This is a genomic window from Enterobacter sp. 5-4, from assembly GCF_000612205.1.
Lineage (GTDB): Bacteria > Pseudomonadota > Gammaproteobacteria > Enterobacterales > Enterobacteriaceae > Enterobacter > Enterobacter roggenkampii.
In genome coordinates this window covers 172,279-401,184 of sequence record NZ_JFHW01000026.1, presented here as the reverse complement: position 1 = coordinate 401,184, position 228,906 = coordinate 172,279, and the positions used below count along the sequence as shown (strand labels likewise).

General features: G+C 56.6%; 212 protein-coding genes, 4 tRNA genes, 2 pseudogenes, 1 CRISPR repeat array and 1 riboswitch (2 of these 220 cut by a window edge). Of the genes and pseudogenes, 101 read left to right on the top strand and 117 right to left on the bottom strand.

Annotated features, from left to right (window positions below; translation table 11 throughout):
* Both AA74_RS0118670 and rimJ read right to left on the bottom strand, forming a co-directional pair.
* Positions 1-194 carry the beginning of a YceH family protein gene (locus AA74_RS0118670; protein WP_025912998.1) on the bottom strand. The gene continues 457 nt to the left of window position 1, outside the view, so 194 of the gene's 651 nt are visible here — the first part of the coding sequence; the start codon lies at positions 192-194; the stop codon falls past the left edge of the window.
* A gap of 9 nt (positions 195-203) precedes the next feature.
* Complete coding sequence (gene rimJ, locus AA74_RS0118665; protein WP_008500822.1) at positions 204-788, bottom strand: ribosomal protein S5-alanine N-acetyltransferase; 585 nt, start codon at positions 786-788, stop codon at positions 204-206.
* Between the two features lie 236 nt (positions 789-1,024).
* Between rimJ and mdtH the strand changes: the two genes are divergently transcribed.
* The 9 genes from mdtH to AA74_RS0118620 all read left to right on the top strand — a co-directional run bounded on the left by mdtH (position 1,025) and on the right by AA74_RS0118620 (position 7,703).
* Positions 1,025-2,233: a multidrug efflux MFS transporter MdtH gene (mdtH, locus tag AA74_RS0118660; protein WP_008500823.1), complete on the top strand. Its 1,209-nt coding sequence runs from the start codon at positions 1,025-1,027 to the stop codon at positions 2,231-2,233.
* A 123-nt stretch (positions 2,234-2,356) separates the two neighbouring features.
* Positions 2,357-2,917 carry a lipoprotein gene (locus AA74_RS0118655; RefSeq protein ID WP_025912997.1) on the top strand — a complete coding sequence of 187 codons (561 nt, stop codon included), beginning with the start codon at positions 2,357-2,359 and terminating at the stop codon, positions 2,915-2,917.
* Positions 2,918-3,044: 127 nt separating this feature from the next.
* Positions 3,045-4,091 (top strand): dihydroorotase, encoded by a 1,047-nt coding sequence (gene pyrC / locus AA74_RS0118650; RefSeq protein WP_025912996.1) that lies wholly within the window; start codon positions 3,045-3,047, stop codon positions 4,089-4,091.
* A 74-nt stretch (positions 4,092-4,165) separates the two neighbouring features.
* Complete coding sequence (dinI, locus tag AA74_RS0118645; RefSeq protein WP_008500826.1) at positions 4,166-4,411, top strand: DNA damage-inducible protein I; 246 nt, start codon at positions 4,166-4,168, stop codon at positions 4,409-4,411.
* Between the two features lie 274 nt (positions 4,412-4,685).
* Positions 4,686-4,940: a biofilm formation regulator BssS gene (bssS, locus tag AA74_RS0118640; RefSeq protein WP_008500827.1), complete on the top strand. Its 255-nt coding sequence runs from the start codon at positions 4,686-4,688 to the stop codon at positions 4,938-4,940.
* Positions 4,941-5,056: 116 nt separating this feature from the next.
* Positions 5,057-6,175, top strand: coding sequence for an N-methyl-L-tryptophan oxidase (solA, locus tag AA74_RS0118635; protein ID WP_008500828.1), 1,119 nt, complete (start codon positions 5,057-5,059; stop codon positions 6,173-6,175).
* Between the two features lie 59 nt (positions 6,176-6,234).
* Positions 6,235-6,348, top strand: a complete 114-nt coding sequence (locus AA74_RS01000000122320) for a DUF2770 family protein (protein ID WP_021240776.1) — start codon at positions 6,235-6,237, stop codon at positions 6,346-6,348.
* 208 nt (positions 6,349-6,556) lie between these two features.
* The gene (locus tag AA74_RS0118625) at positions 6,557-7,123 is read left to right on the top strand and encodes a cytochrome b (protein WP_023292797.1); all 567 of its coding nucleotides are present in this window, start codon (positions 6,557-6,559) and stop codon (positions 7,121-7,123) included.
* Between the two features lies 1 nt (position 7,124).
* Complete coding sequence (locus tag AA74_RS0118620) at positions 7,125-7,703, top strand: YceI family protein (RefSeq protein ID WP_008500830.1); 579 nt, start codon at positions 7,125-7,127, stop codon at positions 7,701-7,703.
* A gap of 41 nt (positions 7,704-7,744) precedes the next feature.
* Here the strand turns inward: AA74_RS0118620 and AA74_RS0118615 are convergent, their stop codons facing one another.
* Entirely contained in the window at positions 7,745-8,794 is a 1,050-nt protein-coding gene (locus tag AA74_RS0118615; RefSeq protein WP_008500831.1) for a rhodanese-related sulfurtransferase, read from the bottom strand.
* Between the two features lie 221 nt (positions 8,795-9,015).
* Between AA74_RS0118615 and AA74_RS0118610 the strand changes: the two genes are divergently transcribed.
* From AA74_RS0118610 to AA74_RS0118600, 3 genes are all read left to right on the top strand, one after another.
* Positions 9,016-9,942, top strand: coding sequence for a Kdo(2)-lipid IV(A) acyltransferase (locus AA74_RS0118610; RefSeq protein ID WP_008500832.1), 927 nt, complete (start codon positions 9,016-9,018; stop codon positions 9,940-9,942).
* Between the two features lie 143 nt (positions 9,943-10,085).
* A complete protein-coding gene (mdtG, locus tag AA74_RS0118605) occupies positions 10,086-11,303 on the top strand; it encodes a multidrug efflux MFS transporter MdtG (RefSeq protein ID WP_025912995.1) in 1,218 nt (405 codons plus the stop codon).
* A gap of 96 nt (positions 11,304-11,399) precedes the next feature.
* Positions 11,400-11,774: a MysB family protein gene (locus tag AA74_RS0118600; RefSeq protein ID WP_008500834.1), complete on the top strand. Its 375-nt coding sequence runs from the start codon at positions 11,400-11,402 to the stop codon at positions 11,772-11,774.
* 6 nt (positions 11,775-11,780) lie between these two features.
* Here the strand turns inward: AA74_RS0118600 and AA74_RS0118595 are convergent, their stop codons facing one another.
* The 3 genes from AA74_RS0118595 to mdoG form a co-directional block, all read right to left on the bottom strand.
* Positions 11,781-12,008: a YceK/YidQ family lipoprotein gene (locus AA74_RS0118595; RefSeq protein WP_008500835.1), complete on the bottom strand. Its 228-nt coding sequence runs from the start codon at positions 12,006-12,008 to the stop codon at positions 11,781-11,783.
* Positions 12,009-12,092: 84 nt separating this feature from the next.
* Positions 12,093-14,621 carry a glucans biosynthesis glucosyltransferase MdoH gene (mdoH, locus tag AA74_RS0118590; protein ID WP_021240786.1) on the bottom strand — a complete coding sequence of 843 codons (2,529 nt, stop codon included), beginning with the start codon at positions 14,619-14,621 and terminating at the stop codon, positions 12,093-12,095.
* Positions 14,614-16,167 carry a glucans biosynthesis protein MdoG gene (mdoG, locus tag AA74_RS0118585; protein WP_021240787.1) on the bottom strand — a complete coding sequence of 518 codons (1,554 nt, stop codon included), beginning with the start codon at positions 16,165-16,167 and terminating at the stop codon, positions 14,614-14,616. Before mdoG ends, mdoH begins: the two co-directional genes overlap by 8 nt.
* A 254-nt stretch (positions 16,168-16,421) precedes the next feature.
* Here mdoG and mdoC point away from each other — a divergent pair, with 254 nt between their 5' ends.
* Positions 16,422-17,561, top strand: a complete 1,140-nt coding sequence (mdoC, locus tag AA74_RS0118580) for a glucans biosynthesis protein MdoC (protein WP_008500838.1) — start codon at positions 16,422-16,424, stop codon at positions 17,559-17,561.
* Positions 17,562-17,595: 34 nt separating this feature from the next.
* Here mdoC and ymdB read toward each other — a convergent pair whose 3' ends face one another.
* From ymdB to csgB, 5 genes are all read right to left on the bottom strand, one after another.
* The gene (gene ymdB / locus AA74_RS0118575) at positions 17,596-18,138 is read right to left on the bottom strand and encodes an O-acetyl-ADP-ribose deacetylase (protein ID WP_023327094.1); all 543 of its coding nucleotides are present in this window, start codon (positions 18,136-18,138) and stop codon (positions 17,596-17,598) included.
* A 105-nt stretch (positions 18,139-18,243) separates the two neighbouring features.
* On the bottom strand, positions 18,244-18,564 hold the full coding sequence (locus AA74_RS0118570) for a type 1 fimbrial protein (protein WP_025912994.1): 321 nt from the start codon (positions 18,562-18,564) through the stop codon (positions 18,244-18,246).
* A 160-nt stretch (positions 18,565-18,724) separates the two neighbouring features.
* Positions 18,725-19,057: a curli assembly chaperone CsgC gene (gene csgC, locus AA74_RS0118565; protein WP_023343744.1), complete on the bottom strand. Its 333-nt coding sequence runs from the start codon at positions 19,055-19,057 to the stop codon at positions 18,725-18,727.
* Between the two features lie 61 nt (positions 19,058-19,118).
* Entirely contained in the window at positions 19,119-19,571 is a 453-nt protein-coding gene (gene csgA, locus AA74_RS0118560; RefSeq protein WP_008500842.1) for a curli major subunit CsgA, read from the bottom strand.
* A gap of 41 nt (positions 19,572-19,612) precedes the next feature.
* A complete protein-coding gene (gene csgB / locus AA74_RS0118555) occupies positions 19,613-20,068 on the bottom strand; it encodes a curli minor subunit CsgB (protein ID WP_008500843.1) in 456 nt (151 codons plus the stop codon).
* 763 nt (positions 20,069-20,831) lie between these two features.
* On the opposite strand from csgB, the gene csgD reads away from it, so the two are divergent.
* From csgD to csgG, 4 genes are read left to right on the top strand one after another with little or no spacing between them, the layout of a single operon-like run.
* The gene (csgD, locus tag AA74_RS0118550; protein ID WP_025912993.1) at positions 20,832-21,482 is read left to right on the top strand and encodes a biofilm master transcriptional regulator CsgD; all 651 of its coding nucleotides are present in this window, start codon (positions 20,832-20,834) and stop codon (positions 21,480-21,482) included.
* Between the two features lie 4 nt (positions 21,483-21,486).
* Positions 21,487-21,876, top strand: coding sequence for a curli production assembly/transport protein CsgE (csgE, locus tag AA74_RS0118545; RefSeq protein WP_021240791.1), 390 nt, complete (start codon positions 21,487-21,489; stop codon positions 21,874-21,876).
* A 23-nt stretch (positions 21,877-21,899) separates the two neighbouring features.
* Positions 21,900-22,313 (top strand): curli production assembly/transport protein CsgF, encoded by a 414-nt coding sequence (gene csgF, locus AA74_RS0118540; RefSeq protein WP_008500846.1) that lies wholly within the window; start codon positions 21,900-21,902, stop codon positions 22,311-22,313.
* Between the two features lie 26 nt (positions 22,314-22,339).
* On the top strand, positions 22,340-23,173 hold the full coding sequence (gene csgG, locus AA74_RS0118535; protein ID WP_008500847.1) for a curli production assembly/transport protein CsgG: 834 nt from the start codon (positions 22,340-22,342) through the stop codon (positions 23,171-23,173).
* A gap of 43 nt (positions 23,174-23,216) precedes the next feature.
* Here csgG and AA74_RS0118530 read toward each other — a convergent pair whose 3' ends face one another.
* The 4 genes from AA74_RS0118530 to ghrA all read right to left on the bottom strand — a co-directional run bounded on the left by AA74_RS0118530 (position 23,217) and on the right by ghrA (position 26,132).
* Positions 23,217-23,699 (bottom strand): DUF1097 domain-containing protein, encoded by a 483-nt coding sequence (locus AA74_RS0118530; protein WP_072203727.1) that lies wholly within the window; start codon positions 23,697-23,699, stop codon positions 23,217-23,219.
* A gap of 96 nt (positions 23,700-23,795) precedes the next feature.
* The gene (locus AA74_RS0118525) at positions 23,796-24,350 is read right to left on the bottom strand and encodes a molecular chaperone (RefSeq protein WP_021240794.1); all 555 of its coding nucleotides are present in this window, start codon (positions 24,348-24,350) and stop codon (positions 23,796-23,798) included.
* Between the two features lie 21 nt (positions 24,351-24,371).
* On the bottom strand, positions 24,372-25,109 hold the full coding sequence (locus tag AA74_RS0118520; RefSeq protein WP_008500850.1) for a phosphatase: 738 nt from the start codon (positions 25,107-25,109) through the stop codon (positions 24,372-24,374).
* An 84-nt stretch (positions 25,110-25,193) separates the two neighbouring features.
* Positions 25,194-26,132: a glyoxylate/hydroxypyruvate reductase GhrA gene (gene ghrA / locus AA74_RS0118515; RefSeq protein WP_021240795.1), complete on the bottom strand. Its 939-nt coding sequence runs from the start codon at positions 26,130-26,132 to the stop codon at positions 25,194-25,196.
* A 232-nt stretch (positions 26,133-26,364) separates the two neighbouring features.
* On the opposite strand from ghrA, the gene AA74_RS0118510 reads away from it, so the two are divergent.
* A tRNA-Ser gene (locus AA74_RS0118510) sits at positions 26,365-26,452 on the top strand.
* Between the two features lie 134 nt (positions 26,453-26,586).
* Here AA74_RS0118510 and AA74_RS0118505 read toward each other — a convergent pair.
* A complete protein-coding gene (locus AA74_RS0118505; protein ID WP_025912992.1) occupies positions 26,587-27,492 on the bottom strand; it encodes a LysR family transcriptional regulator in 906 nt (301 codons plus the stop codon).
* A gap of 109 nt (positions 27,493-27,601) precedes the next feature.
* On the opposite strand from AA74_RS0118505, the gene AA74_RS0118500 reads away from it, so the two are divergent.
* From AA74_RS0118500 to AA74_RS0118490, 3 genes are all read left to right on the top strand, one after another.
* On the top strand, positions 27,602-28,462 hold the full coding sequence (locus AA74_RS0118500; RefSeq protein WP_025912991.1) for a pirin family protein: 861 nt from the start codon (positions 27,602-27,604) through the stop codon (positions 28,460-28,462).
* Positions 28,463-28,482: 20 nt separating this feature from the next.
* Positions 28,483-29,160: an isochorismatase family protein gene (locus AA74_RS0118495; RefSeq protein WP_008503510.1), complete on the top strand. Its 678-nt coding sequence runs from the start codon at positions 28,483-28,485 to the stop codon at positions 29,158-29,160.
* Between the two features lie 147 nt (positions 29,161-29,307).
* Positions 29,308-29,395, top strand: a tRNA-Ser gene (locus tag AA74_RS0118490).
* Between the two features lie 221 nt (positions 29,396-29,616).
* Here the strand turns inward: AA74_RS0118490 and phoH are convergent.
* The 4 genes from phoH to efeU form a co-directional block, all read right to left on the bottom strand.
* Positions 29,617-30,405 carry a phosphate starvation-inducible protein PhoH gene (gene phoH, locus AA74_RS0118485; protein WP_008503509.1) on the bottom strand — a complete coding sequence of 263 codons (789 nt, stop codon included), beginning with the start codon at positions 30,403-30,405 and terminating at the stop codon, positions 29,617-29,619.
* Between the two features lie 500 nt (positions 30,406-30,905).
* Positions 30,906-32,189: an iron uptake transporter deferrochelatase/peroxidase subunit gene (gene efeB / locus AA74_RS0118480; RefSeq protein WP_008503508.1), complete on the bottom strand. Its 1,284-nt coding sequence runs from the start codon at positions 32,187-32,189 to the stop codon at positions 30,906-30,908.
* A gap of 5 nt (positions 32,190-32,194) precedes the next feature.
* Positions 32,195-33,322: an iron uptake system protein EfeO gene (gene efeO / locus AA74_RS0118475; RefSeq protein WP_025912990.1), complete on the bottom strand. Its 1,128-nt coding sequence runs from the start codon at positions 33,320-33,322 to the stop codon at positions 32,195-32,197.
* A 40-nt stretch (positions 33,323-33,362) separates the two neighbouring features.
* Positions 33,363-34,196: an iron uptake transporter permease EfeU gene (gene efeU, locus AA74_RS0118470; protein ID WP_008503506.1), complete on the bottom strand. Its 834-nt coding sequence runs from the start codon at positions 34,194-34,196 to the stop codon at positions 33,363-33,365.
* A 251-nt stretch (positions 34,197-34,447) separates the two neighbouring features.
* On the opposite strand from efeU, the gene AA74_RS0118465 reads away from it, so the two are divergent.
* Entirely contained in the window at positions 34,448-35,632 is a 1,185-nt protein-coding gene (locus AA74_RS0118465) for a NupC/NupG family nucleoside CNT transporter (protein WP_025912989.1), read from the top strand.
* 70 nt (positions 35,633-35,702) lie between these two features.
* Here AA74_RS0118465 and AA74_RS0118460 read toward each other — a convergent pair whose 3' ends face one another.
* Both AA74_RS0118460 and putP read right to left on the bottom strand, forming a co-directional pair.
* Positions 35,703-36,122 (bottom strand): DUF3574 domain-containing protein, encoded by a 420-nt coding sequence (locus AA74_RS0118460; protein WP_025912988.1) that lies wholly within the window; start codon positions 36,120-36,122, stop codon positions 35,703-35,705.
* A 116-nt stretch (positions 36,123-36,238) separates the two neighbouring features.
* The gene (putP, locus tag AA74_RS0118455; protein ID WP_008499815.1) at positions 36,239-37,747 is read right to left on the bottom strand and encodes a sodium/proline symporter PutP; all 1,509 of its coding nucleotides are present in this window, start codon (positions 37,745-37,747) and stop codon (positions 36,239-36,241) included.
* Positions 37,748-38,170: 423 nt separating this feature from the next.
* Here putP and putA point away from each other — a divergent pair, with 423 nt between their 5' ends.
* Positions 38,171-42,133 (top strand): trifunctional transcriptional regulator/proline dehydrogenase/L-glutamate gamma-semialdehyde dehydrogenase, encoded by a 3,963-nt coding sequence (gene putA / locus AA74_RS0118450; protein ID WP_025912987.1) that lies wholly within the window; start codon positions 38,171-38,173, stop codon positions 42,131-42,133.
* Between the two features lie 101 nt (positions 42,134-42,234).
* Positions 42,235-42,630, top strand: a complete 396-nt coding sequence (locus AA74_RS0118445) for a lysozyme inhibitor LprI family protein (protein WP_021240804.1) — start codon at positions 42,235-42,237, stop codon at positions 42,628-42,630.
* Here the strand turns inward: AA74_RS0118445 and rutR are convergent.
* Complete coding sequence (rutR, locus tag AA74_RS0118440; RefSeq protein ID WP_025912986.1) at positions 42,627-43,265, bottom strand: HTH-type transcriptional regulator RutR; 639 nt, start codon at positions 43,263-43,265, stop codon at positions 42,627-42,629. The two genes, AA74_RS0118445 and rutR, sit on opposite strands and share 4 nt — an antisense overlap.
* A 245-nt stretch (positions 43,266-43,510) precedes the next feature.
* On the opposite strand from rutR, the gene rutA reads away from it, so the two are divergent.
* The 7 genes from rutA to rutG are packed head-to-tail and all read left to right on the top strand — an operon-like array spanning position 43,511 to position 48,945.
* Positions 43,511-44,602, top strand: coding sequence for a pyrimidine utilization protein A (gene rutA, locus AA74_RS0118435; protein WP_025912985.1), 1,092 nt, complete (start codon positions 43,511-43,513; stop codon positions 44,600-44,602).
* Positions 44,602-45,291 (top strand): pyrimidine utilization protein B, encoded by a 690-nt coding sequence (rutB, locus tag AA74_RS0118430; protein WP_025912984.1) that lies wholly within the window; start codon positions 44,602-44,604, stop codon positions 45,289-45,291. The genes rutA and rutB overlap by 1 nt, the downstream gene beginning before the upstream one ends.
* 11 nt (positions 45,292-45,302) lie before the next feature.
* Positions 45,303-45,689, top strand: coding sequence for a pyrimidine utilization protein C (gene rutC, locus AA74_RS0118425; RefSeq protein WP_008499822.1), 387 nt, complete (start codon positions 45,303-45,305; stop codon positions 45,687-45,689).
* Positions 45,690-45,696: 7 nt separating this feature from the next.
* Positions 45,697-46,497 (top strand): pyrimidine utilization protein D, encoded by an 801-nt coding sequence (gene rutD, locus AA74_RS0118420; protein ID WP_025912983.1) that lies wholly within the window; start codon positions 45,697-45,699, stop codon positions 46,495-46,497.
* Positions 46,498-46,506: 9 nt separating this feature from the next.
* Positions 46,507-47,097 carry a malonic semialdehyde reductase gene (locus tag AA74_RS0118415; RefSeq protein WP_025912982.1) on the top strand — a complete coding sequence of 197 codons (591 nt, stop codon included), beginning with the start codon at positions 46,507-46,509 and terminating at the stop codon, positions 47,095-47,097.
* A 9-nt stretch (positions 47,098-47,106) separates the two neighbouring features.
* The gene (gene rutF, locus AA74_RS0118410) at positions 47,107-47,601 is read left to right on the top strand and encodes an NADH-dependent FMN reductase RutF (protein WP_023292823.1); all 495 of its coding nucleotides are present in this window, start codon (positions 47,107-47,109) and stop codon (positions 47,599-47,601) included.
* 21 nt (positions 47,602-47,622) lie between these two features.
* A complete protein-coding gene (gene rutG / locus AA74_RS0118405) occupies positions 47,623-48,945 on the top strand; it encodes a pyrimidine utilization transport protein G (RefSeq protein ID WP_021240809.1) in 1,323 nt (440 codons plus the stop codon).
* 73 nt (positions 48,946-49,018) lie between these two features.
* On the opposite strand, the gene AA74_RS0118400 is transcribed toward rutG, so the two are convergent.
* The 4 genes from AA74_RS0118400 to AA74_RS01000000122305 all read right to left on the bottom strand — a co-directional run bounded on the left by AA74_RS0118400 (position 49,019) and on the right by AA74_RS01000000122305 (position 51,084).
* The gene (locus AA74_RS0118400) at positions 49,019-49,540 is read right to left on the bottom strand and encodes a GNAT family N-acetyltransferase (RefSeq protein WP_025912981.1); all 522 of its coding nucleotides are present in this window, start codon (positions 49,538-49,540) and stop codon (positions 49,019-49,021) included.
* 6 nt (positions 49,541-49,546) lie between these two features.
* The gene (locus AA74_RS0118395; RefSeq protein WP_008499829.1) at positions 49,547-49,816 is read right to left on the bottom strand and encodes a DUF1778 domain-containing protein; all 270 of its coding nucleotides are present in this window, start codon (positions 49,814-49,816) and stop codon (positions 49,547-49,549) included.
* 61 nt (positions 49,817-49,877) lie between these two features.
* Positions 49,878-50,795 carry a DMT family transporter gene (locus AA74_RS0118390; RefSeq protein ID WP_025912980.1) on the bottom strand — a complete coding sequence of 306 codons (918 nt, stop codon included), beginning with the start codon at positions 50,793-50,795 and terminating at the stop codon, positions 49,878-49,880.
* A gap of 118 nt (positions 50,796-50,913) precedes the next feature.
* On the bottom strand, positions 50,914-51,084 hold the full coding sequence (locus AA74_RS01000000122305; protein WP_013097201.1) for a general stress protein: 171 nt from the start codon (positions 51,082-51,084) through the stop codon (positions 50,914-50,916).
* 391 nt (positions 51,085-51,475) lie between these two features.
* Between AA74_RS01000000122305 and wrbA the strand changes: the two genes are divergently transcribed.
* A complete protein-coding gene (gene wrbA, locus AA74_RS0118380) occupies positions 51,476-52,072 on the top strand; it encodes an NAD(P)H:quinone oxidoreductase (RefSeq protein ID WP_008499831.1) in 597 nt (198 codons plus the stop codon).
* A gap of 20 nt (positions 52,073-52,092) precedes the next feature.
* Positions 52,093-52,320, top strand: a complete 228-nt coding sequence (locus AA74_RS0118375; RefSeq protein WP_008499832.1) for a YccJ family protein — start codon at positions 52,093-52,095, stop codon at positions 52,318-52,320.
* A gap of 35 nt (positions 52,321-52,355) precedes the next feature.
* On the opposite strand, the gene agp is transcribed toward AA74_RS0118375, so the two are convergent.
* Entirely contained in the window at positions 52,356-53,597 is a 1,242-nt protein-coding gene (gene agp / locus AA74_RS0118370) for a bifunctional glucose-1-phosphatase/inositol phosphatase (RefSeq protein ID WP_025912979.1), read from the bottom strand.
* A 152-nt stretch (positions 53,598-53,749) separates the two neighbouring features.
* Here agp and AA74_RS0118365 point away from each other — a divergent pair, with 152 nt between their 5' ends.
* Positions 53,750-54,193 carry a helix-turn-helix domain-containing protein gene (locus AA74_RS0118365; RefSeq protein WP_008499834.1) on the top strand — a complete coding sequence of 148 codons (444 nt, stop codon included), beginning with the start codon at positions 53,750-53,752 and terminating at the stop codon, positions 54,191-54,193.
* 125 nt (positions 54,194-54,318) lie between these two features.
* The gene (locus tag AA74_RS0118360; protein WP_025912978.1) at positions 54,319-55,113 is read left to right on the top strand and encodes an SDR family oxidoreductase; all 795 of its coding nucleotides are present in this window, start codon (positions 54,319-54,321) and stop codon (positions 55,111-55,113) included.
* A gap of 1 nt (position 55,114) precedes the next feature.
* On the opposite strand, the gene AA74_RS0118355 is transcribed toward AA74_RS0118360, so the two are convergent.
* Positions 55,115-55,474 (bottom strand): helix-turn-helix domain-containing protein, encoded by a 360-nt coding sequence (locus AA74_RS0118355; protein WP_008499836.1) that lies wholly within the window; start codon positions 55,472-55,474, stop codon positions 55,115-55,117.
* 100 nt (positions 55,475-55,574) lie between these two features.
* Between AA74_RS0118355 and AA74_RS0118350 the strand changes: the two genes are divergently transcribed.
* Complete coding sequence (locus AA74_RS0118350) at positions 55,575-56,324, top strand: SDR family oxidoreductase (protein WP_021240816.1); 750 nt, start codon at positions 55,575-55,577, stop codon at positions 56,322-56,324.
* A gap of 1 nt (position 56,325) precedes the next feature.
* Here AA74_RS0118350 and AA74_RS0118345 read toward each other — a convergent pair whose 3' ends face one another.
* The gene (locus AA74_RS0118345; protein ID WP_021240817.1) at positions 56,326-56,829 is read right to left on the bottom strand and encodes a DedA family protein; all 504 of its coding nucleotides are present in this window, start codon (positions 56,827-56,829) and stop codon (positions 56,326-56,328) included.
* A 159-nt stretch (positions 56,830-56,988) separates the two neighbouring features.
* Positions 56,989-57,158: riboswitch (M-box (ykoK) riboswitch) on the top strand.
* 60 nt (positions 57,159-57,218) lie between these two features.
* On the opposite strand from AA74_RS0118345, the gene AA74_RS0118340 reads away from it, so the two are divergent.
* Positions 57,219-58,220, top strand: coding sequence for a magnesium transporter (locus tag AA74_RS0118340; protein WP_021240818.1), 1,002 nt, complete (start codon positions 57,219-57,221; stop codon positions 58,218-58,220).
* 85 nt (positions 58,221-58,305) lie between these two features.
* On the opposite strand, the gene hpxK is transcribed toward AA74_RS0118340, so the two are convergent.
* The 7 genes from hpxK to hpxU all read right to left on the bottom strand — a co-directional run bounded on the left by hpxK (position 58,306) and on the right by hpxU (position 64,644).
* Entirely contained in the window at positions 58,306-59,535 is a 1,230-nt protein-coding gene (gene hpxK / locus AA74_RS0118335; protein ID WP_025912977.1) for an allantoate amidohydrolase, read from the bottom strand.
* The gene (locus tag AA74_RS0118330; RefSeq protein WP_025912976.1) at positions 59,532-60,773 is read right to left on the bottom strand and encodes an alanine--glyoxylate aminotransferase family protein; all 1,242 of its coding nucleotides are present in this window, start codon (positions 60,771-60,773) and stop codon (positions 59,532-59,534) included. Before AA74_RS0118330 ends, hpxK begins: the two co-directional genes overlap by 4 nt.
* A gap of 13 nt (positions 60,774-60,786) precedes the next feature.
* Complete coding sequence (locus tag AA74_RS0118325; protein ID WP_025912975.1) at positions 60,787-61,524, bottom strand: amino acid ABC transporter ATP-binding protein; 738 nt, start codon at positions 61,522-61,524, stop codon at positions 60,787-60,789.
* Positions 61,505-62,161 carry an amino acid ABC transporter permease gene (locus AA74_RS0118320; protein WP_014883296.1) on the bottom strand — a complete coding sequence of 219 codons (657 nt, stop codon included), beginning with the start codon at positions 62,159-62,161 and terminating at the stop codon, positions 61,505-61,507. Before AA74_RS0118320 ends, AA74_RS0118325 begins: the two co-directional genes overlap by 20 nt.
* Positions 62,161-62,826, bottom strand: a complete 666-nt coding sequence (locus AA74_RS0118315; RefSeq protein WP_023327067.1) for an amino acid ABC transporter permease — start codon at positions 62,824-62,826, stop codon at positions 62,161-62,163. The genes AA74_RS0118320 and AA74_RS0118315 overlap by 1 nt, the downstream gene beginning before the upstream one ends.
* Before the next feature lie 4 nt (positions 62,827-62,830).
* Positions 62,831-63,613 carry a transporter substrate-binding domain-containing protein gene (locus AA74_RS0118310; RefSeq protein WP_023311064.1) on the bottom strand — a complete coding sequence of 261 codons (783 nt, stop codon included), beginning with the start codon at positions 63,611-63,613 and terminating at the stop codon, positions 62,831-62,833.
* A 191-nt stretch (positions 63,614-63,804) separates the two neighbouring features.
* A complete protein-coding gene (gene hpxU, locus AA74_RS0118305) occupies positions 63,805-64,644 on the bottom strand; it encodes a MurR/RpiR family transcriptional regulator HpxU (RefSeq protein ID WP_025912974.1) in 840 nt (279 codons plus the stop codon).
* A 142-nt stretch (positions 64,645-64,786) separates the two neighbouring features.
* Between hpxU and hpxW the strand changes: the two genes are divergently transcribed.
* Genes hpxW through hpxZ form a run of 4 tightly spaced genes read left to right on the top strand, consistent with a single transcriptional unit; the run spans position 64,787 to position 68,346 of the window.
* Positions 64,787-66,370 carry an oxamate amidohydrolase gene (hpxW, locus tag AA74_RS0118300; protein ID WP_025912973.1) on the top strand — a complete coding sequence of 528 codons (1,584 nt, stop codon included), beginning with the start codon at positions 64,787-64,789 and terminating at the stop codon, positions 66,368-66,370.
* Positions 66,371-66,380: 10 nt separating this feature from the next.
* Positions 66,381-66,569 (top strand): oxalurate catabolism protein HpxX, encoded by a 189-nt coding sequence (hpxX, locus tag AA74_RS0118295; RefSeq protein WP_025912972.1) that lies wholly within the window; start codon positions 66,381-66,383, stop codon positions 66,567-66,569.
* Positions 66,566-67,963: an AtzE family amidohydrolase gene (locus AA74_RS0118290; RefSeq protein ID WP_025912971.1), complete on the top strand. Its 1,398-nt coding sequence runs from the start codon at positions 66,566-66,568 to the stop codon at positions 67,961-67,963. Before hpxX ends, AA74_RS0118290 begins: the two co-directional genes overlap by 4 nt.
* A complete protein-coding gene (gene hpxZ / locus AA74_RS0118285) occupies positions 67,960-68,346 on the top strand; it encodes an oxalurate catabolism protein HpxZ (protein WP_025912970.1) in 387 nt (128 codons plus the stop codon). The genes AA74_RS0118290 and hpxZ overlap by 4 nt, the downstream gene beginning before the upstream one ends.
* 115 nt (positions 68,347-68,461) lie before the next feature.
* Here hpxZ and puuE read toward each other — a convergent pair whose 3' ends face one another.
* The 3 genes and pseudogenes from puuE to AA74_RS0118270 form a co-directional block, all read right to left on the bottom strand.
* The gene (gene puuE / locus AA74_RS0118280) at positions 68,462-69,394 is read right to left on the bottom strand and encodes an allantoinase PuuE (RefSeq protein WP_025912969.1); all 933 of its coding nucleotides are present in this window, start codon (positions 69,392-69,394) and stop codon (positions 68,462-68,464) included.
* Positions 69,279-70,150: pseudogene (hpxA, locus tag AA74_RS0118275) on the bottom strand (allantoin racemase). Before hpxA ends, puuE begins: the two are co-directional and overlap by 116 nt.
* On the bottom strand, positions 70,150-70,866 hold the full coding sequence (locus AA74_RS0118270; RefSeq protein ID WP_025912968.1) for a GntR family transcriptional regulator: 717 nt from the start codon (positions 70,864-70,866) through the stop codon (positions 70,150-70,152). Before AA74_RS0118270 ends, hpxA begins: the two are co-directional and overlap by 1 nt.
* Positions 70,867-71,009: 143 nt before the next feature.
* Between AA74_RS0118270 and AA74_RS0118265 the strand changes: the two genes are divergently transcribed.
* Both AA74_RS0118265 and guaD read left to right on the top strand, forming a co-directional pair.
* Complete coding sequence (locus tag AA74_RS0118265) at positions 71,010-72,506, top strand: NCS1 family nucleobase:cation symporter-1 (RefSeq protein WP_008499855.1); 1,497 nt, start codon at positions 71,010-71,012, stop codon at positions 72,504-72,506.
* Between the two features lie 102 nt (positions 72,507-72,608).
* Entirely contained in the window at positions 72,609-73,925 is a 1,317-nt protein-coding gene (guaD, locus tag AA74_RS0118260) for a guanine deaminase (protein ID WP_008499856.1), read from the top strand.
* Here the strand turns inward: guaD and uraH are convergent.
* Both uraH and uraD read right to left on the bottom strand, forming a co-directional pair.
* Entirely contained in the window at positions 73,905-74,228 is a 324-nt protein-coding gene (uraH, locus tag AA74_RS0118255; RefSeq protein ID WP_008499857.1) for a hydroxyisourate hydrolase, read from the bottom strand. The two genes, guaD and uraH, sit on opposite strands and share 21 nt — an antisense overlap.
* Entirely contained in the window at positions 74,225-74,725 is a 501-nt protein-coding gene (uraD, locus tag AA74_RS0118250) for a 2-oxo-4-hydroxy-4-carboxy-5-ureidoimidazoline decarboxylase (protein ID WP_025912966.1), read from the bottom strand. Before uraD ends, uraH begins: the two co-directional genes overlap by 4 nt.
* A gap of 239 nt (positions 74,726-74,964) precedes the next feature.
* On the opposite strand from uraD, the gene hpxO reads away from it, so the two are divergent.
* From hpxO to AA74_RS0118235, 3 genes are read left to right on the top strand one after another with little or no spacing between them, the layout of a single operon-like run.
* Positions 74,965-76,119, top strand: coding sequence for an FAD-dependent urate hydroxylase HpxO (gene hpxO / locus AA74_RS0118245; protein ID WP_025912965.1), 1,155 nt, complete (start codon positions 74,965-74,967; stop codon positions 76,117-76,119).
* Positions 76,120-76,133: 14 nt separating this feature from the next.
* Complete coding sequence (hpxD, locus tag AA74_RS0118240) at positions 76,134-77,171, top strand: molybdenum cofactor-independent xanthine hydroxylase subunit HpxD (RefSeq protein ID WP_025912964.1); 1,038 nt, start codon at positions 76,134-76,136, stop codon at positions 77,169-77,171.
* An 11-nt stretch (positions 77,172-77,182) separates the two neighbouring features.
* Positions 77,183-78,118, top strand: a complete 936-nt coding sequence (locus AA74_RS0118235) for a PDR/VanB family oxidoreductase (RefSeq protein ID WP_025912963.1) — start codon at positions 77,183-77,185, stop codon at positions 78,116-78,118.
* A gap of 44 nt (positions 78,119-78,162) precedes the next feature.
* Here the strand turns inward: AA74_RS0118235 and AA74_RS0118230 are convergent.
* Positions 78,163-78,250 (bottom strand) — tRNA-Ser (locus AA74_RS0118230).
* Positions 78,251-78,528: 278 nt separating this feature from the next.
* Between AA74_RS0118230 and AA74_RS0118225 the strand changes: the two genes are divergently transcribed.
* The 5 genes from AA74_RS0118225 (at position 78,529) to AA74_RS0118200 (ending at position 83,570) form a co-directional block, all read left to right on the top strand.
* Positions 78,529-79,665, top strand: a complete 1,137-nt coding sequence (locus AA74_RS0118225; protein WP_025912962.1) for a D-alanyl-lipoteichoic acid biosynthesis protein DltD — start codon at positions 78,529-78,531, stop codon at positions 79,663-79,665.
* Between the two features lie 128 nt (positions 79,666-79,793).
* The gene (locus AA74_RS0118215; protein WP_025912961.1) at positions 79,794-80,912 is read left to right on the top strand and encodes an MBOAT family O-acyltransferase; all 1,119 of its coding nucleotides are present in this window, start codon (positions 79,794-79,796) and stop codon (positions 80,910-80,912) included.
* Complete coding sequence (locus AA74_RS0118210) at positions 80,909-82,342, top strand: AMP-binding protein (protein ID WP_025912960.1); 1,434 nt, start codon at positions 80,909-80,911, stop codon at positions 82,340-82,342. The genes AA74_RS0118215 and AA74_RS0118210 overlap by 4 nt, the downstream gene beginning before the upstream one ends.
* 17 nt (positions 82,343-82,359) lie before the next feature.
* Positions 82,360-82,578 carry an acyl carrier protein gene (locus tag AA74_RS0118205; protein WP_008499867.1) on the top strand — a complete coding sequence of 73 codons (219 nt, stop codon included), beginning with the start codon at positions 82,360-82,362 and terminating at the stop codon, positions 82,576-82,578.
* A 155-nt stretch (positions 82,579-82,733) separates the two neighbouring features.
* Positions 82,734-83,570: an alpha/beta fold hydrolase gene (locus AA74_RS0118200; RefSeq protein ID WP_025912959.1), complete on the top strand. Its 837-nt coding sequence runs from the start codon at positions 82,734-82,736 to the stop codon at positions 83,568-83,570.
* Positions 83,571-83,671: 101 nt separating this feature from the next.
* Here AA74_RS0118200 and AA74_RS0118195 read toward each other — a convergent pair whose 3' ends face one another.
* The 3 genes from AA74_RS0118195 to AA74_RS0118185 form a co-directional block, all read right to left on the bottom strand.
* The gene (locus AA74_RS0118195) at positions 83,672-83,929 is read right to left on the bottom strand and encodes a YjhX family toxin (RefSeq protein WP_021240841.1); all 258 of its coding nucleotides are present in this window, start codon (positions 83,927-83,929) and stop codon (positions 83,672-83,674) included.
* 290 nt (positions 83,930-84,219) lie between these two features.
* Positions 84,220-84,307, bottom strand: a tRNA-Ser gene (locus AA74_RS0118190).
* A gap of 130 nt (positions 84,308-84,437) precedes the next feature.
* Entirely contained in the window at positions 84,438-86,066 is a 1,629-nt protein-coding gene (locus AA74_RS0118185) for an ABC transporter substrate-binding protein (RefSeq protein WP_025912958.1), read from the bottom strand.
* A 270-nt stretch (positions 86,067-86,336) separates the two neighbouring features.
* Between AA74_RS0118185 and yccA the strand changes: the two genes are divergently transcribed.
* The gene (gene yccA / locus AA74_RS0118175; protein ID WP_021240844.1) at positions 86,337-86,996 is read left to right on the top strand and encodes an FtsH protease modulator YccA; all 660 of its coding nucleotides are present in this window, start codon (positions 86,337-86,339) and stop codon (positions 86,994-86,996) included.
* A 56-nt stretch (positions 86,997-87,052) separates the two neighbouring features.
* Here the strand turns inward: yccA and AA74_RS0118170 are convergent, their stop codons facing one another.
* Positions 87,053-87,529: a hypothetical protein gene (locus AA74_RS0118170; RefSeq protein WP_008499906.1), complete on the bottom strand. Its 477-nt coding sequence runs from the start codon at positions 87,527-87,529 to the stop codon at positions 87,053-87,055.
* Positions 87,526-88,278 (bottom strand): winged helix-turn-helix domain-containing protein, encoded by a 753-nt coding sequence (locus AA74_RS0118165; RefSeq protein WP_008499907.1) that lies wholly within the window; start codon positions 88,276-88,278, stop codon positions 87,526-87,528. Before AA74_RS0118165 ends, AA74_RS0118170 begins: the two co-directional genes overlap by 4 nt.
* A gap of 308 nt (positions 88,279-88,586) precedes the next feature.
* Here AA74_RS0118165 and AA74_RS0118160 point away from each other — a divergent pair, with 308 nt between their 5' ends.
* The 6 genes from AA74_RS0118160 (at position 88,587) to tusE (ending at position 94,821) form a co-directional block, all read left to right on the top strand.
* Positions 88,587-89,330: a fimbrial protein gene (locus AA74_RS0118160; protein ID WP_025912957.1), complete on the top strand. Its 744-nt coding sequence runs from the start codon at positions 88,587-88,589 to the stop codon at positions 89,328-89,330.
* Between the two features lie 75 nt (positions 89,331-89,405).
* Positions 89,406-89,912, top strand: a complete 507-nt coding sequence (locus AA74_RS0118155; protein ID WP_025912956.1) for a CS1 type fimbrial major subunit — start codon at positions 89,406-89,408, stop codon at positions 89,910-89,912.
* A 72-nt stretch (positions 89,913-89,984) separates the two neighbouring features.
* Entirely contained in the window at positions 89,985-92,702 is a 2,718-nt protein-coding gene (locus AA74_RS0118150) for a TcfC E-set like domain-containing protein (RefSeq protein WP_025912955.1), read from the top strand.
* Between the two features lies 1 nt (position 92,703).
* A complete protein-coding gene (locus AA74_RS0118145; protein WP_025912954.1) occupies positions 92,704-93,861 on the top strand; it encodes a CfaE/CblD family pilus tip adhesin in 1,158 nt (385 codons plus the stop codon).
* A 10-nt stretch (positions 93,862-93,871) separates the two neighbouring features.
* The gene (locus AA74_RS0118140) at positions 93,872-94,423 is read left to right on the top strand and encodes a LuxR C-terminal-related transcriptional regulator (protein WP_008499912.1); all 552 of its coding nucleotides are present in this window, start codon (positions 93,872-93,874) and stop codon (positions 94,421-94,423) included.
* Between the two features lie 68 nt (positions 94,424-94,491).
* Complete coding sequence (gene tusE / locus AA74_RS0118135; protein WP_008499913.1) at positions 94,492-94,821, top strand: sulfurtransferase TusE; 330 nt, start codon at positions 94,492-94,494, stop codon at positions 94,819-94,821.
* Here tusE and yccX read toward each other — a convergent pair.
* The 3 genes from yccX to AA74_RS0118120 are packed head-to-tail and all read right to left on the bottom strand — an operon-like array spanning position 94,818 to position 96,467.
* A complete protein-coding gene (gene yccX / locus AA74_RS0118130) occupies positions 94,818-95,099 on the bottom strand; it encodes an acylphosphatase (RefSeq protein WP_008499914.1) in 282 nt (93 codons plus the stop codon). The two genes, tusE and yccX, sit on opposite strands and share 4 nt — an antisense overlap.
* A gap of 11 nt (positions 95,100-95,110) precedes the next feature.
* The gene (locus AA74_RS0118125) at positions 95,111-95,899 is read right to left on the bottom strand and encodes an AraC family transcriptional regulator (RefSeq protein ID WP_025912953.1); all 789 of its coding nucleotides are present in this window, start codon (positions 95,897-95,899) and stop codon (positions 95,111-95,113) included.
* Between the two features lie 10 nt (positions 95,900-95,909).
* Positions 95,910-96,467, bottom strand: a complete 558-nt coding sequence (locus tag AA74_RS0118120; protein ID WP_025912952.1) for a kinase inhibitor — start codon at positions 96,465-96,467, stop codon at positions 95,910-95,912.
* A gap of 173 nt (positions 96,468-96,640) precedes the next feature.
* On the opposite strand from AA74_RS0118120, the gene rlmI reads away from it, so the two are divergent.
* Positions 96,641-97,831 (top strand): 23S rRNA (cytosine(1962)-C(5))-methyltransferase RlmI, encoded by a 1,191-nt coding sequence (gene rlmI, locus AA74_RS0118115; RefSeq protein ID WP_021240853.1) that lies wholly within the window; start codon positions 96,641-96,643, stop codon positions 97,829-97,831.
* Between the two features lie 60 nt (positions 97,832-97,891).
* On the top strand, positions 97,892-98,209 hold the full coding sequence (gene hspQ / locus AA74_RS0118110) for a heat shock protein HspQ (protein ID WP_008499919.1): 318 nt from the start codon (positions 97,892-97,894) through the stop codon (positions 98,207-98,209).
* 37 nt (positions 98,210-98,246) lie between these two features.
* On the opposite strand, the gene AA74_RS0118105 is transcribed toward hspQ, so the two are convergent.
* Positions 98,247-98,660: a CoA-binding protein gene (locus tag AA74_RS0118105; protein ID WP_008499920.1), complete on the bottom strand. Its 414-nt coding sequence runs from the start codon at positions 98,658-98,660 to the stop codon at positions 98,247-98,249.
* Positions 98,661-98,833: 173 nt separating this feature from the next.
* On the opposite strand from AA74_RS0118105, the gene AA74_RS0118100 reads away from it, so the two are divergent.
* The gene (locus tag AA74_RS0118100) at positions 98,834-99,496 is read left to right on the top strand and encodes a DUF2057 family protein (protein ID WP_008499921.1); all 663 of its coding nucleotides are present in this window, start codon (positions 98,834-98,836) and stop codon (positions 99,494-99,496) included.
* Positions 99,497-99,576: 80 nt separating this feature from the next.
* Entirely contained in the window at positions 99,577-100,035 is a 459-nt protein-coding gene (mgsA, locus tag AA74_RS0118095) for a methylglyoxal synthase (protein WP_008499922.1), read from the top strand.
* A gap of 59 nt (positions 100,036-100,094) precedes the next feature.
* On the opposite strand, the gene helD is transcribed toward mgsA, so the two are convergent.
* The gene (helD, locus tag AA74_RS0118090; protein ID WP_025912951.1) at positions 100,095-102,149 is read right to left on the bottom strand and encodes a DNA helicase IV; all 2,055 of its coding nucleotides are present in this window, start codon (positions 102,147-102,149) and stop codon (positions 100,095-100,097) included.
* Between the two features lie 123 nt (positions 102,150-102,272).
* Between helD and AA74_RS0118085 the strand changes: the two genes are divergently transcribed.
* A complete protein-coding gene (locus AA74_RS0118085) occupies positions 102,273-102,719 on the top strand; it encodes a YccF domain-containing protein (RefSeq protein ID WP_008499924.1) in 447 nt (148 codons plus the stop codon).
* 19 nt (positions 102,720-102,738) lie between these two features.
* Positions 102,739-104,901 (top strand): YccS family putative transporter, encoded by a 2,163-nt coding sequence (gene yccS, locus AA74_RS0118080; protein ID WP_021240855.1) that lies wholly within the window; start codon positions 102,739-102,741, stop codon positions 104,899-104,901.
* Here the strand turns inward: yccS and AA74_RS0118075 are convergent.
* A complete protein-coding gene (locus AA74_RS0118075; protein ID WP_021240856.1) occupies positions 104,858-105,484 on the bottom strand; it encodes a TfoX/Sxy family DNA transformation protein in 627 nt (208 codons plus the stop codon). The two genes, yccS and AA74_RS0118075, sit on opposite strands and share 44 nt — an antisense overlap.
* 217 nt (positions 105,485-105,701) lie before the next feature.
* Between AA74_RS0118075 and sulA the strand changes: the two genes are divergently transcribed.
* Both sulA and ompA read left to right on the top strand, forming a co-directional pair.
* Positions 105,702-106,211 (top strand): SOS-induced cell division inhibitor SulA, encoded by a 510-nt coding sequence (sulA, locus tag AA74_RS0118070; RefSeq protein ID WP_021240857.1) that lies wholly within the window; start codon positions 105,702-105,704, stop codon positions 106,209-106,211.
* Positions 106,212-106,565: 354 nt separating this feature from the next.
* Complete coding sequence (ompA, locus tag AA74_RS0118065) at positions 106,566-107,621, top strand: porin OmpA (RefSeq protein ID WP_008499928.1); 1,056 nt, start codon at positions 106,566-106,568, stop codon at positions 107,619-107,621.
* Between the two features lie 64 nt (positions 107,622-107,685).
* Here the strand turns inward: ompA and matP are convergent, their stop codons facing one another.
* A complete protein-coding gene (matP, locus tag AA74_RS0118060) occupies positions 107,686-108,138 on the bottom strand; it encodes a macrodomain Ter protein MatP (protein WP_008499929.1) in 453 nt (150 codons plus the stop codon).
* A gap of 186 nt (positions 108,139-108,324) precedes the next feature.
* Here matP and AA74_RS0118055 point away from each other — a divergent pair, with 186 nt between their 5' ends.
* Positions 108,325-110,085 carry a Lon protease family protein gene (locus AA74_RS0118055; protein ID WP_023327040.1) on the top strand — a complete coding sequence of 587 codons (1,761 nt, stop codon included), beginning with the start codon at positions 108,325-108,327 and terminating at the stop codon, positions 110,083-110,085.
* Positions 110,086-110,153: 68 nt separating this feature from the next.
* On the top strand, positions 110,154-110,672 hold the full coding sequence (gene fabA / locus AA74_RS0118050; RefSeq protein ID WP_008499931.1) for a 3-hydroxyacyl-[acyl-carrier-protein] dehydratase FabA: 519 nt from the start codon (positions 110,154-110,156) through the stop codon (positions 110,670-110,672).
* Positions 110,673-110,742: 70 nt separating this feature from the next.
* Here the strand turns inward: fabA and rmf are convergent, their stop codons facing one another.
* The 6 genes from rmf to rlmKL all read right to left on the bottom strand — a co-directional run bounded on the left by rmf (position 110,743) and on the right by rlmKL (position 118,669).
* The gene (gene rmf, locus AA74_RS01000000122295; RefSeq protein ID WP_013097261.1) at positions 110,743-110,910 is read right to left on the bottom strand and encodes a ribosome modulation factor; all 168 of its coding nucleotides are present in this window, start codon (positions 110,908-110,910) and stop codon (positions 110,743-110,745) included.
* Positions 110,911-111,165: 255 nt separating this feature from the next.
* A complete protein-coding gene (gene pqiC, locus AA74_RS0118045; protein ID WP_008499932.1) occupies positions 111,166-111,732 on the bottom strand; it encodes a membrane integrity-associated transporter subunit PqiC in 567 nt (188 codons plus the stop codon).
* Complete coding sequence (gene pqiB, locus AA74_RS0118040; protein ID WP_008499933.1) at positions 111,729-113,369, bottom strand: intermembrane transport protein PqiB; 1,641 nt, start codon at positions 113,367-113,369, stop codon at positions 111,729-111,731. Before pqiB ends, pqiC begins: the two co-directional genes overlap by 4 nt.
* A 4-nt stretch (positions 113,370-113,373) precedes the next feature.
* Positions 113,374-114,627 carry a membrane integrity-associated transporter subunit PqiA gene (pqiA, locus tag AA74_RS0118035; protein ID WP_008499934.1) on the bottom strand — a complete coding sequence of 418 codons (1,254 nt, stop codon included), beginning with the start codon at positions 114,625-114,627 and terminating at the stop codon, positions 113,374-113,376.
* A 13-nt stretch (positions 114,628-114,640) separates the two neighbouring features.
* The gene (locus tag AA74_RS0118030; protein ID WP_025912950.1) at positions 114,641-116,548 is read right to left on the bottom strand and encodes an ABC transporter ATP-binding protein; all 1,908 of its coding nucleotides are present in this window, start codon (positions 116,546-116,548) and stop codon (positions 114,641-114,643) included.
* A 12-nt stretch (positions 116,549-116,560) separates the two neighbouring features.
* Positions 116,561-118,669, bottom strand: a complete 2,109-nt coding sequence (rlmKL, locus tag AA74_RS0118025) for a bifunctional 23S rRNA (guanine(2069)-N(7))-methyltransferase RlmK/23S rRNA (guanine(2445)-N(2))-methyltransferase RlmL (protein ID WP_021240859.1) — start codon at positions 118,667-118,669, stop codon at positions 116,561-116,563.
* Positions 118,670-118,767: 98 nt separating this feature from the next.
* On the opposite strand from rlmKL, the gene AA74_RS0118020 reads away from it, so the two are divergent.
* Positions 118,768-119,877, top strand: a complete 1,110-nt coding sequence (locus tag AA74_RS0118020) for a YcbX family protein (protein ID WP_025912949.1) — start codon at positions 118,768-118,770, stop codon at positions 119,875-119,877.
* Here AA74_RS0118020 and zapC read toward each other — a convergent pair.
* Positions 119,874-120,416, bottom strand: coding sequence for a cell division protein ZapC (gene zapC / locus AA74_RS0118015; protein WP_021240861.1), 543 nt, complete (start codon positions 120,414-120,416; stop codon positions 119,874-119,876). The two genes, AA74_RS0118020 and zapC, sit on opposite strands and share 4 nt — an antisense overlap.
* Positions 120,417-120,582: 166 nt before the next feature.
* Positions 120,583-121,593, bottom strand: coding sequence for a quinone-dependent dihydroorotate dehydrogenase (pyrD, locus tag AA74_RS0118010; RefSeq protein ID WP_008499939.1), 1,011 nt, complete (start codon positions 121,591-121,593; stop codon positions 120,583-120,585).
* Positions 121,594-121,841: 248 nt separating this feature from the next.
* Between pyrD and ssuE the strand changes: the two genes are divergently transcribed.
* The 5 genes from ssuE to ssuB are packed head-to-tail and all read left to right on the top strand — an operon-like array spanning position 121,842 to position 126,082.
* Positions 121,842-122,417: an NADPH-dependent FMN reductase gene (ssuE, locus tag AA74_RS0118005; RefSeq protein ID WP_008499940.1), complete on the top strand. Its 576-nt coding sequence runs from the start codon at positions 121,842-121,844 to the stop codon at positions 122,415-122,417.
* Entirely contained in the window at positions 122,410-123,372 is a 963-nt protein-coding gene (locus AA74_RS0118000; RefSeq protein ID WP_025912948.1) for a sulfonate ABC transporter substrate-binding protein, read from the top strand. The genes ssuE and AA74_RS0118000 overlap by 8 nt, the downstream gene beginning before the upstream one ends.
* Entirely contained in the window at positions 123,369-124,514 is a 1,146-nt protein-coding gene (ssuD, locus tag AA74_RS0117995) for an FMNH2-dependent alkanesulfonate monooxygenase (RefSeq protein ID WP_023327036.1), read from the top strand. The genes AA74_RS0118000 and ssuD overlap by 4 nt, the downstream gene beginning before the upstream one ends.
* Before the next feature lie 9 nt (positions 124,515-124,523).
* Positions 124,524-125,315, top strand: a complete 792-nt coding sequence (gene ssuC, locus AA74_RS0117990) for an aliphatic sulfonate ABC transporter permease SsuC (RefSeq protein ID WP_025912947.1) — start codon at positions 124,524-124,526, stop codon at positions 125,313-125,315.
* A complete protein-coding gene (ssuB, locus tag AA74_RS0117985; RefSeq protein ID WP_008499944.1) occupies positions 125,312-126,082 on the top strand; it encodes an aliphatic sulfonates ABC transporter ATP-binding protein in 771 nt (256 codons plus the stop codon). Before ssuC ends, ssuB begins: the two co-directional genes overlap by 4 nt.
* Positions 126,083-126,132: 50 nt before the next feature.
* On the opposite strand, the gene pepN is transcribed toward ssuB, so the two are convergent.
* Entirely contained in the window at positions 126,133-128,745 is a 2,613-nt protein-coding gene (pepN, locus tag AA74_RS0117980) for an aminopeptidase N (RefSeq protein ID WP_025912946.1), read from the bottom strand.
* Between the two features lie 254 nt (positions 128,746-128,999).
* Between pepN and pncB the strand changes: the two genes are divergently transcribed.
* The 4 genes from pncB (at position 129,000) to aspC (ending at position 134,869) form a co-directional block, all read left to right on the top strand.
* Positions 129,000-130,202 (top strand): nicotinate phosphoribosyltransferase, encoded by a 1,203-nt coding sequence (gene pncB, locus AA74_RS0117975; protein WP_021240866.1) that lies wholly within the window; start codon positions 129,000-129,002, stop codon positions 130,200-130,202.
* 166 nt (positions 130,203-130,368) lie between these two features.
* On the top strand, positions 130,369-131,769 hold the full coding sequence (gene asnS / locus AA74_RS0117970) for an asparagine--tRNA ligase (protein ID WP_021240867.1): 1,401 nt from the start codon (positions 130,369-130,371) through the stop codon (positions 131,767-131,769).
* A gap of 606 nt (positions 131,770-132,375) precedes the next feature.
* Positions 132,376-133,494 (top strand): porin, encoded by a 1,119-nt coding sequence (locus tag AA74_RS0117960; protein WP_025912945.1) that lies wholly within the window; start codon positions 132,376-132,378, stop codon positions 133,492-133,494.
* Positions 133,495-133,678: 184 nt separating this feature from the next.
* The gene (aspC, locus tag AA74_RS0117955) at positions 133,679-134,869 is read left to right on the top strand and encodes an aspartate transaminase (protein WP_008499949.1); all 1,191 of its coding nucleotides are present in this window, start codon (positions 133,679-133,681) and stop codon (positions 134,867-134,869) included.
* A gap of 48 nt (positions 134,870-134,917) precedes the next feature.
* Here the strand turns inward: aspC and AA74_RS0117950 are convergent, their stop codons facing one another.
* The 7 genes from AA74_RS0117950 to cmoM all read right to left on the bottom strand — a co-directional run bounded on the left by AA74_RS0117950 (position 134,918) and on the right by cmoM (position 145,555).
* Positions 134,918-135,565, bottom strand: coding sequence for an MBL fold metallo-hydrolase (locus tag AA74_RS0117950; protein ID WP_025912944.1), 648 nt, complete (start codon positions 135,563-135,565; stop codon positions 134,918-134,920).
* A gap of 20 nt (positions 135,566-135,585) precedes the next feature.
* The gene (locus AA74_RS0117945; RefSeq protein ID WP_014169403.1) at positions 135,586-136,137 is read right to left on the bottom strand and encodes a YcbK family protein; all 552 of its coding nucleotides are present in this window, start codon (positions 136,135-136,137) and stop codon (positions 135,586-135,588) included.
* Between the two features lie 174 nt (positions 136,138-136,311).
* On the bottom strand, positions 136,312-138,135 hold the full coding sequence (ldtD, locus tag AA74_RS0117940) for a L,D-transpeptidase (RefSeq protein WP_025912943.1): 1,824 nt from the start codon (positions 138,133-138,135) through the stop codon (positions 136,312-136,314).
* 178 nt (positions 138,136-138,313) lie between these two features.
* Complete coding sequence (gene mukB, locus AA74_RS0117935) at positions 138,314-142,765, bottom strand: chromosome partition protein MukB (protein WP_025912942.1); 4,452 nt, start codon at positions 142,763-142,765, stop codon at positions 138,314-138,316.
* A complete protein-coding gene (gene mukE, locus AA74_RS0117930; protein ID WP_021240871.1) occupies positions 142,765-143,469 on the bottom strand; it encodes a chromosome partition protein MukE in 705 nt (234 codons plus the stop codon). Before mukE ends, mukB begins: the two co-directional genes overlap by 1 nt.
* Positions 143,450-144,772, bottom strand: coding sequence for a chromosome partition protein MukF (mukF, locus tag AA74_RS0117925; protein WP_008499955.1), 1,323 nt, complete (start codon positions 144,770-144,772; stop codon positions 143,450-143,452). The genes mukE and mukF overlap by 20 nt, the downstream gene beginning before the upstream one ends.
* 3 nt (positions 144,773-144,775) lie before the next feature.
* Complete coding sequence (gene cmoM, locus AA74_RS0117920; protein WP_008499956.1) at positions 144,776-145,555, bottom strand: tRNA uridine 5-oxyacetic acid(34) methyltransferase CmoM; 780 nt, start codon at positions 145,553-145,555, stop codon at positions 144,776-144,778.
* Positions 145,556-145,679: 124 nt separating this feature from the next.
* Between cmoM and elyC the strand changes: the two genes are divergently transcribed.
* Positions 145,680-146,459, top strand: coding sequence for an envelope biogenesis factor ElyC (gene elyC / locus AA74_RS0117915; RefSeq protein ID WP_025912941.1), 780 nt, complete (start codon positions 145,680-145,682; stop codon positions 146,457-146,459).
* Here elyC and AA74_RS0117910 read toward each other — a convergent pair.
* The 13 genes from AA74_RS0117910 to AA74_RS0117850 form a co-directional block, all read right to left on the bottom strand.
* Positions 146,436-147,329, bottom strand: a complete 894-nt coding sequence (locus AA74_RS0117910; RefSeq protein WP_025912940.1) for a YcbJ family phosphotransferase — start codon at positions 147,327-147,329, stop codon at positions 146,436-146,438. The two genes, elyC and AA74_RS0117910, sit on opposite strands and share 24 nt — an antisense overlap.
* Positions 147,330-147,471: 142 nt before the next feature.
* The gene (kdsB, locus tag AA74_RS0117905) at positions 147,472-148,218 is read right to left on the bottom strand and encodes a 3-deoxy-manno-octulosonate cytidylyltransferase (protein ID WP_008499959.1); all 747 of its coding nucleotides are present in this window, start codon (positions 148,216-148,218) and stop codon (positions 147,472-147,474) included.
* A complete protein-coding gene (ycaR, locus tag AA74_RS0117900) occupies positions 148,215-148,397 on the bottom strand; it encodes a protein YcaR (protein ID WP_006174474.1) in 183 nt (60 codons plus the stop codon). The genes kdsB and ycaR overlap by 4 nt, the downstream gene beginning before the upstream one ends.
* A gap of 45 nt (positions 148,398-148,442) precedes the next feature.
* Entirely contained in the window at positions 148,443-149,672 is a 1,230-nt protein-coding gene (locus tag AA74_RS0117895) for a winged helix-turn-helix domain-containing protein (RefSeq protein WP_025912939.1), read from the bottom strand.
* Between the two features lie 44 nt (positions 149,673-149,716).
* Positions 149,717-150,694: a tetraacyldisaccharide 4'-kinase gene (gene lpxK / locus AA74_RS0117890; protein WP_025912938.1), complete on the bottom strand. Its 978-nt coding sequence runs from the start codon at positions 150,692-150,694 to the stop codon at positions 149,717-149,719.
* Positions 150,691-152,439 carry a lipid A ABC transporter ATP-binding protein/permease MsbA gene (gene msbA, locus AA74_RS0117885; RefSeq protein ID WP_008499963.1) on the bottom strand — a complete coding sequence of 583 codons (1,749 nt, stop codon included), beginning with the start codon at positions 152,437-152,439 and terminating at the stop codon, positions 150,691-150,693. Before msbA ends, lpxK begins: the two co-directional genes overlap by 4 nt.
* A gap of 35 nt (positions 152,440-152,474) precedes the next feature.
* Entirely contained in the window at positions 152,475-154,739 is a 2,265-nt protein-coding gene (locus AA74_RS0117880) for a ComEC family protein (RefSeq protein WP_025912937.1), read from the bottom strand.
* Positions 154,740-154,953: 214 nt separating this feature from the next.
* A complete protein-coding gene (gene ihfB, locus AA74_RS0117875; RefSeq protein ID WP_008499965.1) occupies positions 154,954-155,241 on the bottom strand; it encodes an integration host factor subunit beta in 288 nt (95 codons plus the stop codon).
* Positions 155,242-155,411: 170 nt separating this feature from the next.
* Positions 155,412-157,085: a 30S ribosomal protein S1 gene (gene rpsA, locus AA74_RS0117870; RefSeq protein WP_008499966.1), complete on the bottom strand. Its 1,674-nt coding sequence runs from the start codon at positions 157,083-157,085 to the stop codon at positions 155,412-155,414.
* 111 nt (positions 157,086-157,196) lie between these two features.
* Positions 157,197-157,880 (bottom strand): (d)CMP kinase, encoded by a 684-nt coding sequence (gene cmk / locus AA74_RS0117865; protein ID WP_008499967.1) that lies wholly within the window; start codon positions 157,878-157,880, stop codon positions 157,197-157,199.
* A gap of 184 nt (positions 157,881-158,064) precedes the next feature.
* Positions 158,065-159,348 carry a 3-phosphoshikimate 1-carboxyvinyltransferase gene (gene aroA / locus AA74_RS0117860; protein WP_008499969.1) on the bottom strand — a complete coding sequence of 428 codons (1,284 nt, stop codon included), beginning with the start codon at positions 159,346-159,348 and terminating at the stop codon, positions 158,065-158,067.
* Between the two features lie 69 nt (positions 159,349-159,417).
* Positions 159,418-160,506, bottom strand: coding sequence for a 3-phosphoserine/phosphohydroxythreonine transaminase (gene serC / locus AA74_RS0117855; RefSeq protein ID WP_025912936.1), 1,089 nt, complete (start codon positions 160,504-160,506; stop codon positions 159,418-159,420).
* A gap of 162 nt (positions 160,507-160,668) precedes the next feature.
* Positions 160,669-161,361, bottom strand: a complete 693-nt coding sequence (locus AA74_RS0117850; protein ID WP_023343682.1) for a DUF421 domain-containing protein — start codon at positions 161,359-161,361, stop codon at positions 160,669-160,671.
* Between the two features lie 127 nt (positions 161,362-161,488).
* Between AA74_RS0117850 and ycaO the strand changes: the two genes are divergently transcribed.
* From ycaO to pflA, 4 genes are all read left to right on the top strand, one after another.
* The gene (ycaO, locus tag AA74_RS0117845; protein ID WP_023292885.1) at positions 161,489-163,249 is read left to right on the top strand and encodes a 30S ribosomal protein S12 methylthiotransferase accessory factor YcaO; all 1,761 of its coding nucleotides are present in this window, start codon (positions 161,489-161,491) and stop codon (positions 163,247-163,249) included.
* Between the two features lie 406 nt (positions 163,250-163,655).
* Positions 163,656-164,513, top strand: a complete 858-nt coding sequence (gene focA, locus AA74_RS1000000123475; protein ID WP_008499974.1) for a formate transporter FocA — start codon at positions 163,656-163,658, stop codon at positions 164,511-164,513.
* A gap of 51 nt (positions 164,514-164,564) precedes the next feature.
* Entirely contained in the window at positions 164,565-166,847 is a 2,283-nt protein-coding gene (gene pflB / locus AA74_RS0117835; RefSeq protein WP_008499975.1) for a formate C-acetyltransferase, read from the top strand.
* Positions 166,848-167,050: 203 nt separating this feature from the next.
* Positions 167,051-167,791, top strand: coding sequence for a pyruvate formate lyase 1-activating protein (pflA, locus tag AA74_RS0117830; protein ID WP_025912934.1), 741 nt, complete (start codon positions 167,051-167,053; stop codon positions 167,789-167,791).
* 35 nt (positions 167,792-167,826) lie between these two features.
* Here the strand turns inward: pflA and AA74_RS0117825 are convergent, their stop codons facing one another.
* The 10 genes from AA74_RS0117825 to lrp all read right to left on the bottom strand — a co-directional run bounded on the left by AA74_RS0117825 (position 167,827) and on the right by lrp (position 181,833).
* Entirely contained in the window at positions 167,827-168,357 is a 531-nt protein-coding gene (locus AA74_RS0117825) for an anti-virulence regulator CigR family protein (RefSeq protein WP_025912933.1), read from the bottom strand.
* Positions 168,358-168,480: 123 nt separating this feature from the next.
* A complete protein-coding gene (locus AA74_RS0117820) occupies positions 168,481-169,629 on the bottom strand; it encodes an MFS transporter (RefSeq protein WP_008499979.1) in 1,149 nt (382 codons plus the stop codon).
* A 275-nt stretch (positions 169,630-169,904) separates the two neighbouring features.
* Entirely contained in the window at positions 169,905-170,768 is an 864-nt protein-coding gene (locus AA74_RS0117815) for a dimethyl sulfoxide reductase anchor subunit family protein (RefSeq protein WP_025912932.1), read from the bottom strand.
* 1 nt (position 170,769) lies between these two features.
* Positions 170,770-171,387: a DMSO/selenate family reductase complex B subunit gene (locus AA74_RS0117810; protein WP_021240882.1), complete on the bottom strand. Its 618-nt coding sequence runs from the start codon at positions 171,385-171,387 to the stop codon at positions 170,770-170,772.
* Between the two features lie 10 nt (positions 171,388-171,397).
* Positions 171,398-173,842, bottom strand: a complete 2,445-nt coding sequence (gene dmsA, locus AA74_RS0117805) for a dimethylsulfoxide reductase subunit A (RefSeq protein WP_025912931.1) — start codon at positions 173,840-173,842, stop codon at positions 171,398-171,400.
* Between the two features lie 211 nt (positions 173,843-174,053).
* Positions 174,054-175,346 carry a serine--tRNA ligase gene (gene serS / locus AA74_RS0117800; RefSeq protein ID WP_008499983.1) on the bottom strand — a complete coding sequence of 431 codons (1,293 nt, stop codon included), beginning with the start codon at positions 175,344-175,346 and terminating at the stop codon, positions 174,054-174,056.
* A gap of 92 nt (positions 175,347-175,438) precedes the next feature.
* Positions 175,439-176,782 carry a replication-associated recombination protein RarA gene (rarA, locus tag AA74_RS0117795; RefSeq protein WP_008499984.1) on the bottom strand — a complete coding sequence of 448 codons (1,344 nt, stop codon included), beginning with the start codon at positions 176,780-176,782 and terminating at the stop codon, positions 175,439-175,441.
* A 9-nt stretch (positions 176,783-176,791) separates the two neighbouring features.
* Positions 176,792-177,406, bottom strand: coding sequence for an outer membrane lipoprotein chaperone LolA (gene lolA / locus AA74_RS0117790; protein WP_021240884.1), 615 nt, complete (start codon positions 177,404-177,406; stop codon positions 176,792-176,794).
* 128 nt (positions 177,407-177,534) lie between these two features.
* Entirely contained in the window at positions 177,535-181,203 is a 3,669-nt protein-coding gene (locus AA74_RS0117785; protein ID WP_025912930.1) for a DNA translocase FtsK 4TM domain-containing protein, read from the bottom strand.
* Between the two features lie 135 nt (positions 181,204-181,338).
* Positions 181,339-181,833 (bottom strand): leucine-responsive transcriptional regulator Lrp, encoded by a 495-nt coding sequence (gene lrp / locus AA74_RS0117780; RefSeq protein ID WP_000228469.1) that lies wholly within the window; start codon positions 181,831-181,833, stop codon positions 181,339-181,341.
* Positions 181,834-182,376: 543 nt separating this feature from the next.
* On the opposite strand from lrp, the gene trxB reads away from it, so the two are divergent.
* The 6 genes and pseudogenes from trxB to infA all read left to right on the top strand — a co-directional run bounded on the left by trxB (position 182,377) and on the right by infA (position 188,200).
* A complete protein-coding gene (gene trxB, locus AA74_RS0117775; protein WP_021240886.1) occupies positions 182,377-183,345 on the top strand; it encodes a thioredoxin-disulfide reductase in 969 nt (322 codons plus the stop codon).
* 114 nt (positions 183,346-183,459) lie between these two features.
* On the top strand, positions 183,460-185,226 hold the full coding sequence (cydD, locus tag AA74_RS0117770) for a cysteine/glutathione ABC transporter permease/ATP-binding protein CydD (RefSeq protein ID WP_025912929.1): 1,767 nt from the start codon (positions 183,460-183,462) through the stop codon (positions 185,224-185,226).
* Positions 185,226-186,947 (top strand): cysteine/glutathione ABC transporter ATP-binding protein/permease CydC, encoded by a 1,722-nt coding sequence (gene cydC / locus AA74_RS0117765; protein WP_025912928.1) that lies wholly within the window; start codon positions 185,226-185,228, stop codon positions 186,945-186,947. The genes cydD and cydC overlap by 1 nt, the downstream gene beginning before the upstream one ends.
* A gap of 45 nt (positions 186,948-186,992) precedes the next feature.
* A complete protein-coding gene (gene aat, locus AA74_RS0117760; RefSeq protein ID WP_008499991.1) occupies positions 186,993-187,697 on the top strand; it encodes a leucyl/phenylalanyl-tRNA--protein transferase in 705 nt (234 codons plus the stop codon).
* A gap of 183 nt (positions 187,698-187,880) precedes the next feature.
* Positions 187,881-188,054: pseudogene (locus AA74_RS1000000123820) on the top strand (hypothetical protein); the annotation flags it as partial.
* The gene (infA, locus tag AA74_RS0117755) at positions 187,982-188,200 is read left to right on the top strand and encodes a translation initiation factor IF-1 (RefSeq protein ID WP_002211347.1); all 219 of its coding nucleotides are present in this window, start codon (positions 187,982-187,984) and stop codon (positions 188,198-188,200) included. The pseudogene AA74_RS1000000123820 and the gene infA, both read left to right, overlap by 73 nt.
* 207 nt (positions 188,201-188,407) lie before the next feature.
* Here infA and clpA read toward each other — a convergent pair whose 3' ends face one another.
* Positions 188,408-190,687, bottom strand: a complete 2,280-nt coding sequence (gene clpA / locus AA74_RS0117750) for an ATP-dependent Clp protease ATP-binding subunit ClpA (protein ID WP_014831269.1) — start codon at positions 190,685-190,687, stop codon at positions 188,408-188,410.
* Positions 190,688-190,714: 27 nt separating this feature from the next.
* Positions 190,715-191,035 (bottom strand): ATP-dependent Clp protease adapter ClpS, encoded by a 321-nt coding sequence (gene clpS / locus AA74_RS0117745; protein WP_025912927.1) that lies wholly within the window; start codon positions 191,033-191,035, stop codon positions 190,715-190,717.
* A gap of 267 nt (positions 191,036-191,302) precedes the next feature.
* On the opposite strand from clpS, the gene cspD reads away from it, so the two are divergent.
* Positions 191,303-191,524 carry a cold shock-like protein CspD gene (gene cspD, locus AA74_RS0117740; RefSeq protein ID WP_008499993.1) on the top strand — a complete coding sequence of 74 codons (222 nt, stop codon included), beginning with the start codon at positions 191,303-191,305 and terminating at the stop codon, positions 191,522-191,524.
* Positions 191,525-191,594: 70 nt separating this feature from the next.
* On the opposite strand, the gene macB is transcribed toward cspD, so the two are convergent.
* Both macB and macA read right to left on the bottom strand, forming a co-directional pair.
* A complete protein-coding gene (gene macB, locus AA74_RS0117735; protein WP_025912926.1) occupies positions 191,595-193,535 on the bottom strand; it encodes a macrolide ABC transporter ATP-binding protein/permease MacB in 1,941 nt (646 codons plus the stop codon).
* Positions 193,532-194,647 (bottom strand): macrolide transporter subunit MacA, encoded by a 1,116-nt coding sequence (gene macA / locus AA74_RS0117730; RefSeq protein WP_023327007.1) that lies wholly within the window; start codon positions 194,645-194,647, stop codon positions 193,532-193,534. Before macA ends, macB begins: the two co-directional genes overlap by 4 nt.
* 159 nt (positions 194,648-194,806) lie before the next feature.
* Between macA and AA74_RS0117725 the strand changes: the two genes are divergently transcribed.
* On the top strand, positions 194,807-195,763 hold the full coding sequence (locus AA74_RS0117725; protein WP_023292896.1) for a VirK/YbjX family protein: 957 nt from the start codon (positions 194,807-194,809) through the stop codon (positions 195,761-195,763).
* Here AA74_RS0117725 and AA74_RS0117720 read toward each other — a convergent pair.
* The gene (locus AA74_RS0117720; RefSeq protein WP_008499997.1) at positions 195,760-197,418 is read right to left on the bottom strand and encodes an ATP-dependent endonuclease; all 1,659 of its coding nucleotides are present in this window, start codon (positions 197,416-197,418) and stop codon (positions 195,760-195,762) included. The genes AA74_RS0117725 and AA74_RS0117720 overlap by 4 nt on opposite strands.
* Positions 197,419-197,708: 290 nt before the next feature.
* Here AA74_RS0117720 and aqpZ point away from each other — a divergent pair, with 290 nt between their 5' ends.
* From aqpZ to hcr, 4 genes are all read left to right on the top strand, one after another.
* Positions 197,709-198,404 carry an aquaporin Z gene (gene aqpZ, locus AA74_RS0117715; protein ID WP_008499998.1) on the top strand — a complete coding sequence of 232 codons (696 nt, stop codon included), beginning with the start codon at positions 197,709-197,711 and terminating at the stop codon, positions 198,402-198,404.
* Positions 198,405-198,574: 170 nt separating this feature from the next.
* Positions 198,575-199,474 (top strand): lysine exporter LysO family protein, encoded by a 900-nt coding sequence (locus AA74_RS0117710; protein ID WP_025912924.1) that lies wholly within the window; start codon positions 198,575-198,577, stop codon positions 199,472-199,474.
* A gap of 144 nt (positions 199,475-199,618) precedes the next feature.
* Positions 199,619-201,271, top strand: a complete 1,653-nt coding sequence (hcp, locus tag AA74_RS0117705; RefSeq protein ID WP_025912923.1) for a hydroxylamine reductase — start codon at positions 199,619-199,621, stop codon at positions 201,269-201,271.
* Positions 201,272-201,281: 10 nt separating this feature from the next.
* Positions 201,282-202,250 (top strand): NADH oxidoreductase, encoded by a 969-nt coding sequence (gene hcr / locus AA74_RS0117700; RefSeq protein WP_025912922.1) that lies wholly within the window; start codon positions 201,282-201,284, stop codon positions 202,248-202,250.
* A 146-nt stretch (positions 202,251-202,396) separates the two neighbouring features.
* Positions 202,397-203,810: direct repeats of the CRISPR family, unit length 28 nt; unit sequence TTTCTAAGCTGCCTGTACGGCAGTGAAC.
* Between the two features lie 165 nt (positions 203,811-203,975).
* On the opposite strand, the gene AA74_RS0117695 is transcribed toward hcr, so the two are convergent.
* A complete protein-coding gene (locus tag AA74_RS0117695; protein WP_008500002.1) occupies positions 203,976-204,410 on the bottom strand; it encodes a DoxX family protein in 435 nt (144 codons plus the stop codon).
* Between the two features lie 151 nt (positions 204,411-204,561).
* On the opposite strand from AA74_RS0117695, the gene poxB reads away from it, so the two are divergent.
* The 4 genes from poxB (at position 204,562) to AA74_RS0117675 (ending at position 209,873) form a co-directional block, all read left to right on the top strand.
* Entirely contained in the window at positions 204,562-206,280 is a 1,719-nt protein-coding gene (gene poxB / locus AA74_RS0117690; RefSeq protein WP_025912921.1) for a ubiquinone-dependent pyruvate dehydrogenase, read from the top strand.
* A 38-nt stretch (positions 206,281-206,318) separates the two neighbouring features.
* Positions 206,319-207,320: a low-specificity L-threonine aldolase gene (gene ltaE, locus AA74_RS0117685; protein ID WP_025912920.1), complete on the top strand. Its 1,002-nt coding sequence runs from the start codon at positions 206,319-206,321 to the stop codon at positions 207,318-207,320.
* 10 nt (positions 207,321-207,330) lie between these two features.
* Positions 207,331-208,767 (top strand): SDR family oxidoreductase, encoded by a 1,437-nt coding sequence (locus AA74_RS0117680; RefSeq protein ID WP_025912919.1) that lies wholly within the window; start codon positions 207,331-207,333, stop codon positions 208,765-208,767.
* 92 nt (positions 208,768-208,859) lie between these two features.
* Complete coding sequence (locus tag AA74_RS0117675; protein ID WP_008500006.1) at positions 208,860-209,873, top strand: NAD(P)-dependent oxidoreductase; 1,014 nt, start codon at positions 208,860-208,862, stop codon at positions 209,871-209,873.
* A gap of 160 nt (positions 209,874-210,033) precedes the next feature.
* Here the strand turns inward: AA74_RS0117675 and AA74_RS0117670 are convergent, their stop codons facing one another.
* From AA74_RS0117670 to AA74_RS1000000123470, 16 genes are all read right to left on the bottom strand, one after another.
* Complete coding sequence (locus tag AA74_RS0117670) at positions 210,034-211,845, bottom strand: chitinase (protein WP_008500007.1); 1,812 nt, start codon at positions 211,843-211,845, stop codon at positions 210,034-210,036.
* 150 nt (positions 211,846-211,995) lie between these two features.
* Complete coding sequence (gene iagB / locus AA74_RS0117665; protein WP_025912918.1) at positions 211,996-212,430, bottom strand: type III secretion system invasion protein IagB; 435 nt, start codon at positions 212,428-212,430, stop codon at positions 211,996-211,998.
* 136 nt (positions 212,431-212,566) lie between these two features.
* Positions 212,567-215,299 carry a glycosyl hydrolase family 18 protein gene (locus AA74_RS0117660; RefSeq protein WP_025912917.1) on the bottom strand — a complete coding sequence of 911 codons (2,733 nt, stop codon included), beginning with the start codon at positions 215,297-215,299 and terminating at the stop codon, positions 212,567-212,569.
* Between the two features lie 258 nt (positions 215,300-215,557).
* Entirely contained in the window at positions 215,558-216,355 is a 798-nt protein-coding gene (locus AA74_RS0117655; RefSeq protein WP_025912916.1) for an A24 family peptidase, read from the bottom strand.
* Positions 216,352-216,837, bottom strand: a complete 486-nt coding sequence (gspM, locus tag AA74_RS0117650; RefSeq protein ID WP_021240906.1) for a type II secretion system protein GspM — start codon at positions 216,835-216,837, stop codon at positions 216,352-216,354. Before gspM ends, AA74_RS0117655 begins: the two co-directional genes overlap by 4 nt.
* On the bottom strand, positions 216,834-217,976 hold the full coding sequence (gene gspL / locus AA74_RS0117645) for a type II secretion system protein GspL (protein ID WP_025912915.1): 1,143 nt from the start codon (positions 217,974-217,976) through the stop codon (positions 216,834-216,836). The genes gspM and gspL overlap by 4 nt, the downstream gene beginning before the upstream one ends.
* Before the next feature lie 15 nt (positions 217,977-217,991).
* Positions 217,992-219,002 carry a type II secretion system minor pseudopilin GspK gene (gene gspK, locus AA74_RS0117640; protein WP_025912914.1) on the bottom strand — a complete coding sequence of 337 codons (1,011 nt, stop codon included), beginning with the start codon at positions 219,000-219,002 and terminating at the stop codon, positions 217,992-217,994.
* Entirely contained in the window at positions 218,999-219,628 is a 630-nt protein-coding gene (gspJ, locus tag AA74_RS0117635) for a type II secretion system minor pseudopilin GspJ (protein WP_025912913.1), read from the bottom strand. The genes gspK and gspJ overlap by 4 nt, the downstream gene beginning before the upstream one ends.
* A complete protein-coding gene (gene gspI / locus AA74_RS0117630) occupies positions 219,625-220,008 on the bottom strand; it encodes a type II secretion system minor pseudopilin GspI (RefSeq protein WP_023292909.1) in 384 nt (127 codons plus the stop codon). The genes gspJ and gspI overlap by 4 nt, the downstream gene beginning before the upstream one ends.
* Positions 220,001-220,486: a type II secretion system minor pseudopilin GspH gene (gene gspH / locus AA74_RS0117625; protein WP_008500017.1), complete on the bottom strand. Its 486-nt coding sequence runs from the start codon at positions 220,484-220,486 to the stop codon at positions 220,001-220,003. Before gspH ends, gspI begins: the two co-directional genes overlap by 8 nt.
* On the bottom strand, positions 220,486-220,935 hold the full coding sequence (gspG, locus tag AA74_RS0117620; RefSeq protein WP_008500018.1) for a type II secretion system major pseudopilin GspG: 450 nt from the start codon (positions 220,933-220,935) through the stop codon (positions 220,486-220,488). Before gspG ends, gspH begins: the two co-directional genes overlap by 1 nt.
* A 3-nt stretch (positions 220,936-220,938) precedes the next feature.
* Positions 220,939-222,147, bottom strand: a complete 1,209-nt coding sequence (gene gspF, locus AA74_RS0117615; protein WP_022647588.1) for a type II secretion system inner membrane protein GspF — start codon at positions 222,145-222,147, stop codon at positions 220,939-220,941.
* Positions 222,147-223,613 carry a type II secretion system ATPase GspE gene (gspE, locus tag AA74_RS0117610; RefSeq protein ID WP_025912912.1) on the bottom strand — a complete coding sequence of 489 codons (1,467 nt, stop codon included), beginning with the start codon at positions 223,611-223,613 and terminating at the stop codon, positions 222,147-222,149. Before gspE ends, gspF begins: the two co-directional genes overlap by 1 nt.
* Before the next feature lie 14 nt (positions 223,614-223,627).
* Entirely contained in the window at positions 223,628-225,550 is a 1,923-nt protein-coding gene (gspD, locus tag AA74_RS0117605) for a type II secretion system secretin GspD (protein WP_023343662.1), read from the bottom strand.
* Between the two features lie 13 nt (positions 225,551-225,563).
* On the bottom strand, positions 225,564-226,295 hold the full coding sequence (gspC, locus tag AA74_RS0117600; protein ID WP_025912911.1) for a type II secretion system protein GspC: 732 nt from the start codon (positions 226,293-226,295) through the stop codon (positions 225,564-225,566).
* Entirely contained in the window at positions 226,246-226,611 is a 366-nt protein-coding gene (locus tag AA74_RS1000000123470) for a hypothetical protein (protein ID WP_126287664.1), read from the bottom strand. The genes gspC and AA74_RS1000000123470 overlap by 50 nt, the downstream gene beginning before the upstream one ends.
* Here AA74_RS1000000123470 and AA74_RS0117595 point away from each other — a divergent pair.
* Both AA74_RS0117595 and AA74_RS0117590 read left to right on the top strand, forming a co-directional pair.
* A complete protein-coding gene (locus tag AA74_RS0117595; protein ID WP_025912910.1) occupies positions 226,597-228,162 on the top strand; it encodes an ExeA family protein in 1,566 nt (521 codons plus the stop codon). The genes AA74_RS1000000123470 and AA74_RS0117595 overlap by 15 nt on opposite strands.
* Positions 228,162-228,794, top strand: a complete 633-nt coding sequence (locus AA74_RS0117590) for a hypothetical protein (RefSeq protein WP_025912909.1) — start codon at positions 228,162-228,164, stop codon at positions 228,792-228,794. Before AA74_RS0117595 ends, AA74_RS0117590 begins: the two co-directional genes overlap by 1 nt.
* Here the strand turns inward: AA74_RS0117590 and AA74_RS0117585 are convergent, their stop codons facing one another.
* Positions 228,795-228,906 carry the 3' end of a helix-turn-helix domain-containing protein gene (locus AA74_RS0117585; protein ID WP_023292914.1) on the bottom strand. Its footprint extends 512 nt past the window's final position, so the window shows 112 of its 624 coding nt (coding positions 513-624); its start codon lies off the right edge, out of view; the stop codon is at positions 228,795-228,797. It lies immediately after the preceding gene.

Here is a 228,906-nt window from a genome sequence, read left to right as displayed (position 1 = left end):
CGTTTGACCAGCGCATCCAGCACGTCCTGAACCTCATGCTCGCTGAGGTTCATCACCGGCTCGCGGTTGGTCTTCTGGTTGCAGGCCATGGTCACGGCGTTGACGGACAGCGGATACTGCTCCGGCGTGGTGACCTGTTTTTCGAGTAAGCACCCAATCACGCGCGCTTCTGTACCGTTTAGCTGATACTTCATCTTTTCTCCTTAACGACCTGCAGTCCAGTCCCGGGTGGTTAATGCCGTCAGAACGTGGTCGCGCCACTCTCCGTCTATCAGCAGATAGTCTTTGGCGTAACCCTCTTTCTCGAACCCTAAACGCGCCAGCAGATTTCCGCTGCGCTGGTTATGCGGCATATAGTTCGCCATAATGCGATGAATGTGCTGGGTGCGTTGCATATAGCGGATCGCTACCGTCAGCGCCTCGTACATCAGCCCCTGCCCCTGCCACTTCTGGCCGATGGAGTAGCCCAGATAGCAGGCGTGAAACGATCCCCGCACCACGTTTGAAAAATTGGCGATCCCGATAATCTCTTTCTCTTCAGGATCCAGCAGCGCGAAATAAAACGCGCTGCCCTGCTTGTGAAATTCCGTAATCATGCTGAGGCGCGCCTGCCAGCCGGAAGGGTAACAATGGCTCTCATCCCGAACGGGTTCCCAGGGTTTTAAAAACTGGCGATTCTCGGCGTAATAATCCGCCAGACGCCAGGCATCACGCTCATGCACCAGACGAACGACCAGCCTGTCCGTTGTCAGACGCACTTTTGGCACATTACTGCGATAGCCAAACATCGATACCACTCCTTCCCGTCACTTCAGCTTGCCCATTAGCTTTACTATACCTGCGCCTGCGCCGTCTGTGAAAACAGTGACATACCATTTTCACCTCTTTTCACATTTTTCGATGAGAACTCTCTATCAAAGCACCCTTTTGATAAAAAAATATTGTCACGTGCAGGGGTGGGAAAAAACGCGGCGACACCGCAGAATGTTAGCGTGCTCACCATCTTATTTTCCCTGGAGGGAAAATGTCCCGCGTATCACAGGCCAGGAGCCTGGGTAAATATTTCCTGCTCGTCGATAACATGCTGGTCGTGCTCGGCTTTTTTGTCGTTTTTCCGCTTATTTCGATCCGCTTTGTCGATCAGATGGGCTGGGCGGCATTAATGGTCGGCATTGCCCTGGGGCTACGCCAGTTTGTCCAGCAGGGCCTGGGCGTCTTTGGCGGGGCCATCGCCGACCGCTTTGGCGCGAAACCGATGATCGTCACCGGTATGCTGCTGCGCGCGGCAGGGTTTGCCACGATGGCGGTCGCCCAGGAGCCCTGGCTGCTCTGGTTCTCCTGTTTCCTCTCCGGTATCGGGGGCACGCTGTTCGATCCGCCCCGCACCGCGCTGGTGGTAAAGCTGATTCGCCCGCAGCACCGCGGCCGTTTCTTCTCGATTCTGATGATGCAGGACAGCGCCGGGGCGGTTATCGGCGCCCTGCTGGGAAGCTGGCTGCTGCAGTATGATTTCCGTCTGGTCTGCGCGGCTGGGGCGGTGCTCTTTATGCTGTGCGCGCTGTTTAATGGCCTGTTCCTGCCGGCGTGGAAACTGTCGACGGTGAAAGCGCCGGTTCGGGAAGGGCTGGGCCGCGTTCTGCGCGACAAACGTTTTGTCACCTATGTGTTGACCCTGACGGGATATTACATGCTGGCCGTGCAGGTCATGCTGATGCTGCCGATCATGGTTAACGACATTGCAGGTACCCCTGCGGCGGTGAAATGGATGTACGCCATCGAAGCCTGCCTGTCGTTAACGCTCCTCTATCCGATTGCCCGCTGGAGCGAGCGGCGTTTTCGCCTGGAGCATCGCCTGATGGCCGGACTGTTCCTGATGACGCTGAGCATGATGCCGATCGGCCTGGTGAACACGCTCCAGCAGCTGTTTACGTTGATTTGCACGTTCTATATTGGCTCGATCATCGCCGAGCCTGCCCGCGAAACGCTAAGCGCCTCGCTTGCGGATGCGCGTGCACGCGGCAGCTATATGGGGTTCAGCCGACTGGGGCTGGCGCTTGGCGGGGCATTAGGTTACGCCGGCGGCGGCTGGTTGTTTGATGCTGGCAAAGCGTTAAATCAACCTGAACTTCCGTGGATGATGCTGGGCGTGGTGGGCTTTATGACGCTACTCGCCCTGTGGTGGCAGTTCAGCCAGAAACGCAGCGCGAGCGGCATGCTCGAGCCTGGCGCGTAGCCTTTCCCTCGGGCGGGAGCCCTTCCCGCCCCACTTCTCAGTTTTTTCTGCTGGTTTCTGCCCATTCACGCTGACATACTGGCGTAACAGGACAGAAGCGCCGATTTTTCGTTGAGGAACACTATGAAGAAAATTGTCTTAGCCGCGGCATTGATTGTCAGCGGCCTGCTGGTTGGCTGTAACCAGCTCACGCAATACACCGTCAGTGAACAGGAAATTAATCAGGCGCTGGAAAAACATAACAATTTCTCGAAAGACATTGGCGTACCGGGTCTTGCCGATGCGCATATCGTGCTCACAAACCTCACCAGTCAAATCGGACGTGAAGAGCCAAACAAAGTCACCCTGGCCGGTGATGCGGACCTCGATATGTCCTCCCTCTTTGGCAATCAGAAAGCCAACATCCAGCTCAAGCTGAAGGCACTGCCTGTTTTCAACAAAGAGAAAGGGGCGATTTTCCTGCAGGAGATGGAAGTGGTCGACGCGAAGGTGTCTCCGGACAAGATGGCGCCAGTTCTGCAAACCCTGATGCCCTATCTGAATCAGTCGCTGCGGAATTACTTTAACCAGCAGCCCGCGTACGTCTTAAGTGAAGACAAAAGCAAGGGTGAAGCTCTGGCGAAAAAATATGCAAAAGGTATAGAGGTGAAACCGGGCGAAATTATCATTCCTTTCACCGATTAACCTGAAGGGCGCTGCGGCGCCCTTTTTTTTCACGGAAAAGTGTGCAAACGAAAACGTTTCCGCTTATGATTTGTGTCCGGCAAAAACAGCCATCCTTATGACTGATTCCTGACAAGCCGGAGCTTCCATGACTGCACAACCCCAGGTTCTTAAAATCCGCCGCCCTGACGACTGGCATATCCATCTGCGTGATGGCGATATGCTGAAAACCGTCGTGCCTTATACCAGCGAAATTTATGGCCGCGCGATTGTCATGCCTAACCTGGTGCCACCAGTCACCACCGTCGATACCGCGATAGCCTATCGCCAGCGCATTCTCGACGCCGTTCCTGCGGGACACGATTTTACCCCGTTGATGACCTGCTATCTGACCGATTCACTGGATCCGAACGAAGTGGAGCGCGGATTTAACGAAGGCGTCTTTACGGCAGCGAAACTCTACCCGGCGAATGCCACCACCAACTCCAGCCACGGCGTCACCAGCATTGATGCCATTATGCCGGTGCTGGAACGCATGCAGAAACTGGGTATGCCGCTGCTGGTTCACGGCGAAGTAACGCATGCCGAGATTGACATTTTCGACCGCGAAGCCCGTTTTATCGAGACCGTGATGGAGCCTTTGCGCCAGCGCCTGCCGGCGCTGAAGGTGGTCTTCGAGCATATCACCACCAAAGACGCGGCAGAGTACGTGCGTGACGGCAACGATCTTATCGCCGCCACCATTACGCCACAGCACCTGATGTTTAACCGTAACCACATGCTGGTGGGCGGGGTGCGCCCTCACCTCTACTGCCTGCCTATTCTTAAGCGCAACATCCACCAGCAGGCGCTGCGCGAGCTGGTCGCCAGCGGGTTCTCCCGCGCGTTCCTCGGTACCGATTCCGCGCCTCACGCCCGCCATCGTAAAGAGGCAAGCTGCGGCTGCGCGGGCTGCTTCAACGCCCCAACGGCGCTTGCCAGCTACGCAACCGTGTTTGAAGAGATGAACGCGCTGGAACATTTCGAAGCGTTCTGCTCCCTTAACGGCCCGCGCTTCTACGGCCTGCCGGTCAACGACACCTTCATCGAACTGGAGCGTAAAGCGAGCCACGTTGAGGAGTCCATTGCGCTGACGGACGACACGCTGATTCCCTTCCTGGCGGGTGAAACCGTAAGCTGGACGGTAAAACGTTAAAAAATCAGTGCCCCTTGTTGTCAAACTGATAATATACCTGTATAAATAAACAGTATATTACACAGGGGGCATTTATGCGTATTGAAGTCACCATAGCCAAAACTACCGTTCTGCCTGCCGGCGCGCTTGATGCACTGGCAGGCGAATTATCCCGTCGTATTAACAACACCTTTCCCGACAACGCGGGTGCCGTCACGGTGCGTTACGCCGCGGCGAACAACCTCTCCGTCATTGGCGCCGCAAAAGAAGATAAAGATCGCATCAGCGAAATTCTCCAGGAAACGTGGGAAAGCGCTGACGACTGGTTCATCACGGATTAACACTGCTCCCTCATTGTGTTTTTTTGCCGGGTCGCCCCGGCTTTTTTTTGCCTCATAATCCTGTAAGTTCAAAATAATTCGGCATCTTCTTTAAAAATCGTGAACGAGATGGTGTTTTATTGTTCGAACAATCCTAAAAAGCAGAAAAATGTGTTGCCACCTGTTTATTTTTCCCTTCGGAACCCTTATTACTTGGTATACTGAAGTTGCTTTCAGAAAAACATGCATTGAACCTCAAAGCCGTTGTCTTCTAACACGCATTAAGGGGGTTATAATGGAAAAGAATAGTGAAGTCATCCAGACCCACCCACTTGTTGGCTGGGATATCAGTACCGTAGATAGCTACGATGCGCTGATGCTGCGTTTGCACTACCAGACCCCAAATCAACTCAACCGTGAAGAAGCGGAAGTTGGACAGACGCTGTGGCTAACAACAGACGTCGCCCGTCAGTTTATTTCTATTTTAGAAGCAGGTATTGCAAAAATAGAATCTGGCGACTACCAGGAAAATGAGTATAAACGGCACTAAGCTTATGCCCACTTTTCTCTCTACAGGCACCCTCGCGGTGCCTTATTTATTTCTCCCTTGTCTAACCCCGCGTTGTTAATTACTCTGCTAACAAAACATCAGTTTATGAGATGCATATGAGATACGACTTAATCATTATTGGCAGCGGCTCCGTAGGATCTGCCGCAGGCTATTACGCAACACAGGCAGGTCTGAAGGTTCTGATGATCGATAGCCATCTGCCTCCTCATGCGGAAGGCAGCCATCATGGCGATACCCGCCTCATCCGCCATGCGTACGGTGAAGGTGAACGCTACGTTCCGCTGGTGCTTCGCGCCCAGACGCTGTGGGATGAACTGGCGAAACAGACCGAAGATCGTATTTTCGAACGTACGGGCGTCATCAACCTGGGTCCGGCACATTCTGCGTTTCTCGCTGGCGTCGAACGCAGCGCGAAAGCGTTTAATCTGGACGTTGAGAAGCTGGACGCGACGGGCATTACCGCACGCTGGCCCGAAATTACCGTCCCGGACGATTATATTGGCCTCTTTGAAGCCCACTCCGGGGTGCTCCATTGCGAAACGGCGATCAAAACCTGGATCGAGCTTGCTGCGAAGGCAGGCTGCGCGCAGCTATTCAACTGTCCGGTAGAGGCCATCACCCATGATGATAATGGCGTCACGGTCACCACTATTGACGGCGATTATTCAGCGTCCCGCCTGCTGGTCAGCGCAGGTACCTGGGTTACCCGCCTGCTGCCCGATCTGCCGATCCAGCCGGTGCGCAAGGTCTTCTCCTGGTTCCAGTCGGATGGCCGTTACAGCGCCCAGAATAAATTCCCGGCCTTCACCGGCGAATTACCCAACGGCGACCAGTTCTACGGCTTCCCGTCAGAAAAAGACGCGCTGAAAATCGGTAAACACAACGGCGGCCAGGCGATCTCCTCCCCTGAAGAGCGTAAACCTTTCGGCGCCTTCCCACAGGATGGTTCAGAGGCCTTCTCGTTCCTGCGCACTATTCTTCCGGGCATTGGCGGCTTGCTGTATGGCGCGGCCTGTACCTACGACAATACGCCGGATGAAGACTTTATCATTGATACGCTGCCGGGGCATGACAACACCCTGCTCATCACCGGACTGAGCGGCCACGGCTTTAAGTTTGCTTCCGTTCTGGGTGAAATCGCCGCGCAGTTTGCCCAGGGCATTGCGCCGCAGTTTGATCTGACGCCCTTCTCCCTCTCGCGTTTTAACGGATAATCCGCACGGGCTCCGGAGGTCACGGGGCCCGCTTCATTCACACCGCATGTTGGGGCGTTATGCGCAAGATCGTTAGCTTTCTGATGAATAATATTCGCGAGCATTTTATGCTCTATCTCTTATTGTGGGCGCTGCTGGCCATTATTGATTTTGTTTACATTGTATTTTACTGAAAACCCAGACTGACAATAATTGACATTACTTTATCTTTATTGAAACTTATAATTTCATCTTGCACGAAGAGATTGAATTAGCGCTAGCGATCCTTTTCAAAATTGCTGAAATAAATAAAATAAAAATCAATAGCCAATTATTTCAGTTGCAATATCCCGCCTTCCCGTTCATTTTTACTTTCCGGTTAATTTGAAAATGGACATTCTGATGCAATGGCGTAACTCCTCCCGGCGCTATGGAATAATATCCATAGGTTTGCACTGGATATTTGCTCTTGCCGTCTACGGTATGTTTGGACTTGGACTCTGGATGGTCACGCTCAGCTATTACGATGGCTGGTATCACCAGGCGCCGGAATTGCATAAAAGTATTGGTGTCCTGCTGATGCTGGGTCTGGTTTTCCGCGTGATCTGGCGGCACATTTCCCCACCGCCCGGCGCGCAAAAGACTCACAGCAAATTTACCCGCGTCAGTGCAGTCGCCGCGCATATTGCCCTTTATGCGCTGCTGTTTGCCATCCTGATTAGCGGCTATCTTATTTCGACGGCTGACGGTAAGCCGATTAACGTTTTTGGCCTGTTCGAGGTTCCGGCAACCCTTAGCGATGCCGGCGCTCAGGCCGACACGGCGGGGGTTGTTCACCTCTGGCTCGCCTGGAGCGTGGTGATTCTGTCCGTGCTGCATGGGCTTGCCGCCCTCAAACACCATTTTATTGATAAAGACGATACGCTAAAGCGCATGCTTGGCCGCTCGTCAGTTGACTCTGGAGCATAAAATGAAAAAACACCTGCTGGGTATCGCACTGGGTTCTCTGTTATTCACCGCCGGCTCCGCCGTGGCGGCGGATTATAAAATAGATAAAGAGGGCCAGCACGCTTTCGTCAATTTCCGTATTCAGCACCTGGGATATAGCTGGCTGTACGGCACCTTTAAGGATTTTGACGGCACATTCACCTTTGACGAAAAAAATCCCGCAGCCGATAAAGTCAATGTGACCATTAATACGAACAGCGTCGACACGAACCACGCAGAGCGCGATAAACACCTGCGCAGTGGGGAATTCCTCAACGTCGCGAAATTCCCGCAGGCGACCTTCACTTCTACTGAGGTGAAGAAAGAGGGTGATAAGCTGAATATTACCGGCAACCTGACGCTTAACGGCGTAACCAAACCGGTCACGCTTGATGCGAAATTACTGGGCCAGGGTGACGATCCGTGGGGCGGTAAACGCGCAGGCTTCGAAGCGGCAGGGAAAATTCACCTGAAAGATTTTAATATCACAACGGATTTAGGCCCGGCGTCTCAGGACGTGGAGCTGATTATTTCCGTTGAAGGTGTACAGCAGAAATCCTAATAACGTCGCCCGGCAGGCTTTCAACGTGCCGGGCGTTATTATCATTCCGGGTCAGGGATACCCAGTTTGGTATTCAGACGACCGCGAGATTTATTGAAAATCTTGTTGCCGTTTTCACGTCCTGCGCGACGGCGACGCTGCTCTTCTTCCGGCAGGATGCTCTCTTCACTGCACAGCTCGCTACAGCAACCGTTAAACTTCTCAGCACAGGCCGGGCACTGAATGAACAGCAGATGACAACCGTCGTTTTTGCAGTTGGTGTGGGTATCGCACGGCGCGCCGCACTGGTGGCACTGGGCGATGACGTCATCCGAAATACGTTCACCCATACGCTCGTCAAAGACAAAGTTTTTCCCGATAAAGCGTACCGGCAGCCCCTGTTCACGGGCGCGGCGAGCGTACTCAATAATGCCGCCTTCAATGTGCCAGACTTTATTGAAGCCGTTGTGCTTCATCCACGCGCTGGCTTTCTCACAGCGGATACCGCCGGTGCAGTACATAACGATCTTTTTATCTTTATGCTCCTGCATCATCTCAACCGCTTTCGGCAACTGCTCGCGGAAGGTATCCGCCGGAATCTCCATCGCATTCTCGAAATGCCCCACTTCATACTCATAGTGGTTACGCATATCGATGAACACGGCATCCGGATCGTCCAGCATCGCATTCACTTCCGCCGCCTTCAGGTATTCACCGACGTCCGCCGGGTTAAACTCAGGATCGTCGATACCGTCCGCCACGATGCGTTCACGCACCTTCATGCGCAGCACCCAGAAGGATTTCCCGTCATCATCAAGGGCAATGTTCAGGCGTAAGCCGTTAAGGGCCGGGTCAAATTGATAAAGTACGTCGCGGAAGGCGCTGACTTTGCTTTCCGGTACGCTAATCTGCGCGTTGATGCCTTCACGGGCAAGGTAGACGCGGCCGAAGACGTTCAGCGCCGTGAACGCCTGATAAAGCGCATCTCGGGTTGCCTGCGGATCGTCGATCGTGAAGTATTTATAGAATGAGATGGTTGTGCGCGGTTCGGTTTCAGCCAACATACGCGCTTTTAACATCTCGTTCGAAACGCGGTTGTGTAACACTGGCATGGTGTACAGTCCTGGAGTCGTTAGAGAGAATGAAAAATCGGTCGGCATCATATAGCAAACAAAACCAATTTACATCCACACAATTTACGCTACATTTCACACACCCTGATTAATCAGGATTAACAATTGCTGTATTCGTGCACGCTTCGAAAGCAGATATTTTGGCTACGCCTCAAAAAATGAGACACTAGCGAAACAGGACGTTTGAACACAGGAAAGACATGACCCAGTTACCAAAATTTACTGCCGCCCTTTTGCATCCCCGCTATTGGTTGACCTGGCTTGGCATCGGCTTTTTATGGCTTCTGGTACAGCTTCCCTACCCTGTTATTTTTCGGTTGGGTAAATTTCTGGGCCGTTTCGCACAACTGTTTATGAAGCGTCGCGCCAGAATCGCATACCGCAACCTTGAGCTGTGTTTTCCGCAGATGAGCGACTCAGAGCGTCACAATATGGTCGCGAAGAACTTCGAATCCGTTGGGATGGGCCTTATGGAAACCGGCATGGCGTGGTTCTGGCCGGACAAACGCATGGCTCGCTGGAGCGAGGTAACGGGAACCGGCATGGATCCTGTACATACGCTTCAGGCCAACCAGACGGGCGTTCTGCTGATCGGCGTCCATTTTCTGACGCTGGAAATCGGGGCGCGTATGTTCGGCATGCAGGCGCCCGGCATTGGCGTTTATCGCCCTAACGATAACCCAGTCATCGATTTAATCCAGACCAACGGCCGCATGCGTTCCAACAAAAGCATGATCGACCGTAAAGATCTGAAGGGAATGATCCGTGCGCTGAAATCCGGCGAAGTGGTCTGGTATGCCCCCGACCACGACTATGGCCCACAGGCCAGCGTTTTTGTCCCCTTCTTCGCCGTTGAAGAGGCCGCCACAACCACCGGTACCTGGATGCTGGCGCGGATGTCCAAAGCCGCCATCGTACCCTTTGTTCCCCGCCGCAAGCCTGACGGTTCGGGCTACGAGTTGATGATGCTGGAACCGGAACTCGCGCCGCCGCTTGACGATGCAGAAACCACCGCGCGCTGGATGAACGGTATCGTAGAGAAATGCATCATGCTCGCACCCGAGCAGTACATGTGGTTGCACCGCCGCTTTAAAACGCGGCCAAAAGGCACGCCGTCCCGCTATTGATTTTCAGGATGCGATCCTCAGGGTCGCATCCTGTTTTAGCTTTAAAAGCTCCCCCTCATTGCGGCAATCATAACCCAGGCGCATAATTAGCAGGCTTATTACTTCTTGCTTCAGGTGCTCAGCACCTCATTATGCGGATTGTTATGTCACCTTCAGATGCCCCCATAAACTGGAAGCGTAACCTCACGGTTGCGTGGCTTGGCTGTTTTCTCACCGGCGCGGCGTTTAGCCTGGTCATGCCTTTTCTGCCGCTCTATGTTGAACAGCTGGGCGTGACGGGCCATAGCGCGCTCAATATGTGGTCCGGCCTGGTATTCAGCATCACGTTCCTGTTCTCCGCGATAGCCTCGCCCTTCTGGGGCGGCCTTGCCGACCGCAAGGGGCGTAAAATCATGCTGCTGCGCTCAGCGCTGGGGATGGCCATTATCATGGCGTTGATGGGCGTGGCGCAGAACGTCTGGCAGTTCCTGATTTTGCGCGCGTTGCTGGGTTTGCTGGGAGGATTTATTCCCAATGCCAATGCCCTGATTGCCACGCAAATTCCTCGCCATAAGAGCGGCTGGGCGCTGGGTACGCTCTCAACCGGCGGCGTAAGCGGTGCCCTGCTGGGGCCACTGGCCGGCGGACTCATGGCCGATAGCTATGGCCTGCGTCCGGTGTTCTTTATCACCGCCTGCGTGCTGTTCCTGTGCTTTGTTGTCACCCTGCTCTGTATTCGGGAAAACTTCACGCCCGTTGCGAAGAAAGAGATGCTACACGCCAGGGAGGTGCTGACCTCGCTTAAAAATCCCAGACTGGTGCTGAGCCTGTTCGTGACGACCCTGATTATTCAGGTCGCAACCGGATCGATTGCCCCTATCCTCACGCTGTACATCCGCGATCTGGCGGGCAACGTCAGCAATATCGCGTTTATTAGCGGGCTGATTGCGTCCGTGCCCGGGGTGGCGGCGCTGCTTAGCGCGCCGAGGCTGGGGAAACTGGGGGACCGCGTCGGTCCGGAAAAAATTCTGATCAGTGCGCTGGTGATCTCCGTCCTGCTGCTGATCCCCATGTCGATGGTGCACTCTCCGTGGCAGCTGGGCTTACTTCGCTTTTTGCTTGGTGCCGCAGACGGGGCGTTGCTGCCCGCCGTACAGACCCTGCTGGTTTACAACTCCACGAACCAGATTGCCGGGCGGATCTTCAGCTATAACCAGTCATTTCGCGACATCGGTAACGTCACCGGACCGCTTCTCGGGGCGAGCATCTCCGCCAGCTTCGGTTTTCGCGCCGTCTTTATCGTGACGGCGGGCGTGGTACTGTTTAATGCAATTTATTCGTGGTTCAGTTTATCCCGCGCGCTACGGCCAGTGGCGGAATAAGACGAACGCCTGACGCTTATTTTCGCATTCATACTTGCAGAATCGGATATTAAGCTATTCTTTCCCTGAAACCTTCTGGAAAACAGGGAGACACCAATGACCATGTACGCCACGCTGGAAGAAGCTATTGATGCCGCTCGTGAAGAGTTCCTCGCCGACAACCCCGGCGTTGAAGAAGAAGATGCTGACGTGCAACAACTTAATATCCAGAAATACGTTCTGCAGGATGGGGATATTATGTGGCAGGCCGAATTCTTTGCCGATGAAGGTGAAGAAGGGGAATGCCTGCCGGTCCTGAGCGGTGAAGGTGCGCAGGCCGTCTTTGATGGCGACTATGATGAAATCGAACTGCGGCAGGAATGGCTGGAAGAGAACACATTGCACGAGTGGGATGAGGGCGAATTTCAGCTCGAGCCACCGCTGGATACGGAAGAAGGTCAAACCGCAGCCGATGAGTGGGACGAGCGTTAATTTACGCTACTCGTAAGGGCCGTGGCTGGCATCGATCGGCAGCAGCAGCGTGTCGAAAATTAGCGAGAATGGCAGATCCAGCACGGTGAGGTAGCGCCATGCGGAGTCTCGGAGATCCCATTTCACACCCGGGTAATACTGATTCCCGTGGCCCTGCCCTGGAATGGTGCGGCTGATGATGCTGCCGCAGCCGCTGAGCAGGCATGCCATCAGAACGACGATGATGATTCTCATGAGTAACCTCTAAAAAAATACCGGCGATTATGCCGGTATTTTAGTTGGCGGGAGGCGCTTCGCTTACCCGCTCTACTTAACCACTTACTTCGCCTTCAACGCCAGCGGGTTCAGCTTCAGTTCTTTATAGTAGTTTACCCACGAAGAGTATCTCTCCGGAGCGGACCATACGCGGTAGTGAAGACGCGCCATCGTAACCGGGTCGCTCAACAGGACCAGACGACGGTCACGGTTGAGTTTTTCCGGGGTCTCGTTCAGCGCCTGCTCAACGTGACGATCGCGGGCAATCTCCAGCACCTGGCTGGCACGGTGACGCGCCGTCGCCATTGCCGTCGCCAGGGCGTTGAATGACGGGTTAAACACGGCGTGCATAAAGCCGTCATCCAGCGTGCGATTGCGGTTCTGCTCGAGATAACGATCGGTGTCTACCAGCACCTGCGGCGGGGAATACTCTTCCGGGATCAGGAACAGCTTCCAGCGTTTGGTCCGCAGCCCCACCGTCGAACGGCTGGAGATGACGGAGACAAACGGCGACAGGATCAGCGAGAAGACAATCGGCGCCAGCCAGAACAGGAAGCGCAGATCCAGCCACGCCATCCCTGCCGCCCACACCAGACCCAGCAGCAGCTGAGAACCATGGCGCATAAAGGCTTCGCTCCACGGCGTGGAGTCGTCATCACGCTGCGGTGAGTTCCAGACCACTTCCCAGCCCAGGAACGCACTGACCACGAACACGGTGTGGAACAGCATACGCACCGGTGCCAGCAGCACGGAGAACAGCACTTCCAGCAGCAGTGAAAGGGTCACGCGGAAGAAACCGCCGTACTCTTTCGAGCCTTTGCACCAGATCAGGATAATGCTGAGCAGCTTAGGCAGGAACAGCAGCACCATGGTGGAGGCAAACAGCGCAATCGCCAGCTCCGGACGCCACTGCGGCCACACCGGGAACAGCTGGCGCGGCTGCAGGAAGTATTGCGGCTCCGTCAGGGCATGGACGACCTGCAGCGCTGTGGAGAGCGCAAGGAACATAAACCACAGCGGTGCGGAGAGATAAGACATCACGCCCGTCAGGAACACCGCGCGGTGAACCGGGTGCATCCCTTTCACCAGGAACAGGCGGAAGTTCATCAGGTTACCGTGACACCAGCGGCGGTCACGCTTGAGCTCGTCCAGCAGGTTCGGCGGCAGCTCTTCGTACGATCCCGGCAGGTCGTAGGCAATCCAGACGCCCCAGCCAGCACGACGCATCAGCGCCGCTTCCACGAAGTCATGTGACAGAATAGAACCGGCAAACGAACCCTCGCCCGGCAGCGGCGCCAGCGCACAGTGCTCAATGAACGGCTTCACGCGGATGATGGCGTTGTGACCCCAGTAGTGGGATTCACCCAGCTGCCAGAAGTGCAGGCCCGCCGTGAACAGCGGCCCGTAAACACGGGTGGCGAACTGCTGACAGCGCGCATAGAGCGTGTCCATACCGGACGCTTTTGGCGAAGACTGAATGATACCCGCGTTCGGGTTGGCTTCCATCAGACGCACCAGACCGCTCAGGCAGTCACCGCTCATGACGGAGTCAGCATCCAGCACCACCATGTAGCTGTACTGGTTACCCCAGCGGCGGCAGAAGTCATCGATGTTACCGCTTTTACGCTTCACACGACGGCGGCGGCGGCGGTAGAAGATCTGCCCTTCGCCCTGCACTTCTGCAATCAGCTCCATCCACGCTTTTTGTTCTGCCACGCAGATATCCGGGTTGTAACTGTCGCTCAGGATGTAAACGTCGAAATGCTCCGCGTTGCCGGTCGCCTTCACGGACTCCCAGGTGGCACGCAGGCCCGCAAACACGCGGTCAACGTCTTCGTTACAGATAGGCATAATCAGCGCGGTACGGTGCTCAGGATTGAGGGGTTCATCCCCGACCGTTGACGCCGAAATGCTGTATTTGTCACGCCCCATCAGCAGCTGCAGGAAGCCCATCAGCGCGGTCCAGAAACCGGCCGAGACCCAGCAGAAGAGAACCGCGAACAGCAGAAGGATGCCGCTCTGCAGGATATACGGCAGCAGCTGCATGAAGGAGACCCAGAGATCCTGGCCCATCATGTCCATCGGGTTGATGAACGCCCAGCCCTGATACGGCAGGATGGTTTTCATATACCAGGTCGCGACGACCGTCTGCGCCAGCGTCAGCAGCAGCAGGATGTAGCGACGGATGGTCCCCACGGTACGCCATTTCTGTTCGGAAGCCTGCTCTTCTTTCGTCAGGCGTGACAGATAGCGCGGCGTCACATCACGCCCGCGCAGGCGATCCCAGAAGCGGCCCACCGGGTTGGTGCGCCACGGATCGGGGAACATTGAGGAACGCGTGGCCTTCGGCATCGCCTGAAGCTGATCGCGCCCTTCGTCGTCTTTAATCAACTGCCCTTCTGCCAGCGAGTCCGGCCAGGCCTGCTCCAGACGTGCCTTTACTGACCCCAGCGGCGTATCATCATCACGGGAAAACTGACGATGTTCACCATCCAGCGCGGTGTGAACCGCGCGGATGTCGCTCTTAGGCAGTGCCGCTTTTTCGATATCCGTCAGCGGCATGGCATCAATATATTCAGATGTATTATTCATTGGCAGGTAGCTGATAGCTCCAGGTTTCACTCAGCGGCTGATCGTTACTGACCAGCGCAGCACGCATTTCAGTGGTCTGTTTCGGATCTTTCACTTTCACGCGCAGGGTCAGACGCCAGCCTTTGGTTACCGGGTTGTAACGCACGGTATTTTCAACGATTTCACCGTTATCACCGATGCTGGCCTGAGCGGCAACGGCGGTGTCCGGTGACAGTTTCTTCATATCCTGGCCTGTAAAGTCCACGACAAAGGCCACGGTACCGTCAGGCTGACGGATAAGATTAGACTGCTTCACATCACCCGTTGAACGGCGAGTCTGCATCACATACGCGTTATCCGGCGCATGCAGCTTATCTTCGTCGCGGCTGAAGGTGATGGTGTACTTGAAGTTCATCTCTTTACCGGCTTCCGGCAGCTGATCCGGCGTCCAGTAAGCCACGATGTTATCGTTGGTTTCGTCGTTGGTTGGAATCTCAACCAGCTCAACCTTACCTTTACCCCAGTCACCGTTTGGCGTGACCCAGGCGCTTGGACGCTGGTCATAGCGGTCGTCCAAATCTTCAAAGCGGGAGAACTGACGGCCACGCTGTAGCAGGCCAAAACCTTGCGGGTTTTCCATCGCGAAGCTGCTCACCGCCAGATGTTTCGGGTTGTTCAGCGGACGCCAGATCCACTCTCCGTTACCGGCATGAATAGACAGACCGTTGGAGTCGTGCAGTTCCGGGCGGAAGTTAGTGGCCGGAGACGGCTGGTTCGGCCCAAACAGGAACATGCTGGTCAGTGGTGCAACGCCCAGTTTGCCCACTTTATCACGCAGGTAAACCTTGGACTGCACGTCAACCACGGTGTCACGACCCGGCATAATCACAAAGCGATAGGCGCCGGTCGCACGCGGTGAATCCAGCAGCGCGTAAATGGTCAGACGTTTATCCGTTGGTTTTGGACGTTCAATCCAGAACTCACGGAAACGTGGGAATTCTTCACCTGATGGCAGCGCGGTATCAATCGCCAATCCGCGCGCAGAAAGCCCGTATACCTGCCCCGCGCCAATCACGCGGAAATAGCTGGCACCCAGCATGCTGACGATTTCGTCGTTTTTATCTTTGCTGTTGATCGGGTAAAGCACCTTAAAGCCTGCGAAGCCCAGGTCTTTCACCGTATCTTTATCGTGTTGCACATTGCCAAAATTGAAGTAATCCGGGCTGTATTTGATCTTACGTACCGCTGTGGCCGTCACTTCGTTGATGGCAACAGGCGTGTCGAAATACATACCCTGATGATAAAACTCAAGCTTGAACGGGGTCTTGATGTTGCTCCAGTAGGCTTTGTCGTGATTGAACTGGATCTGCTGATAGTCCGCATATTTCATATCGCGGAAAACGGAGGGCAAGTTACTTTTCGGCGCTTCGTAGCTCTTGCCAGCCATCGATTTTGCCTGTTTTGCGACATCGTCGATGTTAAAGGCCAGTGCCGATGAGGTATACAGTGATAACACCACTGCAGCACCTAACCAACGCATTTTCATCATCTGTGGTTTATGTTTCATAATAAGTAAGCACTTCCCCCTTTGTGTGCTTATATCGATCCGATCCATTTTAATGGAAACTCAGGCAATCCGACAACATTATCACTGCTTTGTTCAGCTGCTGGCTCATGGTTTAAGCAAATGAAAGAACCCATTATTCACTTTGCGTGCTTATCCTGGAGACAGGGTGTCGGTCTTGGTGTAGGGTTGCTTTCGAATGTAACCATTATGAGTCTTAGGGATAAGACGAAAAGTCTGAGAATGCACAACGTTATATGAGCACAACACCAACAGAACGTGAATATTTCCTCGACTCGATCCGGGCATGGCTGATGCTATTGGGGATCCCTTTTCACATATCACTGATTTACTCCAGCCACACCTGGCATGTGAATAGCCAGATGCCCTCCTGGTGGCTGACGCTGTTTAATGACTTTATTCACGCCTTCCGTATGCAGGTGTTTTTTGTCATCTCCGGCTATTTCTCTTACATGCTGTTTCTGCGATACCCGCTTAAACGCTGGTGGAAGGTGCGCGTCGAGCGCGTGGGGATCCCCATGCTGACCGCGATTCCGCTACTGACGCTGCCTCAGTTCATTATGCTGCAGTACGTCAAAGGCAAAGCGGAAAACTGGCCGAATCTGTCGCTGTATGAAAAGTACAATACGCTGGTCTGGGAGCTGGTGTCTCACCTGTGGTTCCTGCTGGTCCTTGTGGTGCTCACTACGGTGAGCCTGTTCATTTTCAGCCGCCTGCGTCACCACCTGAGTTCGAGAGCTGACGCCTTTTTCGCCACCGTTACGCTGGGCAAACTGTCGGTGCTCTTCTTGCTGTTGGGTATCGCTTACGCCGCGGTGAGACGCATCCTGTTTATCGTCTATCCACCGATACTGAGCGACGGCCTGTTTAATTTTGTGGTGATGCAGTCCCTTTTCTACATTCCGTTCTTTTTAATCGGCGCGCTGGCGTTTATTTACCCGAAGCTGAAAGCGCTGTTTACTACCCCGTCACCGTGGTGTGCTGTGGGTGCGGCCATCGCGTTCGCGGCCTATCTGCTGAACCAGCGCTACGGGAGCGGTGACGCCTGGATGTACGAAACGGAAAGCGTGATCACCATGCTGCTGGGTTTATGGATGGTGAACGTAGTATTCGCGCTCGGCCACCGCCTGCTGAACTTTAAGTCCAGCCGCGTGACCTACTTCGTGAATGCGTCGCTGTTTATTTATCTGGTGCATCACCCGCTCACGCTCTTCTTCGGGGCTTACATCACCCCGCATATCGCCTCTAACACGCTGGGTTTCTTTACCGGTCTGGTGTTTGTCGTGGGGATTGCGATCGTGCTCTATGAAATCCACCTGCGGATCCCGCTTCTGCGTTTCCTCTTCTCAGGAAAACCTCAGGTAAAAGCCTCATAAACAACCGCGGCGCACTCAGTGCGCCGCGTTTGCTTCAGGTCTCCAGTTCCTGCCCGCGCTGGGTCAGCAACCGTTGATAAAGGTGGGTGGTTTCTTCATCGAAACAGACAAAGATAACTTTCTCAGGCATCGGCTTTAGCGACAGATAGCGGTAAACGGTGTCGACGGCGATCGTAGCGGCAGCCGCCTTAGGATAGCCATACACCCCGGTACTGATGGCCGGGAATGCCATTGTTTTATAGCCGTTGTCGGCAGCCAGCCGCAGACAGTTCCGGTAAGCCTCTTCCAGAATACTCGCCTCGTGCCGATCGCCACCGTGCCAGACAGGCCCTACGGCGTGGATCACCGCTTTGGCAGGCAGATCGCCCGCAAGCGTAATGACCGCATGGCCGGGAGGACATTCGCCCTGCTGTTGCCGTACGGTTTTGCAGGCTTCCAGCAGCTGCGGTCCTGCAGCCCGGTGGATAGCCCCGTCCACACCGCCTCCCCCCATCAGGGAGGGATTGGCCGCATTGACGATGACGTCGACGTGCATGGTCGTAATATCACCATGAATAACTTCAATTTGCGGTTTCATAAAGCCCCTCTGCAACCCGCCTTTTTATTAAGTGTATCGCAGGGCTGCCCGGGAGAAAAAACTATCAGAAAAAATCCTCTTCCGCACAAAGCGGAAGAGAGAACGCTATCGATACTGGATTTCGACAACCGCGAGCGTTTTTTCAGGGTTAAGGTATTTCATGCGGAGCGACACCAGATCTGAATCGGACACTTTGCCATTAAGCGCCTCTTCATAACTGACCATGCGCGTTTGCATACGATTATTATCCGGACAGGACATAGCAAACTGTCTCTGCTGCGGCGTAACGTCACAGGGGTCTGCAACAATGGCACCGCGAAAATGAATAACGCCACCGTTCACAATGGTAGCCGAATAAACCGGGAGGCTAAAAACAGAAACAATCAGGCCCAGACCCGTCACGAGTCGAGCGAAAGAGTGGTTCATTATCGGTACTCCTCAATGAAAATCGTCCTTGAGGGGTAAACGCACTTCATTATGACAAACGAAGTCTCACGTTAAGGAACATAATGACCTGATCCCTGATATCAGCATAGCTCAACGGCACAGACCCGCCACATTCGCAACACATTGATTTCATGAATGATTAAAGCGAACGTTCCGCTGGCGACCACTGCTGTGATAAATGAAGCGATTTACCGTCTGAAACGGTGACAACGATTTTTACCGTGTCTCCCGCATTAATATTTAAACTCAGGCGCATTAAATCAATCGTCTGATTAGCGGGTATAAAAAGGGTATTTTGCTGTCGGGACGAACTTTGTCCCCCCTGCCCTTCCCGAACGGAAACAATCTGAACCTGACAATCACACGGCTGCGCCAGGGTGACCTGAGGAATAATGGTGGTCATATTTTCCTGCTGCGACGTTTTGAAAGTTATCTGGCTGGAAAGCGCGGCAAGAAGAATTAAGGTATTCATGATGAACTCCCGAAAAAAAACAGGGCATCAGCCCTGTTTTTTTGTAGCACAGATTTCAGTATCAGTACTGATGAGCTGTCGCGTGGTTACCAAAGCCAATCTGGGTAACGTTGACAGTAGAGTTAGAGGCAGTCTGGTCGACGAGGGCGCCGTTAAAGCCGCCGGACTGGCTAACGTTCATAACAGATTTTTTGCTGTTCCACTGATCCAGTGTTGCACTGTTGCCAAATCCTTTCTGGGTCAGGTTGATTTTACTGTCATCAGAACCCTGACCAACGTCAGCGCCGTTACCGCCACCTTTCTGGGTAATATTCAGCACGGAATTTCTGGCGTCTGTCTGCAGAGCAACCGCGGAGTTACCGCCACCGTCCTGATAAATATTCAGGGTTGAATTTGGGCCACTGTATCCGCCATGACCATGCCCATGACCCCAGCCGCCCTGATTAATAGAACCCGCCATAGCACTACCAGAAACTACGATTGCTGCAAGCGCTGCCACTTTGAGAAATTTCATGGTAAACCCCCATCGGATTGATTAAAATCGTCGCGAATGCGCTAATGTTGAATAACGTTAATCGCCATTTGCGACTGTTTCTGCACTACAACTGCGGTTTTCTGCGTACCGTACTGCGTAATATTTGCTCTATTACCCGACCCTTTCTGGATAATTTTCGCGCTATTACCGTATCCCTCTTGCGTAATACCTGCATCATTCGCGGTACCGCTCTGATCGATCCAGGCTATATTGTAACTCCCTGATTGATCAACTCTTGCTCTGTTGCCCGCCCCATCCTGTGAAACAATGGACAAGAGTTTTGAACCTTCCTGGCGAACCTGAGCGTCATTAAAAACACCCTGTTGACCAATAATGGCTGCCTGATTGAGTGATGAAAGACTTAATTCGTTAACCGCAAAATTATATTCAGCATTGGCTAAATCTGAATTCGCTGCGGTTACAAATCCAGGCGCACCCAGTAATGTAAACACCATAAATAACGATGTGTATTTCATGTTGTCACCCTGGACCTGGTTATTTAATCACGCCATAACCTATAACCGTGTTACTTGTAAAAACGATGCATATTGTGTTAACGCGTCGTTACGGTGAAGAGTATGTCCGCTGAAACATTTTAAATATCTCACCCGCGCGGCTTATTTTTATTTTTCGGATCACCACAAAGTCGTAATTTACGACAAAAATCACTTTCCTCAGGCCAGCTTATATTTTTTATTTCCCCTGTCCAACAATCAGGTTGTACAACGAGGCGAAGGCTGTCCACGCGTCTTCTCGCGTTGTTTAAACGTAACGGCAGAAGGACACTTTTTCACAGTCGTGACACGAAGCCCGTTTTCTTAAGCCAGACAACCGCGCATTTATGGGCTTAGAAATAATCTGTACCTCATACTGTTTTATCGTTCGCATAAAATAATAAATATATATAATAATCAATGAGATACAAATATTTGTATGATTTTTAAAAACTGTGCATCTCTATTTAGATGTACAACTTTCTCATCATTTATCGCCATTCATCACAAGTGATTTTCACAAATTAATATTGATTTTTACATTCGGTTACATGTTTAACACTTGCTTTAAACTTCGTAAAAGCTAGATTGAAATTAGATGTACGAAATTGGTTTTATATTTACCTCCCCGTTGAGGTTATGGTCTGATTCTACACACAGCAGTGCAACATCTGTCAGTACTTCTGGTGTCCTCTATTAAACAGGAGGACAGCTGCCAGGTGCCAAAAAAAAGTGGGGTTTCATCATGTATAATGAAGTCCATAGTTTACATGGTCATACATTACTGTTGATCACAAAACCTTCTTTGCAAGCGACAGCGTTATTACAACATTTAAAGCAATGTTTATCACTGAACGGGAAATTGCATAATATTCAACGTTCTTTTGATGATATTGCACCTGGCAGCATCATTCTGTTCGATATGATGGAAGCTGATAAAAAGCTCATCCATTACTGGCAAGATATTTTAAGCAGGAAAAACAATAATATCTGCGTGCTATTATTGAATACGCCTGATGAATATCCTTTCAGGGATATTGAAAGCTGGCCGCATATCAATGGCGTGTTCTACGTCACGGAAGAAGAAGACCGGGTAGTTGAGGGTCTGCAAGGCATATTGCGCGGAGAGTGTTATTTTTCGCAAAAGCTGGCCAGCTACCTCATCACGCACTCCGGAAATTATCGCTATAACAGCTCAGAGTCAGCACTGCTCACGCACCGTGAGAAAGAGATCCTGAATAAGTTACGCATTGGTGCTTCAAATATTGAAATCGCCCGTTCGTTATTTATCAGCGAAAATACGGTAAAGACTCACCTTTATAATCTTTTCAAGAAGATAGCTGTAAAAAACCGAACTCAGGCGGTTTCGTGGGCAAACGATAACCTCAGGCGTTAATCACATGAAGCGCACGTTGAGTTGGATCGCCGCAGCGAGTTTCCTGCTCGCTGCCGGGAATCTGAAGGCCGTCGAGGTCGAAGTTCCCGGATTGTTAACAGACCACACTGTCTCATCGGTCGGGCACAGTTTTTATCGAGCCTTCAGTGACAAATGGGACAGTACTTATACCGGAAATATAACAATCAACGAGCGGCCCAGTGCACGATGGGGAAGTTGGATAACAATAACGACCAATCAGTACGTTATTTATCAAACGTTTTTATTCCCCACTAAAATGGACTTCGATAAAAACGTAGCCCTGGCACTGGCCCAATCAGAAGACGCTATTAATCGCCTGCAAATAGATAAAGCCCTATTAAGCACCAGCGATTTAGCTAAAGACGAGTTCTAGCGAACCGATATGCGGAGGCTGTCATGCGTATTGCATATGCAGTTGTTTCGATAATGCTAATAACACCTATAAGCTGGGCCGGAAATATGACGTTTCAGTTCCGTAACCCTAACTTTGGCGGTAACCCTAACAACGGCGCCTTTCTGCTGAATGAAGCGCAGGCGCAAAACTCCTATAAGGACCCAAGCTTAAAGGATTTTAGCGTTGATACCCCATCCGCACTGGACAACTTCACTCAGGCTATCCAGTCGCAGATTTTAGGCGGGTTACTGACCAACATTAATACCGGCAAACCCGGCCGGATGGTGACCAACGATTTTATCGTTGATATCGCCAACACCGATGGACAGCTTCAGCTGAACGTGACCGATCGTAAAACCGGAAGGATCTCCACTATTCAGGTTTCCGGTCTACAAAGTAATTCAACTGACTTTTAAACAATAGCTAAATAAGGACAACGATCATGCAGCGCTTCCTGATATTTGTTGCAGTGTGCTTATTGAGCGGTTGTTTAACTGCTCCACCTAAAGAAGCTGCAAAACCAACATTAATGCCTCGGGCCCAGAGTTATCGTGATTTAACGCATTTACCTGCTCCAACGGGGAAAATATTTGTCTCCGTATACAACATTCAGGATGAAACCGGGCAATTTAAGCCTTACCCGGCAAGTAACTTCTCCACGGCCGTGCCGCAAAGCGCCACCGCGATGCTGGTTACCGCGCTCAAGGATTCGCGCTGGTTTATTCCGCTGGAACGTCAGGGTCTTCAGAACCTGTTGAATGAACGGAAAATCATTCGTGCCGCACAGGAGAATGGTACCGTCGCGGCCAATAACCGCACGCCTCTGGAATCTCTGGCGGCAGCGAACGTGATGATTGAAGGATCGATTATTGGTTACGAAAGTAACGTTAAATCGGGTGGTGCGGGCGCGCGGTACTTCGGTATCGGTGCGGATACCCAGTACCAGCTCGACCAAATCGCCGTTAACCTGCGTGTGGTCAACGTCAGTACAGGCGAAGTGCTCTCTTCGGTGAACACCAGCAAAACCATCCTGTCTTATGAAGTGCAGGCAGGGGTATTCCGCTTCATCGATTACCAGCGTTTGCTGGAGGGTGAAATTGGCTACACCTCTAACGAGCCGGTCATGATGTGTCTGATGTCGGCCATTGAAACCGGCGTGATCTTCTTAATCAACGACGGTATTGACCGCGGGCTGTGGGATCTGCAAAACAAAGCAGACGTGCAGAACCCGATACTGGTGAAATACCGCGATATGTCAGTCCCTCCGGAATCCTGACAGGAAGCGCATAAAAAAGGCGAGATGATTATCTCGCCTTTTTTTATTCGCTCACCGCCGTGATGTCTTGCGCTTTTTCCCGCCGCGACGCCAGCCAAAGACCGCTGTTTTTCATGGCATAGCCAAACAGCAATCCCAGCGCCAGAGAAGGAACGACCAGCTTCCAGTCACCCTGCCCTGCAAAGGTCGCGCACGCCCCGATAAAGGTGCCCGGCACAAACGAAAGCAGGAGATGCTTAGCCTGAATACACATCAGGAAGGCAACAACGCCCGTCATGATGTACCCCAGCATCTCCAGATGCGGCGCCAGCGCGCTGCCTTTCATGATCACCAGCGCCCAGATAACCCCGCTCATGAGCGTGCAGCCTGAGATAAAGAGCCCTTTGACGCCCCCCTGCGGGCAGGCGAAATAGGCCGTACAGCCAAGGAATCCAGCCCAGCTGAGCAATCCGAGAGACACGGCCACCCATCCCCAGAGCCCGGAGAGAATGCCCGTTGTTATTGCGATACAAAGTAATATGTTCATGGCGCGCATCTTAGCAGAAGCGCACCATAGAAATGCGATCAGAAGCACATTATGTGCAAATTGAAATGCGGCGTTGCAGGATTTATGTGATCTAAGTCACTCTTCGTTCTCTTCTTCCAGCTCATCCCACATCGCCGCAATTGCGTCGCGGGTCAGCGGTGCCAGCGTTCTCCAGAATGGCGAGGCGGCGTGGGCTTCGACTTTCCCAAGGAATGTTCCGACCCACGGCAGCAGGTACGTTTCGAAAAGCGTTTCGATAGCTTCGTTCTCATCATCCCCGGCGTTATCTTCAATCCAGGAAGCGGCCAGCAGCAGCGTACCGATATGGTCCGCAGGCGTATCGCTCAGCGGCATACCGCGCGTGGAGAGGAAAGCACGGACTTCCGCTTCCGTCGCCCCTTCCTGCCAGGCAGAACGGTATGGCGAAACGCGGCACTCATCGCCGACGAACAGCGCATTGTAATCGGTCGCAATCTGCTGCATGTCGCAGCTTTTTTGCAGACGCGCCAGTAAATCATCCTGTTCCAGCGGCCAGTTCTCCGCCAGCTTACCTTCACGAATTAACGTAAAGAGCGGAACCAACAGCGGGTCTTGCGGCTGGCGATAATAGAGCGTACCCAGCACGCGGCAAAGGATGGAAAACTCGTTCATTTTTATTATTCCATTACACAATTAAAGATCGGCAAATTCGGCAATCGGCTCCATGCCGCGCGATTCGAGGAAATCGAGCATGCGGCGCGGAGTCACGTTCAGGATTTGCGCTTCCGGGAAGTTAACGTCATTGAGCACTTTCAGGCACTCGCTGAAATCACCCAGCGTAAAGGCGGTATGGGAATCCGAACCCAACGCCACCATGCCGCCCGCATCGCGTACGGCGGCGGCCACTTCGCGGCAGTTGGCTTCACTGCCCTTGCGCGAGTGAACAAAGGAGGAGTTGTTAATCTCCAGCGCCACGCGGTGCTTCGCTGCCGCCTGCGCGACAGCCTGAATATCAATCGGGTACTTCGGGTTGCCGGGGTGGCTGATAATGTGCACATTGCCGCTGGCAATGGTGGCAATCATCGCCGCGGTGTTGGTCTCTTTATCCTGAGGTGCAAAAACCGGCTCGTGGAAACCGGCGAGGATAAGATCCAGAGACGTCAGCATCGGCCCGGTGCAGTCGATCTCACCGTCGGTATTTTTGATATTCGCCTCGATGCCGCGCAGTATCCCAATGCCGTCCACCAGACGTGGCCAGATCCGCATATTCACAAAATGCCAGTAGTGCGGCGCATCCGCCATGTCCGGACCATGATCGGTGATCGCGAACAGCTTAATGCCTTTCAGCTTCGCCTGGGCGATATAATCATGGAGGTTGCTATACGCGTGGGTACTGGCGACGGTGTGCATATGCAGGTCAACGGGATACATCTCTCTCTCCTCTGCGGTTTTTCCAAAGGATAGCAGTTATCAGCGGCGAATATTAGCAAAAACCCGGCGAACGCCGGGTTTCTCTCAGTAGCCGCGCTGTCTGTCAACCTGGCCGGTGACCGCGTTACCCTTCTCCATTTCGCTGATGGTATGGGATATGTACGCCACCGCTTCTGCCGGACGCGTCACGGCGGCCACGTGCGGGGTCATCGCCACGCGCGGATGTGCCCACAGCGGGCTTTCCACAGGCAGCGGCTCACGGCTATAGACATCCAGCATGGCGCCTTTTAGCTTTCCGCTGTCCAGCGCCTTCAGCAGATCGGGCTCGACCAGATGCACCCCGCGCGCCAGGTTCATCAGGTAGCTCTGATCGGCTAACTGGTTGAGCAAGGTTTCATTGATGATCCCTACCGTTTCCGCCGTGTTGGGCAGCAGGTTGATCAGCACGCGCGTGCCGTTCAGAAAGGCCGGAAGCTCATCCGTGCCGGCAAAGCTCTCTACGCCCGGATAGTCCTTACGGCTGCGGCTCCAGCAGCGCAGCGGGAAGCCCCACGGAGCGAGAGCTTCAGCCACTTTTGAGCCCAGCACGCCCGCACCGAGGATGCCGATGGTAAAGTCTTCGCGACGGTAATCCGGCAGCGGCTCCCAGTGGGCCTGCTGTTTAAAGGCCTGATAGTCATCAAAACGGCGGAACCAGTGCAGCACCTGGCTGACGGCATATTCCTGCATCTGCTGGCCCATGCCGGTATCTTCCAGGCGGAACAGGGGAATCGCTTCCGGCAGCATGTCAGGGTGCGCCTTCAGCTTGCTCAGAATGGAATCCACGCCCGCCCCCAGGGCAAAAACGGCCTTCAGCTTACGGCCCTGGAGCATTTCTACCGGCGGATGCCAGACCAGCGCATAGTCAGCATGTTCGTTATCTCCACGCTTCCACTCGCGAACGCGTGCGCCGGGTAAAGCTGCCGTGAGCGCCTCGATCCAGTAGGCCGTATCAAACGTGGGGTGATAGAAAAGTATATCCATAGTCATTCCTGCCTTTTATTGCGCTGATTTATTTTGCTTTTTAACGAGGTTGTCAGCATAACAAATTTATTGCGCGGCTGTGTTGCTGATAAAAAAGACGCTTTCAGCACAATTAAGAATCATGTTGCCTGAAGTTTGTCTAAACGCGCTAAATTACTGAAAAAGTGAGTTGACGGCAGTTCGGCTTTTCCTTACATTAGCGCCCGTCCCGTCAACAACGGGATGACAATATGGTGAGGTGTCCGAGTGGCTGAAGGAGCACGCCTGGAAAGTGTGTATACGGCAACGTATCGGGGGTTCGAATCCCCCCCTCACCGCCATATTTAAAGAAGAGCTCGCATGAAAATGCGGGCTTTTTTTTCGCATATTGCACGCATGCAGGGGGAATTCGAACCTTGAAACTCCCTGCGCTCTTTATGTCGGGTGGCGCTGCGCTTACCCGACCTACAAAAAGCTACTCCTCCACCATCTTCGCATACTCTTCAGTCAGAAAATCCACCAGCGTCCTGACCGACGGCAGCATGCCGCGCCGCGAAGGATAAACCGCGTGAATCACTTCCCGTCGGGGTTCCCACGCGTCCAGCACCCGTACCAGTTCCCCTGACGCAAGCTGATCCTTCACCATCAATATCGGCAACTGTACAACGCCCACGCCCGCCATCGCTGCTTCCCGCAATGCCAGCATGTCGGTGGTAATAAAGCGCGGTGCGTAGTGGATCTCCGCTTTCGCCCCTTCTGGACCACTGAGCTCCCATTTATGCACCTGTTTACCGGCCCCCATACTTAATCCAGGCCATTCACTGAGCTCGGAAGGCATTCGCGGTTTACCCATACGTTCAATCAACTGCGGACTTGCCACCAGGCAATGCCCCCTGTCAGCCAGCACCCTTAACACCAGATCGCTGTCATCAAACGGACGCGGACGCACGCGGATAGCCACATCAATACCTTCGCCAACAAGATCGACCCGACGATTGGTGGCCTCAAGCTGGAGATTAATCCCGGGGTAGCGCGCCATAAACCTCGCCAGCATCGGTCCCACGTGGACGTGCAGTAACGTGACGGGACAGGTGATCCTGACGACGCCGCGCGGCTCAGCCTGCAGCGCAGCAACGGCCTCCTCTGCCGCTTCTGCTTCTATCAGCATTGCCTTACAGTGCTGATAGAAAGTGTGCCCCACTTCCGTCACCGTAAACTGCCGCGTCGTGCGCTGTATCAACCGTACGCCAAGCCGCTCCTCCAGCTGCGCGATCCTGCGGCTCAGTTTGGACTTGGGTTGGTCAAGCGCCCTTCCCGCCGCCGCAAACCCCCCGTACTCCACTACCTTCACAAACCAGACGAAGTCATTGAGATCCTGCATAAATCCTCATCGTTCTATTTTCAGAACAGTGAATGCCATTTTCACTATCTACCGGGATATTAACCCTGAATATAAGCTAATTACATCAACAGAACATCAGGAGTTAATCATGAAAAACATCACTGGCGTTTATACCGCTCCTCGTCAGCACTGGGTGGGCGACGGTTTCCCGGTCCGTTCAATGTTCTCCTATCAGACGCACGGCGAGCCGCTCAGCCCGTTCCTGCTGCTGGACTACGCGGGCCCATACACCTTTCCGGCAGACGGTGCGAAACGCGGCGTAGGCCAACACCCTCACCGGGGTTTTGAAACGGTCACTCTCGTCTATTCCGGTGAAGTGGAGCATCGCGACTCCACGGGGAAAGGCGGCGTCATTGGGCCCGGGGACGTGCAGTGGATGACCGCAGGCGCAGGCATTTTGCACGAGGAGTTCCACTCCAGCGCGTTCTCGCAAAAAGGCGGAGAACTCAAAATGATGCAGCTTTGGGTCAACCTGCCGGCGAAAGACAAGATGGCCGCACCGGGCTACCAGAGCATCACGAAAGCCGACATCCCGGTAGTGACGCTGCCTGACGACGGTGGAACGCTGCGGGTTATTGCCGGTCGCTACGACACGGTGACCGGCCCGGCGCACACCTTCTCGCCGCTCAACGTCTGGGACATCGCGCTGAACCAGGGAAGCCATTTGACGCTCGCTCAACCGGAAGGCTGGAGCACGGCGCTGGTCGTGCTTGAAGGCAGCATCACGGTAAACGGTACCGCTCAGGCGGGTGAAGCCCAACTGGTCGTGTTAAGTCAGGAAGGCGACAAACTGCACCTGGAAGCGAACAGCGATGCAAAAGTACTGCTGATGGCCGGCGAGCCGCTGAATGAACCGATCGTGGGCTACGGCCCGTTTGTGATGAACAGTAAAACCGAAATCAACGAAGCCATTCGTGATTTCAATTCCGGCCGCTTCGGCCAGCTCTGAACGTAATAAAGGAGAAGAACATGTCTACACCTGCGAACTTTAATGGAACCCGTCCGGTCATCGATGTGAACGATGCTGTGATGCTCCTTATCGATCACCAGAGCGGTCTGTTCCAGACCGTTGGTGATATGCCAATGCCGGAACTGCGTGCCCGTGCGGCAGCGCTGGCAAAAATCGCTACCCTGGCGAAGATCCCGGTGATCACCACCGCATCCGTCCCGCAAGGGCCGAACGGACCGCTTATCCCGGAGATCCACGCCAACGCGCCGCATGCGCAATATGTTGCCCGTAAAGGCGAGATCAACGCCTGGGATAACCCGGAATTCGTGGCGGCGGTAAAAGCCACCGGGCGTAAGACGTTGATCATTGCGGGTACCATTACCAGCGTCTGCATGGCCTTCCCGTCGATCAGCGCGGTTGCGGACGGATATAAGGTGTTTGCAGTGATTGATGCCTCCGGCACCTACAGCAAAATGGCGCAGGAGATCACGCTGGCGCGCGTTGTACAGGCCGGTGTGGTCCCGATGGATACGGCGGCGGTGGCCTCTGAGATCCAGCGTACCTGGAACCGTGAAGATGCGGCGGAGTGGGCGGAAGTGTACACCCACATCTTCCCGGCTTATCAGCTGCTGATCGAAAGCTACAGCAAAGCACAGGAAGTGGTTAAAAACAGCGAAGTGCTCGATTCACAGCGTTAATCCCCTGCTCCGCGGCGTAAAAACCGTGGAGCTGATTATTGCTTAACCGAACAGGCACTAAAGCTGAAAATCTGCTTGACCGTGTCAGCGCAACTCCCTATAGTAGCGCCCCGTTGCCCCCCACGCGGTCAGGCAGCAAAACAATATGGTGAGGTGTCCGAGTGGCTGAAGGAGCACGCCTGGAAAGTGTGTATACGGCAACGTATCGGGGGTTCGAATCCCCCCCTCACCGCCATATTCGAGATGAGAGCTCGTACGAAAGTACGGGCTTTTTTCTTTTATATTCTCCGAAAGGGGGGATTCGAACCTTGAAACTCCCTGCGCTCTTTATGCCTGGTGGCGCTGCGCTTACCAGGCCTACGGGTATTGTAGGTCGGGTAAGCGCAGCGCCACCCGACGACATGCCCGCACAAAAAACAAAGCCCGGTTTCCCGGGCCTTGAACGCAACTGCACACTCAGTAATACGCTTGCAGCGTGCGCTGGCAGAGCGCCGAGCGCACGCAGTCATCTTTGGTGAAGCGTACCACCCCAATCATCTCATCTTCCTCAAAACGCGACATGGCGTCGCTCAGTCCGGATTTCACGCCGGACGGCAGGTCACACTGGGTAATATCGCCGTTAACGATAACCGTCACGTTCTCCCCGAGGCGCGTTAAAAACATCTTCATTTGCGCAGCGGTCACGTTCTGAGCCTCGTCAAGAATGACGACCGCATTTTCAAATGTACGTCCGCGCATATAGGCGAACGGCGCGATTTCCACCTTGCCAATCTCTGGCCGCAGGCAGTACTGCATGAAGGATGCACCCAGCCGCTTCACCAGCACGTCATAGACGGGCCTGAAGTACGGGGCAAACTTCTCCGAAATGTCACCGGGCAAGAAGCCGAGATCTTCATCAGCCTGCAGTACCGGACGGGTAACAATGATTCTCTCCACGTCCTTATGGATCAGCGCTTCCGCCGCTTTGGCTGCACTGATCCAGGTTTTCCCGCATCCGGCTTCACCGGTTGCAAAGATGAGCTGTTTACTCTCGATAGCATTCAGGTAGTGCGCCTGAGCCTCATTGCGCGCCACAATTGGAGAATTATCACGGCTGTCACGGGCCATGCCAATTGCTTCTACGCCACTCATCTGCACAAGCGAGGTGACCGATTCTTCTTCACGCTGTTTATGGCTACGTGAATCCCGTCTCAGCACACGTTTTGCTTCGCGACGAGCTTTGATCACTGCTTTTTGTCTTCCCATGGATAGCACCTTGAGTTGTTGGTATTCATCACACGCGCCAGCGTCGGCACGATTATGCGCACGAACATCAGAGGGTTGGCTTCCTTGTAAGCCATTGCTTGCACTATCGGATGACGATACGGAACAGCTACGCGCACCGTTCTGCACGTCGGTCGAATCAGATTCTTGAGGGAGGGGGGAAAATTTAGTGGTGAGGAAATCGCTGCCGGAGTCTGAGCCTCCGCGCCGGGTGCTGCGGTTGTTATGTTTACCTTGTCCAGTACAGGACGCAACCATTCGCGATCTCCATAGTGATTCAGCATCACTGCCGGGAACTACCGCTGTCTTATCTTAAGTACATCAGGAGTTATCATAAATGCAACATTTATTTTACCTGAATGCAACTTTTAGGACTGTCCCTACAGTTGAAATCAGTCTCATATAGAAATATTACAGAAATATAACAGCAGGATAGTCATATGAAAAAATAATGTCCCCGCGAACGGTTGCGGGGACAATTATCAGGCTTCAATAAGACCCTGCGCGAGATACGCGTTGCTGTCGCGCACGCCTGGCAGGGCAAAGAAATAGCCGCCGCCGATAGGTTTAATGTACTCTTCCAGCGCTTCGCCGTTTAAGCGCTTCTGTACCGTCAGGAACCCCTTCTCGAGATCGTGCTGATAGCAGACGAACAGCAGCCCCATATCGAGCTGACCGGAATTGGTCACGCCGAGCGAATAGCTGTATCCCCGACGCATCATCAGACTGGACTGCGTCTCTTTGGTACGCGGATTGGCCAGACGAATATGGCTGTCCAGCGCAATCACGTCGCCATTCGGATCGCGGGCGTAGTCAGGCACATCATGCTCGTTCTTCATGCCGAGCGGTGCCCCGCTTTGCTTATCGCGACCGAAGATCGTCTGCTGCTCTTTGAGCGGCGTGCGGTCCCAGAACTCCACGTGGAACTGAATAATGCGCACCGCCTGATAGCTACCGCCCACCGCCCATGCCGGTTCGCCCTGATCGGCAGTGACCCACACCACCTCCTTCATGAGCGCACTATCATGGCTGTCCGGGTTGGCCGTGCCGTCCTTGAAGCCCAGCAGGTTCACCGGTGTCTCTTTCCCTTTGCTGCGGGCGGCGTGGTCAGAGATAAACCCTTCCCGCTTCCAGCGCACGCTCAGCAGATCCGGCGTGTGCTTAATGATGTCGCGCAGGGCGTGGATTACCGTGTCCTGCGTATTGGCGCAAATCTGCAGAAGCAGATCGCCGTGGCAGAGGGCGGCGTCCAGGGAATCATTCGGGAAGCGCGTCATTTTTTGCAGCGCCTTCGGCTTTTGTTTTGCCAGCCCGTAGCGCGCGTCAAACAGCGATTCTCCCAGCGAAACGGTTATGGTCAGGTTATCCGGGGCAATGAATGGCCCCAGAATGCCGGAGTCCATTGGCGGCAGACGCGGGTTCGGCGTATCGGGCGCCGGTCCACCGGCGGTCAGAAACGCGATGCGCGTCGTCAGCAGGCGGAACAGGCGTTCCAGATCGGCTTTATCGCTGGCCAGCGAATCAAATGCCACCAGCATCATCGACGCCTGCTGCGGCGTAAGAATGCCCGCCTGATGCTCGCCATAAAACGGCTGCGTCTCCATGCGGGCGTTGGGTGACAGCGTGCCGGGCGCGCTTTGCGGTTTCGCCGCGTGCGCCACCGGACACCCGCCAGCCAGAGCAAGCGCGCCCCCGAGCGCCCCTACCCCTTTTAACAGCCGACGACGGGAAGGCTCAGCCACGTCGTTCTCGTTATGCTTATTCATCGTGCTTAGTCCAGACCCAGTACGCCACGCAGCAGGGAGAGATCTTCCGCCAGGGCGGTAATCGGGCCTTTCAGCGCGTTACGGTCGGCATCGGTCAGCTTATCGTAGGTTTCAAAGCCGTCTTTGGTACGGTACTTCGCCAGAATGGTGTCGACCTTTTTGAAGTTGGCGTCCACTTTCGCCAGCAGTTCGCCGTTCTCTTTCTGCAGCTGAGGACGCAGCAGGTTAACAATTTTCTGCGCGCCGTCGACGTTTGCCTGGAAGTCCCACAGGTCGGTATGGCTGTAGCGATCTTCTTCGCCGCTGATTTTGCTCGCGGCCACTTCTTCAATCAGACCGGCCGCGCCGCCCACCACTTTAGACGGCGGGAAGGCCAGCTCGCTGATGCGCTTTTGCAGCTCCAGCACGTCGCTGTTCAGCTGCTCAGCGTATTTCTCCATCCCTTTGGTGGTGTTGTCGCCAAACAGGGCTTTCTCCAGACGGTGGAAACCGGTGAATTTCGGATCGGCGGCCTTCTGCTCGAAATCATCTTCACGGGCATCGATGCTGCCATCAAGGTCAGAGAACAGCTCGGCGATCGGCTCGATGCGCTCGTAGTGCTGACGGGTTGGCGCATAGAAGGATTTCGCTTTTTCGATATCCCCGGCCTTCACCGCATCGGTAAAGGCTTTGGTTGCCGTCGCCAGCTCCGCCGTCTCTTTCGTGACGTACGCCTTATACGCGGTAATTGCATCGCCCAGGCTCAGCACCGCCGCGCCTTTCGCCGCATCGGCCGTCGCTTCACCTTTGACGATGAGCTTCCCTTTCGGGTTGGTCAGTAGGCCGCAGGTCATCTCATACTCGCCCGGCTGCAGGTTGGCGGTCATCTTCTGGCTGAAGCCAGGGGCGATATTTTCACGCTCTTCCACCACCAGAACGCCTTTCAGGATCTCCCACTCCAGCGCCTTCTGGCTGTGGTTCTGAATAATAAACTGGGTTTTACCGCTGTTCACCGTGAGGGTCATCGGCTCACACTGCTTGTCGTTGACGGTGACCTTAACCTGTGGAACATCCGCGCCCCAGGCGGAGAATGCAGAAGCGAACAGCGCGGCAATGCCTGCGCGTAACGCACTACGACGGAACTGAATTGCCATGACTCTTCCCTTTAAAAGTATATTGTCACTAAATCAAAAATTACGGCGCAACGCGCGACGCCTGCGTGCCGGTACGCGGCGGCATGGCGAACAGCACCAGCGCCGGAACCAGATAAATGAAGTACATCGCCACCTCGCTGACGCTCGGCGTTTCCTGATAGCCGAAGATACCTTCGAGCAGGGTGCCGGTCAGAGAGTGCGTGGAGAGAACGTTGCTGAGGTCAAACGCCACGTCCTGGAAATGGTTCCACAGGCCCGCTTCATGGAAGGCGCGAATCGCCCCTGCCGCCAGCCCCGCCGCCACCAGCAGAATAAACAGGCTGGTCCACTTGAAGAACGCGCCCAGGTTCAGGCGGATACCGCCCCAGTACAGCAGGAAGCCGAGCACCACGGCCGTGGCGAGGCCCAGCACGGCCCCCAGCGGCGGCCAGATCCCCACATCCTGCTGAAACGCCGCCAGCAGGAAGAAAACAGACTCCAGCCCTTCACGCGCGACGGCGAAAAAGACCATCATAATGAGCGCCCAGCCGTGGTTGTTCCCCTTCTGCAGCGCGTTATCCACCGCCTGCTCCAGCTGCACCTTCACGTTACGCGAGACTTTACGCATCCAGAACACCATCCAGGTGAGGATCACCACCGCAATCACGGCGACGATACCTTCAAACAGCTCCTGCTCTTTCTGCGGGAACTCGCCGGTGGTTTCGTTAATGAGAATGCCCAGGCCCAGGCAGAGCGCCGCGGCAAGGAATACGCCGACCCACATGACGCCAATCCAGCGCCCGCGCTGGGTTCGCTTCAGATAACTGGCGATGAGGCTCACGATAAGGGCGGCTTCGAGCCCTTCACGTAACATAATGAGAAATGGAACAAACATGCCGACACCTTAAATGTTTATCGCGGTCAACTGATGCAAAGAAAGGTAAATTCTTGTGATAGTGATTATCATTACGACGGAAAGAAAAACAAGCGAAATGTGCGGTGTTTTGATGACGAGTTGTAAACGCAAAGCCTGATAATAGTGACGTACGTAACGTTCAGGTTTATAAGTTATAACGAAAATGCCCATTTACGCTGATTCAGGGCTGTGGCTAAATATCCGCCTCACAACCTAACTGAAAATAAACCATGTTTAAAATTGTCCATTTCCTGCTGGCGCTGGTGATTATTCTTGCGCTCGCCTGGCTTACGAGTTTTGACCGCCGGAAAATTCGGGTTCGTTTTGTTTTACAGCTGATTGTTATTGAAATTGCGCTGGCGTTCTTTTTCCTGCACGCCGAAAGCGGGTTATTCCTGATTAAATACGTCTCAGGATTTTTTGAGTCACTGCTCAAATTTGCTGGCGAAGGCACCAATTTCGTCTTTGGCGGTATGGGTGAAAAAGGGCTGGCGTTCATTTTCCTCGGCGTGCTTTGTCCGATTATTTTTATTTCCGCACTGATCGGTATTCTTCAGCACTGGCGGATCCTGCCAATTTTTATTCGGGTAATCGGTACGCTGCTGTCAAAACTGAACGGTATGGGCAAGCTGGAATCCTTTAACGCGGTGAGCTCGCTGATCCTCGGCCAGTCGGAAAACTTCATTGCCTACAAAGGCGTGCTGGGCGATCTCTCCTCGCGTCGTCTGTTCACCATGGCGGCCACGGCCATGTCGACGGTCTCCCTGTCGATTGTCGGGGCGTATATGACCATGCTCGACGCCAAATATGTCGTCGCGGCGCTGATTCTCAACATGTTCAGCACCTTTATTATCCTCTCAGTCATCAACCCGGCGCGCCCGGAAGCGGAACCGGATGTTAAGCTCGAAAAACTGCATGAATCCCAGAGCTTCTTCGAGATGCTCGGCGAGTATATTCTGGCCGGTTTTAAGGTGGCGATGATTATTCTGGCGATGCTGATTGGCTTTATCGCGCTTATTAGCGCTGTTAATGCCCTCTTCTCCAGCGTATTTGGCATGAGCTTCCAGCAGATCCTGGGCTATGTATTTTATCCCCTGGCGTGGCTGGTAGGGATCCCGCTGAGCGATGCCTTAAATGCGGGCAGCATTATGGCGACCAAGCTGGTGGCGAATGAATTTGTGGCGATGATTGAGCTGCAGAAAATAGCGCACCAGATGTCCCCGCGCGGGCTGGGGATTTTATCCGTCTTCCTCGTCTCGTTCGCGAACTTTGCCTCCATCGGCATCGTGGCCGGGGCGATTAAGGGCCTGAACGAGCAGCAGGGTGACGTGGTATCGCGTTTCGGGCTGCGTCTGGTGTACGGCGCGACGCTGGTGAGTTTGCTGTCGGCGAGCTTTGCGGGGTTGGTGCTCTGATGTAATGCCGGGTGGCGCGCAGCGATCCCGGCCTACAAAACAACAACGGCGGGAATTCCCGCCGTTTTCATTAAAACTGCACGCACACCGGCTGATCGACACGCATCACCGACTCCTGCGCGAAGCGAGACTTATAAATCCCGCGTAACGCTTCGATGTTCTTCTCGCTCTGCGCATCTTTACCGTGGATCAGCATCAGCGCCTTGCTCGGCTCGCGCGCCACTTTTCCGTCGTTCCCCAGCCACTGCCCGCGGGCATCAAACACCGTTAAGCCATCGCGAAAGCGCGGCGTCACGTCCTGGTCAACAAACTGCTGCCACTCGTTGCTGGTAATCTGCGCCCCGGCAGGACGGTTTAAGCCGAAATAGAGCGTGGTTTGCTGCATCTGGCTATCCGCTTTGCAGGTCTCCACCGCCGCGTGTTGCGATGGCGCGTTGCATCCCGCCAGCGTCAATAATGCCGCCGCCATTAACCCTGTTTTGATTGTCATGCTTCGCTATCCTCATTGTTATAAGCACAGGGATATCACAGGAAAAGACGGATTTTGGCAAGAAAAAAGCCGGGTGCGCTTGCGCTTACCCGGCCTACGGTTTTCCGTGGGAAAAATTATTCCGGCTGCAGCTTAGACGGCGGCGCGGAGTGGTAATGCGCGTCGGCTTCCGCAAAGCGTTTCTGCATGGAGGCAGACGGTGCTTTACCCAGCAGGCTGAAGACCACGATACCGATGCTGCCGAAGATGAAGCCAGGAATGATTTCGTACAGGCCCAGCCAGGCGAACTGTTTCCAGACGATAACGGTCACCGCACCGATAATCATCCCCGCCAGCGCGCCGTTACGGGTCATACGGGACCACATGACGGAGAACAGGACGACCGGACCAAACGCCGCACCGAAGCCCGCCCACGCGTAGCTCACGAGACCCAGCACGCGGTTTTCCGGGTTGGCCGCCAGCGCAATCGCCACCAGCGCCACCAGCAGCACCATAAAGCGCCCTACCCACACCAGCTCTTTCTGGCTCGCGTTTTTACGCAGGAAGGCCTTATAGAGATCTTCAGTGATTGCACTGGAGCAGACCAGCAGCTGGCAGCTCAGGGTGGACATCACCGCCGCCAGGATCGCAGAGAGCAGAATACCGGCAATCCACGGGTTAAACAGAATCTGCGCCAGTTCGATGAACACGCGCTCGGCGTTCTGGTTCACCGCGCCCGCCTGCGCCGGGTTGTTATTAAAGTAGGCGATACCGAAGAAGCCGACCGCACACGCGCCCGCCAGACACAAAATCATCCACGTCATGCTGATGCGACGCGCATGAACGATGGTGTGATGAGAATCCGCCGCCATAAAGCGCGCCAGAATGTGCGGCTGACCGAAGTAGCCCAGACCCCAGCCCATCAGGGAGACGATGGCGACAAAGTTCAGCCCTTTCAGCATGTCGACGTTTTCAATGCTCTTCTGCTTGATCACTTCCAGCGATTCGCCAAAGCCACCAACGGTGAAAATCACAATCACCGGGGTCAGGATCAGGGCAAAGATCATCAGGCTCGCCTGCACGGTGTCGGTCCAGCTTACCGCCAGGAACCCGCCCACGAAGGTATAGAGGATGGTCGCCGCCGCACCGGCCCACAGGGCGGTTTCGTAGCTCATGCCGAAGGTGCTTTCGAACAGGCGCGCGCCCGCCACGATGCCGGAGGCACAGTAGATGGTGAAGAACAGGAGGATAACCACGGCAGAGATAATGCGCAGAATGCGGCTGTTATCTTCAAAGCGTCCGGTGAAGTAGTCCGGCAGCGTCAGGGCATTATTGTTAGCCTCGGTATGCACGCGCAGACGGCCCGCCACCAGCTTCCAGTTGATCCACGCGCCCACGGTCAGACCGATGGCGATCCAGCTTTCCGAGATACCGGAGATAAAAATCGCACCCGGCAGACCCATCAGCAGCCATCCGCTCATGTCCGATGCGCCCGCAGAGAGTGCGGTCACCATCGGGCCTAAACTGCGTCCGCCCAGAATGTAGTCGTCAAAGTTTTTCGTGGAACGCCACGCCAAAAACCCTATCAGGATCATGCCAAAAATATAAACGAGAAATGTCACCAGCATCGGTGTGCTAATTGCCATTCAAATTCTCCAAAAGTGTCGAGCGACAACCATCCGGGTTGCCTTGTTATATGATCACCGGAACGAGGTGACGGTATCTTGTGTTTCGGTTGGGCGCGCTATCCTGCCGTATGCGCCCTCCGCTGACAAACGATTTAACACTGCATTTACATCAATTTCATCCCCGGTTTGATACGAGTTTCCTATAGGTTGCACTCGCTCACGCTTTTACGGGTTGCACCTTTGAAAAGTGTTAACTCCCGCATAAAACCAGGCTTTCCGCGACAAAGCCAGCACGTTTTTCCAGCTAACCATTCGTTAACAATCCATTCATTTTCTGGGTTGCAAACCAGGTCACATTTAACACGGTTGCACAAAGTTGCAACATGGTGGATATTTCACGCTAACGACCAAACACGATGAAAGCACAACAGGAGCTTTGGCATGGGTATGACCACCATGGGGGTTAAGCTGGATGACGCGACCCGCGAACGGATTAAGACCGCAGCAACCCGCATTGATCGCACGCCGCACTGGTTAATTAAGCAGGCGATTTTTAACTATCTCGAAAGACTCGAGAGCGACGAGGGCCTGCCGGAGCTGCCTGCCCTGCTCGCCGGTGCCGCCAATGAAAGCGAGGAAGCGCCAGCCGCTGGCGATGAAAGCCATCAGCCGTTCCTCGAATTCGCCGAGCAGATCCTCCCGCAGTCCGTCAGCCGTGCCGCCATCACCGGTGCGTACCGTCGCGCCGAAACCGACGCCGTACCGATGCTGCTGGAACAGGCCCGTCTGCCAGAAGCTATTGCCGCACAGGCGCACAGCCTGGCGTACCAGCTGGCTGACAAACTGCGTAACCAGAAAACCGCCACCGGCCGCGCCGGGATGGTTCAGGGTCTGCTGCAGGAGTTTTCTCTCTCCTCACAGGAAGGCGTGGCGCTGATGTGCCTGGCGGAAGCGCTGCTGCGTATTCCGGATAAAGCCACCCGCGACGCGCTGATCCGCGACAAGATCAGCAACGGCAACTGGCATTCGCACATTGGCCGCAGCCCGTCGCTGTTCGTCAACGCCGCGACCTGGGGCCTGCTGTTCACCGGCAAACTGGTCTCGACCCATAACGAAGCCAACCTGTCCCGCTCCCTGAACCGCATCATCGGCAAGAGCGGCGAGCCGCTGATCCGCAAAGGCGTGGACATGGCGATGCGTCTGATGGGCGAGCAGTTCGTCACCGGGGAAACCATTGCCGAAGCGCTGGCGAACGCCCGCAAGCTGGAAGATAAAGGTTTCCGCTACTCCTACGACATGCTGGGCGAAGCGGCGCTGACCGCCGCCGACGCGCAGGCCTACATGGTTTCTTACCAGCAGGCGATCCACGCCATCGGTAAAGCGTCCAACGGTCGCGGTATTTATGAAGGCCCGGGCATCTCCATTAAGCTCTCCGCCCTGCACCCGCGCTACAGCCGCGCGCAGTACGATCGGGTAATGGAAGAGCTCTACCCGCGCCTGAAGTCCCTGACCCTGCTGGCGCGCCAGTATGATATCGGCATCAACATCGACGCCGAAGAGGCCGACCGACTGGAGATCTCCCTCGATCTGCTGGAAAAACTGTGCTTCGAACCGGAGCTGGCGGGCTGGAACGGCATTGGCTTCGTGATCCAGGCCTACCAGAAGCGCTGCCCGTTCGTCATTGATTACCTGATTGATCTGGCCAGCCGCAGCCGCCGTCGCCTGATGATCCGCCTGGTGAAAGGGGCCTACTGGGACAGCGAAATCAAACGCGCCCAGATGGAAGGGCTGGAAGGCTATCCGGTCTACACCCGCAAGGTCTATACCGACGTCTCTTACCTCGCCTGCGCGAAAAAGCTGCTCGGCGTGCCGAACCTGATTTATCCGCAGTTCGCCACCCACAACGCCCACACCCTGGCGGCCATTTACAGCCTGGCCGGGCAGAACTACTACCCGGGCCAGTACGAATTCCAGTGCCTGCACGGCATGGGTGAACCGCTGTACGAGCAGGTGACCGGTAAAGTGGCGGACGGCAAGCTGAACCGCCCGTGCCGCATTTACGCCCCGGTAGGTACCCACGAAACCCTGCTGGCCTATCTGGTGCGTCGCCTGCTGGAAAACGGCGCGAACACCTCCTTCGTTAACCGCATCGCCGACACCACCCTGCCGCTCGACGAGCTGGTCGCCGATCCGGTGCAGGCCGTTGAGAAGATGGCGGCGCAGGAAGGCCAGATTGGCCTGCCGCATCCGAAGATTGCCCTGCCGCGCGAGCTGTACGGCAAGGGTCGCGTCAACTCGGCGGGGCTGGATCTCGCCAACGAACACCGTCTGGCGTCCCTCTCCTCTGCCCTGCTCAACAGCGCGCTGCAGAAGTGGCAGGCGAAACCGATGCTGGAGCAGCCCGTTGCTGACGGCGACATGCAGCCGGTCATTAACCCGGCAGAGCCAAAAGACATCGTCGGCTACGTGCGTGAAGCCAGCGAAGCGGAGGTGGATCAGGCGCTGGACAGCGCGGTGAACAACGCGCCAATCTGGTTCGCCACGCCGCCGCAGGAGCGCGCCGCCATTCTGGAACGCGCGGCGGTGCTGATGGAAGACCAGATGCAGTCGCTCATCGGCATTCTGGTGCGCGAAGCGGGTAAAACCTTCAGCAACGCCATCGCCGAAGTGCGCGAGGCGGTCGACTTCCTGCACTACTACGCCGGTCAGGTGCGCGATGATTTCGATAACGAAACCCACCGTCCGCTCGGCCCGGTCGTCTGTATCAGCCCGTGGAACTTCCCGCTGGCGATCTTCACCGGCCAGATTGCCGCCGCCCTGGCCGCTGGCAACAGCGTGCTGGCAAAACCGGCAGAGCAGACCCCGCTGATTGCCGCGCAGGGCATCAACATTCTTCTGGAGGCAGGCGTACCGGCGGGCGTGGTCCAGCTGCTGCCGGGCCGCGGTGAAACCGTGGGCGCCAAACTGACCTCCGATAACCGCGTGCGCGGCGTGATGTTTACCGGTTCGACCGAAGTGGCCTCGCTGCTGCAGCGCAATATTGCCACCCGTCTGGATGCGCAGGGTCGTCCTACGCCGCTCATTGCGGAAACCGGCGGCATGAACGCCATGATCGTCGACTCCTCTGCCCTCACCGAGCAGGTGGTAGTTGACGTTCAGGCCTCCGCCTTCGACAGCGCCGGTCAGCGCTGCTCCGCCCTGCGCGTGCTGTGCCTGCAGGATGACGTGGCGGACCACACGCTGAAGATGCTGCGCGGCGCGATGGCCGAATGCCGCATGGGCAACCCGGGCCGTCTCACCACCGACATCGGGCCGGTGATCGACGCGGAAGCGAAAGCCAATATTGAAAACCACATTCAGGCCATGCGCGCGAAAGGCCGTCCGGTGTTCCAGGCGGTGCGAGACAACAGCGAAGACGCCCGCGAGTGGCGTTCCGGCACCTTTGTGCCGCCTACGCTTATCGAGCTGGCGAGCTTCGACGAGCTGAAAAAAGAGGTCTTCGGTCCGGTGCTGCACGTGGTGCGCTACAACCGTAACAACCTCAACGAGCTGGTTGAGCAGATCAACGCCTCCGGCTATGGCCTGACGCTCGGCGTGCATACCCGTATCGACGAGACCATCGCGCAGGTGACCGGCAGCGCCAAAGTGGGCAACCTGTACGTCAACCGCAACATGGTTGGCGCGGTCGTGGGCGTGCAGCCGTTCGGCGGTGAAGGCCTCTCCGGCACCGGCCCGAAAGCGGGTGGTCCGCTCTACCTGTACCGTCTGCTGGCGAACCGTCCTGAGAACGCGCTGGGCGTCACCCTGGCGCGTCAGGATGCGGAGTATCCGGTGGATGCGCAGCTGAAAACCGTGCTGACCCAGCCGCTGGAAGCGCTGATTAAGTGGGCTGATAATCGTCCAGAGCTGCGTGCGATTGCGCAGCAGTACGGCGAGCTGGCACAGGCCGGTACGCAGCGTCTGCTGCCGGGGCCGACCGGCGAGCGCAATACCTGGACGCTGATGCCGCGCGAGCGCGTTCTGTGCGTGGCGGATAACGAGCAGGACGCGCTGGTACAGCTGGCCGCCGCGATGGCCACCGGGTGTGAAGTGCTGTGGCCGGACGATGCGCTGCATCGCGACCTGGCCAAACAGCTGCCGAAAGCGGTCTCGGCCCGCATTCACTTCGCGAAAGCCGATGCGCTCCTGACGCAGCCGTTCGATGCCGTCATTTACCACGGTGATTCTGACCAGCTGCGCGAGCTGTGCGAGCAGGTTGCGGCCCGCAGCGGGGCGATTGTTTCGGTGCAGGGCTTCGCGCGCGGCGAAACCAACCTGCTGCTGGAGCGTCTGTACGTGGAGCGCTCGCTCAGCGTCAATACCGCGGCGGCAGGCGGTAACGCCAGCCTGATGACCATCGGTTAATCGTGTAAACTTTCCCCGGTGGCGCTACGCTTACCGGGGCTACAAAACAACCGTAGGCCGGATAAGCGCAGCGCATCCGGCTTTTTTACACGGAGGGGATGATGAAAAGAGTATTTCTCGCAGGTGCAGCGCTGCTGCTGAGCGCCAGCGCGCTGGCCGACGAGTGCGACAAAGCGACCACCCAGCTTGAGCTGAATACCTGTAGCGCGCAGCAGTACCAGGCTGCCGACAAAAAGCTCAACCAGACCTATCAGGCCGCCGTCAAGCGTGCGGAAGCCCCTCAGCGCGAGCTGCTGAAAAAGGCGCAGCAGGCCTGGATTGCCCTGCGCGACGCGGACTGTGCGTTTATCGGTTCGGGGACGGAAGGCGGCAGCGTTCAGCCGATGATCGTGAATCAGTGCCTGGCGGAGAAAACCGTGGAGCGCGAGGCGTTTCTGGCCTCGCTGATGCAGTGTGAAGAGGGCGACTTAAGCTGCCCTCTCCCACCGGGGAACTAGCGCAAGCGGATCCCTTCGATAATCATCCGCTGCACGTTCTCCAGGGTGCTGTGGAAAAACGCTTCGTCCTGGAGCGTTTTACCGGTCACCGCCTCGACCTGGGCCGCAAAGTCAGCGTAATGCTGGGTGGAGGCCCAAATCATAAAGATCAGATGATGCGGATCGACCGGGGCCAGCTTTCCGCTGGCCACCCATCCGGCGATAATGGCCGACTTATCGTCCACCAGCTGCTTTAAATCTCCGGTCAGCTCCGCCTGCAACAGCGGCGCGCCCTGCAGCATCTCGAGGCAGAACAGCCTTGATGCCTGCGGGTAATCGCGCGACACCTCCAGCTTCAGGCGAATGTACTCCCTGATCGCCACCAGCGGGGCCAGCTCCTCGCGGAACGCTTTCAGCGGCGCCAGCCAGATATCGAGGATCTGCTGCATCACCGCAACATACAGCGCCTCTTTCGACGGGTAATAGTAGAGCAGATTGGTTTTAGACACCCCGGACTGCTCCGCCACCTGCTCCAGGCGCGTGCCGTGAATGCCAAACTGCGAAAAGGTCTCCAGGGCCGCGCTGAGGATCGCCTGCTTCTTGGCGCTCACCGCCTGCGAACGTTTACCTGGTGTTTTCACTGCGCCTTGTGTCATTCCCGCTCTCCTTATTCTGCGTTGCCCTCAGCATAGCAAAACCCCCGTCTCGCCACGACATCCTGCACCCCGATCGCGCATGAATGCCTGTTTTCTGTGCAATGTTTTTGACCAGTTAGTCCACATTTAATCACATCAAACCACCAACCTCTGATTAACACATTAATAACACTGCCATTTTCAAAACTGGCACTGCCTTTGCAAAAACACCGTTACACCTGCGACGTAATGAAGAGAGGTTCGTGATGAAAATTGGCGTATTTGTACCCATCGGCAATAACGGCTGGCTTATCTCGACCACTGCACCGCAATACATGCCGACCTTTGAGCTGAATAAAGCCATCGTGCAGAAAGCGGAGCACTACCATTTCGACTTTGCGCTTTCGATGATCAAGCTGCGCGGCTTCGGCGGCAAAACCGAATTCTGGGATCACAACCTGGAGTCCTTCACCCTGATGGCCGGGCTGGCCGCGGTCACCTCGCGGATCCAGATCTACGCCACCGCAGCCACCCTCACCCTGCCCCCGGCGATCGTGGCGCGCATGGCCTCCACCATCGACTCCATCTCCGGCGGACGCTTTGGCGTCAACCTGGTGACCGGCTGGCAAAAACCGGAGTACGAGCAGATGGGTCTCTGGCCGGGCGACGATTACTTCTCTCGCCGCTACGACTACCTGACCGAGTACGTGCAGGTCCTGCGCGACCTGTGGGGGACCGGCAAAAGCGATTTCAAGGGTGACTTCTTCACCATGAACGACTGCCGCGTCAGCCCGCAGCCCTCGGTGTCGATGAAGGTGATTTGCGCCGGGCAGAGCGACGCCGGGATGGAGTTCTCGGCGAAATACGCCGACTTCAACTTCTGCTTCGGTAAAGGGGTTAACACGCCTGCCGCCTTCGCCCCGACCGCCGCGCGCATGAAAGAAGCCGCCGACAAAACCGGGCGCGACGTGGGCTCCTACGTGTTGTTTATGGTGATTGCCGACGAAACCGACGACGCCGCGCGCGCAAAATGGGAGCGCTATAAGGACGGCGCCGACGAGGAGGCCCTGAGCTGGCTCACCGAGCAGAGCCAGAAGGATACCCGCTCCGGGGCGGATACCAACGTTCGCCAGATGGCCGACCCGACCTCCGCCGTCAATATCAACATGGGCACGCTGGTCGGCTCGTACGCCAGCGTCGCCAGGATGCTCGATGAAGTGGCGGCCGTTCCCGGGGCGGAAGGCGTCCTGCTGACCTTCGATGACTTCCTCACCGGCGTGGAAACCTTCGGCGAGCGCATCCAGCCGCTGATGCAGTGCCGCGCCCACATCCCTGCCGTCACCAAGGAGGTGGCGTAATGACAACCCTTAACGCACGCCCGGAAGCCATCACCTTCGCGCCACAGCAGAGCGCGCTGATCGTGGTGGACATGCAAAACGCCTACGCCAGTCAGGGCGGCTATCTGGATCTGGCGGGGTTCGACGTCTCCGCCACCCGGCCTGTGATTGAGAACATTAAAACCGCCGTCGCCGCCGCGCGCGCCGCGGGCATGCTTATCATCTGGTTCCAGAACGGCTGGGACGACCAGTACGTTGAGGCCGGTGGCCCCGGTTCACCGAACTTCCACAAGTCGAACGCCCTGAAAACCATGCGCAAGCGGCCCGAACTGCAGGGCAAGCTGCTGGCGAAGGGCGGCTGGGATTATCAGCTGGTGGATGAGCTGGTCCCGCAGGCGGACGATATCGTCCTGCCGAAACCGCGCTACAGCGGCTTTTTCAACACCCCGCTCGACAGCCTGCTGCGCAGCCGGGGCATTCGCCATCTGGTCTTCACCGGCATTGCCACCAACGTCTGCGTGGAGTCGACCCTGCGCGACGGCTTTTTCCTCGAGTATTTCGGCGTGGTGCTGGAAGACGCGACCCATCAGGCCGGGCCGGATTTCGCCCAGAAGGCGGCCCTGTTCAATATCGAAACCTTTTTTGGCTGGGTCAGTAACGTTGCGGAGTTCTGCGACGCCCTGACTCCTCCGCTCGCCCGTATCGCCTGAGGAGACACACGATGCCGAAATCCGTAATCATCCCGCCGGGCACCAGCACGCCCATCGCCCCGTTTGTCCCCGGCACGCTCGCCGACGGCGTGGTGTATGTCTCCGGCACGCTGCCGTTTGATAAAGACAACAACGTGGTGTTTATCAACGACCCAAAGGCGCAAACCCGCCACGTGCTGGAGACGATCAAAACCGTGATCGAAACGGCGGGTGGCACGATGGAAGACGTGACCTTCAACAGCATCTTTATTACCGACTGGAAAAACTACGCCGCGATTAACGAAATCTACGCGGAGTTCTTCCCCGGCGATAAGCCGGCCCGATTCTGCATTCAGTGCGGGCTGGTGAAGCCGGACGCGCTGGTTGAGATCGCCACCGTTGCGCACATCGCGAAGTGAGGCAGGTATGAAACTCTCCGTCTCACCGCCCCCGTATGAGGGTGCGCCCGTGGTGGTCCTTATTGCCGGTCTCGGCGGCAGCGGCAGCTACTGGCTGCCCCAGCTGGCCGCGCTGGAGCCGGAGTATCAGGTGGTGTGTTATGACCAGCGCGGAACGGGCAATAACCCCGACGCCCTGCCGGAAGGCTACAGCCTGGCACAGATGGCGGACGAACTGGCCCGGGCGCTGGCTGAGGCCGGGATCGCGCGCTACAGCGTCGTCGGTCACGCGCTGGGGGCGCTGGTCGGCCTGCAGCTGGCCCTCGACCGCCCCGACGCCCTCACCGCGCTGGTGTGCGTCAACGGCTGGTTGACCCTCAACGCGCATACCCGCCGCTGCTTTCAGATCCGCGAGCGCCTGCTGCATTACGGCGGCCCACAGGCGTGGGTTGAGGCGCAGCCGCTGTTTCTCTACCCGGCAGACTGGATGGCCGCTCGCGCCCCCCGTCTGGAGGCCGAAGAAGCGCTGGCGCTGGCCCATTTCCAGGGCAAAGCCAACCTGCTGCACCGGCTCAGCGCCCTGAAAAAGGCCGACTTCAGCCGCCACGCCGCACGCATCCGCTGCCCGGTACAGATCATCTGTTCCGCCGACGACATGCTGGTGCCCTCTGTCTGCTCGTCTGAGCTGCAGGCGGCCATCCCGCACAGCCACAGCGCGGTGATGCGCCAGGGTGGCCATGCCTGCAACGTCACCGAGCCGGACACCTTCAACACCCTGCTGCTGAACGGGCTTGCCAGCCTGCTGCACAGTCATGAACACGCTTTATAAGGAGCCTTAATGAGCGAAGCCATTACCCCCGCCGCGCTGGAAACGCTGTTTACCGGCGCCCGCACCCATAACGGCTGGCAGGATATTGCCGTCAGCGACGAGACGCTGCGCGAAATCTACGACCTGATGAAATGGGGGCCAACCTCGGCCAACTGCTCCCCGGCACGGATTGTGTTTGTGCGAAGCGCGGAGGGAAAAGAGAAGCTCCGCCCGGCGCTCTCCAGCGGCAACCTGGAGAAAACGCTCACCGCCCCGGTCACGGCGATTGTCGCCTGGGACAGTGAATTCTACGAGCGCCTGCCTGAACTGTTCCCGCACGGCGATGCCAGAAGCTGGTTTACCGCAAGCCCCGCGCTGGCGGAAGAGACCGCCTTTCGTAACAGCTCGCTGCAGGCCGCGTACATGATTTTCGCCTGTCGCGCGCTGGGGCTGGACGCCGGCCCGATGTCGGGCTTTGACCGACAAAAGGTCGACGAGGCCTTTTTCACCGGCACGACGCTTAAAAGCAATCTTCTGATCAACATTGGCTACGGCGACCCGGGCAAACTTTACGGGCGCCTGCCGCGCCTGACCTTCGACGATGCCTGCGGGCTGGCGTAAGGAGCGATCATGACGACACCGGATAAGCAAACCTTTCGCGACGCCATGGCCTGCGTTGGCGCAGCGGTGAACATCATCACCACCGACGGCCCGGCGGGGCTGGCAGGCTTCACCGCCAGCGCGGTGTGCAGCGTTACGGATTCACCGCCCACCCTGCTGGTGTGCCTGAACCGCGGCGCGTCCGTCTGGCCGACGTTCAGCGAAAACCGCACCCTTTGCGTGAATACCCTCAGCGCCGGACAGGAGCCGCTCTCAAACCTGTTTGGCGGCAAAACGCCAATGGAAGAACGCTTCGCCGCCGCCCGCTGGCAAACGGGCGACACGGGCTGTCCGCGTCTGGAGGATGCGCTGGCCTCGTTTGACTGCCGCATCAGCCAGGTGGTGAGCGTCGGCACCCATGACATTTTGTTCTGCGACATCGTTTCGATTATTCGCCACCCGGCGCCGCAAGGGCTGGTGTGGTTTGACCGCGGCTACCACGCGCTAATGCGACCCGCCTGTTAAGGCGCTCTAAGGAGACAGACCATGTTCGGATTTCCCCACTGGCAGTTGAAATCGACCTCCACAGAAGCTGGCGTGGTCGCGCCGGATGAACGCCTCCCGCTCGGGCAGACGATGGTGATGGGCGTCCAGCACGCGGTCGCCATGTTTGGCGCCACGGTGCTAATGCCGATGCTGATGGGACTCGATCCCAACCTCTCGATTCTGATGTCCGGTATCGGCACCCTGCTGTTCTTTTTTGTCACCGGCGGGCGCGTGCCCAGCTATCTGGGATCCAGCGCCGCCTTTGTCGGCGTGGTGATCGCCACCACCGGGTTTAACGGCCAGGGAATCAACCCCAACCTGAGCGTGGCCCTCGGCGGCATCATCGCCTGCGGTCTGGTGTATACCCTGATTGGTCTGGTGGTAATGAAGATCGGCACGCGCTGGATCGAACGCATGATGCCCCCCGTCGTCACCGGCGCGGTAGTAATGGCGATCGGTCTGAACCTTGCGCCGATTGCGGTGAAAAGCGTCTCCGGCTCGCCGTTTGAAAGCTGGATGGCCGTCGTGACCGTGCTGTGCATCGGTCTGGTGGCGGTCTTTACGCGGGGCATGATCCAGCGGCTGCTGATCCTGGTCGGGTTGATTGTCGCCTGTCTGGTATATGCCCTGCTGGCAAACGTTTTTGGTCTCGGCAAGCCGGTTGATTTTACGCTGCTGCATCAGGCCGCCTGGTTCGGCCTGCCGAAAGTGACCTCCCCCACCTTTAACACCCAGGCGATGATGCTTATCGCCCCCGTCGCCGTTATCCTGGTGGCGGAAAACCTGGGTCACCTGAAGGCGGTCGCGGGGATGACCGGACGCAGCATGGACCCGTATATGGGCCGCGCGTTCGTCGGCGACGGGCTGGCGACCATGCTCTCCGGTTCCGTGGGCGGCAGCGGCGTTACCACCTATGCCGAGAATATCGGCGTGATGGCGGTGACCAAAGTCTATTCGACGCTGGTCTTCGTGGCGGCGGCGGTGATGGCGATGCTGCTCGGCTTCTCGCCGAAATTCGGCGCGCTGATCCATACCATTCCGTCACCGGTCATCGGCGGGGCATCAATCGTGGTGTTTGGGCTGATCGCCGTGGCCGGCGCGCGGATCTGGGTGCAGCATCGGGTCGATCTCAGCCAGAACGGCAACCTGATTATGGTGGCCGTTACGCTGGTGCTGGGCGCGGGCGATTTTGCCCTGACGCTGGGCGGGTTTACGATCGGCGGGATTGGCACGGCGACCTTCGGCGCGATCCTGCTTAACGCCCTGCTGAGCCGCCGGATGGCTGCGGCCCCGCAGGGCGAGGTGGTGCGTCAGGAGTCGTGAAATCTCAATGTCGGGTGACGGCGATGCCTTACCCGACCTTTATGTTCGCTAAGAACACCTTTATGTCAGGCAATCACGCCTGCTCAAACAGTCGTTCGATAGATTTTGTAGGAAAGAAAAGAGAATGGCTGTTTTCAACCGTCAGCGGAATAAAGCCCTGCTTCAGATAAAATTGTTTTGCCTGGTCGTTGAGTGCATCAACAAATATTCCGTGTACACCCACCGCCTGCGATGCCAGATAGACAACCCGCATGGCATGCGTGACGAGCGTCGTTCCCCACTCCAGCCCCTGTAAGTCTTTATGTATCGCCAGGCGCCCCAGCGTTACGCTCGGTACGTTGCTATAAGGGATTCGACGCTGCTGAGTCTTAGAAGGCAGCATCGCTTTTTCAAAGCAACTACCAGACAACGTGTAATAGCCCAGGACTCGCGGACCATCGCGATCTTTAAGCAAATAGCCTCGCAAAATACGCCCATTGTGCTGACGCACCAGATGTTCTGTGAGGAAGACATTTAGCGAGGGTTCACCACAATCGAAGTCCCTGAAATTATAGTCTTTTCCCTCTGAAAACATTTCGATCGTGAGATTGTCCACGACGCTTCACTCCATGTTTCGAAGACGTTTTGCCGCTCGCTTCAGGCGTTCATTTGGCTCTGGTGGATTGTCGATGGCATCCATCACCGCATTCCAGGATGCTTCGTTTAATACGAGACGGCGGTGCTGCTCGATGACTTCCGCTGCCCGCTCTGACGCACTGTTCACCATAAACTGGGTGATCGTTTGATTCGTCATCGCTGCCGCTTCTTCAATCATTGTTTTGTCTTCGTCCGTTAAGCGAAGATCGATACGCTGTTTTTTCAGTGCTGGCATGGTTTACTTCACCGTGTACGGTATTTATCCGTACACATCGTAGATAAACCCGTCTGTTTTTTCAATCTAAACCTTCTTCAGCAGTCATGTCGCTCACCGGGTTCCGACGCTTTCTGAGCTTCAACTCGCTCACCAACACCCCGGCGACAATAAACGCCGCGCCCACCAGGGCCAGCAGCGGCAGACGTTCCCCGGCCAGTCGCCCGAAAATGCCCGCCCAGACCGGCTCGCCGGTGTAGATGACCGTTGCCCGCGTTGGCGATACGCTGCGCTGCGCCCAGTTCATGGTGACCTGGATAATGGCGCTGAAAATCCCCAGCCCCAGCGCCACCACGACCAGGCCCGTGGACATCGGCGGCACGGACTCTCCTGCCGGAACCATCGTCGCAAAGGCCACCAGCGACGCGGTCGCGAGCTGCACCACCGTCACCCGTTTGACGTCGACTTTGCCCGCCCAGGCGCTGATCAGAATAATTTCCGCCGCAATGGCAATCGCCCCAATCAGGGTGATGATTTCACCCTGTCCCAGCGCCAGAAGATTGTTTTCCGGCCCGGCAAGCAAAATCAGACCGATAAACGCCAGCACGATGCCAATACAGGACATCAGACCCGGCAGCCGCCCCAGGCACAGCCATTGCAGCAGCGGCACCAGCGGCACATACATGGCAGTGATAAACGCGGATTTGCTGCTGGAGATGGTCTGCAATCCCCACGTCTGCAGGCTGTAGCCCATGGCTATCGCCACCCCAATCGCCACGCCCGCCTTAAGCTCTTTCAGCGTCAGACCCCGCAGCGTTTTAAGAGATATTAGCCCCACGGCTAACGCCGCCGTCGCAAAGCGAAGGCCGACAAAGAAGAACGGATCGCTGAGGGTCACCGCGTACTGAACGGCCAGAAACGTCCCGCCCCAAAACATGGTGATGAGAATGAGGATGGCTTCCTGTGGTTTTACGGAGAATTTAAAGCGTGAGACAGACATGCGGCACCAGCAAATGAGAACAATTCTATAGTGTGCGTTGCCTTTGGTTACAGTTCAATGTTGCAGAAATAAAAAAACCGCCGGGGGAAACCCGGCGGCAGGGAGTCAACCCGGCGAATTACTTATTACCGCCATGGCTGTTTTTCCCCCCTTTCTTGCCAGCCTCAGATGCGCGCTGAGGGTCATTTTTAAAATTCCCCCCGCTATGCTGGCCACCTTTACGGCCTGCTTCTGATGCTCTTTCACGGTCTTCTGCGAAATTACCTGAACCACCACGATGGTTTGCCATCTCTAACCTCCAGAGTGTGAAACATTAGACATCATATTGCATTCAGTAAAAGAGGATTCTTTCACCTCGCGGCTCAAGGACAACGCCTTTATCTGTGCCGCGTGAAACTAAGCTTAGTGGAATGAGGTTATCCGGCAAGCCGAAGGTAATATCCTGCAACATGATCTCAGTCTTTCGGGTGAGATGACGCGGCGGTAATTCATAAGCCTTTCTTATCATTTTAAAAATCCGCACCGGGAAAGTTGTATCATTTTGCTACAAAGCCATTTTTCTCCTCATGTTGTTATAAATCAAATAAATGGCGTTCATTTTTGCAGTCTGGCTGTGATGACATATCTTTAAAAGAGCGCAGCGATCCGCTGTCAGAGAAACCAACGAGGAGTGAAGCAAAATGGCAAAAGTTCTGGTGCTCTATTATTCCATGTATGGACACATTGAAACCATGGCTCACGCGGTAGCAGAAGGTGCAAACAGGGTTGACGGCGTTGAGGTTGTGGTGAAACGCGTACCGGAAACCATGCAGGCAGAAGCCTTCGCGAAAGCCGGGGGAAAAACACAAAACGCCCCGGTCGCCACCCCGCAGGAGCTGGCGGATTATGATGCCATTATCTTCGGCACCCCAACCCGCTTCGGCAATATGTCAGGCCAGATGCGCACCTTCCTCGATCAAACCGGCGGACTTTGGGCATCCGGGGCGCTCTACGGCAAACTCGCCAGCGTATTCAGCTCTACCGGGACCGGCGGCGGTCAGGAGCAGACGATTACCTCAACCTGGACTACCCTTGCTCATCACGGGATGGTGATTGTGCCAATTGGCTACGGCGCGCAGGAGCTGTTTGATATTTCCCAGGTGCGCGGCGGTACGCCGTACGGTGCAACCACCATTGCCGGTGGGGATGGTTCACGCCAGCCAAGCAATGAAGAACTGTCTATCGCCCGCTATCAGGGTGAATACGTCGCGGGTCTGGCCAAAAAACTCAACGGCTAACACCCAACAGGAGGACAAGCATGCCAACTCAAGAATCCAAAGCTCACCACGTGGGCGAATGGGCAAGTTTACGCAACACCTCTCCGGAGATTGCCGAAGCTATCTTTGAAGTCGCGAAATACGATGAAAAGCTGGCCGAGCAGATTTGGGAAGAAGGCAACGATGAAGTGCTGGTGCGCGCCTTCGAAAAAACGGACAAAGACTCGCTCTTCTGGGGTGAGCAAACCATCGAACGTAAAAACGTTTAAGTGTTTCCCCCCGCCATTACGCGGGGGGTTCTCCTTTACTTCGCCGCGTTATTCATCACCGCATTGAATTTATCAACAGGACAGAAGCCGTTCGCATCCACCGGGCAGCCCTTCAGCTCCAGCGTCACGCGCTGCGCCGGAGACTGCAGCGACAGCACGCTGGCGTTGCGCAGCTGCTCTGAGCTCTGGTAGACATACTCAATTTTCATCAGCTCCTGGTTGGCATTTTTGTCATGCCAGCGCTGGAAGACAATCTTGCCGCCAATCGGGGTGCGCTCCTGCTGGTCGTGCAGCTGGTACGGTTTGAAATCGAGGGCGGTGAGCAGGGAAGCAATGTTCGAATCATGCCCCACCAGCAGGGTGATCTTAGGCGCTTTCGCCTGCTCGGTGACCAGCGTTTTATCGATATACTTCACCAGCGGTTTCGCCACGTTTTGCGCCACCTCGGTAGAGGTAAACAGCGAGTCCTGATAGCCGTTTTTCAGCTTCGACAGCACGCGCCACTGCTGGTCGGTTTTGATTTCGCCCCAGGCGACCTGGTCGGCCGGGAAGCCTTCGTAATACTGCAGCGTGAACGCGTCCACCAGCGAGTTGCCCACCTTCAGCGGCCCGGAAACGCCGGGCTCTTTTTCATAGTCGGCGCTGAAGGTATCTTTCGCGTCCGCCAGCGAGCAGACTTTTTTCTCTTTGCAGGACGGCGAGTCGGCGTAGTTGGTCATCTGCTCCAGCAGCTTGTAGCTTTCACCAAGCTGCATTTTCTGCCGCTCGGACTCCATCGCCTTGAGCGCTTTTTCGCGGAATGCCGGCGAGTTATCGGTAATCACCGGATTGAATGTCGGGTCCATGGTGCCCATTTTTTCCTGATGGTGCACGGGCACATCGCAGCCCGGGAACGCGCCGGTAATGAAGAACTGCGCGGTGGCGACGGTGCGCTGCAGGCTGTTGGCGTAAGCATAAACGCTATCCGCCGGTGGACATTCTCCCGTCTTCACCATCCCCTGCTGCGCCAGCCACTCGCGCATGTAGTGCCCCATATAGACCTCCAGCACGCCACCTTTGGTGGTGAGCCGGCCGCCCGGCACTTCCCACTCCGGCCACTGCTTCGGCGTGGACTGCTCCAGCACGCTGCCGTTATTGGCCAGCGGCGCGCGCAGGTTGTGACGGCTCATGATTAAAACTTGCTCCAGCTGATACCCTTCCGGCGTCTCTTGCGCCTGTACGCCAAACGTTGCTGAAATGGAACCGGCGACTGCCAGCGCGAGTAGTGCTTTTCTCATCCCTAATTCCTCACTCGTTTTAAAATGTCGCGTTCAGTGTGACAGGTTCGTCACAATTTTCCGGGAAGCATTTCTCAAACTGATGATTAACGTGCTTACGGAGTGTGCCAATTAGTTTTATAATAAAACCACACCCCACCGGAGAATTCGCTGTGAAACGTACCCGCCTTGAAGAGAGCACCTGCCCCGTCGCCCGTTCGCTGGATATCATCGGCGACTGGTGGTCGCTGCTGATCGTTCGCGACGCGCTTCGCGGTATTAAACGCTTCGGCGAGTTTCAGAAAAGCCTCGGTATCGCGAAAAACATGCTGACCACGCGGCTCAAGCTGCTGGTGGACGAAGGCATCCTCCGGCTTCAGCCCGCCTCCGACGGCAGCGCCTGGCAGGAATATGTCCTGACCGACAAGGGACGCGCCCTGCAAACCGTGCTGGTTGCCTTGTCCCAGTGGGGCAATGAATTTTTGTTCGCGGAAAACGAATGCGGCACCGTTCTCGTCGATAGCGAACAGCGCAAACCGCTGCGAAAACTGATGCTTATCGCCGATGACGGGCGCGAACTGACGCCTGAAGAGATCGTGGCCAAACTCCCCTCCTGAGCCCACCCGCCAGGCAAAAGCAAAAAAATCTCGCCAATGTGGTTGCATTATAAAACCAAATGGCAGAGAGTTAATTCAGTTTCATATTGAAACCAAATAACCCACTTTGCCTGAGGTAATGCATTATGACTACGCAAATCACCACCGCCCTGATCACGGGTGCCTCTTCCGGGATCGGTGCCGTCTATGCCGATCGCCTTGCCGCGCGCGGTGCCAACCTGGTCCTGGTCGCCCGCCGCGAGGATCGCCTGAAAACCCTCGCCGCCGACCTGCGCGCGCGCTACGGCGTGGCCGTCGATATTCTGGTGGCCGATCTCACCGATGAATCCGGGATCCGCGCGGTGGAAGAGGAACTGCGCAGCAATACCGCCATTGATACGCTGGTTAACAACGCGGGCACCGCGCAGATGGCGCCGTTCCTCGCGGGCGAGGTGGCGCAGCATCAGGCCATCAATACCCTCAACACCACGGCGCTGATGCGGCTGACCTACGCCATTCTCCCGCGACTGGCGCGGAACAATCGCGGCACGCTGATCAATATCGCCTCGGTGTTATCGCTCCATGTCCGTGCGGGCAGCGCGCTCTACAGCGCCACCAAGGCCTGGGTACTGAGCTTTACCCGCGGACTGCAGGAAGAATTTGCCGACAGCAACGTGCGCATTCAGGCCGTGCTGCCCGCCGCGACCGCGACGGAGATCTGGAGCCATTCTGGCGTCACGGTGGACGATCTGCCGGAAGGATCGGTGATGACCACCGACGATATGGTGGATGCGTCACTGGCGGGTCTGGATCAGGGCGAACCGATCACCATCCCGCCGATGCATGACGTCAGCCTGTGGGACCGCTACGAAGCGGCACGCCTCGAGCTGTTTATCAGCGCGCGCACCGGCATCCCGGCTCCGCGCTACGTAAAGCAGTAGCCTAACGCTCCAGCTGGTCGCCGTACTCGCTCATCCAGGCGGCCAGCGGAGAGAGTGCATCCTGCAGGGTTAACCCCAGCCCGGTAATCTGATACTCCACGCGCGGCGGGATCTCCGGGTAGACCGTCCGCGTCACCAGCCCGCGCTGTTCAAACAGGCGCAGCTGCTTCGTCAGCTCTTTCTGGGTAATGGGGGCAGCCGCCCGCAGCAGATCGCCGAAGCGGACAGGCGTGTTAATCACAATAAGACGATAAAGGATCGGGATTGCCCATTTGCCGGAAATCAGATTTACAAACTGCGTCATCGGGCAGGTATAGGCCTCAGATTTTTTTTCACAGCACTCACCCAGCATTTCTGCCATAGCACACCTCTTGCCTCGTTAGTATCCATTTGGTACCTGGTTTCCTTTCGATACTAACGTTTCTATAGTGCTTTCTCCAGTGACATTTCAGGAGAAGAACATGGGTCGTTTAACCGATAAGTATACATTGATTACCGGCGGCACCAGCGGCATCGGTCTTGCCACCGCGCAGGCGTTTATCGCCGAAGGCGCCCGCGTCGCCGTGACCGGACGCAACCCGGACACCCTCGCCGAAGCTGAGCGCATTCTGGGCGATAAGGCCTGGGTGATCCCGACCGATGCGGGCGATATCACCTCGCAAAAAGCGCTGGCGGAAACCCTCGCCGCCCGCTGGCCGCGCCTGGACGCGGTGTTTCTCAACGCCGGCGACGTGACGCACGCGCCGCTGGAAGCCTGGCAGGAAGAGGCCTGGGACCGTCTGATGAACATCAACCTGAAGGGGCCGTTCTTTTTAATCCAGGCGCTGCTGCCGCTGCTGAATAACCCGTCCTCGATAATCCTCTGCGGCTCCGTGAGCGCGCGCATCGGCCTGCCCACCAGCAGCGTGTATGCCGCGAGCAAGGCCGCCCTGCTGTCGCTGGCGCGCACGCTGTCGGCAGAGCTGCTGCCGCGCGGGATCCGCGTCAACGGCCTGAGCCCCGGTCCGGTGGAGACCCCGGCGTTTACGAAAACGGGCTTAAGCGACGAGGCGCTTAACGCGATGATGGCGGAAATCATCAAGCTGGTGCCGCTCGGCAGAATGGGCTCGACGACGGAGCTGGCAAAAGCCGCGCTCTATCTGGCCTCCGACGAGTCGAGCTACACGGTGGGAACGGAGCTGCTGGTGGACGGCGGAATGGGAAGTCTGTAATTCAAAAGGCGCTGATGCCGGTGACCGCGCCGACATACAGCGCCGCCCACGCGCAGGCGGAAAGCAGGCTGACGGCGTAGACTTTGACGGCGTTAAGCCTGAGCATCCCCGCCGCCAGCGGCACGACATAGCGCAACACCGCCAGAAAGCGCGACGTAAACAGGGCGATGACGCCGTTTTTTTGCAGCTGATGCTGAACCCGTAAAAACGTAGCGGCATGCTTCGCCGTAAAGCGCGCGACCAGCCGGGTGTGCCCCATCAGCTGGCCGATATGGTAATTCAGCATCGATCCCGCCGTCGCCCCCATCACCACGGCCAGCCACGCCAGCGCCGGGTGCATGCTCCCCTGGCTGACGGTAATGCCCGCCAGCAGCATCACCGACGCGGGCGGCAGCACGGAGGAGATCAGCACCGTCGATTTACTCAGCGCCATCACAAATAACAGCGCGAAAAGATGTGCCGGATACAGCGCAAAATGATTCAGCAGATTATCAAGCCACGCCAATTTCCTCTCTCCCGTTAATTATTTAATCCTCCATTTAAAGTGAATAAACCTAAATAAACCCTCAACATTTTATTAATAATATTTATCTAAACCGTTCTTAAACATTATTTAATTTTCTGAGCGCTAAATTTAAACAGGCGTATTATCCCTCTCGTTTTACAACGATCTCGTTATGGCGAGGCTCCTGTACAAATACACGTTATCGCTCTGGTAGGTTCGAGAGAACCGGCACAGGGTAAAACAGGCACTGTCGAATCAAGGCTTTGTCAGTATAACTTCCCTTGCGGGATACGGTGTACAGTGCTGAACCCAGGACGTGGGGATCTCCTCTTCGACATGCCCTGTCTTGCTCGCCCCTGAGAGATGTTATTATTCAAAGGGAATTCACTATGTCTTACGCTATTCACAACCAAAACCTGGCATTCAATGACAGCGCGGTCGCGCAATATATGAATACCGATTTTATCGTCCTCGATATTGCATTATGCGTGGCGCTGGCGCGCGAGCAATTCTTCAAAAAATTAAAAGACGATGATATTCCGTCGCATATTTTTATTGAAGACAATGGCCGCCTTGCGGGGATGGTTGCCGTGCGCAAGCTGCTACAGACCACAGATACCGTACAGCCAATTAAAAGCCTGATGATTTCGCAGTTTTTGCAGGTCAAACCGGAGGATGAACGTGCCGATGTTGCAGGACTGCTGGCGCACGGCGACGCAGATGTCGTGCCCGTGGTGACCCACGGCAAACTCGTCGGCTGCCTGACCGAGCGCGAAATCGCCCATCTGCTGGAAGATGACGTCACCGAAGATGCCCAGCTTCAGGGGGCGACGCTGCCGCTGGAGAAGCCCTATCTGGAAACCAGCGCCTTCAGCCTGTGGAAGAAACGCTCCGTCTGGCTGCTGCTGCTGTTTGTCGCCGAAGCCTACACCAGCTCGGTCATTCAGCATTTTGAAGAGGCGCTGGAGTCCGCCATCGCGCTGGCATTCTTTATTCCGCTGCTGATCGGCACGGGCGGCAACAGCGGGACGCAGATCACCTCCACGCTGGTGCGCGCCATGGCGCTGGGTGAAGTTCATCTGCGCGACGTGGGCCGCGTGCTGCGCAAAGAGATGACCACCTCGCTGATGATTGCCGTGACGCTCGGCATTGCCGGGTGCATTCGCGCCTGGATGATGGGGATTGGGCTGGAGATTACGCTCATCGTCAGCCTGACGCTGGTGTGCATTACGCTGTGGAGTGCGATCGTGTCGTCGGTCATTCCGATGGTGCTCAAGCGCTGCGGCATTGACCCGGCGGTCGTCTCCGCGCCGTTTATCGCGACGCTGATCGACGGTACCGGGCTGATTATCTACTTTAAGATCGCGCAATATACGCTGGGGCTGGAGTGATGTGATTCCTTGCCGGGTAGCGCTGCCGCTTACCCGGCCTACCCATCTCGTAGACCCGTGCAAGCGCAGCGCCGCCGGGCAACAATCAGATAGCACCAAGCGCTCTCACCGCCTGCCCAAATGCCTCAATCGCCAGGGCAACATCCTCAGCCATCACCGATTCCGCCGGATGGTGGCTTATCCCGCCCTTACAGCGCACAAACAGCATCCCCACCGGCCAGCGTTCCGCCAGGGCGATGGTGTCGTGCCCGGCGCCGCTGGGCAGGGATAACGAGCGCCCCTGCACCGATTCAACCGCGTCGCCCAGCAGGCGCTGCAAACGCGCATCGCACGGCGTGGCGGCGATCCGGTAAAACTCCTCGGCGCTGAAGCTCAGCCCGCGACGGGCGGCGATCGCCTGCGCCTGCGCCAGCAGTTCAGCGAGCAGCGCGTCCAGCGGGGCATCCTGCGGGCCGCGAATATCCAGCGAGAGCGCAACCTCGCCGGGGATGACGTTCACCGCGCCGGGCAGGCAGCGCAGTTCCCCGACCGTCGCTACCCGGTTGCCGCCCTGCTGCCGGGTGGTGTTTTCGATCAGCACCATCCACTCGGCGGCGGCGGCCAGAGCATCCTTACGATGACTCATCGGCACGGTACCGGCGTGCCCGGCCTCGCCGGTGAAGCGGCAGTTGAGGCGGCGCGCGCCGTTGATGGCTTCCACCACGCCCAGCGCCAGCCCTTCCTGCTCCAGACACGGTCCCTGTTCGATATGCAGTTCCAGACAGGCGCTGAAATCCTCCTGATGGCGTGCCGCGAGCGCCATGCGAGTGGGATCGAGCCCCGCCTGCACCATCGCCTGCGCCACGCTGATGCCCTGGGCATCGCACGTCTCCAGCCAGCCCTGCGGCCAGGTGCCCGTCAAACCACGGCTGCCCAGCAGGGTGATGCCAAAACGGGTGCCCTCTTCGTCGCCAAAGCCGACAATCTCGATGGCCTGCGCCAGATGCCGCCCCTGCTTGTGCAGGTTGTCCACCACTTCGATGGCGGTGAGCACCCCGAGCATGCCGTCGTAGCGCCCGGCGTTGCGTACGGTGTCCAGATGCGAGCCGAGCAGCACCGCCTGCGCCCCCTCCTGCGCGCCCTCGTAGCGTCCACAGATATTGCCCACGCTGTCCTGCCAGACGGTCATGCCCGCCTGGCGCATCCACTCCCCAACCAGCTGGTTGGCCTGGAGATGCTGCGTGGAGAGATAGACCCGCGTCAGGCCGTCCGGGGTTTCGCTGATGGCGGCCAGCGCGTCGGCGCGCGCCATCACCCGCTCTGCCGCCGGGCTCATTGCGGCGTCTCGCGACGATAGTGGTCCCACGCGGCCTGCATGGCGGCCCCCTGGGTGGTGGTGAATTTGAGGTAGTTCAGCACCGACTCCAGCGCGCTCAGGGTAGTCATCACGCAGTCCTTGCGCGCGTTGTAGCCCATGGTGCCAATGCGCCACACTTTGCCGTGCAGCGGGCCAAACGAGGTGCCGATTTCAATCCCGAAATCCTCCAGCATCAGCTTGCGCACCTGGTCGCCGTTGACGCCCTGCGGTATCACCACGCCCAGCACGTTGTTCATCTTGTGCTTCAGGTCGCCGAAGGTCTCCAGCCCCATCGCCTGAATGCCCTTCAGCAGCGCATCGCCGTGCAGCCTGTGGCGGGCGATGCCGTTATCCAGCCCCTCCTGCAGGATCAGTCGCGCGCATTCGCGAGCGCCAAACAGTGCGGTGGTCGCTTCGGTGTGGTGGTTCAGCCGCTCCGGCCCCCAGTAGTCCATCACCATGCCGAGATCGAAGTAGTTGGAGTAGATCATCTCCTCGTCGCCGTCGCGGTGGGCGTCGGTGCGAATACCCTCCTCCACGCACTTGCGGCGGCGGATTGCCTCTTCCATCCGCGCACTCAGGGTGATCGGCGACGTGCCGGACGGGCCGCCGAGGCACTTCTGCATCCCGGCCGAGACGGCGTCAAGCCCCCAGGCGTCGGTCTCCAGGGCGTTACCGCCGAGCGACGCGGTGGCATCGGTGTAAAACAGCACGTCGTAGCGGCGGCAGATCGCGCCAAGCTCGGCGAGCGGCTGCAGCATGGTGGTGGAGGTGTCGCCCTGCACGGTTAGCAGCAGGCGCGGACGAATACGCTTAATCGCATCCTCCACCTGGTCCGGGGTAAACACCTCGCCCCACGGTACTTCGATGGTATGCACCTCCGCGCGGCAGCGGCGGGCAATTTCGCACAGCAGGTGACCAAAGCGGCCAAAGACCGGCACCAGCACCTTATCGCCCGGGCGAATGGCGGAGACCAGAATGGCTTCAATCCCCGCGCGGGAGGTGCCGTCCACCAGCATCGTCCAGCGGTTTTCGGTGCGGAACACGCCGCGATAGAGCGCCATCACCTCGTTCATGTAGTGTGTCATGGCCGGATCGTACTGGCCGATCAGCTGGCTCGACATGGCGCGCAGCACGCGCGGGTCGGCGTTGATCGGGCCCGGTCCCATCAGCAGACGCTGGGGCGGGTTGATTTGCGGAAAGTGTGCGATATCCATTGTTCAGTCCTTATCAGTTGAGGCCGCGCACGGAGGAGATGAACTGCTTCAGTTCCGTGGTCTGCGGGTTGGCGAACAGCGTTTTGCTGTCGCCCTGCTCCCAGACTTTCCCCTGGTGCATAAACACCACGCGGTCGCCCACTTCGCGGGCAAAATTCATTTCATGGGTAACCAGTATGAGCGTCATCCCCTCGGCCGCCAGCTGCTCCAGCACCTTGAGCACTTCGCCCACCAGCTCCGGGTCGAGCGCGGAGGTGATCTCGTCGCAGAGTAACACTTTCGGCGACATGGCCAGCGCCCGGGCAATGGCCACGCGCTGCTGCTGGCCGCCGGAGAGGCTCGACGGGTAGTAATCCAGACGATCGCCTAAGCCCACTTTCTCCAGCATCTGCTGCGCCAGCGCCCGGCATTCGGCGGCGCTTTTCTTCAGCACCCGACGCGGGGCGAGCATCACGTTTTCCAGCGCCGTCATGTGCGGGAACAGGTTGAAGCTCTGGAACACCATCCCGACCGAGCGGCTGATTTCGCGCGCCTGGGAATCCCGGTCGGTAATGGTCATGCCGCCCAGCTTGATGCTGCCGTCCTGATAGCCTTCCAGGCCGTTGATGCAGCGCAGCAGCGTGCTTTTGCCCGATCCGCTGCGCCCGATGATGGAGATCACCTGGCCCATGTCGATATCCAGATCGACGCCCTTGAGCACGTGGTTATTACCGTAGTACTTCTGCACCTGATTAATGGTGATGAGAGGCATTGAATTTCGTCTCCAGATAGCGGCTGTAGCGCGACAGCGGATAACACAGAATAAAGTAGCCGAGCGCCACCAGCGCAAAGACCTTAAACGGCTGATAGGTTACGTTGGTCAGCATGGTCCCGGCCTTGGTCAGCTCGATAAAGCCGATAATCGATGCCAGCGCGGTGCCTTTGATCACCTGCACGGCAAAGCCGACCGTCGGCGCAATGCCGATGCGCAGCGCCTGCGGGGCGACCACGCGAAACAGGGTCTGGCCAAAGGTCAGCCCCAGACAGCGTGAGGCTTCCCACTGCCCCTTCGGCAGCGCGCGAATGCTGCCGTACCAGATATCGAGCAGAAACGCGCTGGTGTAAAACGTCAGCGCCAGCGAGGCGGCGGTCCACGGCGAAACGTCGATGCCGAACAGCGCCACGCCGAAGAAGGCCAGGAACAGCTGCATCAGCAGCGGCGTGCCCTGAAACAGCTCAATATAGCCGCGGATGATGCGCTTCACCGTGCGTCCGCCCGTCAGGCGCAGCAGCAGGAGCGGCAGCGTTACCACCGCCCCGCCGACAAACGCCACCAGCGACAGCAGCACCGTCCAGCGTCCGGCCAGCAGCAGGTTGCGAATAATGTCCCAGTCGGTAAAGGTGGTCATCATGCCTGCACCCCCAGCCATTTGCGTCCTGCCGCCATCATCAGCTGGCGCAGGGTAATCGACAGCGCCAGGTAAATCCCGGTGGTCACCAGATAAACCTCAAAGCTCAGAAACGTTCTGGACTGGATCAGGTTGGCGGCGAAGGTCAGCTCTTCATACGAGACCTGCGACACCACCGACGAACCGAGCATCACGATGATGCACTGGCTCACCAGCGCCGGGTAAATGCGCTGCAGCGCGGGCGGCAGCACCACGCGAATAAAGGTCTGCAGCCGGGTCAGCCCCAGCACGCGTCCGGCCTCCCATTGGCCTTTCGGCGTGACCTGGATGCCGGCGCGGATAATCTCGGTGCTGTAGGCGCCCAGGTTCACCACCATTGCCAATAGCGCCGCTTCCCCCGCCGTCATCTTCAGGCCCAGATTCGGCAGACCGAAGACGATGAAAAACAGCTGCACCACAAACGGCGTGTTGCGGATGATTTCCACGTACGCGCCCCAGATCCGGCTAAACCAGGTGGTGCGTCCGCTGCGGATCGCCGCCCCGACAATCCCTGTTGCCAGCCCGCCGACGGTGGCCATTACCGTCAGCTGAACGGTGACCCACAATCCCGCCAGCAGCGCCGGCCAGTGCGGCCAGAGGGCTGAAAAATCAAGTTGCTCCGTCATCGGCTCAGGCGCCAAGGTTTGCCGGCAGCGGGGCCTTCAGCCACTGCTCGGACAGGCCATTCAGCGTGCCGTCTTTAATGCCCTGCTCAATCAGCGCGTCCACTTTTGCCTTCAGGGCCGGTTCATTTTTCTTCAGGCCAATGAAGCACGGCGAGTCTTTCAGCATAAAGCTCGGGACCGGGGCTTTATCCGCGTTCTGGCGCGAAATGGCCGCCACCACGAGGTTGCCTGTTGCCACGTACTGCACCTGGCCAGAGAGGTAGGCGGAGAGCGTGGTGTTATTGTCTTCGTAGCGCTTCACGTCCGCGTCTTTCGGCGCCAGGCCGGTCAGCACCATGTCCTCCACCGCCCCGCGCGTCACGCCGATGGTTTTTCCGCTCAGCGCGGCGGCGTCCTTCAGTTCAGCCCCTTTCGGACCAAACACGCCGAGGAAGAACGGCGCGTAGGCGCGGCTGAAGTCGATTACCTTCTCGCGCTCCGGGTTTTTACCGAGGCTGGAAATGACCAGATCCACCTTATCGGTTTGCAGGTACGGCACGCGGTTGGCGCTGGTCACCGGCACCAGCTGCAGCTTGAGCTTCATCTGTTTAGCGAGATAGCGCGCCATGTCGATGTCGTAGCCCTGCGGCTGCAGATCGGTTCCCACCGAGCCAAACGGCGGGAAGTCCTGCGGAACGGCAATGCGGATGGTGCCGCGCTTCTCAATATCCTGAAGCTGGTCAGCCTTTGCCGGCAGCTGCGTGAAGAGGCATGCGGCCCCGGCCAGTGCAATTAACAGTTTTTTCATGGTGCTTCCCCGTAACGTTAACATGAAACAAAAGATTCTTTGAAGGTGATTTTGCAACTAATGTGCCAGATAAGGCGAAGCGGGGAATTTTCTATTAAAGCCTGATAAAACGCGGGCGGGGCGAAAACGCTCTCCATTTTCGCCCCGCCCTTATGCACCATTTTAATGCAAAGCACCAGCCTGATGCCCCATTATCGCTGTTCGAGTTCGTCCAGCTGCTGGTAGAGGGAGGCAATCTCGTGAATGCGCGGGCGGCCCTTATCGAGAATGTCATGCAGGAAGGCGTTCGCCAGCAGGTTGATCAGACTGTTGACCGACGAATAGCTGTCATAGGCGGAGACGCTGTCCAGCGGAGTGCAGAGCCGCCAGCTCGCCAGCGGGAACAGGCTGTGGGCCTGCGGCTCGCACATCAGCAGCACCGGAATACCGCTGCTCTGAAGCTGCTGCATCAGCGGGCGAATGATGCGCGGGCGACGGCGAAAGGCCATCATCACCACCAGATCGTCCGGCGTTAAGTCCACCAGCTCCTCGCTCAGGCTCTGGCCCGGCTGCGGCAGAACCAGCACCTGACCGCGCGCCTGCAGCAGCTGCTGGCGCAGGTGCAGCGCCGCCGGATAGGCGTTACGCATGCCGATAATGACGATGCGGCGCGCCCTGACCATGCAGGCTATGGCGTCGGCAAACTGCTGCGCGTCGAGGGCATTGACCCACTGGGTCAGGTTCGCCATCTCCTGCTTATAGTGGCGCGCCAGCAGCGTGTTGCCCTGCACCGCGTCGCGGTTATCGGTGAGCGGCATTCCGCTCTGGCGCAGGGTGCGCAGCTCGTCGCGCATGTCCTTATATTTCTCATAGCCCAGCCGCTTAAACAGACGGCTCACCGTGGCTTTCGACACCCCGCTCAGCTGCGCAAGCTCGGCGCTGTTGTAGCTAATCAGATCGTCAAAATGGTCGAATATAAAGTCCGCCACCCGCTGCTCCTGCGGCGACAGCGACGGGTATTGTGCTTTCAGACGTTCATCTAACTGTTCCATAGCGCCTCTGTAACTTTTGTTTCATTACATTGTACCTTTTTTGTATGTATTCATTATACGTGCCAGTTTACTGAAACTTTTCTTTCAGAACTGGAACAGCTTTTGCAGCACCTTGTGACTTTCAGGGTTACGAGGACGCTTCATGCAAAGTAATGTCTCCACGCACGGCATGGCCGTTGCGCCCCACAATCTTGCCAGCCAGAGCGCGCTGGCGGTGCTGCGCGAAGGCGGCAGCGCGATAGAGGCGATGGTCGCGGCAGCGGCCACCATCGCCGTGGTTTACCCGCATATGAACGGGCTGGGCGGCGATGGCTTCTGGCTTATCGTGCCGCCGGAAGGCAACCCCATCGCCATTGACGCCAGCGGCGCGGCGGGATCGCGCGCGACGCTGGCCGCCTACGATGGGCTCACGCAGATCCCCCATCGCGGACCGCAGGCGGCGCTGACCGTCGCCGGCACGGTAAGCGGTTGGGACGAGGCGCTGAAGGTCTCGCGCGAAATGACCGGCAAAACGCTGCCGCTGGCCCGCCTGCTGGCCGACGCCATTGACTATGCGCAGAACGGCACCCCGGTCACGGCCTCTCAGGCCCACGCCACGGCCAGCAAGTTCGACGAGCTGAAGGCCATCCCCGGCTTCGCGGAAACCTGGCTGGTGGACGGTAAGCCGCCGCAGGTCGGGAGCCGCTTTTACCAGCCCGCCATGGCCACGACCCTGACGCGTCTGGCGGAAGAGGGTCTCGACAGCTTTTATCGCGGCCCGCTGGCGAACGTACTGGCGCACGGCATGGAGACGCTGGGTCTCCCCGTGACGCTGGCCGATCTCAACGCCCACGCGGCCCGGCGCACCACGCCGCTGAAGCTGGAGCATCAGCAGGGAGAGATCTTTAACCACGCCCCGCCAACGCAGGGGCTGGTCTCGCTGGCGATACTCGGCATCACCGACCGCCTGAACATGGCGGACGCCGACGACGCCGACACCCTGCACCGCATCGTGGAAGCCACCAAGCTGGCCTTTGGCCTGCGCGATGCCCACATCACCGACCCGCGCGCGCTGAAAACCGATGTTCAGAAACTGCTGGATCCCGCCGCCCTGCAGGCCCTTGCCGACAGGGTTGACGACAGTCGCGCGGCGCCGTGGGGCACCGGAAAAGGCCCCGGCGATACGGTGTGGATGGGGGTGATGGACAGCAGCGGGCTTGCCGTGTCGTTTATCCAGAGCCTTTATCACGAGTTCGGCAGCGGCGTGGTGCTGCCCGATACCGGCATCGTCTGGCAGAACCGGGGCGCATCGTTCAGCCTCGATCCCGCCCATCTTCTGGCCCTCGCGCCGGGCAAACAGCCGTTCCACACCCTGAACCCGGCGGCGGCGCGTCTGAAGGACGGTCGCGTGATGGTCTACGGCTCGATGGGCGGCGACGGACAGCCGCAAACCCAGGCCGCGCTCTTTACCCGCTACGTTGTCCAGGGCGTCCCCCTGCAGGAGAGCATCACCCGCCCACGCTGGCTGCTGGGGCGCACCTGGGGGCAAACCTCAGACACCTTAAAGCTTGAAGGGCGTTTTTCACCCGAGACGGTCGCGCGCCTGCGGGCACTCGGTCACGAGGTGGAGCTATTCCCTGACTTTAGTGAAGCCATGGGCCACGCGGGCGCCATTGTTCGCCACCCCAACGGGCTGTTTGAAGGGGCATTTGACCCGCGCAGCAACGGCGCGGCCGCCGGATTCTGAGGAGAAAACAATGACGACACACCAACCCGACTGGCAGGCGTATCTTGCGCAAATGGAATCCGTACTCGGCGTGACGCTGGATGACGCCCGCCGGGCCGAGCTGCAGCTGCAGTTCAGCCGCATAGCCAGCATGGCCGCCCCGCTGATGGCGCTGCCGCTCGACGACCGTCTGGAGATCGCAGGAGTGTATAAAGCATGACGCTACACGAGATGAGTATCAGCGCGATCCAGCAGGCGCTGAGCGCGGGCGAGCTGAGCGCTCGCGAGATCGCCCGCCAGACGCTGGAGGCGATTGCGCGCGTTAATCCGCAGATCAATGCCTGGACCACCGTGACGGAAGCACGCATGCTCGCCGAGGCCGAGAACATCGACACCCTGCGCCGCGAGAAGCGCCCCCTGCCGCCGCTGGCGGGCGTGCCCTACGCGGTAAAAAATCTGTTCGACGTTGCCGGTCACACCACCCTCGCCGGGGCCGAGCTGTTCAGCCAGCGCCCCGCTGCCGCCGCCGACAGCTTCGCCGTGCGCCAGCTGCGCAGCGCGGGCGGGCTGCTGACCGGGATGGTCAATATGGACGCCTACGCCTACGGCTTTACCACCGAGAACAGCCACTACGGCGCGACGCGTAACCCGCACGATCTGACGCGCATTGCGGGCGGGTCGTCCGGCGGTTCAGCCGCCGCGGTGGCCGCCGGGCTGGTGCACTTTTCGCTCGGCACCGACACCAACGGCTCGATTCGCGTTCCGGCCTCCCTGTGCGGCATCTACGGCCTGAAGCCCACCTTTGGCCGCCTGTCGCGTTCCGGCAGCCATCCGTTTGTCGCGAGCCTGGATCATATCGGGCCCTTTGCGCGCCGCGTATGCGACCTGGCGTCCGTGTACGACGCGCTGCAGGGCCGGGACACCAGCGACGGTTTTCAGTCAGAGAGCTCGCGGGAACAGACGCGCCCCCTGCTTGACCGCGGGCTTGACGGCCTGCGCTGCGCGGTGCTCGGCGGCTACTTCACCACCTGGTGCGACGCGGACGCCAGAGACGCCGTGGCGCGGGTGGCGAAGGCGCTCGACGTGCAGGATGAGCTTCAGTTTCCTGACGCCGAGCTGGCGCGTTCCGCGGCGTTTATCATCAGCGCCTCCGAAGGGGGAAATCAGTACCTGCCCGCGCTTCGCCGGGAGCCCGAGCGTTTTGAGCCGCACTCCCGCGAACGCCTGCTGGCCGGGGCGATGATCCCTTCCGCCTGGTACATTCAGGCCCAGCGGTTTCGCGCGCAGGCACGGCAGGCGTTTCACGCGCTGTTTGCACGGGCCGACGTGCTGATTGCCCCGGCAACGCCGCGCAGCGCCACGCGGATCGGCGAGCAAACCATGGAGATTAACGGTCAGCCGCTTCCCATCCGCGCCAGCATGGGGATGCTGACCCAGCCGATTTCGTTTTTAGGCCTGCCCGTGACCACCGTTCCGCTGCGCACCGCGCAGGGCGCGCCCATTGGCCTGCAGCTGATTGCCGCGCCGTTTAACGAGCAGGCCTGCCTGCGCGTCGCGCGGGTTCTGGAAGAGAGCGGCATCACCGATGCCCGCCCGGCGGAGATAGCAGCATGATGAATCACGATGACATTAACCTCCCGTGGGTGGTTGCCGAGGTGACGGCCGCGTTTTACCGCTATGAGGACGCGCTGGTGAGCAACAACGTTGCGGTGCTGGACGAGCTGTTCTGGCACGACAAGAACACGGTGCGGCTGGGGGCGGGGGAAAACCTGTACGGGATCGATGAAATCCGCGCCTTTCGCGCGGCGCGCCCCGCCGCCGGGCTGCAGCGGACGCTGCGGCACACCATCATCACCACCTTCGGGGAGGATTATGCCGTATGCAGCACCGAGTTTACCCGCGAGAGCACGGAACGCATTGGCCGCCAGCAGCAGACGTGGGTGCGGTTTGCCTACGGGTGGCGCATTGTGGCGGCGCAGGTGAGTTTGATGGTGTAACGCTGAAAAACCTGCCCGGTGGCGCTGCGCTTACCGGGCCTACGATGTTCCGTATGCCCTGTGGGCCCTGTAGGCCGGGTAAGGCGCAGCCGCCACCCGGCAAAACATCGCACACTTACTTCTGAAACGGATGCACCTCCCGCCAGTGGTCGGCAATCTGCTGGCGGGTACAGACCCACACCCGCTCGTGCTGCTCAACGTAATCCAGGAACCGCTGCAGCGCGCGAAAACGCCCCGGTCGCCCGAGCAGGCGGCAGTGCATGCCGATGGACATCATCTTCGGCGCGCTTTCCCCCTCTTCGTACAGCACGTCAAAACTGTCCTTCAGATACGTATAAAACTGCTCGGCGGTGTTAAATCCCTGCGCGGTCGCAAAGCGCATGTCGTTCGCATCCAGCGTATACGGCACGATCAGGTGCGGTTTACGGGTGCCGTCGCTGCAGGCCACTTCCGTCCAGAAGGGTAAGTCGTCGCCGTAGTAGTCGCTGTCGTAGTCGAAGCCGCCATGCTCCACCACCAGCTGACGCGTGTTGGGGCTGTCGCGCCCGGTGTACCAGCCCGTTGGCGGCTTGCCGAACAGGTCGGTCAGAACGTGCACCGCCTTGTGCAGATGTTCGCGCTCCTGGCTGATGTCCATATTCTGATAGTGGATCCAGCGCCAGCCGTGGCTGACCACGTCGTAATCCGCCGCTTTGATCGCCTCAACAATCTCCGGGTGACGCGCCAGCGCCATCGCCACGCCAAAGACCGTCAGCGGCAGGCCGCGTTTCTGAAATTCATTGTGGATCCGCCAGAACCCGGCGCGGCTGCCGTATTCGTAGAGGGAGTCCATCGACATGTGTTTGTCCGGGTAGCTGGCCGCGCCGATGATGTCCGACAGGAACTGCTCGGACCCGGCATCGCCGTGCAGAACGTGGTTTTCCGCCCCCTCTTCATAGTTGAGCACAAACTGCACGGCGATGCGCGCCTGATTCGGCCACCGCGCGTGCGGCGGGTTGCCCGCGTAGCCGCGCAGATCCCGCGGATAATCCTGTTTGAAAAGCCCCATTGCCACCCCCAAAAATTAAAATGGATTCAATGCCTGAAAATGCCCGCTTAACGCTTTGTTCTCCGGAAACGCCAGATCCCCGTGCTTGCTGGTCGACAGCCCCAGCGCCACCAGCGATTCCACCATCTTCACCGCCGCGCTGACGCCGTCGATCACCGGCACGCGCAGCTCGCGGGTCAGCTCCTGCGCCAGGGTCGCCATGCCGCCGCAGCCCAGCACGATGGCACCGCAGCCATCCTCTTGCAGCGCCTGTATACAGCGCGCGCGTACTTTCTCCTGCGCCAGTCCGCTGCCGTCTTCCAGCGCCAGCACCGGGAGATCGATAGCGTGCAGCGCCGCGCAGTGGTCCTGAAAGCCATACTGGTGCAGCAGATGACGGGCAATGATCAGCGTGCGCGGCAGCGTGGTAACTACCGAAAAGCGCGTCGCCACCAGCGTCGCCATATGCATGGCGGCTTCCGCGATGCCGACTACCGGCCCCTGCGCCAGCTCGCGCGCCGCCAGCAGGCCCGGATCGCCAAAGCAGGCGATGACGTGACCATCCACGCCCTGCTCCCTGCCTTTTTTGATCTGTTCCAGGACACCGACGGCGGCGATGGCCTCATCGAAGTGGCCTTCTATGGACGGCACGCCCGCGCTCGGGCAGACCGCGAGGATCTCCGTCCCCGGCGCCGCCACCGCGCGGGCCGCCGCGCCGATGGTTTCCGTCATGGCGAGGCTGGTGTTGGGGTTGATCACTTGTATACAGACAGACATTACGACTCCTTGTGGCCGGCAAACAGCCGGGCAAAATCAGGCAGGCACTCGCCCGCCCGCTCGAAGCAGAGGCTGGCGACGATATGTTCAAAATGGTGCATGAGAGCATCGCTTAGTGGCTCAAGCGCCTTCTGGCGCAGCAGATCCACCAGCTGTTCATGATCGTTGCAGCGGCATCCCTGACGCCACGGCGCGCCCCAGGTGGCGATCACCAGCGAAGAACGCTGGCTCAGGCCGGTCACCATCTCCGTGAGCACCTGGTTGCCGGAGATGGCCTGCAGCTGAATGTGGAAATTGGCGGAGTGGCGAATCGCCGCCGGGCCGTCATAGGCCTCGTGCGCCTGCTGCTCCTGGCGAATGATGGCCTCCAGCGCGGCAAGATGCGGCGGCTGGCAGTGCGCCAGCACGTCCGGCAGGTTAGCGACCTCCAGAAGCGCGCGGGTGCGGAAGATGTGCCGCGCCTCTTCCACCGTCGGGCTGGCGACGTGTGCACCACGCTTGGGCGTCAGGGTGACCATTTGCACAGCGGCGAGTCGTTGAAGCACCTTGCGGATGCCCGTGCGGCTCACGCCAAACACCTCGGCCAGCGCCTCTTCCGGCAATTTGCTCCCCGGCAGCAGCTGGTGTTCGACAATCGCGGTCATCAGCGCCTGGAAGATGGTTTCGTCTTTGTCATGCTGGTCTGGCGCGGTCTGCAGGGCGTTTATGTTGTTCATTCACCACTCCGAATTTACTTTCCGTTATCGAATCGTATACATAAAAATAAAATATTGCATACAAGATTTATTATTTTGGCCTGGATCCTGCAACACCGTTTGCACTCCCACTCAACGGGTTTTCATTCACAGGAGCAGGTTTCATGCCAAACAGTCAAAACGCGCAGCAGGGTACGGCCGCTGATTCCGGTGCGGTTTACAGCCCACGTCTTTGCAATGAGGATCTGGCACCGACGCGTGACCAGAACTGGAGCTGGTACAACATCTTTTCGTTCTGGATGTCGGACGTTCACAGCATGGGGGGTTATGTGGTCGCCGCGAGCTTCTTTACGCTCGGGCTGGCAAGCTGGCAGGTGCTGCTCTGCCTGCTGGTGGGGATTTGCATCGTGCAGCTGTGCGCCAACCTGGTGGCCAAACCGAGCCAGATGGCGGGCGTGCCCTATGCGGTGATCAGCCGACAGGCGTTCGGCGTGTTCGGGGCCAATATCCCGGCGGTGATCCGCGGGCTGATTGCCTTCGCGTGGTACGGGATTCAGACCTATCTCGCCGCCAACGCCCTGATGCTGGTGGCGCTGAAGTTCTGGCCATCGCTCTCTTCACTCACTACCGGCGCATTCCTGGGCCTGTCGCATCTGGGTTGGATCTGCTTTGCCATTATGTGGGTCCTGCAGGCGATGGTCTTCTGGCACGGCATGAGCGCCATCAAGCGCTTTATTGATATCGCCGGTCCGGCGGTCTATGTGGTAATGCTGGCCCTTGCCGGCTGGATTGTATACAAGACCGGTTTTGACGGCATCTCCTTTACCCTCGCCAGCAAATCCCTGAGCGCGGGCGAGCAGACCTGGCAGATGATCACCGCCACGGCGCTGGTGGTCTCCTACTTCTCCGGCCCGCTGCTCAACTTTGGGGACTTCTCCCGCTACGGCAAAAGCATGGGTGAGATCCGCCGCGGCAACCGCTGGGGGCTGCCGTTTAACTTCCTGCTGTTCTCCATCGTCACCGTGGTGATTGTCTCCGGCACCCAGTCGCTGTTTGGCCGCATGATCACCGATCCGATCGAAACCGTCAGCCGCGTGGGCAACGATCTGGCCGTGGCGATTGGCCTGCTGACGATGATCACCGCTACCATCGGGATCAACATCGTCGCGAACTTCGTCTCCCCGGCGTTTGATTTCTCTAACTGCTCGCCGCAGAAGATCAGCTTCCGCACCGGGGGCATGATTGCCGCCGTCGGCTCGATCCTGCTTACCCCGTGGAACCTGTTCAACTCGCCGGAGCTTATCCACTACACCCTGGACGTGCTCGGGGCGTTTATCGGCCCGCTGTTCGGCATCCTGATCGCCGATTTCTACCTGATTAAACGCGGCAAGGTGTCGGTTGACGATCTGTTCGACGACACGCCAAAGGGCAAATACTGGTACCGCAACGGCTTTAACCCGAAAGCCATTGGCGCGCTGATCCCGTCCGTTGCCGTGGGCCTGGTCATCAGCTTTATCCCGGCCCTGCATGAGGTGGCAAACTTCAGCTGGTTTATTGGCGTCTTCCTCGGCGGCGTCACCTACCGCTGGCTGGCGCGGGAAGAGCGCGAGACGGCAGGCGCGACGTCGTTTGGCTCCCGCGTGGCGACGCAAAAAGAGTAACCCCTCCCCTCTGGCCGCAGCGTATCTGCGGCCCGTTCATTCTGGCACCGTTCTTGCTGAGCTTTCCCACCCCGCTACGCAAACACGAAGGCAGGAACCATGATGGAATACCAGACTGCGATACGCGGTGCATTTTTTGATATTGCCCGGGTCTGCGACAGCGCAGACGCCATTGCCCGGCACGCGCGCTACCTTGAGGACGGCCTGCTGTTTATCCGGAACGGAAAAATTCTGGCGCAGATGCCGTGGCAGGAGGGCGAGCAGTATCTTGACCCCCACAAGGGCTACACCGACCTGCGCGGCAGGCTGCTGCTGCCCGGCTTTGTCGACACCCACGTCCATTACCCGCAAACGGAGATGATCGGCGCCTTTGGCGAACAGCTGCTGGAGTGGCTGACCACCTACACCTTCCCGGTGGAGAGCCAGTTTGCCGATGAGGCCTACGCGAAAGAGATCGCCGAATTTTTCATACAGCAGCTGGTGAGCAACGGCACCACCACCGCGCTGGTGTTTTGCACGCTGCATCCGCAATCGGTCGAGGCGCTGTTTACCGAGGCCCTGCGCCTCAACATGCGCCTTATCGCCGGAAAGGTGATGATGGACAGGCACGCGCCGGACTACCTGAGCGAAGACGCAAAACAGAGCTACCGGCAGACGCGGGCGCTGATCCAGCGCTGGCATCACCGTGGGCGGCTGGGCTATGCGATAACGCCGCGCTTTGCCCCGACCTCATCACCCGAGCTGCTTGCGGCGGTCAGCCTGCTCAGAGAGGAGTTCCCGGACACCTGGCTGCAGACCCACCTGAGCGAAAACCCCAACGAAGTGGCCTGGGTGAGCGATCTCTGGCCGGAGCATGAACGCTATCTCGACGTGTATCACCACTACGGCCTGACCGGCGAGCGCAGCGTGTTTGCCCACGCGATCCATTTGCACCACAGCGAGTGGCAGTGTCTGCATGACACCGGCTCGGCGGTGGCGTTTTGTCCCACCTCAAACCTGTTTCTCGGCAGCGGGCTGTTTCGCCTGCCCGCCTGCTGGCAGCACAGGGTGCGGATGGGCATCGGCACCGACGTCGGCGCGGGCACCACCTTCAGCATGCTGCGCACCCTGGGAGAGGCCTACAAGGTCGGCCAGCTTCAGAGCTATCGCCTGCGCGCCAGCGAGGCGTTTTATCACGCCACGCTGGGCGGCGCGCACGCCCTCCGGCTGGACGATAAGATTGGTAACTTCGCGGCAGGCAAAGAGGCGGATTTTGTGGTTATCGACCCCAACGTCACGCCGCTGCAGCGCCTGCGCAATCGGCGCTGTCAGGATATCTACGAGCAGCTTTTCGTGCTGATGACCCTGGGCGACGAGCGCAACATCAGCGAGACCTGGGTCAACGGCGAGCGGGTATGGTCAGCTGCCCCGGTAGGTTGACCACCCGCCGGGGGCAATCACAAACGGCAGATGGAAGTGTTCGTCTGCCGTTTCTCCCGTGACAAACTCAATGTGCGCGCAGGGATAGATCGTCTTCCGGCCGGTATCGCTAAACCACGCCCCGATCTCCGCCACCAGCCGATAGCGGCCCGCGGGCAAAGAGGGGACAAACGCGGCGATGCGCCCCTGGGCGTTGGTCACGCCCGTGGCGAGCGTCTTCCCGTCCTGTTGCAGATGAACCGTCACGCCCTCCGCGGGCTTGCCCGTCGAAATATCGAGAATATGGGTGCTGAGTGTGCTCATTCGTGGATGACTCCTTCCAGGCGCAGCAGCGTAATTTCCCGCAGCTGTTCCAGCGCGGCACGGATTTCCTGCGCGTCGCTGTTCTCCAGCCGCGCGTGCAGGGCCTGTAATATCTCCTCGCCGCTGCGGCCCTTCGCGCGGATCAGAAAGACGCGTCCAAAGCGGGCTTCGTAGCGGGCGTTGCCTTCACGCAGCGCCCGGGCAAGAGCATCATCGCGGTCATTCACCGCCCCCTGCTCCTGGCGCGACAGCGCCGCCTCCGCCGCTGAACCCGCTGGTTTTTCCCCGATGCGCGGATGGGCGCTCAGGGCTTGCGCCAGCGCCGCTTCGTCCCAGTTTTGCATCAGCGATTTCGCCGTACTGAACAATTCGTCCCGGCTGGCGTAAGGCCGCCCGTGAACCAGCGCATCGGCCCAGCGGGGAAGCGCCACGCAGGGGTGAATCAGCGCTAACGCCTGTTCATGGGGAAGATGATTGAAGTCGTGCAGTGCGATCATAGTGTCTCCTTTATTGTCCTTCTCCAGGCTATTGCACAAACCACGCCACCCTGAGCACAGGCGTGAAACAGTCGATTCCACAAGGTCGACCAGGAAATTTTTGATTCATAAAAAGGCACGCTCACCGCGTTTACGCACCTTAGCAGTGCAAACGTCTCCCTTACAACGCCGTTTTCGCCATGCTGCAGCCTGGTACGCAAATTGCTGACTGTCTTTACACCCTGCAAAAGGAGAGAAGCATGAAAGCAATCGTTATTGGCGCGGGTATTGGCGGCCTGAGCGCCGCCGTCGCGCTGAAGAAAGCGGGCATCGACTGTACCGTGTTTGAAGCCGTAAAGGAGATCAGGCCCGTCGGGGCGGCCATCTCCATCTGGCCTAACGGCGTGAAATGCATGCAGCACCTCGGCATGGGCGACATCATCGAGACCTGGGGCGGGCCGATGCGTTTTATGGCCTACAAGGATTACCGGCGCGGCGATACCCTGACCCGCTTTAGCCTTGCCCCGCTGGTTGAGCGTACCGGCGGCCGCCCCTGCCCCGTCTCGCGCGCTGAGCTTCAGCGCGAAATGCTGGACTTCTGGGGTCGCGACAAGGTGCAGTTCGGCAAGCGCGTCGAAGGCGTCCATGGAGACGACGCGGGCGTGAGCGTGACCTTCACCGATGGCACCACCGCCGCCGGGGATTTCCTGATTGCCGCCGACGGCAGCCACTCGGCGGTTCGCCCGTACGTGCTGGGATACACCCCGGAGCGCCGCTACGCGGGCTATGTGAACTGGAACGGGCTGGTGAAGATTGACGAAGAGATCGCCCCGGCTCACCAGTGGACCACCTTCGTTGGCGAAGGCAAACGCGTGTCGCTGATGCCCGTCTCCGGCGGACGCTTCTATTTCTTTTTTGACGTGCCGCTGCCCGCAGGCCTGGCGGAGGATCGCACCACCCTGCGCGCCGATCTCACGGGCTACTTCCGCGGCTGGGCGCCGCCGGTGCAAAAGCTTATCGCGGCGCTGGATCCTGAAACGACCAATCGGATTGAAATCCACGACATTGAGCCGTTCGACAGCCTGGTGCGCGGCAACGTCGCGCTGCTGGGCGATGCCGGGCACAGCACCACGCCGGATATCGGCCAGGGCGGCTGCGCGGCGATGGAAGATGCCGTGGTGCTGGGGGAATGCCTGCGTGAAAACCACAACATCACGCTGGCGCTGCGGCAGTACGAGGCGCTGCGCTGCGACCGCGTACGCGACCTGGTGCTGAAGGCGCGCAAGCGCTGCGACGTCACCCACGGCAAAGATATGGCGTTGACGCAGGCCTGGTATCAGGAGCTCAAAGAGGAGACCGGAGAGCGCATCATCAACGGTCTGTGCGAGACCATTCAGGGCGGCCCGTTAGGCTGAACGCAAGAGGGACAATGATGAAAAGAGAACCGACCCCACCCGCCCACTGTACGTTTGAGCCAGAGGACTGGCTGCGTCTGGCGAAATGCTGGCATCCGGTCGCGCGCGCCTGCGACGTCGGTCCGGCGCCGGTCAAAGCGACGCTGCTGGATGAGCAGCTGGTGATTTACCGGATTAACGACCAGGTCGTGGTTGCCCGTGACGTGTGCCCGCACCGCGGCGTGCCGCTGACGCTCGGCTTTCACGACGAGCACGGGATTATCTGCCCCTATCATGGCTTACGCTTTGGGGAGGACGGTCGCTGCAACCGCATTCCCTCCAGCCCCGACCAGCCCGTTCCGGCGAAGCTGAACCTGATTAACTACGCGGTCGAAGAGCGGTTCGGGCTGATCTGGACCTGCCTGGCCTTTGATCCGGATAACCCCGCGCCGCTGCCCGCCATGCCGCACTGGGATGACGACGGATTTCAGCAGATTAACTGCCCGGCGTTTGAGGTGAACGGCTTCGCCGGACGTCAGGTAGAGGGTTTTCTGGACGTGGCGCACTTTGCGTGGATCCACACCGAAACCTTTGCCGACCCCAATAATCAGCTTGTGCCTGCATATCAGCCACAGGAGACGCCGTTCGGCTTCGTGGCGGATTACTGGAGCGCCGTGAGCAACTATCCCGCCAGTTCCCCCGTGCAGGCTCCGGAAGGGTTCCAGTGGCTGCGCCATTTTGAAATGCACCTGCCGTTCACCGCCACCCTGACGATTCATTTCCCGGGTGAATCGCGGCTGGTGATCATGAACGCCGCGTCGCCGGTGTCATCGCGCGTGACCCGCATGTTCGCCCCTATTGCCCGCAATTTTGACCTGCATATTCCGGTGGAGGATGTACATGCCTTCAACCTGCGGATTTTTGAAGAGGATCGCCTGATGGTGGAAACCCAGCGCCCGGAAAACCTGCCGCTGGACCTGACGCTGGAAGCGCATATCCCCGCGGATAAAAGCTCGATTGCCTACCGTCGGGGGCTGAAGAAAATGGGCTTTGGCGAGTTTTTCCTGGTATGACGGAGGCCAATATGCTGAGCGTAATTGTTGACGGGCTGTGGCGCGAGGGCGACAAAAGCCTCGCCGTCAGGCTGGTGGCTGATAACGGCGACGCGCTGCCGGCGTGGCAGCCCGGGGCGCACGTTGATGTCCACCTGCCCTGCGGCGTGGTGCGCCCGTATTCCCTGACCGGAGCATGTGGGGACGAGAGCTATCTTATTTGCGTGGGGCGTGAAACCGCCTCGCGCGGCGGGTCGCGCTACGTTCACGAGACGCTGCGTCCCGGGCAGAAGCTGATGATATCGGCTCCGCGCAACCTGTTTCCGCTGCAGCAGGCAGAGCGGGTTTTGCTCCTGGCGGCGGGGATTGGCATTACGCCGCTGTATGCGATGGCCCTGCAGCTGAAGGCGACCGGAACGCCGTTCACGCTGCATTATTACGTCAGAAACCGGGAAAGCGCGGCGTTTGAGCGCGAACTCTCCCGGCTCGGTTGGTGCCTCATTCATACCACCAGCCCGCGCACAGTGCTGGCGGCACATCTCCCGGTGGCCGAATCGGGCCTTCACGCCTGGGTCTGTGGTCCGGCAGGTTTTATGGAAAAAGTGCGTGAGGTGGCGGCGGCAAAGGGATGGGATGACGCCCATCTTCACAGCGAGGCGTTTCAGCCCGCAGCGCCCGACGCAGGCGGTGAAGCCGGGGAGATCTTCACGGTCAAACTGGCCTCCACCGGGGAGCGCTGGCCGGTGCCTGCGGATAAAACCATCGCCCAGGTGCTGCAGGAAAATGGCGTGGCGGTCCCGCTTTCCTGTGAGATGGGGATCTGCGGCGCCTGCCTGACGCCGGTGATTGACGGCGTGGTGGATCACCGGGATAGCGTGCAGTCGGAGGCGGAAAAAGGCGCAACGGACCAGCAGGTGGCGCTGTGCTGTTCGCGAAGCTATTCCGGGGAGCTGGTGATTGGGCTGTAAAACGAAAAAACCCTGCGATATTGCTATCGCAGGGTTTTCAAATTTGGCGGAAGCGTAGAGATTCGAACTCTAGAACCCTTTCGGGTCGCCGGTTTTCAAGACCGGTGCCTTCAACCGCTCGGCCACGCTTCCAAAGTGAGGCGCACTATAAACATCTATTAGCGCCTTGTAAAGCAGGAATTTTTCGATTTTTCCCCACGGGCGTTTGACTGCGCAAAAAGTCACCCAAACGCTGACATCCCCTCACTCTCCGCGACCTTGTACATACCGTAACACAGCAACGCTCATCCTTTTAAATCGCTCTGGTATAGAATGCCACAAAAATAGACGGCCATTTGTTGTGTAATTGTTATTAATCTGAATTTCCGCAGATTTAAGACATTACTGCCATGCAGTGTTACTGGTTGATGATGAAAATCAAAAATACGCTTTGCTTACATTTTCTGATGGCGTTTCTGGCCATTTTGTTTCTTTGTCTTCACCCGCTGGTGGCGAGCTTCGATCCGCCGCTTACCTTCCAGCCGCTGATTAAATCAATGGCGGGCACGCCTAAAGAACAGGCGGAAAAAATTGCCACTATTTCTCATGCCTTAGAAGGGAATGCAATTTTCTTCATTGGTGCGTCTGAAGTTGCGACGTCAGAAGATGAACATTACGCTGTCTATAATTACTTTAATAAGCAATTGCACAAACCCGTCGTGGCGTATGGCGATGCGTTTGTCGATGACGAAACGCAGTTTTTACTGTTCTCACGTTTTAAAAATAGCCTTAACGCAAACAGTAAAGTTGTTTTGCTGCTGGCACCTGACAGCTTTTACTCAAAAGGCCTGCCTCCCGCTATCTATGCCGATAATTTCCCGGGTTCTGTTTTTAATCCTTTGATGAAGGATCAGCAGGCACGCCCAATATTGGTTAATTATTTAAAACATATTGAGAGTAAAGAAATAAGCCATTTAACCTTTGGCCAAATGCGTGTCTTTGGCTGGCACCCCGATCTGATATGGGACGAGGTGAGTTTCCAGTTTGCCAACGTCTGCACCCTGATAAAAAACGACTGGCTGGCGCTGCTTCACGTCACGCCCCGGACGGAACAGCCGTGGCCGCCACAGCCGACCACCCACATTGCCCCTGACTGGGATAAAGAGCTGGCGAATGCCCGCGAGTTAAATAAAAAACGCCAGCAGAGCGCGGCCACCCTGTGGATGGACAAAACGATTTACGAGGAGGACGGTACGCGGCAGCAGTGGGATGACACGCCGGTCGTGCCTGCGCAAATCGCCGCCTTCAGTAAAACCGTCCAGCTGCTTAAAGAACACCACGTGCAGGTGATTGCTATCGTCGACCCGGTTAACCCCTGGGCGCTTTACAACACCGATACCTTCCGCCCGGTGGATAAGCAAATTAAAACCATTCTGGAAAAGAACCAGATCCCGTATTTAGATATGTACGCCATGCCTTATCAGAATGGCTGGAACTGGGATCGTTTGCACCCTTCCGAACTGGCCTGGGTTCCTATGATTCGCTTTATTGCACAGAGCTTTAAATAATGAAAATCGCGATCCGTCTTTTTTTCCTTTATCTCCTGCTGGCGATCACCATCGTCGCGTGGACCTCTGTCGATGACAGTATGAGTATGCAGCTGCATTTTGAATATCAAAAGTTCTGAGGCCGAATGATGTATAGCTCAGGAATGTTTTTTGTCTGTTTGTTTTCATCCGCCCTGGCGTTTGCGCTGGTCAATCGCCTATTACGCCATCGCCTGACGTATTTATCGGCATTATCCGTCATGGCCGCATTAGGCTGGGGCTATATTTTTCAGGGTGATTACCGTGTTCCCGCGGTCGTTTTTATCAGTTTTTATCTAGTCGCCGCGTTAAAAGAAAAAGGATGGTTAAAAACCTGGCAGGCGATTGTGTTAACGCTGCTTCCTTTATTTTTGGTGAAATTGCACCTTAATCATCATCTCGGCATGATCGGCCTCTCTTTTATGACGTTCCGCGCGGTGGACGTGCTGCTCTATCGCAGTAAAAAAGAAGGGCAGAATTTCCTGCGCTATTTCTGCTATCTGTTTATGCCCTTTATTATTCTGGCAGGCCCAATGTACCGCTGGCGGACATGGATGAACGACGTCAGCAAGCCCGTCTTTGCCCTTAACCGCGAACAGTTTTTAGTGGCGCTGGAGCAAATCATTACCGGCATTATCCAAAAGTTCTTGTTTGCCATGCTGGTTGATTCGCTGGTCGTACAGCCCTGGAGCCATAAGCCGTTTACGCTGACCGTGGGCGTGGTGATGTCAGTTGCCTATAGCGCCTACCTCTACTTTGATTTTGCGGGCTACAGCAATATGGCCATCGGTGCGGGCCGCCTGTTTGGGCTCAACATCCCGGCAAACTTCAATATGCCGCTTCTGGCAAAGAACCCGCAGGATTTCTGGCGCCGCTTCCACATCAGCCTGTCTGAATGGCTGCGCGATGTGGTCTTTATGCCCGTTTATATGAACCTGATGAAGTTTAACTTTTTCCGTCAGAACAAAACGCTGGCGCAAAATATCGGTATTTTCTGCACCCTGTTTTGCATGGGGGCATGGAATGGCCTGGAACGCCATTACGTCATCAGCGGCGCGCTGTTTGGCGCCATTTCAGTCGCGCACAACATGCTGCTGTGGTCAGCCAAACGCAGCCCGGCGTTGCACCGCGGGTTGCAGTATCCGGCTGTTGCGTTTTTAGGGCGCATTCTGACGCTGGGAAGCGCCGCGGGCGCCCTTTACATCTTTAGTGGAATGTCACCTCTATGAAAAATCTCTCCGATCTTCAGGAACTGCAGGATTTCTTGCGTGCGGCATTATGCGATCCCGCCTCCCCGCAGCAACTGGCCATCAGCGGCAGCGACGAAGCCTTAAGCTGGCTGCAGCTTTCCGCTGCCGTGACGGACTGGGCGCAGCGCTATCAGCGTAGCCAGCCTGTTGCCGGTACGCCGGTCGTCTTGTACGGACACCAGCAGGCCGAGTTCGCCGTGGCGATTTATAGCTGCCTGCTGCACAACATTCCGTACATTCCGGTGGACTGCATATACCCGCAGGAGCGCCTGCGGGAGATCTGCCACCTGGCCAGCGCCCCTTACTATTACGATGTCGCGACCCGGCAGTTCATCGCCACCGGTGAGACGGGCAAGGTGCTGGAGGAGCAGGATCTGGCCTACATCATGTTTACCTCCGGCAGCACCGGCAAGCCTAAAGGGGTGCAGATTGGGCGTGAAAGCGTGTGGCACTTCATGAAATGGGTCAGCCAGGACTTTTCGCTGCCGGAAAAACCGGTCCTGATGAACCACGCAGTGTTCAGTTTTGACCTCTCCCTGATCCCTTTGCTGGCGAATCTGGCGATGGGTGGACACATCGTGCTGAACGCCAAAGACGATATTCAGAAAGCGAACTGGCTGGAACGACTGAAAAGCAACGCCGTCTCCGCCTGGGTTTCCACCCCCTCTTTTGCTTACCAGCAGCTGCTTTCCCCGCAGTTCAACAGCGAGTATTTACCTGAACTCAACGTCTTTATCTTCATTGGTGAAGTGTTGAATAAAGCGCTGGTTAAACAGCTTCGCCGCCGCTTCCCGCAGGCCAAAATCATCAACTCCTATGGCCCAACGGAAGCGACCATCGCGACCACCGTGGTCGAGATCACGGATGCGATCATGAACAGCGACAGCGCCGTGCTGCCGGTGGGGGTCATGATGCCTGAGAGCAGAATGGAAATTTCCGCCGAGGGCGAGCTGATTATCTGGGGTAAAAACGTCATGCGCGGCTACCTCGGCCTACCGCAGGAGAACGCAGAAAAATTACTCCGTCGGGAAAATGAAGCATTTCGCGGCTACCGGACCGGCGATCTGGGCTATGAAGCGGGGCTTATTTACTGCCAGGGACGCAACGACAGCCAGGTCAAACTGAATGGCTACCGTATTGAAATCAACGAAATTGAAAACCGCCTGCTGGCGATGTCCGGGATTAACGAAGCGGTGGTGATGCCACTGATGAAACCCTGCGGCAGCGTGCTGCGCATTGCCGCGTTCTGCGTGACGGAACTGGCGCCGGATACCATCAAAACCTCGCTCTCGAAGGTAGTCCCCCACTACATGGTGCCGTCACAAATTATCGTAAAAGACGCTTTGCCGCTGAATCCTAACGGCAAAATTGACCGCAAGCTGCTGGACGCTTACGCCCGCACAAATTAATGACTCCAGGAAAAATTATGGAACAAGAAATTCTCGCCCTGTTCGAAAAAGTGTTATCCCGTAAGGTGGGCTTTCACGATGAGCTGATTGAATCCGACATTCTCGACTCCATCCTGGCGGTCGATATGGTTCTGGAAGTGCAGGACGTTTACGGCTGCATGATCCCGCCGACAGACGTGGCGACGGTGCTGAAAACCCCGGCGGACCTGGCCCGCTATATTGAAGAAAACCGCTAAACGCCCCTGCTGTTAATCCTGTCCTGAAGGCTCTGGCGCATCGCGCCAGAGCCCAGACGCAAAATGAATATCCTTCACCGGAATTAAACCAACCGCTTTTGGGATTTCTCCTACACTTTAGGGGTCGTGTTGTTCTTAACAGAGGAGTCTGCGGTATGGCATTCGTAACCACGAAAGACGGCGTCAACATTTACTACAAAGACTGGGGTCCGAAAGAGGCTCAGCCTATTGTCTTCCACCACGGCTGGCCGTTGAGTGCCGATGACTGGGATAACCAGATGCTCTTCTTCCTGGCAGAAGGCTATCGCGTTATCGCTATCGATCGCCGCGGACATGGACGATCGGACCAGGTGAGTGAAGGCCACGATATGGATCATTATGCGGCCGATGCGTCAGCCGTGGTTGAAAGCCTGGATCTGCACAATGCCGTGCACGTCGGTCACTCCACCGGCGGCGGCCAGGTCGCCCGCTATGTTGCGAAGTACGGCCAGCCGCAGGGGCGCGTCGCCAAAGCGGTGCTCGTTAGCGCCGTCCCGCCTCTGATGGTCAAAACGGAGACGAATCCCGGCGGAACGCCGATCGAGGTCTTCGACGGCTTCCGCAAAGCGCTGGCGACTAACCGCGCCCAGTTTTATCTCGACGTTGCCAGCGGTCCTTTCTACGGTTTTAATCGCGATGGTGCCGACGTTTCGCAGGGTACGATCCAGAACTGGTGGCGTCAGGGGATGATCGGAAGCGCCAAAGCCCACTATGAGGGGATTAAGGCGTTTTCAGAGACCGACCAGACGGAAGATTTGAAAACCATCACCGTTCCCGTTCTGGTGCTGCAGGGCGATGACGATCAGGTTGTGCCGTATAAAAATGCCGCCCTTCTCCAGGACAAGCTGCTGGCGAACAGCGTGCTGAAAATTTATCCGGGCTTCCCGCACGGGATGCATACCACCCATGCGGATACTATCAACGCGGACATTCTGGCCTTTATTCGCTCATAACGCCGCGTTTCTTGCCGGGTGGCGCTGCGCTTACCCGGCCTACGCCACGATATCCCGCTCAATGCATGAACGCCACCCGAGGGTGGCGTTGTTTATTCCGCTTAGCGATTATCCAGCTGGGCGCGAACGTTGTTCAGCCCGGTGGTGTTGATGCGGTAAGGCTGCCCGTTCACGGATCGGATCAGCTTTTTGGTGCGGAGTTTTTTGAAGACGCTGAGCGTGCAGTCGCTCAGCACCAGCCCTTCACGGGTATAGCACTCAACGGACGTGACGCGGCCAGAACTGTCGCGGACGTGCACAATACGTCCACCTTTGGCGAGAACGTGTAAGGTACGTTGTTCCTGACGGGATAAATTCATACTGGAAAACCTGTGTAATCATCATGCGTAAAAACGAGCCCACACCCGCAGGTGCGTGCGTAAGGTTTAAGCGCAGCGATAACCAGTCCGTCCTGAAAAGGGCGGGAAGCTGATTATCTGATGAAAACATTCTCCAGCATCAAAGCCTCGGTAAGCGATGAAAAGGTATTTACGGGGTGAATGATAACGCCGGGGTTTTACAGGGAAATAACCGGGTCTTAAAAATGTGAGGCGGATCGGCTAATCCAAAAGAAAAACCCCAGGTCAACGAGTAACCTGGGGTTTATATCTGGCGGAAGCGCAGAGATTCGAACTCTGGAACCCTTTCGGGTCGCCGGTTTTCAAGACCGGTGCCTTCAACCGCTCGGCCACACTTCCTGAGTGAGGCGAACTATAAACACCTCACCGCGTGCTGTAAAGAGTGCCAGCAATCGTTCGCTGTAAAAATAGTCAAAACGTGTTTAATCGGTTGAACTGACAACACATCGACGATTTTATCAGCACAGGCCTAGTGTTTCTTGATGTACATGTCTTTCGTGTAATAGTACCCCAGCTTGTCCGGCGTAAATCCACCCACCCACGGTTTCACCAGGTGCGTACGGACGTAATGATACACCGGAATGGCGGGCACATCGCGTCCCAGCAGATCTTCCGCCTGCTGGTAGAACTTACCCCGCTCTTCCGTTGTTTTGGCTTTTGCGGCATTCACCAGCGCCTGGTCGTATTCCGGATTGCTGTACTGGCTGGTGTTTTCGCTGTCGCCGGTGCGGAAGTTGTTCAGGAACGTCGCCGCGTCGTCGTAGTCGGCAATCCAGGCGTAACGCACCGCGTCGAAGTTGTGGGTGTGCATGGTATCCAGCATGGTTTTCCACTCCTGATTTTGCAGCTTCGCGTCCACGCCGAGGTTTTTCTTCCACATGGAGCTGGCGGCAATCGCGATGCGCTGGTGCGATTCAGAAGTGTTATAGAGCAGGTTGAAGCTCAGGGGATGGCTTTCGTTATATCCGGCCTCGTTCAGCAGTTTTTTCGCCTCGGCGATGCGCTTGTCCAGCGGCCAGCTGGCGTAATCCGGGTTCTGGAGCTTGACGCCGCCGATGTCCGGCTGGCTGATGAGCCACGCCGGGCGCTGCCCCTGCCCTAATACTTTTCCGGCAATGATGTCTTTATCGAGCGCCATGTTCAGCGCCTTACGCACGCGGGCGTCGTTGAACGGCGGTCGGGTGGTATTGAATTCGTAGTAATAGGTCGCCAGCTGCGGAGACACGTCCAGCTGGCTGCCCAGGGTTTTCTTGAGCTGAGCGAACTGGTTAATCGGCACCGTGTAGACAATATCGATTTCGCCCGCTTTATAGCGGTTCACATCCGAGGCCTCGGACGTGATGGGCAGGTAGGTCACCTTGTTAATCACGGTGTGCGCGTTATCCCAGTAGCGCGGGTTGCGCTCCGCCACAATGCGTTCGTTGACCACCCACTGAGACAGCTTATACGCCCCGCTGCTGACGAAGTGCTCCGGTTTGGTCCACTTTTCGCCAAAGCGGCCAATCAGCACTTTATCCACCGGCACCAGCGACGGGTGCGCCAGCATCGCGAGGAACGCCGCGTTTGGCTGGGTGAGCGTCACTTCCAGCGTGGTGTCGTTAATGGCCTTCACGCCCAGCGTATCGGGCGCTTTTTTCCCCTGAGCGATATCGGCCGCGTTGGCGATATGCATGTTGCCCGGATAGCTCGCGTACGGTGACGCCGTTTTCGGGTCAATCAGGCGCTGCCAGCTCCAGACCACATCCTCTGCGGTAATCGCCGTGCCGTCGCTCCAGGTGATGCCCGGACGCAGATGGAACGTCCAGACGGTGTTGTCCTTGTTCTCCCATTTTTCCGCCAGCCGGGGCTGGACGTCACCCGACGGGGAAACGCTCACCAGACCTTCGAATAAATCACTGATAATATTGAATTCGATGTCGCTTTCGACTTTATGCGGGTCGAGCGAAGCCGGTTCACTGCCATTATTCCTGACCAGTTCCTGTTTATCGGCCAGCGCGGTTCCTGCCGGCACGTTAGCCGCCCAGGTCGCCGTGCTGGCGCACAGGATCCCGGCGGTAAGTAAAGAGAGCGTAAAGCGCGTGCGTGTTTGTGGTTTCATGTCCTTCGCCTTATTGTCTGTTTTTGTGACGATCCGGAAATAACTCTTAGCGGCCTTATGGTAATAACGCAATAATTTTCAGTAACCTATAAGAGGTTGATCTGATTAATCGCGTCAAACCGCTGTTCATACTGGTGAAACGTATTTATGCAGAAGAAACAACCAGGTCCCGCGCTAACCTGCTGAGTAAAGATGGGTAAAACCACTTTGAGAGTGACGCGCCGTTTCCTATTCTTTCCGTTAATTACATCTGTCATAAGAGAGTGACTCATGGATCGTATAATTACTTCCTCACGCGACCGCACATCGCTACTCAGCACCCACAAGGTGCTGCGCAATACCTATTTCATGCTCAGCCTGACGCTGGCGTTTTCGGCGATCACCGCCACCGCCAGCACCGTGCTGATGCTGCCGTCTCCGGGGCTGATCCTGACCCTGGTGGGCATGTATGGCCTGATGTTCCTGACCTACAAAACCGCTGACAAACCGGTCGGTATTCTGTCCGCGTTTGCCTTCACCGGCTTCCTGGGCTACATCCTGGGGCCAATCCTGAACGCGTATCTGTCCGCCGGAATGGGCGATGTGATTGGTATGGCGCTGGGCGGCACCGCGCTGGTGTTCTTCTGCTGCTCGGCCTACGTGCTGACCACGCGTAAGGACATGTCCTTCCTCGGCGGCATGCTGATGGCGGGTGTTGTGGTGGTGCTGGTGGGTATGGTGGCCAACATCTTCCTGCAGCTGCCTGCTCTGCACCTGGCGATCAGCGCCGTATTTATTCTGATCTCTTCCGGCGCGATCCTGTTTGAAACCAGCAACATCATTCGCGGCGGTGAGACGAACTATATCCGCGCCACCGTGAGCCTGTATGTGTCGCTGTACAACATCTTCGTCAGCCTGCTGAGCATCCTGGGCTTCGCCAGCCGCGATTAAGCTGACCTGCTGAAACAAAAAGGAGAATGCCCCCGGCATTCTCCTTTTTTTATGCCTTAATCACCCCGGCAAATATAGGTGGGGTAACGCCGGTCCTGAATCAGCCATACGGAAGGCGAGAGTTCAGAGATCGTGAGATAGTAGCGTGCGGTCGGGCTGGCAAAGCTTCCCCACTGGGCATCAGGGGTGTTGTCATTGTGTCGACGCCAGGTCTTGGTGTAGCTCAGGACAATTACCTTATCATCGTCCCGTCGCTCCCACGTAAAATCCACGTCCCTGTCAACGATCAGGCTCTTACCTTCAGCCTTTGCAGCGCCTTTGTAGGTGGTCAGGCCGGTGCCGTTACGATGAAAATAGAACTGGGCAACGGCATTGACCTTCACTTCATTTGCCTTTCCTTGATTGCGCGTAAAATTAAACTCGGTGCTGCAGGCCAGCGCATCGCGCTTATAGGCTCCGCCGGTGTAGATAAAGAGCGCAAACGCCCCGCCAACGACTGCGCCACCCAGTCCGAACAGAAGTCTGTTTTTCATTCTTCCGCCCCGCTTTTATAGCGAATAGTTTTACACAGGCTGGCTTCACTCACCGGGCAGGCGCCGATGAAAACCTCATCGGCGGCGGCAAGCGAAAAGCGGGCGCTGAAATAATAAATGTTGTACTCCTCGCGCTCGCACGCGACGTTATTTTTCTTCAGCAGCTCGGCCAATTTTGATAACACCAGCGGTCGGCCATGATCGTTGATCACCCAGAGCCGACAGCCAGCTATTTTTTCCTTAACGGGTTTGAGTGTTGCGGGTACGGTTATCTCAAGCTGTCGGCTAAAAAACAGGCTAAACCCCACGACTGACGTCGTTAATACCGCTAAAACCAGCCACCACTTTTTGGATAAACGCTTATATCCTGACGGCTGCTCAACGGACGGCTGAGATACTTCGGGCGTAACGCTCTCTGCGGGCTTAAAAATAACGTCGGCGTCAAAGCGGAATCCAAACCGGGGCACGGTCACGATATAGTCGTGGCTGTCGCCCAGGGCGTGGAAGCTTTTGCGTAATTCACTTACCGCCTTATTGAGGTTATTTCCCGACGGCGTAAAGCCGAACTCCTCCCACACGCGAGTGATCAACTCTTCCCGGCTCAGGTCGCGCCCTTTATGACGAATAAACTCCTGTAAAAGACGAACGGCCGGAGCCGAAAGCGTTAATACAGACTCGGGTTGCCCAACAATACTTATTGCATGTGCTTCAGGATCGAATAACAACGAATTATTGCATATAAAAAACATCTTTTATTCTCGGCTGTTACCGCATGCTTTTTAATCCCTGATACAACGACAAGAAAATCGCCTCCTGAACTGATTGTTTTTTCATCAGAAGGAGTTTTCTCCCCATCCCGGGTCGCGGTATTTTCGCTTAACTATACAACCTTAAAGCCAGGAAAGCAGGATAAAAAACTGTATATAACGAGTTAATTAATACAAATTTTCACAAACCGCTGTTCTGGTTAAAGTTTCCCTGCCCTGAAGCAATACGTTAGCAGAGGGTGTCCCGTTGTGAATGCGCCGGGAATGAACTCAACGCAGGCGGACAGAAAGTGAAACAGAAAAATAGTGTGAATAAGACAACTGCCTTTTATATCGCCGCGCTGTCATTGCCATTTTTCTCAGAAATGGCACTGGCCAATATGAGCGTGTATCCCATGGAACTTAACGTGGATAAGTCCGGTGCGGCGCAAATTAAGGTGGCGTCAAAAACGGATGATATTCAGTTCATTCGGGTGAGGCAAAAGAAAATTCTTAATCCCGGCACGCCCCAGGAAAAAGAGATTGATGTGGCCTCGTGGAAAGAAGGTGGCGTTGTTGTCACACCGGAAAAATTCGCCCTTGCGGCAGGCGCAATGCGCGTGGTTCGCCTGGTATCGCTTGCACCACCGGAAAAAGAGACGACCTGGCGCGTCTATTTTGAAGGCGTAAAGCAGCCTGACAGCATTATTCCGGGCAAGGCAGAAAGCCCTGCGGCGACGGCAAGACTGGGCGTCAATGTGATCTGGGGCGCCCTGATCCATCTCGCACCGGAAAAAAGCGTGGTTTCACTGACGATTGACCCTCTCAGGGGAACGTTAAAAAACAACGGCACGTTGCGCGTGCCGCTCAGGGAGATCGGTGTTTGTGATGCGGATTCATCGTGTAGATGGATTAAAGAAGACGCGACGATTTATCCGGACACCGAACGGAAATTAAAAACGCTCACGAAGGTACAAGGCCAGAAATATAAATTCCGCTACTTCAACTGGCTGAATAAAAGCGCTGAAGAAGCTGATTTACCCGTCGTGCGATAACACGACGCCACCGTAAAAACCCCACAGGGTTTGATTAAAGAGCCAGGGTGCTCATTTGTAAATATGGAGATATCAATGCGTAAGTATTTTAAACCTCTGATGATTGTTGCCGCGATGACCACGTCCGTTAGCGTGCTGGCGATTCAAAAAGATATTACCGTCAACGCCAGCGTTGATTCACAGCTGGATATGACTCAGGCCGATAACACGCCGCTGCCGGCAAGCATCGATATGCAGTACCTGCCTGGCCGCGGTCTGGAAAGCTACCGTCTGAATACCAAGGTGTGGTCTAACTCCGCCACCAGCAACGTGAAAGTCCGTCTGGTGAGCGCCGCGAAGCTGGCGAATGCCGACGGGGCTGAAACCATCCCTATGACGGTGAAGCTGGGCGATAAAACCCTCTCTACCGCAGATGTGGAATACACCGGTACCGAACTGTTCCCGGGGAGCATTGAAAACGGTTCTGCGGTACTGCCGCTGACCATTTCCCAGACCACTAAAGGCATTCTGAAAACCGGTCAGTACAGCGGCGTTGTCAGCCTGATGCTGACGCAGGCGACGACCACGGAAGGCGGTGCGTAACACCACAGCACCTAAGGAATAACGTCAGAGGGTGCCCACCCTCTGACGTCAGGATGATGTCGAGGCTCGTTCATGGCGTTTCACAGAAATACTCTCCTCTTTGTTGCTTTGTTACCCGCTTCCATCCAACTCGCCTGCGCCGGGCTGGCCGTCCCACCAGGTTTTGAAGATCTGGCAAAGACGCAGCGCCTGTGGACTGAGGTGAACCTCTACGGCGAATCGCTGGGCCTTTTTGAAACGGATATCACGCTTGAAACGGTGAGCTTTGTCGCACCTGAGAACGTAGTAGCAGCCATCAAACGGCGGTTTAATGACGCCCCATCCCTCGTTGCCACCGTCTCTGCCGCGCTGGCCGTTCCGCTTGCCCGTAACGGCAACCTGGCCTGCAGCAGCAACGGCTCCGCAGCGGGCTGCGATTACATCGATACCGATCGCGCGGCCATTATTTATGACGAGAATAACGCCCGCATTAACCTGTTCCTGGACAAGAAATTTCTGCCTAAGCAGACGGCAGAGAACGCATGGTATCAGCCCACGCACGGCACCGAAAATGCGCTGATCCATCAACAAAACCTTAACTTCGTTGCCGACAGGGATTATCAGTCGGCCACCGTGCAGGGCAACGGCGCGCTGGCGCTCACCCAGGACGGCTATGTAAATCTCGACTGGACCTGGCTGGGGCAGCGTTCACGCCACCAGCAGCAGCAGGAGGTCACCCTCAACAACGCCTGGTTCCGCCAGGATATCCTGCGTCAGTACTACGTCCAGGCAGGCGAGATGGATACCCGCGATCTGTTCAGCAATGCCGGCGGAAATATCACCCTCAGCCAGCTGCCGCTGGGCAAAATTCGCGGCCTGCGCACGGGTTCAACACGGGCGTGGATGAACCCGGTTCAGCAGTCGAAGGGAACCCCTGTTACCGTGCTGCTTTCCCATGACGCGCGTATCGACGCCCGCCGGGGCAATCAGCTGCTGGCGAGCTTCTATCTGAATGCCGGGGCGCAAACCCTGGACACGCGATCGTTCCCGGACGGAAGCTACACCGTGACGCTCTCCATCTATGAAAATAACCGGCTGACGCGCACCGAGCAGGTGCCGTTTACCCGAACCGGCATTACGCCATTCGACCGCGTCGAGTGGTTCCTGCAGGCGGGCGAAACCGATAATAGCGATCAAAACGAAGAGCGCCGCGCGGTTGCGCAGGCGGGCGTTCGTCTGCCCGTCACCCCGACGCTGGCGCTGACCAGCGGCGCAACGTTCAAGAAAAATCAGCGTTTCCTGGAGAACGCGCTCGACTGGAGCCGGGGCTTCAACGCGGGCCCGATCGATGGCGTGCTGAGTACCCGGTTTAGCTACCTCTACGGCAGCGAAGGCCAGCGCGGCAATATTCAGCAAATCAGCTACAACGACGGTTTTTCTTTGAGCGTCTATCGCAACGCGTTATCCGCTGAAAACTGCAACACCCAAAGCGCGGGATTTGACGCCGTGAATGGCTGTTATCGCACCCTCTCGGTGATGTTCTCCGTCCCGGTCGGCGCCTGGTATGCGAGCCTGGGGTATTCGGATAACCGCAACGAAGGCCGGTACGTTTCACGCCGGGAGCTGCCGGACAGTGACGATCGCCACGATGCGGGTTTGCCGTGGGAATCGGTCTATATGACCCGCTCGCGCACGCGGGCCTGGCAGGCTGGCCTTAGCAATGCCTTCAGCACCCATGGCCTGAACATTAACAGCAGCATTAACCTGTTCATGCGTAACGATGACGCCCGCGAAGGCAGGGATAAAGGCGGCTACCTGAGCGTGAGCCTGTCCATGGCGCATAACCGCCAGGGCGATGCGTCAAGCTACACCTCTCTGGGCGCGACATGGCAGCACCAGCAACGTGAAAAAAACCAGCTGAGCTACAACGTGGCGCATAACTGGTATGCCGATGCCCGCGGCGAAAATGAGTACGGCCTCAGCGCGTCGGGCATTAACAGCGACTCGCTGAATACCTCAGCCTATACGCGCCAGGGCGGACGATATGGCAACGGGAGTCTGACCGTCAGCGACGCCTGGGATCGTCAGGATCGTCGCCATACGCTGAGCAGCAGCGGCAACTACAGCTCGACGTTTGCGCTGTCCCGCTCTGGCCTGTGGCTGGGCCGCTGGAGCGACGGTCGCCCTGCTTCCGCCGTCGCGGTGAACGTGACCACGCCGGAAGATGCTCAGGATCCGCGCGTCGCCGTGTCGCTGGATAACGGCGGCAGTGCCGATATTCCAGGCAATAGCCGCGCCCTCTTCGCGGTGCCGGGCTATCAGCAGACAACGTTGACGGTTAACGAATCGCTGGATGTCTCACGAGGAGCCAGCAGTGAAATCACGCAAGGATCGGGCAGCAGAACGCTGTTTATGGTGCCTGGCAAACTGCTGCGCCGGGACGTGCAAACCACCGCAAGCTACACCTGGCTCGGCCAGTTAACCGACGAGCGTCACTCGCCGTTTATCGGCGGCGTGCCGCTGAACGTGAACGGCTGGAGCGACCTTGGCAACGGCGGGTTTAGCGCCCAAAGCGACGCCCTGCTGCATAACCTCTACCTGGTGCGTCAGCAGCAGTTTTATCAGTGCGCGCTGAACGTGAAGAGTATGCGCGACGTGGTGCGTTATGTCGGGTCGATCCCCTGTAAGGAGTTAACCTTCTCCGCCCTGCCGGATGCCGTCCAGCAGCAGGCACAGCTGATGCTGGCAGGACGGTCGGTCCCTGCTGGACCGACTGCCATGAACACCGATAGCCTCACTAAAGGGAAATGATGTGATTAAGTGCCTCTTTATTTTTCTGTTCTTAAGCCTGTGGGCCAGCCAGACGCTGGCAGGCTCTCCCGCGGGACGAAATACCAGCGTAGGGATCAGCTTCGATCGCACCGCGCCGCCCGCGCGTTTTGACATCTGGTTTCATGAATCGGGCGGCTTTGACGCCGCCGATCCGCAAAAGTGGGGGCGCAATACCCTGACCTGTCAGTCCCGTACCGATACCACGAACGGCGCCTGCATGAACTCACCGGTCTGGTTCTCGGCGAACCCGGCCGCGCCTTATGCCATCAATTTAGCGTTTACCCATTCCCTTACCGGCAAGACGGTGAATATCAAGGTGTATGGCGATCACTACATGTTTATCAACAATAAAGTGTTCACCTTTGCCAGCTTTGTCACGGGAGGGACGACGGAAATTGCTAGCTGGAACAGAGAGCCCTACTTCGATTTCTATATCGTGAAAAGCGAACTGGATAAGCTCGCCCTGCCGGGGATCTGGACCGCCACGCTGAAGCAGAACCTGCGCCAGTGGGGAAGCGCCGACTGCGGCGGCAACTTCAATGACGTGAATGTCGGCTGTCCTGGCTATCTCACCATCGCCAAATGGCAGGCAAATATTCGCATTGAGGTGGTCGACCCGGGAAACCAGCAGATTTACCTGCCGGCCTTTCCGCACTCCACGCCCATCGTTAACCTCAACCTGACCAACTTCCCGGGGCGCCCCGGGGGCAGCGAGATCAAGGGGGAAAACACGCTGGATATGTGCCTGTACGACGGCAAAAACAGCACCAGCACCCGCGCCTATCTTCGTTTTGAAGATGACGGGCTTCCCTCAGCGGGACGTGCCGAAGGCGCGTTTTCTATCCGGCGGCGCGGTGGAAGCCAGACGGATGCGCGGGACCGTCTCGACTATCAGGTCTTCGTTACCCATCCCGTCACAGGCGCAACCGAAACCGTCGCGAACGGTAAAACCGTAGTCTGGCAAGGCACTAACGATCCGCAGTATCTGCGTCAGGTCGTGCTGCCCGGCGGACGCGAGAGCGTACTGTGCATTCCTGCGCCAATTATCCTGAAAACCCCCGCGTTCGCCGCCAGCAGCAAAAACGCGGGCGACTATACCGGCACGCTGCGCGTCATCTATACGCCCAGCACGTTATAACGAGGTCACTGTGAGTTACGCCATTCTCGACAATAATCGATTTTACGCCGAAGGACTGCGCTATGCGCTGCTGCGTCGGGGCGTTCAGTTAGAGGTCCAGAGCGATACCGTACAATGGCAGCCAACGCTGCTTACCCGCCGCGTGATTGTCGTCCGCTGCCGTTTTTCCGTGGCGGCGACGCATCAGGCGCTGATCAATATTTTGCTCAGGTTGGAAGCCGCCCGCTGGAAAGGCAGCCTTTATCTGGTCTGCAACGAAAAGGGGTGGGCGCTGGCGACGCATTTACGCAAGCGTTTCAGTACGCTAACGCTTTATATCATCGACGACAGGATCGCCGTTGCCGATGCGGCGTATTTGCTGGCAAAAGAGCCACGCCGCGTTCGAAGCCTGGACTGCTGCCTGACCGTTCCTGAATTCAACGTGCTCGATCTGATGCTGACCGGGTTGCCGGTCCGCCACATTGCCATCGTGACGCACATGTCGGAGAAACAGGTTTCAACCCATAAATGCAACGCGCTGAAGAAGCTCAATGCCAACAACCTGCTTCAGCTGCTCCTGTAGGTCACGGTTTATCCTGAGCCCGCTTTTTTGCTACACTGTCGCCGATTTTTCACCTACGACAGAAGATTATGTTCATTTTTGCAGGCCAGGAAATTGAGACCGATAGCGAAGGCTATCTGAAAGATACAACGCTCTGGAGCGAACCGCTGGCGGAGAAAATTGCGGAAAACGAAGGGATTACTCTTTCCCCCGAACACTGGGAAGTGGTGCGTTTTGTGCGCGAGTTTTATCTCGAGTTCAACACCTCTCCGGCCATCCGCATGCTGGTCAAGGCGATGGCCAATAAGTTCGGTGAAGAGAAAGGCAACAGCCGCTATCTCTATCGTCTGTTCCCGAAAGGTCCGGCAAAACAGGCCACCAAAATTGCCGGCCTGCCTAAGCCGGTGAAGTGTATTTAATACCGAATACCGAAGTTGACGTATTCGCGCCCCGGTTGATGGGGTTCCGTTAAGACCTTATCAACCCGCGCGCTGCGCGGCCCACCCGCTTTCAGCCACGCCACCAGCTTGTCAACCTGCTCTGCTTCGCCACAGGCGACCACCTCAACGCTGCCGTCATCCATGTTGCGCGCGTATCCCGTTAGCCCAAGCTCAATCGCTTCGCGCTGGGTACTGTAGCGGAAACCCACGCCCTGAACGACGCCGTGAACCCAGGCAATAGTGCAGACTTTAGACATTCTTCTTCTCCTTAACGTAGCGTTTTCGGCAAACAGCCGTAGTGCTGCCGGAAACGGGCGGTGAAACGAGAGCTGGACAGATACCCACATTGTAATGCGATTTCGCCGATCGGTAATCGGGTTGACTGTAACTGTGACAAAGCCACGGCCATCCTCACCTCCTCGACAATCTGGCGAAAACTCTGTGACTCCTCGCGTAACCGCCTGCGCAGCGTGGGCACGCTTAATGCGAGACGGCTGGCGACATCCTGCGCGGTCCAGGCTCTGGCGGGCGAAAGCATGATGAACTGTCGCACCTGCTCGGTCAGGTTATTGCTTCGCTCGATAAGCAGCGGACCTGCCACGCCGTCATGCAGCAATGCCAGCAACAGACCGAAGGCCTGATGTTTTTGCAGCGCCTCCGGTAAATCCTGACGCACGGCGTGCAGCAGGTTATCCCACATAAACGCCAGCCCCTCGCTCAGCGGAGCGCAGAGCGAATGCAGCGTCGTGCGCGGCCAGGATTTCAGGTAATGCGCTTTAAACTCGGCAACGATTTCCGGCGATAACATCAGCAAGTCCGAGTGAAACAGACCGTTTGCAGGCTGATTGATGATCTCCATTGCCGTATTGGCAGGGATAATGATGAGTTCATCCCGGGTGACCACCAGGCGGTTATCGTCCTGCACAATCACCTTACTGCCGTGAGTGATATGGCAAATCGCCGGGAAAAAGAGCTTAACCTGGTGCAGGCGATGCATTTTGCTGGCACTCACTTCACCCGCCGTGAGATGTTTATGTCGAAAATGGAACTCCTGCACCTCGCCATCCTTATCTGCTGTAGGTTGCGGTTAACTGCGCCTTTGCCAGAACGTGACTATTGAGCATAAAGCCGACCAGCGCGCCGCTCGCATTGTTGTCGATGGGCAGGGTATCCACGTCCAGCGCCCAGACGGTCATCTGATAGCGGTGAGGCTTATCGCCTGCGGGCGGACATGCGCCGCCGAATCCAGAATAACCGAAATCATTACGCCCCTGCACAGCGCCAGCAGGTAATTTTTCGCCATTTGGGTTACCGGCATCAGCGGGCAGCGTCATTGTCTTCACGGGAATGTTGGCTACTGTCCAGTGCCACCAGCCGCTGCCGGTAGGCGCATCCGGGTCATAGACCGTAATGGCAAAACTTTTCGCACCCGCGGGCGGATTTGTCCACGCCAGCTGCGGGGACTGGTTACCACCGTGGCAGCCAAATCCCTCAAACACCTGCTGTGGCGCTAACCGCCGGTCGCCGGAAATATCCCGGCTGGTCATGCTGAAAGGCGTTGCGGCTAAAACCTGAAAACTCATTGCCGTCAGAGCGGCTATTGTGATGACACTGCGCTTTTTCATGGGTATTTCCTTTGCTGAACCGGAATCCCACTGTATATCCCGCCGCAGTGCCGTAATGTGCTTAAGCGATTTGATTTTGTGCCGAAACGCTCAACGGCATCCGCAGATGATTGCGCCTTGCTGAATGTGCTACTCTACGCGCCATTTCCCTGAAATCGACAGAACAGCAAATTATGAGTGTACGTTTAGTGTTAGCCAAAGGGCGCGAGAAATCCTTACTGCGCCGTCATCCCTGGGTCTTTTCCGGCGCGGTTGCCCGTATGGAAGGCAAAGCCAGCCTCGGTGAAACCATTGATATCGTTGACCATCAGGGGAAATGGTTAGCGCGAGGCGCCTACTCGCCAGCCTCCCAGATCCGCGCGCGCGTCTGGACATTCGATAAAGACGAAACCATTGACATCGACTTCTTCGTGCGTCGTCTGCAGCAGGCGCAGCAGTGGCGCGACTGGCTGGCTAAACGCGACGGGCTGGACAGCTACCGCCTGATTGCCGGTGAGTCCGACGGCCTGCCGGGCGTGACCATCGATCGCTTCGGTAACTTCCTGGTGCTGCAGCTCCTGAGCGCCGGGGCGGAATACCAGCGCGCTGCGCTGATTAGCGCCCTGCAAACGCTGTTCCCGCAGTGCGCCATTTACGACCGCAGCGATGTGGCGGTGCGCAAAAAAGAAGGCATGGAGCTGACTCAGGGGCCGGTCACGGGTGAACTGCCGCCTGCCCTACTGCCGATTGAAGAGCACGGCATGAAGCTGCTGGTGGATATTCAGGGCGGGCACAAAACAGGTTACTACCTAGACCAGCGCGACAGCCGCCTCGCGACGCGTCAGTACGTTGCCGACAAACGCGTGCTCAACTGCTTCTCCTACACCGGTGGGTTTGCCGTTTCGGCGCTGATGGGCGGCTGTGCCCAGGTGGTTAGCGTGGATACCTCGCAGGAAGCGCTGGACGTGGCAAAACAGAACGTCGAGCTGAACAAGCTGGACTTGAGCAAAGCCGAATTTATACGCGACGACGTCTTCAAGCTGCTGCGTAAATACCGCGATCAGGGCGAGAAGTTCGACGTCATCGTGATGGATCCGCCAAAGTTTGTGGAGAACAAAAGCCAGCTGATGGGTGCCTGCCGCGGATATAAAGATATCAACATGCTGGCTATCCAGCTGCTGAATCCGGGCGGAGTTTTGCTCACCTTCTCCTGCTCCGGCCTGATGACCACAGATTTATTTCAGAAAATCATCGCTGATGCCGCAATAGATGCTGGCCGTGATGTACAATTTATAGAGCAGTTCCGTCAGGCAGCCGATCACCCCGTGATTGCTACCTACCCGGAAGGACTGTATCTGAAAGGGTTTGCCTGTCGCGTCATGTAACTTGAAAAGAGAAATATTGCCCGCACATAACGTGTAAGTCGTATTTCCCGGGAGGTGACTATGATTGCCAGCAAATTCGGTATCGGCCAGCAGGTCCGCCACACTTTGCTCGGGTATTTGGGTGTGGTCGTGGATATCGACCCGGAGTATTCCCTTGATGAGCCGTCAGCAGACGAGCTGGCGGTGAACGCAGAGCTTCGCGCTGCACCCTGGTACCATGTGGTGATGGAAGGTGACGACGGGCAACCCGTCCACACCTACCTTGCCGAAGCGCAGCTAAGCAGCGAGCTGCAGGAAGAGCATCCGGAGCAACCCACTATGGATGAACTTGCTCAGACTATCCGCAAACAGTTACAGGCTCCGCGCCTGCGGAACTAAGCGTGTAAAAAAAGCCCGATGAACGGGCTTTTTTTTATTACTTCGCCAGCCCCAGACGGGGGATGTCGATCGCCGGACAGCGATCCATGACGACGTTCAGCCCCGCATCCCGCGCCAGCACGGCAGCCTGCTCGTTAATCACGCCCAGCTGCATCCACAGCGTTTTCGCCCCGACGGCGATAGCGTCCTGCGCCACTTCCCACGCCGCCTCGGAATTACGGAATACATCGACCATATCAATTTTTTCCGGCACGTCAGCGAGCGTGGCATAACCCTGCTGGCCCAGTAAGGTTTTCCCCGCCACTTTTGGCGAGACCGGGATGACGTGATAACCCTGATCGAGAAGGTATTTCATCACCCGATAGCTGGGACGATCGGGTTTATCGCTCGCGCCCACCAGCGCAATGGTACGCGTGGATGTCAGAATCTCGGCAATATCGTTCTCTTTCATGGTTTTTCTCCTGGCTTTTTTAAAAGTGTACGCCAAACCGCACATCTCAACCATCCATCCCATACCGATGCATGAGGGCAAAACGGCCAAATATGTCTATATGTTAGTAAACGTGATTATCGAAAAATTTAGATACATTAATGCGGCGACAGGATTTCTGACGGGAGCCTTCTATGAAAACCGGTATTGCCACTGCTCTGATTGCATTAGTGATGCCGGTCTGCGTTTTTGCTACCACGCTCCGGCTCTCTACCGATATTGATCTCCTGGTACTGGACGGAAAAAAGGTCTCCAGTTCGTTATTGCGCGGTGCGGACAGTATCGAGCTGGATAACGGACCGCATCAGCTGGTATTCCGCGTAGAAAAATCGATCGGTCTGGCCAATCACGAGCAACGGATGTACATCTCCCCGCCGCTGATCGTCAGCTTTAATACCCGACAAATCAGTCAGGTGAATATTACCCTGCCACGCCTTGAAACGGAGAAGGAATCAGCGGCCTTCGACGCGTCTCCCCGCATTGAACTGCTGGACGGGGATGCGATGCCGATTCCGGCGAAGCTGGATATTCTGGCGCTGACGACTTCACCGAAAGGTCCGGACTACGAGGCCGCGACGCAGACCTATAACAAAGCCGGTAAACGCGCGTCGCTTCCTCAGTTTGCCACCATGATGGCCGACGACAGTACGCTGCTTTCCGGCGTCTCTGAACTGGACGTCATTCCTCCCCAGTCCCAGGCCCTGACGGAACAGCGCCTTAAATTCTGGTTCCAGCAGGCCGATGCCGACACGCGAGCCCGGTTTTTACAATGGGCAAAACAACAACCTTCATCATAAGCCACATTTTTTACGCCTTTCTCTTGCAGCGTCAGACGGTTCCCGTCATCGTGTAGGCAGTTAACCTGATGGATATGATTATGGAACTGACAACACGCACGCTCCCGGAACGCAAACACATTGCTCTGGTAGCGCACGATCACTGTAAACAAATGCTGCTTAACTGGGTTCGCCGCCATCAGTCTTTGCTGGAAAAGCACGCCCTGTCGGCGACCGGCACCACCGGTAACCTGATCCAGCGCGAAACGGGTCTGGAGGTAAACGCCATGCTGAGCGGCCCGATGGGCGGCGATCAGCAGGTCGGCGCACAGATTTCCGAAGGAAAGATTGATGTGCTGATCTTCTTCTGGGATCCACTGAACGCGGTTCCGCACGACCCGGACGTCAAGGCCCTGCTGCGCCTGGCGACGGTGTGGAATATTCCGGTGGCGACAAACCTCTCGACGGCGGATTTCATCATCGAATCGCCGCAGTTTAACTCGCCGGTAGATATCCTTATTCCGGACTATCAGCGTTATCTTTCAGAGAGACTGAAGTAGCTTTTTTTGCCGGGTGGCGGCTACGCCTTACCCGGCCTACCCATCCTTGCCCGGCGGCGTTACGGCTTCCGCGCCACTGGCACATCAATGCTCTTCAAAATATCGACAAACACGGATGGCTCTTCTTTATTGAACAGCAGCCACACGCGATGGCGCGCGCGGGTCATCGCCACATACAGCAAACGCCGCTCTTCGGCATCCGGAAAGTCTTCCGGCACCGGCAGCAGGGCCTGCTCCATGACCGACTCGCGGGCCGGGGCCGGGAAACCGTCGCTCCCCTCTTTCAGCCCCATGACAATCACATAGTCGGCCTGCTGCCCTTTGCTGGCGTGAATCGTCATAAATTCAAGCTGCAGCTTCGGCCAGCGGGTGGCCGCCTTTTCCAGCGCCTCGGGTTTGAGGTGATGGTATCGTGCCAGCACCAGGATACGTTCATCAGGCTTCGCGTAGCCGCTGAGCTTGTCCAGCAGCGGTTCCAGCTGGTCTTCCGCCAGCAGGGTCACAGCTTTTTTATCCCCTGCCCGCAGGCTATTGAGCGGCTTTGCCAGCTGATGCGGGTTCTGCTGGATAAAGCGGTTGGCGATTTCACCAATCCGTGAATTGAAGCGGTAGGTGATGTCCAGATCGCTGCGATCGCCCTCGCCAAAATAGTGGTGGAACGCGGTCGTCAGCGAAAGCTGCGCCCCGCTGAAGCGATAGATGGCCTGCCAGTCGTCACCCACCGCAAACAGCGAGGTATGCTTATTTTGCGCCCGTAGCGCCGAAAGCAGCGCTGCGCGCTGCGGAGAGATGTCCTGGAACTCATCCACCAGAATATGTTTCCACGGGCTGACAAAGCGCCCCTTCTCCAGAATGATGATGGCCTGGTGGATTAGGCCGGAAAAATCGACGGCATTTTCCGCTTTCAGCGCGGTTTTCCAGGCTTTCAGCAGCGGCGCCATCAGCTTGACCCGCTTCGAAAACAGATCGCGGATAGCCTCCGGCGCGCTTTCAATCATCTCTGCCTGCGTTCCGCCGTGCATTCGCATCAGGCTGACCCAGCGGTCAAGCCGTGAACCCAGCCGACGCGCCAGTTTGTCATCCTGCCAGAAGCTGCCCTCCGGCACGTCCCAGTTGAGTTCCTCCTCGAGCCACTGGCGCCACCCTTTCGCCTGCGCCTTTTTCTCACTGCACTGCTGGCGCCACGTTTTGATAAACAGTGCCTGGCGCGCCTGCGCGTCGTTTTCCAGCTTACTGATAGCAGGCACTTTTTTACTGCCCTGCTGAATAATATGCAGGGCAAGGGCATGGAAGGTTCTGGCCGTGATATCCCGGGTATGCAGACGTTCCTGGATCCGTTCGTCCATCTCCTGGGCAGCCTTGCGGCCAAAGGCCAGAAGCAGAATTTGATCGGCGACCGCTTCCCCGGTCGTCAGCAGCCAGCCGGCACGCGCGACCAGCACCGACGTTTTACCGCTACCGGCCCCCGCCAGCACCAACAGCGACTGCTCGCCGTTGACCACCGCGCGCGCCTGAGCCGGATTAAGCGGAGAAGACTCCACCGTACTGAAAAAGTCGGCGTATTGGGTGAGCATGGCGTCCGTCCAGGCCTGATTATGGGCGAGTCGGCTTTTATCCTTATCATTCAGCCAGGCCTGGCACTGGCGCCAGGCGTCGCGACAATTGTCAAACTCCTCAAGACGCGCCACGGATAACGGCAGCGCCGAGAGTGCCTGCCGGATCTTTTGCTGCAACCCGGCGGTCTGCTGACGGGTGAGCCACGAATGCTGCGCGTTGCTTTGCGCGATATCGTCCAACACCTTTTGTAGCACTCCGGCGGCAATCACGCTCATATCCTGACTCCACTGCTGCCAGAGCGCGTTCAGGTGATGGTGGAAACGCTGGGTTTCTGCCCACTCGGTGCCGTGAAGACGCACGACTTTATCGTCAGGCAGTACGAACTCGAGTTCGCCCCACACCAACCCGCGTTTGCAGTGGATAGCCAGAAGCTGATTAAACGGAATAAGGTATTCGTGGCGTTCTCCAGAGACTTTTACCCCGGCATTAAGGAGAACCACCCGGTCGTAAGGGTGTTGCGCCAGACGTTTGCCTAACGACGTTGCTTTCAGTTCCATGTTCCGCCAAATCCACGAAGAGATAATTTACCTGACAGTGTAACTGCCAGTTTTAAGGTGCTCCAGCCTAAAAAAACGTTACAATCATTGGGCGTTAATTTTATCGAAAGGAAGTGAGGGTTTATGCGTACCGTTCTGAATGTGTTGAATTTTGTGCTGGGCGGTTTTGCCACCACCCTTTCCTGGCTTTTTGCCACGCTGGTGAGCATCGTCCTGATTTTCACGCTCCCCCTGACTCGCTCCTGCTGGGAAATCACAAAACTCTCCTTCGTCCCCTACGGGAATGAAGCCATCCACGTTGACGAGCTGAATCCGGAGAGCAAAAACGCCCTGATGAATACGGGGGGTACCCTGCTTAACATTCTGTGGCTGATTTTCTTCGGCTGGTGGCTCTGCATCATGCATATTTTTGCGGGTATTGCGCAGTGCATCACGATTATTGGTATTCCGGTGGGGATCGCGAACTTTAAGATCGCCGCTATCGCTCTTTGGCCCGTCGGGCGCAGGGTTGTTCCGGTCGAAGTGGCCCAGGCGGCGCGTGAAGCCAATGCGCGTCGTCGTTTTCAGTAACTAAGGACTGGCCGCGTTTATGCTAAGCCCACTGCTTCGCCGTTATACCTGGAACAGCACCTGGCTTTATAACGTCAGGATATTTATCGCACTTTGCGGCACGGTTGCCCTGCCCTGGTGGCTGAATGACGTCAAGCTCACCATCCCGCTCACGCTGGGCGTCGTGGCCGGGGCGCTGGCGGACCTGGACGATCGTCTGGCCGGGCGTTTACGCAACCTGGTCATCACGCTCGTCTGCTTTTTTATTGCGTCAGCGTCCGTTGAGTTACTTTTCCCCTGGCCCTGGCTGTTTGCCCTGGGTCTGACGCTCTCAACCAGCGGGTTTATTTTGCTGGGCGGCCTTGGGCAGCGCTATGCCACTATCGCGTTTGGCGCCCTGCTGATCGCCATCTATACCATGCTGGGCGCATCCCTCTACGACCAGTGGTACCAGCAGCCGGTTCTGCTGCTGCTCGGCGCCATCTGGTATAACCTGCTGACCTTAACCGGTCATCTGATCTTCCCGGTTCGTCCTCTGCAGGACAACCTTGCCCGCAGCTTTGAGCAGCTAGCCCACTATCTTGAACTGAAATCCCGGCTGTTCGACCCGGATATCGAGGAAGAAAGCCAGGCGCCGCTCTACGATCTGGCGCTGGCAAATGGTCAACTGGTCGCCACCCTTAACCAGACAAAAGCCTCTCTGCTGACCCGTCTGCGCGGCGATCGCGGTCAGCGCGGAACGCGAAGAACCTTACATTACTATTTTGCCGCCCAGGACATTCATGAACGCGCCAGCTCCTCGCACGTCCAGTATGCCGCCCTGCGCGAGAAGTTCCGCTACAGCGACGTGATGTTCCGCTTCCAGCGCCTGCTCTCCATGCAGTCCCAGGCGTGCCAGCAGCTCTCGCGCTCCATTCTGCTGCGCACGCCCTATCAGCATGATCCACGTTTTGAACGCGTATTTAGCCATCTTGACGCAGCGCTCGACCGCGTTCAGGCCAGCGGAACGTCACCGGAACACATCAAAGCGCTGGGCTTTCTGCTGAACAACCTGCGGGCGATTGACGCACAGCTGGCGACCATCGAGTCCGAGCAGGCGATGGCGCTTCCGGGCAGTGAGGTCGACAATCAGCTTGCTGATGACAGCGTGCACAGTGTTAGCGATATGTGGCTACGCCTGAGCCGCAACTTTACCCCGGAGTCGGCTCTCTTCCGCCACGCGGTGAGAATGTCGCTGGTGCTGTGCGTGGGTTATGCCTTTATCCAGATAACCGGGCTGCATCATGGCTACTGGATCCTGCTGACCAGCCTGTTCGTCTGCCAGCCGAACTATAACGCCACCCGACACCGCCTGGCGCTGCGTATTATCGGCACGCTGGTCGGCGTCGCAATCGGCCTGCCGGTGCTTTATTTCGTGCCTTCCGTCGAAGGGCAGCTGATTCTGATCGTGATCACCGGCGTGCTGTTTTTCGCGTTTCGCAACGTGCAGTACGCCCATGCCACCATGTTCATCACGCTGCTGGTGCTGCTCTGCTTTAATCTGCTGGGTGAAGGGTTTGAAGTCGCCCTGCCCCGCGTGATTGATACGCTGATTGGCTGCGCGATTGCCTGGGCCGCGGTCAGCTTTATCTGGCCGGACTGGCGTTTTCGCAATTTGCCGCGCGTGGTAGACAGGGCGATGAATGCCAACTGTCGTTACCTTGACGCAATTCTGGAGCAGTACCACCAGGGCCGCGATAACCGTCTGGCTTACCGGATAGCACGTCGCGACGCGCACAACAGTGATGCTGAACTGGCCTCCGTTGTCTCTAACATGTCAACGGAGCCGGGCGCCACGGCCGAGATTCGTGAGACAGCGTTCCGCCTGCTCTGCCTGAACCATACCTTTACCAGCTATATTTCGACGCTGGGGGCCCACCGCGAGAAGCTCACTAACCCGGCGGTTCTCAACCTCCTCGATGACGCCGTCTGCTATGTCGATGATGCGCTTCATCACCGCCCGGCCGATGAACCGCGCGTTCGACAGGCTCTGGATGAACTGGCTCAACGCATTGCGCATCTTGACCCGGGAAACGACAGCAAAGCGCCGCTGGTTCTTCAGCAGATAGGCCTGCTTATCGCTCTGCTGCCTGAAATTTGCCGACTGCAACAGCACATCGCTACCTGGAGGAACGACTCTCCTGCGGCTCAGGCAGCGCATTAAACCACTCCGTCAGCTCCCGGCGGATACCTGCCGGGAGTGCCGCCTCATGCAGCCCTTCGATTGCCCCTTCCAGCGCAAAGAGCACTTTTATACTGAGTGCTTTATTCTTTGCCCGCATCTTCAGCCAGCTCGCTCTGGCGCCCAGCGCCCGCAGCGTTTCTTCATTGGTGATACCGGCTTCATAGAGCAAGACTTCAAGCTGAAAGGTCAGGTTCGGCAGATCCTTAAGACGGTTTCGTTGATGACGCTGGTAGCGCTCTTTCCTTGCCGCACTGAGTGCAAACGAGGAGAGCTGAAGCAACCGCTCCCTGTCCTGCCATAATCCGTCATCCACACGATAATAGTTGAGCAGCACCGGGCGGCCTCGCTTCATTAACGTCAAGAAGGAGGAAGCATTTTTTACACAGTATTTTGCACTCTCTTCACACGCGCGAAGGTAAAGTTCGCCATCGGACACCATGGCAAAGACCGCATCATCGACCGCCAGGGTGTAACCGCCAAACAGCGCGCGATGATGAATCTCGCCCAACGGAGAGAGGTATTCCTGGGATTTATAAATCCGTTCATAAGATATCTTTTTCATGATATTTCCCTTCAAAATCATAGGCTAACAACGAAATTTCTTACTAGCGGATCCGTTAGCAGGAAAATAGGCAACTTATCGTCGTTGAGCAAGATGATTTTTCGAGGGGCATCAAGATTGAATGAATTTTGCGAGTCGCTTTCCGAAAATGAGGTTGATCTTTGGGCATACAGGGGTTACTGTATATCCATACAGTAACTACAGGGCTGGAATGAATATGCACACTTCAGGCTATGCAAATCGCGCAACCTCTCTCTCTTCTGCCGCAGGCAATGTCGCGCAGAATTCCGTCGAGCGTGTTTCCACAGGGCTTATCAGTGAAGTGGTTTATCGTGAAGACCAGCCCTTGTTAACGCAACTTCTTTTACTGCCATTATTACAACAGCTCGGTCAGCAATCACGCTGGCAGCTTTGGCTCACGCCTCAGCAAAAGCTGAGTCGCGAGTGGGTTCAATCCGCAGGCCTTCCGCTGACCAAGGTCATGCAGATTAATCAACTTCCGCCTTGCGATACCGTTGAGTCGATGATCCGCGCGTTACGCACAGGAAATTACAGCGTGGTGATTGGCTGGTTACCGGAAGAATTGACGGAAGAGGAACATTTCCGACTGACTGAAGCCGCTGAAGAAGGGAATGCGATCGGGTTCATTATGCGTCCGGTTCGATCGGATTCTTACCGCAGAGGACAACTTTCAGGGCTAAAAATTCACTCAAATTTGTATCATTGAGTGAAATTAAGATTTTTCCTGGAATTTTTTTTGACCGCAAGATGGGATTTTAGTTCCCGGCCTTAAAATTGCGGCAAGGCTTGTCTGGTGCGGTTCTCCTTAATTTTATTGCACAAAATTCGTTCAAAAAATGTTAAATAATCGGTATACGGAACTTTTTTTTTCATATGCCTGACGGACTTCACACTTGTAAGTTTTCAGCTACGTTGTAGACTTTACATCGCCAGGGGTGCTCGGCCTAAGCCGAAGATATCGGTAGATTTATATTTGACCACGCCCCCCGGTGAAGGATTTAACCGTGATTCTCTCTTGAGACTTTCATGGCGAATTTTGGATGATAACGAGGCGCAAAAAATGAAAAAGACAGCTATCGCGATTGCAGTGGCACTGGCTGGCTTCGCTACCGTAGCGCAGGCCGCTCCGAAAGATAATACCTGGTATGCAGGTGGTAAACTGGGCTGGTCTCAGTTCCACGACACCGGCTGGTACAACAGCAGCCTGAACAATGATGGCCCAACTCACGAGAGCCAGCTTGGTGCAGGTGCGTTCGGTGGCTATCAGGTTAACCCGTATGTTGGTTTTGAAATGGGTTACGACTGGTTAGGTCGTATGCCATACAAAGGCGACACCGTAAACGGCGCTTTCAAAGCACAGGGCGTTCAGCTGACCGCTAAACTGGGTTACCCAGTAACTGACGATCTGGACGTGTACACCCGTCTGGGCGGCATGGTATGGCGCGCTGACTCCAGCAACAGCATCGCTGGCGACGACCATGACACCGGTGTTTCCCCAGTATTCGCTGGTGGCGTTGAGTGGGCTATGACCCGTGACATCGCTACCCGTCTGGAATACCAGTGGGTTAACAACATCGGCGACGGCAACACCGTTGGTGTTCGTCCAGACAACGGCATGCTGAGCGTAGGTGTTTCCTACCGTTTCGGCCAGCAGGAAGAAGCAGCACCAGTTGTTGCTCCAGCGCCGGCTCCAGCTCCAGAAGTACAGACCAAGCACTTCACTCTGAAGTCTGACGTTCTGTTCAACTTCAACAAAGCGACTCTGAAACCAGAAGGCCAGCAGGCACTGGATCAGCTGTACACCCAGCTGAGCAACCTGGATCCTAAAGACGGTTCTGTAGTGGTTCTGGGCTTCACCGACCGTATCGGTTCTGACGCTTACAACCAGAAACTGTCTGAGAAACGTGCTCAGTCTGTTGTTGATTACCTGATCTCTAAAGGTATCCCAGCTAACAAGATCTCCCCACGTGGTATGGGCGAATCTAACCCAGTTACTGGCAACACCTGTGACAACGTGAAAGCTCGCGCTGCACTGATCGACTGCCTGGCTCCAGATCGTCGCGTAGAGATCGAAGTTAAAGGCATCAAAGACGTTGTAACTCAGCCAGCGGCATAAGTTATCGTCTTATAAAAAAACCCCGCAATGCGGGGTTTTTTATTGTCTGAAGAAAAGTAAAAAACTACTTTTTACCCAACAGCGCCTGAAGGTCATTCTTCAGTGTCGACATCTGGTTGGCGTACTTCTCTTTATGTTCTGCATCCTCAATCAACTGCACGATGGTTTCCGACAGCGTTTTACCCCGTCGTTGTGCCAGCCCGGCCAGGCGCTGCCAGACAACAAATTCCAGGTCGATTGATTTTTTGCGAGTGTGCTGGTGCTCAGCATTAAAATGCCGTTTGCGTCGCGCGCGGATAGTTTGCTTCATCCGGTTTAACAACGCAGGATTAATGTGTTTCTCAATCCAGCCGTTGACCTGTACCGGTTCGTTTTCGAGGGTCAGCAAAATATCCACGGCTTCTTGCGCAGCGCTGGCTTCGATGTAGCAGGTGATCAGCTCCCCTTCACGGTGCTTTTTGACCAGGTACTTCCATTTCCAGCCGCTTTCGAGATTTTCCAGTTGTTGATATTTCATTGCGATCTCAGTGTTACCACGTAACTCTGTTCAGAATATCAGTTTTTTAGCAATCTGCTGAAAAGAAATCATATCCTGTGAGTGAATGCAGCCAATCACCCTGTCGAAATCCCCAATCCTGCTTGGGTAGAGCCCCCCGCTTACGGTATACTCCACGCTTTTACATCTGACTAAAAAACATCAACTTTGACCATTACGAAACTTGCATGGCGTGACCTTGTTCCGGATACCGAAAGTTATCAGGAACTGTTTGCACAGCCAGATCTCGCAAAAGAACACGAATTCATCCTTAGCGATACGCAGCCCCGTTTGCATTATGCGCTGGAGCAGGTATTAAGCCCCTGGGCAACTGCGCCTTTCATGCTGCTCAAAGCCCCGGAAGAAGCGGAATACCTGACGTTGTTCGGGGATGCCGTGCGTCAGCTAAAGCCGGAAGCGAACGCCGTTTTTGGCGGCCAGTATCGTATCGCTGGACATGATGTTACTTTCGAACCGGCGGCGCAGGCCGACGGCCTTTTTGCCGCTAAGGGCGAGGTGATTACCGCGAACTGGGTCGAGGCTGAACAACTCTTTGGTTGTCTGCGCCAGTTTAACGGCGAGCTTTCGCTGCAGCCTGGGCTGGTACATCGCGCAAATGGCGGTGTCCTGATCATCTCGCTGCGTACCCTGCTCTCGCAGCCGCTTCTGTGGATGCGTCTGAAAACCATCGTGCATCAGCAGCGTTTCGACTGGGTCGGCTACGATGAGTCTCGTCCTCTGCCTGTCTCGGTTCCGTCTATGCCGCTGTCATTAACCGTCGTGCTGACGGGCGACCGTGAATCGCTGGCAGACTTCCAGGAAATGGAGCCTGAACTGGCTGAACAGGCGGTGTATAGCGAATACGAAGACAATATCCAGATTGCCGATGCCGACGATATGGCGCAGTGGTGCCAGTGGGTGATGGCCGTTGCTGAACGTTTTGCACTGCCAACTCCTGCGGCTGACGCATGGCCAGGCCTGATCCGCGAAGCGGTGCGTTATACCGGTGACCAGGAAACGCTGCCACTCTGCCCGCTCTGGATCGGCAAACAGCTGCGTGAAGTGGGCGTGGTGAGCGGTAGCGGTGCGTTCAGCGGGGAGCAGCTCACCCAGATGCTGGCTCAGCGTGAGTGGCGGGAAGGCTATCTTGCTGACCGTATGCAGGATGAAATTCTGCTGGAACAAATTCTGGTGGAAACCGAAGGCGAACGCGTCGGGCAAATCAACGCCCTGTCGGTGATTGAATTCCCTGGCCATCCGCGCGCGTTCGGGGAGCCATCCCGTATTAGCTGCGTTGTGCATATTGGCGATGGCGAGTTTACCGACATCGAACGCAAAGCCGAGTTGGGCGGAAACATTCACGCCAAAGGCATGATGATCATGCAGGCGTTTTTGATGTCTGAACTGCAGCTTGAGCAACAGATCCCCTTCTCCGCCTCGCTGACGTTTGAGCAGTCCTACAGCGAAGTGGATGGTGATAGCGCCTCTATGGCTGAACTGTGCGCCTTAATCAGCGCCCTGGCGGAAGTGCCCATCAATCAGAACATCGCGATCACCGGTTCGGTGGATCAATTCGGTCGTGCGCAGCCTGTGGGTGGCCTCAACGAAAAAATTGAAGGCTTCTTCTCTATTTGTCAGCAGCGCGGTTTAAACGGCAAGCAGGGTGTGATTATTCCGGCTCCCAACGCACGCCATTTAAGCCTCAGCCAGGAGATTCTGGATGCGGTTGAACAAGAGCAGTTCGCTATCTGGGCCATCGAAGGGATTGAGGATGCACTACCCTTACTGACAAACCTGGTATGGGATGGCGAAGGGCAAACCACCCTGATGCAGACTATCCAGGAGCGCATTGCTCAGGCAACACAGCAGGATGCTCGTCACCGTTATCCATGGCCGTTACGCTGGCTGGGCTGGTTTAGTTCGAACTGATCGGACTTGTTCAGCGTACACGTGTTAGCTATCCTGCGTCCTTCACTAAAATAAGGCTTACTGAGAACATGGTAGATAAACGCGAATCCTATACAAAAGAAGATCTTCTTGCCTCTGGTCGCGGTGAACTGTTTGGCGCGAAAGGCCCACAGTTACCGGCCCCGAACATGCTGATGATGGACCGTGTCGTGAAAATGACCGAAACCGGCGGCAACTTCGATAAGGGTTACGTAGAAGCAGAACTCGATATCAACCCGGACCTGTGGTTCTTCGGCTGCCACTTTATTGGCGATCCGGTAATGCCTGGCTGTCTGGGTCTGGATGCCATGTGGCAACTGGTTGGCTTCTATCTGGGCTGGCTGGGTGGTGAAGGTAAAGGCCGCGCGCTGGGCGTGGGCGAAGTAAAATTCACTGGCCAGGTTCTGCCTACGGCGAAGAAAGTGACCTATCGTATTCACTTCAAGCGCATCGTTAACCGCCGCCTGATTATGGGCCTGGCAGATGGCGAAGTGCTGGTAGACGGTCGTCTGATCTATAGCGCAAGCGACCTGAAGGTTGGCCTGTTCCAGGACACGTCCGCGTTCTGATCGTGCTTTCGCACCTCCAGAAAGGCGAAACCTCCGCATTGCGGAGGTTTCTTTTTTGAAAGAGACGTTATCAGGCTATGAGTGCCCTGTCGCCGATGGCTTCTCGCCAGCCTCCAAGCCATTGTGACCTTTGATTTATCGTCTGATAAGGACACATTTCTTTAGAACGTCCAGCGATGCCGGCCTGATAACCACGTTGATGAGCCCGTTCCAGGCGATCTCGTTTCTGTCTCTTCATGCCTCGTTTCCCTCATTCTTTTGTCTGGTGGAAAGAAAACAGTGTCTGCACTATCTGCACAGGCACAGATAACGAATACCCCGAATTAGTCGCATCGTCAATGTTCAAAATTCATACGGGTGTCATATTTGTGAGCGAGCTGGAAGTTCATTTGTACAAAAATTGTGACGTGGCACAAGTAACAACCTGAGTTGAAAACGAAAAAAAACCGCAATCAGCGACAGACCGATTGCGGTTTCTGATGATGAATTTTACTTATGGCAGCCGGGAAATCTCTCTCGCGATACTGGCCGACTCCTGCGCCCATCCCTGAGCCAGGACTTTCACCATTTCGTCATAGCCATCCTTCTGCTGCTTCAGCTCCAGATGGAAAGGACGCTTAATCAGCTGCCCCTGATGATTCAGCAACCACTCCCCGCTGATGACCACCGCACCGTCATAGCGGCCGTGGAAGCCCGTTACGGTGACGTTTAGCGTATCCTGATCGTTACCCAGCGGCTGCGACGCGACAACCCAGCCCGGAAGCTGGCTACCCAGATTGGCCACCAGCGTGTTGCGCAGCTGCTGATCCAGCGGGCTGGCCCACAGGTTGTTGGTTGCAATCACATATTTAACGTCGCTGGTCTGATAGACCACGCCGTTTCCTGCCAGATAATCCGGCACGGCGACTTGCTCAACCCACAGCTGGCGGTTTCCCTGACTGGCCGTGCTTTGCCCACCGCTGTGGGTTGCCACAGGCAGCTGATAATAGCTTTTATTATCTCCCCCTGAACTGCACGCCGTTAACAGCAGAGCGCCAACCATCAATAGCCATTTTTTCATTCTTTTGCCCTCTTCGGCTCAGGATCCTTTTTATCTTTCGCTTCGAACACCAGCGCATTGCTCTTCTCGTTGAGCGTTTTCAGCACCGGCTGCAGTTCACGCAGGACCTGATCAAGACGCTGCATATCTGCCACCATCTTGTTATAGGCCGCTGATCCCGGCTGGAAGCCCTGCATACTGCGGTTCAGCTCACGCAGCGTTTTCTGCATGTCCTGCGGCAGCTGCTGCATGCTCTGGCTCGCCGTGATCTTGTTGATGTTATCCAGCGTGGTTTGCAGACGGCGCATCGTTGCCTGGCTTTCGCTCAGCGAGTTTGTTGCCGCTTCAATCATCGGATTCAGTGGCAGATTGTTGATCTTATCCAGCGTCTCCATCAGACGCTGCTGGATCTGCGCCAGACCGCTGCTCACCGTTGGGATGATCTTGTAGCCACCGAATTCACGGATACCGGTAATCGGCGGTGCTTTCGGGTAGAAGTCCATATCCACATACAGCGCACCGGTTACCAGGTTGCCGGTTTTCAGCGACCCGCGCAGACCGCGTTCCATCAGCTGGGTGATATGAGTCGCGATATCCTGATTTTCACCAATCTGATTAAGCAGACGCTCTGGTTCAATGCGGATCAGTACCGGAATGCGGTAATCATCATCCAGCACCTGCTGAAGGCCCGGAACGAAGAACGGCACTTGCCCAACCGTACCGAGACGAATGCCGCGGAACTCAACAGGCGCCCCCGGCTGCAGGCCGCGAACGGAGTCTTTAAAGAACATCAGGAAGTCAACGTGATCGGTATAGAGCGCATCCTGAATGCTTTTTTGATCGTCAAAGAGACGGAACGCGGTGTTCTCTGCGACCGGCTGCCCTAAATCCAGGCCCTCCGGCACGTCAAAACTCACGCCGCCACCAAACAGCGTGGTCAGCGAACCCATTTCAACGCGCATGCCTGCCGAAGTCAGATCTACCGCGATCCCGCTGTCTTTCCAGAAGCGGACGTTGCTGGTGACCAGGCGATCGTTTGGCGCATTAATGAAGAGCTGATAGCTGATCGCGCGTTTCTGTGGATCAAACGTGCTTTTCTCAACCGACCCGACGCGGTAGCCGCGGAACAGAACCGGGTCGCCCGCCGTGAGCTGACCTGCTTTTTTGCTGTCGAGGATCACGCGGATGCCCTTGGCATCAGGCGGTGCAAGCGGCGGTGAATCCAGAAGCTGGTATTGGGCCGGCTGGTTACCCTTAGCACCCGGCTGCAGCTCAATGTAGGCACCCGAGAGCAGCGTCCCCAGGCCGCTGATCCCTTCACGCCCCACCTGCGGCTTAACGACCCAGAAAACGGAATCGCCGTGCAGCAGTTTTTCCATGCCGGCATTCAGGCGCGCCTTAATTTCCACATGGGTTAAATCGTCGGTCAGGGTTGCGCTTTCCACCACGCCCACATCCACGCTACGGCTTTTGATGGTCGTTTTACCGCCCTCAATCCCCTCGGCATTGGTGGTTATCAGCGTCACTTCCGGCCCCTGATGGCTGTAATGATAAAACAGGATCCAGGCACCGATCAGCGCAGTCACGATGGGAAAAATCCACACCGGAGACCAGTTTTTGACCTTCTGCACTTTCGCCTCTCCACTCTTATTTTCCATGCTCTTACTCTTCCTCATGGCTTGATTCAGGCTCACGATCCCACGATAAACGAGGGTCGAAGGTCATGGCCGCAAACATGGTCATGATCACGACCAGTGCAAACATTAAAGCCCCCATCGCAGGATAAATACTCATCAAACCGCCCATCCGCACCAGCGCAGAGAGAACGGCGATGACAAACACGTCAATCATTGACCAGCGTCCGACAAACTCGACCACTTCATAAATCAGGTGCATGCGTTCGCTGTCGCGTTTCCCATGACCTTTCGCATCCCAACAGAGCCAGGCGATGGCGATCATTTTTAAGGTGGGCACCATAATACTGGCGATAAAGATGACGCCAGCGACCGGATAGGAACCTTCACCCCAGAGCAGTATCACCCCGGCCAGGATCGTCGAGGGCATTTTGTCGCCGAGCAAATCGGTGATCATGATTGGCAGAATATTGGCTGGCAGATACAGCATGACGGACGTGACCAGCAGCGCCATCGTCCACTGCAGGCTATTTTTACGGCGCACGTGCCCTTTCGTTTCGCAGCGCGGACAAACGTCGAGATCGGCGGGCAGCACGGCGGTGCAGCAAGGGCAGGAACGCAGCCCCTGGCGAATGCCGGGCACGCCGACCTTCACCGTCTGCGCAAGCGTCGGTGCCGGGGCGATATCATCCCACGCCCAGCGTCTGTCCACGCACTGGAAAGCGCGCAGCTGCAGAACGCAGTAAAGACACCAGGGAATAAAGCTGCTGCCAATCCCCACGTCGCCGTACGCCATCAGCTTCACGAAACTGACCAGGATCCCCGCCAGAAAGATCTCCGCCATCCCCCAGCTTTTGAGCTGAAACAGAATACGCGCAAGTCGGATTTTCAGCGGTGCCGGCATCCTGACGCGGTTCACCAGCAAAAGGATGACGACCAGGCAAAAAGCCGGGACTATCTGGACAAACAGGAGAAAGAAGGTCCCCAGGCTGGCGTAATCTTCCGAGAACATCACGCCCGGGATTTCAAGCAGATCCACCTGACTGGTGATCCCCCCCACCTTCATATAGATGAAGGGGAAGAGATTAGAGAGCAGCAGCATGAACAGTGCTGCCAGCGCGTAAGCAGTGGGACGCTGCCGCGGCGCGTCCCACTCGGTTGTCAACGTCGCGCCACAGCGTGGACACAGGGCTTTATGTCCGTGACCAAGCTCTGGCAACGCCACGAGCATATCGCATTGCGAGCATAAAATATGCCTGTCGGCATGGTGCTGGTCACACATATGTTATCCCTGTTTATGCGCCGTTTTTCAGAGACTCAAGGTACTCCCAGCGCTCAAAGGCGTCTTCCAGGGCTTTTTCAGCCGCGGACATTTCAGCCAATACTTTCTGAGTATAGTCATGCGATTGGGTAAAGAATGACGCATCAGCAACCTGTTTTTGCAGATCCTCAAGCGCAGCCTCCAGCTCTTCAAGACGCTGCGGTAGCCCCTCCAGTTCGCGCTGCAGGTTATAGCTTAGTTTAGCCGAGGTTTTCTTGACAGTTTCTGCTTTTGTTACAGCAGGTTCAGAACTTATTTTGGACTTTGACTGCTTCGTCGCCAGCGACTGTGCCTGCTGCCCTTTTGCATCGTGATAACCGCCGACATATTGACCAATTCGCCCTTCACCTTCGAAGATCCAGCACTCGGTCACGGTGTTGTCAACGAACTGACGATCGTGGCTGACCAGCATCACGGTACCCTGATAACCGTCAATCAGCTCTTCCAGCAGTTCCAGCGTTTCGACATCCAGATCGTTGGTCGGTTCATCGAGGATCAGCAGGTTGCTTGGCTTCAGGAACAGGCGCGCCAGCAGAAGACGGTTGCGCTCACCGCCCGACAGCGCGCGCACCGGCGTCATGGCGCGCTTCGGATGGAACAGAAAGTCCTGCAGGTAGCCCAGCACGTGGCGCGGCTTGCCGTTCACCATCACTTCCTGCTTGCCTTCGGCGAGGTTGTCCATCACCGTACGGTCCGGATCCAGCTCCGCGCGGTGCTGGTCGAAGTAGGCGACCTCCAGCTTGGTCCCGCAGTGAATGCGGCCGCTGTCGGCCTGCAGCTGGCCGAGCATCAGTTTCAGCAGCGTGGTTTTACCGCAGCCGTTCGGGCCAATCAGGGCGATTTTGTCGCCGCGCTGAACCTGCGCCGAGAAATCGTTCACCAGCACTTTACCGTCAACCTGATAGTTAACGTTTTCCATTTCAAAGACAATCTTGCCGGAACGGGACGCCTCTTCCACCTGCATTTTGGCGCTGCCCATCACTTCACGGCGTTCGCTGCGCTCGCGACGCATCGCCTTCAGGGCGCGCACGCGGCCTTCGTTACGGGTACGGCGGGCTTTGATGCCCTGGCGGATCCAGACCTCTTCCTGCGCCAGCTTGCGGTCAAACTCCGCATTCTGCAGCTCTTCCACGCGCAGGTTTTCTTCTTTCTCCAGCAGATAGGTGTCGTAATCGCCAGGATAGGTCACCAGCTTGCCGCGGTCGAGATCGACAATACGCGTCGCCATATTGCGAATAAAGGAACGGTCGTGCGAGATAAAGATGATGGTGCCGCTGAAGGTTTTCAGGAAGCCTTCCAGCCAGTCGATCGCCTCGATATCCAGGTGGTTCGTCGGTTCGTCCAGCAGCAGCACCTTCGGCCCGCTGACCAGCGCACGACCCAGGGCCGCTTTACGCAGCCAGCCGCCGGAGAGCGCCGACAGCTCCATGTCGGGTTCCAGACCGAGCTGCGCCAGCACTTCATTAATGCGGTTTTCAAGCTGCCACAGACCGTGGTGATCGAGCATCTCCTGCACTTTTGCCAGTTCGTTGAGGTTTTTGTCGCTCGGATCGGTCATCACCAGATGCGAAATCTCGTGATAGCGCTTCAGGTATTCAGCCTGCTCGGAGATCCCTTCCGCCACGAAATCGTACACGCTGCCGGTCACGTGACGCGGTGGATCCTGCTGCAGGCGGGAGACAATCAGATCCTGTTCGTAAACAATGCGCCCGTCATCCAGGCCCTGTTCGCGGTTAAGGATTTTCATCAGCGTGGATTTACCCGCGCCGTTACGGCCCACCAGACAGACGCGCTCGTTATCTTCGATGTGCAGCTCTGCATTGTCGAGAAGCGGTGAGTCGCTAAAAGAGAGCCACGCACCGTGCATACTAATTAAAGACATTTATTTTTCCTTTCAGACCGCGGTAATCAACCAGCAGTTATGGATTTGACGGTTACGGGCAAAGTCCTGAGACAGCGTTTTTTGGCTGATTTCTTGTGCTTTCAGTCCCAGGGCTGCTAAGCCGTCATGATCCATACGGAAGCCGCGTTTGTTGTTCGAGAACATAATGGTGCCGCCTTTACGCAGCAGGCGCTTCAGGTCGGTCATCAGGCGCAGGTGATCGCGTTGAACGTCAAAGCTATCTTCCATACGCTTGGAGTTGGAGAAGGTCGGCGGATCGATAAAGATCAGGTCGAACTGCTCGTCGGTGTCGCGCAGCCAGCCCAGCACGTCAGCCTGCATCAGGCGATGCTGACGCCCGGTTAAGCCGTTAAGACGCAGGTTGCGCTCCGCCCACTCCAGATAGGTGCGGGACATATCCACCGTGGTGGTGCTGCGCGCGCCGCCCAGACCAGCATGCACGCTGGCGCTGCCGGTATAGGAGAAGAGATTCAGGAAGTCCTTGCCCTTGCTCATCTGGCCCAGCATGCGGCGGGCGATACGGTGGTCGAGGAACAGGCCGGTATCCAGATAGTCGGTCAGGTTGACCCACAGGCGGGCGTTATATTCGCCCACTTCGATAAAGTCACCCTTCTCACCCATCTTCTGGTACTGATTTTTGCCTTTCTGACGTTCACGGGTTTTCAGCACCAGCTTGTTTGGCGCAATACCCAGCACGGCGATGGTGGCGGCAATAACGTCCAGCATGCGCTGACGCGCTTTTTGCGCATCAATGGTTTTCGGCGGCGCATATTCCTGAATCACCACCCAGTCCGCGTAGCGGTCAACCGCCACGTTGTACTCCGGCAGGTCGGCATCATACAGGCGGTAGCATTCAATGCCCTCCTGCTTCGCCCACTTCTCAAATTTCTTCAGGTTCTTGCGCAGACGGTTAGCGTAATCTTCCGCCACGCCGGACGGCTTGCTGTCGGCCGCTTTCTCCGCCAGATGGTAGTTTTTCTGCACGCAGTCCAGCGGGCCGTTTTTCGCCTTAAACTGGCGGTCGGCGCGCAGCTGCAGGCAGCTCAGCAGTTCCGGCGAGGCGCTGAACAGAGACAGGTTCCAGCCGCCGAAGTGGTCCTTCATGTTGCGGCCCAGCAGGCTGTGCAGGGCAATCAACGCCGGTTCGCTGTCGAGACGTTCGCCGTATGGCGGGTTGCTGATCACCGTACCGTACGGGCCTTTTGGCAGCGGATTGGTCAGGTTCGCCACGTCTTTCACTTCGAAGGTGACCAGCTCGCCGATACCGGCACGGCGGGCGTTGCTGCGCGCGCGCTCAATGACGCGAGGGTCGCTATCGGAGCCGTAGAAATGAGAGGTATATTCCGCCAGCCCCTTACGTGCGCGGGTCTGCGCGTCGTCTTTGACCTCTTTCCAGAGCGCTTCATCGTGCTGCGCCCAGCCTTTGAAGCCCCACTGGCCGCGGTGCAGCCCCGGGGCGCGGTCGGTGGCCAGCATGGCCGCTTCAATCAGCAGGGTACCGGAACCGCACATCGGGTCGAGCAGCGGCGTGCCCGGCTGCCAGCCGGAGCGCATCACAATGGCGGCCGCCAGGGTCTCTTTGATGGGTGCCATGCCGGTACGATCGCGGTAGCCGCGCAGGTGCAGGCCCGCGCCGCTCAGATCGAGAGAGATACTCGCCGTGTCGCCGTTCAGCCAGACGTTAATACGCAGATCCGGGTTTTCACGATCGACGTTCGGACGTTCCTTATTTTTACGCGTAAAGCAGTCCACAATGGCGTCTTTTACGCGCAGGGCACCGTACTGGCTGTTGCGGATCTCGTCGTTCACGCCGTTGAAATGGACCGCAAAGGTGGCATTCGGGGTGAAGATCTCTGTCCAGTCGATCATCTGTACGCCGGTGTAGAGGTCAAGGTCGCTATAAACCTTGCACTCCTTCATCGGCAGCATGATGCGCGACGCCAGGCGGCTCCACATCAGGCTCTGGTAAATAAGCCGCGTGTCGCCCTCAAAATGGACACCACCCTGAACCACCTGACACTCTTGTGCGCCCAGGCTTTCCAGTTCAGTTTTTAACAGCTCTTCCAGCCCACGGGCCGTACTGGCAAACAGAGAATTCATATCGTCACTTTTACTCTTAGAAAATTGTCGCGCATTATAGCTAATATGGCGTGTATGTCATAAAGTTGAAGGCTTATTTTCATTCGAGGGAGTGTGCAGTGGCGACGTTATCCAGGCTTTTTATTCATCCGGTGAAATCCATGCGCGGCATCGGCGTCTCTCACGCGCTGGCCGACATGAGCGGATTCGCCTTCGATCGCATTTTTATGGTCACCGAGCCTGACGGTACGTTTATTACCGCACGCCAGTTCCCTCAGATGGTTCGCTTTACCCCTTCCCCGCTTCACGACGGTTTGCACCTTACCGCGCCGGACGGTTCCAGCGCGGTGATTCGCTTTGCTGATTTTGCGCCCGTCGATGCGCCAACGGAAGTGTGGGGGAACCACTTTACCGCGCGCATCGCCCCGGATGAAATTAACCGCTGGTTAAGCGGCTTCTTCTCCCGCGACGTGCAGCTGCGCTGGGTTGGACCTGAACTGACGCGTCGCGTGAAGCGACACGACGCCGTTCCCCTCTCCTTCGCCGATGGCTTCCCGTTCCTGCTGACGAACGAAGCCTCGCTGCGTGATTTACAAGGCCGCTGCAAAGCCAGCGTTCAGATGGAACAGTTCCGTCCGAACCTGGTGGTGACGGGTGCCGAGGCCTGGGACGAAGATACCTGGAAAGTGATCCGCATCGGCAGCGTCATTTTTGACGTGGTGAAGCCCTGCAGCCGCTGCATTTTCACGACGGTGAGCCCGGAGAAAGGCCAGAAGCATCCTTCCGGCGAACCGTTGAAAACCCTGCAATCATTCCGCACCGCGCAGGATAATGGCGATGTCGATTTCGGCCAGAACCTGATCCCACGCTCCAGCGGCGCGATCCGCGTCGGCGATGAGGTCGAAATTCTTGCCCGTGGGCCAGCAAGAGTGTACGGCTCGGGTCAGGAGGAGGAGCTTGTCGACGTTGAGACGAACGTCGCCTCTGCGGTAGATATTCACTGGCAGGGCAACGTTATCCGGGGTAACAACCAGCAGGTACTGCTTGAGCAACTGGAACAAGCGGGGATCCGCATACCCTATTCCTGCCGCGCGGGCATTTGCGGATGCTGTCGTATCAGACTGGTGGATGGCGAAGTGAGTGCGTTGAAAAAGTCGGCAACTGGAAATGACGGCACAATTCTGTGCTGTAGCTGCGTACCGAAAACGTCCGTACAGCTGGAAGCTTAAACCGCCTGCTCGAGGCTGAAGGCATCCACGCGAAGCTGGGGCTTCAGCCTGTCGTTCATGACCTTAATGGCATCCCCGAGCTGCATCGTCCGGCCGGCAATCGTCACGCCAGGCTGGGCCAGCAGGCAGAGCGCGGCATTTTCGCCTGGCTCCACCACCAGCAGGCTCACCTCTTCTGCGGTATCGCTCAGGTTGACGCTGGCCGCATCGCCCGTTGCCGGGGTCCAGTTCATGCCGTGCGGCAGGAAATGCCAGCTCTTTGGCATTTGCGGCTTCAGGAAACGGATAGCCACCAGCGCATTTAATACCAGCTCGGCGCGCTGCTCTTTCGAGAGCATCAGATCGCGACATTTTTCCTCAAAGGAGAAATAAAGCGCAGCGTCATCAACGCAAAAGCCTGACGGGGAAAAAGCGTCCGGGGTTAACATTCGGCGGGCAAAACGAGAGCGAAACAACATGCCATTGGCTAAGTCGAGCATCATTCGGTCATGCTCGTCGCAAAAATACCAGCGCCAGTTATCGTCAGGTTTAATTCGCATGTTTCTCTCCCGTCCCCGAAACGTCCTGTACTAAAAATGTCCTGTTTGCCGCTTCGTTTATAACACCATTAATAAAAGACTATAATGTCTAAATAAGCAACAGTGACGGAATATAAAACAACCAGGGCTGGAAATAAAGCCCCGGTTGTCTGATTACGAGAAAAGATTAGATATGCGTAACGATTTCTTTAATCAGCGGCGGCCCTTTAAAAATAAAGCCGGAATAGATTTGCACCAGGGACGCACCCGCCGCCATCTTCTCACGCGCAGCAATCACGGAGTCAATGCCGCCGACGCCAATAATCGGCAGGCGGCCATTTAATTCCGCAGACAGGGCGCGAATAATTTCGGTGCTTTTTAATTGCACCGGACGGCCACTTAACCCACCCGCTTCGTCACAGTTTTTCATTCCCTGCACGAGGGAACGATCGAGTGTGGTATTGGTCGCAATTACACCATCAATATTATGGCGAACCAAACTGTCGGCAACCTGGATCAATTCTTCGGCAGAAAGATCCGGGGCGATCTTAACCGCGACCGGAACATATTTGTGGTGGATCGCCTGGAGTTCATTTTGCTTATTTTTAATGGCACTCAGAAGATCGTCCAGCGCTTCACCATATTGTAAGGATCGCAGGCCCGGGGTATTGGGTGACGAAATATTCACCGCAATATAACCGGCATAGGCATAGACTTTTTCCATACAAATCAGATAGTCATCTTTACCCTGCTCGACCGGCGTGTCTTTATTTTTGCCGATATTGATGCCCAGTATTCCGTCAAAGTGGGCTTTTTTTACGTTCTCGACCAGGTGATCAACACCGTGGTTGTTGAAGCCCATGCGGTTGATCAGCCCTTCGGCTTCCACCAGTCGGAACAGGCGCGGTTTGTCATTTCCCGGCTGCGGGCGCGGGGTGACGGTACCGATTTCAATGGAGCCAAAGCCCATCGCGCCCAGGGCATCAATGCACTCGCCATTTTTGTCCAGACCGGCCGCCAGACCCAGCGGATTTTTAAAAGTCAGCCCCATGCACTGCACAGGTTTTACCGGCACATGCTGGCGCACCAGCGCGGCCAGAGGCGTGCCGGTAATACGACGTAATTGCTGGAATGTAAATTCATGAGCGCGCTCAGGGTCGAGCTGGAAAAGGGCTTTACGAACGAAGGGGTAGTACATGAACTCTCCTGGATTCCCGGTGTGCAAACCGGGAGGGGATTATGGGCGATCCCGTCGCGAAAGGGAATTGACCTGCGGCAAAAAACCCGCGTAAAACGCAATCGTTTACCTCCCCGTCCATTTCTTATGCACTTTTTTGCATTTTAATTGCAGATAAATCATTTAGTGGAATAAACGCGCGGTGTCACACTCCTTAAAATTGTTATGAATGTTAGATAAAAGCAAACAATTAGTTATAAGGAGGAAGTATGCGCGTCATTACCCTGGCCGGAAGTCCACGATTCCCTTCGCGCTCCAGCGCCCTGCTGGAATATGCCCGTGAAAAACTGAATGCTCTGGATGTGGAAGTGTGCCACTGGAACCTGCATAACTTCGAACCTGAAGATTTGCTCTACGCCCGTTTCGACAGCCCCGCGCTGAAAACCCTCATTGAGCAACTTAACGGCGCGGACGGCCTGATCGTAGCAACGCCCATCTATAAGGCCTCCTTTTCCGGGGCCCTGAAAACCCTGCTCGATCTGCTTCCGGAACGTGCGCTGGACGGCAAGGTGGTGCTGCCGCTGGCAACGGGCGGTACGGTTGCCCATTTACTGGCCGTGGATTATGCCCTGAAGCCGGTGCTGAACGCGTTGAAAGCGCAGGAGATCCTCCACGGCGTTTTCGCCGATGACTCGCAGGTCATCGACTATCAACACAAACCCCACTTTACGCCTAACCTGCAAACCCGCCTCGATAACGCTCTGGAAACGTTCTGGCATGCCCTTCACCGAAGAGATATCCAGGCCCCGGCGTTTGGTCAGCCTCAAGGAGTCGCACATGTTTAAAACGTTAACCCGCATCGGACTGGCCGGTTTGATGGCGCTTACCTCGCTGGCCCATGCCGCAGAAACGGCTCCGGAAAGTTTACGCATCGGGTATCAGAAAGGCAGCGTCAGCATGGTGCTGGCAAAAAGCCACCAGCTTCTGGAAAAACGCTTCCCGGACACCAAATTCTCCTGGGTGGAGTTCCCGGCCGGCCCGCAGATGCTGGAGGCCCTGAACGTGGGCAGTATCGATCTCGGCAGCACGGGCGATATCCCACCTATATTCGCCCAGGCCGCGGGAGCGGACCTCGTCTACGTTGGCGTTGAGCCGCCAAAGCCTAAGGCCGAAGTCATTCTGGTGCCTGAAAACAGCGACATTAAAAGCGTCGCCGATCTTAAAGGCCATAAGGTCGCTTTCCAGAAGGGCTCCAGCTCGCACAACCTGCTGCTGCGCGCTCTGCAAGAGGCCGGGCTTAAGTTCACCGACATTCAGCCCGTCTACCTTACCCCCGCTGACGCGCGCGCCGCGTTCCAGCAGAAGAACGTTGATGCCTGGGCCATCTGGGACCCGTACTACTCCGCCGCATTGCTGCAGGGTGGCGTTCGCGTGCTGAAAGACGGTACCACGCTGAAGCAGACCGGTTCGTTCTACCTGGCCGCGCGCCCTTACGCTGAAAAGAACGGCGCGTTTCTTCAGGGCGTGCTGGATACCTTTACCCAGGCCGATGCCCTGACACAGAGCCAGCGTCAGGAGAGCATTGCCCTGCTGGCGAAAACCATGGGCTTACCTGAGCCGGTGATCGCGAGCTATCTCAACCACCGTCCGCCGACCACCATTACGCCGGTGGACGCACACGTCGCCGCACTTCAGCAACAAACGGCTGACCTCTTCTATCAAAACCGCCTGGTTCCAAAACAGGTCACTATTCGCGAACGCATCTGGCAACCCGCAGGCAAAGAAGGAGCTAAATCATGAGTCTGAATCTTTTCTGGTTTTTACCCACCCACGGTGATGGACACTATCTTGGTACAGAAGAGGGTTCACGCCCGGTTGACCATGGCTACCTGCAGCAGATTGCACAGGCGGCGGACCGAATCGGTTTCACCGGGGTGCTGATCCCGACCGGACGATCTTGTGAAGATGCCTGGCTGGTCGCCGCGTCGATGATCCCGGTTACACAGCGCCTGAAGTTCCTTGTCGCGTTACGCCCGAGCGTCGTCTCCCCTACCGTGGCGGCACGTCAGGCGGCCACGCTGGACAGGCTGTCCAACGGCCGCGCCCTGTTTAACCTGGTAACGGGCAGCGATCCACAGGAGCTGGCGGGCGACGGCGTGTTCCTCGACCATACCGAACGCTATGAGGCCTCCGCCGAATTCACCCGCGTCTGGCGACGCCTGCTGGAAGGGGAAACCGTCACCTTTGAAGGCAAGCATATTCACGTTCGCGACGCGAAGCTCTACTTCCCGCCGGTGCAGCAGCCGCGCCCGCCGCTCTATTTTGGCGGGTCGTCGGATGTAGCCCAGGATCTGGCGGCGGAGCAGGTCGACCTCTATCTGACCTGGGGCGAACCGCCTGAGCTGGTGAAAGAAAAAATCGCTCAGGTCCGCGCGAAAGCGGCCGCCCATGGCCGCAAGGTGCGCTTCGGTATTCGCCTGCACGTGATTGTGCGTGAAACCAATGATGAGGCCTGGCGGGCGGCGGACCGTCTGATTTCTCATCTGGACGATGAGACCATCGCCAAAGCGCAGGCCGCGTTTGCCAAAACCGACTCCGTCGGGCAGCACCGGATGGCGTCCCTGCACAACGGCAAGCGCGAGAATCTGGAGATCAGCCCGAACCTGTGGGCGGGCGTCGGTCTGGTGCGCGGCGGTGCGGGTACGGCGCTGGTCGGCGACGGCCCGACCGTGGCCGCGCGCATCAATGAATACGCCGAACTGGGTATCGACAGCTTTATTCTCTCCGGTTATCCGCACCTGGAAGAGGCGTACAAGGTCGGCGAGCTGCTGTTTCCGCATCTTGATGTCGCCATTCCGGAGGTTCCGCAGCCGCAGCAGCTCCAGCTGCAGGGCGAAGCCGTGGCAAACGAATTTATTCCACGCAAAGCCGCACAGAGCTAAGGAGGGACCATGTCTGCCACCTCACAAAAATGGCTGCTGCGCGCCGCGCCGTGGTTTTTACCCGTCGGCATTGTGGCGTTCTGGCAGCTCGCATCGTCCACCGGCTGGCTGTCGAGCCGCATTCTGCCCTCTCCGGAGGGCGTTGTAGAAGCGTTCTGGTCGCTGAGCGTCAGCGGAGAGCTGTGGCAGCATCTGGCGATCAGCTCCTGGCGCGCCGCGATCGGGTTTTCCATCGGCGGCAGTATCGGGCTGGTTCTGGGTCTGGTGAGCGGCCTTTCACGCTGGGGCGAGCGGCTGCTGGATACCTCCATCCAGATGCTGCGCAACGTGCCGCATCTGGCGCTGATCCCGCTGGTCATTCTGTGGTTTGGGATTGATGAGAGCGCCAAGATCTTCCTCGTGGCGCTGGGCACGCTGTTCCCGATTTACATCAACACCTGGCACGGCATCCGCAATATCGATCGTGGTCTGGTGGAGATGGCGCGCAGCTACGGCTTATCGGGTTTTTCCCTCTTTGTTCACGTGATTCTGCCGGGCGCCCTGCCCTCCATTATGGTCGGGGTGCGTTTCGCGCTCGGCCTGATGTGGCTAACGCTGATTGTGGCGGAAACCATCTCAGCCAACTCCGGGATTGGTTATCTGGCGATGAACGCCCGCGAATTCCTGCAAACGGACGTGGTGGTAGTTGCCATTATCCTTTACGCCCTGCTCGGCAAACTCGCCGACGTCAGCGCCCAGTGGCTGGAGCGCAGCTGGCTGCGCTGGAATCCGGCCTATACCCTTCAGGAGGCGAAAGCATGAATACTGCACGACTGAATCAGGGGACCCCGTTACTGCTGAACGGTGTCACCAAACGCTACGGCGATAACACCATTCTTAACGGGCTGGATCTGCATATTCCCGCCGGACAGTTTGTGGCCGTAGTCGGGCGCAGCGGCGGCGGCAAGAGTACGCTGCTACGGCTGCTGGCCGGACTGGAAGCCCCCAACGGCGGCGACATTCTGGCAGGAACGACGCCGCTTTCGAATATTCAGGACGATACCCGCATGATGTTCCAGGATGCACGCCTGCTGCCGTGGAAATCGGTTATCGACAATGTCGGGCTCGGCCTTAAGGGTAACTGGCGGGATGAAGCCCGCCAGGCGCTGGCCGCCGTTGGGCTGGAAAATCGCGCCGATGAATGGCCTGCCGCACTCTCGGGTGGACAGAAGCAGCGCGTTGCGCTGGCGCGGGCGTTGATTCACCGTCCGGGCCTGCTCTTGCTCGATGAACCACTGGGCGCGCTCGACGCCCTGACGCGAATTGAAATGCAGGATTTGATTGGTTCCTTGTGGCAGACGCACGGCTTTACGGTACTGCTGGTGACGCATGACGTGAGCGAAGCCGTCGCAATGGCCGATCGGGTGCTGTTAATAGAGGAAGGAAAAATCGGTCTGGATCTGACGGTGGATCTTCCCCGGCCTCGTCGCGTGGGCTCGGCAAGACTGGCGGAGCTGGAGGCAGAAGTGCTGGATCGGGTGATGAAACGCGGAGGTACGGAGTTACAGCGAGCTAAGGCTAATGCCTGATGCCCTCACCCCCGGCCCTCTCCCACAGGGAGAGGGAGGGTAAACTTTTATTACGCTAACGCTTTAGCAATCTTCTCGTACAGATCGCCAGACAGGTTTTCCAGCCCTTTCAGCTGCTCGAGCGCGGCACGCATCTTCGCCTGACGCTTCTCATCGTAGCGTTTCAGGCGGATTAGCGGCTCTATCAGGCGCGACGCCACCTGCGGGTTACGGCTGTTCAGCTCGGTCAGCATTTCCACCATGAACTGATAACCGCTGCCGTCTTCGGCGTGGAATGCGGCCGGGTTGCTGCTGGCAAACGCGCCAATCAGCGAGCGCACGCGGTTTGGGTTGCTCAGGGTAAAGGAACGATGCTTCAGCAGGCTGCGCACCTTGCTGAGCGCATCGGCCGCCGGGCTGGTCGCCTGCAGGATGAACCACTTATCCATTACCAGACCATCCTGATGCCACTTGTCGTCATACTCCTGCATCAGCGCATCGCGGCACGGCAGTTCGGCGGCAACACTTGCGCCCAGCGCGGCCAGCGCGTCGGTCATGTTATCCGCCTCGTGATACTGCTTGCTCACCAGGGTGTTCGCCAGCTCGGTTTCACCAAACGCCAGATAGCTCAGGCAGGTGTTACGCAGAGAACGTTTACCAATGTCCGCGTGCTCAACGCGATAAGCGTCAAGCTTGTTGGCGTTATAAATGGCAAGGAACTCGTCAGCCAGTTCAGCAGCCAGCGTACGGGTCAGCGCTTCACGCACCGCCACGATCGCGATCGGATCGATAATCTCGAACAACTCCGCGATTTCCGTTGCTGACGGCAGGGTCAGAATTTCAGCGGCCAGCGCCGGGTCAATCTTCTCATCCAGCAGGATCGCGCGGAACGCGTCAGCCACGTGAACAGGCAGCGACAGCGGCTGACCCTGCTGGTGACGGTTTACGTTGATCTTGATGTAGGTCGCCAGCAGGCTTTGCGCCGCATCCCAGCGGGAGAAGTCGTTGCGGGCGTGACGCATCAGGAACGTCAGCTGCTGATCGCTCCACTTGTACTCCAGCTTCACCGGCGCGGAGAACTCACACAGCAGCGCAGGCACCGGCTGGAAGTAGACGTTATCGAAGATAAAGGTCTGCTCGGCCTGGGTCACGTTCAGCACGTGGTGTACCGGGTGGCCGCCCTTCTGCAATGGAATGACTTTGCCCTCGTTATCGTACAGCTCAATGCTGAACGGAATATGCAGCGGGTATTTCTCTTCCTGCTCTGCCGTCGGCGGCGTGCGCTGGCTGATGGTCAGCGTGTACTGCTCGGTTTCCGGATTGTAGTCGTCTTTGACGGTAACAACTGGCGTACCGGCCTGGCTGTACCAGCGGCGGAAGTGGGAAAGATCGACATTAGAAGCATCTTCCATCGCCTGCACAAAATCGTCGCAGGTGGCCGCGCTGCCGTCATGACGCTCGAAGTAGAGCTGCATCCCTTTCTGGAAGTTCTCTTCACCCAGCAGGGTGTGGATCATGCGGATAATTTCAGCGCCTTTCTCATACACCGTCAGGGTGTAGAAGTTGTTCATTTCGATGACTTTATCCGGACGGATCGGGTGCGCCATTGGGCTGGCATCTTCCGCAAACTGCAGGCCGCGCATGGTACGCACGTTATTGATGCGGTTCACCGCGCGTGAACCCAGATCGGAGCTGAACTCCTGGTCACGGAAAACGGTCAGGCCCTCTTTCAGGCTCAGCTGGAACCAGTCGCGGCAGGTGACGCGGTTACCGGTCCAGTTGTGGAAATATTCGTGGCCGATGACGCGTTCGATATCGAGATAATCTTTATCGGTGGCGGTATCGGTGCGCGCCAGCACGTATTTGGAGTTAAAGACGTTCAGGCCTTTGTTCTCCATTGCGCCCATGTTGAAGAAATCAACGGCAACGATCATATAGATGTCGAGGTCATATTCGAGGCCAAAGCGCTCTTCGTCCCACTTCATGGAGTTGATGAGCGAGGTCATCGCCCACGGCGCGCGGTCCAGGTTACCACGGTCAACAAACAGCTCCAGCGCCACTTCGCGGCCTGAGCGCGTTTTGAAGGTGTCGCGCAGCACGTCGAAGTCCCCCGCCACCAGCGCAAACAGGTAGCACGGTTTCGGGAACGGATCCTGCCACTGAACCCAGTGACGGCCATTCTCCAGCTCGCCTTCGCCTACGCGGTTGCCGTTGGAGAGCAGGAAGGGATACAGGGTTTTATCGGCGATGATTTTGGTGGTGAAGCGCGCGAGGACGTCCGGGCGGTCGAGATACCAGGTAATGTGGCGGAACCCTTCCGCTTCACACTGGGTACACAGCGCCACGCCTGACTGGTAAAGCCCTTCCAGCGCGGTGTTGGCGGCCGGGCTGATTTCATTCACGATGCGCAGCGTAAACTGTTCCGGCAGGTTGTCGATGACCAGCTGGTTGTTTTCTTCTTTATAGTCTGACCAGGCTTCATCATTAATATGCAGGGAGACCAGCGTCAGGTCTTCGCCATCCAGACGCAGCGGCACAGCAGTTGCGCTGTGGCGCGTCACCTGACTCACCGCCGTGACAACGGTTTTAGTGGCATCCAGGTCAAAAGTCAGATCGATTTCGCTAATCAGATAATCCGGCGCACGGTAGTCGTGGCGGTATTTGGCTTGTGGCTGTTGTGTCATAGAAAACCTTATGCATCGTTTGTCGAGTAACGTTTCAATATATTCCTGTTGCGCAAAACGCGCTATGCAGAATGTTCATCTTTTCAGGGTCAATACCTTTTTTTGCTACATTTGTATAACACGGGGCACAAAATGCCCTCGACCATAAAACGCGCTTATGTTGTGATCGGGGTTCAATAAATCACTAAACAAGGTATACTCCGGAGTTGTTTATTGTACTAAACGCTCCTGTGAGAGGATGCTACTGCGCACCTATGACTCAATTCGCTTCTCCAGTTCTGCATACGTTGCTGGATACCGACGCGTATAAACTGCACATGCAGCAAGCCGTTTTCCACCATTACTATGACGTTCATGTCGCGGCGGAATTCCGCTGCCGTGGCGACGACTTGCTCGGTATCTACGCAGACGCCATTCGTGAACAGGTCAATGCTATGCAGCATCTGACGCTGCAGGACGAGGAATATCAGTGGCTTTCTGGCCTGCCTTTCTTCAAAGCCGACTACCTGAACTGGCTGCGCGACTTCCGCTATAAGCCGGAGCAGGTCACCGTGGTTAACGATAACGGCAAGCTGGATATTCGCCTTGCAGGTCCGTGGCGGGAAGTGATCATGTGGGAAGTGCCGCTTCTGGCGGTAATCAGTGAGCTGGCTCACCGCTACCGTTCCCCGGAAACGGGCGTAGCGCAGGCGGTGGCCTCGCTGGAAAAGAAACTCGCTGACTTCTCCACGCTGACCGCAGGGCTGGACATGTCCCGCTTCCGCCTGATGGACTTTGGCACCCGCCGCCGTTTTTCGCGCGACGTACAGGAGGCCATCGTTAAACGTCTGCAGCAGGAGCCGTGGTTCGTGGGCACCAGTAACTACGATCTGGCCCGTCGCCTCAATCTGACGCCAATGGGTACCCAGGCGCACGAGTGGTTCCAGGCGCATCAGCAAATTAGCCCTGACCTCGCCAACAGCCAGCGCGCAGCGCTGGCCGCATGGCTTGCGGAGTACCCGAATCAACTCGGAATTGCCCTCACGGACTGTATTACGATGGATGCCTTCCTGCGCGACTTTGGACCTGAATTTGCGGAGCGTTATCAGGGGTTGCGCCACGATTCCGGAGATCCGGTTGAGTGGGGTGAGAAGGCGATTGCCCATTACGAGAAACTGGGCATTGACCCGATGAGCAAGGTGCTGGTCTTCTCCGATAATCTCGATCTGGCGAAAGCCGTCGAACTCTATCGCCATTTCAACGCCAGAGTGAACCTGAGCTTCGGGATCGGTACCCGGTTAACCTGCGACATTCCTCAGGTAAAACCTCTGAATATCGTGATAAAGCTGGTGGAATGTAACGGCAAACCGGTGGCGAAACTCTCCGACAGTCCGGGCAAAACCATCTGCCATGACAAGGCGTTTGTCCGCGCGTTGCGCAAAGCCTTCGATCTTCCCCAGATCAAAAAAGCCAGTTAAGCGCTTAAGGGAGCCTTCATGGCTCCCCTCTTCTTATTTATTTCTCAATTCTTCCCTTTTGACCGCGAAATTTACTTGTCTGATAGCGGATGGCAGGTAACATAGATATCCCCCCATAAGGGTGGACAAGTGTTTATTTTTTCCGACTATTAACAGAGAGAATATTATGAGCGTTGTGCCTGTAGCCGACGTACTCCAGGGCCGTGTCGCCGTTGACTCAGAAGTCACCGTGCGCGGATGGGTGCGTACCCGCCGAGATTCTAAAGCTGGCATCTCCTTCCTTGCCGTCTATGACGGTTCCTGCTTTGATCCTGTACAGGCCGTCATTAATAATTCTCTGCCCAATTACAATGATGACGTTCTGCACCTGACGACGGGCTGTTCCGTTATTGTCACCGGCGTGGTCGTGGCATCCCCGGGTCAGGGTCAGAGTTTCGAAATTCAGGCTTCTGCCATTGAAGTCACCGGCTGGGTTGAAGATCCGGATACCTATCCGATGGCGGCTAAACGTCACAGCATTGAGTATCTGCGTGAAGTGGCGCACCTTCGTCCACGTACCAACCTGATTGGTGCGGTTGCTCGCGTACGTCATACGCTGGCGCAGGCGCTGCATCGTTTCTTCGATGAGCAGGGTTATTTCTGGGTGTCTACCCCGCTGATCACCGCGTCCGATACGGAAGGCGCCGGTGAGATGTTCCGCGTCTCAACGCTGGATCTCGAAAACCTGCCGCGCACCCCGGAAGGTAAAGTGGACTATGACAAAGACTTCTTTGGTAAAGAGGCCTTCCTGACCGTATCCGGTCAGCTCAACGGCGAAACGTACGCCTGCGCGCTGTCTAAAATCTACACCTTTGGCCCTACCTTCCGTGCCGAAAACTCCAACACCAGCCGTCACCTGGCGGAATTCTGGATGCTGGAGCCTGAAGTGGCGTTCGCCAACCTGGACGATGTCGCGGGTCTGGCGGAAGCGATGCTGAAATATGTCTTCAAAGCGGTGCTGGAAGAGCGTCCGGACGACATGAAATTCTTCGCCGAGCGCGTAGACAGCGACGCGGTAGCCCGTCTGGAGCGCTTCGTCTCTGCCGATTTTGCGCAGGTGGACTACACCGACGCGGTGGCGATCCTCGAGAAATGCGGTGAGAAGTTCGAGAACCCGGTTTACTGGGGCGTAGACCTGGCGTCTGAGCACGAGCGCTATCTGGCCGAGAAGCATTTCAAAGCGCCGGTTGTCGTTAAAAACTACCCGAAAGACATTAAGGCCTTCTATATGCGCCTTAACGAAGACGGTAAAACCGTGGCAGCGATGGACGTCCTGGCGCCGGGCATCGGTGAAATCATCGGTGGCTCTCAGCGTGAAGAGCGTCTGGACGTGCTGGACGCGCGTATGGAAGAGATGGGTCTCAACCCTGCGGACTACAGCTGGTACCGCGATCTGCGTCGTTACGGTACCGTACCGCACGCCGGTTTTGGTCTGGGCTTTGAGCGTCTGATCGCCTACGTGACCGGTGTGCAGAACGTTCGTGACGTGATTCCGTTCCCACGTACGCCACGTAACGCCAGCTTCTAATCGGTAAAAGACTAAAATGGCCAGCCTGTGCTGGCCATTATTTTATCCTGTATTGTCAGTTTTCGTCAGCGTAAAGTCAGCATCTTCAAACCTTCACCCCGTCACAACCACTACCTGTTACGTTTTGTTTCCGCGAAATATCCAGCCACAAAAAATAAACCCCATTCTTATTGCGCTTATTACATCCTCAAGCAATAGCACAAATTTCAACCAATTTTACAGCCATCCAGAAGGCTTTTCGGCGTCATAAGAAAAAACGAGTCGTTTATCGTCTGTTTATATGAATTGCCTTTATCCAAATTAATCATAAGGAATTCATATATATAGGATAGATGCTGTCGCTTAATTCACCAGGGCGTTCTGAAGTTTGAGGTGGTTCACAAAGTTCCCAAAAATACACATTTAGTTACATATATTTTCTTTTGGTTACTCAATCTTGAGAATTGTAGCACTTTCAGGCTAGCGAAACGCTTCGGCGAATGGAAAGATGCCTGTCAGATACATAAAGACACCAAACTCTCATCAATAGTTCCGGAAATATTTATTGACAGAATTTATTGACGGCAGTGGCGAGTGTCATAAAAAAACCAATGAGGGTAATAAATAATGATGAAGCGCAATATTCTGGCAGTGGTAATCCCTGCCCTGCTGGTAGCCGGTGCAGCCAACGCTGCAGAAATCTATAACAAGAACGGCAACAAGCTGGACTTCTACGGTAAAGTTAACGCCGAGCACGACTTCGTGACTTCCGGTGATAGCACAAACAATAGCGACGCTACTTACGCGCAGATCGGTTTCAAAGGCGAAACTCAGATCAACGACCAACTGACAGGTTATGGCCAGTGGGAATACCGTTTCGTGGCTAGCGATGCAGAAAACTCTGCACAGAAAAACAAAAACCGTCTGGCTTTCGCTGGTCTGAAAGCGGGCGACGCTGGCAGCATCGACTACGGTCGTAACTACGGTATCGTTTACGACGTAGAATCTTACACCGATATGGCGCCGTCCTTCTCTGGTATGACCTGGGGCGGTAACTATGTTGATAACTTTATGACCAGCCGCAGCACCGGTCTGCTGACCTACCGTAACAGCAACTTCTTCGGTCTGGTTGACGGCCTGAGCCTGGGCGTTCAGTACCAGGGCAAAAACGACCGTGCTGACGTTAAAACCTCTAACGGTGACGGCGTAGGCTACTCTCTGGGTTACGATTTCGGCGAAGGCTTCGGTGCAATCGCATCTTATAGCAACGCTAACCGTACTCTGAAGCAGAAAGCTGACGGCGAAGGCGACAAAGCTGAAGCATGGGGTCTGGGTCTGAAATACGATGCCAACAACATCTACCTGGCAACCACCTATGCTGAAACCCGTAACACCACCCGTACCGGGTCTGATGGCGATGCTGGTTTTGCTAACAAAACGCAGAACTTCGAAGTTGTTGCTCAGTACCAGTTCGATTTTGGCCTGCGTCCAGCAATCTCCTACGTGCAGACCAAAGGTAAAGACCTGGCTGGCGTGACCAACTCTAAAGGCACCTTCAAAGGTGGCGATGCAGATCTGGCTAAATTCATCCAGGTTGGCGCAACTTACTACTTCAACAAAAACTTCAACGTGTGGGCTGACTACTACATCAACCTGCTGGACAAAGACACAGACTACGCGCAAACCGTTGGCGGCCTGAACGGCAACGACGATATGGCAGCTGTGGGTGTGACTTACCAGTTCTAATCAGAACACCACTTTGTTATATGCTTAATGAACAGGGCTTCGGCCCTGTTTTTTTATGCCTGACAGAAAATAATGGCGACTTTTGAAAAGCCGCACGCTTTTCGTCGCAAACGGTTGGCATTTTGTAAATCTACCGTTAACCTGATAGCGGATTTCACTTCTGTAATCACAATGGAACTTCGTCATGTTTGAGAACATTACCGCCGCTCCTGCCGACCCGATTCTGGGCCTGGCCGATCTGTTTCGTGCCGACGACCGCCCTGGCAAAATCAACCTGGGTATTGGTGTATATAAAGATGAAACCGGCAAAACTCCGGTACTGACCAGCGTTAAGAAAGCTGAGCAGTATCTGCTGGAAAACGAAACCACCAAAAACTACCTCGGTATTGATGGTATCCCTGAATTTGGTCGCTGCACCCAGGAGCTGCTGTTCGGTAAAGGCAGTGCAATTGTGAGTGACAAACGTGCCCGTACGGCACAGACCCCGGGCGGTACCGGCGCGCTGCGCGTGGCGGCGGATTTCCTTGCGAAAAACACCTCTGTGAAGCGTGTCTGGGTAAGCAATCCAAGCTGGCCGAACCATAAGAGCGTATTTAACTCTGCGGGTCTGGAAGTGCGTGAATACGCCTACTACGACGCAGCAAACCACTCTCTGGACTTTGACGGCCTGCTGGCGAGCCTGAGTGAGGCGCAAGCAGGTGACGTGGTGCTGTTCCACGGCTGCTGCCACAACCCAACCGGTATCGATCCAACGCTTGAGCAGTGGGAACATCTGGCGAAGCTGTCCGTAGAAAAAGGCTGGCTGCCGCTGTTTGACTTTGCCTACCAGGGCTTCGCCCGTGGTCTGGAAGAAGATGCCGAAGGCCTGCGCGCGTTCGCCGCAGTGCATCAGGAGCTGATCGTTGCAAGCTCCTACTCCAAGAACTTTGGTCTGTACAATGAGCGTGTAGGTGCCTGTACGCTGGTTGCGGCTAACGATGAGACCGTCGATCGCGCGTTCAGCCAGATGAAATCCGTTATCCGCGCTAACTACTCTAACCCGCCGGCACACGGTGCCTCTGTTGTTGCGACTATCCTGAGCAACGATGCGCTGCGAGCCATCTGGGAACAAGAGCTGAACGATATGCGTCAGCGTATTCAGCGCATGCGCCTGCTGTTTGTGAACACCCTGGCGGAGAAAGGCGCGGATCGCGACTTCAGCTTTATCATCAAACAGAACGGCATGTTCTCGTTCAGCGGCCTGACCAAAGAGCAGGTTCTGCGTCTGCGTGAAGAGTTCGGCGTGTACGCTGTGGCGTCTGGCCGCGTGAACGTTGCAGGCATGACGCCTGACAACATGGCGCCGCTGTGCGAAGCGATTGTCGCCGTACTGTAATTTGCGCCCACAAAAAAGCCTGCATTATGCAGGCTTTTTTTATTCGGGTTACCAGACAGGCATTTCATCCTGAAGGAACGGATTATGGAGCCGTTCATAGCCCAGCGTCGACATCGGACCGTGCCCAGGGATAAACGTCACATCATCACCCAGCGGCAATAACTTCTGTTTAATCGACTGAATCAGCTGTCCGTGATCGCCGCGCGGAAAATCGCTGCGTCCTACGCCACCTTTGAAAATCACATCGCCGGAGAGCAGCAGACGGGACTGGTCATCAAAGAAGACGATATGGCCTGGCGTATGCCCAGGACAATGCAACACCTGTAAAGTCACATTCCCTATGCTAACGCGCTCTCCTTCATCCAGCCAGCGATCGGGCGTCAGAGGCTGACACTCATCAAGGCCAAACATGCGGCTTTGGGCAGGTAACCCCTGCAGCCAGAACTCATCTTCTTTTTCCGGACCGACAATCGGCACGCCGTAGTGTTCAGCCAGTTCAGCCGCTGCGCCCACATGGTCGAGGTGACCATGCGTCAGTAAAATCTGCATGAGCGTCACGCCGCTGTCGGCGACTTCCTGCTTGATCTTCTCAGCGTCACCGCCGGGATCGACAAGCGCGGCCAGTTTAGTTTGTTCGCACCAGATGAGTGAACAATTCTGGGAGAACGCGGTAACCGGAATAATACGATAGTTCATACTGCTCCTGTGTTTCGTTATTACCAGTGCCGAACCGGACCGGTATCAATATGCACAAAGTTGCTGCTGGGGTAATATCCTACACCACCTGCGCGCATAGATAACGCAGCTTTGCGAATATTGGCTAACGAAACGCCCTCAATATGGAAATCCATTGCCTGGCCCTTCGTGTGATAGCTTTTTTTCGCTACCCCGCGACTGTGGGCGCGCAGTTCATTATTGGTATCAACCGAGCGATAACCAGAAATAAGCTGCACCGGCTTGCTGGTACCCAGCAGGCCCTGAAGGCGGAAAAGCTGATCAAACAGTCCTGGGTCGATGGCTTTAATTTTATTCGCGCGGAAATCACGGAAAAAATGGTTAAGTCTTGCTAATTCATCCTGAATATAGCCTCTGCCATCGAAGAACTCCGCTTTTAACGACTCACCGGTATGAAGATTGTTGAGCGTTAAAACTCGCGGACGAGGTGTCGAGAGGGTGGCAAATGCTGGCGTCGGCAAGATGGCCGCTGCGCCAAGCGCAACACCACCTAACGCCAGCAGTTTGCGGCGATTAGCGTCAAATTTGTCCATGATAATCAGGTCTACAGGTAAAAGAAATCGTAATATGCTTAGCGCACGAAGGGCACCTTAACTGGCAAAACCGGGTACGTCAAGGCGCCCAACCCCAGTGAATACGCGGCTTGCAGCGATATAGCCCCTTATTCACCCTAACTTACGACAATCATTTTTCCCGAACTGCTTCATTTACCTGATTAATTGTTCCGCTTTTGGCAAAATTTGTGCGCCGGATCGCGCGGTGAGATCATAATTGTAAATATCTGTACGGTACTGAGTCCGCCCGTCTTCGCCAACAAACGCCGTCAGATAGTAAAGATTGACCGGAATATTGTGTCGGATATTAACGTAACGCGTATCTCCCTGCTTCAGGGCATCCGAAATGCGCGTATCGTTCCAGCCCGCGTCCTGCAGCAGCATATTGGCCAGCTCCGAGGCTTTGTTCACGCGCACGCAGCCAGAACTCAGCGCGCGCGTATCTTTCTGGAACAGATTGTGGTTCGGCGTATCGTGCAGATAGATAGCGTCAGAACTCGGCATATTGAATTTGTAACGCCCTAAAGAGTTATGCGCCCCCGGAGCCTGCTGGAAACGGAACGGTAGGTTAGAAGCCGTGATTGTCGACCAGTCGACCATATAAGGATCGATGGCCTCTTTACTGTTCCAGCCACGCATCACCGTATAACCATGACGTTCCAGATAACCCGGATCGTTCCAGACCTTCGGCAGAATGTCTTTACGCGCCAGCGTCGGTGGCACGTTCCACGGCGGGTTAACCACCACGTTATTCAACGCGCTGCTCATCATCGGCGTTTTGCGATCCGGACGCCCGACAATCACGCGTGACGCCAGTTTTTCGCTACCGTCCTGGTAATAGACCAGTGAATACGCCGGAATGTTAACCATAATCCCGGTAGAGAGGGTTCCAGGCAGCAGGCGCAAACGCTGGATATTGAGCGCCAGCACTCCAGCCCGCTGCGCAGGCGATACGTTCAGCCAGTCTCGTGTCGTCTGGCCAATGACGCCATCGGCTCCCAGTCCCTGAGCGGCCTGGAATTGCTTCACTGCCGCAACCAGCTCGCGATCGTATGCTGCGGGTTTATTGCTGACGGCAATCGCTTTTTTCTCTTTCACGGGCGCTGACGGGCTGACCGCCGCGTTTTGTGGATCGTCACCAGGCAGAGCGATATGTGGCCCGCCATCAAGAAGACCGGAGCGCGTCAGGATCTCACGCAGAGCAGGCACATCGCTGCTCCACTGCCCCGGACGCAGCGTCGCGGTGCCGCGCATCTGCGGCCATGGACGCGAGTCGCCCACCAGCGCGAGAAGCGACTCGTGCAGAGTGGCATATTGTGGATGCGCTGGTGCGAGGCTGGCAATAAAGCGCGGCAGTTCGCCGTTATCCAGGGCTAACTGCCACTGGTTAATCACCGACAGCGCCGGCGTCGCCAGCTTATACGGCTTGTCGCTGTACAGCCAGCGGTTGCCATTGACCGGAATACCCGCCACGAACTGCAGATAGCCCATCATGGCATCGGAAAGCACGACGTCCCGAGCCTGACCGGACACGGCAGGATCGGTTAACAGCTCAACCCACTTTGTAAACTGTGGCTGAAACCCTGCAATCGCGACCTCCGCCAGCTGCTGCTGGAAGGCGCGCACGGCATCGCGGTTTTCCCACATCGGTTTCATATCGCGGGCAGCATAAAGCAGCGTGAGCTGATTGAGATAGACAGGCGTGTAGCCTGACGGCAGCCCCGACTGCAGCTGCTGGCTGAGCGATTCGGCGTCGATGCCTTCCGGCAGCGGCTTAATACCGGCCATGATCGCTGTCGCCGGAGATTGCTCCAGCGGCTGGGACAACGACGTAGGCTGCGTGCCTGTCGCTGCCGAGCTGTCAGTCGGCACAATTTCAGGCTCGTCGGCCTGGGCGGTTAACAGTGGAGCAAACATCACTGCCAGACATAAACTTAGCGCCGACAGCTGACGACCACATTCTTTCTTAAGCAACATCCCTTGCCCCCTGTTTTCACGACATGCCCATCACGTTGGGGCTTTCTTTCATTATAGGTAGACGGCTAAGCTGTTGCCTTACCTTATGTAAAGAAGTTTAAAGATAACGCAGCCCTAAGCACAAGTTAAGTTTAAAAAAAAAGCGGCGCCAGAGCGCCGCTTCGGGTCAGAAGACACTTCAGGAAGCGTCGGCTGTGGTTTCCGGCAATGACTCCGGCGGCTGCGGCGCAAAGCCGCGCAGCCCCACAACGTGAACGTGTTCGCTGTTCTGGAACACTTTACGCACCAGCTTGTAGGTAGTGCCTTTCTCGGGGCTGATGTTCTCCGGCGCCGCAATGATGAGCTGCATATCGAGACGTTCGCAGAGCTCAAACAGCGTGGCAATGGAGCGCGCATCAAGACGCGCCGCCTCATCCAGGAACAGCAGTCGGCATGGGGAGATGTCTTTGCCGCGCAGGCGGCGCGCTTCGTCTTCCCAGCTCTGTACCACCATCACCAGAATCGACATCCCGGTACCGATCGCTTCACCGGTAGAGAGCGCCCCGGATTCCGCACGCAGCCAGCCGTCGGAGCCACGGTTTACCTCTACCTCCATTTCCAGGTAGTTACGGTAATCCAGCAGCTCTTCCCCGATGGTTTGCGGCGTACGCTGTCCCATATCAATCTGCGGGTTCAGGCGCTGATACAGCTTCGCCAGCGCTTCGGAGAAGGTCAGACGGTTGCTGTTGAACAGATCCTGGTGCTGCTCGTGCTGCTCAGACAGCACTTCCAGCAGCGTCGCGTGGGCTTCACGCACGTTGACGTTGAGGCGCACGCTGTTCACCTGGCCAAACGACACGCTCTGCAGACCCTGGTTCAGCTGGCGAATGCGGTTCTGCTCGCGCTGAATAGTTTTGCGGATGATATTCGCCACGCTGCGGGAGCTGATCGCCAGCTTCTGCTCGCGAGAGGTCAGCTCTTCCGTCAGACGCCCCAGCTCGATTTCCATCTGCTCAATGGCTTCGACCGGATCGTCGGTACGGATAATGTCCTGACGAATACGCTCGCGCAGGTGCTGGTAAACCGCCACGAAGAACTGGATTTTACGTTCAGGACGTTTCGGATCTTCTGACATACGCAGGACATCGCGCAGGTGTTCGTTATCCGCCACCGCCAGACGCAGCGCACCCAGCGCCTTATCCGACATGGAACGCAGCTCATCGGCAGAGAGATACGCCAGCTCGCGACGGTGCAGACGACGCTCAACGTTATTGTCTTTCACCATGCGCATTACCGCGCACCAGCCCGCCTTCGCGGTCACGACCTGCTCGCGCATCTCAAAGTAGTCGCGCTCCAGCTTGCGCAGGCGACGGGTCAGGTTATCCATCTCCGCTTCACAGAAGGTCAGCGCTTTTTCCAGCTGATTGCGACGCGCGCGGTTGTTGCTGAGCTGAGCATGCAGCTCGTCACGACGAATGCGCGCGCGCTCTTCCGCCCCGCTGTCGGCACGGACGCCGATATCCTGAAGCTCTTTCTGCAGGTCGTTTAACAGCTCTTTCTTGGTGTCGAAGGAGCTTTTCAGCGAGGCCAGCACCTGGTTGTACTGGTTCAGCTGAGCGGAGTGGCTGCGCATCGCTTCGCGGGCGCGGGTACGCTCCGCTTCCGCCTGCTCAAGGCGCTGACGCAGCTTTTCATTCAGATCGCTGTTACCGCTCAGCATTTCCGCCGAATCGGAGTAGCCGAAATGGGCGCGACGCTGCACCACTTCCGTCAGGGCAAACGCCTGCTGACGCGCTTCGCGCTGCACCTGCTGTGACCAGGCATAATCTTCTTTTAACTGCTCGAACTGTTCCGGGTCGCTCTGCAGGACAGAGACAACCGGCTCCAGCTTCGCCAGCTGATTGCCGTGCTGCTGCACGAATCGCGCGGCTTCCTGCGCTTCATCCAGACGCTCCTGGATCTCATCCACGCGGTCGGCCAGCGTGTCGTCTGCCAGCAGATTCAGGCGCGGCAGAATACGGTTAAGGGCCGCGACGCCCTCTTTCGCCTGCTCGAACTGGACGCGACTCTGCTGGTTGTCGCTTTCATGACTGGCAATCGCCCGTTCCAGTTCGCCACGGCGGGTATTGAGTTTGCGAATTTCCGCTTCCGGGTCGGCTTCGAAGGCCACGGCCAGATGGCTGCCGATAAAGCGGCTAAACGCCTGATGCAGACGCTGGGTTTTCTGCACGTCAAACGACAGCGTCGCAAAACGTTCAGACAGCGTTTCACGCTCGGCGTGCAGGCTTTCGATGCGGCTTTCACGCGCGGCGCGGCCAAACAGCGGCAGTTCCGGGAAGCGGGAGTAGCGCCACTGACGGTCGGCGATTTTCACCACCACCGCTTTTTCCAGCTCGTCTACGCTGAACACGCTGTCATCGAACGACTGCGGATCCCCTTCGATCAGGTAGAGATCTTCCGGGCAATCTTCCAGACCGGCAAGCTGCTCAGAAATCAGCGACAGATCCGGCACCACGATCGCGTTACGCGACGGGCCATACAGTGCCGAGAAGTATGGCGCATCGTCCAGGCCGACGTCGTCGTAAATCTCAGACAGCAGTACGCCGCCAAAACGCTCTGCCAGGGCATTGAGGCGCGGGTCTTCCGCACCGCCCGGCTGGCTTAAGCGCTCAATTTCTTCGTCGACGTCACGCTTGCGCGCGCCCACTTCATCACGCTCAACAATCGCCTCGCGCTCGCGCTCCAGCAGCTGCTGCAGGTATTCAGTGACTTCCTGGCTGGATTCGAACTGCTCGCCGCACTGCTCACTGAGCTGGTTAAGGCTGCTCTGGGCCGCCAGCCAGACCGGGGCACGCTGCAGAAGCGCTTGCGAACGGGACTGAAGCTGTTCCAGCTCCTGACGCAGGGTCATACGCTGTTCGCTAGCGCTGGAAACCGTGTCTGAAAGCGCAGCGATACGCGCCTCGAGTTCCTGATGCAGGGCCTCAAGCTCGTCAAAATCGTAATGTTTGCCCTGACGCTTGCAGAATTCGGCCAGCAGACGCTCGGCCTCCTGCTGCTCGCGCAGGCGCTGTTCCAGCTCGTTCAGACGCATACGCAGCGGCTGAACCTGCTCGGCCAGATGGCGCTGGTTCACGCCGTCACGCAGCAGCTCGCGGGCAACGTCCCAGGCTTCGTTACGCGCCAGCGGGCCGTTAATCGCCACAACCAGCTGATAGGCCTGCTCAAACTGGCTGTGCGCCGTTTGGGCGACGCTCATTTTCTGTTCGAGGGACAGCAGTTTCTCAGTGGCTTCCTGCTCTTTGGCCTGGAAGGTATCCAGCCACTCGTCGGCGCTTTCCGGCGTCAGGTCTGGCAGATGGCACAGCTCTTTCGCGCGCTGTAATGCCTGCAGTGCCTGGGTGTACTGGATCGCGCGCGTCTGCTGCACGTCCAGCGCCTGCTGGTAATCGGCAAGCTGGCTTTTCAGCTCATCCACTTCCAGCTCGGCCGCTTCGGCGCGGGCTTCGTTCTCTTCCTGCATCTCGGCGGCTTCGGCCACCACTTCATTTTGCTCTTCAAGACGAATTTGCAGCTCGTCGAGGTCCGCTTCATAGCGTTCGATTTTTTCCTGCTGACGGAGCGCAGTTTGCACCAGGTTCAGGTGATCGCTGGCGGCCTGGTAATCGGCTTCCAGGTCACCTTCAGCACCGTTGTGCTCACCGAGCTCGCGCGCCATTTCGACGTGCTTGTACTGCTCGGCCACCAGCTGTTTGCGGGAGGTAAACAGCTCGCGGCGGTATTCTAATGCCTGATCGAGGTGGACGCGGCGCTCGTTGGCGTGGCGCATGTAGTCCGCCGCCACGTAGTTAGTGGCTTCGCTGATCAGGTGTTTAAACAGATCGCGGTCAGACTGGGTCACGCGAATCGCTTCCAGCGTCATGCGGTTTTCACGCAGCGCCGCCTCCATGTCCTGGAAGGCCTTACGCACCCCACTGTTTTCCGGCAGCAGGTAGTCGCGCAGGGAGCGGGTAATGGCGCTGGAGATACCGCCGTACAGGGACGCTTCGATCAGGCGGTAGTATTTGCTACGGTCTGATGCGGTACGCAGACGACGCGCCACCACGCCGAGATCGAACATCAGCGAGTGGTAGTCTGTAATCGAGTTGAACTGTTTGAACTGCACGCCTTCGATCGCTTCGAGCTTATCTTTCAGCTCCTGCAGCGTCAGCACGCGCGCCTGGCGCTCGTTCAGGGTTTCCGTCAGCAGCGCCGTCGGCTGCACAGACGTTGGCAGCCCCTGGATGGCGAACGGTTTAATGTCGACTTTACGGTCGCGACCGGCAACCTGCTGCAGGCGCACGCCCACCACCACGCGCTGATGGCGGGAGTTAATGACGTCCAGAACCGAATAACAGACGCCGGCCTTCAGCTTCCCGTGCAGACCTTTATCACGGGAACCGCTTGTGGCCCCCGCTTCGGTGGTGTTACGGAAGTGAAGCAGCGTCAGATCAGGGATCAGCGCCGTGACAAAGGCCGCCATGGTGGTGGATTTACCCGCCCCGTTACCGCCGGAGAGCGTCGTCACCAGCTCATCCAGATCGAACGTTCGGGCAAAGAAGCCGTTCCAGTTAATCAGCGTCAGTGAGCGAAATTTACCGCGTTCAATCATTACTCTTCCTCCCCGCTATCCGGCAGATTCTCTTCATGCTCGTCATTGAGCTGCAAATGGTTTTCCACCGGCATCGCTTCACCGTCGCGGATCATGCGAAGCTGCGCTTCACGCGCGTCATCGCCCGCACGCACGTCGGCGCCAAAGCGGAAGACAGATTCCGTAATGCGGAATTTGCTGCTGTCGTGACCCATAAACCAGACCATCCCCAGACGACGCAGACGGTTCAGGGAAGAGCGGACTTTTTCCTGTAATTTCTGACGATCAAGATCCGACCCCGTGGAGCGGTTGTTCACCAGCTTGAGCAGCTTGCCCTCATCTGCCAGCGTCAACAGCTCGTCGTAAAGTTCCTGCTGGGTGAAGATCCCTTCATTCGCCAGACGTTCCGGGCTGAGGTAGAGGTAGCAGAGAATTTTGCCGACCATCATATCCAGCTCGGAGAGCACGGAACGCGGAATCAGCGTCGTGGAGCGCGGGCGCAGGTAGAAAAACCCTTCCGGCGCGCGGATAAGCTCCACGTTGTAGCGGGCGTAAAACTCTTCCAGGTACTCCTGGAAGTCCATCAAAAAGGCGTGATTATCCAGCTCGTCTAAGCCAATGTGACGACCGGCACGCAGCTGGCTGTCCAGCGCCGGAAATAACGGATTCGCCAGCGCCTGTGCCAGCTTAACCGGCATCACTTGTTCAATATTTGTCAATGACATGCGCCTGTACCTTGGCTCCGTAATCGTTAATTGGCTGCCACTTCGGCGGCAGTCCGGTGAAATCGGCTTGCGCGATACCCAGGCGAACAGCCTGGTCTACCACAATGCGGGCAACGTCGAAGTGGCGCGCGCGAGGATATTGCGCCAGATAGTCGCGCACCACGAGCCCCAGATCCAGCGGAGCTTGTCTGGTTTTGTAGACCGCGAGCTGTTCTTCGATCATCGCCGCAAGCTGCTCGCGAATTTCGTTAAATTCTTCGTATTCCAGATCCGGCGGCAGTTCACCGGTTACCTCTTCATCACGCAATGCCATCTCTTCGTCGCGCATATCCAGCAGACGATCGGCATTGGCGTAGGTCAGCGCCCACGGCGCATCGAAATAGGTCTGCACCGACTGGCGCAGACGCTGGGCAAAGACGCGGTTTTTATCCATATCGATCGCGGTACGGATAAATTTATGCACGTGTCGGTCGTAGCCGATCCACAGGTCGATCGACTGCTGGCCCCAGCTGATGATGCGGTCCAGTTTACTCTGCAGGTCGAACACCAGACGGTCGATAAAGTGCAGATCGTCGTGCGCCAGCGTCGCGTCCTGGATGCGCAGCAGGTTCGCCTGCAGCTTATCCCCTGCGGCTTCCAGCGTATCCTGCAGCTCACGCAGCGTACCGGAGGTTTCTGACAGCAGAAGTTCACAGCTGGAGATGGCTGCACGCCAGTCTTTATTCAGCAGCTGTGCGATATCGTCTTTGACCTGCTGCTGCTGTTCGTCCATCAGGCGCTGGGTCAGATCGATACTGTCGAAGATTTCCGCCACCGAGTATTTCAGCGGTGCATAGACGTTTCGGTGCCAGTGGAATTCGTCACCGTCTTCATCTGCCGCATCGGCGGCGCGCTTAAGCTCACCGGCCACGATCGACAGCTGCATGGACAGACGCAGCGTGGAAAATTCGCGCTGGCGAATGTAGTAATCGGTGATGCCGATGCCCAGTGGCGTCAGGCGATAGATGGCGTTTCCTTCCGCCTGCTCGCTGGTAAAGCGGTTCAGCAGACGTTGACGCACCATATCGTTAATTGCGTTGTTGGCACGCACGCTAATGGTTTCGCTGGTTTGCTCAAACGCATCACTGACATGGCGGAACGCGTCCACCAGTTCACCCTCGCTCATTTCCCCATCCAGCCGCTCGCCGTTCAGCGTGGCAACCGCCAGCAGGAAAGAGAGTCTGTCTACCGGCAGCGAGATGGAGAAATCATTTTTCCTGGCCCAGGCAACCAGTTCGGGGACTGTCTGGGAAAATTCACTCATAGGTTATCCTTGCATCTGCGGCTTGTGCGCGGTGACGTGAATATAGCGGCCAAGGCTGACAAAAGGCTCCTGGCGGCAATACCGCGTTTCCAATTCTGTTAAGGTGTCAAAACAGTCACGCTGTTTGTGTTTTTCACGCAGATAATCATGAAACACCCTGACGCCCGTCTTCCCGACAATCTGCCAGCCAATCGCTTCCAGCCAGCCATAGACCTGCTGTGGATCGCGCGGATAGTCCGGGGAAAGCGTGCGTTTTTTCTTTTTGGGCATCCCGACCTGAACATAGTCGAAGTTTCCCGCAACCATGTTGTGCATCAGGAAGCCGTTAGCATTGTAGAACATCAACGACAGCGTGCCGCCCGGGCGCAACATCGACCACAGGGTTTGTAACACGCTTAGCGGATCGGCAACCCACTCCAGCACCGCATGAAACAATATCAGATCAACCTGGGTTTCCAAATGCTGTGCGATGTCCTGAGCGGCGCATTGTATAAAATGCATGTTGTCGCTCACACCTTTCTCTTCTGCCGCACGCGTCGCGCGGGCGACCATTTCAGCAGAAAGATCGCAAAGCGTGACGTGATGACCGCGTTCCGCCATTTTTATGGCCGTCTGCCCTTCACCGCCTCCGGCATCCAGCACGCGCAACGTTTGACCACCAAAGGTAGCCAGAATGGTGTCCAGATCCTGCCAGAGGATCGTCTGACGGAGCTGCCCTTTCGTGGTGCCATAAATGTTGCGCGAAAACTTTTCCGCGATGTCATCAAAATTGCGATCCCGCATTGGGAGAGTTCCACTCGCTAACTGCAAAACCGCTATTTTGTCACACCCGCGCGGAGAATGAACCTCTCTGGTGTAATATCACCGTCAATCACCTGCTATATGGTCAAAAAAGGAACCAAAAAGGATGCTTTTTACCCTTAAGAAATACATTGGAGGGATGATGCTTCCCCTTCCGCTGCTGCTCATCATCATCGCGCTGGGGCTGGCGCTGGTGTGGTTCAGTCGCTTTCAGAAGAGTGGCAAAACGCTGATCACGTTCGGCTGGTTGGTCCTGCTGCTGCTGAGCCTGCAGCCGGTGGCTGATGGTCTGTTACGCCCCATCGAAAACAGGTACCCGACATGGCAGGGAAATCAGAAAGTGGCGTACATCGTGGTGCTGGGCGGTGGATATACCTGGGATCCTGACTGGGCCCCTAGCTCAAACCTGATCAACAACAGCCTGCCGCGGCTAAACGAAGGCATTCGCCTCTGGCTGGCGAATCCGGGATCAAAAATGATCTTTACCGGCGCGGCGTCCAAAACGAACCCGGTGAGTACGGCGGAAGCGGGCGCCCGGGTCGCGGAATCACTCGGCGTACCGCGCTCCTCCATTGTCACTCTGGACAGCCCGAAAGATACCGAGGAAGAGGCCGCCGCAGTGAAGCAGGCGATTGGTGAAGCCCCGTTCTTACTGGTGACCTCCGCCTCGCACCTGCCACGCGCGATGATTTTCTTTGAAAAACAGGGCCTGCACCCGCTTCCCGCACCGGCGAACCAGATGGCCATCGACGCGCCGCTTAATCCGTGGGAGCGGGTAATCCCCTCCCCTATGTGGCTGATGCATAGCGATCGCGTCGGTTATGAGACGCTCGGACGCCTCTGGCAGTGGCTGAAAGGTTCCTCAGGCGAGCCAGGGCAAGAGTGATTTAGTCGCCAGATCGAAGTTTGCGCGATTAAAGCGTCCGGTGTTAACCAGCTGCGCAACTTCGTCCCAGAGCAGGTAGAGCCAGCGCCGCCAGAGAAACGCTTCCGCAACGGGGGCGCGTTGAAGGTAATGCCACAGTAAACCTTCCGCCGCCCCGCTGTCGCTGAGCCTGAACAGCTCATATTCGCGCGGAGCCCAGAGCATGATCCCCGGCCCCACCATCGCCAGAAGCTGATCGCTGCGGGGGTCTTTCAGCATACTGCGCAGGGTGAAGTTACCGTGGATCAGCACGCAGTTATCGTTAAAACCTTCGAACAGCGCCGGTAAACACTCCCGGGTGCGAAAGAGAATACGTTTGTCCTGCATGGTTAAACCGGTATTGTTGAACTGGTTAAGCGTTCCCCACAGCACTTCAACCCGCTGGCGATACCACAGCGGCCAGAGATTTTCCTGAGTGCTGTCGACCGGCCCGACAAGTCCGCGGCTATCCTGACGGTGCCACGCCAGCAGCGCCTCGACAATCTGGTCTTTTAGCTGTTCCCAGCGTTCCGGCGTTCGCGCGGGCGCTTCCACGGGTACACCACGTAAACGTTCAATTAGCAGTACGTCCGGGCCGGGATGTTCCTCATGGGTCATCACGCCGTACACCGTCGGCATACGCACGGTTCCCTCCCGCGCCAGCATCGACATTTTCCATGCAAGCTGCCTGGCAACGCCGGGTGACGTGAAACTCCGTGCCATCAGCGGCATTGGGTTACCCTCACTGTCGTACAACGACCAGAGCGCGGTATCGATTTTTTCACTCACGCATTCGACCCGGCTTAACTTTTCACCCAGCAGATGGCTAAGTTCGGCACGCAGCTGTTCCATATGAGATTACCCCCATTAAGACTACTGCTTTTATAATGAGCGTCCTTCATGAAGATGTCACCCGGAAGAGATCAATCAGGAAAAAGAAAGTGAAAAATAATCCGGAGAGTGCATCTCTCCCAACGGAGAGATGCCGGTAAGATTAACGCAATTCAGCGCGAACGCGCTCAAGATCTTCAGGGGTGTCTACGCCCGTGCCGGGGACTTCCTCAGCAACGGCAACGTGAATTTTCTCGCCGTACCAGAGCACGCGGAGTTGCTCCAGCATTTCGATATGCTCCAGCGGACTCGGGGCCCAGGCCACATAACGGCGAATAAAGCCGGCGCGATAGCCGTAGATCCCAATATGACGCAGGAAGGTATCACCGATGGTCTCTTTAGAAAGCGCAAAGCGATCGCGATCCCACGGGATCGTGGCACGGGAGAAATAGAGCGCATAGCCTTCCGCATCCATGACGACCTTCACCGCATTCGGGTTGAAAGCTTCTTCTGCATGATGAATGGGTACCGCCAGCGTGGCCATTCCGACCTGACGCTGCGCCAGGTTTTCGGCCACCTGACGGATAATCACCGCGGGGATCATCGGCTCGTCACCCTGCACGTTTACGATAACCGTATCATCACTGAAACCGCATTTCTCAACCACTTCCGCCAGACGCTCGGTGCCGGACTGGTGATCTGCGCGGGTCATGCATACCTCGCCGCCTGCCGCCTCAACCGCACGAGCGACATCCGGATGATCGGTGGCAACAATCACACGGTCAGCACCGGATTCACGCGCCCGCTCAAGGACATGCACGATCATCGGCTTGCCATTGATATCCACCAGCGGTTTACCCGGCAGACGGGTTGAAGCGTAACGCGCAGGAATAATGACAACAAAACTCATGGTTTGCTCTCTTCTGCCACCAGGGAACGGGCTTCGTTTTCCAGCAATACCGGAATACCGTCGCGCAGCGGGAAAGCCAGGCTGTCCAGCTTGCAAATGAGCTCTTGTTTGTCCTGGCTGTAGTAGAGTTTGCCGTTGCATACCGGGCAGGCAATAATTTCAAGTAAACGGTGATCCATAGTTCCTCCGTATGGGTAATCGCTAAAGCTTAACACATTCCTTTTTCAGGGCGTGCCTGTTTCCCAGCCACTTCGACAGGATGTAAACAATCCATCAGGTACCCGGCCCAGCGTCACATCGTCGGCCCCCTGCCAGCGCGCGAATTCGCTAATGGCGGACGTTAACCCTTTTTCCAGGCTCGCCGTCACCCTGACGCCCTCTTGCAAATAAAGCGCAATGATTTCAAGCGTGCCGGTCTTGCGATGCATTTTGGCATCCATGCGCCCGACCAGCTGCCCCTTATGCAGGAGCGGTAAAACAAAGTAGCCATACTGGCGCTTTGGGGCCGGGGTATAACATTCCAGCCGGTAGCTGAAATCAAAGAGCTGCTCGGCGCGTTTTCTGTCCCAGACGACCGGGTCGAAAGGCGACAATACCGCGCTGTGGGTCGCCTGCAGTTTCCCCTCCAGGGCCTGAGGCAATAGCGGGAGGAGATCCGCATGTAGCCACATTTCGCCCAGCGTTTCCACGGTAACGGGAATGACGCGCTGTTCGCGTTGCCACATGTCCAGCAGCGGTTTCAGCGCGGGCTGGCGCAGGCGATAGTAATCTGCCAGCCATTGCGAGCGAAAAATCCCCAGACTACGGGCGCTGTTTTCTAACATAATGGCCTCAGCCGCCTCCTGGGTAAGCAGGTCGCGCTCGTCGTCCCAGTGGGGCATCACGCGATGCGTGAGGTCGTAGACGCGCTGAAAATTACGCCGCTCAATCACCATGACTTTGCCTGAGGTAAACAGGCCTTCGAGATGACGCTTGTGCGGCTTCCACTCCCACCAGCCGCTTGTACCTTTGCGCGGGTGTTCAAAATCGGCGGAGCGTACAGGACCGTTTTCCTGAATATGCGCGATGAGCTGCTCTATTTCAGCCGCATGTTCCTGCATCCACGCCTGCCGGTATTTCCAGCCCATCTTTTCCGGCGCAAGCATACGGTGACGCACAAGGGCAAAATCGCTGCGGGGAAGGAAGCAGGCTTCGTGCGCCCAGTACTCCATCAACTCCCCCTTGCTGAGCGCCTCATCCAGCCACTGAGAAGGATAGCTCCCCAGGCGGCTGAACAGCACCAGGTAAGGGCTACGTGCCACAATATTAATGGTGTCGATCTGGAGTAGCGACATGCGCTGTACGGTAGAGAGAATATCGGCAGGCTGCGCGCGACGGCGGGGCTTTTTGAGCAGCCCCTGCGCGGCAAGGTGGAGATTACGTGCGGCTGAGAGCGAGAGTTGCGGTAAAGACATGCGTTTTCCTGTCAGTCAAAGCGCCACCAGAACCGCGTAAGCCTTTAGTGCACCAACGCAATCAGTTCCTTGAGCAAATGTTCCGGCTGCTCACCGCTGAGTTCGGCGTCAACCGGCAGATACCACCAGTTATCTTTCGCAAAGGCACGGCATTTCACCGCATCTTTTTCGGTCATGATCAGAGACTGCCCGGGTGTGGTCAGGGCGTCTATCTGCCCTTCCACCAGCGCCTGATGGTCGGCCAGCGGAACGCGTTTTTCCAGCCGGGCACCACACTGTTCCAGCGTCGCGAAGAAGCGCGGCGGATGACCAATGCCCGCCATCGCTACCAGTGAAGGAAGCTCTGAAACCGACCGGCGTTCACCCGTCACCAGGTTGATTGCCAGACCCGGCTGCAGGTGCATCGGGATTTCACCCGTTTTCGCCTCACCACCGTTCACGATCACCGCATCCACGGACGTCAGACGCGAAGCGCGTTCGCGCATGGGTCCGGCAGGTAACCACCAGCCGTTCCCAAAACGGCGAACCCCGTCGATGACCACAATCTCTTTATCTCGCGCCAGGGCATAATGCTGCAGACCATCGTCAGTGATAATGATCTGTACCGCATGTTCGGCAAGCAGGGCCCGGACGGCATCGCTGCGCACCGGGGAGACCGCCACAGGGGCGCCAGTACGCTGGAAAATCAATACCGGTTCATCACCCGCTTCAGCCGTCGTGGTTTCCGCCGTCAGCAACAGCGGGTAATGCGCCGCTTTACCACCATATCCCCGCGATACCACGCCCGAGCGTATACCGCGCTTTTGCAACTGCTCCACCAGCCAGATCACCACCGGCGTTTTGCCGTTGCCGCCCGCCGTAAGATTACCGACGACCACAACGGGCACCGGCGCGCGCCAGGCCCGCTTCACCCCAAGACGATAAAGCAGACGGATAATGCCGCTCACCAGGCCGTAGAGCCAGGAGAGCGGCAAAAGCAGCAGCCACAGCGGGGATTCACCGGACCAGATGCGTGCAATCATTCGCCGAACTGCATCTTATGAAGCTGAGCGTAAACGCCGCGGTGTTCCAGCAGATCAGCATGGCTTCCGCGTTCAACAATGACCCCATCCTCAACCACGACGATTTCATCAGCCTGCTCGATAGTCGACAGACGGTGCGCAATCACCAGCGAGGTGCGGTTCTTTTGCAGCTCATCCAGCGCCGACTGAATCGCGCGTTCAGATTCCGTATCCAGCGCAGAGGTCGCTTCGTCCAGGATCAGTATCGGGCTGTCGCGCAGCAGCGCTCGGGCAATGGCGATACGCTGACGCTGCCCACCGGAGAGCAGTACACCGTTCTCGCCGATGATGGTATCCAGACCGTTATCCATCTTGTTGATAAAGTCCATCGCGTAGGCCATACGTGCGGCGTTCTCAATCTGCTCGCGGCTGTACTCTTCAGTGCGTGCATAAGCAATATTGTTTGCCACGGTATCGTTGAACAGGTGCACGTTCTGGGAGACCAGCGCCACCTGGTTACGGAGCGACTGCAGGGTATACTCCCGCAGATCGTGACCGTCTAACAGAATTTCACCTTCGTCAATGTCGTAGAAACGGGTGATCAGGCTGGCAATGGTCGATTTACCCGAGCCGGAACGGCCTACCAGCGCAACGGTTTTCCCCGCCGGAATGGTCAGGTTGATATTGCGCAGAGCCGGTGTTTCGCGGCCAGGATAGGTAAAGGTCACATTGCGGAACTCAACGTCGCCGTTCGCGCGCTCAATGACGCGTTTGCCTTCATCTTTTTCCTGCTCGGAATCCAGAATGCTGAACAGGGTCTGACAGGCCGCCATCCCACGCTGGAACTGGGCGTTGACGTTTGTCAGTGATTTCAGCGGACGCATCAGGGCGATCATTGAGGAGAAGACCACGGTGATGGTACCCGCCGTCAGCGTCTCCATGACGCTCGGGAAGCTTGCCGCATACAGAACGAACGCCAGCGCCAGTGAGGCAATCAGCTGAATAATCGGGTCGGAGATAGAAGAGGCCGAGACCATTTTCATCCCCTGCAGACGCATTTTGTTGCTCACTTTATCAAAGCGTTTCGTTTCAACGTCCTGACCACCAAAAATCAGCACTTCTTTATGCCCTTTCAGCATCTGCTCTGCGCTGGTAGTCACCTGCCCCATCGTATTCTGCATATTCTTGCTGATATTACGGAAGCGTTTTGAGACGACGCGGATAGCAATAGAAACCACAGGTGCCAGAACGATAAGGATGAGCGACAGCTGCCAGCTGTAGTAGAACATCATCACGAACAGGCCGATAATCGACGCGCCCTCGCGCACAACCGTAATCAGCGCGCTGGAAGAGGAAGAGGCAACCTGCTCGGAGTCGTAGGTGATCCGCGACAGCAGCGTCCCGGTTGACTGCTTGTCAAAGAACGCAACCGGCATGCCCATCATGTGACTGAACAGCCGACGGCGCATGGTCATCACCACTTTCCCGGATACCCAGGAAATGCAGTAGCTGGAGATATAGCTGGTGATACCGCGTAAGATCATCAGTCCGATAACCACCAGAGGCATCCATAGCAGCACTGAGCGATCCGTTTTACCAAAACCGTCGTCCAGTAACGGTTTGAGAAGCGATAGCATAAAGGTATCGCTGGCTGCGTTGAGGATTAACGCTACACCCGCCACGATCAAGCCTGCTTTAAAAGGGGCAATCATCGGCCAGAGTCGGCGGAACGTTTGCCACGTGGAGAGATCTTTGTCGTTATGCATTCAAAAAACCAGCATTGTTGAAATAGCCGCATATTCTACCCGTTATCGACGGGCGCGCCAAACCACTGATGATACCAACGTGGTAAAATTTGCTCTCGCAAGCGCCGGATTTGCCAGTGATGTTGCGAGAATGTCACCGATATTTGTCCTGAATGAGGGGTATCGTGCCAGATATATCCCTCTTTTCGATAACGTCGAACGACTTTTGCCGACGGGAAGTGCCATGCGTTATAGCGGGCCGCAGAATCCAGGGCGATCTGTCCTTCCACCCGCTGTACCAGCGGCAATGAAGACGAGGTATTGCTGCCATGATGGGGGACCTGTATGAGCGTGGCCCTCAGATGACGCCAGTAATGGCTAAGCATAGCCTGTTCCGCCTGCACTTCAATGTCCCCTGTTAGCAGAACGCTTTGCTCCCCATCGTCCACCTTTACCACACAGGAATGGTTATTCCCCTGGGCCGGGTAATTTTCAGGAGGCCAGTGGACGGTGAAGGTTAATCCCTGCCATTCCCATTTTTGCCCACGAAAACAAGGGCGGTGCCCCGTCCTGCGTAACGGACTTCTTACCCATATATCCGGCCATGCTTTTTGCAACGACGCGAGGCCTCCTGCATGGTCGAGGTGTTCATGACTGAGAATCACTCCTTCTGGCCGCAGGTGATGCCAGCGAAGCCAGGGAATAATTAACCGCTGCGCGCTATCCCCGCCCGGCCAGGCGAGCCCGGTATCAAAGAGAATGGCTTTTCCCTGCCTTTCAATCACCATGGCCAGCCCCTGCCCCACGTCCAGCATATGCAGCGTCCAGCTCTCGCTTTTTTCCGCTCGCCAGAGGGGAAATGTCAGTAAGACGCTGCCTGCAAGACAAACGGCAGGAACGGTTTTCCAGGCACGAAAACGCCAGGCAATAATACTCAACCACGGCAGTAATGCCATGATTTGCCAGCGTTGATCAACATTCTGCCAGCCATCTGGCAGGCGCATCAGTAGCCAGAAGAGTCCCGCAAGCGACTTATCGGCGGCAAACCAGATGGCACTTTCTACCGCAGCCAGCGGTAGCAAATGGAGCAGCATACCGAGCAGGATCAGCGGGACGGAGACAAACGTTACCAGGGGTACGGCAAAGAGATTCGCGACAAGGGAGGAGAAGCTGAAGCCATGGAAAATCAGAACCTGTAACGGCATGAGCAGCAGCAACATCCCGACCTGCAGATAAATCAGGTTCAGTAGCGGCCGCATCCGTCGTGTCCAATTCCAGTCGGGAAGAGGCACCCACTGAAACCAGAAAATCAGCGCGGCGACGGCAAAGGCTGACAGAACCAGACTCTGCGAAAGTACGGCCAGGGGATCGTTAATCAGTATCGCCGCGATGCAGCAGCTCCAAACCTGCCAGGGAGACCATTGACGGCCAGTAATCCGCAACAGAGCAAGCACCGCAAGGGCGATGATCGTCCTCAGCGCAGGCGGTTGCAGGCCGGTAAGCCAGGCGTAGAAAGCAGCAAAGAACAACCCGGCAAGGAGAGGCATTTTCCAGTGGACGCGGTGGCTGGGTAATAAAAACTGGAGTCCACGTGCAAGTAACCAGACGAGAGAGGCTGCCAGCGCGATATGCAGACCCGAAATCGCCATCAGATGCAGCGTGCCGGTTTCCCGCATCAGGTCTTTTATTTCACGGGGTACTTCCAGGCGTTCTCCCATCCCAAGCCCCAGGATAACCGCTCCCCATCGGTAAGCTGAAAGTCGGTTTTGCAGCGACATCAGATATTGCGCTCGCAGGCTGCAGCGCCCGTCGACGATCTCCGCACGGGTGAAGCGCCCGCTCAGCGTTTGATGTCGGGCAAAAGCGCTGCGCTGAGAATCATAACCGCCGTCGTTGAGTTCGCCGTGTGCAGGCCTGAGCCTGAGCGTCACGCTCCAGCGCTGCCCTGCACACGCCTTTTGCGGCAGATAATTGCCATACAGCGTTACGCCGGTAGAGGCCCACCAGCGCTTGCCATTGACGCTTAGAATGCTTCCCTGATGTTGAGTGGCGCCGTCGGTCGCGGTGAGCTCTATCTCAGCCTGCACGGCCCCCGTTGTTAAATGCTGCATCGGCCAGACGCTCTCCTGCGCGGCCAAAATGCCCCAGGCACAAAATAACAGCGTCATACCCGCATACCTCAGTCGACTGTTTTGCCATACCGCTAGCACTATCCCGCCAGCCATCATTGCCCACACGGTGTAGGGGGAAGGCAGTTCAGGTAACCAGAGTAACGGAACTATCGCCAGAATGGCGCAGATGCTAAGCGCGGGAATTCCCATTGCCACCTCCCTGTTTCAGGGTGGCAGTATGCAGGCAGGTTGAGCATGTCGTCAGGCGTGAAGAATACGATTTACGGCAAGCGCAGCAAGGTATTTAACGGGTTGCAGAAAACGAAACGGAAAATGCGGGGCACCTTCAGAAAGAAAGCGACGGGTACAAAAAAAGCACCCGCAGGTGCTTTCTTTCGAACCCAGTTTAACCGGCTGGCTAAACTCAGTTGCCGTAAATATTGGCGCGATCGCGCAGTTCTTTACCCGGCTTAAAGTGTGGAACGTACTTACCTTCCAGCTCGACTTTATCGCCAGTTTTCGGGTTACGCCCGGTACGTGGAGCACGATAGTGCAGAGAAAAACTACCGAAACCGCGGATTTCAATGCGCTCGCCCTGGGCAAGAGTGGAGGCCATATGCTCCAGCATCTCTTTTACGGCATCTTCCACTGCCTTGGCAGGGATATGCGGTTGCTGACTGGCAAGTCTTTCAATCAATTCTGACTTGGTCATGATTCCTCCGGTTCCTTTCAAACCAATTAGCTGAACAGCTCATTAAACAAGGGCGGCCGTAGCCGCCCTTTGTTATTGATTACAGGACGAATCCTGTAATCTGTCAAGTTTGCTCCTCATCCTTCGCGCTGTAAATGCGTTACAGCGCAAATGATGCTGAGAACCTGATATTACTCGCCTTTAGCTGCTTTGAAAGCTTCAGCCATTGCGTTGTTAGAGAAGTTTGCATCTTCCTGTTTGTTAACAGTTGCGATTGCATCTTTCTCATCAGCTTCGTCTTTAGCACGAACAGACAGGCTGATTGCACGGTTCTTACGGTCAACACCGGTGAACTTAGCTTCAACGTCGTCGCCTACGTTCAGAACCAGAGTGGCATCTTCAACGCGGTCACGGGAAGCTTCAGAAGCGCGCAGGTAACCTTCAACGCCGTCAGCCAGTTCTACGGTTGCGCCTTTCGCGTCAACTGCAGTGACTTTACCGTTTACGATTGCGCCTTTCTTGTTCAGTGCAACCCAGTTGTTGAACGGATCTTCTGCGAGCTGTTTAACGCCCAGGGAGATACGCTCACGCTCTGCGTCAACCTGCAGAACAACTGCAGCGATTTCGTCGCCTTTTTTGTATTCACGAACTGCTTCTTCGCCTGCAACGTTCCAGGAGATGTCAGACAGGTGAACCAGGCCATCGATGCCGCCGTCCAGGCCGATGAAGATACCGAAGTCAGTGATAGACTTGATTTTACCTTCAACACGGTCGCCCTTGTTGTGGGTTTCCGCGAACTGCTGCCATGGGTTGTTTTTGCACTGCTTCAGGCCCAGGGAGATACGACGACGTTCTTCGTCGATATCCAGAACCATCACTTCCACTACATCACCAACGTTAACAACTTTGGATGGGTGGATGTTTTTGTTGGTCCAGTCCATTTCGGAAACGTGCACCAGACCTTCAACGCCTTCTTCGATTTCAACGAAGCAGCCGTAGTCAGTCAGGTTGGTTACGCGACCAGTCAGTTTAGTCCCTTCTGGGTAACGCTTAGCGATAGCTACCCATGGATCTTCGCCCAGCTGTTTCAGGCCGAGGGATACACGAGTACGCTCGCGGTCGAACTTCAGCACTTTAACAGTGATTTCGTCGCCCACGTTCACGATTTCGCTTGGGTGCTTAACGCGTTTCCACGCCATGTCGGTGATGTGCAGCAGGCCATCAACGCCGCCCAGGTCAACGAATGCGCCGTAGTCAGTGAGGTTCTTAACGATACCTTTGACTTCCATGCCTTCCTGCAGGTTTTCCAGCAGCTGATCGCGTTCTGCGCTGTTTTCGGATTCGATAACGGCACGACGGGAAACAACAACGTTGTTACGCTTCTGGTCCAGCTTGATTACTTTGAACTCAAGCTCTTTGCCTTCCAGGTGCAGGGTGTCACGAACTGGACGAACGTCTACCAGAGAACCTGGCAGGAACGCGCGAATACCATTCAGCTCAACAGTGAAGCCACCTTTAACTTTGCCGTTGATAACACCGACCACAGTTTCAGCTTCTTCGTAAGCTTTTTCCAGCGTGATCCATGCTTCGTGACGTTTCGCTTTCTCACGAGAAAGCAGGGTTTCACCGAAGCCGTCTTCTACTGCGTCCAGAGCAACGTCAACTTCGTCGCCAACCTGGATTTCCAGCTCGCCCTGGGCGTTTTTGAACTGCTCTGCCGGAATGGCGGACTCAGATTTCAGACCGGCGTCAACCAGTACTACGTCTTTGTCGATAGCAACAACAACACCGCGAACGATGGAACCCGGGCGGGTTTCGATTTCTTTTAAGGATTCTTCAAACAGTTGAGCAAAAGATTCAGTCATGTTTAATCTTCAGGTTAATATTAACGTCCACCTGGCTCCGTGCCGGATGGGGTTGTTTCACATACCCGCCGTCAATCCATTGCAGCGGGGGTACTGCTAAATCGGTCGCGATTACGCGAGTGCCAGTTTTTGGCGCGCATATTGTAGCGCTTTTTCAATCACTTGCTCAATAGTTAAACTGGTTGAATCCAGAACTAATGCATCTTCTGCTGGAACAAGTGGGGCGACGGCGCGGTTACGATCGCGGTCATCGCGCTCTTTTATCTCGGATAAAAGGCGATCAAAGTTAACACTAAACCCCTTTTCCTGCAACTGAAGCATGCGGCGTTGAGCGCGTTCTTCCGAAGAGGCGTCAAGGAAAATTTTCACAGGTGCATCAGGGAATACCACGGTTCCCATATCGCGTCCGTCCGCGATCAAACCCGGTGCTTCACGGAACGCGCGCTGACGACGTAACAGCGCCTCACGAACGCGCGGGAAGGCCGCTACCTGAGAGGCCGCATTTGCCACTTCCTGAGTACGGATTTCCCCGCTCACGTCTTCCCCTTCAAGGATGACTTCCAGGTTGCCATTGGTCGACACGAAACGCACATCAAGATGCGCAGCCAGCGGAACCAGCGCTTCTTCTGACGCCACGTCCACATGATGATGCAGCGCAGCCAGGGCCAGCACGCGATAGATTGCTCCCGAATCTAAAAGATGCCATTGCAATGCTTCCGCCATCGCTTTGCACAGAGTCCCTTTCCCTGCGCCACTCGGCCCGTCAATGGTGATTACCGGGGCAATTGCCGTCATCTTTTTCTCCTTAAATAAGGCATACCGTTTACATGAACGCCGCGCATTATACGCGTCAACGTGCGCAACTGTTACCTTTGCGTGCAAATTACGGATTGATTGAAGCAGAGTGTAGAAGAAATGAACGGAAGTGTTCGTCAGGAAGCGTAAGGAAATGCCGCATCAGGTGATGCGGCAAAAGTCATCAGGCCAGCGTGCTAATGCGTGCCAGCTGTTCAAAGTAGTCCGGGAACGTTTTCGCCGTACATTTCGGATCGAGAATGGTCACAGGCGTGTCGGACAGTGCCACCAGCGAGAAGCACATCGCCATACGGTGATCGTTGTAGGTGCCGATCTCGGCAACCTGCAGTTTTGCAGGAGGCGTGACGCGAATGTAGTCTTCGCCCTCTTCCACCTCAGCACCGACCTTACGCAGTTCGGTCGCCATCGCAAACAGACGGTCAGTCTCTTTTACGCGCCAGTTGTAGATGTTACGCAGCGTGGTGGTGCCTTTTGCAAACAGCGCCGCCGTGGCAATGGTCATCGCCGCATCCGGAATATGGTTCATGTCCATGTCGATGGCCTTCAGCTCGCCGTGAGTACAGGAAATGAAGTCATCACCCCAGGTCACAACCGCGCCCATTTTTTCCAGCACGTCCGCAAAACGAATGTCACCCTGCACGCTGTTGCGACCAATACCGGTCACCTTCACGGTACCGCCTTTGATCGCGCCTGCAGCCAGGAAGTAAGATGCCGACGAGGCGTCGCCTTCAACAAGATAGCTGCCCGGAGACTGGTACTGCTGCGCCCCACGCACGACAAAACGCTGATAAGACTGGTTTTCCACCTCAACGCCGAAGGTTTTCATCAGGTGCAGCGTGATATCAATATACGGTTTGGAGACCAGCTCACCTTTAATCGTGATAACCGTATCCTGCGGAGCCAGCGGCGCGGTCATCAGCAGTGCGGTCAGGAACTGGCTGGAGACGCTGCCGTCAACCTCGACGTGACCGCCGGTAAAGCCCCCGCGCAGACGCAGTGGCGGATAATTTTCCTGCTCCAGATACTCGATCTGCGCGCCGCCCTGACGCAGGGCATCCACCAGATGGCCAATCGGACGCTCTTTCATGCGCGGCTCGCCGGTCAGCACAATGTTGTTGCGCCCAAGACACAGGGCCGCCGCCAGCGGACGCATCGCGGTACCCGCGTTGCCCAGAAACAGCTCAAGCTCTTCACCCGTCTGCAGCGCGCCGCCGTTGCCGGTCACTTCGCAGCGGGTACGATCGTCGGAGAGAGTGTAATGAACGCCCAACGCTTTCAGCGCATTGAGCATATGGCGCACGTCATCGCTGTCCAGCAGGTTTGTAAGGACGGTGGTGCCGTTTGCCAGTGCTGCCAGCAGCAGAGCGCGGTTCGAGACACTTTTTGAACCAGGCAGATTAATGGTGCCATCTACCCGCGCGATAGGTTGTAACGTCAGGGATTCCATGAAAACTTAACTCTCAACTCAACATAATAAAAACCCCGCAGCAGGGCTACGGGGGTGAAAACAGCGCGATTAACCGTGGCGACGTTCGAAGTCGATCATGAAATCGGTCAGCGCTTTAACGCCTTCCAGCGGCATCGCGTTATAGATGGAGGCACGCATGCCGCCCACGACACGGTGACCTTTCAGCGCGTGCAGGCCGGCCGCGAAGGACTCTTCCAGGAACACTTTATCCAGGTTGCTGTCCGCCAGCTGGAACGGCACGTTCATGCGGGAACGGTTAGCTTTCGCCACGTCGTTGCGGTAGAAATCGCTCTTGTCGATCACGCCATACAGCAGTTCGGCTTTCTGTTGATTCACTTTGTCCATCTGCGCCACGCCGCCGTTTTGCTTCAGCCATTTGAAGACCAGGCCGGAGAGGTACCAGGCAAACGTCGGTGGGGTGTTGAACATAGAATCGTTGTCGTTCAGCACGGTGTAATCAAGAATGGACGGGCACGATGTATGCGCTTTACCCAGCAGGTCTTCACGCACGATAACAATCGTCAGGCCTGCAGGGCCGATATTTTTCTGCGCGCCCGCGTAGATCACGCCATAACGGCTGACGTCAATTGGTGCAGAAAGAATGGTGGAGGAGAAGTCAGCGGCAACCACGACGTCTTTACCGAAGTTCGGCGTCTCGTCGATGGCAATCCCGTCAATGGTTTCGTTCGGGCAATAGTGCAGATACGCTGCGTTATCAGAAAGCTGCCATTCGCTCATTGACTTCACGGCGCGCAGGCCGTCAACGGTCACTTTGGCGTCAATCACATTCGGCGTGCAGTATTTGTGCGCTTCTTTCACCGCACTGGCCGCCCAGTAGCCTGCGTCAACGTAGTCTGCCGTCGTTTTATCGCCCAGGATGTTTAGCGGTACGCCTGCAAACTGGCCGCGCCCGCCGCCGTGACAGAACAATACTTTGTAGTTCGAGGGAATATTCAGCAGATCGCGAAAATCCTTTTCTGCCTCTTCCGCCACCTGAATAAACTCTTTACCCCGGTGGCTGATTTCCATCACCGACGTTCCCAGACCGTTCCAGTCACAAAGTTCCTGTTGAGCCTGTTTAAGCACGTCTGCCGGTAACATTGCCGGACCTGAACTGAAATTAAAGACTTGAGCCATTTCCCCTCACCACGCTAAAAGCCATAAGTTATAACTGTGGATATCGGTTTTATCATTCAGTGACACGCGCCGCAATGTCTAAAACTTATGACCCGTGAAATGTGCCCCACGTCACACAAAACAATCTGCCGCCTCGCCAGGACAAAACCGACAAAATGGCTGTCAGGTGATGCGTTTAGCCCGGCTAACCTTCGTCCATTCCGGATTTGCACAGCGGGGGCATAATTGACGATCCCCCGGCTGCATCGCGACGACATGGCTACATCTCACGCAGGCATACTCGCCTGATTCCGGTACGGTTCTGAAACGCTCGACCAGCATATCCGGCAGGATGCACAGTCCCGGCCTCACCTCATCGTCAGAATAGTAATAGACGCTAATCTGCCCGTTGGTCTCCATGATCGCCAGACGCACCTGCCCGAGCTGTTCCACGCTGTTGAGGCGTAGCTCCATAAAGAACTCAAACTCGGTCATATTGGCGCTCTGAACGTTTTCCCAGGCCAGCTGACCGTCCTCGACGATAACGACCGGCTTCCCTTCAAGCAGATCTTCCAGCTTTTCACTTTTCGACATCAGCCACATGACAAGGCGGTAAAGCAGCGCCAGTGTGACAAAAACGATAAATACCGGCACCATCGGCACATCATCATAGAAGGCGACATCCCCCGCCGCGGAACCCAACGTCAGGATGATCAACACTTCAAAAAGCGACATCTGCCGCACGCCGCGACGACCGGTGATTTTAAGAAACAGGAAGACCAGAACGAAGGTATACAGACTACGCAGCGCCACTTCGCCTAAAAATTCAGGAGGGACTTTATCAAACGCCATCCGCTGGAGATCGAATGCTTTCATTTTTCTATGCCTTAACAGTGAGTTACTGACAATAAGCATAGCCCAGTCTTTTATTTTCGCCGGAGATAGCACCCGTCACGCAAAACCCGTATCATTGCGCGCTTTACGTACGATAAAAGTGAACGCCATGACTCAAACGTTTATCCCCGGCAAAGACGCCGCTCTGGAAGATTCCATCGCTCGCTTCCAGCAGAAACTGACCGACCTGGGTTTTAACATCGAAGAAGCCTCCTGGCTCAATCCGGTGCCTCATGTCTGGTCCGTGCATATTCGCGATAAAGACTGTGCCCTGTGCTTTACCAACGGTAAAGGCGCGACAAAAAAAGCGGCACTGGCCTCCGCGCTGGGTGAGTATTTTGAGCGTCTGTCCACCAACTATTTCTTCGCTGACTTCTGGCTGGGCGAAACCATCGCCAACGGCCCGTTCGTTCACTATCCGAACGAAAAATGGTTCCCGCTGACCGAAGACGATGAACTGCCGGAAGGAATTCTCGACGCGCGCCTGCGTGCCTTCTACGATCCGGAAAACGAACTGACCGCCAGCATGCTGATCGATCTGCAGTCCGGCAACGACGATCGCGGTATTTGCGCCCTGCCGTTTACCCGTCAATCTGACGAGCAGACCGTCTATATTCCGATGAACATTGTCGGCAACCTGTATGTGTCTAACGGCATGTCCGCCGGTAACACCCGCAATGAAGCGCGCGTGCAGGGGCTGTCTGAAGTCTTCGAGCGTCATATCAAAAACCGCATTATTGCCGAATCCATCAGCCTGCCTGAAATTCCGGCAGAGGTGCTGGCGCGCTACCCGGGCGTGGTGGAATCCATCGCCAAGCTGGAAGCAGAAGGTTTCCCAATCTTTGCGTATGACGGCTCGCTGGGCGGCAAGTATCCAGTGATCTGCGTCGTGCTGTTTAACCCGACCAACGGCACCTGCTTCGCCTCCTTCGGCGCGCACCCGGACTTCGGCGTGGCGCTGGAGCGTACCGTTACCGAGCTGCTCCAGGGCCGTAGCCTGAAAGATCTCGACGTGTTTACGCCGCCAACGTTTGACGATGAAGAAGTGGCCGAGCATACCAACCTCGAAACCCACTTCATCGATTCCAGCGGCTTAATTTCCTGGGATATGTTCAAGCAGGACGCGGACTATCCGTTCGTGGACTGGAGCTTTGCCGGTACCACGGAAGAAGAGTTCGCGACGCTGATGGCGATCTTTAACGCGGAAGACCAGGAAGTGTACATTGCCGATTACGAGCACCTGGGCGTTTACGCGTGCCGCATCATCGTGCCTGGCATGTCTGATATCTATCCGGCGGAAGATCTGTGGCTGGCAAACAACAGCATGGGCGCGCATCTGCGAGAAACGCTGCTGGCTCTGCCGGGCAGCGAATGGGAGAAAGAAGATTATCTGAACCTGATCGCCCAGCTGGACGAAGAAGGCCACGATGATTTCACCCGCGTACGCGAACTCCTGGGCCTGGCGACCGGTAAAGACAACGGCTGGTACACCCTGCGCATCGGTGAGTTGAAAGCGATGCTGGCCCTGGCGGGCGGCGATCTGGATCAGGCCCTGGCCTGGACCGAGTGGACCATGGAGTTCAACCAGTCGGTCTTCTCTGCCGAGCGCACCAACTATTACCGCTGCCTGCAAACCCTGCTGCTGCTTGCACAGGAAGAGGATCGCGAACCGCTGCAATATCTGAATGCTTTCGTGCGTATGTACGGCGCTGAGGCCGTTGAAGCAGCCAGCGCAGCCCTGAGCGGCGAAGCGCCGTTCTATGGCCTGCAGGCTGTTGATAGCGATCTGAAAGCCTTCCCGGCGCATCAGTCGCTGCTGAAGGCCTACGAAAAGCTGCAGAAAGCAAAAGCCGCTTACTGGTCAAAATAAGCGCACATAACATTACTAGCAGTAGGCGTATTCAATCGTCTGGGCTATATTACGGGGCAATTTCATTGCCCCTTTTTTTATTTCCTTCGGCAATGATTGTTGATTGTAATAATAAAGTTAAACACGGGTAAATATAATAATATTGATCTGGGCTTTACTGTTACTTTTTATGGTTAATACTCCATATTAATTAACTGATAAAGAGGTGGCCGAACGAAAAAATTCAACTCTTTTCATAACTTTTAAAATTTATTTTTATACGGATAATCAAATACTTACTCCGCATTTGCTGTAAATCCATACACATTGCGGGCCTATAAGCCAGGCGAGATATGATCTATATCAATTTCTCTTCTATAATGCTTTGTTAGTATCTCGTCGCCGACTTAATAAAGAGAGAGTTAGTGTGAAAGCTGACAACCCTTTTGATCTTTTACTCCCTGCTGCGATGGCCAAAGTTGCCGAAGAAGCAGGTGTCTATAAAGCAACGAAACACCCGATGAAGACGTTCTATCTGGCGATCACGGCTGGTGTGTTCATCTCTATCGCTTTCGTCTTCTACATCACCGCCACCACCGGTACTGCCGGAATGCCTTTCGGCATGGCCAAACTGATTGGCGGCATTTGTTTCTCACTGGGTCTGATTCTTTGCGTCATTTGCGGCGCCGACCTCTTCACCTCAACGGTGCTGATTGTCGTGGCAAAGGCGAGCGGAAGAATTACCTGGGGTCAGCTGGCACGTAACTGGCTTAATGTTTACGTGGGTAACCTGGTTGGTTGTCTGCTCTTTGTTTTGTTGATGTGGCTTTCTGGCGAGTACATGACCGCCAACGGTGGCTGGGGCCTTAACGTCCTGCAAACCGCCGACCACAAAATGCACCACACATTTATCGAAGCCGTTGCTCTCGGCATCCTCGCTAACCTGATGGTCTGCCTGGCTGTATGGATGAGCTACTCGGGTCGTAGCCTGATGGACAAAGCCTTAATTATGGTTCTGCCGGTTGCGATGTTTGTTGCCAGCGGCTTTGAGCACAGTATCGCCAATATGTTCATGATCCCAATGGGCATTGTTATCCGCGACTTTGCGAGCCCGGAGTTCTGGACCGCAGTTGGTTCATCCCCGGAAAGTTTCTCACACCTGACTATTATGAATTTCATTACTGATAACCTGATCCCTGTCACTATCGGGAACATTATCGGTGGGGGTCTGTTAGTTGGGTTGACATACTGGGTCATTTACCTGCGTGGCGACGATCATCATTGATGGTTTTCTCAGGCAGTAAATAAAAAATCCACTTAAGAAGGTAGGTGTTACATGTCCGAGCTTAATGAAAAGTTAGCCACAGCCTGGGAAGGTTTTGCGAAAGGTGACTGGCAGAATGAAGTAAACGTACGTGACTTCATTCAGAAAAACTATACCCCGTATGAAGGTGACGAATCCTTCCTGGCTGGCGCAACTGACGCGACCACCAAGCTGTGGGACAGCGTAATGGAAGGCGTTAAACTGGAAAACCGCACTCACGCGCCAGTTGATTTTGACACCTCCGTTGCTTCCACCATCACTTCTCACGATGCTGGCTATATCAACAAAGCCCTTGAGAAAATCGTTGGTCTGCAGACTGAAGCACCACTGAAACGCGCAATCATCCCGTTCGGTGGTATTAAAATGGTTGAAGGTTCATGCAAAGCGTATAACCGCGAGCTGGACCCAATGCTGAAAAAAATCTTCACCGAATACCGCAAAACCCACAACCAGGGCGTATTCGATGTTTACACCAAAGACATTCTGAACTGCCGTAAATCTGGCGTTCTGACTGGTCTGCCAGATGCATATGGCCGTGGCCGTATCATCGGTGACTACCGTCGCGTTGCGCTGTACGGTATCGACTTCCTGATGAAAGACAAGTACGCGCAGTTTGTTTCCCTGCAGTCCGATCTGGAAAACGGCGTAAACCTGGAAGCGACTATCCGTCTGCGTGAAGAAATCGCTGAACAGCACCGCGCGCTGGGTCAGATCAAAGAGATGGCTGCTAAATACGGCTGCGATATCTCTGGTCCTGCTACCAACGCTCAGGAAGCTATCCAGTGGACCTACTTCGGCTACCTGGCCGCAGTTAAATCTCAGAACGGCGCAGCAATGTCCTTCGGTCGCGTATCCACCTTCCTGGATGCCTATATCGAACGTGACCTGAAAGCAGGCAAAATCACCGAGCAAGACGCTCAGGAAATGATTGACCACCTGGTCATGAAACTGCGTATGGTTCGCTTCCTGCGTACCCCTGAATACGATGAGCTGTTCTCCGGTGACCCAATCTGGGCAACTGAATCCATCGGCGGTATGGGCGTTGACGGCCGTACTCTGGTGACCAAAAACAGCTTCCGCTTCCTGAATACCCTGTACACCATGGGTCCTTCTCCGGAGCCGAACATCACCGTTCTGTGGTCTGAAAAACTGCCTCTGAACTTCAAGAAATTCGCCGCTAAAGTGTCCATCGACACCTCTTCTCTGCAGTACGAGAACGATGACCTGATGCGTCCGGACTTCAACAACGACGATTACGCTATCGCTTGCTGCGTAAGCCCAATGGTTGTTGGTAAGCAAATGCAGTTCTTCGGTGCGCGTGCAAACCTGGCGAAAACCATGCTGTACGCAATCAACGGCGGCGTTGATGAAAAACTGAAAATGCAGGTTGGTCCTAAGTCTGAGCCGATCAAAGGTGATGTGCTGAACTATGACGAAGTCATGGAACGCATGGACCACTTCATGGACTGGCTGGCGAAACAGTACGTCACTGCGCTGAACGTTATCCACTACATGCACGACAAGTACAGCTACGAAGCCTCTCTGATGGCGCTGCACGACCGTGACGTTATCCGCACCATGGCGTGTGGTATCGCAGGTCTGTCCGTTGCTGCTGACTCCCTGTCTGCAATCAAATATGCGAAAGTTAAACCAATTCGTGACGAAGACGGTCTGGCTATCGACTTCGAAATCGAAGGCGAATATCCGCAGTTTGGTAACAACGATTCTCGCGTTGATGACATGGCGGTTGACCTGGTAGAACGTTTCATGAAGAAAATTCAGAAACTGACTACCTACCGTAACGCTATCCCGACTCAGTCTGTTCTGACCATCACCTCTAACGTTGTGTATGGTAAGAAAACCGGTAACACCCCAGACGGTCGTCGTGCTGGCGCGCCATTCGGCCCAGGTGCAAACCCAATGCACGGTCGTGACCAGAAAGGTGCGGTTGCCTCTCTGACTTCTGTCGCTAAACTGCCGTTTGCTTACGCGAAAGATGGTATCTCCTACACCTTCTCTATCGTGCCAAATGCGCTGGGTAAAGACGACGAAGTGCGTAAAACTAACCTCGCGGGTCTGATGGATGGTTACTTCCACCACGAAGCGTCCATCGAAGGTGGTCAGCACCTGAACGTGAACGTCATGAACCGTGAAATGCTGCTCGACGCGATGGAACATCCTGAGAAATATCCTCAGCTGACCATCCGTGTATCTGGCTACGCAGTACGTTTTAACTCCCTGACTAAAGAACAGCAGCAGGACGTTATCACCCGTACTTTCACTCAGTCCATGTAAGTGGAATTGACTGAAATCACGCGTTAACAAGCGTACAATAAAGGCTCCACGTCAGTGGGGCCTTTTTAGCACCCTCTCCACCTCAGTCTCTTTTGTCCGCTATCTATACTGAATGGATAACAGCCAAAACAGACTTAACACAGCCGGCTTTGAGCTGTGCATACACAGGCCCCGGACGGGCCGATGATGGAGATATCACCGCAATGTCAACTATTGGTCGTATTCACTCCTTTGAATCCTGTGGCACCGTCGATGGCCCGGGTATCCGCTTTATCACCTTTTTCCAGGGCTGCCTGATGCGCTGCCTGTACTGCCATAACCGCGACACCTGGGACACGCACGGCGGTAAAGAAGTCACCGTCGACGATCTGATGAAAGAGGTGGTGACCTATCGCCACTTTATGAACGCCTCCGGCGGCGGTGTGACCGCGTCCGGCGGTGAAGCCATTCTTCAGGCTGAGTTTGTCCGCGACTGGTTCCGCGCCTGCCATAAAGAAGGCATTCATACCTGCCTCGACACCAACGGCTTTGTACGTCGCTACGATCCGGTGATTGATGAACTGCTCGACGTGACCGATCTGGTGATGCTCGATCTCAAACAGATGAATGATGAGATCCACCAGAATCTGGTGGGCGTCTCCAACCACCGCACGTTGGAGTTTGCCAAATACATTGCCGACAAGGGCATCAAAACCTGGATCCGCTACGTGGTTGTTCCTGGCTGGTCAGATGACGACGACTCCGCGCACCGCCTGGGAGAATTTACCCGCGACATGGGCAACGTCGAGAAAATCGAGCTTCTGCCCTATCACGAGCTGGGTAAACATAAATGGGTGGCCATGGGTGAAGAGTACAAGCTTGATGGCGTGAAGCCGCCGAAAAAAGAGACGATGGAACGCGTCAAAGGTATTCTTGAACAGTACGGTCACAAAGTGATGTATTAAAGAAAAGGCCCGGTGAGAACCGGGCCTTTTTTATTCTATTTAAAGACGCCGTTAATAACGGAAGTCACAATCGCAGTACTCAGCGCAATTAAGACCAGGTCGTCACCCACTACGCGCCATTCGTAGCCGGGATAGGAAGGAAGCTGGTCCAGCATTGAGGCCGGAACGGCCTTCTTCGCAATACCCGGAGGCAGTGGTTTACCGCGCGCCAGGTTTTTTGCGATCCCCGGGGGCAGTGACTTATAGCCCGTTAAGCCGTAATTCACGGCAAGATGACGGACATGATCGAAGCTCACGCGAGCATCAACGTCATTACCGACATCTTTGCTGTTTTTGAAGTTCTTATCCGATTTTCCAGGGTTATCCTGTCCGTTATTTTGCTTATTACCATGGTTACCGGAGTTACCAGAATTCCCGTTACCATGATTGCCGCCATTACCTTGTCCGCCACCGTTTCCGTGACCACCGCCGTTCCCGTTGCCAGGATTAGCCATGACCGGAGCCGTTGCAAACGTTAAAGACAACACTACGGCAAGTGCGGTAGTGGAAAAACGACGTATAGACATGATTGTTGCCTTTTAGTGGTAGAACTCATTTGAATTATCGCCAGGGGGGAAAAACAAACAATACGTAAAAGTCTTATATGTGACAGGGACAAAAAAGCCTGTCGATGACAGGCTTTTATTTAATCAGGCGTGTGCCACAGGCGTTGGATGTTCGCCCGCTTTACGCAGCAGCATTAAGAGATAAATAAACGACACGCTGGCGATCATGATAAACAGTAAATTGTCGGAATAATTTTGCATCAGCATCGCGGTAAACGTCGGCCCTAATAAGCTGCCGATGGTATAGCTCAGTAAAAGCGCCTGGTTCATTGCCACGAGCTGGTGATGCTCAACTTTCTCACAGGCCCACGCCATCGCGACCGGATAAAGCGTAAAACCTGCCGCTCCAAGAATAAACAGCGCGGGTGCCATCGCGGCATTGCTGAGCATGGCGAGGCATCCCATGATCACCACGAAGACCTGAACGCGCAGCACCAGCAGACGGCCAAAGCGATCAGCCAGACGGCCAATTGGCCATTGTCCAACAATACCCGCACTCACCATCACCGCCATCCAGAAGCCAATTCCGGAGTCGCTGACGCCCTGATGGTTCAGATAAAGCGGCATCAGGCCATAGAGCGAGCCGAGGACAATCCCCGAGATAATGCAGCCGTTAACGCCCAGACGGGCCTGACGCAGTCTCAGCATGGGCCAGACGTGGGTTGCTTCCTGGTGTTCACTGTTCTGGTTCACAATGCGGGTAAAGAGCAGCGGCAGGATTGCGGCCAGCACCATGCCCGTTACCCACGGCAGAACGCTCATCAGGTCGGTTGGCAGCTTGCTCACCATCAGTTGTCCCAGCACGGTGCCGACATAGTAAACCATCATGTAGGCAGCCAGCAGGCGTCCGCGGTTGCGGGAGGTGCCGCTGCACATCAGCGCACTTTCAACGACCACCCAAATCATCGCGCAGCCAACACCGGCGATAAAGCGCCATGCCATCCAGCTCCAGAAGCCGACCATCAGGCCCAGCCCCGCACATCCGGCGGCGAAAATCAGCGAGGCCAGATAATAGCTGCGGTTAAAGCCAAAGCGCTTAATCAGGCTCCCGGTCACCAGGGTTCCAAGAAGGTTGCCGGTAAAAAAGGACGAGCTGACCATACCCACCTGCCAGGTCGGTAAGTTTTCATGGGCGAGCCACAGCGGGACGAGCGTATTTAACACTGCGATCGCCAGGGTCAACAAAAGCAGGCCACAGAGCAACAGCAGCACTGGCCGGGTATAGGTGGTCATGGATTAAAAACCGTGAGGAAGTTCAGATTTCGTGCGCATCATGCCACTGGCAAAAACAAAGTCAATCCACTGATTTAGCCGCCTCGCACAATATGTTCTCTGTCGATTTAAAAAACTTATCCTGCTAATGCCACGCCTGCTATAGATATTAATTATGTCTCTGTTTTCATTTATTAATGGGGGAAATTAAAACAAAACGACAGTCGAAAAATTTCATGATCGAAAAAAGAAAAAGCCGGGCACTCTGGCCCGGCTTGATATAACCAAATGAAACGTTAACTGACGACAGCCATACCAACGGTCATATGCAACCCGTAGAACACGCCGCGACCAATCAGTTCACCCGCCAGTACCAGCACAAAAGCCAGTGACAGCAGCGGCAGCGCCGGCTGATATCCTTTGAGCTGAGGGGCAATCCAGAATACCAGCGCGGCGACCAGCAGAACGATACGCCAGGCCATCAGCGCACCGTAGTCCGGCACCAGGGCAGAGGCCTGCTGAATAGAGCTGTGAATGGTTGCCAGTTCAGAACCCTGCATCAGGGCGACTATAGCACTCACTACCAGCGCCAGCAGCGAAACAGCGGGCAGCAGACGCATTGCCCATCCGTCGACACCCGCCACGCGCAGCAGCAGGTAGCCCAGCAGCGGCCCGCCGATAAACATCGTCAGGAAGAAGCTCATTGGCGTCCAGACGCTGTACCAGGTGGGGACGGTATCGATGGTGTTATAGACACGCACCATCATCCACACGAACACTACGCCCAGCACCATGGTCACAATCAGCCACAGGCTGCGCAGACCCGCAGGCAACTTCTTCATAGCGGCCAGCAGCCAGCCTAGCCCACCGACGGCAAAGAAAATTGCGCCACTGGCAATCTCGTTACTCAGTGATGAGGCCCCCACGCGGTTCAGGGAGTTAAACGCGCGCATCGGCGAACCCAGGTGCAGCGTAGAGGCGATAAAGCCGATCCCCATCAGCACCCACAGGCCAAACATACTCAACACCAGGCGCTGCTGCTGTTCAGCATTGAGACGACCTTTCAACAACGCCAGCGCGAGCACAATGAAGCCGCCCGCTACGCACTGACCAAAGACCGTGAAGATCATCAGCGGCCATTCATGCCATCCACTTCCCATCTCACACCTCCTTCGGATTTGCCAGGTAGCCGGTGGTGTCACCTGTAGGACGGCTGTTGGCGTTAGGTTTAATCACAATACTCGGCTTCGTGAAGTGCGCAGACGGCAGCGGTGCCACGGCGGCAAGCTGACCGTGTTTTTGACGCAGCTCTTCAATAGGACCGAAGTCCAGCGCGCGCAGCGGACAGGACTCGACGCAGATTGGCTTTTTGCCATCCGCTACGCGGGTGTGGCAGCCGTCGCATTTGGTCATGTGGCCTTTAGCGGCGTTGTACTGCGGCGCGCCGTACGGACAGGCCATATGGCAGTAGCGACAGCCGATGCAGACATCTTCATCCACCACCACAAAACCGTCTTCTCGCTTGTGCATCGCCCCGCTCGGGCAGACTTTTGTACAAGCGGGATCTTCACAGTGGTTACAGGCAATTGACAGGTAATACGCAAAGACGTTCTGATGCCAGACGCCGTTATCTTCCTGCCAGTCGCCCCCGGCGTATTCGTAGATGCGACGGAAGCTCACGTCCGGCGTCAGGTCTTTGTAATCTTTGCAGGCCAGCTCGCAGGTTTTGCACCCGGTACAACGGCTGGAATCAATAAAAAATCCATACTGAGTTGTCATCGGTTACTCCTTAAACCTTTTCAACCTGGACAAGGTTAGTGTGGGATGGGTTACCCTTCGCCAGCGGCGACGGACGCTGTGTGGTCAGTACGTTAATACTGCCTGCCTGGTCGATGCGGTTGGCATCCGGGCTGTACCAGGCCCCTTCCCCTAACGCCACCACGCCGGGCATCATGCGCGGGGTGACTTTGGCTTCAATATGCACCTCGCCGCGACCGTTGAAGATGCGCACGCGATCGCCATTGCTGATGCCGCGCGCTTTCGCGTCCATCGGGTTGATCCACATCTCCTGGCGGCAGGCGGCTTTCAGCACGTCGACGTTACCGTAGGTGGAGTGAACACGCGCTTTATAGTGGAAGCCGGTCAGCTGCAGCGGGAATTTCGCCGTCAGCGGATCGTTATAGTTTTCAAAGCCCGGCGTGTAGATCGGCAGCGGATCGATAACATCCCCTTCCGGCAGCTCCCAGGTGGAGGCAATTTTTGCCAGCGCTTCGGAATAGATTTCGATTTTGCCCGACGGCGTGGTCAGCGGGTTCGCCTGCGGATCTTCACGGAACGCTTTGTACGCCACGTGGTGTCCTTCCGGATCGCGCTGTTTGTACATCCCCTGCTTGCGGAAGGTATCAAAGTCAGGGAGGTCAGGAATTGCCTTACGGGAGAGTTCATGCAGATGGCGCATCCACCCTTCCTGAGTACGCCCCTCGGTGAACTGCTGCTCAACGCCTAGACGTTTCGCCAGTTCAGAGGTCATCTCATAAATGGTTTTGCACTCGAAGCGCGGTTTAATCGCCTGGTCGGTAAAGATCACGTAGGACATGTTGCCGCAGGAGGCGTCCAGCGCGAAATCCATCTGCTCAGAGGCGGTGCAGTCCGGCAGCAGGATATCGGCATATTTTGCCGAGGAGGTCATGTGGCAGTCGATCACCACAATCATCTCGCACTTCTTGTCGTCCTGCAGGATTTCATGGGTGCGGTTGATTTCAGAGTGCTGGTTGATGAGACAGTTGCCGGCGTAGTTCCAGATCATCTTGATCGGCACGTCCAGCTTGTCCTTACCGCGCACGCCGTCGCGCAGGGCGGTCATTTCCGGGCCACGTTCAATCGCATCGGTCCACATAAACATGGAGATGCTGGTCTGAACCGGGTTATCCAGCGTTGGCATACGTTCAAACGGCACTTCATATGAGCCTTCACGCGCGCCGGTGTTACCGCCGTGAATACCGACGTTGCCGGTCAGAATGGAGAGCATGGAAATGGCTCGGGTCGCAATTTCACCGTTCGCATGACGCTGCGGACCCCAGCCCTGGCTAATGTAAGCTGGTTTGGCTGAGCCAATCTCACGCGCCAGCTGAACGATACGCTCTGCCGGGATGCCGGTGATGGTGGACGCCCACTCCGGCGTTTTTGCCACGCCGTCGCTACCCTGACCGAGAATGTAAGCTTTGTAATGTCCGTTTGCCGGTGCGCTGGCTGGCAGGGTTTTCTCGTCATAGCCGACGCAGTATTTATCCAGGAAAGGCTGATCGACGAGGTTCTCGGTGATCATCACCCACGCCAGCGCGGAGACCAGGGCCGCATCGGTACCCGGACGTATTGGGATCCACTCGTCTTCACGTCCGGCACCGGTGTCGGTATAGCGCGGATCGATGATGATCATGCGGGCATTGGATTTGGCGCGAGCCTGTTCGAGGTAGTAGGTTACTCCACCACCGCTCATGCGGGTTTCACCCGGGTTGTTACCGAACAGCACGACCAGCTTGCTGTTTTCGATATCTGACGGGCTGTTGCCGTCCGCCCAGCCGCCGTAGGTGTAGTTCAGTCCCGCTGCGATCTGCGCCGAGGAGTAGTCGCCATAGTGATTGAGATAACCGCCGCAGCAGTTCATCAGGCGCGCCACCAGCGTTTTCCCCGGCGGCCAGGAACGGGTCAGCGTGCCGCCGAGCGTCCCGGTACCGTAGTTCAGGTAGATGGATTCGTTGCCGTACTCTTTAATAAGGCGCTGCATATTGGTGGCGATGATATCGTAGGCTTCATCCCAGCTAATCCGCTCGAACTTCCCTTCCCCACGCTTACCGACACGCTTCATCGGATATTTCAGGCGGTCCGGATTATAGACGCGGCGACGCATGGAGCGACCACGCAAACACGCACGAACCTGATGTAACCCTTCGTAGTTATCGTCCCCGGTATTGTCGGTTTCGACATATTTAATTTCGCCATCCACCACATGCATACGCAGCGGACAACGGCTACCGCAGTTAACGGTACAGGCACTCCACACCACTTTTTCCGGCGAAGTGGCCGGAGACAGAGCATCTGCCGCCGACGCCAGTCGGGTAAAAGGGAGCGTGAAGGCACTACTGGCTACGGCCAGGCCGCCTATTGCCGTGGTTTTCATCAACCCACGGCGAGTGACCTCGGCAGCCATTAATGCTTCAGGCGCGTTGATTTTCATAGAGACTCACTTTGGTTGCTCACAAAGAAAAGAGAGGCGGCGCAAACCGCTATGTAGTTTTATATATAACGAATATTATCGTTATCAGCTTTTTATGCTGACTTTCATTCGAAGGAGTATTACTACTTTAGAGGGAGAGGTTATTGCGTCGTATCAAACCAAAGGCATAAAAAAAGCGCCCTGAGGCGCTTTTTTGTTTTAAGACAAATTATTAGCCGATGTACTGCTGGCCTTTCATGTATGGACGCAGCACTTCAGGGATCTCGATACGACCGTCTGCCTGCTGATAGTTTTCCAGCACGGCAACCAGGGTACGGCCCACAGCCAGGCCAGAACCGTTCAGGGTATGCACCAGACGGGTTTTCTTATCAGATTTGCTGCGGCAACGTGCCTGCATGCGGCGCGCCTGGAAATCCCAGACGTTAGAGCAGGAGGAGATCTCACGGTAGGTGTTCTGCGCAGGTACCCACACTTCCAGATCGAAGGTTTTGCAGGCACCAAAGCCCATATCACCGGTGCACAGCGCCATACGACGGTATGGCAGACCTAGCAGCTCCAGCACTTTCTCCGCGTGGCCGGTCATCTCTTCCAGCGCGTCCATGGATTCTTCAGGACGGACGATCTGCACCATCTCAACTTTGTCGAACTGGTGCATGCGGATCAGACCGCGCGTGTCGCGACCGTAAGATCCTGCTTCAGAACGGAAGCACGGAGAGTGCGCCGTCAGTTTGATTGGCAGGTCGTCTTCGTCGATGATCTCATCACGCACGAGGTTAGTCAGCGGCACTTCCGCGGTTGGGATCAGCGCGTAGTTGCTGCTGTCTGCTTCCTCGTCCAGCGGACGGGTATGGAACAGGTCGCCGGCAAATTTCGGCAGCTGGCCCGTACCGTACAGCGTATCGTGGTTGACCAGATACGGCACGTAGGTTTCGCTGTAGCCATGCTGCTCGGTGTGCAGATCCAGCATGAACTGCGCCAGCGCGCGGTGCAGATGGGCAATCTGGCCTTTCATCACCACGAAGCGAGAGCCGGTCAGCTTAACCGCTGCCGCAAAATCCAGGCCCGCGTGCATTTCGCCCAGCGTCACGTGGTCGCGCACCTCGAAGTCAAACTCACGAGGCGTACCCCAGCGTTTCACTTCAACGTTGTCGTTTTCATCTTTGCCGACAGGCACGCTGTCGTCAGGAATATTCGGGATAGCCAGGGCAATATCACGAATTTCGGCCTGAAGAACATCCAGTTCAGCTTTCGCCTGATCCAGTTCTTCACCCAGCTTGTTCACTTCCAGGCGTAATGGCTCAATATCTTCCCCGCGCGCTTTCGCCTGGCCGATGGATTTCGATCGAGAGTTACGCTCTGCCTGCAGATTTTCAGTTTGTACCTGCAGTACTTTACGACGCTCTTCAAGAGCGCGCAGCTTATCTACATCCAGCTTAAAGCCCCGGCGTGCCAGTTTTTCAGCGACTGCGTCTGGCTCATTACGCAGCAGATTGGGATCGAGCATGCTTATCCTGTGCTTATCGAATTAAAATAGGAAATGTGACCACAGCCTGCGGTCACAAGGATACAATTGCCAACATTACCGCAACGATTGAACTAACGGTAGCGTTTTATAGGGCTATTTTGATCCTGTCCGGCGAGCCAGGTGAGCTTTTCACCAATCTTGCCTTCAAGACCTCTGTTTGTGGGGTGATAATAGCGCGTTTGTGCCATCTCCTGCGGGAAATATTCCTCCCCGGCAGCGTAGGCATTGGGTTCATCATGAGCGTAGCGGTATTCCTGCCCATACCCCATCTCTTTCATCAGTTTGGTCGGCGCATTACGCAGATGAACCGGTACATCGTAGTCCGGGCGTTCGCGTGCGTCAGACATCGCGGCCTTAAACGCGGTATAGACGGCATTGCTTTTCGGCGCACAGGCCAGATAGACAATCGCCTGCGCAATGGCACGCTCGCCCTCCGCAGGTCCAACCCGGGTGAAACAATCCCAGGCCGACAGCGCGACCTGCATGGCACGCGGGTCGGCGTTGCCGACATCTTCTGAGGCAATCGCCAGACAGCGGCGCGCGACGTATAGCGGATCGCCACCCGCAGTAATAATGCGCGCATACCAGTACAGCGCCGCATCCGGCGCGCTACCGCGCACGGACTTATGCAGCGCCGAAATCAAATCGTAAAAACGGTCACCTTTATTATCGAAACGCGCGCTGCGTTCCCCGGCAATTTCGGTGAGCAGTTCCGGTTTTAGCACCCGCTTGCCGGCATCGTCGACCTCGGCCATGTCGGCCATCATTTCCAGCGTGTTCAGCGCCCGACGCGCATCGCCGTTAACCAGCTCGGCAATCGCACGACGCGTCTCGTCAGGCAGAACGATATCCTGCCCGCCGTAGCCGCGCGATTTGTCGTCCATCGCCTGAGTGAGAACCTTTTCGATATCCTCAGTCGTCAGCGATTTGAGCAGATAAACGCGCGCACGGGAAAGCAGCGCCGAGTTCAGCTCAAACGACGGGTTTTCGGTAGTCGCCCCAATGAAGAAGATCGTGCCGTCTTCAATATGCGGCAGGAAGGCATCCTGCTGGCTCTTGTTGAAGCGATGGACTTCGTCGACAAAAAGAATGGTGCGGCGTCCGGCGTTGCGGTTCTGACGTGCACGCTCGATAGCCTCACGGATCTCCTTCACGCCGGACGTCACCGCTGAGATACGCTCAACGTCCGCGTTGGCATAACGGGCAATCACTTCTGCAAGCGTAGTCTTGCCGGTGCCTGGGGGGCCCCAGAGGATCATGGAGTGCAAATGCCCCGCCTCAATGGCGCGCGGCAAGGGCTTACCGGCAGCCAGCAGGTGCTGCTGACCGATGTACTGCGCTAAATTTTCTGGCCGCATACGGGCGGCCAGAGGTTGAAACGCGTTATCTGAAAAATCGAGCGACAGATTGCCCACTCACGCCTCTTACTTATTGCGTTGGTCGTCCACCGTTACGCCCTTCGGCGGGGTAAAGGTGAACTTCGATGCATCAACGGCGCCGTTCTGCTGAGATTTGAGCTGATAGCTGCTGCGCTGATCGTCCTGCTCAACCGCGCCGAACTGATTAATGGTACCGTTGGTGCTGACATTGATGGTGAACTGCTTCAGGTTGCCGTTGCTGCCTTTCGGCGTCAGGACAAACTCGTCACCCGTCTGTTTAATATTGTACTGCTGCCAGTCGCTGGCCTGGTTACGGGCAATCAGCATAAATGGCGTATTGCTGGTGGCATCTTTCAGCCAGGTCGCAGTAGCCTGCTCAACGAACGGGTTGTAGAACCATAAGGTTTTACCGTCAGACACCAGGATGCTCTCATCCGGCTGGGTCATGTGCCAGTTAAACAGATTTGGCCGTTTTACCCACAAGTCCCCCTGACCTTCCTGCACCGCGTTGCCGCTGCCGTCCGTCACTTTCTGCGTGAAGCTGGCGTGGAAGCTGCTTACTTTATCCAGTCGGCTTTTAAGGTCGCTGGCTGCATCAGCCCAGACGCTGCTGGCGACAAAACTGGTGAGTAATGCACAGGCGATGGCGATTTTTTTCATTGTTATTCCTTAAAATACGTCTTCCCGATATGGGGTTTCCGACTTCTATTCTGGACCTGCCCGGAGGCAGGCGACAGAAGAAAATGCTTAATTTTGGCTGATTTACCCTTCTTTGCAATCGCGAAAGGTTAATCAAACGGTGGCGGAGCCAGCACCTCGCGGTTACCGTTATGCCCCTGCTCGCTCACAATGCCCTGCGCTTCCATCTGCTCGATAATGCGCGCAGCGCGGTTATAGCCGATGCGGAACTGACGCTGTACGCCGGAGATAGACGCTTTACGTTTTTCGGTAACGAAATTCACCGCCTGATCGAATAACGGATCCAGCTCTTCACCGCCGTCAAAGCCACCGCCGCCGCCTTCGCTTTCCGTATCGCTGGTGATGCCATCGACGTATTGCGGACGACCGCGCGCTTTCCAGTCCTGCACGACCGCGTGCACTTCCTGGTCGCGCACGAACGCGCCGTGAACACGCACCGGAGAGGTGGAGTTCGGCCCGGAATAGAGCATGTCACCCATTCCCAGCAGCGACTCTGCACCGCCCTGGTCAAGAATGGTACGGGAGTCAATTTTACTTGATACGGTAAAGGCGATACGCGTCGGGATGTTCGCTTTAATCAGACCGGTGATAACGTCTACGGAAGGACGCTGGGTCGCCAGCACAAGGTGAATACCGGCCGCACGCGCTTTCTGCGCCAGACGGGCAATCAGCTCTTCCACTTTCTTACCGACGGTCATCATCAGGTCAGCGAATTCGTCGACCAGCACCACGATATAAGGCAGTTTTTCCAGCACCGGATGCTGGGCATCCATGCTGTCACCCGGCTTCCAGTACGGATCCGGAATCGGACGGCCCATGCGCGCCGCTTCGGCGATTTTCTCGTTATAGCCGGCCAGGTTACGCACGCCCAGCGCAGACATCAGCTTGTAGCGGCGTTCCATCTCATTCACGCTCCAGCGCAGGGCGTTGGCGGCGTCTTTCATGTCGGTGACCACTTCAGTCAGCAGATGTGGAATACCTTCATAGACCGACAATTCGAGCATTTTCGGGTCGATCATGATGAAACGCACATCTTCCGGCTGCGCTTTATAGAGCATGCTGAGGATCATGGCGTTCACACCGACGGACTTGCCGGAACCGGTGGTACCCGCGACCAGCAGGTGAGGCATTTTTGCGAGGTCTGCCACCACCGGATCGCCAGCGATATCTTTACCCAGCACCACGGTCAGTGGAGATGGGTTATCACGGAACTTGGTGTTATCCAGCACTTCACGCAGGTAGACGGTCTGACGTTTCTTGTTCGGCAGCTCAAGACCAACGTACGGTTTGCCCGGTATCACTTCCACCACGCGCACCGCCACGGTTGACAGCGAACGCGCCAGGTCGCGGGACAGGTTGGAAATACGCGCGGCTTTTACGCCCGGCGCCAGGTTCAGTTCAAAACGGGTGATCACCGGACCCGGCGAGTAGTTCACGACGTCCGCCTTGATACGGAAGTCAGCCAGACGGGCTTCAACCAGACGGGCCATCTGCTCCAGCGCAAATGTATCAACCGGCTCGACTTCAGCTGGCGGCGGCGTCAGCAGGTCCAGCGACGGCAGCGGCGTGCTTGGACGCTGCAGCGGACGGCTGTCACCGTTACGCATCAGCAGCGGGTGAATCAGGCTCTCCTGCGGCTGTGGCGCAGGCTGCTGGAACTGCTGTTGCTGCGGCTGCTGTGGTTGCACATACGGCTGTTGAACAGGTTGCTGTGCGTAGGTAGATGGTGTCTGCTGGCGCACAGGCTCAGCTTCCGGCATCACGCTCGGGGTAAATAAAGGCTCGCTTGGGCCATCATCCACCAGATCTTTCATCGGCGAGAATTCAAAGTCCGACAGTGAGAACGGATTTGCCCCTGCCGGCTGTTCACCGGAGTAACGCTGCTGCTGCGTTGCCGCAAACTGGCGCGCTAATTCGGCTTCTGCCGCATCATCGTCGTCTTCTAGCGCAGGTTCGTCGTGCTGATAGTCTTGACCGTAGCGCTGATTTTGTTGCGCAGCGAACTGGCGGGCCAGCTCGTCCTGCTGCATTTCATCAGCATCATCGTCGTACTCAGACTCGCGCGCTTTTTCTTCAGCCATGCGCTGGGAAGGCAGCTTGATGCCATAAGAAGCAAGCTCACGGCGGGTTGGCACGCGGACGCGGTTAGGACGAGGCAGTTGCGGACCAATCCCCTCTTTCACCTGAGGACGCGGTGCGCCCCCTGTTGCCAGGCTAAAGACCGGTGCCGCTGCTGCTGCGGCCGCAGTAGCCTGCTTAACGCCTTCCGCTACGGGTGCTACAGCAGGCGTCGGGTCGACCGGCGGAACAGAAGGCGCCTTCGTAACCGGCTCCTGCACCGGTTCAGGCACAGGCTGATACCAGGCGGCCAGCTGTTCGCGTTCACGCGCACGGCGCTCTTCGACTTCTTCGAAATAGTACAGCGGTGGACGCGCAGGCTTCACCTCTTCCACGATTTCAGGCTCAGGTTCAGGCTGCGGTGCAACGTAAGGCTGCACAGGTTCAACGGGTTCAGGCACGTACTCATGATAAGGCTGGGACACTGGCTGCTGATATTGCTGCGGTGCATACTCAGGCTGCGGCGGCTGATAAGGCTGCTGCCACTGTTCCTGCTGCACGGGGATGTAACTTTCAGGTTCAGGCGCAATAACGGGCTCCGGCGTATGAACACCCGGCGCAGTCTGCCAGTCAACCTGAGGTTGCTGAATAACGGATTCCGGCGGCGGGACCGGCGCGGATGGCATCACGGCGTCGACAGGCGCGGCATACGCCTGCGCAGCGGTCGTCGCGGCGGCGGCAGCCGCAACCGGCTCGGTAACCGAGTGGCCGTTCAACAGTGGATCGTATTCGTCGAAGTCACCCGGCGTGGCACGGCTACCGGAAAAAAGCACATCATCAGGATCGACGGCGGTACCTGCGGCACGGTACTCAACCTGCTCGTCTTCATCCATGCGTTTACCGGAGAAGAGCGCCGCATCGGTTTTACGGCCCAGCGGGTTGGCAAATTTCTCAGCAACACGCTGGCGACGCGCCAGCGCACCGCGCAGAATTCTGGCACGACGAGACTCGCGACGCTGCACAGGCGCGTCGTCTTCCTCTTCATCTTCGTATTCGTCTTCATCCACCCACGTATCGTCACGACGGGTACGGTTACTGGCGAAGGTCAGAATGGTGAGGATAAAGCTGCCAATTTTCTCGGCAATGCTCACCCAGGACCAGCCGGTAAACAGCGTCAGCCCGGCGGCCCAGATGCACAGCAGCGCCAGCGTGCCGCCGCTGCTGTGCAGCATCGGCTGAAGCGCGGAACTTAATAAACTGCCGATTACCCCGCCAGAGGCGAAGTACCAGATATCATCCGCATTGATCGCTGCCAGCCCGCAGGAAGTGAGAATCAGCGCCAGCGCGCCAATCAGGCGCAGCGAGACGGCGAAATAGTCGATGTAATCATCGTTCTGACGATGACGCCACGCAAACCAGCATCCGCCAATGATAATGACGGGAAGGGTGTAGGCCATCACACCGAAAATGAAAAACAGCGTGTCCGCAAGCCAGGCACCGGGGACACCGCCTAAATTATGGATAGGCTCATGCCATGCAGTTTGTGACCAGCTGGGATCAGAGGGGTTGAAACTGAGTAAGGCTGCCATCAGCCAGACGGCAAAAAGGGCAATAACAATCAGCAAAGCCTCGAGGAGACGACGTCCGCTGCTTAGCTTCGATAGTGTGACTTCTTTGTCTTCAGTGTATTCCTGGCTCAAGAAAGGCTCTCCAGGTATCAGGCATATCCTGCCTGTTTGCTAAAACGGACAACAGCGCCGGGACTCCCCGGCACTGTTGCTGTATGGATTAACAGGAGTGTAATCAAACTACGCTGATTTTGCACCTGTTCCGTGTTAGCGCGTCTTAATAACCAGACGATTGCTCTGTTTGACCTCTTCCATTACCACATAAGTACGGGTGTCGTTCACGCCCGGCAGACGCAACAGGGTTTCCCCCAGCAGCTTACGGTAGGCGGACATATCAGGCACACGGGTTTTCAACAGGTAGTCGAAATCACCGGACACCAGATGACACTCTTGAATTTCTTCAAGTTTTTGTACAGCGGCGTTAAATTGCTCAAACACATCCGGCGCACCACGATTCAGAGTAATCTCAACAAATACCAGAAGTGAGGCATCCAGATAATGCGGGTTCAGCAGAGCCGTATAGCCCTGAATAAAACCCTGTCTTTCCAGTCGGCGCACACGCTCAAGGCACGGCGTCGGGGAAAGTCCCACACGTTTTGAAAGCTCGACGTTGGAAATACGCCCATCCTTTTGCAATTCATTCAGAATGTTACGATCGATACGGTCGAGATCTTTGCCAGGGCGCTTCTTGCTATCTACCATTATTATTGTCTCTCTGTATTCCTTCCCTACTCCTGCCTGGACCCTGTGCACATCACTGTTCAGAGCCTGTACCCGTTAGTCATCACATCGCCTGGTTTTGTATTAGACGCGATGCGGATTCGGGTTCTGTTGGTAAGAAGACCGTTGCCCGAAGGCTGTCACCGACATCACGCATGGCGTCTGTCCACGCCATGCGTAGATTTCACTGACCCGGTAAAAATGGCATTTACGTGCATGCCTATGCGGCATACGGTTAACGCGGTTTTTTTCTTCCTTGAATGTTTTCGCAAAAGCGCAGGGGATTGTCAAAGCAAAACATCGTTTTTTAGTACAACATGCCGGATATTCATTACGACAGGGTATTAATCCTCATTTTATTGCCTTATAAACGACCGGTTTTCTTAAGAAAGCGTGATGTTATCGCGCGCGATTCATCGTCCACGGCTATTACACAGATTGATATCAAAATTGCTGCGCTCTTTTTTTACGGCAACAAATTCCCTACAATCCAGCCAAATGTCTGCCAACAACAATGGGGATCTCATGGGCACGGCCAAACACAGTAAGCTGCTAATCCTTGGTTCTGGACCTGCGGGATATACCGCGGCGGTCTACGCTGCACGCGCTAACCTGCACCCGGTACTCATCACCGGTATGGAAAAAGGCGGTCAGCTGACCACCACTACCGAAGTGGAAAACTGGCCAGGGGACCCGAACGACCTGACCGGGCCGCTGCTGATGGAGCGCATGCACGAGCATGCCGCTAAATTCGAAACCGAAATTCTGTTCGATCACATCAACAAGGTCGACCTGCAGAACCGTCCGTTCCGCCTGACGGGTGACAGCGGTGAATACACTTGTGACGCGCTGATCATCGCTACCGGCGCCTCTGCCCGTTATCTCGGTCTGCCATCCGAAGAAGCGTTTAAAGGCCGCGGGGTTTCTGCCTGCGCAACCTGCGACGGTTTCTTCTATCGCAACCAGAAAGTCGCGGTTATCGGCGGCGGCAACACCGCGGTGGAAGAAGCGCTTTATCTGGCCAACATTGCCTCTGAAGTGCACCTGATCCACCGTCGCGAGACCTTCCGCGCGGAGAAGATCCTGATCAAACGTCTGATGGATAAAGTGGCAAGCGGCAACATCGTGCTGCACACCAACCGCACCCTGGAAGAGGTGACGGGCGACCAGATGGGCGTTGCCGGTCTGCGTATCCGTGATACCCAGAACACCGATAACGTCGAAACGCTGGAAGTGGCGGGTCTGTTCGTGGCTATCGGCCACAGCCCGAACACCGCGATCTTCGAAGGCCAGCTGGAGCTGGAAAACGGCTACATCAAAGTGCAGTCCGGCATTCACGGTAATGCGACTCAAACCAGCATCCCGGGCGTATTCGCGGCCGGCGACGTAATGGACCACATTTACCGTCAGGCGATCACCTCTGCGGGCACCGGCTGTATGGCCGCGCTGGACGCTGAACGCTACCTCGATGGACTGGCTGAACAAGGTAAATAATCTTTACAAGTCAGTAACAAACGTAAATAAAGGCGGCGATAAGTCGCCTTTATTGTCTCCCCGTTGTAACATTGCGCTGCCCAACTTCTTATAACGTCACCTGCAAAGTACGCAATGGAAAAAACCCGTCAACAAGAGTTAACACGCTGGCTGAAACAGCAAAGCGTTCTTTCCCGCCGCTGGCTTACGATTTCCCGTATTTTGGGTTTCATCAGCGGTCTGTTGATTGTTGCCCAGGCATGGCTGCTGGCCCGCATTCTTAATCACATGATCATGGAGAACATTCCCCGCGAAGCGCTCCTGCTGCCCTTTATTGTCCTGATCCTGATTTTTATCCTGCGCGCCTGGGTGGTGTGGCTGCGTGAGCGCGTCGGTTTTCACGCCGGACAGCACATTCGCTACGAGATCCGCCGTCAGGTGCTCGACAGGCTTCAGGAAGCCGGGCCCGCGTGGATCCAGGGTAAACCGGCCGGTAGCTGGGCGACGCTGATCCTTGAGCAGATTGACGATATGCATGACTACTACGCGCGCTATCTGCCGCAGATGGCCCTTGCCGTCTTCGTTCCGCTGCTGATCGTGATCGCCATTTTCCCGGTGAACTGGATGGCAGCGCTGATTCTGCTGGGCACCGCCCCGCTGATCCCGCTGTTTATGGCGCTGGTCGGGATGGGGGCAGCGGATGCCAACCGCAGAAACTTCCTGGCTCTGGGTCGACTGAGCGGTCATTTCCTCGATCGCCTTCGCGGCATGGAGACGTTGCGCATTTTTGGCCGCGGTGAAGCGGAAACCGAAAATATTCGCCTGGCGTCGCAGGACTTCCGTCAGCGCACCATGGAAGTGTTACGCCTCGCCTTCCTGTCCTCCGGCGTACTGGAATTCTTTACCTCACTGTCGATTGCCCTCGTGGCGGTCTACTTCGGCTTCTCCTACCTCGGCGCGCTGGATTTCGGCCATTACGGCACGGCGGTGACCCTTTCCGCCGGGTTCCTGGCGCTGATCCTGGCGCCGGAGTTTTTCCAGCCGCTTCGCGATCTGGGGACCTTCTATCACGCCAAAGCCCAGGCGGTTGGCGCCGCCGATAGCCTGAAAACGTTCCTGGAAACGCCGCTGGCCCACCCGGAGCGCGGTGATGTAACGCTGAATGCTAAAGACTCCGTGACCATTGAAGCGCAGGACTTTTCCATTCTGTCGCCCGAAGGCAAAGTGCTCGCCGGTCCGCTGAACTTTACCTTACCTGCCGGACAACGCGTGGTGCTTGTCGGCATCAGCGGTTCCGGGAAAAGTTCTCTGCTGAACGCGCTATCCGGTTTTATGGCCTATACGGGTTCACTGCGGATCAACAAAACCGAACTGCGCAACCTCGACCCCGACGCCTGGCGTAAACAGCTCAGCTGGGTAGGCCAAAACCCGCAGCTTCCCGCCGCTACGCTGCGCGAAAACGTGCTTCTGGCGCGCCCGGATGCGCGTGAAGATGAGCTGCAATCGGTTCTCGACCGCGCCTGGGTCAGCGAATTTCTGCCGCTGCTGCCGCAAGGGGTGGATACCGTAGTCGGCGACCAGTCCGCCGGGCTGTCGGTCGGGCAGGCGCAGCGTGTGGCCGTTGCCCGCGCGCTGCTTAACCCATGCCACCTAATGCTGCTGGACGAGCCGGCAGCCAGCCTTGACGCACACAGCGAGCAGCGCGTAATGGAAGCGCTTAACGCCGCCTCCCTGCAGCAAACCACCCTGATGGTCACCCACCAGCTGGAAGGGATTGCCGACTGGGACCAGATCTGGGTCATGGAAAACGGCCGTATTGTTGAGCAAGGCGATTACGCCTCTCTCGTTGCCGCCCAGGGGCCATTTGCGACCCTGCTGGCGAACCGTCAGGAGGATATCTGATGCGCGCTCTGCTGCCTTATCTTGCGCTCTATAAACGCCACAAATGGATGCTGACGCTGGGGATTGTGCTGGCGATTGTCACGCTGCTCGCCAGCATCGGCCTGCTCACGCTTTCCGGCTGGTTCCTGTCGGCCTCGGCCGTCGCGGGGTTCGCCGGATTATACAGCTTCAACTATATGCTTCCGGCTGCCGGGGTTCGCGGTACCGCCATCACCCGTACTGCCGGACGCTATTTCGAACGGCTGGTCAGCCACGACGCCACTTTCCGCGTGCTGCAGCACCTGCGTATCTATACCTTCAGCAAACTGCTGCCCCTCTCCCCTGCCGGGCTGGCGCGTTTTCGTCAGGGTGAATTGCTTAACCGCGTGGTGGCGGATGTCGACACGCTGGATCACCTTTACCTGCGGGTGATTTCCCCGATCGTGGGCGCGTTTGTGGTGATTGTGGTGGTCACGCTGGGGCTGTCTGTTCTGGATGTCCCCGTTGCGCTGACGCTGGGCGGGATCATGCTGCTGACGCTTATCGTTCTGCCGCCGCTGTTTTACCGCGCCGGGAAATCCACCGGGGAAAACCTGACGCGTCTGCGCGGGGACTACCGCCAGCAGCTGACCTCCTGGCTTCAGGGGCAGGCAGAGCTGACCATTTTTGGTGCCAGCAAGCGCTACCGCGCGCGGATGGAAAGTACGGAGCTGAACTGGCATGAGGCCCAGCGCCGTCAGTCGGAGCTGACGGCCTTCTCTCAGGCGCTGATGATGCTGATCGGCGGCGTGGCGGTAATAGCCATGCTGTGGCTGGCTTCCGGCGATATTGGGGGAAACGCACAGCCGGGTCCGCTTATTGCCCTTTTCGTTTTCTGTGCGCTGGCCGCGTTTGAAGCGCTGGCTCCGGTGACGGGTGCCTTCCAGCATCTGGGACAGGTCATCGCCTCTGCCCTGCGCATCACCCAGATTGCCGAGCAGGAGCCTGAAGTCACGTTCAGTGCCGGGCAGACCGTTGTCCCTGAGCAGGTTGCGCTGACGCTTGAAGATGTCACCTTCAGCTATGACAAACAGGCGCAGAACGCGCTGGACGGTATCACCCTTTCTGTGAATGCCGGCCAGCGGATTGCGATCCTCGGCCGTACCGGCTGCGGTAAATCGACGCTGCTGCAGCTGTTGACCCGCGCCTGGGACCCGCAGCGCGGTCAGATTTGTTTTAATAATACGTTGCTGACCGATTTCAGCGAGCAGGCCCTGCGCAAAACCGTCAGCGTCGTTCCGCAGCGGGTGCATCTGTTTAGCGCCACCCTGCGCGATAACCTGCTGCTGGCTGCGCCAGAGGCCTCTGATGATGCGCTTCGCGCCGTGCTGGAACAGGTCGGTCTGCATAAGCTGCTTGAGGGCGATGGACTGAACAGCTGGCTCGGTGAAGGCGGTCGTCAGCTTTCCGGCGGAGAGCTGCGCCGTCTGGCGATTGCGCGCGCGCTGCTGCACGATGCGCCGCTGATGCTGCTTGACGAACCTACCGAAGGGCTGGATGCCACGACCGAGAGCCAAATCCTTGATTTGCTGGCCAATGTCATGACCGGTAAAACCGTCCTGATGGTTACGCACCGCCTGCGCGGACTGGCGAGTTTTGATCGGATAATTGTGATGGACAACGGACACATTATTGAGCAAGGTAGTCACTCAGAGCTGTTGGCGAAACAGGGTCGCTACTTCCAGTTTAAACAGCGTCTGTAGACTATATTTGTAGCGTCCTCACTCGCGTACTGGAGTTTTGCTGTCATGCGCCTGGTCCAGCTTTCTCGTCATAACATCGCGTTCCCTTCTCCAGAAGGGGCGCTGCGTGAACCCAATGGGCTGCTGGCCCTTGGTGGTGACCTCAGCCCTGCGCGGCTGTTGATGGCGTACCAGCGCGGCATCTTCCCCTGGTTTTCTCCCGGCGACCCGATTTTATGGTGGTCTCCCGATCCGCGTGCCGTGCTGTGGCCAGAGCAGTTTCACCTGAGCCGCAGCATGAAGCGTTTCCATGCAAAATCACCGTACCGCGTCACCCTGAACCACGCCTTTGGTCAGGTCATTGAAGGCTGTGCCGAAGACCGGTTTGAGGGAACATGGATAACCCGCGATATCATTACCGCTTACCACCAGCTTCACGAGCTTGGCTACGCGCACTCCATTGAGGTGTGGGACGGCGGAGCACTGGTCGGCGGCATGTATGGCGTGGCGCAGGGGACGCTGTTTTGTGGTGAGTCGATGTTCTCCCGCGCGGTTAACGCCTCGAAAACGGCGCTGCTGGTCTTCTGCCAGGCGTTTGCCCAGCGCGGCGGACGCCTGATCGATTGTCAGGTGCTCAATGAGCACACGGCTTCCCTCGGCGCCGTTGAGATACCGCGACGCCAGTACATCGAGCATCTGGATGCCAGTCGTCAGGAAAAGCTCCCGCGCGACTTCTGGATACCGAGAACGCTCTTTATGCCCAATGCCTAAATGTTTTCCGCATATTTTTTGTGAGGGTGTTATAATTATGCCGCAGAGTAGCTTCTGCCTGTTGCCCCGCCGCCGTTTGGGACCTTCGCTTCAGATAACGTCCTGACGTTTATCCTGTTGTATCCCCTTTACGAATGCGCTTTCCGTTCGGTTGTACCGTGACGCTTGGGCAATGCGCCGAAACTGTTTTGCTGCGTTTCAAACGCGCAATTCTTTACTTAATTGATGAATTTCGGCATTATCTTGCCGGTTCAAAACTTGGTAGTGATACCCCAGAGGATTAGATGGCCAAAGAAGACAATATTGAAATGCAGGGTACCGTACTTGATACGTTACCTAATACCATGTTTCGCGTAGAGCTGGAAAACGGTCACGTGGTAACTGCGCACATCTCCGGTAAAATGCGCAAAAACTACATCCGCATTTTGACGGGCGACAAAGTGACTGTTGAACTGACCCCGTACGACCTGAGCAAAGGCCGCATTGTCTTCCGTAGTCGCTAATTGTTTTCGCCTGTAATGGCAGATGAATATTTAAAAGGTCGGGTTAAACCCGGCCTTTTTTATTTGTGGCTTTAATTTGGCTATGCCGGGGGATGTATTTTTTGGCAACCTGGTGGCCTCATCCCAGCCCTCTTCCACAGGGAGAGGGCTAAAGGCAGGCATAAAAAAACCGGGCTATTGCCCGGTTTTTAAGACCTACGTAAGAAATCAGTGAGCCGCTTCCGGCTTGTGCTTCGCTGCACTCTGGAAATCGTACGTCAGTTCGTTCTTCGCCTGATCCAGCGCCACGGTCACCTGGCCGCCGTCCACCAGCGAGCCAAACAGCAGCTCGTTCGCCAGCGGTTTCTTCAGGTTGTCCTGAATCACGCGCGCCATCGGACGGGCCCCCATCGCACGGTCGTAGCCTTTCTCGGCCAGCCAGTTGCGGGCCTCCTGGCTTACTTCCAGCGACACGCCTTTCTGATCCAGCTGAACCTGCAACTCGACGATGAACTTGTCCACGACCTGATGGATCACCTCGGTAGAGAGGTGATCGAACCAGATAATGTTGTCCAGACGGTTACGGAACTCCGGCGTGAAGATCTTCTTGATCTCCTCCATCGCATCGGTGCTGTTGTCCTGGTGGATCAGGCCGATGGATTTACGCTCGGTTTCACGTACCCCGGCGTTGGTGGTCATCACCAGCACCACGTTACGGAAGTCCGCCTTGCGCCCGTTGTTGTCGGTCAGCGTCCCGTTGTCCATCACCTGCAGCAGGATGTTGAACACGTCCGGGTGCGCTTTCTCGATTTCATCGAGCAGCAGTACCGCGTGCGGATGCTTGATCACCGCGTCGGTGAGCAGGCCGCCCTGGTCAAAGCCCACGTAGCCCGGAGGCGCACCAATCAAACGGCTGACGGTGTGACGCTCCATATACTCGGACATATCAAAGCGCAGCAGCTCAATGCCCAGTGCTTTAGAGAGCTGAACCGTTACCTCGGTTTTCCCCACGCCGGTCGGGCCGGCAAACAGGAAGGAACCGACAGGCTTGTGCTCATGCCCCAGTCCTGCGCGGGCCATCTTGATCGCTTCGGTTAAGGCCTCAATGGCTTTATCCTGACCAAAGACCAGCATTTTCAGGCGATTGCCAAGGGTACGCAGCGTGTCGCGGTCGCTCTGAGAGACGCTCTTCTCAGGGATACGCGCGATGCGGGCCACCACGGACTCAATATCCGCCACGTTAACGGTTTTCTTACGCTTGCTGGCCGGCATCAGGCGCGCACGCGCCCCTGCCTCATCAATCACGTCAATCGCCTTATCCGGCAGATGACGGTCGTTGATGTATTTCACCGCCAGCTCCACCGCCGCACGCACCGCTTTCGCGGTGTAACGCACGTCGTGGTGCGCTTCGTACTTCGGCTTCAGGCCGTTGATGATCTGCACCGTTTCCTCGACGGACGGTTCGGTCACGTCGATTTTCTGGAAGCGGCGCGCCAGCGCACGGTCTTTCTCAAAGATGTTGCTGAACTCCTGGTAGGTGGTGGAGCCAATCACGCGGATCTTGCCGCTGGAGAGCAGCGGTTTGATCAGGTTCGCGGCATCCACCTGGCCACCGGAGGCCGCCCCTGCGCCGATGATGGTGTGGATTTCATCGATAAACAGGATGCTGTTGGTGTCCTGCTCCAGCTGTTTTAACAGCGCCTTGAAGCGTTTTTCAAAATCACCACGGTATTTGGTGCCCGCCAGCAGCGAGCCGATGTCCAGCGAGTAGATGGTGCAGTCGGCAATCACTTCCGGTACGTCGCCCTGCACAATGCGCCAGGCAAGGCCTTCGGCAATCGCGGTTTTACCCACGCCAGATTCCCCCACCAGCAGCGGGTTGTTCTTGCGGCGACGGCACAGCACCTGGATCGCGCGCTCCAGCTCTTTATCGCGACCAATCAGCGGGTCGATACCGCCAACGCGAGCAAGCTGATTAAGGTTGGTGGTGAAGTTTTCCATACGATCCTCCCCGCCTGCTTGCTCTTCATTGTTATTGACCTGATTGCTGGAATCCGATGCCTGGTTAGGCTCGTCTTTGCGCGTTCCGTGAGAGATAAAGTTAACCACGTCGAGGCGGCTGACTTCGTGTTTGCGCAGCAGATAGGCAGCCTGTGACTCCTGCTCGCTGAAGATGGCGACTAAGACGTTTGCGCCAGTCACTTCGCTACGTCCGGAAGACTGGACGTGGAATACCGCGCGCTGCAGCACGCGCTGGAAGCTGAGCGTCGGCTGCGTGTCGCGCTCTTCTTCACTGGCAGGCAGCACCGGTGTGGTTTGTTCGATGAAGGCTTCGAGTTCCTGACGTAGCGCCACCAGATCCACGGAGCAGGCTTCCAGCGCTTCGCGGGCAGATGGGTTGCTAAGCAGTGCGAGCAGTAAATGCTCGACGGTCATAAACTCATGTCGGTGCTCACGCGCTCTGGCGAAAGCCATGTTTAAACTGAGTTCCAGTTCTTGATTGAGCATAGGCACCTCCCCCAATTTTATGCCTTATCAGGCCTTTTCCAGCGTACACAGCAACGGATGCTCGTTCTCCCTCGCATATTCGTTCACCATCGCCACTTTGGTTTCCGCCACTTCGGCTGTGAAGATGCCGCAGATAGCTTTGCCACGATAATGAACGGTAAGCATCAGTTGCGTTGCACGTTCTACATCATAAGAAAAGAACTTTTGTAGCACGTCAATAACAAATTCCATCGGCGTGTAATCATCGTTCATTAACATAACTTTATACATAGATGGCGGTTTTAGCGCGTCACGCACTTTGTCTTCCGCCAGCTGGTCAAAATCCAGCCAGTCGTTGGTCTTACCCATTTTGCATAACCACTTTGAATCTACCTCAGATGTTAGATAACAATCATCTATTACTGTCATCCGCGATGTCTGTCACAAACTGTTGCAATAGCGTTAACTGCTTCAAACTTTGGTTGATTATTGTCCCATCTCCAGCGCCAAACGCTTGACGACGTCTTTCGTTTCTCTAAATTGTACAAGCGTGAGATGGCGAGGTTTTGAACAGCCCCCACTCCACCACCGGTTCATTCCATCTTAACTTATAAGATTTACGAAGGATGTCGAAGCATGGAAATGGGTACTGTTAAGTGGTTCAACAACGCCAAAGGGTTTGGCTTCATCTGCCCCGAAGGCGGCGGCGAGGATATCTTCGCTCACTATTCCACCATTCAGATGGATGGTTACAGAACGCTCAAAGCCGGGCAGTCCGTCCGGTTCGATGTCCACCAGGGACCAAAAGGCAATCATGCAAGCCTTATCGTCCCCATTGAAGCAGAGACGGTTGCATAGCTCTCTGTTTTATTGTGTACATCCCGCAGTCAAAATGCCAGCCCGATCGGCTGGCATTTTTATTTTCGGGTTATTCCCGAGCCAGCGCATCCACCGGATCCAGCCGCGCCGCGTTGCGGGCGGGCAACCAGCCAAACAAAATGCCGGTAAAGGTTGAACACAAGAATGCGGTAATAATGGCCACCGGCGAGAAGCCAATCTCCCAGCCGGGTAAAAAGAGCTGGAGCGCGAAGGCGATCATCATCGAGAGCGCAATCCCCATCGCACCGCCGACCAGACACACCAGCACGGCTTCAATCAAAAACTGCTGCAGCACGTCGCTGGCTCTGGCCCCGACCGCCATGCGGATGCCAATCTCCCGGGTACGTTCGGTTACCGACACCAGCATGATGTTCATCACCCCGATACCGCCGACGACCAGCGAAATCACCGCCACCAGCGTGAGGAACAGCTGAAGAGTACGTGTGGTCTTTTCTGCCGTTTTCAAGAGGCCGTCCATATTCCAGGTGAAGAAATCTTTCTTCCCGTGGCGCAGGGTGAGCAGCCGCTCAAGCTGCTGTTCGGCCATGGCGCTGTCGTAGCCCTCCTTCACGCGCACGGTGATGGAGTTGAGCCAGGACTGGCCCATAATCCGCCCGGAGATGGTGGTATAGGGAAGCCAGACGCGCAGGATCTTGCTGCTGCCAAACATCGACTGCTTCTCTTCCGCCACGCCGATGACCGTGGCAGGCATGTTGCCGACCAGGATCACTTCGCCCACCACGTTAGCTTTATTGGGGAAAAGCTGCCTGCGCGAGTTTGCGTCCAGCACCACCACCTGCGCCCTGCCCGCCAGCTGTTCGGCGTTAAAGGTGGCGCCTTCGCTGAAGGTCATACCGTAGACGTTGAAATAATCCCCGCTGACGCCGTTCGCGCTGGCCGCCACGTCAACATTGCCCACGCGCAGGCGCAGGTTTTGCGACACCGCAGGCGTGGCGGAGTTGACCCACGGCTGCTTCTGAATGGCCGCCAGATCGTCGTATTTCAGCGCCTGCTGATACTGAGGCTCGTCGTCACCAAAGTCTTTGCCGGGATAGACGTCAATGGTGTTGGTCCCGATTGCGCGGATATCGGCCAGCACCAGCTGCTTGGCCGCATCGCCCACCACCACAATCGACACCACCGAGGCGATACCGATGATAATGCCGAGCATGGTCAGCAGGGTACGCATTTTATTGGCCGCCATCGCCAGCCAGGCCATGGTCAATGCTTCACGAAAGCCGCTGGAAAATTGCCCCCATCCGGTTGATGCCGGAAGCACTTCTTTCGGCGCCGCAGCCCTGGACTCACGCGGCGGCGGGTTGCTGACCAGCTCGCCGTCGTGGATCTCAATGATTCGCTCCGCCTGCGCCGCCACCTGCGGATCGTGGGTCACGATAATGACCGTATGCCCCTGATCGCGAAGCTGGTGCAGGATCGCCATCACCTCTTCGCCGGAATGGCTGTCGAGCGCGCCGGTGGGTTCATCGGCCAGGATCACCTGCCCGCCGTTCATCAGGGCGCGGGCAATACTCACGCGCTGCTGCTGGCCGCCGGACAGCTGCGAGGGCTGATACTCCACCCGCTCCGCCAGCCCCAGACGCGTCAGCAGCATCTGCGCGCGCTCGAGGCGTTTTTTCCGCTCGACGCCCGCATAGACCGCCGGTACTTCTACGTTCTGCGCGGCATTGAGGTGAGAAAGCAGATGGTAACGCTGGAAGATAAAGCCGAAGTGCTCCCGACGCAGCTTCGCCAGCGCGTCGCCGTCCAGCGTTGAGACGTCCGTCCCGGCCACGCGGTACGTACCGCTGGTGGGTTTATCCAGGCAGCCGAGAATGTTCATCAGCGTCGATTTACCGGAGCCCGATGCCCCGACAATCGCCACCATCTCGCCCGCCTCCACGCGCAGGGGGATGCCTTTTAGCACCTCCACCGGGCCATCGCCCGACGGATAGCTGCGGCGAATGTCTTTCAGCTCAAGCAATGCCGTCATTTCGCGGCTCCGGGCAGGCTTTCGCTGATGACAACCTCCTCACCCTCTTCCAGCCCTTTCACCACCACCACGTCGGTGTCGTTGCGCGCGCCAATCACCACTTCGCGCTCGCGCGTTTCGCCGTTGCGCAGCACTTTCACTTTATAGCGGCTATCACCGGCGGACTCACCCAGCGCGGAGAGGGGAATGGTCAGCACGTTCTTCACGCCGGTCAGCTGGATATGCACCTGCGCGGTCATGTCGAGACGCAGCACGCCCTGCGGGTTCGGCACTTCAAAACGGGCATAGTAGAAGATGGCGTCGTTAACCTTTTCCGGCGTCGGGAGAATGTCTTTCAGCACGCCTTCGTAGCGCGTCTGCGGATCGCCCAGCACCGTAAACCAGGCATTCTGCCCCGGTCTGAGATGGATAACGTCCGCCTCCGAGACCTGGGCTTTGACCAGCATGGTGCTCATGTCCGCCAGCGTCAGAATGTTGGGCGCCTGCTGCGCGGCAATCACCGTCTGCCCCTGCAGCGTGGTAATTTGCGTCACTTCCCCGGCCATTGGCGCAACGATTTTGGTGTAGTCGAGGTTGGTTTTCGCCGTATCCAGCGAGGCCTGGTTGCGTTTGATTTGCGCGTCAATCGTGCCAATCTGCGCCTGCTTCACCGCCAGTTCCGTGGTGGCCGTATCTAAATCCTGCTTCGAGATCGCCTGGGTTTTGGCCAGCGCCTGCTGACGGGTCAGCGTCACCTGGGCAAGGTTACGCTCTGCCTGCGCCTGCGCACGCTGCGCGCGCAGCTCCATCAGCGTGGCTTCCACCTCGCGGATCTGGTTCTCGGCCTGTTCAGGATCGATCACGCCGAGCAGCTGGCCTTTTTTTACCTTATCGCCAATCTCAACCGACAGCGTTTTCAGCTGACCGCTGACCTGTGCGCCAACGTCAACCTTGCGCAGGGCATCAAGTTTGCCCGTCGCGAGGACGTTTTGTTGCAGTTCGCCCGGACGAACAATCAGCGTCTGATACTGCGGCACCGGCGCATTCAGCACCTGCCATAGCCAGTACCCACCGGCTAACACCACGACCGCCAGCAGCAGAAACAGCGTTCTGCGTTTTCCCTTGAGGTTCATAAATATTCCAAATAAATGTTCTGGCAATGATAAATGCTGATTCTATCTAAACGACTCCTCAACGAAACCCCTGTTCTCCGAAATCGTCACAATTTGTTTACGAGACGTTGAAAGTCCGCCTGCTGAAATGGAGATCTTCATCAAGAAGCAGGATCTAACATGTCTTCCATCGTCGATACACCTTTTTCAAACCTGCCACAGCCTGCATCGGGTTGGCAGCTCTTCAGTCATCTGGCTTCCGGTAAGCTCACGCCAGGGCTGGCGTGGCAAAACCCCGCCTATCGACGTAAATTCATGCTACGTTCGCTGGCGACGCCTGTAAGTACCGCTCGCCTGTTGACGAGCCTTGCAAAACAGCCGAGCCTGATGCAAATGCTGCAGGTGCAGCCAGGACTGCCGTGCCGTCTGCATCGCCCCTGGCTGACGGTGAATATGGATCGCCAGCAGGCCCTTGAGTCCCTTAACTGGCACTATCAAACGATGAGCCGCCATATGCCGGCATCGCTGCTCTCGGGTTATCTGTCGAAAAAGGGCTTCACGCTGCTCACCTTAACCGGTAAAGATGAAGAGCAATTTACCGTCCGCCTGTGCGCCGATGCGTTTCTGGATAAAGAAGGGGAAGCCACCCTCGCCTTCTGCGACCATCAGAATACGGTGCTGGCCGAGATGACCTTCACCCTGTGCCAGCTTGAGGGAAAATCGACGCTGTTTATCGGCGGCCTGCAGGGCGCAAAAGCCCACGTTCCCCATGAGCTGATCCAGGGTGCGACGAAGGCCTGCCATGGTCTGTTCCCGAAACGTCTGCTGGTCGAAGCCGCCATGACTCTCGGCACCGCCTTCCCGGTAGAACAGATTGTCGCCGTCAGTAACGACACCCATATTTATCGCAGCTGGCGCTACCGCAAGAAAAAAGAGGGGAAACTGTTGGCCGATTACGACAGTTTCTGGATCTCCATCGGCGGCGAAAAGCAGGATAGCGGCAACTTCATGCTGCCACTCGTCATGCCGCGTAAACCGATGGAAGAGATCGCGAGCAAAAAACGCTCCGAATATCGCCGCCGCTACGCGCTGCTGGACAGCCTGATTCAGCAGGTGAACCAGGCGACTCAACGTTAATCCGCTCTCCCGCGTGCCAGCCACAGCACGCGGGAAAACATCTTCCGCAGCAGGGTCGGCACCGCCTCCACGCCCCGTCTCCCCGCTTCCGTCGCCACTTCAATGGCTAAATCCGGTTTTGAAGAACGATGAATAGCTTTGGCGATCACGCGCCGCATGTTCATCGGGACATCGACCGGCACCATGGCAATTCGGTGGAATACGTCGTCGAACCCCTGACGATACATAAAGTGTTCCATGTCCATCGCGGGCAGCATGGTTAAATGGTCGCGCTCTTCCTCGCGCTCGTTATTCAGCAGGCTACGCACGGTCGAGGCATATTTTTTGCCCGCCTCATCACCGTCGACCAGAACGTGCCACTCGATCCCCATCCGGCGGGCAAATTTGATCAGCGGCTTGAGTCCCGACTGGGCGAATTCAATCACCTTAATGCCTTCCGCATCAAAATGGTGGCCGCACTGGCGCGCCAGTTCGTTGATGACCCAGGTTTCCGTCTCTCCTTCCACCAGCAGCCAGCAGCGGGCAAAGAGCGACGACGCGCGGTTAAAGCGAATATGAAACGCGATGCGCCGCCCGTCTTCCGCGTTCAATCCACCCGGACCTAACCGGTAGGCGGAGACGCGGGAAGATTCACGCACCAGACGACAGACGTGCTCGACCGGCGTCAGCGATAATAATTCACCGGAATTGGTGGTCGTAACGCGCTGGAGCGGCAGCAGGTTCAGCAGATGCCATGCCACGGAGAGCATGATGGGATGCAGGCGCGTTTCCGGGTCTTCCACCAGCAGCAGCGGCCTGGCGTCCCGGTCAAGACGAACGGTGCCTTTGGCCTGCAGAAGCGTTGAAAACAGCCCCAGCAAAATCACCCGATGGGTACGACCACCGGGCCGGTCGATCATCCGGTTAATGATATCGAGGTAGCGCCAGCTGCGCTGTTCGTCATGAGAGCGGCGGCGCATCAGGCGATGGCGCGACTCCGACGTTCCCTGCTCGGAAAAATAGTGCTCCAGCAGCTGTACCATTGCGGACAACCCCTGACGAATTTGACCGTCGGTCAGATTCTGCGGACGCGACACCAGCTCTCTCGCCAGAAAATCCAGCTCGCGGGCGGTGACTTCCACTTCCGGCATATTTGGTACGGTACCGTTACGAATGCGCCGCATAAAACGCGCGTCGCGCAGGCGCAGCACCGGCGTCAGGCGGATCAGATGGCGGGCCAGATCGTCGATATTGTCCAGCGGGATCGGGCTGGCCTTCTCATCAAGAAAATCACGCAGGGTCAACACGCCCTCGTTTTCCGCCATCTCCCCTTCCAGCCGGTAGAATATCCGGTGGAAACCATCATCGCACGGCACCCAGCAGGGTGACAGCGGGCGGAAGCGACGCACCCGATGGCGCCCGGGTTCGGATTCGCGGAACGTCAGGATGATATGCAGGTGCTTCTCGCGCCCCGTCACGTCGCCGGGCGGGAACCAGAAATCGTCGCGAACGAAGTGATAAAGATCGTCTTCGGGCGAAAGCAGTAACGTCAGCGCATCCAGCAGGCTGGACTTACCCCAGGCGTTCTCGCCGATCAGGACGTTGTTCTGTTCCAGCTGCAGCGACAGGCGGTTAATACCGCGAAACCCGACAATTTCCACACGTTCGAGAAGCATAAATCCCCCGCGCAATATTCACTTTTTCCTTTAAGTTATCAGCAGTATAGCGGGAGGCGGACTGTCACGACAGCACAACATTCACCCTGACGAGAATTGGTCTATGCTCTATTTACCGCTGATTTGAACAAGGATTGACATCACATTGCCTTAAATCAAATTAATCGAATTTATTTAAGTGGCGAAGGGGTGTTATTGGTTTCTAAAATACGGACTCTTTGAGTCGTCATCCCTTTATGGCGATATATCCCGCGCGCGGGAAAGCGTGCGGAAAATTATTTGAGGTGGTTATGTTTAGAAAATTGGCAGCAGAATGCTTTGGTACATTCTGGCTGGTATTTGGTGGCTGCGGTAGCGCCGTTCTGGCAGCAGCATTCCCGGAATTAGGTATCGGTTTTGTCGGCGTCGCGCTGGCATTTGGTTTAACCGTATTAACCATGGCCTTTGCCGTGGGGCATATTTCCGGCGGTCATTTTAACCCGGCAGTGACATTAGGTTTATGGGCCGGCGGTCGTTTTCCGGCGAAAGAGGTAATTGGTTATATTGTCGCTCAGGTGGTGGGCGGTATTATCGCAGCGGGCGTTCTGTACGTCATTGCCAGCGGTAAAGCTGGCTTCGACGCGGCGGCCAGCGGCTTCGCCTCTAACGGCTTCGGCGAGCATTCTCCGGGCGGTTATTCCATGCTGTCTGCCATCGTGATTGAAATTGTGCTGACCGCAGGTTTCCTGCTGGTGATCCACGGCGCAACCGACAAACACGCGCCAGCCGGTTTCGCACCGATCGCCATTGGTCTGGCACTGACGCTTATCCACCTGATCTCCATTCCGGTCACCAACACCTCCGTTAACCCGGCACGCAGCACCGCCGTCGCCATCTTCCAGGGCGGCTGGGCGCTTGAGCAGCTCTGGCTGTTCTGGGTGATGCCGATTATCGGCGGTATCCTGGGTGGCGTGCTATACCGCACCCTGCTGGAAAAACGCGATTAATTGCGCGCGGTGTCGGGTGGCGCTAACGCTTACCCGACCCACGTGAGTGTGCACTTGTAGGCCGGGTAAGGCGCAGCCGCCACCCGGCTTTTTTATTGCCGCTTTACTGAACAGTCTTTATTGGGTAGTGTCTCTGGCGCTCAACAGATACTCAAAAGGACCGGCTGTTCATGTTTTCAGGACTCCTCATTATTCTGCTGCCCCTGATTGTGGGCTATCTCATCCCGCTGCACAGAGAATCCGCATTACGGCTTATCAACCGTTTTCTCAGCTGGATTGTTTACGTCATTCTTTTCTTTATGGGGATCAGCCTGGCCTTCCTGGATAATCTGGCGACGAATCTGCTTTCCATCCTGCATTATTCTTTGGTCACCGTGGTGGTTATTTTGCTGTGTAATATCGCCGCATTATTCTGGCTTGAGCGCACCGTTCCGTGGAAAAACCATCATCATCAGGAAAAACTGCCTTCCCGAATTGCGATGGCGCTGGAATCATTAAAACTGTGCGGCGTCGTGGTGCTCGGTTTTCTTCTTGGGCTGACCGGCTGGGCATTTTTACAGCACGCGACAGAGGCCAGTGAATATACGCTAATTTTCCTGCTGTTCCTGATCGGTATCCAGCTGCGAAATAATGGCATGACGCTGAAGCAAATTGTTTTAAACCGTCGGGGAATGATGGTTGCGGTCATTGTGGTCGCCAGTTCCATGGTAGCGGGCGTCATTAACGCCTTTATTCTCGACCTGCCGCTGAAAACCGGCCTGGCGATGGCGTCAGGCTTTGGCTGGTATTCCCTCTCCGGTATCCTGCTGACCGAGTCCTTTGGCCCGGTCATCGGCAGTGCCGCCTTCTTTAACGATCTGGCGCGCGAGCTGCTCGCCATTATGCTGATCCCGGGGCTGGTTCGCCGCAGCCGCTCTACCGCGCTGGGCCTGTGCGGCGCGACGTCGATGGACTTTACCCTGCCAGTATTGCAACGCTCTGGTGGACTGGAGATGGTGCCCGCCGCCATCGTTCACGGCTTTATTTTAAGCCTGCTGGTTCCGGTTCTGATGGCCGTCTTCTCGGCCTGATACCTCTTTGGCGGTAGGGTGCCTGCCGCCAAAATTGCGCTAAATCAATCTCCCTCTATTTTGTAGCAGAAAGCCCTTTTCTCCGTTCTGGCACAGGCATAATCTTAAACATGTATATCAAATATAACTTTAACAGGTGTGATTATGTTTTGTGTGCAATGTGAACAAACCATCCGTACCCCGGCAGGCAATGGCTGCTCTTACGCACAGGGTATGTGCGGCAAAACCGCAGAAACATCTGACCTTCAGGACCTGCTGATTGCCGCCCTGCAAGGCCTTTCCGCATGGGCGTACAAAGCCCGCGAATACGGCATCATCGACCACTACGTCGACAGCTTCGCCCCGCGCGCCTTCTTCTCCACGCTGACCAACGTTAACTTCGACTCTCCGCGCATTGTCGGCTATGCCCGCGAAGCCATTGCCCTGCGTGAAGCGCTAAAAGCGCAGTGCCTGATGGCGGATGCTAACGCCCGCGTGGAAAACCCGATGTCTGAACTCCAGCTGGTGAGCGACGATCTCGGCGATCTGCAGCGTCAGGCGGCAGAATTCACCCCAAACAAAGACAAAGCAGCGATTGGCGAGAACATTCTCGGCCTGCGCCTGCTGTGCCTGTACGGCCTGAAAGGCGCTGCGGCCTATATGGAACACGCGCACGTGCTCGGTCAGTACGATAACGACATCTACGCCCAGTACCATAAAATCATGGCGTGGCTGGGCACCTGGCCTGCCGATATGAACGCGCTGCTGGAATGCTCAATGGAAATCGGCCAGATGAATTTCCGCGTGATGAGCATTCTGGACGCGGGTGAAACCGGCACCTACGGCCACCCGACGCCGACGCAGGTCAACGTCAAAGCGACCGAGGGCAAATGCATCCTGATCTCCGGTCATGACCTGAAAGATCTCTACAACCTGCTGAAGCAAACCGAAGGCACCGGCGTTAACGTCTATACCCACGGTGAAATGCTGCCAGCGCACGGCTATCCGGAGCTGCGTAAATTCAAGCACCTGATCGGTAACTACGGCAGCGGCTGGCAGAACCAGCAGGTGGAATTTGCCCGCTTCCCCGGTCCTATCGTGATGACCTCTAACTGCATCATCGACCCGACCGTGGGCGCGTATGACGACCGCATCTGGACCCGCAGCATCGTCGGCTGGCCGGGCGTGAGCCATCTTGAAGGTGACGATTTCGGACCGGTGATAGCGCAAGCGAAGCAGATGGCAGGCTTCCCGTACAGCGAGATCCCGCATCTGATCACCGTCGGCTTCGGTCGTGAAACCCTGCTCGGTGCCGCCGATTCGCTGATCGATCTCGTCAGCCGCGAAAAGCTGCGCCACATCTTCCTCGTCGGCGGCTGCGACGGCGCACGCGGCGAGCGTAACTACTTCACCGATTTCGCCACCCGCGTGCCGGAAGACTGCCTGATCCTGACCCTGGCGTGCGGTAAATACCGTTTCAACAAGCTGGACTTCGGCAACATCGAAGGCCTGCCGCGCCTGATCGATGCGGGCCAGTGTAACGATGCTTACTCGGCCATTATTCTGGCGGTCACGCTGGCGGAAAAACTGGGCTGCGGCGTCAACGATCTGCCGCTCTCGCTGGTGCTCTCCTGGTTTGAGCAGAAAGCGATTGTCATCCTGCTGACCCTGCTCTCTCTGGGCGTGACCAACATCGTGACCGGCCCGACAGCGCCAGGCTTCCTGACGCCGGACCTGCTGGCCGTGCTGAACGAGAAATTCGGCCTGCGTTCCGTGACCAACGTTGAAGATGATATGAAGCAGCTGTTGAGCGCGTAAGGAGTAATTTATGACCATGCCAACCTCACAATGCCCGTGGCGGATGCAGGTGCATCACATCCATCAGGAGACGCCGGATGTGTGGACGCTGTCGCTGCTGTGCCACGACTACTATCCGTACCGAGCAGGTCAGTATGCGCTGGTTAGCGTTCGCCATTCGGCGGACACCCTGCGCGCCTACACCCTCTCCTCCACGCCGGGCGTCAGCGAATACATCACGCTCACCGTCCGCCGCATTGATGACGGTGCCGGCTCTCAGTGGCTGACCCGTGACGTGAAGCGCGGAGATTACATCTGGCTCTCCGACGCCCAGGGTGATTTCACCTGTGACGACAAAGCGGACGATAAATTCCTGCTGCTGGCGGCAGGCTGTGGCGTAACGCCGATTATGTCAATGCGCCGCTGGCTGGCAAAAAACCGCCCGCAGGCCGACGTGCAGGCGATCTTCAGCGTGCGCTCTCCGGACGATGTCATTTTTGCCGAGGAGTGGCGTGATTATCCGGTGACGCTGTTGGCTGAGCACAACGCGACGCACGGTTTTGTGCCCGGTCGCCTGAGCCGCGAGCTGCTGCAAAGCGTGCCGGATATCGCGAACCGCACCGTGATGACCTGCGGCCCGGCGCCGTACATGGCTATCGTGGAAGAAGACGTGAAAGCGCTCGGCGTGACCCGTTTCTTCAAAGAGCAGTTCTTCACGCCGGTGGCGGAAGCGGCAACCAGCGGGATTCAGTTCACCAAACTGCAGCCTGCGCAGACCTTCTTTGGCCGCGTGGGCACGACGCTGCTGGAGGCGCTGGAAAGCAACAACGTGCCGGTGGCGGCGGCCTGCCGTGCCGGGGTGTGCGGCTGCTGTAAAACAAAGGTGGTTTCCGGGGAGTACACCGTCACCAGCACCATGACGCTGTCCGACGCGGAAATTGCCGAGGGTTACGTGCTGGCATGCTCGTGCCATCCGCAGGGCGATCTGGTCTTCGCATAAACAATAAACGTTCGTTCGTAGGCCCGGTAAGCGTCAGCGCCACCGGGCTTTTTTGCCGGGTGGCACTGCGTTTACCCGGCCTACGTTGTGCCTACTGCCTGTTCGGCATTGGACCCTAACCACCGACGCTTACCCGGCTGAAGTGCTTTCTAAGCTGCCTGTACGACAGTGAACTAGTCGGCCTTCTTTTGGCGGCAAGCCACAGATTTCTAAGCTGCCTGTACGGCAGTGAACATGCCGTTCCGACATTTAAATGGCTTTATTTATTTCTAAGCTGCCTGTACGGCAGTGAACAGGTGCGCATATGCGTATTCTGAGGCTCTCATTTTCTAAGCTGCCTGTACGGCAGTGAACGGGCTGCACAACGAGCGAAAGCGCATCATCGTTTTCTAAGCTGCCTGTACGGCAGTGAACTCCGGCAGCTGCGTGCGTCTTCTGGCGGCTCATTTCTAAGCTGCCTGTACGGCAGTGAACTCTCTTCTAATGACGGATCTGTAGTTAATGACGTTTCTAAGCTGCCTGTACGGCAGTGAACGCCTGCAAGCTGCCGCCGCTGCGCGCTCTATCTTTCTAAGCTGCCTGTACGGCAGTGAACCCGGCCCGGCGTGATATCGTCTCTGGACTCCTTTTCTAAGCTGCCTGTACGGCAGTGCACTAATCCATCTTCACCTCACTATGAATTTTTGATTTCTAAGCTGCCTGTACGGCAGTGCACGCGTTCGGCGCCGTGGTGTCGCGGCCGCCGGTTTTCTAAGCTGCCTGTACGGCAGTGCACAGTTGGCTCAGCGGGATTCATGTCGGTACTCAGTTTCTAAGCTGCCTGTACGGCAGTGCACGCGAAGCTACGCAGCCCCTGCTGCACCCATGTTTTCTAAGCTGCCTGTACGGCAGTGCACGGTCTGCAATGGCTCGAGCAACGATTGCCCGCTTTCTAAGCTGCCTGTACGGCAGTGCGCAGGTTATTATGAGTATTGCGGCCGCTGCCATTTTTCTAAGCTGCCTGTACGGCAGTGCACTGTGCGTCCGTGCCGATCTTACATATCAACAGTTTCTAAGCTGCCTGTACGGCAGTGCACCGAACTATCCGTTACTTCGCCTGTGGTGAATACTTTCTAAGCTGCCTGTACGGCAGTGCACATTGTTAATTACGACAAGGTTGTCACTCGCGGCTTTCTAAGCTGCCTGTACGGCAGTGCACCACGGCACAATAAATTTAAGCCAGTCTTTGACGTTTCTAAGCTGCCTGTACGGCAGTGCACATTTCGCGTCGTGGGGCGACCGCGATTCCGACTTTCTAAGCTGCCTGTACGGCAGTGAACGTATGGTTTTCTGCTCATATGAGGCCTCAAAATTTCTAAGCTGCCTGTACGGCAGTGAACGCAGAGGTCAAAGGCACTTCCCCGCGCAAGCTTTTCTAAGCTGCCTGTACGGCAGTGAACTTGCTTTTATTCAGCAACAGGACGGCGCAGCCTTTCTAAGCTGCCTGTACGGCAGTGAACATATCCAAATTTCCAGCAGGACTGTAAAACAGATTTCTAAGCTGCCTGTACGGCAGTGAACTGGAACAATCTACACCTATCTTCTTGTGATATAAAGAAATCCCTCTAAAATTCTCCGTAAACCTTTTTTTCATCACCAACAATTCACCGTTGTGAAATCAACAACTTAAAACTTACCAATAAAAAAGGGTCCGTAGACCCCTTCCCTCGGAACAGATTCCAACCCCTACCGCCACGCAGGTGCTTTCCCCAGCGCAAACCGCCCTGCCCCTAAAAACGCCACCGCCAGCGAGCCGATAAAGAAGTACACCAGGCTTTCAATCGCCCATGCCCCGACCTTGTCGAGCGCGAATGTCTCATCCAATCCCACCATCAGCCACGCCACGATCATCGTAAACGCCAGCACCAGCGCGGCCGGGCGCGTAAAGAGCCCGACAATAATCAGGATCGGCGCCACCACTTCGCCAATCAACACGCCGTAGGCAATAAACCCCGGCAGCCCTTTCTCCACAAGCATACCGCTGATAAAGCCCACCCCACCAAACAGCTTATGCAAACCATGAAAGAGCATCAGCCCGCCGACGGCAAGTCGTAACAAGAGTTTGCCAAGATCGTCGCACGATAGCTTTTCATTAACAGCAATTAACAATGATTTAACCATTTGAAATGATTCCTGTTTTCACTGAGGTATCACCAGATTATGCCGAAGCGTTGCGCGTGAAAAGCACCTTTTAATTGGGGGGATCTGACGGGCAATACGGAGACTTTCTTCTAAGCTTGTAAGCGTTATCACAAAAAGGAGACGGACAACCATGAAACAAACCGTGGCTGCATATATAGCGAAAACGCTCGAACAGGCTGGCGTAAAACGTATCTGGGGCGTCACCGGCGATTCCCTGAACGGACTCAGCGACAGCCTTAACAAGATGAAGACCATTGAATGGATGCCGACCCGCCATGAAGAGGTTGCCGCGTTCGCCGCAGGCGCTGAAGCACAGCTTACGGGTGAGCTGGCCGTCTGCGCCGGATCCTGCGGGCCGGGTAACCTGCACCTGATCAACGGCCTTTTCGACTGTCACCGTAACCACGTTCCGGTGCTGGCGATTGCCGCCCACATCCCCTCGTCCGAAATCGGCAGCGGCTATTTTCAGGAGACGCATCCGCAGGAGCTGTTCCGTGAATGCAGCCACTATTGCGAACTGGTTTCATCCCCGGAGCAGATCCCGCAGGTTCTGGCGATCGCCATGCGCAAGGCCGTGCTGAATCGCGGCGTGTCCGTGGTCGTTATCCCGGGCGACGTGGCGCTCAAGGCCGCGCCGGAAGGAGCCAGCACCCACTGGTACCATGCCCCGCAGCCGGTGGTGACGCCTGCCGAGGAGGAGCTGAAAAAGCTGGCGCAGCTGCTGCGTTACGCCAGCAATATCGCCCTGATGTGCGGCAGCGGCTGTGCGGGCGCGCATAAAGAGCTGCTGGAATTTGCCGGAAAGCTGAAAGCCCCGATCGTCCACGCCCTGCGCGGCAAAGAGCACGTCGAATACGATAACCCCTACGATGTAGGCATGACCGGTCTGATCGGTTTTTCCAGTGGCTTCCACACCATGATGAACGCCGACACGCTGATCCTGCTCGGCACCCAGTTCCCGTACCGCGCGTTTTACCCGACGGATGCCAAAATCATTCAGATTGATATCAACCCGGCCAGCATCGGCGCGCACAGCAAGGTCGATATGGCGCTGGTGGGCGACATCAAATCTACCCTTGCCGCCCTGCTGCCGCTGCTGGAAGAGAAAACCGATCGCAAGTTCCTCGATAAAGCACTAAGCGACTATCGCGATGCCCGCAAGGGTCTGGACGATCTCGCCAAACCGAGCGACAAAGCCATTCACCCGCAGTATCTGGCGCAGCAGATCAGCCATTTCGCGGACGAAGACGCCATTTTCACCTGCGACGTAGGCACGCCAACCGTCTGGGCGGCACGCTACCTGAAAATGAACGGCAAACGCCGACTGCTCGGCTCGTTCAACCACGGCTCGATGGCTAACGCCATGCCGCAGGCGCTGGGCGCAAAAGCGACGGCGCCGGAGCGTCAGGTGGTGGCGATGTGCGGCGACGGCGGGTTCAGCATGCTGATGGGTGATTTCCTGTCGGTGGTGCAGATGAAGCTTCCGCTGAAAATCGTGGTCTTCAACAACAGCGTGCTGGGCTTCGTGGCGATGGAGATGAAGGCTGGAGGCTATCTGACGGACGGCACCGAGCTGCACGACACCAACTTTGCCCGCATCGCCGAGGCCTGCGGCATCACCGGCATCCGCGTGGAGAAAGCGTCCGAGGTGGATGAAGCCCTGCAGCGCGCCTTCTCCATCGACGGCCCGGTACTGGTGGATGTGGTCGTCGCCAAAGAGGAGCTGGCCATCCCGCCACAGATCAAGCTGGAGCAGGCCAAAGGCTTTAGCCTGTACATGCTCCGCGCGATCATCAGCGGGCGCGGTGACGAGGTGATCGAACTGGCAAAAACCAACTGGCTCAGGTAAAACATCTGGCATCGCCTTTTTAAATATAAGGACATGCCATGATTGATTTACGCAGTGATACCGTTACCCGCCCGAGTCGCGCCATGCTCGAAGAGATGATGGCCGCCCCGGTCGGGGACGACGTCTACGGCGATGACCCGACGGTCAACGAACTGCAGCGCTATGCCGCAGAGCTGAGCGGAAAAGAGGCCGCCCTGTTCCTGCCCACCGGCACGCAGGCCAACCTGGTGGCGCTGCTCAGCCACTGCGAGCGCGGTGAAGAGTATATCGTCGGCCAGGGCGCGCATAACTATCTCTACGAAGCAGGCGGTGCCGCGGTGCTCGGCAGCATTCAGCCGCAGCCGATCGACGCTGCGCCGGACGGCACCCTGCCCCTTGATAAAGTCGCGGCGAAAATCAAAGCCGATGATATTCATTTTGCCCGCACCCGTCTGCTCAGCCTCGAAAACACCCACAACGGCAAGGTCCTGCCGCGCGAATACCTGAAGGCGGCGTGGGAGTTTACCCGCGAGCGCGGGCTCGGTCTGCACGTGGATGGCGCGCGCATCTTCAACGCCGTGGTGGCGTACGGCTGCGCGCTGAAAGAAATTACGCAATATTGCGACTCGTTCACCATCTGCCTCTCTAAAGGGCTGGGCACCCCAGTGGGTTCCCTGCTGGTGGGCAATGCGGACTACATCAAGCGCGCCAACCGCTGGCGCAAAATGACCGGCGGCGGCATGCGTCAGGCGGGTATTCTGGCGGCAGCCGGGCTGTATGCCCTGAAAAACAACGTGGCGCGCCTGAAGGACGATCACGACAACGCCGCGTGGATGGCGGCGCAGCTGCGTGAAATTGGCGCCGACGTGATGCGCCACGACACCAACATGCTGTTTGTCCGCGTGGGCGATGACCACGCCGCTGCGCTTGGCGAGTTCATGAAAGCACGTGGCGTGCTGATCAACGCCTCACCTGTGGTGCGTCTGGTCATGCATCTCGACGTCAACCGCGAGCAGCTGGCCGACGTGGTAAAACACTGGCAGGCGTTTTTACAGCGATAAGGAGCATCACGTGCCGCAACGCATTCTGGTGCTCGGCGCCAGCGGGTATATCGGTCAGCATCTCACCGCGGCGTTAAGCCAGCAGGGGCACCAGGTGCTGGCTGCGGCACGCAACACCGAACGCCTGCAAAAACTCAGTTTAGCGGGCGTTACCTGTCACAACGTTGACCTCAACTGGCCAAAGTCGCTTCCCGCGCTGCTGGACGGGGTCGACACCCTTTACTACCTGGTACACAGCATGGGCGAAGGCGGGGATTTTATCGCCCACGAGCGTCAGGTGGCGATGAATGTCCGCGATGCCCTGCTGCAAACCCCGGTGAAGCAGGTGATTTTTCTCAGTTCACTCCAGGCACCTGAACACGAGCAGTCCGATCACCTGCGCGCCCGCCAGCTGACGGCGGACATCCTGCGGGGGGCAAATATCCCCGTCACCGAACTGCGCGCCGGGATCATCGTCGGCGCAGGCTCTGCCGCCTTCGAAGTGATGCGCGATATGGTCTACAACCTGCCGGTGCTCACGCCGCCGCGCTGGGTCCGTTCGCGCACCACGCCGATTGCGCTGGAGAACCTGCTGCATTATCTGGTGGCCCTGCTGGATCATCCGCCGGAGCAACACCGCGTGCTCGAGGCGGCAGGCCCGGATGTGCTGAGCTATCAGGCGCAGTTCGAACATTTCATGCGCGTCAGCGGACGCCGCCGCTGGCTGATCCCCATTCCCTTCCCGACCCGCTGGATTTCGGTGTGGTTTTTGAATGTCATCACCTCGGTGCCGCCGACGACCGCCAAAGCGCTTATTCAGGGGCTGAAGCACGATCTGCTGGCCGACGATCGCGCGCTGCGCGCCTTAATTCCTCAGGATCTGATCCGCTTTGACGATGCCGTGCGCAATACGCTCAAGGAAGAAGAACAGCTGGTGAACTCCAGCGACTGGGGCTACGACGCCCAGGCCTTTGCCCGCTGGCGGCCTGAGTATGGTTATTACCCGAAACAGGCGGGCTGCACGGTGAAAACCTCCGCGAGCCTGGCCGCGCTCTGGGAGGTGGTGAACCAGATTGGCGGCAAAGAACGGTATTTCTTCGGTAATCTCCTCTGGCAAACGCGCGGGGCGATGGACCTGCTGGTGGGCCACCGGCTGGCGAAAGGCCGCCCGGCACGCCCGTATCTTGAGGTGGGCGACGCAGTCGACAGCTGGAAGGTGATCGTCGTCGAACCGGAAAAACAGCTGGCGCTGTTGTTCGGCATGAAAGCCCCGGGGCTGGGCCGACTCTGCTTTACCCTGAAAGACAAAGGCGATCATCGTGAACTGGACGTGCGCGCCTGGTGGCACCCGCACGGAATGCCGGGTCTGTTCTACTGGCTGTTGATGATCCCTGCCCACCTGTTTATCTTCCGGGGAATGGCGAAACGCATTGCGCAACGGGCAGAACAAAAGACGGAAAAGATCTAAATAAAACTCTCTTTCTTTCACCTTTCCCATTGCATAGCGCCGTAATTCACGAAAGAATGCGCACGAAATTCTTTTCAACACAGTGGATAGCTATGAAGGTACTGGTTACCGGGGCGACCAGCGGCTTAGGCCGAAATGCGGTCGAATTTCTGCGCAACAAGGGCATTAGCGTCAGGGCTACCGGTCGCAACGAAGCGATGGGTAAACTGCTGCAAAAAATGGGCGCAGAGTTCGTCCATGCCGACCTGACGGAGCTGGTCTCCTCGCAGGCGAAGGTGATGCTCGCCGGTATCGACACGCTATGGCACTGCTCCAGTTTTACCTCCCCGTGGGGGACCCAGGAAGCCTTCGATCTCGCCAACGTGCGGGCCACCCGTCGTCTGGGGGAATGGGCCGTTGCCTGGGGCGTGCGTAACTTTATTCATATCTCGTCACCGTCACTCTATTTCGACTATCACCACCACCGTGACGTGCAGGAAGATTTCCGCCCTGCTCGCTTTGCCTGCGAGTTTGCCCGCAGCAAGGCGGCCAGCGAAGAGGTCATCGACCTGCTGGCGCAGTCAAACCCGCACACCCGCTTTACGGTCCTGCGTCCGCAGAGCCTGTTCGGGCCGCACGATAAGGTATTTATTCCGCGTCTGGCGCAGATGATGCACCATTACGGCAGCGTGCTGCTGCCGCGCGGCGGCGATGCCCTTGTGGATATGACCTACTACGAAAACGCCGTTCACGCCATGTGGCTGGCCAGCCAGCCGGACTGCGATAAGCTGATCTCCGGTCGCGCCTACAACATCACTAACGGCGAACCCTGCACGCTGCGCAGCATTGTGCAGCGGCTGATCGACGAGCTGCAGATCAACTGCCGTATCCGTTCCGTGCCCTACCCAATGCTGGATATGATTGCCCGCAGCATGGAGCGCTTTGGCAGTAAAACAGCCAAAGAGCCTGCGCTGACGCATTACGGCGTCTCTAAACTCAACTTTGACTTCACGCTGGATATTTCGCGGGCGGAGAATGAGCTGGGGTATAAACCGGTTGTGACGCTGGATGAAGGGATTATGCGCACGGCGGCGTGGCTGCGGGATCACGGGAAGCTGCATCGCTAGCCTTTTTACCCGGTGGCGGCTTCGCCTTACCGGGCCTACAACGGCTCCGTACTGACCCCTCGCCCCTTAGCCTCATGTAGGCCGGGTAAGCGCAGCGCCACCCGGTAAAAGACAGAGGGTGCAAATACGAAAACGGCAACCCGAAGGTTGCCGTTTGCTTTTACAGAGCCGTCCAGGCGTCAGCCCACGCCAGGCCAGCGCCGGGTTCGTAGTATGCCGGGGCATTGTTACACCAGCCGCTGTACGGGAACGGTTTGCACTGGAACAGTTTACCGTGGTTGTTCACGATATCACCTGCGTTGTACTTGCTGTTCGCGCTCCACGCGGCGTAAGAGCCGGAAGTGCCTTCGTCCTTAGACTCGGCTTTCGCTTTCACATTCAGCAGGTAGGACGTGGTGCTGGTCAGTTCACCATCGCTGACGGTCAGGCCGATTTCGTACTGCTGAGCCGTTGCAGACTCTGGCGCCTTGAAGGTCACCACCGCTTTGTCCTGACCGGTCACGGTCTGGCCATCCTGGGAACGCCAGGTGTAGGTCAACTTGTTACCGTCGGCGTCAGTGGAGCCTTCCGCGCTCAGGGAAACCTGCGCACCCGCTTCAACCGCCCCGATTGGGCCCGCAATCTGCGCCACAGGGGCGTGATTCACGGTAGCCGGTTCAACAGGGGTGGTATCTTCCGCTGGCGTCGTATCCGCTGGCGGCGTGGTGTCTGCCGGGGTTTTGTCTTCTCCTGGGGTCACGGCTGAGCCGTCGTCGTTAATGATGTTCACGTTATAGAACTTCTTAACGCAGTTGGTGTAGTCACCCTCTTTGAACGCGCTGAACGGCGTCTGGTACCCCACCAGCTGGCAGGAGTAGGTCTTACCGTCCGGCGTATCCGGGCTCCACCCCCAGTCCTGCTCCCAGTAGATCTTCAGCGCGCCGGCGCCGCCTTCATCGAACTGCTTCATGTTGGCGCAGCCCAGCACTTCATTCGCCGGAACAGGCACTTTCAGGTAGTTCGCGAACTCTTTGTAGTACTTGATGCGGTTTTCAGACTGGGCAATCTCGGTTGGGCCGCCGCACTCTACGCCACCGTTGATGATCTGGGTGGTCACGCCGAAGCCCGGAACCAGGCCGTTGGCTTTATCGTGATCGTTTGGCTGCCAGGTGCCGTCGATAACCTGCAGCATGCTTGGTTTTGGCGGCTGCGGATAGGCGAAGAAGAAGATCGCACTTGCCAGGTTCAGCCAGGTATCCGCCACCAGCTCAGGTTTGTCGAGCAGGGTACGGACGGTGCCAAACATCGCTTCAGAGAACGGACCGTAGTTATAGTTGTAAGACAGCTGCTTCGCGCCGCGGCCAAAGTAGCTTACGAAGTCGCCGTCTTTGTCCTTACCGCATGGCCAGGTCTGTCCCTGCCAGATGTCTGGGTTACATTCGCCGTTATAGCCGCCTTTCTGGCCTTCGGTCCACCCCATTTCACGGACGTGAACCAGGGCCTGACGCCACTCGGCTTCCGGACGCCAGCTCTCATGGCCGCCGGTTTCCTGCGCAAAGTGGGCGAACATGGTCGCCAGCTCTTTGCGGCAGATGGCGTCGCTGTCGCGACCATCGTTATAGGTCTTACACAGTGCCGGGAATTTACCAACAGCCTTCAGGAAGTTACTGTAGGTATAAGACTGAGCGCGCAGCGGGAAGAGATATTCCCAGTCGCTGGCCTTCACGATCCCTTCAACGCGCTTGACGTTGTCAGGGTTCGAGGCACGACCTGGCTCAATCTGCTCAACGAGGCTATTGTCCAGGGTCGCAATGGTATCCTTCACCGAAACCATCAGCGGGAAATTGGTCAGCTCTTTTTCCTTTTTCGCCAGATCGCTGGCTTTCATGGTGTACGGCTCACTGCTGGCCGCCTGCAGTGATGCAGCCTGGGCCATAAAGGGTGCAATACATGCCCCCGCCACGAGAACGCTCAGTAATGTCCTTTTCGTCATTTCAAATAATCCTGTATTTAAGCAACTAGGGTGAGTACATTCCCGGCTTATGTATTACTCCCTTAATAAATAAGCCCGAGAGTGTGGTTCTTTTTCATTTTCTGAAGAACACCGAAAGGAATTCTTCAAAAAATAAAAATAACGCTACGGTTATTTACCCAATTTTATTTGCTGATACTTCGCCCACACTTTATGGGCATAACGCATGCGCTGCGGATAATTTTCTTTTTTCAATCCGGCGTTATACGCGCCCACCGCTTCCCAGTTATAGCCATACACGTTTATCATCCCGGACAGGATGGAGGCGCCGACCATAATGGAGGTACAGGGCTCATTAATAAGCTGATTTTCATCAATACCCTGACGTTCTAACTCACTGAAGTGTGAACTGTTAATCTGCATCAACCCGACGTCACGCGTGCCGTCGTGGTTCCAGCCTACCGCGTGGGGATTCATTCCGGATTCGACTTTGGCAATTGCATACAATAACCACGGATCGACATGATAATAATGTCCGGCGTTATCCCAACAGTTCGCGAATACGCTTTGACTAAACAGCAGTAAAAATATAATCACGCGTTTCATGAGCACCTGCTTTTTAAATACTGAACCTCTTTCCGCTCATCATTAGCGATAATGCCGAAGTGTTGGTCACACCCGAAGTGGGGTGTGACCAACTAGTGCGGGTTGATATCATTCCCGCAATCCACGGTTCAGAAGGTTATTTGCAGTCTGTTGAAGGACCTTCTTTCACCCATACATCGCTGTTAGCCGGGTTGTCACCGCGGGTCCACCATTTGGCACGGTAAACGTTGCCCTGGTAGGTTGTGGTTTCGCCGCCGTTATAAACCAGGTCAGAACGCCAGTTCATCTTCACGTTGCTGACCAGCTCCCAGGCATCCACACCGAAGCCAGGCTGGTTGCCTTGCGTCCAGTACTTCGCTTTCCACACCAGATGGTCGAAGCTCACGGTATCGCCACTGTTGTAGATTTTGCTGGCATCCCACGCGGCATATTTGCTGGCGTTAGCATCGACAGGCGCATCGCAGCTACCGGTTGCAGACCCTTCGTCAGATGGCGGGGTCACGTCATCAGACGGAGGCGTAATCTCATCAGAGGGTGGCGTTACGTCATCAGACGGAGGTGTAACCTCATCAGACGGTGGTGTAACGTCAGCCGGTTTCGGATTCACGGTAACCTGCACGTTAGACTGCACGCTGGTTTTGCCGTCGCCTACAACTACGCTCAGCGTATAGGTAGACGTGGTGGCAACGTCTGGTGCAGTAATCGTCACGTTCGCGGTATCGGTACCGGTTGCATGCATATCCGCTGGCACGCTCCAGGAGAAGGTCATCGCATCACCGTCTGGATCCACAGCCTGCGCGTGCAGAGCATAGGTTTCTCCTGCCTGCAGCGTCACTGCCTCCATTGCGTTCACGACTGGCGCCTGGTTAGCTTTTGGCGCTTTATTCACAACCTGCACATCAATGGCGTTGCTCAGGCCTTTAGCATCCGTAACCGTCAGGCGGAACACCATGGTCTGATCGCTGGTCGCTGCCGCAACGTTGAAGGTTGCTTTCGCTTTGGTGCTGTTGGAGAGTGTTACAGATGGGCCAGAAACCTGGGTCCATTTGTAGGTAATCGCATCGCCGTCTGGATCGCTGGAAGCAGAACCATCAAGCGTGACGGTTGCCGGGCCAGAGACGTTCTGATCCGCAGAAGACGCGATTGGCGCATGGTTGGTGACGACCGGATCGACCGGGGTAGAACCGCCCAGCAGACTTTCGTTCATCGCGTTCAGGATGTCGCCGGTATCAGAGTCAATAGACCAGGCAAAGAGTCCGCCCAGGTTTTTCGACAGCACATACTTGCCTTTAGCGGCGGTAGAGCGTGCATCTTCATAGGTGATCAGGTCGCCGGTAGACTTATTGAAGACATATGGCGCTTCAGCATTCGCGTCGTAACCATATTCCCAGCCAGGCTTGCCTTTGTACTCGTTAACGATCTGACGGTAGTCGACCACGCCAGGTTCCCAGGTACCTTTCACCATACCGGTTGCGGTACCCGTGAATGGATTGTCACCGGTGTAGCCATGCACGCCAGTCCAGCCGCGGCCATACATGCCCGCACCCACCACGATCTTGCCTGGCTGTACGCCCTGCGCAAGCAGCGCGTCCACGCCGTTCTCGGTGGTGTAGTTCGTGTCCGGACGCCATGACGGCGCGCGCAGTGCGGCCTGGTGGCCCAGCTCGGTGTTGCTCCAGCCGCCGTAGAAGTCATAGCTCATCAGGAAGATGTGGTCGAGGTACTGCTGAGCAGCGGTGTAATCCACGTCTTCAATCTTATCGCGGCCCGCACCGATGGCGCTGGTCAGTTCATAGGTACGGCCAGTCTGTGCAGACAGCTCGTTCAGCATGGTGCGCAGGTCATGCATCAGGGCGGTATACGTCGCTTTATCCTGCTGCGGGTTACCCAGGTGTTCGCTCACGCCGCCGCCGCCAGGGAATTCCCAGTCGATATCCACACCGTCAAAGAACTTCCAGGTCTGCAGGAAATCTTTCACAGAGGAGACGAAGCGGGCACGGATTGCCGGGTCGCCCATGTGGAAGAACGGATCGGACAGCGTCCAGCCACCGATGGATGGCAGCACTTTCAGGTCCGGATGCGCTTTTTTCAGCGCCATCAGCTGGCCAAAGTTACCTTTGTACGGGTCGTCCCAGTTGGAGACGCCAGACTGCGGTTTTTGCAGCGCAGCCCACGGATCGTGAATGGCGACGGTATAGTCCGGACGGCCCGCGCAGTCGCGCTGCAGTACGGAGAAGCTGTTACCGCCTTCAACGGTTTTCAGGCCATCGTTGATGCCGTCGCCGCCACAGATTGGAATAAAGCCATAGAGGATGTGGTTAAGGTTCGCTGCCGGGATTTTATCAACCGGGAAGTTACGATCGTAAACGCCCCATTCAGGGAAATACGCCGCAACCACTTTATCAGTATGTTTGGCGAACGTTTTGTTGTTCTCCTGCAGCGGCGCGTTCAGCGGCAGCAGATGGCTGCCGTCGGTGTCCGCCACGATGATCAGCTTGCTGGCGCTTTTGGTACAGCCGCTGGCATTACAGACTTCCACCTGCTCCTGATAACGTCCGCCCTTTTTCACTTTAAAGGTGGCTGAGCCGCTTGCACCAGCTGCGCCGGTCCACACGGTTTTACCATCCAGCAGCACTTTGGCAGACGTTGGCGCGTCGCCGCTCCACACGTTCCACTCGACTTTTACATCCACGCCGTCGTTATGTACCTTGACGAGGCTGTTGTAATCCTGCGCGGCCTGATCCACCTCGACCAGCGCAAATTTGTCATTGCCGGAGCCGATGGTCGGCGCACCTGGCGCAGCAGCGAATGCAGAACCGGTTGCCGCTGCAATAAAGAGCGCCAGATATTTAGGCTTAATAAATTTCATTTTTCTTTCCTGATAAATTTATTCGTAAACGAAATTGATCCATGTCTTCCTTTAGAACATGGAATGATATTCACATAGTGCGTTTTTAAATACGCAGACAGCCGTTATCCAAACCTTAAAGACGCGTTGTATTCCTCCATTAAAAGATACAAGCTAAAAATCCGTGTAGCTTATGCCTTTTACGATACACTGAGGATAAAAGGTCGTCCTTCTCTTTCCTCGTCGAAAATATTGATAAAAAAAACTTGACCCGGTTATTTAATAGGTATTCACAAATAGCTGGCAGGTATAGAGCGCTATTCCAGCAAAAGCCAGATAAGGTCCGAAAGCGATGGTTAGGTTATTTTTATTCGATTTATTTAATAGCAAATAGCCCACTATGCCACTTAATGCGGCAATTAATTCAATCGCAGGCAGTGACTGCCAGCCGCACCAGGCGCCCAGCGCCGCCAGCAGCTTGAAATCGCCGTAGCCCAGCCCTTCCCGATGGGTAAGCAGACGAAACGCCCAGTACACCAGCCAGAGCGAAAGATAGCCTGCCACCGCGCCCAGCAGCGCATCCCGCAGGGGCAGCCCGTGGCTGAAGGCGTGGAACAGCAGCCCGGCCCAGAGCAGCGGCTGCGTCAGGCAGTCGGGCAGCAGCTGGTGCTGTCCGTCAATCATCGCCAGCGGCAGCAGAAAGGCCGCCAGCACCCACAGCGAGAAAAGGGATGCTAAGTCCGGTATCCACCGGGCGGTGAGGCCAAAGAACACCGCCGTCAACAGCTCGAGTAAAAATAACCGCAGCGGAATCGGCGACTTGCAGCAACGACAGCGTCCCCGCAGCGCCAGCCAGCTCAGCAGCGGGATGTTCTCCCATGCGCGCAGTGCATGCTGGCAGACGGGACAGTGTGACGCCGGGAAAAGCAGGTTGCTGCGGCTCTCCTCCTCTAGCACCATCCCCGGCACGCGATCCACCACAACGCCGAGAAAGCTCCCCAGGATCGCGCCGAACACGCCGCTCATCGCGGCAAACCCGACGGGATAACTCTCCCGGACGAGTATCAGCCCGTTCATGCCACTTTTTTCCAGGTCAGCTGGATTTCGGCCTTCACGTCGCTCAGGTGATCCACGGGCGTGAGGTTCATTTTCTCCAGCCTGACGCCTGACGCGAGGTTCATCTCCCGCAGCCAGTTTTTTAATTCATACACGTTGACCCGGTTCACGACAAAGGCCAGAGTCTGACCATCCTGACGAATATCGGTCAACGTCAGGTTGATTTCATGCGCGCTATTCTCCACCACGCTGCGTGGATTATCGGTTTTCACCTGTAGCACCGGCAGATGATTTTTATCAATTTCTGTTTTCATCCAGTTTACCGTTTCAATTTGTCGCGCCAGCGTCGCCTGGCTATTTTTTATCATGTTATCCAGGGGAATTATCCCTGCGTAATAGATGACGGCGCTGCATAAAGCTCCCGCCGCTATTTTTAAAATGAATTTTTCTCTGGTGCTGTATTGTTGATAACGAGATGTAAACTGTGCAATTCGCGCTTTCATTTATATTTCCCTGTAATCATGGCCGTATACGGCGCGTCCTTTGAAATAGGCTGTAACGTAAAATCAAAATTCGTGCTGGCCTGATGAATGAATTCCTGTAATGCCTGCTCGTTTTGCGCACTCACGCTTAATGTCAGGGCTCCCTGCGTGTCGTCATATTCAAACAGCGTAATTTCCATCGACGGAACGGACTGACGGATCTTTTCCAGTTCGTCCATCTGCAAAAAAATGCCTTTGGGCTGCTTCTTGATGTTCTGCCCAAAATGGTACTTAAGGTTGGTCTGGTGACGCATACTCGGAAAATGGTGTTGATAAAGCTCGACCATCTCCTGCTGCACCTGATTTTCCCGATCTGCCAGCATCCACGCCAGGGTGATGCGGGGGCCGAGCAGCAGTCCCAAAGAGAGAAGCCCCATCACCGCGACGGCGGCCTTCATCCCTTTCGCCGCCCTCGCGCTGGTCGCTTTCGCGCTGAACGCACCGTGCAGCACGTTGACGCGGCACGCCCGCCACTGCGGCTGGATCAGCACCAGCGGATGTTCTGCCGCCAGCTGTTCGTCAACCTCAATGCCCGGCGGGATGTCCCCGTAGCAGCGGACCTCGCCCTCTCCGGCTTTTTGCATCAGCAGCGGCAACAGGCCAACCTCAACGTTACAGGCGATATGCGGCGACAAGCGCAACCAGTAGTTCTCTTCCCGCGCAACCAGCGTGCTTCCACCCGCCGTGACCGGCAGCAGCCAGGCGTCAGGCAGGACCTGAATGACCTTCAGGCCCGCCTCGTGAAAGCGGGTCAGCCACTGCTGCAGGCGGGCGGAATCTATCGCCACGGCGTCCACCTCGGCGCCTTTTTTGTTCAGCACCGTCCAGTGGAGATCGTCCACCTCACCAATCAGAGTCTCCTCCGCCATCCACGAGAAGGCGGTCGCCTGCGACGCCATTTTCTTCGGCAGCGTAAAGTGGCGGAAGATCATCTCACTGGCGGGCAGCAGCAGACACACGCGCGCAGCCAGAGGATGGTCGGCAAGGGTATGCAGCGCCTGCGGGGTGTCCAGGGTTGTAACCTGTTCGCTTCCCGACTCACACCACATGATTTTCCCGTCCTCACGGCTGTCGGGACGAACAAAAAGGACCTGTTTCATAGCGTTCTACTTTTCTTATTCAATCATTCGGTAACGACGTTGCCACGTCACAATTTCACCGGCTTCGTTATTCACCTGAAGCTGGCTCACCACGCGAAGCGTTAACTCATCGGTATTGCCGGTGTAGTTGACGCGAAAATACCGGCTGTTGATGGAGAGCAGCCCGGCCACCTGCGGCAACTCTTCCTTCAACTGCGGGAAGGCCTGTTCCAGCGCTTTGCTGAAGACGTCCATACTTTCCCAGCCGGTTTCCGGCCGCGACTCAATCAGGCGTACGGCATCGTCCGCGGTGAGTTTTCCCGGGAACAGGGCTGCCAGTAAGGGCGCCTGCTCCGGCGTCAGAGTATTGACATCCACCTTGCTGGCCGAATCCGGCAGCGCGCATAACAGCTTGCTCACTTTCGGGTACGCTGCCGCAGGAAACGCCGGCAGCAGCTTGATCTCGGCAAGGGTGCGCATCATCTGATTCGCAGGCTGACGCGCCGGCACTACGCCAGACCAGGCGTCCATCTCCGCGCCCTCTTTCACCGTCGTGGCGTCGCCGTCGAGATAATCCACCAGCTGCTGATAAATTTCTTCCGCCGCCGTCTGGCTGATGCCGCCGTCCGTCAGGATCTGCTCGACAATCTTCTCTTTTCGCGGCTTTTCCGGCACGGTTGACGCATTTTGATCCTGAGCCACTTTGTCTGCGGCCAGCAGATTATTGACGTTGAAGCAGTCCTGCGCGTCGTCGACCTGGCTGACCACCGTATAGTCTTCACCCTGCGTCTCCAGCGGCTGGTGCCAGTCGCCCTCCGGGTCGAGCGGTTTGCTCTCGCCGCTGGCGTCGTTCTGCAACCGGTCTTTCACCACTTTTTCCTGCGCCTGCATTGCCCAGCGCAGCTGCTGCTGGCTCACCTGATAGTGGGTTTTCTGCAAATTACGGCAGAACTGCTGGCTGATTTTGGCCGCCAGGGCCGACATCATGACCAGCAGGATCAGCACAACCAGCAGGGCAACACCGCGTTGCTGATGGACCCGGCTCATGGCTTCACGTCCGGCGCAGGCGCATTTTGCGGGGCAGGCGCGTTTTCTGCCGCCGGTGCCGCCGCTTCTGGTATCTCTCCCGGCGTGGTAAACACCCAGCGCCAGGTGTCGCCATTTTCCATGGTCAGCGTAAGCTCCACGCCGTCTGGCAGATGGGCAGAGTCACCCCAGCTTTTTTGCCAGCCCTGGTGATAAAACCGCCATTGCATCGCTTTCACCTCGCTGACGATAGGCACTTCATCGGGTTTGACGTCCGCCGGGCTGTCAATCACCGGCCAGACGTCGCGATACAGACGCCCTTCTTCCAGCCGCCAGCGCACGCGCTCCAGCTGGACCGTGCCACTCACGCCGTTCAGCGTGGTAAATTCCACGGCATCGCCATCCTGTAAAAACAGATCCGGCGCGTTGCGCGGCGCCCGCGCCTGCAGCTGGAAAAAATCGCGCTCCATCAGGCTCCAGGCACGCTGAAGCTGATTAAGCTTCGCCGCGCGGGTATCGGTTGCCGAACTGGTGCGCATCGCGCCGTCGAGAATTTGCCAGGCCAGGGTGCTGATGACCGCAAAAATGGTCAGCGCAATCATGATCTCCAGCAGGGTAAAACCGCGCTGGCGTCGGCTCGTCTTCACTTGCTCTCTTCTCCCGGCCCAATGATCTGAAGCGAAATGACCGGCTGGCTTTTATCGCCTTCGGCGTAAACGCGGATGGCATTGGCCCAACCGCTATTGGCGGTTTTCACCCGCTGCTTATGCCAGTACCAGCTGCGCCCCCCCATGATTTCCGTCCCCTGCTCCTCGGCATCGGGAAAATCGGTTTTGCTAAGCTGGGCTTCAGCCAGCTGATTTTCTGCAACCCAGCTGGCCTGCAGCGTTTCGGCCAGCCCGTGGGTGAAGCGCACGTTCAGGGAGACGGAATTCATCAGCGCCAGCGCGGCGGTGGAGAAAATGACCAGCGCCACCATCACCTCCAGGAGCGTCATCCCGTTCTGCTTAACCTTGCCTTTAGTCATCGTTCTCTACCGAAACCGGGGCCGCGCCCTGCGACACCACGCGGAAGTGATGCTGTTTGTCGTAACTTTGCAGCGTCAGCGTAAAACGGCCAATCTCACCGTCCGGCAGAAAGAGGATCTGGGGGTCGGCCTCGACGTTAGCCGCCAGACGCTGAGGCGAGAGCGACACGTGCATCTCTTCCGGGAAATCGCCTTTCGTGGTAATACGGCCTGCGGATAACGGCACCCAGTGACGTTCGCCGTTTTTATCGTCGAGCGTGACCAGCTGATATTTATCGGTAGCAATCACCAGCCCGACAATATTTCCGTCCATGACCGCGCGGTCTGAACCATAATCAACGAGGGCTTTTAATTGCTGACCAAATATATCCGCACCGCTGCGTGAGGGTATTGTTGAGACAACCATCATGGCGCAACTGGCAAATATCACCAGCGCCAGAATAATTTCCAGCAACGTAAAGCCGCGTTGATTCTTCATTATTTCTCTTTCTTATCCAGAGACCAGTTCGTAATATCGTCTGCGGTGTTGGCTTCGCCATCAGGACCGGCAGAGAAGACGTCTACGGCGCCGTGTTCACCCGGGCTGACGAGCAGATAATCGTTGCCCCACGGATCCTGCGGCAGGCGGCGAATATAGCCGTCGGCGCGGTAGCCGTTGGGGATCGGCGCGATCTCAGGCTTGGTCACCAGCGCCTGCAGACCCTGCTCGGTCGTTGGGTAGCGGTGGTTATCAAGCTTATACATATCCAGCGAGCCTTCGAGCGCAACAATATCGCTGGTCGCCTTTTGCGCGTCCGCTTTTTCTTTATTACCCATTAAATTGGGCACTACCATACTTGCTAAAACGCCGAGAATAACGATCACCACCATTAATTCGAGCAAGGTGAACCCCGCCTGGCGAGCCAGACGTTTTGTTTTTATAGCCATGATTTAACCTACCATATTATTAAGTTGCAGAAGCGGCTGTAATATTGACAGCACGATGAATAAAACAATCGTCGCCATGGAGACCACCAGCGCTGGTTCAAATACCGAGAGCGTTAACGTAATACGATGCTGTAGCGCCGACTCCTGGTTTTCCGCCGCGCGGTCCATTAAGTTGCCTAACTCGCCGCTCTCTTCGCCGGAGGCAATCATGTACAGCATGGTGGGCGGGAATAATTTCGCCTGCTCCAGCGCGGCATAGAGCGAGGCCCCCTGACGCACGGTATCCGCCGCCTGCTCCAGCACCTGCCGGGCGTAGAGGTTTTCGATACCGTCCATCGCGATATACATCCCTTCAAGCAGCGGCACGCTGCTCGCCTGCAGGATGCTGAGCGTGCGGATATAGCGGGCGCTGTTGATCGCGCACACCAGCTTTTTAATCGGCGAGCCATTCACCAGCCAGCTGTGCCAGCGAAAACGGTTTTTGGCGTTTCTGAGCCAGGTCTTAAAGCCAACAAATCCGCCGCCGAGGATCCCCACGATGTAGATCCCGTACGCCTGCAGGAAATCGCTCACCGCAATCAGCGTGCGGGTGGTGATCGGCAGCTGCTGCTTCATGTGGGTGAACTGCTCGATCACCTGCGGCACCACCGCCACCAGCAGAATGCTGATGACCGCGATGGCGACCACGGTGAGGGTAATCGGGTAGACCATCGCCTGCGTTAGCTTGCTCTTCATCTTCTGGCGCTGCTCGTTGTACTCCGCCAGCTTCTCCAGCACGTCGCCCAGGTGGCCGGTCTTTTCACCGGCCATCACCAGCGTGCAGTAGAGCTTGTCGAAGGTGCGCGGGAACTGGCTGAATGCGTCAAAAAGGGTGTGACCTTCCACCACCTTCTCGCGGATCTCCACCACCATTGCCGCCAGCTTGTTGTCTTCCGTTTGCTTCGAGATCGCTTTCAGCGCGCTCTCGAGCGGCAGTGCGGCGTTGACCAGCGTGGAGAGCTGACGGGTAAACATCGACAGCACCGGCGTGGAGAGCCTGGCTCCGGTTTTTGCTTTTCCGGCAGACGCCGCTTCACGGGTTTCGCTGATGCTGACGGGCATCAGCTTTTGCTCTCGCAACATCTGGCGAACCTGCTTTTGCCCCTCGGCCTGCAGCGTGCCGCGCTGGGTTTTGCCTGCGACATCCGTCGCCGTCCAGGCGTAGAAGGCCATTACGCATCCCCCCCGCGCTCGGCGGTCACACGCATCACCTCTTCCAGCGAGGTGACGCCGCTAATCACCTTCAGCAGCCCGTTTTCGCGCAGGCTGTAAGCCTGCTTAAAGAGCTGCGTTTCAATGGACATTTCGTCTTTATCTTCATGAATGGCGCGGCGCATGGCGCTGTCCACCACCAGGAACTCGTGAATACCGGCACGGCCCTGATAGCCGCTCTGGCGGCAGTGTTCACAGCCCACCGCGCGGTAAATGGCTTTTGGCGGCGCGTCCATAAAGCTGAACAGCGCTTTTTCATTGGCATCCAGCGGACTGGTGGTCCGGCAGTGCGTACACAGCCGACGCACCAGACGCTGGGCAATGACACCGAGCAACGATGAACCGATTAAAAAGGACTCCAGCCCCATGTCCCGCAGACGCGTAATCGCCCCGGCGGCGCTGTTGGTGTGCAGCGTAGACATGACCAGGTGACCGGTGAGCGACGCCTGCACCGCAATTTGCGCGGTTTCACCGTCACGAATTTCCCCGATCATCACCACGTCCGGGTCCTGACGCAGAATAGCGCGCAGCCCGCGGGCAAAGGTCATGTCCACGCGCGGGTTAACCTGCGTCTGCCCCACCCCTTCCAGCTCATATTCGATCGGGTCTTCCACGGTCAGGATGTTGCGTTCGTGGCCGTTCAGCGCCGAAAGAATGGCGTACAGGGTGGTACTTTTACCGGAGCCTGTCGGCCCGGTGACCAGGATAATGCCGTGCGGGCGCTCTATCAGCCCTTTTAACTTCTCCAGCTCTTCATCGATCAGGCCCAGCTTGTTGATGTCGGGCTTGAGATTGCTTTTATCGAGCAGGCGCATGACCACGCGCTCGCCGTACTGGGACGGAATGGTCGAGACGCGCACGTCGATCGCCTTGCGGCCAATGCGCAGTGAGATACGGCCATCCTGCGGCAGACGTTTTTCGGCAATGTCGAGTTTCGACATCACCTTGATACGCGACACCAGCAGCGGGGCGAGCTTACGCGCCGGTTGCAGCACGCCGTCAACGCGGAAGCGAATGCTCAGCGTGCGCTCGAAGGTTTCGATATGGATATCCGACGCGCCGTCCTTAACCGCCTCGCCGAGAATGGCGTTGATCAGGCGGATCACCGGCGAGTTTTCGTCGTTATCAAGCAGATCTTCGTTATCCGGGATCTCCTCGGTTAACGCCATCAGGTCGATATCCGCATCCATGTCGTCCACCAGCTGCTGTGAAACGCCGCTGCTCTGCTGCCAGATTTTGGCCAGCATCTCGTCAAACGCTTCCGGCGTCACAGTAACCGGGACGAACGCGCGGCCCAACACCCGGCGCACTTCCAGCAGTGCTAACGCCGGGGTGTCCTCACGGATATAGACGTCATTGTTGTAAAGCAGAACGCCGTTATCTTTTGCATAGCTGCTGCTACACAGTGTTTTACTCAGTTCGTCCACGTTGCCCCTCCGCCTTACTCTTTAAACGGATTGCGTGTCGCGCGGGTTTTCACCGGTGCGGCGTGAGGGCTTGCTGAAGGAAACGCGGGCAGGACGGCATTGTCGCTCGGCTCAACAATACCGAGCTTTTTCTCTTCCACGCGCTGCATCTGGCGCACCCGGATCTGGTCATATTTCTCTTTCGAGGCCGCGCTGTAGTTGTCGTCGTCACGCAGAACGGTGGTATGAATGAACACCATCAGGTTGCGCTTGGAGGTATCCTGGGAGGTGTAGCGGAACAGCTGACCGACCAGCGGGATATCGCCGAGCAGCGGCACTTTGGACACGGACTGTTTGGTCACATTTTCCATCAGACCGCCAAGCACCACCGTCTGGCCACTGTGGACCATCACTTCGTTATTGATCGTGCGCGTATTGAAGGTCGGGCCGAGGCTGGAGTCTTCCGTCGCGCTGTTGTCGACGCTGGAGACTTCCTGCTCAATCTTCAGATGGATCATGTCGCCATCGTTAATCTGCGGCACAATTTTCAGCTTGGTACCGACCGTCTTACGCTCAACGGAGTTAAAGACGTTATCGCCGCTGGTGGTTTGCGAACCGGAAAGTACCGGCACATCCTGGCCCACGTTGAACGACGCTTCTTTGTTATCCAGCGTGACCACGCTTGGCGTGGAGAGGATGTCATTTTTGCCGTCGGTGGAAAGCGCAGTCACCAGCGCACCAAAATCACCGTTAAAGAAGCCGGTCGCCAGGCCAGTGAAGCTTGCCCCTTTCATGGTGCCATTTTTAATCTGGCTGATTGGCAGGCCGGTGGAGCCGAACTGCACGCCGCCGTGCTTGCTGGTCCACTGCACGCCGAGATCCAGGCCGTTCCCGTCCTGCACTTCCGCGATGATGGCTTCCACCAGCACCTGCGGACGACGGATGTCCAGCTTGTCGATCACCTTCTCAAGGGAGTTCATCACGTTAGGCTGGGCGGTAATCACCAGCGAGTTGGTTGCTTCGTCGGCGGTAATGTTCAGATCGCTGGACGCTGGCGCGGTTTTCGACTTCGGCGCGCCGGCCTTGTCCTTCAGCTGCTCGCCGATGCCGGTGAGTACCGGCACCACCTTGGTGGCGCTGGCATACTTGAGATAGAAGACGCGGGTATTCCCCTCGTTGTTCTGCTCGCGATCCAGCTGATGGATCAGGGAGCGGGTCCGCGCGCGCGCATCTTCCGAACCGCTGATCACCAGGCTGTTGGTTTCGTCATCGGCCACCACTTTGGTCGCCAGCTGCGGCGCGTTCTGCCCTTTCTGCTCTTCGTTGTTGAGGTTATTCAACATCTCCGAGAGCTCTTTGGCGGACGCAAAGCGCAGCGGCACGATTTCACGACGCTGAATACCGTCTTTGTCCACGCGCTGGACCAGATCCACCAGGCGGTTCACCACCGAAGCTTTACCGGTTAGCAGCAGGACGTTGGACGGCTCAAAGTGGACCACGTTACCGATGCCGGTGGCATCGTTGAGCTGACGCAGCAGCGGCGCCAGCTCGCGAACAGGCACGTTTTCCATGCGCACGACGCGGGTGATGATCTCGTCGCCTTTGCCCGGATTTTTACCGTCGGCCAGCGGCGCACCGGCGGTGCGGGCAATGCTTGAGCGCACCACTTTGACCATGCCGTTATCCATCGGGATCACCGACAGGCCGTACAGGTCCAGCACGCTCAGGAAAAACTGGTAATATTCGTCTTCCGTCAACACGTTATAGGTTCTGACCGACACCGTGCCCTGAACGGACGGGTCGACCAGAATGGTTTTGTTCAGATTGCGGCCTACCGTATCAATAAATTCGCGGATATCGGTGTTTTTAAAGCTGGCGCTAAAGTTAGCTGCGAGCAGCGAACTGGAATATAACGACAATGCGGTCAGCGCCACGCACGCCCAAGGAAATTTCTTCATGTCTGTACACTTGTTAATTGTTTAGAACATTGACCCGAATATTTTCAAGGTGAGCGTGACGTCTGACGACGACCTCCGCTTCTTTCATTTTCGACCAGTTGGCAATAATATCTTTTGCCTTTTTTGCATCGGTCATATCGACAGAATTGACTTTTACCGCCACATCACCTTTTTCCAGACCGGCATGACTGTAGAAGTCAGAGGCATTCCTTGGATTAATGTTGTAGCCTTCCAGTTGGCCCTTTTCGATAAGTGGCTTTAACACCAGATAATCATCCAGATGCACGCTTTCAGCACCAGCATCTTTCGTCGATTGGGTTACCGGGCCGCTGTCAACGCCGCCCTTAAAATAGTCAGGTTTATTTAACGCCAGTACCTGCGTAGCACCTTCGTAATTAACCACCACATTGTCTTTGTTTATTTCCTGAATAAAGGCATCGTTAAAACCGGTCAGCGCTTCGCCTTCGCGATAGCTCTTTTGACCACCCGGCGTTTTGATCACGGCGAAGGACAACCAGGCATCGTCGCTGCGGACGATCCCCTCAATTTCGGCAGCGAGCGGGGCTTTTCCGGCCGCTGGCAGGTTGTCCTGACGCACGGCGGCGGTGAAAAGTGAAAATGTCTTTTCTTCCTGACGTTTTTTTTGCGGTTTCGCCGCTGCGTTCGCGAGTTTATTCGTCACTTTTTTATAATCTTTAAAAATGACGTAGCCTTGCTGACCGCAAAAAATCAGCAATACAAACATAATACAGGGCGTTATCCACCGTGAAAAAAGTGAGAGCCTCATTATTCATCTGGCCTTTAGCAAAGCGGAAATAAGCAGCGTCATGCTGCGCCAATATGTGACATAAATAGTAATTAGCGGCCTGACAATCGACCACCTGCTTCGCCGTTAACTTTGATAAAGAAAAAGATTGACCGTCAAAAAAACCAGTGTTAGAGGAAGCCGACAGGTTATTTTTACCCTGCCCGTAAATTGACCATGACGCACCCTTGCCGTACTTTTCTGGACCATTGCTATTCATGCCCAGAGACGGTAAGTCGTTATGTATCAGAGTCATTTTAAATTTAATCACCCGCCTTTTCGAAAAATTACCCGCGCCTCGGGCGATTTCTTCGTGCCGTATCACCAGGATATTTTCAACCTGCTGAAAGAGAAAACCCAACAGGCGGGGATTATTGGGCTCTTTGCAGACGATGCCCCGCTGCTGGGCCAGTTCAGCGACGCCCTGAAATCCGCAACCCCTGACGTTATTGCCATCAACGCGTTTCCAAAACTGAGTGCCAGTAGCCTGCTGTATAAACTCAACCCAGGAACGAAAGAGAGCAAAAACCGGCTTCAGGCGGTGGATGCCATCCTGCACCAGTGGCAGGGGGGAAAAAGCAGGACGAAAGTGCTGGTGATTAGCCATACCGATGCCATGAAAGAGACCTGTCGGGAGGTGCTGGCTCTACTGATGACGCGCGCGCAGGAGCTGGAGTTTCGTCTGTCCGTCGTACTGATGGGTGCAGCGGATCGGGAAGCCGTTCTGATGCAGCAGTCTGAACTGCGTGAATATGCGCATACCTGCCACACCCTGCGCCCCCTTACCTGCCGGGAGTTTCTCAGCTACGTTCAGGCGCAGTGTGAAGCGCACGGGTGTGAGCACTCGCCGTTGACCCCGGCGCGCGTGCGTAAAATGCATGCGCTGACCAAAGGGAATATCAGCAAGCTGAACGAGCTGGCGCACCTGTCGATGCTCGCCGCCTGGACCGAACGCGCAGAACAGGTTAGCCCGCGTCATCTGCGCCTGGCGGCCTGTGAGATCCTGCCTGCGAAAAAACACGGTATGCGCCTGGCTACCGTGGGGCTGTTCGCCTCCGTGCTGTTCGCTGCCTGCGGCTGGTATTTGACCTCCTCGATCGGAGCAAGACTTCCGATTCAACTGCCGGTGCCCGCGAGCTGGAAACAGCAGACGCCCATCGAGCAGGCGCCGGAGGTGCCGGCTATCGACAACGAGGTGGTTAATCAGCCGGATGCGATGCATCAGCTCTATCTGATGTGGGGGTATGACGCCTCGGCGGACGATGCCCTGTGCCAGAACGCCGCGAAGGTGAACCTGATGTGTAAGCAGGGAAATGCCTCACCGGACGCGCTGGCCCAGGAAGGGTATCCGTGGGTGAGTGAACTGAAAACCGGCAACCACCTTAACTATGCCGTGGTCGCCCGCGTCGGGGATAACTCACTCGACCTGCTGATGAATAACCGCACCTGGCAGGTAAGCCGTCACTGGTTTAACCAGCATGCCACCGGCAATTATACCCAGCTGCACCGCCTGACGCCGGAAGGCAAAGACGTCATCAGCGCCGCCAGCGATGCGAAGGACATGGGGTGGCTGGATCAGCAGCTGAGCCAGGCCCTTGCCGAGCCGGAAACCCACGCTCAAACCTGGACGACGGAGATGATGAAACGCACCCGCGAGTTCCAGCAAAAAATGCATCTGCGCGTCGACGGTATCCCGGGTGAAGAGACGCTGATGCAGTTGATGCGCGACACTAACACCACGCCGAGCGTGCTGCTTCAGACCCCCCATGCCGCACCGGACGCGAAAACGCTGGAGAAGCATTCCTAATGTCTACCATCTGTCTTGCGGCTCAGCGCAGCTACGTTTCCGGGGAGGCGGTCTGGTTTTCGTACCGCATTCCCCGCCTGAGAAAAATCGCTTCTAACGCCTTTTTAGGAATAGTAAGCCTCTGCGTCATGCTGATGGCGGGGCTGTACGCCCACGTATACTGGCAACTGCGCCACCCTGCGCCGGAGCCGGTAAAAAAAGTGAACGTGGCGAAGCCCGAGACGCAGCTTTCCGATATGCACTACGTGTACGTGAGCAAGCCGTTCCCGCATCCGCATCCGAAACCCGTCCCGGTGCAGGCCGACGTTCCTGCCATGCAGGATCTGCCGATTAACAGCGACGACGCCGACTGGCAGCAGATGCCTGACGGCACGGTGCCGCACGATACCTCGCGGGATACCCTCCCCGGAACGGAAGCGCACGACGATGCCGTCTCCCCCCGCACGGAGGGTGACGACGCATCATTAACCGAACTGTTTAAGCAGGCGTTAAAAGAACAAGAGCAGGATTATTCGCAAGGGAAAATACCCGCACCGCCGGTTGACGAAACGCAGGATAATACTCAGGCGGGCACATTACATAAAGAAAGTTCCCGGTCTCCATTAAGTAAAAAGGGAGACCGGCTGGAATAGTTAATATTTTTCAGGCAGGTTGGTGATATTAAGGAGTCGACCCTTTTCCACCACAATGTATTGACCTTTTTTCAGATCGGAGAGGATTTTTATAATCGTACTGCGTGCCAGG

Excerpts from the sequence above, each read along its gene's own strand:
- rimJ (WP_008500822.1), bottom strand. The coding sequence starts at position 788 with ATGTTTGGCTATCGCAGTAATGTGCCAAAAGTGCGTCTGACAACGGAC.
- mdtH (WP_008500823.1), top strand. The coding sequence starts at position 1,025 with ATGTCCCGCGTATCACAGGCCAGGAGCCTGGGTAAATATTTCCTGCTC.
- AA74_RS0118655 (WP_025912997.1), top strand. The coding sequence starts at position 2,357 with ATGAAGAAAATTGTCTTAGCCGCGGCATTGATTGTCAGCGGCCTGCTG.
- pyrC (WP_025912996.1), top strand. The coding sequence starts at position 3,045 with ATGACTGCACAACCCCAGGTTCTTAAAATCCGCCGCCCTGACGACTGG.
- dinI (WP_008500826.1), top strand. The coding sequence starts at position 4,166 with ATGCGTATTGAAGTCACCATAGCCAAAACTACCGTTCTGCCTGCCGGC.
- bssS (WP_008500827.1), top strand. The coding sequence starts at position 4,686 with ATGGAAAAGAATAGTGAAGTCATCCAGACCCACCCACTTGTTGGCTGG.
- solA (WP_008500828.1), top strand. The coding sequence starts at position 5,057 with ATGAGATACGACTTAATCATTATTGGCAGCGGCTCCGTAGGATCTGCC.
- AA74_RS01000000122320 (WP_021240776.1), top strand. The coding sequence starts at position 6,235 with ATGCGCAAGATCGTTAGCTTTCTGATGAATAATATTCGCGAGCATTTT.
- AA74_RS0118625 (WP_023292797.1), top strand. The coding sequence starts at position 6,557 with ATGCAATGGCGTAACTCCTCCCGGCGCTATGGAATAATATCCATAGGT.
- AA74_RS0118620 (WP_008500830.1), top strand. The coding sequence starts at position 7,125 with ATGAAAAAACACCTGCTGGGTATCGCACTGGGTTCTCTGTTATTCACC.
- AA74_RS0118615 (WP_008500831.1), bottom strand. The coding sequence starts at position 8,794 with ATGCCAGTGTTACACAACCGCGTTTCGAACGAGATGTTAAAAGCGCGT.
- AA74_RS0118610 (WP_008500832.1), top strand. The coding sequence starts at position 9,016 with ATGACCCAGTTACCAAAATTTACTGCCGCCCTTTTGCATCCCCGCTAT.
- mdtG (WP_025912995.1), top strand. The coding sequence starts at position 10,086 with ATGTCACCTTCAGATGCCCCCATAAACTGGAAGCGTAACCTCACGGTT.
- AA74_RS0118600 (WP_008500834.1), top strand. The coding sequence starts at position 11,400 with ATGACCATGTACGCCACGCTGGAAGAAGCTATTGATGCCGCTCGTGAA.
- AA74_RS0118595 (WP_008500835.1), bottom strand. The coding sequence starts at position 12,008 with ATGAGAATCATCATCGTCGTTCTGATGGCATGCCTGCTCAGCGGCTGC.
- mdoH (WP_021240786.1), bottom strand. The coding sequence starts at position 14,621 with ATGAATAATACATCTGAATATATTGATGCCATGCCGCTGACGGATATC.
- mdoG (WP_021240787.1), bottom strand. The coding sequence starts at position 16,167 with ATGAAACATAAACCACAGATGATGAAAATGCGTTGGTTAGGTGCTGCA.
- mdoC (WP_008500838.1), top strand. The coding sequence starts at position 16,422 with ATGAGCACAACACCAACAGAACGTGAATATTTCCTCGACTCGATCCGG.
- ymdB (WP_023327094.1), bottom strand. The coding sequence starts at position 18,138 with ATGAAACCGCAAATTGAAGTTATTCATGGTGATATTACGACCATGCAC.
- AA74_RS0118570 (WP_025912994.1), bottom strand. The coding sequence starts at position 18,564 with ATGAACCACTCTTTCGCTCGACTCGTGACGGGTCTGGGCCTGATTGTT.
- csgC (WP_023343744.1), bottom strand. The coding sequence starts at position 19,057 with ATGAATACCTTAATTCTTCTTGCCGCGCTTTCCAGCCAGATAACTTTC.
- csgA (WP_008500842.1), bottom strand. The coding sequence starts at position 19,571 with ATGAAATTTCTCAAAGTGGCAGCGCTTGCAGCAATCGTAGTTTCTGGT.
- csgB (WP_008500843.1), bottom strand. The coding sequence starts at position 20,068 with ATGAAATACACATCGTTATTTATGGTGTTTACATTACTGGGTGCGCCT.
- csgD (WP_025912993.1), top strand. The coding sequence starts at position 20,832 with ATGTATAATGAAGTCCATAGTTTACATGGTCATACATTACTGTTGATC.
- csgE (WP_021240791.1), top strand. The coding sequence starts at position 21,487 with ATGAAGCGCACGTTGAGTTGGATCGCCGCAGCGAGTTTCCTGCTCGCT.
- csgF (WP_008500846.1), top strand. The coding sequence starts at position 21,900 with ATGCGTATTGCATATGCAGTTGTTTCGATAATGCTAATAACACCTATA.
- csgG (WP_008500847.1), top strand. The coding sequence starts at position 22,340 with ATGCAGCGCTTCCTGATATTTGTTGCAGTGTGCTTATTGAGCGGTTGT.
- AA74_RS0118530 (WP_072203727.1), bottom strand. The coding sequence starts at position 23,699 with ATGAACATATTACTTTGTATCGCAATAACAACGGGCATTCTCTCCGGG.
- AA74_RS0118525 (WP_021240794.1), bottom strand. The coding sequence starts at position 24,350 with ATGAACGAGTTTTCCATCCTTTGCCGCGTGCTGGGTACGCTCTATTAT.
- AA74_RS0118520 (WP_008500850.1), bottom strand. The coding sequence starts at position 25,109 with ATGTATCCCGTTGACCTGCATATGCACACCGTCGCCAGTACCCACGCG.
- ghrA (WP_021240795.1), bottom strand. The coding sequence starts at position 26,132 with ATGGATATACTTTTCTATCACCCCACGTTTGATACGGCCTACTGGATC.
- AA74_RS0118505 (WP_025912992.1), bottom strand. The coding sequence starts at position 27,492 with ATGCAGGATCTCAATGACTTCGTCTGGTTTGTGAAGGTAGTGGAGTAC.
- AA74_RS0118500 (WP_025912991.1), top strand. The coding sequence starts at position 27,602 with ATGAAAAACATCACTGGCGTTTATACCGCTCCTCGTCAGCACTGGGTG.
- AA74_RS0118495 (WP_008503510.1), top strand. The coding sequence starts at position 28,483 with ATGTCTACACCTGCGAACTTTAATGGAACCCGTCCGGTCATCGATGTG.
- phoH (WP_008503509.1), bottom strand. The coding sequence starts at position 30,405 with ATGGGAAGACAAAAAGCAGTGATCAAAGCTCGTCGCGAAGCAAAACGT.
- efeB (WP_008503508.1), bottom strand. The coding sequence starts at position 32,189 with ATGAATAAGCATAACGAGAACGACGTGGCTGAGCCTTCCCGTCGTCGG.
- efeO (WP_025912990.1), bottom strand. The coding sequence starts at position 33,322 with ATGGCAATTCAGTTCCGTCGTAGTGCGTTACGCGCAGGCATTGCCGCG.
- efeU (WP_008503506.1), bottom strand. The coding sequence starts at position 34,196 with ATGTTTGTTCCATTTCTCATTATGTTACGTGAAGGGCTCGAAGCCGCC.
- AA74_RS0118465 (WP_025912989.1), top strand. The coding sequence starts at position 34,448 with ATGTTTAAAATTGTCCATTTCCTGCTGGCGCTGGTGATTATTCTTGCG.
- AA74_RS0118460 (WP_025912988.1), bottom strand. The coding sequence starts at position 36,122 with ATGACAATCAAAACAGGGTTAATGGCGGCGGCATTATTGACGCTGGCG.
- putP (WP_008499815.1), bottom strand. The coding sequence starts at position 37,747 with ATGGCAATTAGCACACCGATGCTGGTGACATTTCTCGTTTATATTTTT.
- putA (WP_025912987.1), top strand. The coding sequence starts at position 38,171 with ATGGGTATGACCACCATGGGGGTTAAGCTGGATGACGCGACCCGCGAA.
- AA74_RS0118445 (WP_021240804.1), top strand. The coding sequence starts at position 42,235 with ATGAAAAGAGTATTTCTCGCAGGTGCAGCGCTGCTGCTGAGCGCCAGC.
- rutR (WP_025912986.1), bottom strand. The coding sequence starts at position 43,265 with ATGACACAAGGCGCAGTGAAAACACCAGGTAAACGTTCGCAGGCGGTG.
- rutA (WP_025912985.1), top strand. The coding sequence starts at position 43,511 with ATGAAAATTGGCGTATTTGTACCCATCGGCAATAACGGCTGGCTTATC.
- rutB (WP_025912984.1), top strand. The coding sequence starts at position 44,602 with ATGACAACCCTTAACGCACGCCCGGAAGCCATCACCTTCGCGCCACAG.
- rutC (WP_008499822.1), top strand. The coding sequence starts at position 45,303 with ATGCCGAAATCCGTAATCATCCCGCCGGGCACCAGCACGCCCATCGCC.
- rutD (WP_025912983.1), top strand. The coding sequence starts at position 45,697 with ATGAAACTCTCCGTCTCACCGCCCCCGTATGAGGGTGCGCCCGTGGTG.
- AA74_RS0118415 (WP_025912982.1), top strand. The coding sequence starts at position 46,507 with ATGAGCGAAGCCATTACCCCCGCCGCGCTGGAAACGCTGTTTACCGGC.
- rutF (WP_023292823.1), top strand. The coding sequence starts at position 47,107 with ATGACGACACCGGATAAGCAAACCTTTCGCGACGCCATGGCCTGCGTT.
- rutG (WP_021240809.1), top strand. The coding sequence starts at position 47,623 with ATGTTCGGATTTCCCCACTGGCAGTTGAAATCGACCTCCACAGAAGCT.
- AA74_RS0118395 (WP_008499829.1), bottom strand. The coding sequence starts at position 49,816 with ATGCCAGCACTGAAAAAACAGCGTATCGATCTTCGCTTAACGGACGAA.
- AA74_RS0118390 (WP_025912980.1), bottom strand. The coding sequence starts at position 50,795 with ATGTCTGTCTCACGCTTTAAATTCTCCGTAAAACCACAGGAAGCCATC.
- AA74_RS01000000122305 (WP_013097201.1), bottom strand. The coding sequence starts at position 51,084 with ATGGCAAACCATCGTGGTGGTTCAGGTAATTTCGCAGAAGACCGTGAA.
- wrbA (WP_008499831.1), top strand. The coding sequence starts at position 51,476 with ATGGCAAAAGTTCTGGTGCTCTATTATTCCATGTATGGACACATTGAA.
- AA74_RS0118375 (WP_008499832.1), top strand. The coding sequence starts at position 52,093 with ATGCCAACTCAAGAATCCAAAGCTCACCACGTGGGCGAATGGGCAAGT.
- agp (WP_025912979.1), bottom strand. The coding sequence starts at position 53,597 with ATGAGAAAAGCACTACTCGCGCTGGCAGTCGCCGGTTCCATTTCAGCA.
- AA74_RS0118360 (WP_025912978.1), top strand. The coding sequence starts at position 54,319 with ATGACTACGCAAATCACCACCGCCCTGATCACGGGTGCCTCTTCCGGG.
- AA74_RS0118355 (WP_008499836.1), bottom strand. The coding sequence starts at position 55,474 with ATGGCAGAAATGCTGGGTGAGTGCTGTGAAAAAAAATCTGAGGCCTAT.
- AA74_RS0118350 (WP_021240816.1), top strand. The coding sequence starts at position 55,575 with ATGGGTCGTTTAACCGATAAGTATACATTGATTACCGGCGGCACCAGC.
- AA74_RS0118340 (WP_021240818.1), top strand. The coding sequence starts at position 57,219 with ATGTCTTACGCTATTCACAACCAAAACCTGGCATTCAATGACAGCGCG.
- hpxK (WP_025912977.1), bottom strand. The coding sequence starts at position 59,535 with ATGAGCCCGGCGGCAGAGCGGGTGATGGCGCGCGCCGACGCGCTGGCC.
- AA74_RS0118330 (WP_025912976.1), bottom strand. The coding sequence starts at position 60,773 with ATGGATATCGCACACTTTCCGCAAATCAACCCGCCCCAGCGTCTGCTG.
- AA74_RS0118325 (WP_025912975.1), bottom strand. The coding sequence starts at position 61,524 with ATGCCTCTCATCACCATTAATCAGGTGCAGAAGTACTACGGTAATAAC.
- AA74_RS0118320 (WP_014883296.1), bottom strand. The coding sequence starts at position 62,161 with ATGACCACCTTTACCGACTGGGACATTATTCGCAACCTGCTGCTGGCC.
- AA74_RS0118315 (WP_023327067.1), bottom strand. The coding sequence starts at position 62,826 with ATGACGGAGCAACTTGATTTTTCAGCCCTCTGGCCGCACTGGCCGGCG.
- AA74_RS0118310 (WP_023311064.1), bottom strand. The coding sequence starts at position 63,613 with ATGAAAAAACTGTTAATTGCACTGGCCGGGGCCGCATGCCTCTTCACG.
- hpxU (WP_025912974.1), bottom strand. The coding sequence starts at position 64,644 with ATGGAACAGTTAGATGAACGTCTGAAAGCACAATACCCGTCGCTGTCG.
- hpxW (WP_025912973.1), top strand. The coding sequence starts at position 64,787 with ATGCAAAGTAATGTCTCCACGCACGGCATGGCCGTTGCGCCCCACAAT.
- hpxX (WP_025912972.1), top strand. The coding sequence starts at position 66,381 with ATGACGACACACCAACCCGACTGGCAGGCGTATCTTGCGCAAATGGAA.
- AA74_RS0118290 (WP_025912971.1), top strand. The coding sequence starts at position 66,566 with ATGACGCTACACGAGATGAGTATCAGCGCGATCCAGCAGGCGCTGAGC.
- hpxZ (WP_025912970.1), top strand. The coding sequence starts at position 67,960 with ATGATGAATCACGATGACATTAACCTCCCGTGGGTGGTTGCCGAGGTG.
- puuE (WP_025912969.1), bottom strand. The coding sequence starts at position 69,394 with ATGGGGCTTTTCAAACAGGATTATCCGCGGGATCTGCGCGGCTACGCG.
- AA74_RS0118270 (WP_025912968.1), bottom strand. The coding sequence starts at position 70,866 with ATGAACAACATAAACGCCCTGCAGACCGCGCCAGACCAGCATGACAAA.
- AA74_RS0118265 (WP_008499855.1), top strand. The coding sequence starts at position 71,010 with ATGCCAAACAGTCAAAACGCGCAGCAGGGTACGGCCGCTGATTCCGGT.
- guaD (WP_008499856.1), top strand. The coding sequence starts at position 72,609 with ATGGAATACCAGACTGCGATACGCGGTGCATTTTTTGATATTGCCCGG.
- uraH (WP_008499857.1), bottom strand. The coding sequence starts at position 74,228 with ATGAGCACACTCAGCACCCATATTCTCGATATTTCGACGGGCAAGCCC.
- uraD (WP_025912966.1), bottom strand. The coding sequence starts at position 74,725 with ATGATCGCACTGCACGACTTCAATCATCTTCCCCATGAACAGGCGTTA.
- hpxO (WP_025912965.1), top strand. The coding sequence starts at position 74,965 with ATGAAAGCAATCGTTATTGGCGCGGGTATTGGCGGCCTGAGCGCCGCC.
- hpxD (WP_025912964.1), top strand. The coding sequence starts at position 76,134 with ATGATGAAAAGAGAACCGACCCCACCCGCCCACTGTACGTTTGAGCCA.
- AA74_RS0118235 (WP_025912963.1), top strand. The coding sequence starts at position 77,183 with ATGCTGAGCGTAATTGTTGACGGGCTGTGGCGCGAGGGCGACAAAAGC.
- AA74_RS0118225 (WP_025912962.1), top strand. The coding sequence starts at position 78,529 with ATGAAAATCAAAAATACGCTTTGCTTACATTTTCTGATGGCGTTTCTG.
- AA74_RS0118215 (WP_025912961.1), top strand. The coding sequence starts at position 79,794 with ATGTATAGCTCAGGAATGTTTTTTGTCTGTTTGTTTTCATCCGCCCTG.
- AA74_RS0118210 (WP_025912960.1), top strand. The coding sequence starts at position 80,909 with ATGAAAAATCTCTCCGATCTTCAGGAACTGCAGGATTTCTTGCGTGCG.
- AA74_RS0118205 (WP_008499867.1), top strand. The coding sequence starts at position 82,360 with ATGGAACAAGAAATTCTCGCCCTGTTCGAAAAAGTGTTATCCCGTAAG.
- AA74_RS0118200 (WP_025912959.1), top strand. The coding sequence starts at position 82,734 with ATGGCATTCGTAACCACGAAAGACGGCGTCAACATTTACTACAAAGAC.
- AA74_RS0118195 (WP_021240841.1), bottom strand. The coding sequence starts at position 83,929 with ATGAATTTATCCCGTCAGGAACAACGTACCTTACACGTTCTCGCCAAA.
- AA74_RS0118185 (WP_025912958.1), bottom strand. The coding sequence starts at position 86,066 with ATGAAACCACAAACACGCACGCGCTTTACGCTCTCTTTACTTACCGCC.
- yccA (WP_021240844.1), top strand. The coding sequence starts at position 86,337 with ATGGATCGTATAATTACTTCCTCACGCGACCGCACATCGCTACTCAGC.
- AA74_RS0118170 (WP_008499906.1), bottom strand. The coding sequence starts at position 87,529 with ATGAAAAACAGACTTCTGTTCGGACTGGGTGGCGCAGTCGTTGGCGGG.
- AA74_RS0118165 (WP_008499907.1), bottom strand. The coding sequence starts at position 88,278 with ATGTTTTTTATATGCAATAATTCGTTGTTATTCGATCCTGAAGCACAT.
- AA74_RS0118155 (WP_025912956.1), top strand. The coding sequence starts at position 89,406 with ATGCGTAAGTATTTTAAACCTCTGATGATTGTTGCCGCGATGACCACG.
- AA74_RS0118150 (WP_025912955.1), top strand. The coding sequence starts at position 89,985 with ATGGCGTTTCACAGAAATACTCTCCTCTTTGTTGCTTTGTTACCCGCT.
- tusE (WP_008499913.1), top strand. The coding sequence starts at position 94,492 with ATGTTCATTTTTGCAGGCCAGGAAATTGAGACCGATAGCGAAGGCTAT.
- yccX (WP_008499914.1), bottom strand. The coding sequence starts at position 95,099 with ATGTCTAAAGTCTGCACTATTGCCTGGGTTCACGGCGTCGTTCAGGGC.
- AA74_RS0118120 (WP_025912952.1), bottom strand. The coding sequence starts at position 96,467 with ATGAAAAAGCGCAGTGTCATCACAATAGCCGCTCTGACGGCAATGAGT.
- rlmI (WP_021240853.1), top strand. The coding sequence starts at position 96,641 with ATGAGTGTACGTTTAGTGTTAGCCAAAGGGCGCGAGAAATCCTTACTG.
- hspQ (WP_008499919.1), top strand. The coding sequence starts at position 97,892 with ATGATTGCCAGCAAATTCGGTATCGGCCAGCAGGTCCGCCACACTTTG.
- AA74_RS0118105 (WP_008499920.1), bottom strand. The coding sequence starts at position 98,660 with ATGAAAGAGAACGATATTGCCGAGATTCTGACATCCACGCGTACCATT.
- AA74_RS0118100 (WP_008499921.1), top strand. The coding sequence starts at position 98,834 with ATGAAAACCGGTATTGCCACTGCTCTGATTGCATTAGTGATGCCGGTC.
- mgsA (WP_008499922.1), top strand. The coding sequence starts at position 99,577 with ATGGAACTGACAACACGCACGCTCCCGGAACGCAAACACATTGCTCTG.
- helD (WP_025912951.1), bottom strand. The coding sequence starts at position 102,149 with ATGGAACTGAAAGCAACGTCGTTAGGCAAACGTCTGGCGCAACACCCT.
- AA74_RS0118085 (WP_008499924.1), top strand. The coding sequence starts at position 102,273 with ATGCGTACCGTTCTGAATGTGTTGAATTTTGTGCTGGGCGGTTTTGCC.
- yccS (WP_021240855.1), top strand. The coding sequence starts at position 102,739 with ATGCTAAGCCCACTGCTTCGCCGTTATACCTGGAACAGCACCTGGCTT.
- AA74_RS0118075 (WP_021240856.1), bottom strand. The coding sequence starts at position 105,484 with ATGAAAAAGATATCTTATGAACGGATTTATAAATCCCAGGAATACCTC.
- sulA (WP_021240857.1), top strand. The coding sequence starts at position 105,702 with ATGCACACTTCAGGCTATGCAAATCGCGCAACCTCTCTCTCTTCTGCC.
- ompA (WP_008499928.1), top strand. The coding sequence starts at position 106,566 with ATGAAAAAGACAGCTATCGCGATTGCAGTGGCACTGGCTGGCTTCGCT.
- matP (WP_008499929.1), bottom strand. The coding sequence starts at position 108,138 with ATGAAATATCAACAACTGGAAAATCTCGAAAGCGGCTGGAAATGGAAG.
- fabA (WP_008499931.1), top strand. The coding sequence starts at position 110,154 with ATGGTAGATAAACGCGAATCCTATACAAAAGAAGATCTTCTTGCCTCT.
- rmf (WP_013097261.1), bottom strand. The coding sequence starts at position 110,910 with ATGAAGAGACAGAAACGAGATCGCCTGGAACGGGCTCATCAACGTGGT.
- pqiC (WP_008499932.1), bottom strand. The coding sequence starts at position 111,732 with ATGAAAAAATGGCTATTGATGGTTGGCGCTCTGCTGTTAACGGCGTGC.
- pqiB (WP_008499933.1), bottom strand. The coding sequence starts at position 113,369 with ATGGAAAATAAGAGTGGAGAGGCGAAAGTGCAGAAGGTCAAAAACTGG.
- pqiA (WP_008499934.1), bottom strand. The coding sequence starts at position 114,627 with ATGTGTGACCAGCACCATGCCGACAGGCATATTTTATGCTCGCAATGC.
- AA74_RS0118030 (WP_025912950.1), bottom strand. The coding sequence starts at position 116,548 with ATGTCTTTAATTAGTATGCACGGTGCGTGGCTCTCTTTTAGCGACTCA.
- rlmKL (WP_021240859.1), bottom strand. The coding sequence starts at position 118,669 with ATGAATTCTCTGTTTGCCAGTACGGCCCGTGGGCTGGAAGAGCTGTTA.
- zapC (WP_021240861.1), bottom strand. The coding sequence starts at position 120,416 with ATGCGAATTAAACCTGACGATAACTGGCGCTGGTATTTTTGCGACGAG.
- pyrD (WP_008499939.1), bottom strand. The coding sequence starts at position 121,593 with ATGTACTACCCCTTCGTTCGTAAAGCCCTTTTCCAGCTCGACCCTGAG.
- ssuE (WP_008499940.1), top strand. The coding sequence starts at position 121,842 with ATGCGCGTCATTACCCTGGCCGGAAGTCCACGATTCCCTTCGCGCTCC.
- AA74_RS0118000 (WP_025912948.1), top strand. The coding sequence starts at position 122,410 with ATGTTTAAAACGTTAACCCGCATCGGACTGGCCGGTTTGATGGCGCTT.
- ssuD (WP_023327036.1), top strand. The coding sequence starts at position 123,369 with ATGAGTCTGAATCTTTTCTGGTTTTTACCCACCCACGGTGATGGACAC.
- ssuC (WP_025912947.1), top strand. The coding sequence starts at position 124,524 with ATGTCTGCCACCTCACAAAAATGGCTGCTGCGCGCCGCGCCGTGGTTT.
- ssuB (WP_008499944.1), top strand. The coding sequence starts at position 125,312 with ATGAATACTGCACGACTGAATCAGGGGACCCCGTTACTGCTGAACGGT.
- pepN (WP_025912946.1), bottom strand. The coding sequence starts at position 128,745 with ATGACACAACAGCCACAAGCCAAATACCGCCACGACTACCGTGCGCCG.
- pncB (WP_021240866.1), top strand. The coding sequence starts at position 129,000 with ATGACTCAATTCGCTTCTCCAGTTCTGCATACGTTGCTGGATACCGAC.
- asnS (WP_021240867.1), top strand. The coding sequence starts at position 130,369 with ATGAGCGTTGTGCCTGTAGCCGACGTACTCCAGGGCCGTGTCGCCGTT.
- AA74_RS0117960 (WP_025912945.1), top strand. The coding sequence starts at position 132,376 with ATGATGAAGCGCAATATTCTGGCAGTGGTAATCCCTGCCCTGCTGGTA.
- aspC (WP_008499949.1), top strand. The coding sequence starts at position 133,679 with ATGTTTGAGAACATTACCGCCGCTCCTGCCGACCCGATTCTGGGCCTG.
- AA74_RS0117950 (WP_025912944.1), bottom strand. The coding sequence starts at position 135,565 with ATGAACTATCGTATTATTCCGGTTACCGCGTTCTCCCAGAATTGTTCA.
- AA74_RS0117945 (WP_014169403.1), bottom strand. The coding sequence starts at position 136,137 with ATGGACAAATTTGACGCTAATCGCCGCAAACTGCTGGCGTTAGGTGGT.
- ldtD (WP_025912943.1), bottom strand. The coding sequence starts at position 138,135 with ATGTTGCTTAAGAAAGAATGTGGTCGTCAGCTGTCGGCGCTAAGTTTA.
- mukB (WP_025912942.1), bottom strand. The coding sequence starts at position 142,765 with ATGATTGAACGCGGTAAATTTCGCTCACTGACGCTGATTAACTGGAAC.
- mukE (WP_021240871.1), bottom strand. The coding sequence starts at position 143,469 with ATGTCATTGACAAATATTGAACAAGTGATGCCGGTTAAGCTGGCACAG.
- mukF (WP_008499955.1), bottom strand. The coding sequence starts at position 144,772 with ATGAGTGAATTTTCCCAGACAGTCCCCGAACTGGTTGCCTGGGCCAGG.
- cmoM (WP_008499956.1), bottom strand. The coding sequence starts at position 145,555 with ATGCGGGATCGCAATTTTGATGACATCGCGGAAAAGTTTTCGCGCAAC.
- elyC (WP_025912941.1), top strand. The coding sequence starts at position 145,680 with ATGCTTTTTACCCTTAAGAAATACATTGGAGGGATGATGCTTCCCCTT.
- AA74_RS0117910 (WP_025912940.1), bottom strand. The coding sequence starts at position 147,329 with ATGGAACAGCTGCGTGCCGAACTTAGCCATCTGCTGGGTGAAAAGTTA.
- kdsB (WP_008499959.1), bottom strand. The coding sequence starts at position 148,218 with ATGAGTTTTGTTGTCATTATTCCTGCGCGTTACGCTTCAACCCGTCTG.
- ycaR (WP_006174474.1), bottom strand. The coding sequence starts at position 148,397 with ATGGATCACCGTTTACTTGAAATTATTGCCTGCCCGGTATGCAACGGC.
- AA74_RS0117895 (WP_025912939.1), bottom strand. The coding sequence starts at position 149,672 with ATGTCTTTACCGCAACTCTCGCTCTCAGCCGCACGTAATCTCCACCTT.
- lpxK (WP_025912938.1), bottom strand. The coding sequence starts at position 150,694 with ATGATTGCACGCATCTGGTCCGGTGAATCCCCGCTGTGGCTGCTGCTT.
- msbA (WP_008499963.1), bottom strand. The coding sequence starts at position 152,439 with ATGCATAACGACAAAGATCTCTCCACGTGGCAAACGTTCCGCCGACTC.
- AA74_RS0117880 (WP_025912937.1), bottom strand. The coding sequence starts at position 154,739 with ATGGGAATTCCCGCGCTTAGCATCTGCGCCATTCTGGCGATAGTTCCG.
- ihfB (WP_008499965.1), bottom strand. The coding sequence starts at position 155,241 with ATGACCAAGTCAGAATTGATTGAAAGACTTGCCAGTCAGCAACCGCAT.
- rpsA (WP_008499966.1), bottom strand. The coding sequence starts at position 157,085 with ATGACTGAATCTTTTGCTCAACTGTTTGAAGAATCCTTAAAAGAAATC.
- cmk (WP_008499967.1), bottom strand. The coding sequence starts at position 157,880 with ATGACGGCAATTGCCCCGGTAATCACCATTGACGGGCCGAGTGGCGCA.
- aroA (WP_008499969.1), bottom strand. The coding sequence starts at position 159,348 with ATGGAATCCCTGACGTTACAACCTATCGCGCGGGTAGATGGCACCATT.
- serC (WP_025912936.1), bottom strand. The coding sequence starts at position 160,506 with ATGGCTCAAGTCTTTAATTTCAGTTCAGGTCCGGCAATGTTACCGGCA.
- AA74_RS0117850 (WP_023343682.1), bottom strand. The coding sequence starts at position 161,361 with ATGAAAGCATTCGATCTCCAGCGGATGGCGTTTGATAAAGTCCCTCCT.
- ycaO (WP_023292885.1), top strand. The coding sequence starts at position 161,489 with ATGACTCAAACGTTTATCCCCGGCAAAGACGCCGCTCTGGAAGATTCC.
- pflB (WP_008499975.1), top strand. The coding sequence starts at position 164,565 with ATGTCCGAGCTTAATGAAAAGTTAGCCACAGCCTGGGAAGGTTTTGCG.
- pflA (WP_025912934.1), top strand. The coding sequence starts at position 167,051 with ATGTCAACTATTGGTCGTATTCACTCCTTTGAATCCTGTGGCACCGTC.
- AA74_RS0117825 (WP_025912933.1), bottom strand. The coding sequence starts at position 168,357 with ATGTCTATACGTCGTTTTTCCACTACCGCACTTGCCGTAGTGTTGTCT.
- AA74_RS0117820 (WP_008499979.1), bottom strand. The coding sequence starts at position 169,629 with ATGACCACCTATACCCGGCCAGTGCTGCTGTTGCTCTGTGGCCTGCTT.
- AA74_RS0117815 (WP_025912932.1), bottom strand. The coding sequence starts at position 170,768 with ATGGGAAGTGGATGGCATGAATGGCCGCTGATGATCTTCACGGTCTTT.
- AA74_RS0117810 (WP_021240882.1), bottom strand. The coding sequence starts at position 171,387 with ATGACAACTCAGTATGGATTTTTTATTGATTCCAGCCGTTGTACCGGG.
- dmsA (WP_025912931.1), bottom strand. The coding sequence starts at position 173,842 with ATGAAAATCAACGCGCCTGAAGCATTAATGGCTGCCGAGGTCACTCGC.
- serS (WP_008499983.1), bottom strand. The coding sequence starts at position 175,346 with ATGCTCGATCCCAATCTGCTGCGTAATGAGCCAGACGCAGTCGCTGAA.
- lolA (WP_021240884.1), bottom strand. The coding sequence starts at position 177,406 with ATGAAAAAAATCGCCATCGCCTGTGCATTACTCACCAGTTTTGTCGCC.
- lrp (WP_000228469.1), bottom strand. The coding sequence starts at position 181,833 with ATGGTAGATAGCAAGAAGCGCCCTGGCAAAGATCTCGACCGTATCGAT.
- trxB (WP_021240886.1), top strand. The coding sequence starts at position 182,377 with ATGGGCACGGCCAAACACAGTAAGCTGCTAATCCTTGGTTCTGGACCT.
- cydD (WP_025912929.1), top strand. The coding sequence starts at position 183,460 with ATGGAAAAAACCCGTCAACAAGAGTTAACACGCTGGCTGAAACAGCAA.
- cydC (WP_025912928.1), top strand. The coding sequence starts at position 185,226 with ATGCGCGCTCTGCTGCCTTATCTTGCGCTCTATAAACGCCACAAATGG.
- aat (WP_008499991.1), top strand. The coding sequence starts at position 186,993 with ATGCGCCTGGTCCAGCTTTCTCGTCATAACATCGCGTTCCCTTCTCCA.
- infA (WP_002211347.1), top strand. The coding sequence starts at position 187,982 with ATGGCCAAAGAAGACAATATTGAAATGCAGGGTACCGTACTTGATACG.
- clpA (WP_014831269.1), bottom strand. The coding sequence starts at position 190,687 with ATGCTCAATCAAGAACTGGAACTCAGTTTAAACATGGCTTTCGCCAGA.
- clpS (WP_025912927.1), bottom strand. The coding sequence starts at position 191,035 with ATGGGTAAGACCAACGACTGGCTGGATTTTGACCAGCTGGCGGAAGAC.
- cspD (WP_008499993.1), top strand. The coding sequence starts at position 191,303 with ATGGAAATGGGTACTGTTAAGTGGTTCAACAACGCCAAAGGGTTTGGC.
- macB (WP_025912926.1), bottom strand. The coding sequence starts at position 193,535 with ATGACGGCATTGCTTGAGCTGAAAGACATTCGCCGCAGCTATCCGTCG.
- macA (WP_023327007.1), bottom strand. The coding sequence starts at position 194,647 with ATGAACCTCAAGGGAAAACGCAGAACGCTGTTTCTGCTGCTGGCGGTC.
- AA74_RS0117725 (WP_023292896.1), top strand. The coding sequence starts at position 194,807 with ATGTCTTCCATCGTCGATACACCTTTTTCAAACCTGCCACAGCCTGCA.
- AA74_RS0117720 (WP_008499997.1), bottom strand. The coding sequence starts at position 197,418 with ATGCTTCTCGAACGTGTGGAAATTGTCGGGTTTCGCGGTATTAACCGC.
- aqpZ (WP_008499998.1), top strand. The coding sequence starts at position 197,709 with ATGTTTAGAAAATTGGCAGCAGAATGCTTTGGTACATTCTGGCTGGTA.
- AA74_RS0117710 (WP_025912924.1), top strand. The coding sequence starts at position 198,575 with ATGTTTTCAGGACTCCTCATTATTCTGCTGCCCCTGATTGTGGGCTAT.
- hcp (WP_025912923.1), top strand. The coding sequence starts at position 199,619 with ATGTTTTGTGTGCAATGTGAACAAACCATCCGTACCCCGGCAGGCAAT.
- hcr (WP_025912922.1), top strand. The coding sequence starts at position 201,282 with ATGACCATGCCAACCTCACAATGCCCGTGGCGGATGCAGGTGCATCAC.
- AA74_RS0117695 (WP_008500002.1), bottom strand. The coding sequence starts at position 204,410 with ATGGTTAAATCATTGTTAATTGCTGTTAATGAAAAGCTATCGTGCGAC.
- poxB (WP_025912921.1), top strand. The coding sequence starts at position 204,562 with ATGAAACAAACCGTGGCTGCATATATAGCGAAAACGCTCGAACAGGCT.
- ltaE (WP_025912920.1), top strand. The coding sequence starts at position 206,319 with ATGATTGATTTACGCAGTGATACCGTTACCCGCCCGAGTCGCGCCATG.
- AA74_RS0117675 (WP_008500006.1), top strand. The coding sequence starts at position 208,860 with ATGAAGGTACTGGTTACCGGGGCGACCAGCGGCTTAGGCCGAAATGCG.
- AA74_RS0117670 (WP_008500007.1), bottom strand. The coding sequence starts at position 211,845 with ATGACGAAAAGGACATTACTGAGCGTTCTCGTGGCGGGGGCATGTATT.
- iagB (WP_025912918.1), bottom strand. The coding sequence starts at position 212,430 with ATGAAACGCGTGATTATATTTTTACTGCTGTTTAGTCAAAGCGTATTC.
- AA74_RS0117660 (WP_025912917.1), bottom strand. The coding sequence starts at position 215,299 with ATGAAATTTATTAAGCCTAAATATCTGGCGCTCTTTATTGCAGCGGCA.
- AA74_RS0117655 (WP_025912916.1), bottom strand. The coding sequence starts at position 216,355 with ATGAACGGGCTGATACTCGTCCGGGAGAGTTATCCCGTCGGGTTTGCC.
- gspM (WP_021240906.1), bottom strand. The coding sequence starts at position 216,837 with ATGAAAGCGCGAATTGCACAGTTTACATCTCGTTATCAACAATACAGC.
- gspL (WP_025912915.1), bottom strand. The coding sequence starts at position 217,976 with ATGAAACAGGTCCTTTTTGTTCGTCCCGACAGCCGTGAGGACGGGAAA.
- gspK (WP_025912914.1), bottom strand. The coding sequence starts at position 219,002 with ATGAGCCGGGTCCATCAGCAACGCGGTGTTGCCCTGCTGGTTGTGCTG.
- gspI (WP_023292909.1), bottom strand. The coding sequence starts at position 220,008 with ATGACTAAAGGCAAGGTTAAGCAGAACGGGATGACGCTCCTGGAGGTG.
- gspH (WP_008500017.1), bottom strand. The coding sequence starts at position 220,486 with ATGAAGAATCAACGCGGCTTTACGTTGCTGGAAATTATTCTGGCGCTG.
- gspG (WP_008500018.1), bottom strand. The coding sequence starts at position 220,935 with ATGGCTATAAAAACAAAACGTCTGGCTCGCCAGGCGGGGTTCACCTTG.
- gspF (WP_022647588.1), bottom strand. The coding sequence starts at position 222,147 with ATGGCCTTCTACGCCTGGACGGCGACGGATGTCGCAGGCAAAACCCAG.
- gspD (WP_023343662.1), bottom strand. The coding sequence starts at position 225,550 with ATGAAGAAATTTCCTTGGGCGTGCGTGGCGCTGACCGCATTGTCGTTA.
- gspC (WP_025912911.1), bottom strand. The coding sequence starts at position 226,295 with ATGTTTGTATTGCTGATTTTTTGCGGTCAGCAAGGCTACGTCATTTTT.
- AA74_RS0117595 (WP_025912910.1), top strand. The coding sequence starts at position 226,597 with ATGTATCAGAGTCATTTTAAATTTAATCACCCGCCTTTTCGAAAAATT.
- AA74_RS1000000123470 (WP_126287664.1), bottom strand. The coding sequence starts at position 226,611 with ATGACTCTGATACATAACGACTTACCGTCTCTGGGCATGAATAGCAAT.
- AA74_RS0117590 (WP_025912909.1), top strand. The coding sequence starts at position 228,162 with ATGTCTACCATCTGTCTTGCGGCTCAGCGCAGCTACGTTTCCGGGGAG.